The organism is Halomonas icarae (assembly GCF_009901955.1).
Classification (GTDB): Bacteria; Pseudomonadota; Gammaproteobacteria; order Pseudomonadales; family Halomonadaceae; genus Halomonas; species Halomonas icarae.
In genome coordinates, this window is record NZ_WUTS01000001.1 from 983,840 (window position 1) to 1,207,895 (window position 224,056).

A 224,056-nucleotide genomic window follows, 5' to 3' on the forward strand; every position below is an offset into this window, starting at 1 on the left:
TTACGCCATCAAGCCCATGAACTGTCCCTGCCACGTGCAGGTGTTCAATCAGGGTCTCAAGAGCTATCGGGATCTGCCGCTGCGCCTGGCGGAGTTCGGCAGCTGCCATCGCAACGAACCCTCCGGTTCCTTGCATGGTCTGATGCGGGTGCGTGGCTTTACCCAGGATGACGCCCACATCTTCTGTACGGAAAAGCAGATTCAGTCCGAGGCCGAGGCATTTATTGCCCTGACCCTCAAGGTTTACAAGGACCTCGGCTTTGATGAAGTAGAGCTCAAGCTGTCGACGCGTCCCGATGACTTCATGGGCGAGGCGGAGCTGTGGGATCGCGCCGAGGCGGGTCTCGAGGCCGCGCTCGACTCCACCGGCCTCAAGTGGGAACTTCAGCCAGGCGAGGGTGCCTTCTACGGTCCCAAGATCGAGTTCTCCCTGCGCGACTGCCTCAATCGGGTCTGGCAGTGTGGTACCCTGCAGCTCGACTTCAATCTGCCGGGACGTCTGGGGGCTCAGTTCGTCGATGAGGATGGCGCCCGCAAGACGCCGGTAATGCTGCACCGTGCGATTCTTGGCTCATTCGAGCGCTTCCTGGGGATCCTGATCGAGCATCACGCCGGCGCCATGCCGCTCTGGCTGGCTCCCCAGCAGGTGGCGATCCTCAATATCACCGACTCCCAGCGTGATTTTGTGCTGGAGCTGGAGCGTCGGCTGCAGAAATTCGGCCTGCGCGTCAAGGCGGACTTGAGGAATGAGAAGATCGGCTTTAAAATCCGGGAGCATACCTTGCAGAAAGTTCCCTATCTCCTGGTGGTAGGAGATAAGGAAGTCGAAGCCGATTCGGTCGCCCTGCGTACGCGCAGTGGTGAAGATCTGGGCACCATGACGGTCGATGACCTCATGGCGCGCCTCGGTGAAGAGCTCGGTGAGAGACATTCGTCAATTGCCTAAGGAGACGGAACATCAAGCGTAGCAACCCAAGAGGGCGCGTACAGGATAAGCGCCCCCCGATGAACGAGCGTATTACCGATGATCAGGTTCGCCTGATCGACAGCGACGGCGAGCAATTGGGGGTAGTGCCCACCAGCGAGGCGCTGGAGCGTGCCGAAGCCGCCGGTATGGATCTCGTGCAGATCTCCAATGCCGATCCGATCGTTTGCAAGATCATGGATTACGGCAAGTTCGTCTTCGAGCAAAAGAAGCAGAAGTCTGCCCAGAAGAAGAAGACGAAGCAGATTCAGGTCAAGGAAGTGAAGTTCCGGCCTGGCACCGACGAGGGTGACTATCAGGTCAAGATGAAGAACCTGACGCGTTTCCTCGAAGCGGGCGACAAGGGCAAGGTCACGCTGCGTTTCCGCGGTCGTGAAATGGCGCATCAGGACATCGGTCGCAAGCTGATGGAGCGGATCGCTGCCGACCTTGAAGAACTCGGGAGTGTCGAATCCTTCCCGAAGATGGAAGGTCGTCAGATGATCATGATCATCGCGCCCAAGAAGAAGCAGTAAGCGGTACCAGCAGTATCAAAAGAAGTGATCCGGTGGCCGGTTCAACGGGCGCAAGGTGTCATGCCTTGCGTCGGCCTCGGGTTTTCTGAAGAACCTCGAGCGGAGTTATTCTCATGCCGAAGATCAAGAGCAACAGCGGCGCTGCCAAGCGCTTCAAGAAGACGGCCAACGGCTTCAAGCACAAGCAGTCGTTCCGTAGCCACATCCTGACCAAGAAGTCCACCAAGCGTAAGCGTCAACTGCGTGGCATGAAGCAGATTCACGACGCGGACAAGCCGCTCATTCAGCGGATGCTGCCCAACCTGTAAGCCCCTTGGTAGACCCATTTTTCGTCAGGAGTAAGCTATGACTCGTGTCAAGCGGGGCGTCGTCGCCCGTCGCCGTCACAAGAAGATTCTCAAGCAGGCCAAGGGTTACTATGGTGCCCGGAGCCGCGTCTTTCGCGTCGCCAAGCAGGCGGTCATCAAGGCAGGCCAGTACGCCTACCGCGACCGTCGCCAGCGCAAGCGTCAGTTCCGTGCCCTGTGGATCCAGCGTATCAACGCCGGTGCTCGCCAGCACGGTCTGTCCTATAGCCGCTTCGTCGGTGGCCTGAAAAAGGCCGGGATCGAGATCGACCGCAAGGTCCTGGCTGACCTGGCCGTCAACGAGAAGGCAGCCTTCGCTGCCATCGTCGAGAAGGCCAAGGCTGCCCAGTAAGAGACAGCGTCATTTTCGGCCACCCGGCTGTTGCCGGGTAGCCGTAGACGTCGCAGGGGAAGAGCAGCCGCTCTTCCCCTGTTTTTTTAGCCCTGTGTTTTACGTATCGAATTCGGAGCGCAACGGATGGACCACCTTCCCAACCTGGTCACCGAGGCCCGCGAGGCGATCCAGGCCGCCGATAGTATTCCGGCACTGGACGAGCTGCGCGTGCGCTACCTCGGCAAGAAGGGCGAGATCACCGCGCTGCTCAAGGGGCTGGGCAAGCTGCCCGCCGCCGAGCGCCCGGCTGCCGGCGAGCGCATCAACGAGGCCAAGCAGGCCCTGGGGGCGGAGCTTGAGTCGCGCAAGGCCACGCTCGAGAAGGCCGCCCTTGAAGCGCGTCTCGCCGCCGAACGGCTCGATGTGACCCTCCCCGGGCGTGGTCAGCCCAGCGGTGGGCTGCACCCGGTGACCCGCACCCTGGAGCGCATCGAGGGCCTGTTCACACGCGTTGGTTATGACGTTGCGGTGGGCCCCGAGATCGAGGATGACTACCACAACTTCGAGGCGCTCAATATCCCCGCCCATCACCCGGCGCGGGGCATGGCCGACACCTTCTATTTCGACGCTACCCGGCTGCTGCGAACCCACACCTCGCCGGTTCAGGTGCGCACCATGAAGCAGGGCAGTCTGCCGATTCGTATCGTCTGCCCCGGGCGGGTCTACCGCAGCGACTCGGATCTCACCCATACCCCGATGTTCCACCAGGTGGAGGGGTTGCTGGTGGATGAGGGGGTGAACTTCGCCGATCTCAAGGGCACGATCGAGGACTTCCTGCACGCCTTCTTCGAGCGTGATGATCTCTCGGTGCGCTTCCGCCCCTCCTACTTCCCCTTCACCGAGCCCTCCGCCGAGGTCGATATCCAGTGCGTGATGTGCACAGGCGAGGGGTGTCGGGTGTGCGGCCAGAGCGGCTGGCTGGAAGTGATGGGCTGCGGCATGGTGCACCCCGAGGTGTTCCGGCACGCCGGCATCGACAGCGAGCGCTATACCGGCTTCGCCTTCGGCATGGGAGCCGAGCGCCTGGCGATGCTGCGCTATGGGGTCAACGACCTGCGACTGTTCTTCGACAACGACCTGCGCTTCCTGCGCCAGTTCGCCTGATCGTCCACCGGAACGCAGAACACAGCGATAGGATTTGTCATGAAATTTTCCGAACACTGGCTGCGCGAGTGGGTTTCCCCTCAGCTGGCAACCCAGGCACTGGCCGACCAGATCACCATGGCAGGGCTCGAGGTCGATGCCGTGGAGCCGGTAGCGGCGGCCTTCGAGGGCGTGGTAGTCGCCGAGGTGGTAGAGAAGCAGCAGCACCCGGATGCCGACAAGCTCAGCGTCTGCCGGGTCGACGATGGCAGCGGTGAACCGGTTCAGGTGGTCTGTGGTGCGCCGAATGTAGCGGCGGGGCAGAAGGTGGCCTTCGCCCGGGTGGGCGCGGTGCTGCCCGATGACTCCAAGGCGTCGGGTTTCAAGATCAAGAAGGCCAAGCTGCGGGGGCAGGAGTCCCGGGGCATGATCTGCTCGGCGTCCGAACTGGGGCTCGAGGAGGAGGCCTCCCCGGGCATCCTGGTGCTGCCCGCCGATGCGCCCAGGGGCGAGGACCTGCGCGCCTGGCTGGGGCTGGACGACTGCACCATCGAGGTCGACCTGACGCCCAATCGCGGCGACTGCCTGAGCCTCAAGGGCCTGGCCCGTGAGGTCGGCGTGCTCAACCGCCTTCCTGTTCAAGGCCCGACATGCGAGGCGGTACCGGCGAGCCATGCTGAGACGTTTGCGGTTCGCGTCGAGGACACCGAACGTTGCCCCCGCTATATCGGGCGACTGATCAAGGGGGTCGATGTCACCGCCCAGACTCCGCTGTGGATGGTCGAGCGCCTGCGCCGTGGAGGCGTGCGCAGCATCGACCCGGTCGTCGACATCACCAACTATGTGATGCTCGAGCTGGGGCAGCCGCTGCATGCCTTCGATCGCGACAACCTTCACGGTGCGGTGATCGTGCGCCTGGCCCGGGAGGGAGAGCGGCTGGTACTGCTCGACGGCCAGGAAGTCAGCCTCGACGCATCGACCCTGGTGATCGCCGACGAACGCGGGCCGCTGGCCATCGCCGGGGTGATGGGTGGGGAGCAGTCGGGTGTCAACGAGAAGACCCGTGATATCTTCCTCGAGTCGGCATTCTTCTCGCCCCTGGCGGTGGCCGGTCAGGCGCGTGACTATGGCCTGCACACCGATGCTTCGCACCGGTTCGAGCGCGGCGTCGATCCCCAGCTGGCCCGCGAGGCGACCGAGCGCGCCACGGCTCTGTTGCTCGATATCGTCGGCGGCGAGGCCGGCCCACTGGTGGAGGTGGCCAGCGACGACCACCTGCCTGCACCGCGTCGCGTGGTGCTGCGGCGCGCACGACTCGAACAGGCGCTCGGCAAGACGTTCGCGGTCGAGGAGGTCAGCGAGATACTCGAGCGGCTCGGCATGGAAGTCGAGACGACCGATGCCCAATGGCGCGCCGTGGTGCCGAGCTGGCGGTTCGATATCGCCATCGAGGAGGATCTCATCGAGGAGGTGGCGCGTATCCATGGCTACAACCGCCTTCCCGTACGCCGTCCCCAGGCCCGTCTGGGGCTGCGCCCCGATCATGAGGCGCGCACGCCGCTGGCCCGCCTGCGGCGCCAGATGGTGGCGCGTGGCTACCAGGAGGCGGTGACCTACAGCTTCGTCGCCCCCGAGCTGCAGAAGACTCTGCTGCCCGAGGCGGTGTCGCCGGTGCTGGCCAATCCCATCTCGGCGGATCTGTCAGTGATGCGGGCCAGCCTCTTTCCAGGGCTGATTCGGGCCTTGCAGCACAACCTCAATCGCCAGCAGAGCCGAGTCCGCTTGTTCGAGACCGGTCTCGTCTTTCGTGGCGAGCTCGATGATCTGGCACAGGTGCCGATGCTGGGTGCCCTGGTCTGTGGCAGCCGTGAGCCAGAGGGCTGGGCCGCCGAGCGTACGCCGGTCGACTTCTTCGACCTCAAGGGCGATCTCGAGAGTCTGCTGGCCATGGGCGGTGATGCCGAGGCGTGGCGCTTCGAGCCCGCCGAGCACCCGTCACTGCATCCGGGGCAGTGTGCCCGGCTGCTGTATCGTGGAGAGGAGGCCGGCTGGATCGGCACCCTGCATCCGGCGGTGCGTGCACAGCTTGGGCTCAAGGTCGATGCACTGCTCTTCGAGGTTCGTCTCGATACCCTGACCCACGGCCGCGTGCCGGCCTTTATGCCGCTATCGCGCTACCCCGAGGTTCGGCGTGATCTGGCGTTCCTGGTGGATGAGGGCCTGCCCGTTCAGGCGCTGCTCGATACCCTGCGTGCCGAGGCGGGTGAGTGGCTGAGCGAATGCCGCCTGTTCGATGTCTACCAGGGCAAGGGAGTGCCGGAAGGGCGCAAGAGCGTTGCCCTGGGCTTGACCTGGCAGCATCCTTCGCGCACGCTTAATGACGAGGAAATCAATCAGTTGGTCGATGCCATCGTCAACGAGTCCCGCCAACATCTGGGTGCCGAACTGCGTACCTAGTGAGGTCTCTCCGCGGGGCAAGGCAGGCGGGTGTCGATCGCCTAGCGGGCCCGTAAGGGCCTGGAGAGGAGAGCAACGATGGGTGCACTGACCAAGGCGGAGCTCGCCGAACACCTGCATGCCGAACTCGGCCTCTCCAAGCGGGAGGCCAAGTCCATGGTGGAGGCCTTCTTCGAGGAGATCCGTGGTTGCCTGAGGGAGAACGAGCAGGTCAAGCTGTCAGGCTTCGGCAACTTCGATCTGCGCGACAAGCGCGAACGGCCCGGGCGCAACCCCAAGACGGGCGAGGAGATCCCCATCTCCGCGCGTCGGGTGGTGACCTTCAGGCCGGGGCAGAAGCTGAAGAGTCAGGTCGAGGGATATCGCGGAGAGCACCACTGACGCGCCCGACGGCATTGATAACAGCCGGTAATGACTCGTGAATAACGAAGGGCCACCCCGATGGGGTGGCCCTTCGCTTCTTCATGCTGCGAAATGACTAAACGACACCACCGTTCTCCAGGACCCAGGTGATGATCACCTTGAACACATAACCGAGCATGCCTGCTCCCAGCACCACAAACAGCATGATGGTGCCGAATCGGCCGGCATTGGACTTCTTGGCAAGGTCCCAGATGATGAAGCACATGAAGAGGATCAGGCCGCCGATCATCAGTGGGGTGATCCACGCCTCGAACGTCTGCTGCATGATATCTCCGTCAGGGGTAAAGCCCGTATTATACGCTTACGTGGATGGGTGCGAGGATGTCGGCATGCGACAAAATGTCCCGTGATTGATCCATCTCTAGGCATTGTTGCTCGCTTCAGGATCTTTGTCGACGAGATGCGAGTCAACCGCGGGCTATGCTAGTATATGGTCAAAATTCTCTGGAAAATCCGTAACATGCCAAAACTCAAGATCTTTGTGGGAACCATGTATGGTGGTGCGCTTGACGTTGCCGAGCAGGTCAAACCGTTGTTCGAGGAGGTAGGGCACGAAGTGGTCATCCTCGAGAACCCCACCCTTGAAGACCTGGCCGCCGCCGACACCGACCTGGCGCTGTTCTGTGTCTCGACCACCGGTAGCGGTGACTACCCCGGCAGCTTCGCGTCCTTTGCCCAGGCCATCGCCGAGAAGAGCCCGGGGCTCGGTTCGCTGCGCTACGGGTTGATTGCCCTGGGGGATAGCTCCTACGGCGATACCTTCTGTGGTGCCGGCCGCCAGCTCGATGAACTGCTGGAGGGGCAGGGCGCCCAGCGACTGGGAGAGCGCCTCGAAATCGATGCCATGGAGACCTTCATGGCCGACGATGCCGCCATTCCATGGGTCGAGGAGTGGATCGAGTCACAGCAGCTGAAGGTCGCCTGAGGTGGGTGGCCAGCCGACCGCCGAACGACTCAGCCTATTGCTGGGTCTTGCCCTGCTGATGCTCGCCAGTTTGCCGCGCTATCTGGTGGCGGGGCACGAGAATCGCTTTAGCCTGATGCTGATGGCGCTGGCGGTGGTCTGTCTGGTGGGCGTGCTGCAGTGGCGGCTGCTGGATGTGGCTGGCAAAGCGCGTCTGCCTCGGCTGCTGAGCCGTCTGGGGCTATGCATGCTGGCCGGTCTCACCGGCATGGCAGGCTGGCATGCCCTGTTCACCGATTTCATCGGCTGGGAACTGTGGCTCTCCCATGGCACCACTCTGGGGCTGCTGCTGCATGCCCTTGGCCTCTGGGTGCGGCCGCCCTTCCGAGAATAGCCGGCACAGACCCCATGCCCTAATTCCCACGGGAACAGTTCCCGTGGGCTTGGGGCGGACTGGCTTACGGCTTATCCCAGCGTATAGCAGGGCTCATAGTCGCCGGTAAGCTTCATGCGTCCCTGGACGACGAAGGAGTCGAGCAGCGCATCCAGGCGTGACATCAGTTCGGGCTCGGCATTGAGCCGGAAGGGGCCATGAGCCTTGATGGCGCGGATACCCTGCTCCTTGACGTTGCCGGCGACGATGCCGGAGAAGGCTCGACGCAGATTGGCGGCCAGTTCGTGTACCGGCTGTTGGTTGTTCAGCGCCAGGTTGGCCATGGCCTCGTGGGTAGGCTCGAAGGGGGCCTGGAAGTGTCGGTCAATGGTCAGTCGCCAGTTGTAGTAGAAGGCATCCTGCCGCGCACAGCGGTATTCGGTGACCTCATCGATCCCCTTGCGCATGGTGCGTGCCACCTCGATGGAGTCGTCGATGATGATGCGATAGCGGCGGCGTGCCTCTTCGCCCAGGGTGTAGACCAGGAATTCGTCGATGCGCTGAAAGTAGTCGGCGCTGCTGGCCGGGCCGGTAAAGATCACGGGCATCGCCATATCGGCGTTATCGGGGTGCAGCAGGATTCCCAGCAGGTAGAGGATCTCCTCGGCGGTGCCTACCCCGCCGGGGAAGACGATGATGCCATGGCCGAGGCGCACGAAAGCCTCCAGACGCTTCTCGATATCGGGCATCACCACCAGTTCATTGACGATGGGGTTGGGTGCCTCAGCGGCGATGATGCCGGGTTCGGAGACCCCCAGGTAGCGACCCTGGTGGCGGCGCTGCTTGGCATGGGCGACGTTGGCCCCCTTCATGGGGCCCTTCATGGCCCCAGGGCCGCAGCCGGTGCAGATATCCAGGTCACGTAGCCCCAGTTGGTAGCCGACATCCTTGCTGTAGTCGTACTCCTCCCGTGAGATCGAGTGGCCACCCCAGCACACCACCAGACTCGGATCGACACCGGGCTTGAGTGTGCCGGCCTTGCGCAGGATATGAAACACCGCGTTGGTGGTGCCTTCGCCGGTGGTCAGGTCGAAGCGCTGATGCCCCTGGATCTCGTTGTAGACGTAGACGATATCACGCAGTATCGAGGAGAGATGTTCGCGTATGCCACGAATCATCTTGCCGTCGACGAAGGCCTCGGCCGGGGCATTGGTCAATTTGAGACGAATGCCACGATCCTGAGGCACTACCTCGATATCGAAATCGGCGTAGGCCTCCATCAGGGCCAGGCCGTCGTCGGTGGGCGAGCCGCAGTTAAGCACGGCCAGCGCACAGCGGCGCAGCAGGTCGTGCAGTCCGGCGCGAGAGGTATCATGGAGTCGTGCCACCTCATGCTGAGAGAGAATCTCGAGACTGCCTTCCGGCGAAATGGTGGTAGAGATGGTATCGGGCATGTGGGCGTCCTTGTCGTGCGGAAACGTGCATCACTGATGCTATCACGCCGGGCTCGACCACAGTGGTAGAATCATGACTCCACTCGTCCTGTGACCTCTCATGTTCAACGCGCTCTACTTCAGAACCTTCATCACCCTTGTCGAGACCGGTAGCTTCACCCAGACCGCGCATCGGCTGGAGATGACCCAGCCCGGGGTCAGTCAGCATGTCCGCAAGCTCGAGCGCTATCTGGACAAGTCGCTGCTGGAGCGTCACGGGCGGCGTTTCACGCTGACCGAGGCGGGGCGGCGGGCCTACGACTATGCCCTCAAGCTGTTCGCCGAGCATGAGCAGTTTCGCCACTCCCTGGACGCCGACTCGACCTATTCAGGGGACTGTCGGCTCGCTTCGCCCGGCAGCGTGGGCGCGATGCTCTACCCCTTCCTGCTCGGCCAGCAGCAGATGCATCCCGGGCTGACGGTCAGCTACAGCTTCGCGTTCAACCAGGAGATCTCCCAGGATGTGCTGGCGGGCCGCTATGACCTGGGCATCGTCACCGAGGCCATGCGCCATCCCGATCTCGAGGTGGCGCTCTGGCACCGCGAGCCGCTATGCCTGGTGGTGCCGGCGGATTTCACCGGGACCGGACTGGCCGAGCTGATGGGGATCGGCTTTATCAGCTATTTCGATGGACTGAATCATGCCAGTGCCCTGTTACGTAGCAACTTCCCCCGCGAGTTTCGCTCCATGAGCCACTTCCGCCGCCAGGGCTTTACCAATGAAGTGGGCATGGTGATGGATGCCGTGGCGCGGGGGTTGGGCTTTACGGTGGTGTCACGGCCGGTGCTCGAGACATCCCCCTGGCAGCGTCAGGTCAAGGCACTGGAACTGCCCGTGGCGGTATATGAAACCCTCTATCGCGTGACCCGAGCGGGCAGCGAAATGCCGCGTCGCTATGTCCGGCTGCTGGAGGACTTTCGCGAGCAGCGCCGTCTCGCCCTGCATGGCTATGGTGACTCGCCTGAGGTCGCGCCATTGCCATAGTACAAAACTGCCCCAGTACAAAAACTGCCCCATTACAAAGAATTCCCCCATTACAAAAAAGGGCCCCGCATCGGCGGGGCCCTTCGATATGGTGCGCGGCTGTCTCCAGGATATCAGTCGCGATACTCGTCGATGCTCGGGCACGAGCAGATCAATTGGCGATCACCGAAGACGTTGTCGACCCGGTTGACCGCCGGCCAGTACTTGGCTGCCTTGACGGCCTCGCTGGGGAAGGCGCCGAGTTCGCGAGAGTAGGGGCGCTCCCAGCCGTCATCCATCAGGTCGGCCATGGTGTGAGGCGCCCGTACCAGCGGGTTGTTGTCGACGGGCCACTCGCCGGCCTCGACCCGGGCGATCTCTTCGCGAATGCCGATCATGGCGTCGCAGAAGCGGTCGATCTCGTAGAGCGACTCCGACTCGGTGGGCTCGATCATCAGCGTTCCCGGCACCGGGAAGGACATGGTCGGGGCGTGGAAGCCGTAATCCATCAGGCGCTTGGCGATATCCTCCTCGCTGATGCCGGAGCTGGCCTTCAGCGGGCGAATATCGATGATGCACTCATGGGCCACGGTACCGTTCTCCCCCTTGTAGAGGACCGGGTAGTAGTCGCCCAGGCGCTTGGCGATGTAGTTGGCGTTGAGGATCGCCAGCTCGGTGGCCTCACGCAGCCCGCGGGCGCCCATCATCTTGATGTAGGCCCAGGAGATGGGCAGGATCGAGGCGCTGCCGAAGGCCGCCGCGGATACCGCGCCGCACTCGGCATTGACGCCGTCGATGGGTGTCACCACGTGGTTGGAGACGAAGGGGGCCAGGTGTGACTTGACACCGATCGGGCCCATGCCCGGGCCGCCGCCACCGTGGGGGATACAGAAGGTCTTGTGCAGGTTGAGGTGGCTGACATCACCGCCGAAGTCGCCGGGGCGCGAGAGGCCCACCTGAGCGTTCATGTTGGCACCGTCGACGTAGACCTGGCCGCCATGCTCGTGAACGATCGCACATACCTCGCGTACCCCGGCCTCGAAGACGCCGTGGGTGGAGGGGTAGGTGATCATGATTGCCGACAGGGCCTCACTGTGCTTCTCGGCCTTGGCGCGTAGGTCCGCGATGTCGATATTGCCCTTGGCATCGCACTCGACCACCACGACCTTCATGCCGACCATGGCGGCAGAGGCGGGGTTGGTGCCGTGGGCCGAGCTGGGGATCAGGCAGATATCGCGATGTCCCTCGCCGATGGACGCCTGGTAACGGCGAATGGCTACCAGGCCGGCATACTCGCCCTGGGCCCCGGAGTTGGGCTGCATGGAGATATGGTCGTAGCCGGTGATCTCCACCAGGAAGGCGGAGAGCTCGTCGATCATCTGCTTGTAGCCGGCGACCTGGTCGCGGGGCACGAAGGGGTGCACCGTGGCGAACTCCGGCCAGGTGATGGGGATCATCTCGCTGGTGGCGTTGAGCTTCATGGTGCACGACCCCAACGGAATCATGGCGTGGGCCAGCGACAGGTCCTTGTTCTCCAGGCGCTTGAGGTAGCGCAGCATCTCGGTCTCGCTGCGGTAGCGCGTGAAGGTGGGGTGGCTCAGGAAGTCGCTCTCGCGGCGGCAGGCCGCTGGGATCCCGCTGATCCCATCGGCCAGCACCCGCTCGTCGAGTTCGCGAACCGAGAGGCCATGCTCCTCGCCGAGCAGCACGTCGAAGAGAACGTCGAGATCGTGGGCCGTGGTGGTCTCATCCAGGCTGATGCCGACATCGCCATTGTCGAAGTAGCGAACGTTGATCTCATGGGTAAGGCAGCGCCCGTGGATCTTGCCCGCATCGACGCCGGTCAGGCGCAGGGTGTCGAACCAGCTGTCGTGGACCAGTGCCACCCCTTTCTCCTGCAGGCCCAGGGCCAGGATGGTGGTCAGGCGATGGATGCGGCCGGCGATGGTGCGCAGCCCCTCGGCACCGTGGTAGACGGCGTAGAAGCCGGCGATATTGGCCAGCAGCGCCTGAGCGGTACAGATATTGGAGGTGGCCTTCTCGCGGCGGATATGCTGCTCGCGGGTCTGCATCGCCATGCGCAGCGCCTGGCCGTCACGGCTGTCCTTGGAGACGCCGATGATGCGACCCGGGATTGTGCGCTTGAGCTTGTCGGTGGTGGCGAAGAAGGCGGCATGGGGGCCCCCGAAGCCCATGGGGACGCCGAACCGCTGGGTGGTACCGACGACGATATCGGCCCCCAGTGCACCGGGCTCCTTGAGCAGCACCAGGCTCATGATATCGGCGGCCACGCAGGTCATGATGCCGCGCTTGCCGGCCGCCTCCAGCAGGGGGGCCAGGTCGGACACTCGACCGCTCTCGCCGGGGTACTGGAGCAGGGCACCGAAGGCATCGACCTCGGCGAGCTGTTCCGCCGGGGCGACGACCAGCTCGAAGCCGAAGTAGGCGGCACGAGTACGCACCACGTCCAGGGTCTGGGCCAGGACATCATCGGCGACGAAGAAGACATCGCTCTTGGCCTTCCTGTTGGCGCGCTTGCACAGGGCCATCGCCTCGGCGGCGGCGGTGGCCTCGTCGAGCAGCGAGGCGTTGGCCAGCTCCATGCCCGTCAGGTCCATGACCATCTGCTGGAAATTGAGTAGCCCTTCGAGGCGGCCCTGGGAGATTTCGGGCTGGTAGGGCGTGTAGGCGGTATACCAGCCGGGGTTCTCCAGAACGTTGCGCTGGATCACCGTCGGCAGGTGGGTGCCGTGGTAGCCCTGTCCCAGATAGCTCTTGTAGGTTCGATTCTGGGCGGCCAGGCGCTTGAGGTAGTCGAGTGCCTCGGCCTCGCTGCGCGGCGGGTCGAGGTCGAGCTCCCTGCCCAGGCGAATGTCGCTGGGCACGGTACGTTCGATCAGGGTGTCCAGGCTGGCGATGTCCAGCTCCGCGAGCATGGCCTTCACGTCCTGCTCGCGGGGCCCGTTATGGCGTTGGATGAAGGCATCATGAGCGGCCAGGTCGGCCAGGCGGCGGTTGTCGAGAGCCATGTCACACCCTGTCGATAAAGTAAGGTCCGGTTGCCGTCACAGGCGGCACCGTAGATCGTGGAAACCCCGGCCCAGCGGGCCGGGGAGTGAGGCAAGTCGCGCAGGATCAGTCGTCGGCGCTGGCCACGGCCTGGTAGCCGTCGGCGTCCAGCAGGTCGTCGATCTGGGTGGCATCCTCGAGACGCACCTTCATGATCCAGCCATCCTCGTAAGGGGACTCGTTCAGCGTCTCGGGGGCGTCTTCCAGCGCCTCGTTGACGTCGATGACCTCGCCGGCCACCGGGGCGTAGAGATCGGAGGCGGCCTTGACCGACTCGACCACACCGAACTCCTCCTTGAGCTCGAGGGCGCGGCCGACCTCGGGCAGTTCGACGAAGACCACGTCACCCAGGGCTTCCTGGGCATGATCGCTGATGCCGATGGTCACGGTGCCGTCGCCATTGTCGAGGACCCACTCGTGACTGTCGGCGTAACGCAGATTGGCAGGAATAGAGCTCATCGATATTTCCTATAAGAAAAGTTTTTCCAGGCAGATTGAATGCTACCGCCATTGGCGGCATTTGGCGAGCCCATCATCATCGCGGAGGGCGGTGATCGATGGCTCGTCGTTTAGGGTGGCGGGTCGGAAGCTATCCGTCCAGCCTTACACCGCTGGGTTGACATGTTTCTGATCGGAAACACGAAAGGGAGGCGGATAGCTAACGGTTGAACGTGCGTCGTTCGTCTGGGTGGTGTGGCGACCATGAAATCCGCTATGTTACGCGGGATTGCGTTGGGGTTCGCACTGCCTTTTCCAAGGTGCCACGCGTCATGCTCATGACCATAGTGACCGACACTCGCTGTACGGGAGCCGGGTGTCCGTTGGTCACTGCTCCAGAGTCGAGAGGGGTGCGATAAGCCACTGCGCATAACAACAATCCGCTTAGGGAGATTCACGTGGAAACCTTGAACAGTATTTTCAGTGCCATCAACGGCGTGGTGTGGGGGCCATTGATGCTTATCCTGTTGCTCGGGGTGGGGATCTATCTGCAGGCTGGCCTCAAGCTGATGCCGATCCGCAAGTTGGGGGAAGGCTTCAAGCTGATGTGGCAGGGGCGTGACGGCAAGCACACCCCCGATGGCAAGTCGAAGGGCGAAGAGGATGGTGAGATTTCGCCCTTCAACGCCCTGATGACGGCGCTGTCGGCGACCATCGGCACCGGCAATATTGCCGGCGTGGCCACCGCCATCGCCCTGGGTGGCCCCGGTGCGGTGTTCTGGATGTGGATCACCGCCCTGGTGGGCATGGCCACCAAGTTCGCCGAGGCGGTGCTGGCGGTTCGCTACCGGGAAACCGACAGCACCGGCTACCATATCGGTGGCCCGATGTATTACATCAAGAATGGCCTGGGCCGAAAGTGGCTGTGGCTGGGTGGCGCCTTCGCCTTCTTCGGCGCCGTCGCCGCTTTCGGCATCGGTAACACCGTGCAGTCCAACTCCGTGGCCGACGCCCTCGATAGCACCTTCGGGCTGCCTCACTGGGTCACCGGTGTGGTGATCATGGTGCTGGCCGGTGCGGTGATCCTCGGTGGCATCAAGCGGATCGCCAAGGTGGCGGGCAAGCTGGTTCCGATCATGGGTATCGCCTATGTGATCGCGGGTCTGGTCGTGCTGGCGATCAACGCCGACCAGATCGGCAGCGCCTTCGGCATGATCTTTACCTACGCGTTCAACCCCCACGCCGCCGTCGGTGGTTTCGCCGGTGCGGCCGTGATGGCGGCCATTCGCTTCGGCGTGGCGCGCGGGATCTTCTCCAACGAGGCGGGCCTGGGCAGTGCACCCATCGCGCATGCCGCGGCACAGACCAAGAATCCGGTTCGTCAGGGGCTGATCGCGATGCTGGGTACCTTTATCGATACCATCATCGTCTGCTCCATCACCGCCCTGGTGATCCTGACCGCCGGTGTTTGGAAGACGGGAGAGGCCGGTGCCTCGCTGACCGCGCTCTCCTTCGACGCGGCACTGCCGGGCATGGGCAACGAGGTGGTATCACTGGCACTGGCGGTGTTTGCCTTTACCACCATCCTGGGGTGGTCCTTCTACGGCGAGAAGTGCTTCCAGTTCCTGTTCGGAACCCGCTCGATCATGCTCTACCGGGTATTGTTCGTGCTGGCGATTCCGGTTGGTGCGCTGGCGAGCCTGGGCTTCATCTGGCTGATGGCCGACACTTTCAATGCCATGATGGCGATTCCCAACCTGATCGCCCTGGCACTGCTGTCGCCGGTGGTGTTCAAGCTGGCACGCGCCTACTTCAATGGCGAAGATGTACTGCCGGGCGAGGAGCTGGACCACGACAAGTCGTGATACCTCACGCTGTTGCTGCATCACAGGAGGCGCCCCACGGGGCGCCTCTGTCGTTAGGGGGGCGGCTGTGGCTAGCGTCGTGGGCTTGTTGATATCGGCCTTGCCTACCAGACTGGTACCGCGGCCCTGCCGGCCAGGCAGTGAGCCTACCCATGACACCAGTGACTACCGGAGGAGAGTGGCATGACAATTTTCGAAGCCCTGCGTGAGAGCCACGACAAGCAGCGTCGACTGTTAGCGCTACTGGTCGAAACCAGCGGGGATAGCGACGGGCGCGACGAACTCTATCGACGGCTGCGCGCCGAGCTGGTCAATCATGCCGGGGCCGAGGAGCGCTCCCTCTACGTGCCGATGATGGAGCATGATCTGACCCAGGAGAAGGCGAGGCACAGTGTCGCGGAGCATCACGAGATCGATGAGGCACTCGAGGCGCTCGACACCACGGACTATAGCTCACCGGGCTGGCTGGCGGCGGCCAGGAGGCTGCAGGATCTCGTCATTCACCACCTGGATGAAGAGGAGCAGGAAGTTTTTCAGCTGGCGGGGCGGGTGTTCGATGACGCCACCAAGACGCAATTGGCCAGTACCTATCAGGAAGACATGCTGGAGCGCGAGGCTCCCTAGGTCACAGGCCAGCCCCTGGGCCTGCGAGAGGCGATGCGGCCGATGGCTACGGGGAAGAATCTTATACCGTTATCTTGCCGTGCCATCCTGCACCCGACCCATGAACCATGAAGCCTGGCTTGTTCAGGATCAACCAGGCCCGATGACTCGGCGAAAGGTCAGGCTGATGCGCAGCCCCGGGATACGCCGGGGCAGCAGGGCATGCTGCAGCTGCGCCTGGACCCCAGGCCCCATCACCAGCAGGCTGCCGTGGGGCAGCCAGACATTGAAGGCGGGGGCCTGGCGATTCTTCCAACGAAAGCGCAGTGGCCGCTCGGCGCCCAGGCTGAGTGCGGCAATCAGTGGGCTATCGCCGAGCTCTGGCTCGTCATCGCTGTGCCACCCCATGCGCTCATCACCGTCGTTATAACGGTTAAGCAGCACGCTATTGAAGCGTGCGTCGAAACCCTGTGAGGCGAGTGTGGCGACGACCCGGTCGCGCAGGTCGGTCACGAGCGGATGCCAGGGCTCGGGAGTGAAGTCACGCCCCGAGTAGCGGTAGCAAGCTCCGGTATCCCCCATCCAGACCTGGCGACGTGGGATGGGGTGTTCGCGACCATACAGGCGCAGTGTGGGGCGCTGCCAGGTGAGCTGAACATTGAGGGCGGCGAGCAGCGCACTGGCATCGGGCTCTCCCAGCAGGGGATCCATGAGCCACATGGGCGGGTCGGCTAGCAGGGTCTCGATCGGCATGGTTCAAGGATGCCACACAGGGCGTCAGCCGGCGAAGGCCAGGCTGCCCCACGCGAAGAGCATTCCGATCAGCCCCCCGGCCAGCACGTCGCTAACGTAGTGCAGGCCCAGTCCCACCCGGGAGAGGGCGATCAGTATCACCACTGGCACCAGCCAGGGGCTCAGCCAGGGCAGGTGGCTAGAGGTCAGGGTCAGGAACATTACGGCATGCATGGTGTGGCCGCTGGGGAAGCTGTAGCGGTCTCGGGCCGGGGCCTGCCGGCTGACGTTGCCAACGAAGGTGATGAAGGGACGTTCACGACACAGCCGCGTCTTGAGTAGCCGGTAGACACCAATCGCGATCAGGGCGGTCAGGGAGTACTGCAGCAGGTATCTCCAGCCCGCTTCGGGATGCAGCAGGGGCAGGGCAGCAATCAGTGCCACCCAGGCCGGCCAGTCGCCCAGTCCACTGGCCAGGCGCAGGGTGGTCAGCCAGGGACGGTAGAGGTTGTAGCGGCCCAGGCGTCGGCAGAGGTGCCATTCGAGCATGTCAAGGTATTCAAACACGGCAGGGGCGTTCGGTCGCATGGCGATTCTCCCGGGCATCCTTGAGGGCGGCAACAAAGGTGTCGGTGATGGCAGGCCAGGTATAGCCGAGAGCCCGGCTGCGGGCGGCTCGCCCCAGTCGTGTCCAACGGGCAGGGTGCTGACAGAGTGCGACGGCAGCGTCGCGGAAGCCCGCCTCGTCGCCTGGGTCCAGCGAGAGGCCGTTGCGTCCATCGTCGATCAGTTCCGCGCCGGCGGCGTGACGAAAGGCGATCACCCCCAGGCCGCTGGCCATGGCCTCCAACAACACGTTGCCCCAGGTCTCCGAGAGCGAGGGAAATAGAAAGAGGTCGGCGCTGGCGTAATATCGGGCCAGCGCATCGGGCGACACGAAGCCGGTGAAGTGGGCTTCGGGCAGGCTGCGTTCCAGGGAGCGCCGTGAGGGTCCGTCGCCGACGATGACCTGGCGTATCTCGGGGTGGGCGGCATACATGGCGCGGAAACTGTCGCGCAGCAGGTCGAGGTTCTTCTCCGGGGCCAGTCGGCCCACATGCAGTGCCACCGGAGTGTGCGTCCCCGCACCCCATCGGCGGCGCAGGGTATCGTCGCGGTGTCCCGGGGCGAAGCGGGTGCCATCGACCCCCCGGGCCATGCAGCGCACCCCCTGGAAGCCGCGCCGCCTCAGGTCATCGAGCTGGGAGTGGGTCGGCACCAAGGTCGCCGCGCAACGGTTGTGAAAGGTGCGCAGGCGCGTCTCCACCAGCGGTGCCAACCAGGGGATGCCGTAGTCATGGCAGTAATGGTCGAAATTGGTGTGCCAGCCCGCGACCACCGGCAGGCCGAGGCGGCGTGCGGCTCGCTGCGCGGACCAGCCCAGTGGCCCTTGTGTCGCCAGGTAGACCACATCGGGCGGGTTCTCGCGCCACCATTGGGCGATGCGCCGTCCGGAGGGCAGGCCGACGCGCACCTGGCGATAGCCCGGTACGGCCAGCCCCGGGAGCTGAAGCTCAACCGCCACCTCCTCGGCGGATCCGGGGGCCATCGGTCGCGGGCGGATCAGCTGCAGCTGATGGCCGCGGGCGAGCAGCTCGCCGCTTAACTGTGCCAGGGTATGGGCGACGCCGTTGACCTCAGGCGTCCAGGTCTCGCTGACCAGGCAGATGTGCATCACCATCCTCGTCGCATGCGGGCTTGCACCCGGTTGCCACAAGAATGGTGGAAGTGGATGACAGGCCGACGACAGGTGGATTAAGAGGGCATGTCAACGCAGCACGCGGCGCGGATTGACCGGCTTGCCGCCGTGACGAAGGTCGAACAGCAGATCATGGCGCTCGGTGGCGTTGCTGTGGCCCACGGTACAGAGCGCCTCCCCACGATTGACGTTCTGACCACTCTCCACCAGCAGGCGATCGCAGAGGGCGTAGACGCTCTGCAGATTGTCGGGATGATGGACGATGACCACCTTGCCGAGCTGACGCATGCTGCCGGCATAACGCACCTCGCCGGAGGCGACGGCCTTGGCCCTGGCGTCACGCTCGGTAGCCAGCAGCATGGGCTGCAGGGTGCCGTGGCTGTCGGTGCCGTAGGCTCTGGCGATGCGGTAGTCATCCAGCGGCCAGGGCCAACGACGCGCCGAGCCTGGGAGCGCCCCAGGGTCTGGCAGGCTGGCCCGACGCGGGGCGCTCGGCTTGCTAGAGCTTGAGCTGCCACCGGAACGGGATGCCGTGCCGCGCGCGGATAGGGGGACCTGAATCAGCTGGCCAACTTTCAGCTGGGTGGGTCGTACACCGGGATTGGCCGACTGGATCTGCGAGGCTTGGGTTCCGAAGCGCCGGGCGATACGGGAGTAGGTATCACCGGGGCGCACCTGATAACGGTAGGGACCACGGTAGGGCGCGCGTTCGCGCTGGGTGGGCATCAGCAGTCGCTGACCAACCGCCAGGCGCCTGGCATTCACCCCCGGATTGAAGCGCTGCAGTCGCTCCAAGGGGATGCCCGCGCGTTGTGCCAGGGTACCCAGGGTGTCACCCCGCTGCACGATGACCCAGCCACCGTTACGAGAGGCTTCCGCCGCGTCGCGTGTCACTCCGTCGGTCGACCGTGAGGCGCATCCGGTGAGCAGCAGCAGCGCGATCAGAAGCGCGAAAGCCGTTCGTCCTTTTGTTGCCAAAGCGCATTGATCCATGAGTGGAAGCGTTCCTTGTCGCTGGCGTTGTCCTGGTAGTTGCCGTCATGCATCCAGTCTGCGACCGGCAGGACACGGGTCTGCATCACGATACGACCCTCGCGACCGCACAGATAGCCCCAGAAGCTCGGGTTCGGGTTGTCGTAGTAAAGGGTAACATCGATGATGCCGGCGAGCTGATCGCCCAGCAGGTTGAGTACCTGAGCGACGCCCCCGGCACGAGGCCTCAGCAGGTGTCGGTAGGGTGATGCCTGGGCGGCCTGCTTGGCGGCCGTGAAGCGAGTACCCTCCACGAAGTTGAAGATGGCGATAGGCATTTCGTGGGCCCGCCGACACATGCGCTCCGTGGCCTCCTGGTCGCGACGGGCGAGATGAGGGTGACGGGCCCTCTGCTCGGCGGTCATGCGACGCATGAAGGGGTACTCAAGGGCCCACCAGGCCAGCCCCACGATCGGCACCCAGATCAGCTGCCGCTTGAGAAAGAAGCGTGGCATGGGGATGCGTCGATGCAACGCGAAGAAGAGCACGAAGATATCGGTCCAGCTGCGGTGATTGGAGAGCACCAACCAGCCCTGCCGACGGGAGAGGCCTTCCGGAATCTCGATCTCCAGGTTCGGTTTTAGCCAGTGCCGCATCCACCACAGGTTGAGGCCGATCCAGTTGAGGGCGATGGCGTTAAGCAACTTGAGCACTGCCAGGCGCAAGCGATGGCCCGGTGTCACCAGCTTGACCAGGGTCATCAGCAGCAGGGGAAGACCCCATAGCAGAGTGGTCAGGGTAAGCAACAGCAGGCTGACAATGCCCCTGAGGGTCGACATGCCGATCTCCATGCGTGGTCACGATAGTGACGGCAATGCTAAAGGATCATCCGTTGCCTGCCCAGCGCCGCCAGTAACCCCCGCTGTTCAGGGGGTGACATGTGTTCAGGGGGTGACATGGGGCTGTTCCGAGGCATTCTGGGTCTCGACGACGACCTCTTTCAGAGCCAGGGCGGCGGTGGAGAGTTCTCCGTGGGTCAGGATGCCCACGGCGCGCTCGATGACGGGGGCCTCCAGCGGTAGGCAACAAGCACCGAGCTCCTCCATCTGGACACGGCATAGCGAAGGAACGGCGCTGACGCCCAGTCCGCTGGCTACCATCCTGCCGACGGTAGCAAGCTGATGACTCTCGAAGGCGGTGGGTAGCGCCAGGCCTTCGGCCTCCAACTGCTGCTCCAGCAATCGCCGCACCATTGAGGGACGCTGCAGGGTAATAAAATCGTGGGTAAGCAACATCTCCCAGCGAAGCGTGGCGTGCCGGGCGAGCAGTGAGCGGGGCGGCACCACGGCCACGAAACGGTCGTTGAACAGGGGGGTAAAGGCGAGACTGCCCGTGGCCTCGGGTTCGAAGGCGATGCCGAGCTCTACCTGGCCGTTGCGTACCATGTCGATGACCTGCTCATTGATGACGTCATGAACGGTGACATTGATGCGGGGGTAACGTTGGCGAAACGCCATCAGAGCGGAGGGCAACAGGTTGCTGGCGAAGGAGGGCATGGCGGCGACCCCGAGACGCCCCAGCTGCAGGGTGAAGCGTTGGCGCATCAGCTCTTCGATGTTATCCCACTCGGCCAGTAGTCGCTTGGCCAACGGAACCAGTGATTCGCCTTCGGGTGTTAGCCGAACACTTCGCGTGGTGCGGGTCATCAGGCGTCCACCGAGGCTCTCCTCGAGGCCCTTGATTGCGAGGCTCAACGCTGGCTGGGAAAGATGCAGATGCTCGCAGGCCTGTGTAAAGCTGAGGGTCTGAGCGACGGCCAGGAAGGCACGTAGCTGTTTGGCAGTCATGGGAGGGGTATCCGTGATGTCTATGCGACGAAGGTTGAACTAATAAGTCTTTGCGATCAAACAATAAAAAAAACAAACTTAACAAATATATGTTCTGGACCAACACTGGGTCACGAGTCTCCACAGACCCGCGATTCTTCCCGAGTACTTTCAGTCACAACAAATGAGGCGCCCTATGGCCGGATTCGACAAGCGCGTTAACTCCTATGAAGAGGCGATGGCAGGCATCGAGAGCGGTATGACGGTCGCTGCCGGTGGTTTTGGCCTCTGCGGCATTCCCGAGAACCTGATTGCCGAGATCAGGCGTCGCGGTGTGAAGGACCTGACAGTGATCTCCAATAACTGCGGTGTCGATGGCTTCGGCCTGGGGTTGCTGCTCGAGGATAAGCAGATCTCGCGTATCTATGCCTCCTATGTCGGTGAGAATGCGTTGTTCGAACAGCAGATGCTCAATAATGAGATTGAGGTCATCCTCACACCTCAGGGCACCCTGGCCGAAAAGATGCGCGCCGGCGGCGCAGGCATCCCCGCCTTCTATACCGCCACGGGCTACGGCACGCCGATCGGTGAAGGCAAGGAGGTGCGCGAGTTCAATGGTCGTCCGCATATCCTCGAGGAGGCCTTTCACGCCGACTTCGCCATCATCAAGGGCTGGAAGGCTGACCGCTACGGCAACGTGGTCTACCGGGACACCGCTCAGAACTTCAACCCGCTCGCGGCCACCTGTGGACGTATCACGGTGGTCGAGGTCGAGGAGATCGTCGAGCCGGGCGAGTTGAAGCCTGATCAGATTCACACCCCGGGGATCTACGTCGACCGTATCATTAAGGGCACCTTCGAGAAGCGCATCGAGAAGCGCACCGTTCGCGAAGCGTGACACCCTCGCAACGAGCGTTTATCACCGACCGTTTCTCATCGAATAAAGAGGCAACAAGATGGCACTGACTCGCGAACAGATGGCAATGCGCGTGGCGCGTGAGCTGGAAGATGGCTTCTACGTCAACCTCGGCATCGGCATTCCTACCCTGGTGGCCAACTATGTGCCCGACGGCATCGACGTGATGCTGCAGTCGGAAAATGGTCTGCTTGGCATGGGGCGCTTTCCCACCGAGGAGGAGGTCGACGCTGACATGATCAACGCAGGCAAGCAGACGGTGACGGCACGCCCCGGGGCGGCGATCTTCGACTCCGCGGAGTCCTTCGGCATGATCCGTGGCGGCCATGTCGACCTGACCGTGCTTGGCGCCTTCGAGGTCGACCAGAACGGCAATATTGCCTCCTGGATGATTCCCGGCAAGCTGATCAAGGGCATGGGCGGTGCGATGGACCTGGTGGCGGGCGCCGAAAATATCATCTGTACCATGACCCACGCTTCCAAGCATGGCGAGTCCAAGCTACTCGAAAGCTGCAACCTGCCGCTGACCGGCGCTGGCTGTATCAATCGCGTGCTGACCGATCTGGCCTATCTGGAGATCAAGGATGGGGCCTTCCATCTCAAGGAGCGTGCACCGGGTGTTAGCGTCGAGGAGATCAAGGAGTTGACGGCGGGCAAGCTGGTGGTGCCTGATCATGTGCCGGAAATGACCTTCGACTGAGGCTCTACCTGCCTGGAAACCACCGCGGCCCGGACTTCTTGAGTCCGGGCCGCGGTCGTTCAGGGGTGGTGATTAAATGACCATTGCATCAAGGGATTGATGGCCCGGGTCCCGGAAGAAGTGTTGCACAGCGTTATCCACAGAAATTGTGGATGGGGCTCAGGAGAGCTCACAGCGGGTGTGTTGGGGGAGCAGAAACTCCACCAGGCGCTCCTGCTGGGGGGGCACCGATTTCTCGACCAGCGCGATACCACCGGTCTCGACTCGATGCTCATCCCCCTCGGCGAAGGGCAGGCTGCGTGAACCGGAGGGATAAAACCGATAGTCAACCAGTGGCGAGATAGGGAAGAGACCATGATGACGATCGTCTGTGCCGGCAAAGCCGGCTTCTTCCATTCCACGGTGCAACTCGTCTAGCGGGGTACCGAGATGACGGCAGTCGTAGCCAACGTGATGCACACGAGGGCCATTGATGGCGAGTATTGCCGCCAGTGGGTGGGCCTGATGAAGCGCCTGGTAGCGCTGCCACTCCGGCATTGGCCAGGGACGCCCTCGGCACAGGCGGTTGGGGCCGCGGTGGGCGGTGTCAGGCGCTCGTTCTACGAGCTCCTCGAGCAGTGCCCTTGGCCGTCTCGCCAGAGTGCCGATCTGGAGCTCGGCGACCGCCAACCAAGGCCCCTCCCGAGGCGGTGCCAGCAGATTGACGAGCAACCCTCGATCCGCCATGGCGTGGCGGTGGCGGATGCGAAAGCCGAAGTGTTCCAAGGATGGCAGTAGGGCTTCCATGCCGTGATGATGGTGATTGAGGGTCAGCAGGGCAAGGTATTCTGCCGAGGCGCCGGGGGGCCATAGGCGCAGCCCGGCGATCTCCGGATGTTGATGAATGAAATCCAGCCATAGCTGCTGAATGAACTCTGCCCTCTGCATCGAACCCGCTTCCCGTATCGGCATGACTGGCGGGAAGTATAGGCGTCACTGATGAGATGCCTTTCAACGCCTGGACCACGCTGGCCCTGTCGAGTTGGCTCAATGCGCTGGGGAAGTCGTCAGCATGCCGTGCTCACGCACGTAGTGATCGAACTCGGAAAATCCGCCGATTGGCGCGTCGTTCAGGAACACCTGTGGCACGGTATGCACGGTCTGGCCCACCTTGGCGCTGAGATCGGCCTTGGTCAGGCCATTGGAGGGCATATCGACATAGCGATAGCCCTCTATGGCATCACGCGACTCGAGGCGCTGGGCCAGGTCCTTGGCAAACACACAGAACGGGCAGCCTGGGCGGCCATAGATGGTCACGAACATCGAAACTCCTCGGCGCTATTAGCGCGAACATGAATGAAGCAGGCTGCTATTGTCGTCGATTGATCTAGCCATGACCAATAGGTACCGGCAAGTCGAGCCATTGAGAGCGGCTATTGAGAATGGCTAGAGCGCCTATGCGGGTTGGCCATGACGAAGAGCCGTCTCTTATTTATGGCCCATTAAGTTCGCCGGCATCGGCACGCCGCAGTAGATCCCCCAGCTCGGCGTGGATGCCGGGGCTCGTGGCGAGCAGGTTCTCGCCATACAGGGCCTCCGGAATACCCTCGGGGCAGGGATAGAGGTGACCGACTCGAGCACCCGCCTCCCTGGCGATTAGCCAGCCCGCCGCGAAGTCCCAGAGGGAGACGCTCTCGTAGTAGGCATCCAGACGACCGCAGGCCACATCGCATAGATCGAGAGCCGCCGAGCCGTTGCGACGCACATCCTGGCACTGTTCCAGTACGGCGGCCAACCGGCGCATCAGCGGTGGCCGGCTATCACGGCGATAGGGGAATCCGGTGGCAACCAGGCTGTGGCTAAGCTCCTTCCGGCGGCTGGCACGGATCGGCCGAGCATTGCACCAGGCTCCCTCGCCATGGATGGCGGTGAAGGTTTCGCCCAGGAAGGGAGCATGCACGACACCGACACGAAGCACTCCATCCTCCAGCCAGGCAATGGAGACGGCCACATGGGCAAGACCGTGGGCGAAGTTGACGGTGCCATCGATGGGATCGACGACCCATAGCGCTCCCTCGGCCGCCAGTTCGCTGCGGTCGGGGGAGAGCTCCTCGCTGAGACGAGCCTCCCCGGGGAAGGTGGCATCCAGACGATCTCGTATATGGCGATCCACCGCTACGTCAATATCGGTTACCAGCTCCTCCCCAGCCTTGTATGACTGGCTGAAATTTCGCTCATGACGTGCCTTGCGGATCATCTCACCCGCTTCCCTGGCGATCTCCAGGGCATGCTGCAGGCGTTCGTCGTCGGTCATGGTGGACTACCTCGGCGTGAGTGGGTGGCTATCGGGTGACGTTAGCCTAGGGAGCGTTAACAATCAGGCCAGCCAAACGATGGCCGATACGAGGCAGAGTAGCGACTGATAATTTCTTGCCAGGTCGAGGCATTCGTCATCCAAATCCCGTCATGCTACATCAGGTACGCAAAAATTAGTAATTGTTAACGCTCCCTAGCAACTCCATCGGCCCTGCGCCGACACCTGGTTGGGCCCGATGGGCGCGTGCGCCTATACTGGCGCCGATTATCGACATGGAGAAACCCATGCATGCCCTGACGCCAGACCAGTATCAGCGCCTGCGGCGACTCGCCGAGGCCTGGACCGCCAGTCATCTGCGCGAGTCGAAGTCACTGCCCCAGTTCAATCCTCTGCTGGCCGCGGATGCCCTCTGCTTCCAGTGCTATCGCCTTCCCGAGCATGGCGAGCAGCTGGTCGGAGCCCTGGTCACGCCGGTCTCGCTATGGCTGGTGATGCTGCCTGAGCGAGCGAATGCCCCCCTGCCTGTCGCGGGTGAGCGCTGCACGCTGACATTGCCCTCCGGTCGCTATCCCATGGAGGCGGTCGCGCTGGGCGATGAGGTCGCCTGCTGGCGCCTGATACTGCTCGATGACCTGACCGATGTGGCCTCTCGTCAGGATGCCAGCCGCCTCGCCCAGCGGTTGATGGAGCGTGTCATGGCCGGCGATGAGGGTGCGCAGGCGCCATCGCAACCAGAGGCGTGATGGCAGGCGCCTTGAGGTGGCGCGGCCTACCCTGATCCCCTTATGCTGGTGGCTCCTGAAGAGCCCGTACCCCCAATGCCCATACATCGATTGAGCAAGGAGTTGCCCATGTCAATATCCGTCACCCCCCGCGTCGCCCTCGTTACCGGTACCAGTAGCGGTATCGGCGAGGCGGTGGTCCGTCACTTTTGTCGCCTGGGCCATCAGGTATTGGCGGTGGACTTCAACCCCGCGGGGCGAGAGGTGGCCGAAGAGGCGGGCGCGAGCTTCTTCCAGGCAGATCTGACCGATGGGGATGCCTGTCGGGCTGCCGTTGCCGAAGCGATCAAGCGCTTCGGTCGTGTGGATATCCTGGTCAACAATGCCGGCATTCAGCATGTCGCGCCGGTCGAGGAGTTTCCCGAGACGAAGTGGCGTCAGATCATCGATCTGATGTTGACGGCCCCCTTCCTGCTGAGCCAGGCCGCCTGGCCCTCCATGCGCGAGAGTGGCTGGGGGCGCATCATCAATATCGCTTCGGTACATGCTCAGGTGGCATCACCGGGCAAGTCAGCCTACATCAGCGCCAAGCACGGCATGATCGGCCTGACCAAGACCGCCGCCCTGGAGGGGGGGAGTCAGGGAATTACCGCCAATGCCATCTGTCCCGCCTATGTGAAGACCCCGCTGGTCGACAACCAGATCGCCGACCAGGCGAAGCTGCATGGCATGCAGGAGCAGGAGGTGATCGAGCAGATCATGCTCAAGAATGCCGCCGTCAAGCGCCTGATCGAACCCGACGAGGTGGCCGAGCTGGTGGCCTATCTGGCGTCAGACTCGGCCGGTGCCGTGACCGGTGCCAGCTGGAATATCGACCTAGGATGGACGGCACAATAACCGGGGTTCGCCGGGAGACGTAAGCTGTAGCGGGAAGGGAGTGTCCCCAAAGGGAGCTTACGGCTTATCGCCGCACCGGGCGCTTCTGCAGCTTGCGCTGCAGGGTGCGCCGATGCATCCCCAGGGCACGGGCGGTGGCGGAGATATTGCCGTCGTGCTCCTGGAGAACCTTCTGGATATGCTCCCAGGCGATGCGGTTGATGGAGGGGGGCTGGTCGGCCACCTCGATCTGCGGATCGCCATCATCCTTCTCGAAGGCGGCCAGCACCTCGTCGGCATCGGCCGGCTTGCACAGGTAGTTGACCGCCCCCAGCTTGATCGCCTCCACGGCCGTGGCGATGCTGGAGTAGCCGGTGAGAATCACGATTCGGCACTCCGGCACCACCTCCAGCAGCTCCGGGAGCAACTTTAGTCCCGACTCGTGCTCCAGCTTGAGATCCAGCGTTGCTAGGGCGGGACGATACTGGCGTGCCAGAGAGAGCGCTTCCTGGGCGTCCCGGGCAACCACCACCTCGTAACCGCGGCGGGTCATGGCGCGATCGAGCACATGGCAGAACATCTCGTCATCATCGATGATCAGCAGGCGTTGGGGCGTGTCTTGCATGGGGTTCTCGCTCGGGGGATGGGGGTCATTGGGTGCCTGTCGCACGGGGCAACACGACCTCGGTCAGGGTGCCACCCTCAGGGTGATTATAGAGACTGACACCGCCGCCGAAACGGTTGATGGTGGCATGGGTCAGGAACAGGCCGATGCCCATTCCCTTGCTCTTGGTGGAGACAAAGGTCTCGCCCAACTGGTCGGCGATGGAGAGGGCGACCCCGGGGCCATGGTCGCGAATGTCGATGATCACCTCGTCGTCGTGCCAGTCGAGGCTGACCGCGATATCGTCGGGGTTGGCATCGGCGGCATTGTTGAGCAGATTGGTCAGTGCCTGCTCCAGGGTCGTGTCGACGGCAAGCAAGGGGCGACTGCGGTGCTCCGCCACGCTCATGTGATGGCTGACGTCGGGGCGCAGCACCAGCCAACGTTGAATCACACCGCCCAACCATACCTCGGCGTCGGTAATCTGCGGCTTGCGCATGCGCCGTCGGTCGGCACTCTCCACCAGCTGCTGGAGCCGTGATTTGCAGGTATCCACCTGCTGGCGCAGTAACTCGATATCCTGTTGCAACCTGGGGTGATCGTCTGCCTCTTCCCGCATTTCGGAAAGCAATACCGCCATGGTAGAGAGAGGCGTGCCCAGCTCATGGGCAGTGCCAGCGGCCTGAGTGGCCACGGCAATTACCTGTTCATTGCGAAGGGCGGCCTCACGTGTTCGAGACAGCGCCTGCTCCCTGCGGCGTAGCGCATGGGCCATCCGGTAGATGAAGAAGGTCACCAGCCCGGCCGATAGGGCGAAGTTGAGCCACATGCCAAGCACATGAAGGTTGAGTCGGCCGTCGTCGCCGTGACCGCCGGTAAGGGCCGGTACCGGATGATGAAAGACCATCAGCGCCGTATAGCCGAGCATCGACGTGGCGGCGATGATCCAGGCACAGCGCCAGGGCAGGGTGGCGGCGGCAATGGTGACAGGCACCAGATAGTAGTTGATAAAGGGATTGCTGGCACCCCCGGTGAAGTAGAACAGTAGCGTCAGTCCGCCAACGTCGGCGAGCAGATGAAGCAGGTACTCACCATCGGTAACGTCGCGATGGCGTCCCAGACGCCACCAGGTCGCCAGGTTGATCACCGCCATCATCAGTACCACGCCGATCACCGCGGCGACCTCAAGGTCGAAATGCAGCACCTCGACGCCGAAGATGATGGCAGCCAGAAACCCCGTCCACGTGATGCCGCGCACGATGGTCAGGCGAACCAGGTTGCGGTTGGGGGTTGATAATGGAAGAGGCTGGGCAGATTGCATGGACACTCCGGAGTGGGCTGGCCACGATGATACCCGATAGGCGTCGATGCTGTTTTGATCTCACTCGCTGTCACAGCCATGACGCAGGTAGGCCAGCCAGTAGACTCCGGCGACCAGCAGACTGCCACCGAGAATGTTGCCGACGGTAACCACCGCCAGATTGATGGCCGCACTGCTGAGCGACACCGCGTCGGGCGCTAGCCAAAACCCCATTGGCAGGAAGAACCAGTTGGCTACCGAGTGCTCGAAGCCCAACGCCACGAATGCGCTGACCGGCAGCAGAATGCTCAGAAATTTGTCGGTGACGGTATGGCCGCCCATCGCCAGCCATACCGCCAGGCAGACCAGCACGTTGCACAGAATGCCTCGGGCAAAGGCGGCGAGAGGGGAGAGCTCGGCTTTAACCAGAGCGATTCTGCTCAAGGTTTCGCCAAGGTCGCCCCCGCCGAGGCTCGCCAAGTCGGCCCCTATCGCCAGTATGACCGTGCCCAGACAGCCGATCACGTTGCCAAGGTAGACGAGCCACCAGTTACGCAGCAGTTCGCGTCCGCGGATTTCACCGCTCGCCCAGGCCATGGCGAGCAAGTTGTTTCCGGTGAACAGCTCGGCGCCGGCGATCACCACCAATACCAGCCCCAGACAGAAGGCGAGCCCGCCGAGCAGTCGAGTGACACCGAACCCCAACTCGCTTCCGGTGACCACCACGGCAAAGAACAATGCCCCCAGCGAGATGAAGGCTCCCGCTAATACCGCCAGAATCAGCAGGCTCAAGGGATTGGCGCGAGCCTTGGTGACACCCATTTGAGTCACCCTATGGGCAATCTCACGGGGTTGATAGGCGTCGCTGAACAAGGGGTCCTGATGCATGGTCGAGCCGCCTTGATGGTCGTGACGTGCTGTGACATTCACTATAGCGGGTCGCGGCTCGCCACGACGTGGCAGTGGTCACGCCATGCCGGTACAATTCCGCGACTAGCCTCACAACACGCCATCCTCCCTGCGCTCGGCGCGAGCGAGGGTGCGGATCAATCTGCGACGAGACGTAATGCCCAATCCCAATCAGGCCCGTGAAACCGAACTGCGACGCACGTTTGCCATTATCAGTCACCCGGATGCGGGTAAGACCACCATCACCGAGAAGATGCTGCTGTTTGGAAATGCCATCCAGATGGCGGGCTCGGTCAAGAGCAAACGCAACGACCGTCACGCGACCTCCGACTGGATGAAAATGGAGCAGGAGCGTGGCATCTCGGTGACCACCTCGGTGATGCAGTTCCCCTATGGGGGCCGTGTCGTCAACCTGCTCGATACGCCAGGGCACGAGGACTTTTCCGAGGACACCTACCGCACCCTGACCGCGGTGGACTCGGCGCTGATGGTGATCGACGGCGCCAAGGGCGTCGAGGCGCGCACCATCAAGCTGATGGAGGTGTGCCGCCTGCGTACCACGCCGATTCTCACCTTCATCAACAAGATGGACCGCGATATTCGTGATCCCATCGAGGTGATGGACGAGGTCGAGACGGTGCTCAATATCCAGTGTGCGCCGATGACCTGGCCCATCGGCATGGGTCGGCACTTCAAGGGGGTCTACCACCTCTACAACGATACGATCCATCTCTACACTCAGGGGCAGGGCAATCGTATTCCCGATGACAAGCGCATCGAGGGACTCGACAATCCCGAAGTGGATGAGTTGCTCGGCGAGGAGCAGGCCGAGGAGTTGCGAATGGAGGTGGAACTGGTACGCGGCGCCTCCCATGAGTTCGATCTGGAGGCCTATCGTCGTGGCGAGCTGTCGCCGGTCTACTTCGGTACCGCCATGGGCAACTTCGGGGTACGCGAGATGCTCGATGGCTTCGTCGAATATGCGCCGCCCCCCCAGCCCCGAGAAACCGACGCATGCACCGTCGAGGCAGACGACGGCCGCTTTACCGGTTTCGTGTTCAAGATCCAGGCCAACATGGATCCCAAGCACCGTGACCGTATCGCCTTCCTGCGTGTCTGTTCGGGGAAGTACGAGAAGAACATGAAGATGCGCCATGTACGCATCGGCAAGGACGTCAAGATTGCCGATGCACTGACCTTCATGGCCTCGGACCGTGCCCAGGTGGAGGAAGCCTGGCCCGGGGATATCATCGGCCTTCACAACCATGGCACCATTCAGATCGGCGACACCTTTACCCAGGGCGAGGATATGCGCTTCACTGGCATCCCGCACTTCGCCCCCGAGCTCTTCAAGCGTGTGCGTCTCAAGGATCCGCTGAAGATGAAGGCGTTGCAGAAGGGCCTGCAGCAGCTCTCTGAGGAGGGGGCGACCCAGGTGTTCATGCCGCTGGACAACAACGATCTGATCCTCGGCGCCGTGGGTACCCTGCAGTTCGATGTGGTCGCCCATCGACTCAAGGAGGAGTACAAGGTCGACTGCGTCTACGAAGGGGTGAACGTCAATACCGCCCGCTGGGTCTACTGTGACGATGCGAAGAAACTCGAGGAGTTCAAGCGCAAGGCCAGTGCCAACCTGGCCATCGACGGTGGCGGTTATCTGACCTATATCGCCCCCACCCGGGTCAATCTGCAGATGACCCAGGAGCGCTGGCCCGAGATCCGCTTCCAGGCGACACGAGAGCACTAAAGCTGGAAGCTTATGTTGATCGACGCTCACTGCCACCTCGATTTCCCCGCCTTCGACGCCGACCGCGACGCCGTATTCGAGCGGGCGAGCTCCGCGGGAGTGGGGCATTTCGTGATCCCCGGCACCATCCGGGCGCGCTGGGACGCGGTGCTGGGAGTAGGCAGGCGTCACGATGTCAGCGTCTGCCTGGGCTTGCACCCCTACTTCATGGAGTCTCACCGTGACTCGGACCTCGATGCTCTGGCCCAGGCGCTGGATGACAACCCTCAGGTGGTGGCGGTAGGAGAGTGCGGCATTGATGCCCGCTTTCCCGAGACTCTCGAGGCTCAGTGGAAGCTGTTCGATGCCCAGCTCAGGTTGGCCAAGGCGAGGAAGCTGCCGGTGGTGATCCACTGCGTGCAGGCCAACGATAAGGTAGCCAAGCGGCTTCGTCAGCTGGCGCTTCCCGTCGGTGGGCTGATTCACGCCTTCGCCGGCTCCCCCGAACAGGCGGGCCGATTCCTCGAGCTGGGATTCGTCGTCGGGCTGGGAGGAGCAGTCACCTTCGAGCGGGCCAAGCGTCTGCACCGGGCGGTCGGATCGTTGCCCGATGACGGCTATGTGCTGGAGACCGACAGCCCCGATATGCCGCTGGCCGGCCACCAGGGGCAGCGTAATGAACCCGCTGCCCTCGTTCAGGTGTGTCGTGCGGTGGCGGCGCTACGTAGCCAATCCCCGGAGTGCGTGGCGGCGAACAGTGCCGCCAATGCCCGCCGCCTGTTTCGGTTATAGGGTGGCCAGGGTTTCCGGGTCCAGGCGTTCGACGGGGTAGGGGAGCTTCAGCAGCTTCAGCTTCTGTCCAGCCACACTCAGCGGGCCCATGTCCTCCTTGGTGCTCATCACCACCAGCACTTCGGCCTGGTCGTAGGCGTCACGCTCCGCCGCGAGCACCTCGCCCACCGACTTCTCGCGGCTATCCACTACCGGGCAGCCGATCTCGGGCAAAACCGCTCCCTCGAGCTGGCCGCGCATCGTCCGGCGCTTGACCTGCCCACGGAAGTGGGCACGTGCCACCACCTCCTGTCCGGTATAGCAGCCCTTCTTGAAGCTGATGCCGCCCAGCGCTTCCCAGTTGATCATCTGGGGCAGCAGGGCGTCGCGATGCTGGGCGGTCAGCCAGGCTAGGCCCGCTTGGATGTCGTGCAGGCACCAGACCGCGTTGTCTACGGGCGTGGCCTGGTCGACCAGCCGGCGCCAGATCTCGGTCGCGCGACTCGCAGGGAGTAGGGCCAGCAGCCTCTGGCGGGGGCCTGGATGAGCCAGCAGCTGAGTCTCGGCATCGCCTGACTGGTGCCAGATCGACGGTGGGGCGACCCCCAGACGTACCTCGGCCAGCGCGCCGGCCTCCTGGCCGACCAGGCCGATCAGGGCGAGATCCTGGCGCGTGGCCAGTTCGACCTTGTAGAAGACGGCGAACTTGCGCAGATGCTCCGCCAGGGAGTCGACCAGGTCACGATGCATTATCAGTCGGTAGTGCTCTTCTGCCACGCGCAGCAACTGGGCGTTGGCCAGCATGCGTCCCTTGGGGGTACAGAATACGGTCAGTGGTGCGAAGTCGCCGTCGACCAGAGCGAGTTGAGTGCTTGCCTGGCCCTGCAGGAACTTCTCGGCGTCAATACCTGTCACGTCGAGTACACCGAACTGTACAAGTGGTGTTACCACCGTACCATCCAGCGCCTGACGTGCGGGGTCCCGAGTGTCGAAGCGGATACGGTCATCGCTGAGCGGCTCTGCCTCCAGCGCGGAAATCCAGTCGTACATGTGGGCCTCATCGTGTCAGGGAAATATCGGAATACTCCAATACATTTGGGCAGGGAAGCGACATTGCAACCACTGCTGACCTGGAGGGGTCATGTTAGAATCCAGACGTTATTCACGCCAGGCAATCCGGGAGTCAGGTCATGGCCCATCAATCGCTGAGCTTCGAGGGCGTTACCGACGCCGATCAGGTTAACCGCATCACGACCGCGTTGATGATGCTCGACGGCGTCGAAAGCGCGGAAGTTGGACGTCACGGCGCCGAGGTGGAGGGGCGCGCTCGGCGTGAGGCGCTGATCAAGGCGGTCGAAGCGCTGAAACTTCCGATCCGGGTCAAATGAGCAGGGAGCCATAGGCATGAAGAAGACCATTGAGATTCAGAGCATACGCAACCATATCTTTCGACAGAGGGTCGAGCTCGATGGCTTCGAGGAACTGTTCGTCGACGTGCCACAAGCCTATGGTGGCGAGGGAACGGCTCCCGATCCTCATGACTACTTCGACCTGTCACTGGGTGCCTGCAAGGCGATCACCTCGCTGATGTATGCCCGGCGCAAGGCGTGGCCCCTCGAGGGAATCAGCGTCAAGGTGCACCGAGATGACAGCCAGGAGCGCCAGGGCACCTATCGGCTCGATGTCGAGATGCAGTTTCATGGCATCATCGACCCCGAGCAGGTCGCTCGGCTCGAGGAGATCAGCCACAAGTGCCCCATCCACCGGCTGATGACCAGCTCCACCGTGGAAGTGAGCACCCGCGCCGTGACCCCGGCCTGATATCCGGGTCATCCATCTAACGCCGGCTGTGCAAGGCGCCGAACCAACCCGGAGAGAGCATGAGCAAGCCCTTTCGCCTCGCCTCGAAGTTTCAGCCCGCCGGCGATCAGCCGGCGGCCATTGATGCTCTGGTAGGAGGTCTTGAGGCGGGGTTGGCCCATCAGACCCTGCTTGGGGTCACGGGATCCGGCAAGACCTTCACCATGGCCAATGTTGTCGAGCGGCTGCAGCGCCCGACCATCGTCATGGCGCCCAACAAGACCCTGGCGGCCCAGCTCTATGGCGAATTCAAGGCCTTCTTTCCTGACAACGCCGTGGAGTACTTCGTCTCCTATTACGACTACTATCAGCCCGAGGCCTACGTACCCTCCTCGGATACCTTTATCGAGAAGGATGCCTCGATCAACGACCATATCGAGCAGATGCGGCTCTCCGCCACCAAGGCCCTGCTCGAGCGTCGTGATGCATTGATCGTGGTCTCGGTATCGGCGATCTACGGCCTGGGCGACCCCGACCAGTATCTCAAGATGCGCCTGCACTTCACCCGAGGTGAGCTGATCGATCAGCGCAAGTTCCTGCGTCGCCTGGCCGAGCTGCAATACACGCGCAACGACCTCGATTTCAAGCGCGGTACCTATCGAGTGCGCGGCGACGTTATCGATGTCTTTCCGGCAGATGCCGAGGATGAGGCGGTGCGCGTCGAGCTGTTCGACGACGAGATCGATTCGATTCGTCTCTTCGACCCGCTGACCGGCGAGGTGCGTGGCCAGCTGCCACGCATGACCATCTACCCCAAGTCCCATTATGTGACGCCCAGAGAGACCATCCTGGGGGCCATCGACCAGATCAAGGCCGAGCTCGCCGAGCGCCTCGAGTGGCTGAGAAAGCATGAGCGACTGGTGGAGGCCCAGCGCCTGGAGCAGCGTACCCTGTACGACATCGAGATGATGCTGGAGCTCGGCTACTGCAATGGCATCGAGAACTACTCCCGCTATCTGTCGGGCCGCAATCCCGGGGAGCCGCCGCCCACCTTCTTCGACTATCTTCCCGATGACTCTCTGCTGCTTATTGATGAGAGTCACGTCAGCGTTCCCCAGGTCGGGGGCATGTACAAGGGCGATCGCTCGCGCAAGGAGACCCTGGTGGAGTACGGCTTTCGCCTGCCCTCCGCCCTCGACAACCGCCCCATGAAGTTCGAGGAGTGGGAGGCCATCTCGCCCCAGACCATCTTCGTGTCGGCGACACCGGGCCCCTATGAGGCCGAGCACGCCGGGAGTGTCGTTGAGCAGGTGGTGCGCCCCACCGGCCTGCTCGACCCCGAGCTGGAGGTGCGCCCGGCCACTACCCAGGTGGACGACCTGCTTTCCGAGATCCAACTGCGTGCCGCCGCCGGCGAGAGGGTGCTGGTCACGACCCTGACCAAGCGCATGGCCGAGGATCTCACCGAGTACTTGGATGAACATGGCGTGCGCGTGCGCTACCTGCACTCGGATATCGATACCGTGGAGCGGGTGGAGATCATTCGCGACCTGCGCCTGGGCAAGTTCGACGTGCTGGTCGGTATCAACCTGTTGCGCGAGGGCCTGGACATTCCGGAGGTCTCCCTGGTGGCGATCCTGGATGCCGACAAGGAGGGGTTCCTGCGCAACGAACGGTCGCTGATCCAGACCATCGGGCGGGCGGCACGCAACGCCAATGGTCGCGCCATTCTTTACGCTGACAGGGTCACCGACTCCATGCGTCGCGCCATGCAGGAAACGGAGCGGCGTCGTGCCAAGCAGATCGCCTTCAACGAGGAGCACGGGATTACGCCCCAAACGGTGACCCGCTCGGTGGCGGATATTCTCGAGGCGGCCCAGACTCCCGGCAAGAAGGGCAAGGGACGTCGCGGTGAGCGCAAGGTTGCCGAATCGGCGGCCGTGTATGATCCCGCCGAGCTCTCGCCACAGGAGTTGTTGCGTGAACTGACGCGGGTGGAGGATGCGATGTTCGAGGCCGCTCAGAACCTCGAGTTCGAGGAGGCCGCGCGTCTGCGCGACCGTCTGAATGATCTGAAGGAGCGCCAGCTCGCCCTGGGCTAGGGCACCAGAGCAGTGCCCGGCTCCCCCCCAAGCGATGGGCTGGAAGCTAGGGGGATTTTCAGATTTATACCGTTATCTGAGCTTGGTATAAATAGATAATTGCCTGATGTGCCGGTAATGTCGGCAGGGGGTGGGGTAGGGTATAATGCTCGCGTTTCAGCCCGCTTACCGGCAGTGATATAGCGCCGGGGTGCGGGCATGCCGACAAGCCGAGGAGCTTCTTGCCCATGACCGTGATTCGTCAGGATGACCTGATCCAGAGCGTTGCCGATGCGCTGCAGTATATCTCCTACTACCACCCCAAGGATTTCATCGATGCCATGGCCCAGGCCTATGAGCGCGAGGAGAATCCTGCGGCCAAGGATGCCATCGCCCAGATCCTGATCAACTCGCGCATGTGCGCCATGGGACACCGTCCTATCTGCCAGGACACCGGCATCGTCACCGTCTTCCTGCATGTGGGCATGAATGTTCGCTGGGAAGCCGAGATGAGCCTCGATGACATGGTCAACGAGGGCGTCCGTCGCGCCTACCAGCTCCCCGATAACGTGCTGCGCGCCTCGGTCCTGGCCGATCCTGACGGCACCCGCCGAAATACCGGCGACAACACGCCGGCGATCATTCATCACAAGATTGTGCCGGGGGATCGCGTCGAGGTGCATGTGGCCGCCAAGGGCGGGGGTAGCGAAGCGAAGTCCAAGTTCGCCATGCTCAACCCGTCCGACAGTGTGGTCGACTGGGTCATGGAGCAGCTGCCCAAGATGGGGGCAGGGTGGTGCCCACCGGGAATGCTCGGCATTGGCATCGGCGGCACCGCGGAGAAGGCGATGGAGATTGCCAAGGAGGCGCTTCTCGACCCCATCGATATCCAGGAGTTGCAGGCCCGTGGTGCCGCCAACCGTGCCGAGGAGCTACGCCTTGAGCTGTTCGACCGCGTCAATCGGAGTGGCATCGGCGCCCAGGGGCTGGGTGGCCTGACCACGGTGCTGGACATCAAGGTCAAGGATTACCCCACCCACGCGGCTAACAAGCCGGTGGCCATCATTCCCAACTGCGCCGCGACTCGCCACGCCCACTTCAGCCTGGATGGCAGCGGTCCGGCCTCACTGCCGGCGCCGAAGCTAGAGGACTGGCCCGAGGTCACGCGGGAGGCAGGGGATAACGTCAGGCGTGTCGACCTCGACAACATCACACCGGAAGAAGTGCAGACCTGGCAGCCGGGTGACACCCTGCTGCTAAACGGCAAGCTGCTCACCGGTCGTGACGCGGCACACAAGCGCATGGTCGACATGATCGCCAAGGGTGAGCCACTGCCCGTGGACATGAAGGGTCGCTTCATCTACTACGTTGGGCCGGTGGATCCGGTTGGCGACGAGGTGGTGGGACCGGCCGGCCCCACCACCGCCACCCGCATGGACAAGTTCACACGCACCATGCTCGAGGAGACCGGCCTGATGGGCATGGTCGGCAAGGCCGAACGCGGTGAAGCCGCCATCGAGGCCATCCGCGACAACAAGGCGGTCTACCTGATGGCAGTGGGGGGCTCCGCCTATCTGGTGGCTCAAGCGATCAAGAAGGCTCGCGTGGTGGGTTTCGAGGACCTTGGCATGGAGGCCATCTATGAGTTCGAGGTGGAGGACATGCCGGTGACCGTCGCGGTCGACAGCCAGGGCACCTCGGTCCATCAGACGGGGCCCGCCAAGTGGAAGGAGATCATCGCCGAGCGCGCCTGAGGCCTGACGATGGATCCTGGCGGCCCTGCCTCTTGGCGGGGCCGCCGTCGTTTGGGTATGCTGACCCCCCACAAGGTGTTGCGGGAATCTCCCTCGCGAAGGCGTGGGCTCGCGCCATCACAGCCGGCGCAGCCGGCGACGAGTGTTTCTTTTGCAGGGAGAGTTCATGACGTCCTGGCTGTTCGGGCTGGTAATCTTCACCTTTCACATGGCAGGTATCGTCTCGGCGATACTGGCACTGCTCTCCAGCCGCACCTCCCAGGGCGCCATCGCCTGGATCCTCTCGCTTATCACGCTTCCCTACCTGGCAGTACCCGCCTACTGGATCTTCGGCCAACCGCGCTTCTACGGTTATGTCACCGCCCGGGGGGAGCGCGACAGCGTGTTGCGTCATGTTCTGGCACGCTACCGTTCGCATGTCGATCCCTATCTGACCGATACTCCGGATCCCGATGTACGTGCCGTGGAACAGCTGGCCCAGATGCCGCTGACCAGTGGCAATCGCGCCGAGCTTCTGGTCGATGGTCAAGCGACGTTCGACAGCCTGTTCGCCGGTATCGATAGGGCCGAGGAGTACGTGCTGGTGCAGTTCTTCATCGTGCGCAACGATGCCTTGGGTTTGCGGCTCAAGGAGTGCCTGCGGCGCGCCGTGGAACGTGGCGTTCGGGTCTATTTTCTGTACGACAAGATAGGTAGCCACAAGCTGAATGAGGGCTATCTGCGTGATCTAGCCGAGGCGGGGATCGAAGTCTACGCCTTTCGCTCATCGCGTGGCCTTCGTCATCGATTCCAGATCAACTTCCGCAACCACCGCAAGGTCGTGGTGGTGGATGGAAAGGAGGGCTGGGTCGGCGGTTTCAATGTCGGCATCGAATACCTGGGGCAGCATCCACGACACGGTCCATGGCGTGACACCCATCTCAAGCTTACCGGCCCCAGCGTGCTGGGACTGCAGGAGGCGTTCTGGGAGGACTGGCACTGGGCGACCGGTGAACTGATCAATCTCTCCTGGATACCGACCACCATCTGCGAGGAGTGCCATGATGTGGTGATCGTGCCCTCGGGGCCGGCGGATACGCAAGATACCGCTAGCTTGTTGGTCCAGCACGCCATCCACAGCGCAAGAGAGCGCTTCTGGGTCACCAGTCCCTACTTCGTGCCCGACCAGAGCGTGCAGGACGCCCTGCGCCTGGCGGCCATGCGCGGTGTGGACGTTCGAATCATGATCCCCGAACGCCCCGACCATCTGCTGGTGTTCCTGTCAGCCTTCTCCTTTCTGCCAGACATGCTGCGTGCCGGCGTCAGGGTCTATCGCTATCAGCCCGGCTTCCTGCATCAGAAGGTGATGCTGATCGATCAGGCGGCGGCCAGCGTCGGCACGGTTAACCTCGACAACCGCTCTTTCCGGCTCAACTTCGAGATCACGGCCTTCCTTCCGGATCGCCAGTTTGCCGCCCAGGTTGAGCGGATGCTCGAGGAGGATTTCAGTCACTGCCGGGAGATCAGCGTCGAGGAAGTCACGTCGCGGCCGTTATGGCGCAAGCTGATGTCCAGGGCCGCCTACCTGATGGCGCCAATTCAGTGATATATTAATTACTTGCGGTGATCGGCAAGCCCGGTCGTTACCCTCATCATGAATCGGGAGTCACGGTGAACCTCGAGACCAAATGGCTAGAGGACTTCGTTGCCCTGGCTAATACACGCAGTTTTTCCGCTTCGGCTCGCCAGCGTCATGTGACTCAGCCCGCCTTCAGTCGCCGTATTCGCTCCCTGGAGCAGGCAGTCGGGGCCACGCTGGTCGACCGTTCCACCACGCCGGTCGGATTGACGCCAGAAGGGCAGCTTTTCCTGATCACGGCACGCAACCTGGTCGAGCAGCTCAACGAAAGCCTGGGGCATCTGCGAGGCCTTGCCATGGCCAACGAGGCCCTGGACATCGTTGCCGCCCACTCCCTGGCATTGAGCTTCTTCCCGCCATGGATATCGCGCCTGCAGCAGGGTATCGGCGAGCTTCCCACGCGCCTGGTGGCCATGAACGTGGGGGAGGCCATCCATGTGCTGCGCGAAGGCAACTGTGATCTGATGCTGGCCTATCACGACTCCCACGCCACCATGCAGCTGGACTCCGAGGTGTTCCCCTCGTTCTCCATCGGCCAGGTCAAGATGGCACCGGTCTGTCTGCCGGATGAGGATGGTGAACCGCGCTTTCCCCTACAGGCGGAGGAGCCGGTCCCCTATCTCGCCTACACCCAGGGCGCCTTCCTGGGGCGCAGCGTGCGCATGTTGCTCAAGAACGACCCACTGCGCCTGCGCCTGCGCACCGTCTACGAGACCGCCATGGCGGAAGGACTCAAGGGCATGGTGATGCAGGGCATGGGGCTGGCCTGGATTCCCGACTTCTGTATTCGCGAAGAGCTGAGAGATGGGCGGCTGGTTCGGGCCGGCGACGAAAAGTGGGATATCCCGCTGGAAATACGCCTTTACCGCTGCTCTCTGGTGCACAAGCCCGGCGTCGAAAAACTCTGGAAGCAGATGCAGAAACTGCCGCGCGACTTTCTTCAGGGCTGACTGCAACAGGGTTCTATCTACAACAGGGTACGATTCTTCGATTCTTTCACGGCTCACGGCATGCCGAAATCGGCAGGCAGGCCCAGGAAGTCCTGAATGATGAAGAAGTGGTCCTCGAACAGGCTCTCCGGGTCGAGGTCGGCCAGCGCCACCCAGCGTGCGTGATCGCCACCCTGTACCGGCTTGAGACGGGGTAGCTGCTGTTCGGGGCGCAGGGCGAAGTAGAAGGCCTCGGCCAGTGTTCGCCCACGCCAGCTGCGATGCGGCTCATCGAACAGGCGCTGGCCCCGCAACGACCCCTTGAGTACCGGCTCCGGCACCTTGAGGCGCACCCGCTCGCGCAGCTCCCGCAGGCACGCGTCCAGCAGACGCTCATGAGGGTTGATGAAGCCTCCCGGCAGGGCGTAGAGCCCCTTGCCGGGCGCCGCGGTGCGCCTGACCAGCAGCACATGCCCCGACTGCACGACCACCGCGTTGACGGTAACGAAGATGGGCGGGTAGGGCGCCTGGGCCCAGGCGCTGCGATACTGATCGAGCAGCACCTGCTCCTCGATCAGCTGACGGTAGTCATTACCGGCGCAGAAGTCGTGGAGGGTGTCGATGACCCCGGGCGGCAGATCGTGGAAGGCGCCGGTGCTGAGGTAGTCACCGGCCGACGGGCTGGAGTGGAATAGCCGCTCACGAATCTGGCTGGCGGAGATTCCCTCTACCAGCGCCACGCTCACCGACTCCCATTGAGGAAACAGCGCCAGATAGTAGCTCGACTGGCCGCGGCTGGCCCCGATCAGCCCGATACGCGGCAGGCGCGCTCCTTGGGGACTGGCAATATCACGCACCTTGCGCTGTACATCACGCACCCAGACATCATTGTTATAGAGGGCGTCGAGCAGTGGCACCACGGCCAGCCGCTCATTCTCCTCGGCATCGAAGGCACTGCGTAGCATGGCGCTGCGCTCGTCGAAGCGCCACGGGTTGCGAAGCGAGCGCGCCTGCCAGGCCGACCCCACCATCACGATGACCTGCCTGGCACGCTTCAGGGCCTCATGGATGACCGCGAGATGTCCAAGGTGAGGCGGCTGGAACCGGCCGATAAAGACCAGGCAGTCAAAATCGGGGCGATCGGAATTGGCGTCCGTGCAAGGGGTCATGGCAGGCCTGTGATGGAGTTACCCGGCCATTATGTTAGCCACCCCGATGGCTTGCAATGTACCGGGCGCGGGCGAGACGTACGGGGTGGGGTTCGGCTATCCTGTGACGACATCACAGGGAAGCAAGGAAGTTCGATGTTCGAAGCGAGAAAGCTGTCGCCCGCCCGGCTCAAGGCCGAGACGCTCTTCTGGTGGCGAGTGATGCAGGGGGCGGTCCAGCTATGGCTGGAACGCAATGCCTTCAGCTACGCGGGTTCACTGGCCTTCTACACGCTATTCTCCCTGGCGCCCACCATCATCATCGCGGTCACCGTGATTGGCCTGGTGCTTGGCGAGGAGGCGGCTCATGGCCAGATGGTCGCTCAGCTGCAGGGCACCATGGGGCATGATGCCGCCGCGGCCATCGAGGCCGCCGTCGCCCAGTCGCGTATCGAGGAATCGGGGCTGATGCCCAGCCTGCTGGGGGTAGGAGCCCTGCTGGTGGGTGCCACCACCGTGTTTGCCCAGATGCAGTTCTCGCTGAACACCATCTGGGGGGTGACCGCGCGCCCCAGCGCCAATAGTGCACTGATCTTTATCAAGAACCGCCTCCTGTCGTTGGCAGTGGTGGTCTCCATCGGCTTCATCCTGCTGGTATCGCTGGTCCTCGGTGTGATGCTGCGCGCCACCCTGCAGGCCGCCGACACACTGCTGCCCTATGTGGGAGCGCTGACCACCGGGGCCGAATTCCTGGTCTCACTGGTGATCATTTCGCTGCTGTTCGCGACTATCTTCAAGGTCCTTCCCGATGTGGTGCTTGGCTGGCGAGACGTCATGGTAGGAGCCGTGGTCACGGCGCTGCTGTTTGCGGTAGGCCGGTCGATGATCGCCCTCTACCTCTCGCACACGGCTACCGCCTCCACCTATGGGGCGGCAGGGTCGGTGGTGATGATCCTGCTCTGGGTCTATTATTCTTCTCTAATACTTTTGTTCGGGGCGGCCTTTACCCGCTGCCACCTTATCGCGAGAGGCAGGCCCCTGGTGCCCCGGGTCACCGCCGTGGAGGTCAAGCGCGAGTTGCTGGAGCGTGATCTTGGCGGCTGACCGCGATGGGCTCCGGCTGGTGGAGAAGACATCATAGATGTATCGACAAGGAGCGCGTCATGGAGACGACCTGCGTGAAGGCCCTGGTGACCGGCAAGGTTCAGGGCGTCTGGTATCGCCGTGCCACCCAGGAGCAGGCGCTGCAGCAGGGCCTGACCGGCCATGCGATCAATCTGCCTGACGGCCGGGTGGAGGTGCTGCTTTGCGGCCGACCCGCAGCGGTCCGGGAGGTCGGTGAATGGCTCTGGAGGGGCCCGGAGCATGCCCGGGTCACCCATGTGGAGTTCAATGTTGTCGAGACGCATGCCCCGGATGACTTTCGCACCGGTTAGGTGGGAGATTGACGGCTCAGGCAAGCACCTCGGCGATCCAGTCGCTGACGGTCTGTCCCTCGACCCCGAGGCACACATCCACCAGCGGAGTGCGCGACCAGCGATCCTCGATAAAGTCACGTCCCTCGGGTGCGAAGAGTGTCTGGCCCTCGGCGTCCCCCTCGGTCACCACCGAGAGGTGGCCCCGTGAGGTGGTGAACAGCTCCGGGCGCAGCAGCCAGGCCAGGGCGCAGCTGTCGTGGGGGCAGCAACCGTCGATGCCCAGAGCCGACTGATAGAAGTCACGGTAGAAGGCGTAACTGCCTGCCAGCACCCGGCCGAGCTCGCCCTGGCCGCCCTCGATCCGCGCCATATGGGCTGGCGTCAGCACGCAGCGATGGGTGACATCCAGACCCACCAGGGTCAACGGCCAGCCAGCGGTAAGCACCCGCGCCGCTGCATCCGGATCGTTGAACATGTTGGCTTCGGCCACAGGGGTCACGTTTCCCCCTTCACGGATGGAGCCCCCCATGACAACCACACCCTTCACCTTGTCGACAAGTGTCGGGTCTAGCTGTAGCGCCGCCGCCAGATTGCCCAAGGGGCCAACGGCGACCAGGGTCACCTCTCCGGGGCGCTCATTCACCGTATCGACGATGAACTGCGCGGCACACCGACTCTCCGCTCGACCGCTTACCGTCGGCAGCGTGATATTGCCCAGGCCATTGGCGCCATGAATATGGGCGGGAGGGGCGTGGCGCGGCTTGATCAATGGTGCCGCGGCGCCCTGGGCCACGGGAATCTTGCGCCCGGCCAGCTCGGCGAGCAGCAGGGCGTTGTGGGTGGCGGTCTCGACATCCACGTTGCCGTAGGTGGTCGTCATGCCAAGCAGGTCGACCTCCGGGTGGCGCAGGGCAATGGCGATGGCCTGGGCATCGTCCACGCCCGGGTCCGTATCAAAGATGATGGAGTGGGTCACATTACTCTCCGGGTTACGGGGTTTGAGGGTCGACGGGAGCATCGGGGGAGATCGGGGCCTGCAGGGCGCGCTGGACTTCATCGAGGGTGGGGATGCTCTCTGCAGCGCCGGACCGCTGCACCCCAAGAGCCGCGGCGGTAGCGGCATGACGCAGGCAGTCGTCGACCGACCTGCCAGCCTGAAGTGCCGCCAGGTAGTAGCCGATAAAGGTGTCGCCGGCCGCAGTGGTGTCGACGGCCACGACCGGTAGCGCCGGCTGATGTCGGCAGATGCCGTGCTGCTGGTGCCAGGCGCCTTCTCCCCCCAGGGTCAGTACTATCTCGGTCTCGGGTAGTCGCTGTGCCAGAGCGTCGAGCAGCTCCTGGGCACGGCTCTCCACGGAGAGCCCGACAAGCAGGGCGGCCTCCGTGCGGTTGACGAAGAGCAGTGAGCACAGATGAAGCGGGAGCCGAGCCACATTGTCATCCATGGGCGCCGGGTTGAAGGCTACCTTCAGCCCATGTTCGACGGCCAGTGGGATCAGCGTCTCGAGCCCGCTGCATTCGTTCTGCAGCAGCAGCCAGTCGCCCGACTGGGTGGTGGCAACGAGCTCTGCCAGCTCCTGCTGGGTGGTGCCATGGTTGGCCCCCGGGAACAGGATGATGGCGTTTTCTCCCTGGTCATCGACCTGGATGATGGCGTGGCCACTGGGGCCATCGAGCAGCGTCACTCTCTCGACGTCGACCCCCGCCCGGGACAGGGTGTCACGAGCCCAGGCATCCTGCTGGCCCAGGCGACCCCAGTGGCTGATGGATCCGGCGGCCCGGGCCATGGCCAGCGACTGGTTGGCGCCCTTGCCACCCAGCCCTACGCTGTAGTCATGGCTCGCCAGTGTCTCTCCCGGTGCCACCAGGTGGGGCACACGGTAGACATGATCAAGGTTGATGGAACCGTAGTTATAGCAGAGGAACCGAGGGGCGCTGCCGACCCTGGCCTCGGCCTGAGGGTTGTCGAGCCGCTGCATGATCACTGCCCCCGCTTCCAGTCACTCAGGTTATTGGCCGTCAGTGTCACCACATTCTGGCGTGCCTCGGGGGTGATCCAGGCATTGTGGGGCGTGACGATCAGGTTGAGCGGTTCATTCAAGGCATCGAGCAGCGGGTGGCCATCTCGGGGAGGCTCCTCGGGGAGCACATCGACCGCCAGTCCACCGAGGCGACCCTCGCGAAGGGCCGTCAGAGCCGCGACCTCGTCGATGATGCCGCCCCTGGCACAGTTGATCAGCAGGGCGCCGGGCTTGATCCTGGCCAGCAGGTCGCCACCCACCAGGTGGTGGGTCGCTTCATTGAGAGGGCAGTGCAGACTGATGGCGTCGACCTCCGGGGCCAGATCGGCGAGGCCGGGACGCTGATCCTGAGCCTCGTTGCCGGGCCTGGCGGTGAAGGTCACCCGCATGCCCAGGGCCTCGGCCAGCTGGGCCACGCGGCCACCCAGCTCCCCTTGCCCGACAATCGCCAGATGCTTCCCTTCGAGCTGCAGGGTGCGATGGTCCATCAGGCAAAAGAAGGGGCTCTCGTTCCAGCGACCCGCCGCCACATCGCGGCCGTAGCGCGGCAGGCGATTGGCCAGGGTCAGCAGCAGCATCAGGGTGTGCTGGGCGACACTGGCGGTGCCGTAACCGGTCACGTTCCTGACCTCTACCCCCAGGCGCCGAGCCGCGGCCATGTCGATATTGTTGGTGCCCGTGGCCAGCACGCAGATCAGTTTCAGGGAGGGCAGTGCCTCCAGTGTCGCGGCATCCAGGACCACCTTGTTGACGATGGCGACCTCGGCGTCTGTCAGCCTGGTCTGGGCCTCGTGGGTGGCGCTGCGCTCGTACACCACCAGCTCGTCGACCTGTTCGTGAAGGGGGGCGAGGTCGATATCGGGACCGAGGCTTGCGGCATCGAGAAGGACGGCTTTCATTACAGGGTTCCTCGTTGGATGAGGGGCGCCTTGCCCGCATAGGTATGAGGCGCGCTATAATAGCGCGCTTTGGCAGGCTTGGAAGACGCCACACTCGGCCCCATATTCATTGGGGTCGGGTCGGGCCCGACCGCGTCCTGAACTGGGTAGTGACGATTTGGAGTGATCAAACCATGCCCATCTACGAATACGAGTGCAAGGGTTGCGGCCATCGCCTCGAAAAGCTTCAGAAGTTGAGCGCCGAGCCGTTGACCGACTGTCCCGCCTGCACGACCTCGGCGCTGACCCGCCTGGTCTCCGCTGCCGGCTTCCGTCTGGCCGGTGACGGCTGGTACGAGACCGACTTCAAGTCCGGCAACAAGAAGAATCTTGCCGATAATGGCGGCGCCTCCTCCGGCGCCACGCCAGACTAGCAGGATGGGGTGGCGGCCCTCAGGCCGCCACCCCCCAGCGGTTCGACCCCGTTACTCGAACACCATTTGACTTACACCACGCAACAGAACAGGACACGACATGCGCAGCCATTATTGCGGCCAGCTCAACGAGACCCTGGTGGACCAGACGGTCACCCTGTGCGGCTGGGTACACCGCCGCCGTGACCACGGGGGCGTGATCTTCCTCGACATGCGCGATCGTGATGGTATCGCCCAGGTCGTGGTCGACCCCGACACCGCCGAGGCCTTCGCCAATGCCGACCGCGCCCGCAGCGAGTTTGTGCTGCGCATCCAGGGCCGTGTGCGGCTGCGCCCCGAGGGCACGCAAAACCCGAACATGCCCACCGGCATGATCGAGGTGCTGGCCAAGCAGGTAGAGGTGCTCAACACCGCGGCCACGCCGCCGTTCCAGCTCGACGAGCACGGCAAGGTCGGTGAGGAGGTGCGTCTCAAGCACCGCTATATCGACCTGCGTCGCCCCGAGATGATCGACAAGCTGCGTCTGCGCTCACGCATCTCTCACAGCGTACGCGCTTACCTCGAGGGGCAGGGCTTCCTCGACATCGAGACCCCGATCCTGACCCGCGCCACCCCCGAGGGTGCCCGTGACTACCTGGTGCCGAGCCGAACCCATGCGGGTAGCTTCTTCGCACTGCCCCAGTCGCCGCAGCTCTTCAAGCAGCTGCTGATGGTGGCGGGCTTCGATCGCTACTACCAGATCGCCAAGTGCTTCCGCGACGAGGACCTGCGCGCCGACCGTCAGCCGGAGTTCACCCAGATCGACCTCGAGGCCTCCTTCGTGGAGGAAGAGGACATCATGGGCATCACCGAGGCGATGATTCGCCAGCTCTTCCAGGACGTACTCAGCGTGGAGCTCCCCGACTTCCCGCGCATGACCTGGCAGGAGGCGATGAACCGCTACGGCTCCGACAAGCCCGATCTGCGCATTCCGCTCGAGCTTACCGACGTCGACGACCTGATGAAGCAGGTCGACTTCAAGGTCTTCTCCGGTCCGGCCAGCGCCGACGACGGTCGTGTGGCCGCCCTGCGGGTGCCGGGTGGGGCCAAGCTGTCCCGCAAGGAGATCGACGAGTATACCAAGTTCGTCGGCATCTACGGCGCCAAGGGCCTGGCCTGGATCAAGGTCAACGAGCGCGCCAAGGGCCTCGAGGGACTGCAGTCGCCCATCGTCAAGTTCATGGAGAACGTGGTCGAGGAGCTGCTCGAGCGGGTAGGTGCAGTGGATGGCGACATCATCTTCTTCGGTGCCGACAAGGCACGCATCGTCAACGAGGCGATCGGCGCGCTGCGGGTCAAGCTGGGTGAGGATCTCGACCTCTATACCCAGGAGTGGTCGCCGCTGTGGGTGGTGGATTTCCCCATGTTCGAGGCCGACGACAATGGCCGCCTGAGCCCGCTGCACCACCCCTTCACCTCGCCGGCCTGCAGCCCCGAGGAACTCAAGGAGAACCCCGCCGGGGCGCTCTCGCGGGCCTATGACATGGTGCTCAACGGCACCGAGCTGGGTGGCGGCTCCATTCGTATCCATGATCAGGCGATGCAGCGCCAGGTATTCGAGATCCTCGGCATCGGCGAAGAGGAGGCTCGCGAGAAGTTCGGCTTCCTGCTCGACGCCCTCCAGTACGGCGCCCCCCCCCACGGCGGCCTGGCCTTCGGGCTCGACCGACTGGTGATGCTGATGACCGGCGGACGCACCATCCGCGAGGTGATCGCCTTCCCCAAGACCCAGAGCGCGGCCTGCCTGATGACCGACGCCCCGGGCGAGGTCAGTGGCGACCAGCTCAAGGAGCTCAATATCCGCCTGCGGCAGAAGGCGAGGGCGGAGACCGCCGGCGAGTAACGGCGACTCCGACCCGAAGTGATCACACCGGCGCCCGAGGGGCGCCGGTGTCATGTTGAAGCTAAGGAGAAGAGAATGGCTGGGCACAGCAAGTGGTCCAACATCAAGCATCGCAAGGCGGCTCAAGACGCCAAGCGCGGCAAGATCTTCAATAAGCTGATTCGTGAACTGACCGTGGCCGCGCGCCAGGGTGGCCCGGACCCGGCGGATAACCCGCGTCTGCGCGCCGCCGTCGACAAGGCACTCTCCAGCAATATGGCCAAGGACACCGTGCAGCGCGCCATCGATCGTGGCGCCGGCAATGTCGACGGCGACGCCATGGAGGAGTGCATCTACGAAGGCTATGGGCCGGAGGGGGTGGCGGTGATGGTCGAGTGCCTCACCGATAACCGCAACCGGACCGTCTCCGAGGTGCGACACACCTTCAACAAGAGTGGTGGCAACCTCGGCACCAGCGGCTCGGTGGCCTTCATGTTTCACAAGCAGGGGCGCCTGGCGCTCCCCGCTGGCCTCTCGGAAGAGGCAGTAATCGAGGCCACCCTGGAGGCCGAACCCGAGGATATCGTGACCCTGGAGGACGACAGCCTGGAGGTAGTCACCAGTCCCGATGCGTACCATGAAGTCAAGGAGGCGCTGATCGAGGCAGGGATAACGCCGGAACGCAGTGAGCTGGGGCTGTTCCCGGAGACGACCACGCCCATCGCCGACGAGGAGTTGGCTCGCAAGGTGATCCGGCTGATCGATATGCTCGAGGACCTGGATGACGTCCAGAATGTCACCACCAACGCGGAGTTTGACGATGCCGTGCTCGATGCCATCGACTGAGGCCGACTCATGCTGATACTCGGCATCGATCCCGGCTCACGCATCACCGGCTATGGTGTGCTGGATGTGGCGAGCGCCACGCCGCGTTATGTGGCCAGTGGCTGCATTCGCATTCGTGCCGACGAACTGGCCCAGAAGCTCGCCCAGGTCTATGCCGGCGTTGCCGAATTGATCGCCGTACACCGTCCTGTCGAGTTCGCCATCGAACAGGTAGTGATGTCAAAGAATGCCGACTCCGCCCTGAAGCTGGGCCAGGCACGAGGCACCGCCATCGTGTGTGCCGCCAACCACGGGTTGGCGGTGAGCGAATATGGGCCGCGCCAGATCAAGCAGGCGGTCACCGGGTCGGGGCGCGCCGACAAGCTCCAGGTCCAGCATATGGTCACCGCCATACTGGGGCTCTCCGCGACGCCCCAGGCCGATGCCGCGGATGCCCTGGCCATCGCCTTGACCCACGCCCATGCGCGTCGGGGCCTGTTGACCAGCGGTAGCTTCGGAGGTCATCGCAGCCGGCGCAAGGGCGCTTCCTGGCGGGATTTTCGCCCCTGACACTGTCGCTATATGGCGACGTCACTGATGTTCTCGAACGCCGTTCTGCTGGACTGGTCAGCCCTGTGACCGACCAGTATAGTGGCGGCATCGACGGCCTCTGCCGTCTTCCCTGATGCAAGGATACGACTTTCGATGATCGGACGCCTGCGAGGTACGCTTCTCGATAAACAGCCCCCCTGGTTGGTGGTAGATGTGGCCGGCGTCGGCTATGAGCTGGAAGCGTCCATGACCACACTGGTGGCGCTGCCGGCCGCCGGCGAAACGATATCTCTCTACACGCATCTCACCGTCCGGGATGATGCTCACCTGCTGTATGGCTTTCTGCGCGAGCAGGAGCGCACCATGTTCCGCGCCCTGATCAAGGTCAACGGGGTGGGGCCCAAGCTGGCATTGGCGATTCTCTCGGGCATGGACGAGGGCGCCTTTCGGCGCTGTGTTCTGGATGATGACATCAAGTCCCTGACGCGACTCCCCGGGGTCGGCAAGAAGACCGCCGAGCGGTTGATCATCGAGATGCGCGACCGTTTCCCTCATTGGGAGGCCCCCGAGGCTGCCCTGTTGGACGGGGGGGAGGGCGAGCCCCCCGCGGGTTCGCCAAGGGACACGCTGGCCGACGCCGAAGCGGCGCTGGTCAGCCTCGGCTACAAGCCGACCGAGGCGTCCAGGATGCTCGCCGGCCTGGAGGGCGAGCCCTCCACCGAAGCCATGATCAAGGCGGCCCTCAGCCGCCGGATGGCGGGGTAGCGTCATGCTGGAGAGCGACCGCCTGATCGCCGCCGACGTCCGCGAAGGAGAAGAGCCCGTCGACCGCGCCATCCGCCCCAAGCGGCTGACCGACTACATCGGTCAGCCCCGGGTACGCGAACAGCTCGATATCTTTATCGGAGCGGCTCGCGGGCGCAGCGAGAGTCTCGACCATACCCTGATCTTCGGCCCCCCGGGGCTCGGCAAGACGACGCTGGCCAATATCATCGCCGAAGAGATGGAGGTCGGGCTCAAGTCGACCTCCGGACCGGTGCTGGAGCGCGCAGGCGACCTTGCCGCCATGCTCACCAACCTCGAGCCCGGTGATGTGTTGTTTATCGACGAGATCCATCGGCTCTCGGCGGTGGTGGAAGAGATTCTCTATCCCGCCATGGAGGACTTCCAGCTCGATATCGTGATCGGAGAGGGGCCGGCGGCGCGCTCCATCAAGCTCGACCTGCCTCCCTTCACCCTGGTTGGCGCCACCACCCGAGCGGGGCTTCTCACCTCACCGCTGCGCGACCGCTTTGGCATCGTTCAGAGGCTTGAGTTCTATGCCATCGAGGAACTCACCGAGATCGTGGCCCGCTCGGCTCGTCTGATGGGGGTCGATGCCGATCCGGAGGGTGCCCTCGAGGTGGCACGTCGTTCCCGCGGCACGCCGCGTATCGCCAATCGGCTGCTGCGTCGAGTGCGTGACTATGCCGAGGTTCGCGGCAATGGCCATATCGATGCCGCCATCGCCGATCGTGCCCTGGACATGCTTCACGTGGACCAGCATGGCCTCGACCATATGGATCGCCGCCTGCTGGTCGCGATGATCGAGAAGTTCGATGGGGGGCCGGTGGGGGTGGACTCCCTGGCCGCTGCCATCGGCGAGGAGCGAGACACCATCGAGGACGTGATCGAGCCCTACCTGATCCAGCAGGGGCTGATGATGCGCACCGCCCGAGGCCGCGTCGTTACCCGTCAGGCCTGGCAGCATTTCGGCCTGGCCCCTTCGGCGAGTGCCGAGGATGCGGCGGGGGAGACGCGGCCATGAGCGGGTTTCGCTTCCCGGTAAGGGTCTATATCGAGGATACCGATGCCGGCGGTATCGTCTACTACGTCAATTACCTCAAGTACATGGAGCGGGCGCGCAGCGAATGGCTGCGCGCCCGGGGCATCACTCAGCGCGAGCTGTTCGAGAGCGGCGTGCAGCTGGTGGTCCACCGTCTCGAGTGCCGCTACCTCTCGTCTGCCAGGCTGGATGACGCCCTCGAGGTGAGTGCCGATGTGCTGTCCGCAGGACGTGTTCGGCTGCAGTTCGAGCAGCAGGTGACCCGCCACGGGGAACCTCTGTGCGAAGCCCGGGTCGACATCGCCTGTATCGATGCCAGACGCCACAGGCCGACACCCTGGCCGGCCCCGCTCGCCGAGCTGCTGCATCCCACTTCTGCTCAATACCAAGCCTGACGAGGATTCCCGTGAACGACGCCATGTCCATCCCCCATCTGATCATGAACGCCAGCACCGTGGTGCAGCTGGTCATGCTGCTGCTTACGGTGGGCTCGATCCTGTCGTGGGTCGTGATCTTCCAGCGCACCTTCATGATGCGACGCGCCCGCAAGGCCCATCGTGGCTTCGAGGATCGCTTCTGGTCCGGAGTTGACCTCAACGAGCTCTATCGCGAGGTGCCCCCGGAGCAGGAGACCCAGGGCGCCGAGCATATCTTTCGCGCCGGCTTTCGCGAGTTCAACCGCCTGATGCCCAAGACCCGCAGCCCCCAGGCGATCCTCGACGGCGTCCAGCGCAGCATGCGCGTGGCCTGGTCCCGGGAGGAGGAGCGACTCAACCTGCACCTGGTGTTCCTCGCCACCGTGGCCTCGGCCAGTCCCTATATCGGCCTGTTCGGCACGGTATGGGGCATCATGGGCTCCTTCCAGTCGCTCTCCATGGCCCAACAGGCGACTCTCTCCACCGTCGCCCCCTGGATTGCCGAAGCGCTGATAGCCACCGCCATGGGCCTGTTTGCCGCCATCCCGGCGGTGGTCTTCTACAACCGCCTCTCCGCCGAATCGGGCCGACTGCTCGGCAAGTACGAGGATTTCGCCGAGGAGTTCCACTCCATCCTGCACCGCAACTTGCAGGGTCGGTCCGACGCCGGCGGCGCCTGAGGGAGTCACGACATGCATGGACCCTTTCATCGCGGGGGAGCCCGCAAGCCCCTCGCCGAGATCAATGTGGTTCCCTTTATCGACGTCATGCTGGTGTTGCTGGTCATCTTCATGATCACCGCGCCGATGCTGACTCAGGGGGTGGACGTCGATCTGCCCCAGGTGGCCTCTGAGCCCATCAATCCTCCGGAGGATAGTGACCCGATCATCGTGTCGGTGGATCGCGAGGGCCAGCACTATCTCTCCATCGGTGGCGAGGAGACCGCCATGCCCCTCGAGGAGCTGGCCGATCGGGTGATCATCCTGCTCGAACGCAAGCCCGGGACCCCGGTGATGGTGCGCGGTGACCGCAACGTCTCCTATGGTCAGGTGGTGACCCTGATGGGCACGCTGCAGACCGCCGGCGTCGGTAGTGTCGGCCTGATCTCCGAGCCGCCGAGTGGGGGGGAGTAAGCTCACCATGGCCAGACGACAGGCTCGGGTAGGCTATGGGGTACCGACGCTGCTGGCGGTAGGGCTGCATGTGCTGGTGTTGCTGTTCAGCGTGATCAGTCTGCCAACCAGGGAGCATGAGCCCAGCGCCTCGTCCATTGTTCAGGCGACCCTGGTCAGTACCGAGACGGTCACCGACCAGGCCCAGCGTGCCGAAGAGGCGCGTCAGCGTGCCCTGGCCAGACAGGCGGCGGAAGAGGCGGCCGCCCAGGAGGAGCAACGCCAGGCGGCGGAAGAGGCGGCCACCCAGGAGGCACAGCGCCAGTCCGACCAGGCCGCCGAGGAGCAGGCGCGTGAAGCCGCGCGCCAGGCCGCCGAAGCCGAAGCGGTACGGCGTGCCGAGGAGGCGGAAGCCGAGACGCGCCGTCTCCAGCAGCAGCGTGACGCCGAGGCAGAGGCACAACGCGAGCGCGAAGCCGAGGCACAGCGCCGTCGTGAGGAGGAGGCCGCCCAACAGCGCGAGGCCGAGGAGCAGGCCCGGCGTGAAGAGGAAGCCGAGGCACAGCGCCGCCGCGAGGAGGAGGCCGCTCGTCAGCGCGAGGCCGAGGAGCAGGCCCGGCGTGAACAGGAAGCCGAGGCACAGCGCCGCCGCGAGGAGGAGGCCGCCCGACAGCGGGAGGCCGAGGAGCAGGCCCGCTTGGCTCGTGAACAGGCCGAGGCCGAGATGCAGCGGTTGATCGAGGGGGCGGACGAACGTGTCGCCAATGCGCAACAGGGGCAGCAGGCCGCCAACGACTTTATTGCCCTGGTACGCCGGGCCGTGGAGCAGGCCTGGCGTATTCCGCCCAATATCTCCTCGGGAGCAACGGCCGAGATCTCGGTGCGACTGGGCCCCTCGGGGGAGCTGTTTGTCGCCGAGGTCTCCCGCTCCAGTGGTGACAGCGCCTTCGATCGATCCGCCGTGCAGGCCGTCGAGGCAGCCGCGCCATTCGCCGAACTGCGACAGTTGCCAGCCGGCGTGCAACGCGATTACCGTCAATTCAATCTGCGCTTCAGACCGGGAGACGTACGCTGATGAAATCCTTGATGACTGCATGGCTGACCGCCGCCCTGCTGATGGTGAGTCAGCTTGCCCAGGCCGACCTGACCATCGAGATCACTCGGGGCAACGAGAGTGCCACGCCCATTGCCGTGGTCCCCTTCGCGGGCACCGAAGGGCTGCCCGAGGATGTGGCTCGGGTGGTTCATGATGATCTCGAACGCAGCGGTTACTTCGACCCGCTGCCGCGTCGTCAGATGATGGATCAGCCGGCCAGTGCCGATGAGGTGCGATACGGTAACTGGAAGGCATTGGATGTTCGCTACCTGGTGGTGGGCAGCGCCACGCAGGAGGGCGAGGGCTATCGGCTGCGCTTCGAGCTGATGGATGTCAGTGGCGAGAAGCGCATGCTCGGTGAGGTGGTCACCGCCAGCGCGGGTGAACTGCGCGGCGCCGGCCACCATATCAGCGACCAGATATTCGAGGCGATCACCGGGATTCGTGGCGCCTTTTCCACTCGCATTGCCTATGTCACCTCCCAGGGAGTCGGTGACAATATGCAGTTCGCGCTCTATGTGGCCGATGCCGATGGACACAACAGCCAGCAGGTGCTGAGTTCCCCGCAACCGATCCTGTCGCCGGCCTGGTCACCGGATGGCCGCAAGCTGGCCTATGTCTCCTTCGAGACCGAGCGGTCGGCGATCTATGTGCAAGACATTGAAACCGGTAAGCGGGCGCGTATCAGCTCCTTCACCGGCATCAATGGGGCGCCGGCCTGGTCACCCGACGGCCGCCGACTGGCGATGTCGCTCTCCAAGGATGGCCAGCCGGAGATCTATGTGATGGACATCGGCTCGCGCAGCCTGCAGCGCATCACCAATGACTCGGCCATCGATACCGAGCCCTCCTGGGGACCGGACGGACGCAGCCTGGTATTTACCTCCGACCGCAGCGGCGGCCCCCAGCTCTATCGCCATGACCTGGCCAGCGGGGAGCAGAAGCGCCTCACCTTCACCGGCAACTACAATGCCCGAGGACGCTTCTCGCCGGACGGCGAGGCGCTGTTCCTGATCCACCGTTCCAGCAACGGTTACCAGGTCGCTCGCCAGGACCTGGGGAGCGGTCGCCTGGTGACGCTCAGCGACTCTCGCTGGGACGAGTCGCCCAGTGTTGCGCCCAACGGGACCATGGTAATCTTCGCCACCCAGCAGGGTAACAGCGGGGTGCTGGGGGCAGTCACCGCGGATGGCCGTGCCTCCTTCCGACTGCCCTCCGCTCAAGGTGATGTGCGCGAGCCCGCGTGGTCACCTTTCATGAACTGATCCTTCAGGAGTATGAAACGATGCAATTCAAGCCCTATGCCCGTTCCCTGGCGGTAGCCCTGTCGCTGGCCCTGGTGGCCGGCTGCTCCAGCACCGGCGGTACCCAGGATGGCGCCATGGACGGAACCCGCGATGGTAGCGGCGTCAGCAGCAGTGGCGTGAGTGATGGCCGCACCAGTGGCTCCGGTTACGGCGGCACGTCGGGTGCGGCCGGGCAGCAGGCGGATGGACGCATTCCGCAGCAGCGTACGGTCTATTTCGAGTTCGACAGCGACCGAATCCGCAGCGAGTTCGAACCGGTCCTGGCCGCCAATGCCCGCTATTTGCGCGAGAATGGCAATGTCCGCGTGGTGCTCCAGGGGCACACCGACGAGCGCGGGACTCGCGAGTACAACATGGCGCTGGGTGAGCGACGCGCTCGCTCCGTGGAGAAGTTTCTCTCCGTGCAGGGCGTTTCTCCCTCCCAGGTCGAGGTCGTCAGCTACGGCGAGGAGCGCCCCGCTGCGCGTGGCCAGAATGAACAGGCCTTCGCCCAGAACCGTCGCGTAGTGTTCGCCTACTGAGGCAACACTTCGACACTAGGGAGACACAGATGGAACACGGTCTGAAGAGGCTGTGCGGTGCGGGAGCCCTGGTGCTCCCGCTCTCCGTAGGGGTTCCTGCACTGGCTCAGCAGCCAGTGGTCGAGGACCTGACCGCGCAAACCAGCACGTTTTACCAGCAGACGGATACCCGTGAGCCCGCGGGTGGCAGCCTGGTGATCTTCAACCAGGTGCAGGAGCACCAGGAAGAGCTTCGCCGACTGCGTGGCCAGGTCGAGGAGTTGCGCCATCAGCTCGAGCAGCTTCGCGGCCAGACCCGCCAGCAGTATATGGATCTGGAGGACCGGCTGTCTTCGGTATCGGCCGGCATAAGTCGGTCATCGCCGGATGAGGAAACCCGTGACGAAGCGCGTGACGAGCGACCCAACAGCGAGTCAGAAAGGCGAGACGCGGAGACCGGCACGGCGTCACCGAATGCCGAGGACTCCGATGTCCAGGCGGCCTACCAGAAGGCCTTCTCCAGCGTACAGGCGCGGGAGTTCGACAGGGCCATCGCCGCCTTCGATAGCTTTGTCGGCAGTTACCCCGAGAGTCGCCTGACCCCCAATGCCCACTATTGGCTGGGTGAGCTACACGCCGCAGAGGGCCGCCTGGAGCCCGCTGAGGCCGCCTTTCGCACCGTTCTTGACGACTATCCGGAGAGCAACAAGGTGCCCGACGCCCTCTACAAGCTGGGGCTGCTCAAGGCCCGCATGGGCCAGCCGGATGCCAGCCGGGAGCTGCTCGAACGGGTCCGTGAGGCGCACCCCGAGAGCACCGCGGCGGGGCTGGCCGACGACTTCCTGCGGCAGTCCGGTAACTGACTCATCGAGGAGACTCCATGACCATCTGCAAGATCGACTATCAGGCACCGAATGGGCTGCTGAATGACCGCGTTATTCTGGTGACCGGTGCCGGTGATGGCATCGGCCGAACCGCGGCGCTGACCTATGCCCGACACGGCGCGACGGTCATTCTGCTGGGACGCACCATCGCCAAGCTGGAGGCGGTCTACGACGAGATCGAGGCCGCCGGTGGCCCGCAGCCGGCGATCTTTCCGCTGAACTTCGAGGGTGCCAGCCTCAAGGACTACCAGGATATGGCCGACACGCTGGACAAGGAGTTCGGTCGCCTGGACGGGATCCTTCACAATGCCGGGCTGCTCGGTCGCATCACGCCCTTCGAGCAGTATAATCCCGAGCTCTGGGATCAGGTCATGCAGGTCAACATCAACGGACCGATCGCAATGACCCAGGCGCTGCTGCCCCTGCTCAAGAGCTCTGCGGATGCCTCGGTGATCTTTACCTCCTCCAGCGTGGGCAGGAAGGGGCGTGCCTACTGGGGCGCCTATGCGGTCTCCAAGTTTGCCACCGAAGGCTTCGTGGAGGTGCTTGCCGATGAGCTGGAGCACCTGGGCTCGGTGCGGGTCAATAGCCTCAACCCCGGCGCGACGCGTACCCAGATGCGCCGTAGTGCCTACCCGGGGGAGGACCCTGACACCCTGCGCACCCCGGAGGAGATCATGCCTACCTATCTATGGTTGATTGGGCCGGATAGCCGTGGGCATAACGGCGAAAAATTCGACGCCCAGCCACCAAAGGCTTAGTCCCACGAATCGCGCACGACTGGTGTCACACGCGACAATGTGCAGCGACAACCCTTGCAGGGCGGGGGGGAGGGCGCTGAGGCGCCATCCCTGGTCGCTACCTCAGCCACTCTTGCTCCTCGTCCCGTACATATCGTCACTATCGAGGGCTCAACTCAGCGCCGCCACCAGCTCCTGGCCGGTCTCAAACCAGAGGTCGGCCGGCCAGCGACGATAGTCGTCACCCTCCTCGATATACCCCCAGCCTACTGCCACGGCGGTCATGCCGGCGGCCCTGGCCGCCTGCATGTCCCGCAGATGGTCACCGATGTACCAGCAGCGTGACGGAGGCGTATCCAGGTGGCGCGCCGCCTCCAGCAATGGCGCCGGGTCGGGCTTCTTGACCGGCAGGTCATCGGCACACAGCAGAGATCCCGGCGTCAGTGCCAGGCTCTCCACCAGGGGGGCGGCATAGGCACGCGGCTTGTTGGTGACGATGCCCCACGGCGCCCCTTCGGCCTCCCAGGCGGTGAGCAGCGGGGCCAGCGGCGCAAAGACCCGGCTCTCGGCAGCCACGGCCTCGCCGTAGGCGGCGAGCAGGAAGCTGCGTGCTTCATCGTGTCCCGGCGCCTCCCGGGCCAGCCCCAGGGCGAGCTCGACCAGGGCGCTGCCACCGTTGGAGACCTGGGCACGGATGACCGGGTAGGGCAGGGCATCGAGGCCATGATGTGCCCGCAGGGCATTGGTGGCCCGCGCCAGATCCGGTGCGGTATCCACCAGGGTGCCGTCGAGATCGAAGAGCAGGGCGGCCGGACGAGAGATCGACATCATGTTTCCTCGCGACGGCAGTGCATCAGATAGTTGACCGAGACATCGGTCGGGTGCAGACGATAACGGCGGCTCAGCGGGTTATAGATCAGCCCGCTCTGCTCGCGGACCTCAAGCCCCGCCTGCCGAGACCAGCGGGCCAGTTCGGCGGGACGAATGAACTTGGCATAGTCATGCGTGCCCCGGGGCAGCATGCGCAGCACATACTCCGCTCCGACCACGGCCAGGGCGAGCGCCTTGGGGTTGCGGTTGAGCGTCGAGAAGAACACCTGCCCGCCGGGCTTGACCAGGGTCGCACAGGCGCGCACCACGGAGCTGGGGTCCGGCACGTGCTCGAGCATCTCCAGGCAGGTCACCACATCGAAGCTTGCCGGCGCCTCCTCGGCCAGGGCCTCGACGCTGACCCGCTGATAGTTGATCTCAAGCCCCTGCTCTTCGGCGTGAAGCCGAGCCACGCCCAGCGGCGCCTCACCCAGGTCGATGCCGATGACATCCGCGCCGCGGTGGGCCATTCCCTCGCTGAGGATGCCCCCGCCGCAGCCCACATCCAGTACCCGTCGCCCGGCCAGACCGGCGCGGGCATCGATGAAGTCCAGGCGCAGCGGATTGATGTCGTGCAACGGCTTGAACTCTCCGGTGCTATCCCACCAGCGCTCCGCCAGGGCCTCGAACTTGGCGATCTCGCCGGGATCCATGTTCTCCGCTTTCGACTGCGTTGCACCCATTCGCTCTCTCCAGGTTGATAAGGGTGTGGTCGGTATCGCAGCGGTGGCAGGCTGCGACGAGTCCGGTATCATGAGCGTCATTCTACCCGTTCCCGGCGGCGACTTCCCCATGGCGCGGCGCCGCAGCGAACGCCACATCGCGACCCTCGACAAGGACTGCCCCATGATTCGCAAGGCTGTGCTTCCCGTAGCCGGTTTCGGCACCCGTTGCCTGCCCGCCTCCAAGGCGATTCCCAAGGAGATGATCACCATCGTCGACCGTCCGGTGATCCAGTATGTGGTCCAGGAGGCCGTCGACGCCGGTATCCGCGATATCGTGCTGGTGACCCATGCCAGCAAGGGGGCGATCGAGAACCACTTCGACAAGCACTTCGAGCTGGAGACGAGCCTCGAGGCCAAGGGCAAGCATGAGCTGCTCGAGGAGCTCAACGCGATTCTCCCCGACGACGTGAATATCATCGCTGTGCGCCAGCCGGAACCGCTGGGTCTGGGGCATGCGGTGCTCTGCGCCCGACCGGTGATCGGTGATGACGCTCCCTTCGCCGTGCTCCTGCCCGACGTGCTGGTAGACGACGAGGGACTGGAGCACAACGATCTCGCCGGCATGCTGGAGGCCTTCGAGTGCCGCGGCCATGCCCAGCTGATGGTCGAGGAGGTTCCTCACGAGATGACTCACAAGTATGGCATCGTCGATACCGGTGGGGAGGCCCCCGCGCCGGGAGCGTCGAGCCCCCTGGTCGGCGTGGTGGAGAAGCCGCCGGTGGAGGAGGCCCCCTCGAACCTGGCCGTGATCGGTCGCTATGTGCTGCCGGGCAGCATCTTCGCACGGCTTGCCGATACCCCGCCCGGCGCCGGAGGAGAGATCCAGCTCACCGACGCCATCGAGTCACTGCGTGCCGATGAGGGGGTCGATGCCTACCGAATGCGGGGCAAGACCTTCGACTGCGGCCACCAGCTCGGTTATCTCGAGGCCACGCTCGCCTATGGCCGCCGCCATGCCCGCTTCGGGGAGGGCTTCCGCGAGCTGCTCGACCGCTACGCCGGGGAGGCCTGAGCCATGCGCGTGCTGGTTCACGGTAGTGAGCTATCCGCTGCGACCGCCGCCGCTGCCCTCAGCTGGGTAGGCCACCGAGTCACCTGGCTACCGCATGTCGACCAGCCCTGGTCAACGCTGCGCCGTGCCGACTGGCTGGTCGGCGAGCCGCGGCTGCTCGACCAGCTCGAGAGCGGGCTGGCCGACGGCAGCCTGCGCCTGGCGGAGAGTGCCGAAGAGGCGCTGCAACGCCCTCAGGAGGTAATCTGGCTATCCCTCTCCCCGGAGCAGCGCGGCGAGCTCGACACTCTCTTCATGGCGCTCGATGGCGTCGGCAACCAGCAGCGGTTGCTGGTCAACCACTCGACCTTTCCGGTCGGCGAGACCGAACACCTGGAGGGGCGTATGGGGGCTGGCAGCCACGCCGTGGCGCTGTCGGACATGATCGAGGAGGGGCGCGCCTGGGAGACCTTTACCCGCCCCAGTCGCTGGCTGCTGGGCTGTGATGATGATGGTGCCGAGGCCCGCGTACGCGAGCTGCTGCGTGCCTTCAACCGCCGCCAGGAGGTGGTTCAACGCATGCCCAGGCGTGCCGCCGAGCTGACCAAGCTGGCGATCAACGGCATGCTGGCCACTCGCATCAGCTACATGAACGAGGTGGCGGGCCTGGCCGACAGCCTGGGTGTCGATGTCGAGTTCGTGCGCCAGGGTATGGGGTCCGACTCACGCATCGGCTACGAGTACCTCTACCCGGGGTGTGGCTTCGGTGGGCCCAACTTCTCCCGTGACCTGATGCGCCTGGCCGATGTGCAGTCCGCCAGCGGGCGACGTTCGGCGCTGCTCGAGCAGGTGCTCGATATCAACGAGCACAAGAAGGAGACGCTGTTCCGCAAGCTGTGGGCTCACTTCCACGGCCGACTGGAGGGGCGTTGCGTGGCCATCTGGGGGGCGGCCTTCAAGCCCGGTACCGCGCGTATCGATCACGCCCCGGTGCTGAGCCTGCTGCGGGCGCTATGGGCGCAGGGGGTGCGCGTGCGTCTGCATGATCCGGCGGCCCTGCCGGCGCTGCGACAGGAGGTCGGCGATCACCCGCTGCTGGAGAGCATGGAAGGGGACCCGCTGGAAGCGTGTCATGGAGCCGACGCCCTGATGCTGGTCACCGAGTGGAAGGCCTACTGGAACCCGGACTGGCGTCGACTGGCCGACCTGCTGGAGGAGCGCCTGGTCCTCGATGGCCGCAATATCTATGACCCGGCATGGGTCGCCGCCCAGGGCCTTCACTACCGAGGCATCGGTCGCCGCGCCGATCCCTGAGCCAGCCATCAATGGTTCGCCGCCCCGCCTCCTGAGACAGTCAGCAGGCAGCGGGGGCGCTCAGGCCTGAGAAATTGGCGGCAGCGAAGCGCCAGTTGGCCAGTGCCCAGAAGGCGTCGAGGCCTGCCGCGGTGTCGGTATCCTGGCCGCCGGTCAGATGGTGGACCAGCAGGGGCGTCAGGCCACGGCTCAAGGGCAGATCGTGTACGTCGCCGGCCATCACCTCGAGTCTCTGGGCATCGCGTACCAGCCATACCCAACCACCGGGGGACGCATCGCTGGCGGCGGTGGCAATGGCCTGGCGCAAGCCGGTGATATCACCCCAACGTGCCGCGATGGCCTGGCCGAGGGCATCATCGGGTGCGCCACCCTGCGGCGACAGGGAGTGCCAATGGAAAATAAAGGCCCAGGCCTGGGCTGCCTGCCTGGCGAGCTCACCCTCGGCGCCAAGCAGAATGGCCTCCAGCGAGGCGTTCGCCCAGGGCGTGCCCTCCACCAGCTGGTTGAGTCGGGCCACGCAGGCGCGCTGGGTCTGACTGTGACGCTGGATAACCGTCTCACGGGAGAGGTGAGGTGCCAGGGCCTTGATGTCATAGGGTAGGGCAGGCAGTTCGAAAGGCATCGGGCTTCCTTGGGCGACGAAGGCGGTGACAGGTGCTGCGTTGGCGCCGCCCCGTGTGCCGACGAGCATAAACCCTTTACACTATCGCCGACCCATGGGCGATGCCTCCGGACCTCGCGGCATGATACCAGCTGCCCTACACACAGGCATCCGCCCCAGCCACACAAGGAGTAGAGCATGGCAGAGCGTCCGGAACCGCGCCGCTACACCGGACCGATCGTCCCGGATCCCGAGGCCAGCCTGGCGCCATACCGCCCGCGCTGGCCCGAGCCGCCGCGGATATGGCCGCTGTGGTTGCTGGTTCTGATCCTCGCCGGCGCCCTGGTCGTCATGGGCTGGTTCGGCTGGCAGGAGCACCAGCGCCTGGTATCCCAGAACACCCGACTGAGCGGTGAGCTCTCCAACATCCACGCTCGCTTCGATACCACCATCGGTGAGGGTGATGGCATCGATCGTCTGAAGGAGCGTGTCGAGGCCCTGACACGCCAGGATGAGACCCATGAGCGGCATTTCGACGTGGTCGAGGAGGATATTGCAGCGGGACTCGAGCGGCTGGAGGCTCTCGTCGAGGAGCAGAGAACACGGCTGACACGCATGGGGGAGGCCGCCGCTAACCGAGAGGCGCTGCTTTCGGCCTTTCAGGAGTCGCTCGATGCCCTGGAGCGTGCCGGAGAACAGGGGCGCCGTGCACTGGCCGAGCGCCTGGACCTGGTCAGTGAGAGCCACGATGCCAGCGTCCAGCGGCTCGCCGAGCTCCAGGGCCGAATTGTCGATGCTGCCGACCTCAACAGGGCGCGTGAAGAGCGGGAGGCAGCCGAAAGCCGTCTCGCCGCCGCCCAGGAAGCACAGCTTGCTCGCCTCGAGACGTTGCAGGCGCGCGTGGCAACACTGGCGGATGCGCTTGAAGGTGCCGGCGAGGCGCGGGAAGATAGGCAACAACAACAGGATGCCCTGCGATCACGCCTGGCTGCGCTGGAGACCGATATTGGCGAAATGCGGCGCAGCCAGCTAGCCCTCAGCGCCCGACTCGAGGCACTGCGGCCGTGAGGCTGATACCGTCGCATCCCCGGGAGTCGCAAACGACAAGGCGTAAGGATATGGAGAATCGGTTAGTGCTACGCCTGATCGCGGCGACGCTGATGCTAGGCCTGCTGCCTGCCTCGACGGTGCTGGCCATCGAGGCGCGGGTCGAGGGGCTCAAGGGTGACCCGGCGGCTAACATTCGTCATTACTTGGATGGGCTGGACGAGAGCCAGTACAGCCGAACACGGCTGGAGGGGGAGTCGCGGCGACGTGCCGCCGAGGCGATGCGCGCCTACGGCTATTACGAGCCGAAGATCGAGGCTCGCCTGGCCGAAGGAGAGCCGCCCGAGTATGTCGAGCTGACCATCGACCCGGGCCCAAGAGTACGCATCGAGACCCTCGACTTCCGACTCGAGGGGGATGCCCGGGAGGACCCTCCCTTTCAGAAAGCCATCGATGACTTTCCTCTGGCCGTCGGGGACCCCCTGGTGCATGCCCCTTATGACAGCCTGCGTGGCCGTCTGGCCAACCTCTCTCTGGAACGCGGTTACTTCGAGTGGCGCTATAGCGATCGTCGCATGGAGGTACGCCCCTTCGACGAAAGCGCTCGCCTCTACCTGACCCTGGATAGTGGTCCACGCTACCGTTTCGGCAATGTCAGCATCAGCGGTAGCCATATCGAGCCAGACCGACTACGCCGGCTGCTTCCCTTCACCCCGGGAGCCCCCTACCTGGCCGGTGAGCTGGCCACGTTCAACCAACGGCTCGGGCAGACCGAGTGGTTCCGCTCCGTCACCGTGAGACCGCGGCTGGAGAGTAGCTCTCTGGCGCTCGAGGAGGAGAGGGCGGGTTGGGCCGAGGCGGTGGCCAGCGAGGGGGGAACCCGCTATGGAGCCCGCTATGACACGACAACGCATGTATCGGCGGCAGGTCTGGAGGGCGTGACGGCGCTGGCCGCGCGTCAGGAAGAGCGTCCCTCTGTCCCCATCGATGTCAAGGTGGCCCCGGCCGACCGTCACCGTTTCGAGGTCGGGGTCGGCTATGCCACCGATGTCGGGCCTCGCATGCGCTTCTCATGGGACCAGCCGTGGATCAATCGCTATGGCCATGGGCTGGATCATGATCTCTATCTATCGGCGCCCCAGCAGCGCTTCGGGGGTGTCTATACACTGCCGCTCGATAACCCTCTGCGCGACAGCTACCGATTCCAGTATGGGCTCAGCCACAAGGACACCGATGATACGCGCTCCCTGGAGGCAACCCTGGAGGGGGCGCGACGCTGGGAGTTCGAGAACGGCTGGATCCAGCATCTCTATGTGCGTACCACCTACGAGGACTTCACCCAGGGTAACGATAACGAGCAGGTATTGCTGCTCTACCCGGGGATACGCTGGTCGCGTACCCGTACTCGCAATCCCACCTTTCCCAGCTGGGGCGACCGCCAACGGCTAAGTCTGGAGGTCTCCGACGGTCTGTGGGGTTCCGACGCCGACTTCGTACGCGTGACCGGAGAGTCACGCTGGATCCGCAAGATCGGTGCCGATAACCGTGTGGTGACCGGACTCGGTCTGGGAGCGATCGAAACCAGCGACTTCTCGCTGATTCCACCTTCGTTGCGCTTCTTCGCGGGTGGCGACAACAGCGTGCGTGGCTACGGCTACGAGAGCCTCTCGCCCCGCGATGACGAGGGCAAGCTCACCGGCGGTCAGCAGCTGCTGACCTATAGCCTGGAGTGGCAGCGCCGCGTGACCGGCGACTGGTGGGGCGCGGCCTTCGTCGATACCGGTGACGCCTTCGAGGAGTGGGGCCCCGACGATCTCAAGACCGGCGCCGGTCTAGGCGTGCGCTGGATATCACCGGTCGGACCGATTCGCCTGGATATCGCTCACCCCTTCGACGACGAGGACAATTCGTGGCGCCTACACTTCGCCATCGGTCCAGAGTTCTGAGCCTGCTCTGGTCGCTGTTTCGTTTACTGATCCTATTGCCCCTGTGGCTTCTTGGTCTGGTAATGCTGCTCCTGGGGCTGGGGCTCTCGCCATGGGGATTCGGGCTGCTGCTCGACCAGGGCGAGCGTATGGGGCTGCTCCAGGTGGATGCCTATGAGGGGGCACCCCTCGACCGGCTGCAGCTCGACGGCTTCGCCATGCAGGCCGGGCCAGCCAGCCTCTCCTTGGATCACTTCGAGCTCGCCTGGTCGGAGGAGTGCGTGCTGTCCGGTCGACTCTGCCTGGAGGTGCTCGGTGTCGAGGGCGCGCGGCTGCGTCTGGGTGATAGCGAGCCCACCGACGAGCCGCCGCCATCTCCCGCCGGCGACCCCCTCGCCGCCATCGCGCTGCCGTTCCCCATCGAGCTCAGGCGGCTCTATCTCGAGGACGTCGAGGTGCTGCTGGCCGATGGCACGCGCTTGAGCTGGGATCACTTCAGCACCGCGGCCGTGGCCGAAGGCGATACGCTCAGGCTGATGCCGACGCGTCTCTCCGGCACCCGACTGCGCCTACCGCTGACCCCGGGGGCACAGCTGGCACTGGCCGGGGGGGAGCGGGACGGACCTCGCCTCACGGCCACCGCCATCGATGCGGCCATCGCCGTGCGCTCACCGCTGCCCGATGAGGTGGCCGCGTCGGCGGAAGGCATGTCGGCCGCGGTCCTGGAGGAGCAGCCACGCCGCGCGCTGCCCGAGATCACTCTGCCGCTGAGGGTGGAGGTGCCCGAGCTGCTGGTGGAGGACAGCGCGGTGGAGGGCGCCGTGGAGTATGGGGTCGAGCGCCTGGCCCTCTCGCTGTTCGCGGAGGGGCACTCGGTGGAGGTGCGCCCGCTGGAGGTCTCGACACCCGATGGCGACGCCAGCCTCGAGGCCGCCATCGCGCTGACCGATGACTACCCGCTCGAGCTCCGACTCGAGAGCGCCCTGTGGCTACCGGAGTTGATGCCGGGGCTTGCCGGGCAGCGTATCGAACTGGGCCTGGACGGCACGCTTGCCGACCTGCTGATGCGCCTCGAGCTGAGTGGCCCGCTTGACCTCAAGCTGGATGCCCGGGCCGATCTCCTCGACCCCACGCTGCCGCTTACCGCCAGCCTGACCAGCGATCTGCTGCAGTGGCCACTACCCGGTCAACAGACCACCACCAACGCCGACGGCGTGGAGGTTGCCGTCGAGCCCTGGCTGGTCGAGGACCTGGTTCTGCGCCTGGAGGGCAGCCTGGTGGACTACCGCCTCGCCGCCTCACTCGATGCCGAAGGGCCCCAGCTACCCTTCACCCGCCTCGCCCTGACCGGCAGCGGCAATCTGACACATTTCGCCTGGAAGCCGCTGTCGCTTGCCATGAACGGTGCCTCCGTGATCAGCCGCGGGCGGATCGACTGGGAGGACGGCATCGGTGTCGATGCTCGCGCTCGCCTGGACAATGTCGACCCGAAGCCCTTTGTGGAGGGGCTGTCCGGTCGACTCGATGGCGACGTGGCGGTACGTTTTCGCCAGGGAGATGCCGGCTGGACGCTGGCGGTTCCCGAGCTGACCATCGACGGTGAGTTGCAGGAGCGAAACCTGGCCCTGCGTGCCGAACTCGCTGGCGACAGCGAAATGCGCTGGAACATCGAGAGCCTGAATTTTCGTCAGGGCGAGAACCGCCTGCAGCTGGCGGGGCGGGTCAGCGAGTCTGATATTGACCTCTCCGGCGAGGTCGACATGCCGAACCTGGCAAGCCTGCATGACGCGCTGTCTGGCCGCATCAGCGGTGGTCTCGAGGCCGCCGGCAGCCTTGAATCACCCAGCCTCGATCTGAACCTCGTTGGCGAGTCACTGGCCTTTGCCGAGAACCGACTCGTTGAGCTCAGGCTGGCCGGCCGGGTCAGCGGCTTCGAGGACCCCGCCATGGAGGCAACGCTGGAGCTTGCCGGCCTCGAGGCCGGTGGTCAGCGTCTCGACGAGGCCGTGCTGGCCCTGGATGGCCGGCTCTCCGAGCACCGCCTGACCCTGGAGGCCTCGGCGCCCCCCGGCATGCCGCTGTCACGGGCATCACTGGCCTTGGCGGCCGGACTCGACCAGGATCGAGGCCGCTACGCGGGACAGCTGTCCCGACTCGAGGTCGATGCCGAGCAGGGTGACCTGCGCCTGGCCGACCCAGCGGTGTTCACCGCCAACGTCGACCAGGGGAGTGCCCGCGTACAACCTTTCTGCCTGGTTCGGCAACAGGGCGGTGGCCTGTGCCTGGTGGAGCCCCTGGAAACCTCTCCAGCGGGTGGCGAACTGCGCCTCAGGCTCGCTGAGGTACCCATGGCACTCCTCGACCCCTTCCTGCCACAGGGCTGGGCGGCCCAGGGCAATACCGAGCTGGATCTCGATGCGAGCTGGGGCGCCGATGGCAGCTGGCGGGCGGAAGGCAGCCTGCAGAGCCGACTGGCACTCGACGGCCAGGACGCCTACGGCCAGCCCTGGTCTCTGCCGGAGGCACGGCTCGAAGGCGAAATCAGTGCCGATGACCAGGCCGCCGAACTGGCCCTCGAGCTCAATCTCGCCCAGGCCGGTGGGCTGGCACTGACGGCACGGGTCGATGACCCTGTCGACGAAGGGCGCCTCACGGGCCGGCTCTCTGTCGATGAGCTGCGTCTGTCGCCCTATCGTGATCTCGTTACCGGCATGGAGACTTTGGAGGGAAGGCTTACCGGTAATATCGACCTGGCCGGTCGGCTCGAGGCGCCCGAGATGCGCGGGCGCATCGCCCTGGCCGGCCTGAAGGCCAGCGGGGCCGATGTGCCGGTGGAGGTGCACGATGGTGAGTTTGGCATCGACCTCAACGGCACGGCGGCCACCATCGACGGCTACATTGCCGCCAAGGAGGGGCGCCTGAATATCGACGGCAATGCCGCCTGGCCATCGCCGGAGAAGTGGCGCGCCGATCTGTCGCTACGCGGCGTCGACCAGCCGGTACTGGCGGTGCTACCCGAGTTCGGACAGCTGCGCATCGCACCCGACCTGGAGATCCGAGCTCGCCCCACCTTGCTGCAGGTGCGTGGTGACGTCCAGGTGCCCTGGGCTCGCCTGGAAGTCGGCAAGCTGCCCCCCTCGGCGGTCGCCCCAAGTCCCGACGAGGTGATCATTACGCGCGAGGACGAAGAGCGGGCGCGACGTGAAGCTTCGAGCCCCGCGGCGGAGGCCGCCACTGGAGAAGATACCGCCGAGGCCATGGCCGCTGCCGGCATGGCCCTGGATGTGCAGATCGATCTGCGTCTGGGGCCGGATATGAAGCTCTCCGCCTATGGACTCGAGTCCGGTTTGTCCGGCACCCTGGAGGTGCGTCAGCAGGACGGGCCGGTACAGCTCTTCGGCGATGTCAACCTGGTGGATGGCCGCTTCCGTGCCTATGGGCAGGACCTGCTGATCCGCGAGGGCCAACTGCTGTTCAGCGGCCCGCCCGGGCAGCCACTGCTCAACTTCGAGGCGGTTCGCAATCCGGATGCGACCCGGGATGGGGTGGTCGCCGGCCTGCGCGTGACCGGTAGCGCCGCATCGCCCCAGCTCGCGGTATTCTCGGAGCCCTCCATGGACGAGGCGAGCGCACTCTCTTATCTGTTACGTGGACGGGCGCCCAACGATAGCGACACCGATGGGGCGCTGACCTCGGCACTGGTGGGGCTCGCCGTGGGGCAGGCCGGTGGCGCGGTGGGCGGCATCGGCAAGGCCTTCGGTGTCTCGGACCTGACCCTGGATACGGCGGGCAGCGGTGAAGATAGCCAGGTGACTCTCAGTGGCCAGCTGACCGACGATCTCGAGGTGCGCTACGGTGTCGGGGTCTTCTCGCCGATCGCCGAACTTACCCTGCGCTACAACATCTGGCGCAGCCTCTACCTGGAGGCGGTCTCCGGTACGAGCCAGGCGGTGGATCTGATCTACACCTTCAGCCGTTCCGGCAACCCAAGAATTCTCGATGACAACTAGGAGAGACGTACCATGACGCTGGATCCCTCCCGGGCCCTGCCCGGGCGCGACATACCACTCGCCATCAGCGGCGTGCACGCGGTCAATGGCCGCTCCATGCTGCCGCCTTTTCCCGACCGGCTGCAGGAGGTCGTGCTGGGCCTGGGCTGCTTCTGGGGAGCCGAGCGGCTGTTCTGGCAACTGCCAGGCGTCTACGTCACCGCCGTGGGTTATGCCGGCGGCGTAACGCCCAACCCCACCTACGCGGAGTGCTGCAGCGGACTCACTGGCCATGCAGAGGTGGTCCGGGTCATCTTCGACCCGGCCGAGATCAGCCTCGAGCAGCTGCTGCAACAGTTCTGGGAGGCCCATGACCCCACCCAGGGAAATCGCCAGGGCAACGATATCGGACCTCAGTACCGCTCTGTGATCCTGACGACCGACGAGTCACAGCAGGCGCTTGCGCTGCAGACCCGCGATGCCTATCAGCAGGCGATCTCGCGAGCCGGAGGAGGGAACATCACCACCGAGATTGCACCCCTCACGACCTTCTATTATGCCGAGGAGGATCACCAGCAGTATCTTCACAAGCGACCCGACGGCTACTGCGGACTCCGCGGCACAGGGGTCAGCTGCCCCATCGCCTGAAGTGGCTTGCACCAGGGAGCCCGGATCAGACATGCCCTTCAATCGGGCTGGTTAATAAGACTGGCTAATCGGGTTGGCTATTATCGAGCTGACCCACAGAGACGAGCGCATCCCACAGGGCTGACACCGCTGGCTGCTGGTTGTCGGCACGACGAAACAGCACAATGTCCATGGGTACCTGCCAGCGTTCACCACCGGCCGGCACCAGGGTCCCCTGGGCCAGTGCATCCCGTACGCTGGATTCGGGTAGCCAGCCCAGGCCGTAGCCCAGGGAGACCAGCTCACGGATATTGCTGCTCTGGATGCTCTCGTTGAGGATGCGGAAGTCGGGGGTGTCGTCGAGCCGGGCGAGATGGGTGCGGATCGCGGCATCGGTCAGCCCACGGGGGTGGTAGGCGATCAGCGGCAGGCTCGAGGCCCCCTCCAGAGAGAAGCGTGGCTCCCCGTCCGGGTCCGGCAGGGAGAGCGGAACCATTCGCTCGCCGGCGAGCCGCCAGGAGAGGTAGTCCTGGGTATCCGGCTCGATGCCACACGGCGAGCACGGCCAGTAGCACAGCACCAGGTCGCACTCATCCTGGGCCAGGGCGCGAAAGAAGTCATCGACCAGCCAGCCGGTGGCGCGCAGGTCGGGGACAATGGGCGGCGGCGCCGGCCACCGGCCAAGCCACCCAGGCAGGAAGTGGCTCAACAGGCTCTGGGGGGCCGCCAGGCGAATGCGCCCGGCGTGCTGGTCGGCGAGATGAGCCAGCCGCCGCCGGCTCTCGGCCACCCGCTGCGTGACATCATGGCATAGCGCCAGGAACTCCTCCCCGGCCGGGGTCAGGGAGAGGGGCAGCGTCTGACGGTTGACCAGTACGGTGCCCATCTCCTCCTCGAGCAACTTGATACGGCGTGAGAACGTCGGTTGGGTGACGTTCTGCTGCTCGGCGGCCCGCGAGAAGTGTCGCGTTCGCGCCAGCGCCATGAAATCCTCGAGCCAGCGCAACTCCATGTCATCTCCCGTCGACGAGCCAAAAGGGCATTATGCCAGATGCCCCGGGGGCTCAGTCGATTCGACCCTCCTCGACCCCATGACAGGCGACCTGGCTGCCATCGTCGCGGGCGATCAGCCTGGGAACCTCCTCACGGCAACGCGCATTGGCGTGCGGGCAGCGGGCGTGGAAGACGCACCCCGAGGGCAGATGTACCGGGGTGGGCACCTCGCCTTCCAGACGAATGTGCTGGGGGCGCTCATCCTCCAGGCGGGGGATTGCCGACATCAGCGCCTGGGTGTAGGGGTGGCGCGGGGTGGCAAACAGCGTCGCGGTCGGAGCCACTTCACACACCCGGCCCAGATACATTACCGCCACTCGAGTACCGAAATGTTCGACCACGGCGAGATCATGGGTGATGAACAGGTAGGTGAGGTTGCGGTCTCGCCGCGCATCCATCAGCAGGTTGAGCACCTGGGCCTGGATGGAGACGTCGAGGGCAGAGATTGGTTCATCGGCGACGATAAACTCGGGGTCCACCGCCAGGGCCCGGGCGATGGCGATGCGCTGACGCTGGCCCCCGGAGAACTCATGGCCGTAGCGCTTGCCCCAGTCCGCGGCGATACCCACCGACTCCATGACCTCGTCGACCTGATCGCGGACCCGCTGGCGGCTCCAGTCGGGATGGTGCAGCCGAATCGGCTCCTCCAGCGTCTGCTGAATGGTCATGCGCGGATTGAGCGACGCATAGGGGTTCTGGAAGATCATCTGCATGCGCCGCCGATAGGGCATCAGCGCCTGGGTCGTGAGATCGTCGATGCGCTCGCCGGCATAGCGGATCTCACCCGCCGAGGGGTGCAGCAGCCCCATCACGGTACGTGCTACCGTGGACTTGCCACAGCCCGACTCGCCGACCACACAGAGGGCCTCGCCGCGCTGGATCTCCAGGTCGACGCCGTTGATGGCGTGAACATGCTCCTGCTCGCGCACGAGCTTGCCACCCTTGAACTTGAGCTGCTCGAGGAAGTCACCGGAGAGCGAGAAGCGCTTCTCCAGACCACGAATCTCGAGCAGTGGCTGCCCGCTGTCGGCGGGGGAGTTACTCGCCTCCGGACGGGGGCTGGATAGGGTATCGGTCATCGAGACGTCTCCTGTGCCGGAATGCGCTCCTGGCCCTGCATCTCGGCCACCATATGACAGGCCGCCTGGCAGTTGCCGGAGGCGACGAATCCGGGCACCTCACTACGGCAGGTCGTGCGCTCGCTGCCATCCGGTCGTTGCGTGAAGCCGCAGCGCGGATGAAAGGCGCAGCCGCTGGGCAGGTTGTCCAGTGACGGCATGCTGCCGGGGATCTGGTTCAGGCGGCTGCCCGGTGTGGCCATCTGGGGCAGGGCATTCATCAGCCCCTGGGTGTAGGGGTGTTGGGGATCGTTGATGATCTCGCGTGTCGGCCCCTGCTCGATCACGCGACCGGCGTACATCACCAGCATGCGCTGGGTCACCTGGCTGACCACGCCAAGGTCGTGGGTGATCAGGATCAGACCGACATTGTGCTTTTCGCACAGCGAAAGCAGCAGGTCCATGATCTCGGCCTGGATGGTCACGTCCAGCGCCGTGGTGGGCTCGTCGGCGATGATGATATCCGGGTCAAGCAACAGGGCGATGGCGATGATCACCCGCTGTCGCATGCCACCCGAGAGCTCATGGGGGTACTGATCCAGGCGCGCCTCGGGCGAAGGGATATGTACCTGTTCGAGCTTGCGCAGGGCGATGGCCCGCGCCTCGCGACGCCCGATGCGACGATGCGCCTTGAGACACTCGACCATCTGCTCGCCGATCGAGAGCACCGGATTGAGCGTCATCATCGGATCCTGGAAGATCATCGAGATGCGGTTGCCGCGGATCTGGCGCAGATGGCGGTCGCGCATCCCGATCAGCTCCTGGCCGTCGAAACGAATGCTGCCGCCGGCGATATAACCGGGCTTGGCGATCAGGTTAAGCAGGCTGAATGCCGCCACCGACTTGCCGGCGCCGGATTCACCGACGATACCCAGCCGCTCGCCCCGGTCGAGTGTGAAGCTGACGTCGCGCAGGGCCTTGACATCGCCCCGACGCAGGGCAAAGCGCACGTCGAGTTGGTTGACTTCGAGAAGTGACATGGAAACTCCGTAGGCGTCATCAGCCCTTGTAGAGGCGAGGGTTGAGCACGTCGCGCAGCCAGTCGCCGAGCAGGTTGATCACCAGTACCAGGACAACCAGCACGGCACCCGGAATCAGGGTGATCCACCAGGAGCCCGACTGGATGTAATCGAAGCCCGACTTGATCAGCGAACCCAGCGACGGGTGGGTCTCCGGCATGCCAAGCCCCAGAAAGGAGAGGGCGGCCTCGGAGATGATGGCGTTGGCCACCTGTACCGTGGAGATGACGAAAATCGGTGACAGGGTGTTGGGCAAAATATGGCGGAACATGATGCGTCGACTGGGCAGTCCCATGGTGCGTGCGGCGTCCACGTACTCCTTGCCCTTCTCGGCGAGCACCGAGGCGCGGACGGTGCGGGCATACTGCGGCCATTCGGCCAAGCCGATGATCAATACCAGCAAGGGGACGGCGTAGGTGCTGAAGGTGGCACCGCCGAAGATTGCCTTGACCAGGGCACCCACCACGATGGCCACCATCAGCGTGGAGAAGGAGAGCTGGATATCGGCCAGCCGCATCAGAAAGGCATCGATCCGCCCGCCCAGGTAGCCGGCCAGCAGGCCGAACACCACACCCAGCAGGGCCTGTAGCGCCACGGCACCGAAACCGATGATCAGCGACACCCGGGCGCCGTACAGGATGGTGGAGAGCAGGTCGCGCCCCTGGGCATCAGTACCCATCACATAGGCGGGGTCACTGCCATCGATCCAGAAGGGCGGCAGCTCCGAGGCCAGGATATCGATCTGGGCCAGATCATAGGGGTTCATCGGTGCCAGCCACGGCGCCAGCACCGCACAGGCCACGAAGACGATGAAGACCAGCAGGCTGACTTGGGCGATCGGATCGCGCTTGAAGCTGTAGAGCAGGTAGGAGTCGCGCAGGCGCTCCCAGCGGCTTGGCAGGGGTGGGGCTTGCACGGGGGAGGTCTGGGTGGTCATGCGGGCTTCCCTGTGAGCTTGACGGTGGGGTTGACCAGGCCATAGATCAGGTCGACCAGCGTATTGGTGATCACGAAGATCAGGCCCACGATCATCAGGTAGGTGATGATCAGCGGGATATCAGAGCGGTTGATGGCATTGAGGAACATCAGCCCCATGCCGGGCCACTGGAACACGGTCTCGGTCAGGATGGTGTAGGCCACCAGGGTGCCGATCTGTACGCCGCCTACGGTGATCACCGGCAGCATGGTGTTCTTGAGCGCATGCAGGAAGTAGATGCGCCGCAGGCTGATCCCCTTGGCCCGGGCGAACTTCACGTACTCCGACTGCAGGACCTCGAGCATCTCGGCACGAATCAGACGGATAAACAGCGGCAGCATGATCGATGCCAGCGAGATGGACGGCAGCACCAGATAGACGAGGCCCTCGGTAGAGGCGAAGTTGGTGTACCAGGTGCCGACGACATGCACAGGGTCACCACGGCCGTAGGCGGGCATCCCCCCCTCGGTGGAGACCAGACCGTTGAGCCAGCTGCCCCAGCCCGTCTCCCCGGGGAAGGGGGACCAGCTGACGCCGATGGAGAACAGCTGAATCAGCACGATGGCGGTGAGAAAGACCGGTATGGAGATGCCGACGATCGAGGCCCCCATGAAGAATCGCGACAGCCAGGCGCGCGGTTTGATGGCGCTGTAGACCCCGATGGGGACCGACAGCAGCACGATCAGCAGCGTGGTCGCCGCCACCAGCTCCAGCGTAGCGGGCAGGTGGCGCAGTACCACGTCGGTGGTCGGCTCGTTGAAGATGTAGGAGTAGCCGAAGTCCAGCTGAACGGCATTCCTCGCAAAGCGCAGGTACTGGACCAGGAAGGGGTCATTGAGCCCCAGCTCCTCGCGCAGGATCTCGCGCTCGCTCTCGGGCACCGACTGGCCGACCATCTGCTGAATGGGGTCGCCGAGGTTGTCCTGAATCGAGAAGGCGATAAGGCTGATGACGAACATCACCAGCAGCGCATGGAAGAGGCGCTTGATCAGAAAGGCGATCATGAAGGTGTCCTGTGGGCATACAGGCAGCAACGGATTCGCGGGCGATGGCCGTTGCTCGTTGGTTGGGGGAGTGACTGGGGGTGATGCCGGCCCGCCGGGCCGGCATCAGGATCACTCGTCCTCGTTGATGACCAGGTCCCCGAGGTAGGGGAAGTTCATCACATTGAGCACCGGCTCGATATCCACGTTGGCTGCCGAGGCCCAGGCCAGATCCTGCCAGTGCAGGGGCACGACGGCGGCCTCGTCGTAGAGGGTCTGCTCGACCTGTTTCAGCATCTCGGCGCGCTTCTCGAGGTCGACCTCGAGATTGGCCTCGGCCACCAGCTTGTCGAGCTCCGGGTTGCAGTAGTTGCCGGCGTTGTACTGGCCGGCACCGGTGTCGGCATCCGGACAGGCGGTCAGGTACTCATGGAAGTTGGCGCTGTCCTCGGTATCGGCATGCCAGCCAATCATCATCATATCGGCGGCGCGGTCATCAAACTCGCCCCAGTACTGCGCCTTGGGCAGGGTCTTGAGGTCCACGTCGACATTGATGCGCGCCAGCATGGTGGCCACGGCCTGGGCGATCTTGGCATCGTTCACATAGCGGTTGTTGGGCGCCATCATGGTGATCTCGAAGCCATCGGCGTAGCCGGCCTCCTCCATCAGGGCCTTGGCCTTCTCAAGGTCGTAGCGACGCTCCAGCGAGTCGATATGGCCGGCATACCCCTCGGGGGAAAACTGGGCCGCGGGGGTGGCAAAGCCCTTCATCAAGCGGTCGGCGATGGCGTCCTGGTTGACGGCATAGGCAAAGGCCTGACGAACCTTCGGATCCTTGAAGGCCTCGACACGCTCCTGATTCATATGGAAGAAGATGATACGGGTGCCGGAGAGGGTGACCAGCTGGACGTCCTCGCTCTGGCGCACGCGCTCGAGATCATTGGGCGGTACGGGGGCAATGAAGTCGACGTCACCGGAGAGCAGGGCGGCCACACGGGTCGCGTTTTCGCTGATCGGGGTCAGCACGATGGTATCGACATTGCCCGGTGACTCGCTATCCCAGTAGTTGGGGTTACGTGCGAACTCCATGCGGGTGCCCTTGCGATGCTCGACGACCGTGTAGGGCCCGGTACCGGAAAGGTTCGAGGAGGCGAAGGAGTTGCCGTTCTTGACGATCTCGTCCTTGGGGTCGCCATCGTCATCGTTGCCGGAGTAGAACTCGCTATCCATCGGGAAGATGTAGGTGGCGAGATTGAGCAGCAGCGGGTAGGGCTCGGCGGTCTTGAATTCGACGGTGGTCTCGTCGATAGCAGTGACACTCTCGATGGGAGTGAAGATCGCCTTGAAATCGGGGCTCCGCTTGAGACGCTCCACGGTCCACACCACATCCTCGGCGGAGAAGGCGTTGCCGCTGTGGAACTCGACCCCGTCACGCAGGGACATGCGCATGGTGGTGTCGTCCACCTGCTCCCACTCCGTGGCCAGGCGTGGCTCGAACTCGAGATCCTTGGTCCAGCGAACCAGCGGGTCGTGTGTCATGTGCGAGAGTTGCAGGATGCCACCGGAGAGCTGCTCGTGAATATCCAGCGAGACCGGGTCCGCATCATAGGCCATGCGCAGAGTGGTCTCGGCGCTGGCAACGGCGGGCAACATGGCGGCGCCGGTCATGGTGGCGCCAACGACGGCAGCCAGAAGGGTGCGCTTGAACATCATGTCGGGTTCCCTTTACAAGGATTGTTGTTGGTGCGCGATCACCGCACACGGCTGTTGCACACCTCAACATAGAGACCCGACAGGGTGGGGTACAATCGAAATTCCGAGTGGCGTCATGCGCTGGATGAATTGACCACTCTTGTCTTATACGAAAGTAGAACATGGGTGCCGCCGCCTCCTGGCAACGGCACCATGCCCATTCAGACATCAGGTCAGGAATCAGCCCACCGGGCTGGCACGCTTGATCCGATAGAGATCGGCCGCCTCGTCCAGGCCGGCGATGGTACAGTCGAGATCCTTGACGCGACCGTCGGACAGCCCATAGACCCAGCCGTGAATCCAGATCTGCTGCCCACGCTGCCAGGCATGCTGGATGATCTTGGTACGACTCAGGCGCTGCACCTGGGAGCAGGCGTTGAGCTCGCACATGCGATTCACCCGCTCATCCGGAGAGAGCGGCTCCAGCTCGTCACGGTACTGGTGATAGAGCTCACGCACCGAGTGCAGCCAGTTGTCGACCATGCCATTGTCGCCGCCCTCGATGGCCGCACGGATACCACCACAGCCATAGTGCCCCACGACCATGATATGGCGCACCTGAAGGACATCGACGGCGTACTGCAGCACCGACAGTGCATTGAGATCATTATGGTGGATCAGGTTGGCGACGTTGCGGTGGACGAAGACCTCGCCGGGAGGCAGATCGATGATCTGGTTGGCGGGGACTCGACTGTCCGAACAGCCGATCCAGAGATAGTCGGGATTCTGCTGATTCGATAGCCGGGTAAAAAAGTCAGGGTCATTCCGGTTGACCTTGTCGGCCCAGGCACGGTTGTTCTCCAGCAGGGACTCGATTTCCTTTCTCATGAGATGACCTCAAGGCAGGTGGGCGTCATAGGGTGGCATTTTTTACTCCTCCCCGGCATGGCGGTCAACAATAAAACGGGAAGGTCATCCAGACGACCGCGCCATCCCGCCACACTCCTATGGCTGCTATCATCGGCGCCTTGAATCCAGGGCCCAGTGCCCACGACAGGGAGCAGCATCGTGTCCGAACTCGATTCCACCACCCATGACTGGGACCTCTTCGTGATCGGCGCCGGCTCCGGCGGTGTGCGGGCGGCGCGTACCGCCGCGGCTGCCGGTGCCCGGGTCGCCGTCGCGGAGGATCGCTATCTCGGCGGTACCTGCGTCAATGTGGGCTGTGTGCCCAAGAAGCTTTACTCCTATGCCGCTCACTTCCATGACGCCTTCGAGGATGCAGGGGGCTTCGGTTGGTACCTGCCCGAACCACCACGCTTCGACTGGCCGACGCTACGGGATAACAAGGTCGGCGAGATCAAGCGCCTGAACGGCATCTATGCCCGGCTGCTCGACGGGGCGGGAGTGAGCCTTATCAACGGCCGTGCTCGGGTGCTCGACGCCCACCATGTGGCAGTGGGTGATGAGATCTACAGCGCCGAGAAGATTCTGGTCGCCGTGGGCGGCTGGCCCTGGGTTCCTGAGTTCCCCGGTAGCGACCTGGCGCTCAACTCGAACGATATCTTCGACCTGGCAGAGTTTCCGAAGCGCTTTCTGGTGCTGGGAGGCGGCTATATCGCGGTAGAGTTCGCCAGTATCTTCAATGGCCTGGGCAGCGAGACTCACCTGATCTATCGAGGAGAGCTGTTCCTGCGTGGCTTCGACCAAGAGGTGCGCGAGTTCACCCGTGATCAGATGGCCGAGCGGGGCGTTCAGCTTCATTTCGAGACCAATATCGAGCGAATCGACAAGAGCGAGGAGGGCCTGCGGGTCACCCTGACCGATGACCAGATCCTGGAAGTGGATGCGGTGCTCGCCGCTACCGGACGGCGACCACACCTGGAAGGACTGGGGCTGGATACCCTGGGGGTGGCGCTGGATGACAGCGGCCATATCCGGGTCAACGAGCGATTCGAGACGTCGGTCTCCTCGATACTCGCCCTGGGCGATGTGACGGGTGGGCCGGAGCTGACGCCGGTGGCGCTCGCCGAGGCGATGCATCTGGTGCGCTGCCACTTCGAGGAGACTCCACCTGCCGCACCGCTGGACTACCGCCACATCCCCACGGCGGTATTCTGTCACCCCAATATCGGTACCGTCGGCCTCTCCGAGGAGCAGGCCCGCGAGCAGTGTGGCCAGATTCGCGTCTACACCGCCAACTTCCGCCCCATGAAGCACACCCTCTCGGGCAGCAGCGAGCGCTGCCTGATGAAGCTGATCATCGACGATGCCAGCGACGTGGTGGTCGGTGCGCACATGGTGGGCGAGGAGGCCGGCGAAGTGATTCAGGGCATCGCCATCGCCGTCAAGGCGGGACTGACCAAGGCCGAGTTCGACGCCACCGTGGGCATTCACCCTACCGGCGCCGAGGAGTTCGTCACCATGCGCACGCCGACACGGCGCTAAACCGGTTAACCAGGGCCGCCTTCGGGCGGCCCTTTTCGTTGAGGCCGGTGCCGTCAGGCTGGTCTAGACTGGAGGTATGGGCAGGAGCGGTCGGTTGATATCACGGCTCTTGGAGCTGGCCACCATCGCCGGAAACCATATGGGAATATCGGCTGGTAGTCCTGCTAAGCACATTGGCTGGCAGTCCTGTATAGCTGAATTGGGTGGACCTTTCCAAGCATCGCTAGCGGGTTTTATCCAGCCATCGGTTAAGACTTCGGTATCGCCTCGCATAATTTTTTATTATGGATACTGCCCTATAAAATAATCGCAAATTTGAGATTTGCCGAACGCTTGGTATACTTCCTGCCGACATCGCCGAAGCGAACACCGCCAATGATGACATTGACCGAGCCCTTCACACCTTCAGCCGACCTTGCACGTCCCACCGTCGCCGACGAAGTGGTCGACGCTGATGCCAGTGACCTGTTTATCCGCAAGCCCAACCCCGATGATGGCTGGGGAATCTATGAACTGGTCAAATCCTGCCCGCCCCTCGACGTCAACTCTGCCTACGCCTATCTGCTGCTGGCTACACAGTTTCGTGACACCTGCGCGGTGGCCACGGACGAGGAGGGCGAGGTCGTCGGTTTCGTTTCGGGATATGTGAAGAGCAACGCCCCGGATACCTATTTCCTCTGGCAGGTCGCCGTCGGTGAGAAGGCACGTGGCACCGGCCTGGCCCGGCGTCTGGTCGAGGCGATCATGAGCCGACCCGAACTTGCCGAGGTCCACCACCTCGAGACGACCATTACTCCCGACAACCAGGCCTCCTGGGGGCTGTTTCGCCGCCTGGCCGATCGTTGGCAGGTGCCGCTGAACAGCCGCGAATACTTCTCCACCGACCAGCTTGGTGGCGAACACGATCCCGAGAACCTGGTCCGGATCGGCCCCTTTCAGACAGACCGACTCTGACGCTCGTCTCTTTTCCGCTTGACCGCGAGGACGCGCTTGCGCCTCGCGCCTTGTCACACTCCATCATTCCGCTACACAGGAGGTCTACGATGCAGACCCAGATCCTCGAACGCATGGAATCTGACGTTCGTACCTACTCGCGCTCCTTCCCGGTAGTCTTCACCAAGGCGAAGAACGCCCGCCTGACCGACGAAGAGGGTCGCGAGTACATCGACTTTCTGGCCGGTGCCGGCACCCTGAACTACGGGCACAACAACCCCAAGATCAAGCAGGCCCTGCTCGACTATCTGGCCGAAGACAATATCATCCACGGTCTGGACTTCTTCACCGCCGCCAAGCGCCGTTATCTCCAGGCTCTCGATGAGATCATCCTCAAGCCGCGAGGCCTCGACTACAAGGTGCAGTTCCCCGGGCCCACCGGCACCAACGCCGTCGAGGCGGCCATTCGCCTGGCACGCAACGCCAAGCAGCGTCACAACATCGTGACCTTCACCAACGGCTTTCACGGCGTGACCATGGGGGCACTCGCCACCACCGGTAACCGCAAGTTCCGTGAGGCCACCGGTGGCGTCCCCACGGTGGGAGGCTCCTTCATGCCCTATGACGGTTACCTGGGCGATGGCACCGACACCCTGGACTACTTCGAGAAGCTGCTGAGCGACAAGTCCGGTGGCCTCGATGTGCCGGCTGGGGTCATTGTCGAGACCGTGCAGGGGGAGGGCGGTATCAATGCCTGTGGCCTCGACTGGCTCAAGCGTCTCGAACAGATCTGCCGTGCCCATGACATCCTGCTGATTGTCGACGACATCCAGGCGGGCTGCGGACGTACCGGCAAGTTCTTCAGCTTCGAGCACGCCGATGTCGTGCCGGATATCGTGACCAACTCCAAATCGCTCTCCGGGCTTGGCCTGCCGTTCTCCCAGGTCCTGATGCGCCCCGAGCTGGATGTCTGGAAGCCGGGACAGTACAACGGTACCTTCCGAGGCTTCGCGCTGGCATTCACCACGGCCGCCGCCGCGATCGAGAACTACTGGACCGATGACAGTTTCGCTAAGGAGGTACAGCGCAAGGGAGAGGTCGTCTCCGAGCGTTTCGCCAAGATTGCCGCCTGGATAAGCGAACAAGGCATCGAGGCCTCCGAACGAGGGCGTGGTCTGATGCGTGGCATCGATGTGGGCAGTGGCGAGATCGCCGACAAGATCACCCACCAGGCGTTCGAGAACGGGCTCGTCATCGAGACCAGCGGCCAGGACGGCGAGGTGGTCAAGTGCCTTTGCCCGCTGACGATTTCCGATGAGGACCTGCAGAAGGGTCTGGATATTCTCGAGCAAAGTGCCAAACAGGCGCTAAGCTGAGAGCGCGATTAGTATGGTACGAGTGAGCCGCAATGTCGGCTCACTTTATGAATAGTCTATCGTTTCCCCAAGAGCGGAAAACAACCCATGCCAAGTAGCAACATTCAAGGAGAGAACCCATGATCGTTCGTAATCTCGAGGAGTGCCGCAAGACGGATCGCCTGGTCAAGGCGGAGAACGGCAACTGGGACAGCACCCGGCTGTCACTGGCCGACGATGGCGGCAACTGCTCGTTCCACATCACCCGCATCTACGAAGGCACCGAGACCCATATCCACTACAAGCACCACTTCGAAGCGGTCTACTGCATCGAAGGTGAAGGCGAGGTGGAGACCCTGGCCGACGGCAAGATCTGGCCGATCAAGCCGGGCGACATCTATATCCTCGACCAGCACGACGAACACCTGCTGCGTGCTACCAAGACCATGCATCTGGCCTGCGTCTTTACCCCTGGGCTAACCGGCAACGAAGTCCACCGGGAAGATGGCTCCTACGCACCGGCCGAGTAATCGGCGGCGCTGAGTCATAAACGCTGCCGCAAGTTGTGTAACGGGCCCCGACAAGCATCGTCGGGGCCCGTTATGTGTCGGGATGAGAAGCCATCGGCAGCGGCAATGCCGTAATTCGCATAATGTATATTATGTTAAATTGGATGATGCAAAACTCCCCAAAGCCTCCTGAAACTCATGTGCTTCGGCCTGGTGAGGCGTCTCCGAGTTGGACAAGATCCTCGGCGACTCCTTATCATCGCCAGACTATCCAAAGGAAGTGCCCTTCCCCATGCTCCATCCTCTGCTGAGTGCGACGCTCGCAGCGTCTGCCATCGCGCTTTCCGGTTGTGTCGCGCTGACGGAAAAGCCGACGCCACCGCCCGTCCTGTCCTCGACCGACTTTCACCAGCGCATGAATGCGCTGGAAGCGACGCTGCTTGCCAGCTGCGACAACACCCGGATTGATGCTGAACTATCGTCTGTTGCGAGCCGCCAGGATCTGCTGATCGGCGATATGCGCGAGGTGGGTTCGCTGTTGCGCAGCACAAACACGCGCCTGGACCGAATCGCTGAGGACGAGTCCGAACCAGTGATTGTCAGGCGCGAGTGCGCGGCCGATGAACTGGGGATCGGCAACAAGGCGGTCCTGGGTAGCAGCGAATGGATCGGGCTGCCCGATGTCGGCACCTACCTCAAGGCGCGTATCGATACCGGCGCCAGTACCTCGTCGCTCTCCGCCCGCGAGATCACCCGTTTCGAACGTGACGGCGAAAATTGGGTCCGCTTCAAGCTGGGACTGGCGGAGGACGACGTCGTCGTCGAGGCGGTGCGGGATGAATGGATCGAAGCCCCTATCGAGCGTCGCGTGCGCATCATCCAGGCAACCGGTGAAGAGTCGCGCCCGGTGGTGACCCTGATGATGACCCTGGGGCCGATTCAGGAGCCGGTAGAATTCACGCTGAGTGATCGTACCCATCTCGATTTTCCGGCCCTGCTGGGCAGGCGCTTCCTGCTCGATATCGCCGTCATCGATGTGGCCGAGAGGTACCTTCACCCGCGGCCCGAATTTCCCGGCGGGCGTCCCGCAGAGGAAGCCGAACGCCATGAGAATGATGCCGACCTCGACAACGAAACGCACTGAGCCGCGCATTAGTCGCTCTCTGCCAAGGAAGCCCCATGTCAAGACTGCCTTTCTATCTGCTGGTTGGCGTGCTGTTCCTGGCCGGCACCGCCATGACCCTGCATCGTCACTATCAGCTCGAGGTGCCCTGGACACCGGGAGAACAGCGCCAGGTATGGGAGGTGGAGGCCCAGGTCAATTTCACGGCACTGGGTGATCCGGTACTGGTGGACATGGCGCTCCCCTCGACTCAGGAGGGCTTTCGCCTGCTTACCGAGCATACGGCCTCGCCCGGCTACGGCCTCTCCTTCGTGGAAGAGAATGGCGGCAGGCGGGCCCAGTGGTCGATCCGTGAAGCCACTGGCTCCCAGCAGCTCTACTACACCGCCCAGGTGCTGGTGGCACCGGACAGCCGCCCTCCTCGCCTGGACACCCCACCGCTTCGCCGCGATATCGTCTGGGAGCGACCCTATGATACGGCGGCTACCCAGATGATCGAACGTGCCTGGGGCCGCAGTGCGGATCCTTTCACCTTCGCCCGTGAGCTGCTTCACGACTTCAATGAGGAGCGTCAGGGCGAGAATGCTCGGCTGTTGCTGACCCAGTTCGAGCGCACGCCTTTGCTCGTTCGGCTGCTCAACCAGGCCGGCGTCCCGGCCAGAGAGGTGAGCGGACTAATGCTCGAGGACGGTCGGCGGCGCCAGTCGCTCACCAGCTGGGTCCAGGTGTTTGACGGTCAGCACTGGGCACTCTTCGATCCGGCCACCGGTGCCCAGGGACGCCCCGACAACCTGTTGATCTGGGAAGGCAGCGGTCAGGCCGTGCTCGAGGTTCAGGGGGGCAGCAACTCAAGGGTCACTTTCTCGATGCTGGCTCGCAACCAGCCGGCGGCCGCGGCGGTCCGCAACCAGCTGGCCGAGGATACCCTGCTCAATTTCTCCATTCACAGCCTGCCGCTCGAGGAGCAGGCACTGTTCCAGACGATCCTGTTGATTCCTATCGGCGCGCTGGTAGTGGTGGTACTGCGCATCCTGGTAGGCATCAAGACCTCAGGCACCTTTATGCCGGTACTGATCGCTCTGGCCTTTATCCAGACAAGCCTGGCTACCGGTCTGATCGGCTTCTTGCTGGTGGTCGCCGTCGGCCTGGTGATTCGCAGCTACCTGTCGCACCTCAATCTGTTGCTGGTGGCGCGAGTGACGGCGGTGATCATCACGGTGATCGGCATCATTTCGGTGTTTTCGGTGCTCGCCTACCGCTTCGGGCTTAATGCCGGCCTGACCATCACCTTCTTCCCGATGATTATCCTCTCCTGGACCATCGAGCGGATGTCGATCCTCTGGGAGGAGGAAGGTCCTAAGGAGGTCTTGATCCAGGGCGGTGGCAGCCTGTTCACCGCGGTGCTGGCATATCTGGCCATGAACAACCCCTGGGTACGCCATATCACCTTCAACTTCCTGGGAATTCAGCTGATTCTGATGGCGTTGATCCTGATGATCGGCAACTACACCGGCTATCGCCTGCTGGAGCTGCGTCGCTTCAAGCCGGTCACCGAGGATTGAGCCATGCGAGAATGGACGACGCCTGGCAAGTTGCGTGCCAAGGGCATCATCGGCATGAATCGCCGCAACATTCGCTATATCGGACGCTATAACAATCGCCGTCTCTATCCGCTGGTGGATGACAAGCTGCAGACCAAGCTGCTCGCCGAGCGCTTTGGCATCACCACACCGGCACTGATTGGCACCGTTACCACCCAGTTCGGCGTCAAGCATATCGGTGAGCTGCTTGCCGGACACCAGGGGTTCGTGATCAAGCCCGCCAAGGGCAGCGGCGGCAAGGGCATCCTGGTGGTGGAGCGTGTCGAAGGTAACGACTACATCAAGCCCAGCGGTGTTCGCATGAGCCTGTCGGATATCGAGCGTCACGTCTCCAATATCCTCTCCGGGCTCTACTCACTGGGGGGAGCTCCGGATGTGGCGCTGATCGAAGCACTGATCAACTTCGATGAGGGCCTCTCCGAGTACACCTACGAGGGGGTGCCGGATATCCGAGTCATCGTGTTCAAGGGCTACCCGGTCATGGCGATGATGCGCCTCTCCACCGCGGCCTCGGATGGCAAGGCCAACCTGCATCAGGGCGCCGTCGGCGTGGGACTGGATATTGCCTCAGGCACCGCCATCCGGGGAGTTCAGTTCGATCGCACGCGTCATGACCACCCCGATACCGGCCATGAACTGGCCAGCCTGACCATCCCCGACTGGCCTACCCTGCTGCTGCTGGCCGCCGGCTGCTATGAGATGACCGGGCTCGGCTATCTGGGCACCGACATGGTGCTCGATCGCGATCAGGGCCCCATGCTGCTGGAGCTCAACGCCAGGCCCGGGCTGGCGATCCAGATGGCCAACGGCGAAGGATTGAGGCGTCGCCTCGATCTGGTCGAGAAGCAGCCGGAGGGAGTGGCTGCCCAGGCACGGGTGGACTTTGCGCGCCACCATTTCGCCCGTCGAAGCGAGCTTGAGGCCACCGCCGAAGCCTGAGGCACGCTGGCCCGCCCTCGCCCACCCGCGTAGAATGTCGCCAACTTCGACAGCCGACGGGTGCCATGACTGATTCCCGAAACCTGTTGCTCCAGGCGGAGCGGCAGTGCCAGCAGCGCGGGGCGCGCTTTACGCCGATACGACGCCGCGTGCTCGAGATGATTGCCGAGGCGTCCGGTGCCCTAAAGGCCTATGACCTTCTCGACCGCCTGGCCGACGAGCATGCCTCGGCTCGGCCACCCACGGTATACCGTGCCCTGGAGTTTCTGATCGATCAGGGCCTGGTGCACCGTATCGAGTCGCTCAACGCCTATGTTGCCTGTCCCTGCCCGGAGCATTCTCACGGCTTCCAGCTGCTGATCTGCCGCCTCTGCGGGCGAGTCGAGGAACTGCACCTGGAAGATGTCAATGCCCAGCTCGCCGACTGCGCCCAGCAGCTGGGCTTCCGGGTCGAGCGTCAGACGATCGAATTGCTGGGACGCTGCGATGCCTGCGGCGATACCGACGGTTGACCCTTTCTGCGGAGAATTGAGATGTCCGATATCTTCAAGGCGCTCGAGCAGGCGCCCGCCGACAGCCAACACGATCTCGTCCCTGTGCTCGAATCCATCGGGTTCAACGACGATGGTCTGATTCCCGCCATCGCCCAGCAGCACGATAGCGGCGAGGTGTTGATGATGGCCTGGATGAACCGGGAGGCGCTCATGGAGACCCTGCGCACCGGACGGGTCTGCTACTGGTCGCGCTCACGTGGCAAGCTGTGGCGTAAAGGCGAGAGCTCCGGCCAGCAGCAGCACCTCAGGGGAGCCGCGCTCGACTGTGACGGAGACACCCTGCTGCTGCAGGTGAACCAGACGGGTCCCGCCTGTCACAGTGGACGCCGCAGCTGCTTCTATGTAGCGCTCGAGAAGGAGTCGGCACGCATCACCACTGCCCCGCTGATCGATCCCACCGCGCTCTACGGAAAGCCCTGATGCCCTGCCTGGCCGCCTGCCTGGCCAAGCTGGCACGAGGCCTTCGCCGGGCCACGGCCTGGCTGATGATCGGGCTGGTCAGGCTCTATCAGGTAACCCTGAGCCCCCTGCTCGGGCCGCGCTGTCGCTACTGGCCCAGCTGTTCCCGCTATGCCGAGGAGGCGATTCGCGTGCATGGCCCCTTCGAGGGCGGGCTGCTGGCCGCTCGTCGCATCGCCCGCTGCCATCCTGGCTGTGAAGGCGGCATCGACCCGGTGCCGGGCGGCCCCAGCGAGACACTGTGCCGCGAGGATCCCGAGCTCGACGAGAACTTCCGTCCCCGCACGTCGGACCTCCCCGCGGAGCGTGACGGCCCAAGCTCCTGAGCCGGTCGGGGCTCAGGCGGTATCCTGCTCCGCCACCTCGTAGATACGCTTGAGCATGGCGTTGAGGCCATTGCTGCGCGTGGGCGACAGGTGCTTGTCGAGCCCCAGGTCACCGAGAAAGTGTGGTGAGGTATCGCGGATCTCTGCGGCGGGCCGGTCGTTGTAGATGCGCAACAGCACGGCGATCAGCCCGGAGACGATGGCGGCATCGGAGATGGCGTCGAAGTGCAGAACACCTTCTCGACACTCGTGGCGCATCCAGACATTGGACTGGCAACCCTGAATCTTGAGCTCGTCACGCTTCCACTCCTCGGGAAACTCCGGCAGCGACTTGCCCATATCGATGATGTACTGGTAGCGATCCATCCAGTTATCGAACAGCTCGAACTCCTCGATCAGTTCCTGTTGGGCCTGCTCGGCGGTTGCGTCAATCGTCATGGAGCCTCCTGTTGGTGAATGGGGTGATTATACCGGCTCCTCCCCCACGCCGTCCGCCTCGGCCCGACCCTCTTCTCTCCCGCCGAGCCCGTGGCGAGCCTGCTGCCGGTGCCAGGCCTCGTCTTCGGCGTGCAGATAGCGGGCGGTGGTGTCCAGTCGCGAGTGCCGCGCCGTGGCCGCCAGGTAGCGCAGCTCGACCCCGGCCTGAGCCTGATGGGTCAGCGCCGTATGGCGTAGCCAGTGGGGTGTGGCCTGGCGCAGGCGTAGCGCCCAGTCGCGGGCGCCCTCCCCCTGCATTACCTCCAGGTCGTCTGCGGCCTGAGTAAAGGCCTGCCTGATCAGCCGATAGAGGCGGTTGTCGCCGATGCCTCGCCTGCCATCCAGGGCGCGCAGCAGTGGCGTCGCCTCATCCGGCTGGGGTTCCGGACTCAGGCCCAGAACCTCTCGCCACTCCTTCAACAGCAAGAGCATGTCGGGTGGTACGGGAATGCTGGCGAACTTGCCCCCCTTGCCTATCACGCTCCACCACCAGCGCCCCTCGCGCCGCTGGAAATCCCCCATGCGGGCGGCACTCATCTCGGCGATACGCGGTGCCAGCAGGTAGGCGAAGCCGAAGATAAAGCGTCGGCGGGCCTCCTCGTAGCGCTCGCGCGATGACGCCCCCTCCTCCGCCTTCGACCTGTTCGCGCCGTTCAACCAGCCCCAGAACCACTCCCACAGCGGCGCCTCCAGATAACGCTCGATACCGGCCCGGCGGTTATCGAGTCGCCGTCGCTTGTCGCGCATCAGTCGGAAAGGGTTGTGGCTCACCCACCCCGCCTCCACCAGCCAGGCATACATGCCCTGCAGGATCACCAGGCTCTGGCGACGGCTGGCCGGCGAGAGCGCTCCGCGGAAGGGTCGCCACTCCTCGGCGTGACGTGGACGCGGTGGCCCGACCCAGTGCGATCTCGGCTGGGGATCGGCGAGGAAGGCCTCGAAGGCCTCCAGGTGATCTCGTCTAACCTGGTCGAGGGTCATGTTGCGTTCGGCGAGCCATAACAATAGCCGCTCGGCCTCGCGACGATAGGCGCGCTGCGTCCTGGGGCTGGCGCGGTACTCCGCCAACCATTCGCCCACTGCCTCGGCATCGCTGCGCGCGGCGATATAGCCGCCCCGCTCCGCCATGGCTGGTAGCCGCGGCGACTCCTCGAACACTACTTCATTTGTCTGGCGCCCCATCAATCCCTCTCCTTGCTCCTGCCGACCAGTTTCCCGTGGTCTGATAATAAAAATCAAGATAAGGAGCGTAATCTTGCTTTTTTATTTTTATCGTAACGTATTTTACGTATTACGTATAATGTAATTACCTTCCATTCTCTTCTGAATACCGCTATGCTGCGCCGCATATCGATCCAAGAGGTGGCACAAGGAGAGCCTCATGGCGCGCATCGGCGTGACCTACGAAGACGTGCAACGAGCCATCGATGCCTTGCTGGCCCAGGGCGATGCCCCCAGTGTGCAGAAGATTCGCGAGATACTGGGGACAGGGAGCTTTACGACGATCAGCGATCACCTGCGCACCTGGCGACAGCAGCGCGAGGAGAACCGTGACGTTCCTCCACCCCGCGGCATGCCGGCCGCCCTTCAGGAGCTGGCCGAGGCGCTCTGGCGCCAGGCCCAGGAGAGTGCCAACGAGGCGCTACGCCACTACCGCGAGGAGGCCGATCGCAAGGTGGAGGAGGCACAGGAGTCGGTGAGCGACGCTCGCCGACAGGCGGACGATGCCAGGCAGCGTGAAGCGGCCCTGGCCAGCCACCTGTCCGGCACCGAGCAGCGCCTGGAGGCACTCAGTGCGGGGCTGGCAACGAGTCAGGCGCAGTGTGAGACGCTGAAGGCAGCCGAGAACCGTGTCTCCACGCGTCTGGCCGAAGCGGAGTCGCTGCTGCAGCGTCATCGAGACGAGGCTAGCCGAGTGGCGCAGGAGCATCAGCAGGCCATGCAGGCGTGTGAGGAGGCGCACCGCGAGAAGCTGACACAGGAGGAGCAACGCCACGAAAGCGCCGAGACACGCCTGATGACCCTGCTCGACCAGGCACGCCAGGAGCGACTGGCCAGTGAGAAGGCGGCGGCCGGAAGAGAGGAACAGCTGGAGAGGCGCCTCGAGCGTCAGGAGTCGCAGCTGCAGGAGTTGCGCGCGAGGCTTGCCAATGAGGAGAAGCACCATCGCGAGGTGGACTGGGCCCGCCGCCAGGCGGAGGCGCTGGCCGAGACTCGCCAGCGTGAGCAGTCAGTGCTGCAGGCACGCATCGACGAGCAGAAGCGACATCTGGAGGAACAGGCAGAGCGCGTGAGAAGCCTGGAGCAACAGCTCTATCGTTGCCTGTGGCAGGCGCCGAAGGGGGCCTCGGAAGAGGCGAGCGACTCAAATAAGTCGGCCGGTGATAACAGGCAAGGCGATCCGTCTGACCACCGTCTCTGAGGCAGTCTTCGCTGACCATAAGCCATGAAAAAAAGAAGAGCCCCGCCTAAAGGCGGAGCCCAACGTGTGGCGCCAGATAGCCCTGCCGGTCGAGCCGTTGGTACGAGCCCTGCTGGGTTCGGGGGCAGCTTAGCGGTAGTAGGCGTTGGTGGTGTCGCTATGGTCGGTCACGTCACGGATGCCACCCAGCTCCGGAATACGCTCCAGCAGAGTGCGCTCGACACCGTCCTTGAGCGTCAGGTCAACCGCGGCACAGCCCTGGCAGCCACCACCGAAGGCCAGTATCGCCACGTTCTCGTCGGTCAGTTCGACCAGCTTGATCTCCCCGCCATGGGCCGCCAGACCGGGGTTGATCTCGCTGTAGAGCACGTAGTTGACGCGATCGGCGAGGGGGCTATCGGCATTGACCTTGGGCATCTTGGCGTTGGGCGCCTTGATGGTCAGCTGTCCCCCCATGCGATCGGCATTGAAATCGACGACCGCCTCCTCGAGGAACGGCAGGCTGTTCTTGTCCAGGAAGACACCCAGCTTGGGCAGCTCCAGCTTCTCGTCGGTGGGTTCCTCTTCGCCGGGGCGGCAGTAGGCCAGGCAGGTTTCGGCATAAGGAGTGCCTGGCTGGGTGATGAAGATGCGTACCGCGATCCCTTCGACGTTCTGCTTCTCGAGCAGCTCGGCGAGGTAGTCCTGGGCACTATCGGTAATCTGGATCGGTTCGCTCATGCTATTTCCCGCTGTCGGTGCGCGGCAGCGGCGAAATCGCCGCGTACCGGGTAAAGTGATGACGCTAATGGTAAGACACGGAACGCGGCGAAACAATCCCGAGTGAATTGGTGGGTTTTTAAACACTCACCTGCCCCCACGGCGAGCAGTTTGCTACCATGACCGGCTTGACAGAGGCCGCGACATAGAAGATGCCCCGAGGCACAACGGCGGTCATAAACACCGGACACCTTCGCTGGAGACAGATTCCCACCATGGCCGCCGCTCCCACTGCCCAAACCACCACCCTGATCGAATGTCTCGCCGAGCGCATCCTGATGCTCGATGGAGGCATGGGCACCATGCTCCAGAACGCCGGCCTCTCCGAGGATGACTTCCGCGGGGCACGCTTTACCGACTGGCCCTCGGATCTCAAGGGCAACAATGATCTCCTGGTACTGACCTGCCCGGAGCTGGTGTCGCGCATCCACCGCGAGTATCTCGAGGCCGGCGCCGACATCGTCGAGACCAACACCTTCAACAGCACTCGCCTGTCTCAGGCGGACTATGGCATGGAGGCGCAGGTCCCCGAGATCAACCGTGAGGCGGCGCGACTGGCGCGCGAGGTCTGCGATGCGGTGACTGCCGAGACCGGAACGCCCCGATATGTCGCCGGCGTACTTGGCCCCACCTCGCGAACGGCCTCACTCTCCCCGGACGTCAACGATCCAGCCAAGCGAAATGTCACCTTCGATGAGTTGCGCAAGAACTACCTCGAAGCCGCCGAGTCGCTGATCGAGGGTGGTGCCGATCTGATCATGATCGAGACCATCTTCGACACCCTCAATGCCAAGGCGGCGATCTACGCCCTGGAAGAGCTCTTCGAGTCACGCGGCGAGCGTCTGCCGGTGATGATCTCCGGTACCATCACCGATGCTTCTGGCCGCACCCTCTCGGGGCAGACCACCGAGGCCTTCTGGAACTCGGTGCGCCACGCCAAGCCACTTTCGGTGGGCCTCAACTGTGCGCTTGGCGCCGCGGAGCTGCGTCCCTACGTCGAGGAGCTGTCGAGCAAGGCCGACACCTACGTCTCGGCCCACCCCAATGCCGGCCTGCCCAATGAGTTCGGCGAATATGATCAGTCTCCCGAAGAGATGGCGGCCATCGTGGCGGAGTTTGCCGCCAGCGGCCTGGTCAATATCATCGGTGGCTGCTGCGGCTCCACTCCCGAGCATATCGCCGCCATCCATCACGCCATTCAGGGCATGACGCCGCGGCACCTGCCGGACATCCCCAAGAATTGCCGTCTCTCCGGCCTCGAACCCTTCAACATCGGACCCGACTCGCTGTTCGTCAACGTCGGCGAGCGCACCAACGTGACCGGCTCGGCGCGCTTCAAGCGCCTGATCAAGGAGGAGGACTACACCACCGCTCTCGAGGTCGCCCTGGAGCAGGTGGAGAACGGCGCCCAGGTCATCGACATCAACATGGACGAGGGGATGCTGGACTCCCAGGAGGCCATGGTCCGCTTCCTGAACCTGATCGCCGGCGAGCCGGATATCTCCCGGGTGCCGATCATGATCGACTCCTCCAAGTGGGAGATCATCGAGGCCGGTCTCAAGTGCATTCAGGGCAAGGCGATCGTCAACTCCATATCGCTCAAGGAGGGGGAAGAGGAGTTTCGCCGGCACGCCACCGTCTGCCGCCGCCATGGCGCCGCCGTGGTCGTCATGGCCTTCGACGAGGCCGGCCAGGCCGACACCTTTGCGCGCAAGACCGAGATCAGCGAACGCGCCTATCGCCTGCTGGTCGATGAGATCGGCTTTCCTCCCGAAGACATCATCTTTGACCCCAACATCTTCGCCATCGCTACCGGGATCGAGGAGCACAACAACTACGCCGTCGACTTCATCCAGGCGACCGAATGGATCCGCACGCACCTGCCCCACGCCCAGGTTTCCGGCGGCGTCTCCAATGTCTCGTTCTCCTTTCGCGGCAACAACGTGGTGCGCGAGGCGATCCACTCGGTATTCCTCTATCACGCCATTCGCGCCGGGCTCTCCATGGGCATCGTCAATGCCGGTCAGCTGGGGGTATACGATGACCTGGATGCCGAACTGCGCGATGCGGTAGAGGATGTGGTGCTCAACCGGCGCGACGATGCGACCGAGCGACTGCTCGACCTGGCCGAGAAGTACAAGGGCGGCGGTAGTGGCGCGGACAAGAAGGAAGACCTGGAGTGGCGTGGCTGGGAGGTCGCCAAGCGCATCGAGCATGCGCTGGTCAAGGGGGTGACCGCCTATATCATCGAGGACACCGAAGAGGCGCGCCTACAGTTCGACCGCCCTATCGAGGTCATCGAGGGACCGTTGATGGATGGCATGAACGTGGTCGGTGACCTGTTCGGCGCCGGCAAGATGTTCCTCCCCCAGGTGGTCAAATCCGCTCGAGTGATGAAGCAGGCGGTGGCGCACCTGCTGCCCTATATCGAGGCGGAAAAGGACGAAACGACCCAGGCCAAGGGCAAGATCGTCATGGCGACCGTCAAGGGCGATGTTCACGACATCGGCAAGAATATCGTCGGCGTCGTCCTGCAGTGCAACAACTACGACGTCGTCGACCTGGGGGTGATGGTGCCGGCGGAGAAGATCCTGCAGACGGCTCGGGAGGAAAACGCCGACATCATCGGCCTTTCGGGCCTGATCACGCCGTCGCTGGATGAGATGGTCGGCGTGGCCAAGGAGATGCAGCGCCAGGGCTTTGAACTACCGTTGCTGATCGGTGGCGCCACGACATCCAAGGCACATACCGCGGTCAAGGTGGATCCCGGCTACGAGCACCCGGTGATCTACGTGCCGGACGCCTCCCGCGCGGTGGGCGTCGCCTCCAGGCTGCTCTCTCCGGAAATGAAGCCCGGATACATTGCCGAGATCCAGAGCGAATACGAGAGCGTGCGCGAACGTAACGCCAAGCGACGCCCCAAGGGGGCAGACCTGACCTATGAGCAGGCTCGTCAGCGCAAGTTCAAGACCGACTGGAGCCGCTACACCCCGCCACAGCCGGCCATGACCGGCACACTGACCTTCGATGGCTATGATCTCGATGAACTGGTCGAGCGGATCGACTGGACTCCCTTCTTCATGAGCTGGCAGCTAGTCGGCAAATACCCGAAGATTCTCGACGACGCCAAGGTCGGCGAGGCGGCTCGCAGCCTGTTCCGCGATGCCCAGGCCATGCTGCGCAAGCTGATCGACGAAAAGCTGGTAACAGCGCGGGGCGTGATCGGTATCTGGCCCGCCAACAGTGTCGACGACGATATCATCGAGGTGTATGCCGACGACTCCCGCAGCGAGGTAATCGAACGGCTTCACCATATCCGCCAGCAGACCACCAAGAACCGCGACGGTGTGTGCTATAGCCTGGCCGACTTCGTGGCGCCCCGGTACGACGACAAGGGAGAGCCGAGTGGCAAAGCGGACTGGATCGGCGGCTTCGCCGTGACCACGGGCCACGGTGTCGAGGAGCTCGCCGAGCAGTACAAGGCGGCCGGTGATGACTACAATGCCATTCTGGTGCAGTCGCTTACCGACCGTCTGGCCGAGGCCTTCGCCGAACGCCTGCATGAACGGGTGCGCAAGGAGTTCTGGGGCTATGTACCCGATGAGGCGCTGGACAACGAGGCCCTTATCGCCGAAAAGTATCAGGGCATCCGCCCGGCACCAGGCTATCCGGCGTGCCCCGACCATACCGAGAAGCCAATCCTGTTCAGGCTGCTCGACGCCACCGAGCAGTCCGGCCTCACCCTGACCGAGAACTTCGCCATGTGGCCCGCCGCCGCCGTGGCGGGATGGTACTTCTCGCATCCGCAGTCGAAATACTTCTCCACCGGCAAGATTACCCGTGAACAGGTGGAGGGCCTAGCCAGCCGCAAGGGCATGGGAGTCGAGGAGATGGAGCGCTGGCTCATGCCGGTGCTCTCCTACGACCCCGCCTGATTCACGGTGGGTCGCCAGCCAGGCGGCCCACCTCCTCCTCTATTGCGGATCACCATGCTGCTTCACGCCACACGTCGTCGCACCATCCTGCGCCTCTCACTGCCGATCATCGCCGGCATGCTCTCCCAGAGCCTGATCAATCTGATCGATGCCGCCATGGTCGGCTCGCTAGGCGAAGTCCCGCTGGCGGGGGTGGGGATCGGCGGCTATGTGATGTTCATGGTCACCGCCCTGGTATTCGGACTCTCCTCCGGGGTGCAGGCCCAGACCGCACGACGCCATGGTGAGCAGGCCTGGACACGACTCGCCATGCCGCTCAATGCCGGCCTGCTGATCGCCACCGTGCTCTCACTGCCGATCACCCTGCTCTGCCTGTGGCAGGCGCCGACGCTGATGGCGCTGATCAATCAGGATCCCACGGTCAATGCCGAGGCGGTGGCCTATTTCCGCTGGCGCGTCCTGTCGCTTGCCGCCGTGGCCATGATCTTCTGCTTTCGCGGCTACTGGAACGGCATTCAGCGGACCGGCCTCTACCTGCGCATCATTCTGGTGATGCACGCCATCAACGTGGTCGCAAGCCTGGGACTGATCTTCGGATACCTGGGACTACCGGCCATGGGCGCTGCGGGCGCAGGGGCCGGCACCACCCTCTCGCTGTTCGTCGGAGCGGTGATCTGGGCCTTTGCCAGCCTACGTCATGCCAGGCCCGGTGGCCTGCTGGCGGCACTACCGCACCGTCTCACCCTGCTGACCACCCTGCGCCTGGCCGGGCCTCACTCCTTCCAGCAGCTGTGGTTTGCGGCCGGCTACGCGGTACTGTTCTGGATTCTGGGGCAGGTCAACACCGCCAGCGTGGCGGTGGGGCATGTGCTGGTCAATCTCTCGCTGCTGATGATCCTGCCCGGCGTAGGCCTGGGCATGGCGGCCATGAGCCTGGTAGGCCAGGCGCTCGGACGCGATGAGCTGGCCGATGCCCACCGTTGGGGCTGGGAGGTGGTGTACCTCGCCTGGCTGTGCCTGGCCCTTATCGCGCTGCCCATGGTGCTATTGCCCGACGCCGTCCTGGGCCTGTTTCTGCACGATCCAGCCCTGATCGAGCTGGCGCGCCTGCCGCTGCGGCTGACGGCGCTGATGATCGTGCTCGATGCCGCGGCACTGGTTCTTGCCCAGGCACTGCTCGGGGCCGGTGCCAATCGCACGGTGATGACCACGACCCTGTCGCTGCAGTGGCTGCTTTTCCTTCCGCTGGCCTGGCTGGTAGGCGTCTGGCTCGAGCAGGGGCTGGTCGGCATCTGGTGGGTACAGCTCGTCTATCGTTCCCTGAACTCCCTGTGGTTTGCGGGAATCTGGCAGCGCCGACGCTGGCAGCGACTCGTGGTATGAGGGGGCGCCCAGGACGTTTCGAGGGCGGGTCTAATTACTTTAAGTATAAAAACTATGCCTTTTTATTCTTTTAAACAATAAGAGGGTGCGCGTATCGTACAGCCCATGCACTGCCACTTTCATCGCTGCAGGATGGCTGAATGTACCGCTACGATTCCCACGACCAGACTCTCGTTAACGAACGCGTGGCCCAGTTTCGCGACCAGATGGAGCGTTACCTGGCCGGGCGCCTGAGCGAAGAGGAGTTCCTGCCGCTGCGTGTGCAGAACGGCCTGTATATCCAGCGCTATGCCCCCATGCTGCGCATCGCCATCCCCTACGGCATGCTCGCTTCCTATCAGCTGCGCAAGCTGGGCGATCTGGCGCGTGACTACGACCGCGGCTATGGCCACTTCACCACCCGTACCAACCTGCAGCTCAACTGGCCCAGATTGGAGAGCGTGCCGGACATGCTGGCGGAGCTTGCCAGCGTGCAGATGCATGCCATTCAGACCAGCGGCAATGATATCCGCAACACCACTACCGATCAGTTCGCGGGGGTGGCCGAGGATGAGGAGGTCGACCCGAGGCCCTGGTGCGAGCTGATTCGCCAGTGGTCCACCTTCCACCCGGAATTCGCCTATCTGCCGCGCAAGTTCAAGATCGCCGTGACCGGTGCCCGCGAGGACCGCGCCGCGATTCAGGTTCACGATGTCGGCCTGCGGCTGTGGCGAGATGCCCAGGGTGAGGTGCGAGTCAGGGTGCTGGCCGGCGGTGGCCTGGGCCGCACGCCGATGATCGGCGAGGTGGTCCGTGACGATCTCCCCTGGCAACACTTGCTGACCTATCTCGAGGCACTGGTCCGGGTCTATAACCTGTTTGGTCGCCGTGACAACAAGTTCAAGGCGCGCATCAAGATTCTGGTCAAGGCACTCGGCGTCGAGGAGTTCCGACGGCGTGTCGACGAGGAGTGGGCGCACCTGAAGGATGGTCCCCAGACCCTCACCCGGGAGAGCCTCGAGCGGATGGCCTCGCATTTCGAGGATCCCGAGCGCCGCCCCGTCTCGGCGAAGGCCATTGACGAGGTAGAGGCCTTACGCAGCAGGGAGCGCGCCTTCGGCCGCTTCATGACCAACAATGTTCACGCCCACAAGATCTCCGGTTACAAGGCGGTAACCCTCTCCCTGAAACGCCGCGAGCACTCCCCTGGCGACGTCACCTGGAAGCAGATGCATCAGGTGGCAGACCTCGCCGACGAATACAGCTTCGGCGAGATACGCGTCACCCATGAACAGAACCTGGTGCTTACCGACGTGCCCATGGATCGCCTGGAAGCGCTATGGCGCGAGCTGGAAACCCTCGGCATGGCCAACCCCACGGTGGGCACACTGGCGGACTTGATCTGCTGCCCCGGAGGAGACTACTGCGCCCTGGCCAACGCCAAGTCGATCCCGGTGGCCCAGGCCATTCAGGAGCGCTTCGAGGACCTGGATTTTCTCTATGACCTGGGGCCGCTCGACCTCAATATCTCCGGGTGCATGAACGCCTGCGGTCATCACCATGTCGGTCATATCGGCATCCTCGGCGTCGACAAGAAGGGCGAGGAGTGGTACCAGATCTCGCTGGGCGGCACCCAGGGAAATGCGGCATCGCTGGGCAAGATCCTAGGCCCCTCCTTCAGCCGCGACGCGGTACCCGATGTCATCGACACCCTGCTCAAGGTCTATGTCGGTGAGCGCAACGATGACGAGACCTTCCTCGACACCTACCGTCGTATCGGACTCAAACCCTTCAAGGAGCGTGTCTATGCCTGATCATGCCCCCCACACCGCCCCCCTGCCTGCCACCCGGCGCCCCTATCTCTTCCGAGACCAGCCGGCCAGCGATGGCTGGCAGCTGGTCCGCGAGGGCCAGGCGACGACCGATACGCCCTGCATCGTGCCCCTGACCCAGTGGCTCGAGGAGGAGCGTAGCAACCTGCGTGCCCCCTGGCTGGCAGCCGATACCGAGCTCGACCAGCCCCTGACCGCCCGCCTCGCCGAGGCCCCCCTGGTGGCCATCGACTTCCCCAAGTTCACCGACGGGCGGGGCTACAGCCTGGCTCGCCTGCTGCGCGAACGCCATGGCTATCGTGGCGAGATACGCGCCATCGGAGATGTGCTGGTCGACCAGCTCTTCTACATGCGCCGTTGCGGATTCGATGGTTTCTCACTGCGTGAAGACCAGTGGCTGGAAGATGCCCTGCGCAATCTGCATGTCTTCAGCCGCGCCTATCAGCCCGGAGTGGATCAGCCCGAACCGCTGTTTCGACTGCGCAGTCAGGCTCTTGAGTCAGTCCGCGACGAACTCCCTCTGGCTGCCTTTGCCTGATCCCAATTGTCTGTCACCTGTCACCATGGGTATCGTATCTGCCCATGCGCCCTCGCCCTCTACTGACCACGACCCTCCTCGGCCTCCCACTCATGGTGGGAGGCTGGTTATGGCTGACCCTGCTCAGCCCCTTTCTCTATGAACGCCCCGAACACCTCGACCCCATTGCCGAGGGGCCCCATGCGGTGTATGTCTATGGCACCCTGCGCGTGCCCGTGGTGCGCTGGATCGTGATCGGTGATGAGGTCGAGACCCGCCCTGCCCGCCTCGAAGGCTGGCGCCGAACCGGACTCGATCTGGAGCCGGCCCCCGGTGAATGGGTACCGGGTGAGGTGTTGACCGTCGATGCCGAGGCGCTTGCCCGGCTCGACCGCTATGAGCGCCTGGGCATTCGCTACGAGCGGGTGCGCCACACGCTCGCCGACGGCAGCGAGGCCTGGGTCTATCGACGCCTGCCGGATGAGGCACGGACGTCCTCCCCGTGAGACACAGCGCGGCACTTGCTACAATGCCGCGAGTCGCCGGCAATTGGCCACCACGTCCGCGGAGAGTCCATGACCAAGATTACCCTGATGCATAATCCTCGCTGCTCGAAATCACGTCAGGCTCTCGCCCTGCTTGAAGAAAAGGGTGCCCCGGTAGCGATTCGCCGCTATCTTGACGAGCCGCTGAGTGACGCCGAGCTGCGCGCGTTGATCGAGCGCCTGGAGGGCGGTGTCGAGCGCCTGGTGCGCACCAAGGAGAGCGAGTGGCAGAAGCTGGCCGCCGACGCCCGTGACCCGGAGCAGGTGGTTCAGGCAATCATGGCGCATCCGCGGCTTATGGAACGACCGATTGCCGACGATGGTAAGCGTGCCATCATCGGGCGCCCACCCGAGGACATTCTCGCCCTGCTCGATTGATACTTCCCCCCTTTCCCCGAGCCTCAGGAGTCCCGATGAGCGCCTCCCTGCCCTATGTGCTGATTCTCTACTACTCCCGCCATGGTGCCACCCGGGCCATGGCCGAGCGCCTCGCCGCCGGCGTGGAGTCCCTGCGCGGCATCGAGGCGCGACTGCGCACCGTGCCACCGGTATCCCCCACCTGTGAGGCGGTGGATCCCGAGATTCCCGCCGAAGGGGCGGTCTACGCCTCTCTGGACGACCTGCGCCACTGTGCTGGCCTGGCCATCGGCAGCCCCACACGCTTCGGCAATATGGCGGCCCCCCTCAAGCACTTCCTCGATGGCACCAGCGAGCTATGGCTAGGCGGCGCCCTGATCGACAAGCCGGCGACCGCCTTCACCTCGACCTCGAGCCTGCACGGGGGCCAGGAAACGACCTTGCTGACGATGCTGGTGCCCCTGCTTCACCACGGCATGGTCTATGCTGGACTGCCCTATAGCGAGACCGAACTGATGGAGACGACCCGCGGCGGAACACCCTATGGAGCCAGCCACCTCGCCGGCAAACGCAGTGACCAGCCCCTCGATGATCATGAGCGTGCCCTGGCCCAGGCCCAGGGGCGCCGGCTGGCACGCCTCGCCCTGGCATTGGCCCCTCTGCAGGAGAAGCGCTCATGAGGGCCGCATTGGAACGCCTGGAAAATGCCAAGGGCCTCGATGTATTGACCGCCAGGATGCGCCGGCTGGTGCTGGGCAGCTACACCCTGCTGGTGGCACTGATGGTCTACCGCGGCCTGCAGATCGATGGCGACAGCGGTCCGCTGGTGCCTATCGTTGCCTTCGTGCTCCCCCTGATACTCTTCCTGCCATCCTTGATCGGCAGGCGCCCCCGTGGTCATGCCTGGCTGGCCTTCGTCAGCCTGCTCTACTTTGCCCAGGGAGTCATGGTCGCCACGCTTCCAGGCCAGGGGGTACGCGGCTCACTGGAGGCGCTCGTCTCCCTGGCGCTGTTCACCGGGTGCACCGGCTATGCGCGCTTTCGCAGCCGTCAGCTGCGTGCCACCAGCCCCGGCAGCTGACTCTCTTCCATGCTAGCCTTGTGAGGGTGGTGCCAGTCGAGCCAGTCGACTGACACCCAGCCAGCATTAGAAAACGAATCGAAAAGATCGAAAGGAGCTCGTGATGACCGTAACGTTTCGCCCGCTGATCGCCCTTGGCCTCTCGGCTGCCCTGGCGCTGCCGACCATCGCTCAGGCCACCGAGCCCGAAGACGCCATCCGCTATCGCCAATCCGCCCTCAGCGTGATGGGTTGGCAGATGGGTCCCATGGGTGCCATGGCCAAGGGCGATATGGAGTATGACGAGGAGGCGTTTGCCACGCGTGCGAACAACCTGGCCGCCGTTGCCCACCTGCCCTGGGAAGGCTTCATGGAAGGCACGCTGCGGGGTGACGGCCACGGTGTCGAGACCGGCGCTCTGGCCAAGATTGGCGACGACTGGGCAGGCTTTGAGGAGCGTCAGCAGACCTTCGAGCAGGAAGCTGCCACCCTGGCCCAGATGGTGAAGGATGGTGAAGCGTTCAGCGCCCTGCGCGCCCAGGTCGGTGCCGTCGGCAAGAGCTGCAAGGGCTGCCACGACGACTACCGCGCCGAGTGAGCCCCCCTGCCGTTTGAAATAACGAATGTAGATCGTAAACCACGGGGCGGCCCGATGACCGCCCCGTGGCTTTTACAGAACACCGCCGATCACGCGTTCCAGAGCCAGATGACGGGCAAGGAAGAGAGCGCGAGCACCACCAGCACCAGGGAGAGAGACGCGACCCTGGGCTTTGGTCCCCCCACCGGCTCATCCTCCGGGCAATCATCGAGCGCCTTGCGGCCGGTGATCATGGCGCTCACCAGCCGCTCACCCTTGAGACAATGGAACAGCAGCGCTATTAGATGCGCGGCGATCAACACCACCAGCAGGTCGGCATTCAGGGAGTGAAGCGAGGCGAGGATCTTGACGATCTCGTTGCTTGCCCAGCCGTGGAGTGGTGCATCGAAGAAGATGTCGTCGGTCAGAAATAGACCACTTGCCGCCTGAAATGTCAGCGATACCAGCATGAACAGCACCATGGCGCCCCCCAGCGGGTTGTGACCGGCATAGCGAGGTGCCGTGCCACGCAGCAGCCGACGACCATAGTCGATCATGCGGCCCGGCGGGTATAGAAAGCTTGTAAATCGCGCATGGGGACTGCCCAACAGGCCCCAGAGCCAACGAAACAGCAGAAGCCCCACCAGCAGATAGCCCGCCCGAGCATGAATCTCGATGGGAAAGACGAAGGGCGCCCCTTCCGTCTTCATGGTGTAGAAGGATAGTCCCACCAGGGCCACCAGAGACCAATGGAAGAGCCGTACGGGAATATCCCAGACCATCAGTCGCGTCATCTCGCCTCCTTGCCAATATAAGTCGAATTTCTTGTCAAAAGCTGCCAAGCCGGTGGATCTACCTTAATATAGCTGGCATCACTTACCCTCATCCATCAGCAGCAAGGGAGTTTATCACCGTGTCGCCAGCCCACGCCTGGAAGGAAGCCGGGAAGCTCACACTGCCGGTCATGTTCGGCTACCTGCCACTGGGCGCCGCCTATGGCATCCTGGCCGTGGAGGTCGGCGTACCCTGGTGGGCGGCGGTACTGATGTCACTGATCATCTATGCCGGCGCAGGTCAGTTTCTCGCCGTGGCACTCCTCGCCGCCGGTGCCGGGCTGGTGGAGCTGGCAGTGGCCACGTTGATGCTCAACTCCCGCCACCTCTTCTATGGGCTATCGCTGCTCAAGCGCTTTCAGGGTGCGGGCTGGCGCAAGCCCTACATGATCTTTGCCCTGACCGACGAGACCTATTCGTTGATCACCACCCTGCCTAACGTACACGGCAATGACCATCTCCTGGCCTTTCGCATCAGTCTGCTCAATCAGATCTGGTGGGTGCTCGGCTCCATTCTCGGGGTCCTGGCAGGCACCACGTTGACCTTCAACAGTCAGGGGATCGAGTTTGCCCTGACGGCGCTGTTTATCGTGCTCACCCTCGAGCAGGCACGCCGGCTGCGTCGCTGGCTACCCTTTGCCATCGCCCTGCTGACCGGGCTCGTCGGGATATGGCTGGTGCCTGATCGCCATCTGCTGTTGAGCGCTATCGGCGCGGCCAGCCTGATCCTGCTGTTTCACTACTCACTCGACCGCCACCGGGAGACTCGCACATGAGCACCTCAGCCTTGCTGATATTTATCATCGTCTGTGCGTTGGCGACCTTCGCCACCCGGGTCACCCCATTCGTGGCTCTCGCGCGACATGCTGACCATCCCCTTATCCTGCACCTTGGACGCTACCTGCCACCCACGGTGATGATGATCCTGGTGATCTATGCCTTGCGGGACTTCCGTCCCCTGCTCGACGGCCACCTCAATGCCGGCGCCAACGGTTGGCCGATGATCATCGCCTCGCTGATCGTCGCCCTGCTGCATCTGTGGCGGCGCAACGCGCTGCTGTCGATCATCGGTGGCACCGGGGGCTATATGGCGATGGTGCAGCTTGGCTGGGTGGTATAGGAGCGCCACTCTCTTTGCCCATACCAAGTGCCAGGAATCCTGACTACGATCAAAATCAACGGTTGAGCTACGCCAGCGAAGCGGCGACCATGCACATCAGCTTCCAGGAGAGATAACCACGATGACACGCAACATTTCCGACATCCGCCGCGACTATGAAGGGGGGCAGCTCGACGAGTCACAGGCGACCGATGACCCCATGCCACTCTTCGAGGAGTGGTTGACCCTGGCGCTGGAGAGTGAAGGCCTCGATGGCAATGCCATGACGCTGGCCACGGTGGACAGCCAGGGACGCCCCCATGCACGCGTAGTGCTGCTCAAGGGGCTCGATGACAACGGCTTCGTGTTCTACACCAACTACCACAGCCACAAGGGCAGCGAGCTGACCAATGTGCCGCGGGCCGCCCTGACCTTCTGGTGGCCATCGCTGTCTCGCCAGGTGCGTATCGAAGGGAGCGTCGAGCAGGTCAGCGAACAGGAGTCCGATGAGTACTTCGCCAGCCGCCCGCGGGCCAGCCAGCTGGGTGCCTGGATCGCGACCCAGAGCGTGGTGATTCCCGACCGTAGCTGGATCGAGGAGCGCAAGAGCCGGTTCGAGCAGGCCTACGAGGGGCAGGAGATTCATCGCCCGGTCCACTGGGGCGGCTACCGCGTCATTCCCGAAATGATCGAGTTCTGGCAGGGTCAGCCCAGCCGTCTGCATGATCGCATCCGTTATGAGCAGCGTGAGGATGGCTGGCACCACTTCCGGCTGGCGCCCTAGCCCCTTTCAAGACAGACCTTTCGAGACAGACCCTCTCGAGTCAGCACCTACCGGGACAGCCCCCAACACCGGGGAGTGTCCCGGATGGCCTGGGTGCATTCCCTGGTGGTCAGTCCAGCGGGCTCTCCAGGCGGTGGCGTTGCCATTCGCTTTCGGGCTCGTTGAGGCGCAGCACGGCATCCACTACCTGCTCCTCCATGTTGTAGCGCTGCTTGAAGCCCAGGTGCTTCATCAGCGCCCGCATGGGGTGGTTGTCGACCATGATCTTGCCGATCATCTCCAACGTGCCAACACTCCTGCAGTAGTTGATCATCTTGTTCATCAGCAGGCTGCCGATCCCCAAGCCCTGTAGATCATCGCGGATGATGACGGAAAACTCGGTACGAATGTTGTCGGGGTCGTTCCATACCCTGACCACGCCCAGCATCTCCTTGCGACCATCTTCCAGCAGGTGCTCGGCAATAAAGGCCATCTGTCGGTCGTAGTTGATATGCGAGAGCATCGACAGGTCGCGCTGGGTCAGGTCGGCCTTGTTGTGGAAGTAACGGAATCGAATGCTCTCTTCCGAGAGCTTGTCATGGAAGCTGGTAATCAGCGGGGCATCCTCTGCCCGGATCGGGCGGACCTCAACCTCCCAACCATTGTTCAGCGTGGTCCACTCTCTCAGCTCCTCGGGATAGGGCATGATCGCGAAGCGTGCCGGACGCCCCAGGTCCATGGCGAAGTCTACCGCGACCACGCCATCTCGATTGAGCAGCAGCGGATTGATCTCCAGCCCCCGCAGCTCGAGAAGGTCGGTGGCCATCTGCGACAACTTGACCAGTAGCTGGCATAGCTGATCGATATCACGCTCGGGGTCGCTCGAGTGCTCGTGGATCAGACGTGCGACATGGGTGTGCTCCACCAGATCCTCGGCCAGCCGCATATTGAGCGGCGGCAGGGCGACCTGGCGGTCGGCCAGGATGTTGACCTTGTAACCGCCGATCCCGAATACCACCACGGGACCAAATACCGGGTCGCGGGTAATTCCCGCACACACCTGCATGGAGTGCTTGCCCCGTTGCATCGGCTGCAGGCAGTACTCGCGGACCTCGAAGGCGGGATAGTTCTCGGCGACCTTTTCTCGCAGCAGCTCGATGCCCTCTGCGACCTGCTGCGGCGTCTTCAGGTCCTGAAGCAGCCCCGCCGAGAGGCGGTGTGGGTGCTTGCGGTACCGGAATGGCCGACAGTTGCCCTCGTGAACCACCTTCAACGCCAAGCTGCCACCGAAGGCTTGTGCTGCCAGGGCGCCCTCTTCGGCCGTCGTGACATAACGGCTTGGCGCCACCGCAATGCCGTAGGCCTCGAGCACCCGAGCGGCCTCGGAATGGGTCAGGGTCTCGCGCCCTTCGGCCTTGACCGAGTCGATCAGCTTGCGGCACCGCACCCGAATCTCACGGTTCGTGGAAAATGGCAGGCTGGGTGGCGTCTCCTGCAGCAGTGACTGCACACGCTGATAGTCCACCATGTGCATGAAGGCCTTGATCGCCTGCTCGGGAGAGACATAGGTCGGAATGCCCGCCAGATTACACTCGTGCCGGGCGGAAAAGGCCTCCTCCAGCCCCATGAAGCTGGTCAAGAGGTTACGTCGAAAGCGTTTGCGATTGGCCACCAGCGCCTGGGCGGTGATCTTGGAAGGCGCCAGTCGAGTGGGGGCATGTACCACCAGCACCGCATCGACGTTGGGGTCCCCCGCCACCACTTCCAGGGCATCCACCATCATCTCCGGGGTGGCGTTGCCCCCCAGGTCGACGGGGTTCTCTCCGGGCTTGCTGATATCCAGGCCACCGCTGCGCAGGGTTCGACGCGTCTCCTCGGTGAAGTCTGCCAGCTTGCCACCGGCAGTGATCAGCTTGTCGATGGCCAGCATCGCCGGCCCCAGACCGTTCGAGACGATGGCCAGGCGATCTCCGCGCAGAGGCTTCATCCGTGACAGGGTCATCAGGGCGTCGAACAGCTCGTCGGAGTCATGGACCCTTACCACACCGGCACGCGAGAAGGCGGCATCGAAGATCTGGTCGCGGTTGGCGATTCCCGGGGTCGGCGGCAGCTCCGTAAGGTCGGACTGGCGGGTGCGCCCACTCTTGATGGCCAGCACCAGGCGATTGCGCGACGCATCGCGCAGCGCCGTCATGAAGTGCTGGGCATCCATCACCTTCTCGAGATGCAGCAGGATGGCCTGGCTGGGCGAATACTGGTTGATGTAATCGAGCAGGTCGGGAAGCAGCACATCGACGCTGTCCCCCAGGGTGATCAGGTGAGAAAAGCCTACCCCCCGCCCCGCCGCCCAGTCGATCATCGCCGTGCCCAGCATACCCGACTGCCCCAGGTAAGCGACCTTGCCCCGCTTGATGGTCTGGCTGGCGTAGGAGGCATTGAGCCGGCGGCCGGGAACGATCAGGCCCATGCATTCGGGGCCCAGCACACGGATACCCGAAGCCCGGGCGGCATCCAGCATGCGACTGCGAATCGAGGCCTTGCCATCGCGCTCCTCATCGAGGTGTGAACCGCCGGAGAGCACCAGGGCGGCACGACAACCGAAGCTGCCCAGCCTGGCGATGCGCCCCGGTACCGTTTCGATCGGGGAACAGATCACCGCCAGGTCGGGCACCTCGGGAAGCTGAGACACCCGGGAGAAGCCCGGTTGACCATGTACGCTGCTGTAGCCCTTGGGGTTCACCGCCCAGATGGCGCCGGGATACTCCCCCTCGATGAGATTGCGGATGACGATCCCGCCCAGGGATTCCGGCTTTTCCGAGGCACCTATCACGGCGATGGTACCGGGTTCGAAGAAGTGGCGAAGGAAACGGGTACTCACGAAGATCTCCCGGCAGTTGGCGCATGGCGCTTGAGGTAGCTGCCTACTGTGTACGACCTATTGACACTGTCTGGCAAGGGCTGGAGACAAGTAAAGTGATCCAAGCCTGCATGGAGAGCCTCATGATTACCGGATATATCACGCATCCCGACTGCCAGCTTCACCATATGGGGCCAGAGCACCCGGAAAGCCCTCTGAGGCTCGAGGCAATTCGTGCCCGCCTCTCCCTGACGGGAACCCTGCAGCAGACCATGCAGACAGAGGCGCACCCGGCGACCGAGGAGGAGCTCGCTCTGGTCCACCCCCTGCGCCATCTTCGCGCCCTGGACAAGTGCGTACCGGAAGCGGGTATCGTCACCCTTGACAGTGACACCATGATGAATCCCGACAGCCTCAGGGCGGCACGCGTCGCCGCCGGTGCGGTGATCCGCGGTGTCGATCAGGTATTTCGCCGCCAGTCCGACAACGTATTCTGTGCGGTGCGCCCGCCAGGCCACCATGCCGAAGCCACCGACGCCATGGGCTTCTGTTTCTACAACAATATTGCGGTAGGTGCCGCCTACGCCCGAGAAAAATACGGTGCACGGCGCATCGCCATCCTCGATTTCGATGTCCACCAGTGCAACGGCACCATCGATATCTTCAAGGATGATCCCGAGGTGCTGGTCTGCACCAGCTTCCAGTTTCCCTTCTATCCCTGGCGCTACCTGCGTAGCGAGTGGCAGAACGTGATCAACACGCCGCTCTCCGCCGGCACCGACAGTGCAGGCTTTCGCCAGGCCATCGAGGATGACTGGCTGCCCGCGCTGCATCGTTTCAAGCCCGACCTGGTGCTGCTCTCCTCAGGCTTCGACGCCCATCGCGAGGATGATATGGCCGAGCTCTGCCTGGAGGATGACGACTTTCACTGGGTCACACGGATGGCATTGGAAATTGCCGAGCTCTATGCCGACGGCCGCCTGGTGTCGGTACTCGAAGGGGGCTATCACCTGGCGTCACTGGGACGCAGCGTCGATGCCCACGTCAAGGCACTGCTCGGACTGCCTTTCGGTGATGAGGCTGGTGATGGTGAGGGCACCTGAGGGTAACCGCAGATAGCCGACACCCGGTGGCGGTGTGGTAAGCTGAGGAAAATCTGTTTCCTATAGTGAACAAAAGAACATGCCAGACACCACCGACCAGGATGCCGCCCTGCGCATCGCCTCCGGGCGCAAGCCCTTCGTGGAACCGCTGCGCCTCGGCGAGCGTCTCCGCGAGATACGTCTCTCCAACCAGTGGACGCTGGAGGATGTCAGTCAGCGTACGGGGCTTGCCCGCTCCACGCTGTCGAAGATCGAGAATGACCAGATCTCACCGACCTTCACCGCCGTTCAGAAGCTGATCGGTGGGCTGGACATCGACCTGCCCCAGCTTCTCTCCCCGCCACGCCAGCAGACTCGCACCATGGGGCGCCGCGACCTGACACGACGTGGTCAGGGTGACCTGCACCCGACACCCACCTATGAACATGAACTGCTGAGCTGCGAGCTGGCACAGAAGCGCATGATCCCCTTCAAGACCATTGTGCGGGCACGCGCCTTCGAGGACTTCAGCGAGTGGGTGCGACATGACGGCGAGGAGTTTCTGATGGTGCTGGAGGGCGAGATCCTGCTCTACTCGGAGTTCTACGAACCGCTACGCCTGGAGTGCGGCGACAGCATCTACTTCGACAGTGCCATGGGCCATGCTCTGGTCTCTACCAGCGAACAGGATGCCGTTGTCCTATCGGTCTGTACCCGCGGTGAGGCCGCCTGATCAAGCCTTCTCGCGTCGCTTGTCCCCCGGGCGCCTGGCGGGGATGGCATCGAGTTCGAGGCGCCGGTCAGCATGGATCGCCTGGAAGTGGCGCCCCTTGGCGCGGGCGATCAGCATGACGCCGAACCGCTCCGCCAGCTCCACGCCCTTCTGGGTCACCCCGGAGCGTGAGACCAGCACCCCGATGCCCATCTGGGCCACCTTGATCACCATCTCCGAGGTCAGGCGGCCGGTGGTATAGAAGATATCCGACGCTTCGACAGTCCCCTCTTCCAGCCACTGACGTCCCGCCAAGGTATCCACCGCATTGTGGCGCCCCACATCCTCCACGAAGTCGAGCACCTCGGACTGACGGCAGAGGGCACAGCCATGCACCGCTCCGGCGCTGCGGTAGGTCTCGTTATAGGCGCCCAGATTCTCGAGTAGTGCATAGAGGACCGACTGGCGAACCGGTTCGACGGAAAGAGGCTGCTGAGGCACGGCATCCAGCAGCCTGCCGAAGACCGTGCCCTGGCCACACCCGGTGGTCACGGTGCGATGCCCGAGCCGCTCATCGAGATCCTCGGGAAGGTGGCGCGTGACCACCGCCGCGGCCTCTACCTCCCAGTCGACATGCACCGCCACCAGATCCTCGCGACGCTCTATCAGCCCCTGATTGCGCAGATAGCCCGCCACCAGCGCCTCGGGATCCGCCCCCAGGGTCATCAGGGTGACGATCTCTCGCTTGTTGAGATAGAGGGTCAGCGGACGCTCGGCGGCAATCGCCTGGCGACGGTGATCGCCATACTCATCGAGCACCTCGATCTCCAGGGTGGCGGGCAGGCGGGCGCGGCTAAGGCTGATCGGTGGCATCCGTTACGAGCTCCCGGCAAACTATAACTGTAGGCAGGCCATGATGGCATTCCCGATACAGAAAGTCTTCAATGTAGACAGCCACCCACGCTCGAGAATTCTTTCCCCATGACAGCCTTCTCAAATCACCGCGCCGTAAGTCTCACGCTGGATGAGCAGACAACCCGCATCAAGGGCTTTGTCTCACGGCGCCACTTTATCCGTGAGCTGACCTTGGGTGACGACGGACCCTGGACACTGACGCTTCAGCTCACCATGACCGAGCGAGCCGCCTACCGTTTCAATCTCACCTCCGAGACGCCGCGACTCTTCGTGCGTGGCGGCGATGCCGGCGAGCCTCCCGTCCCGTCGGCGATCACCGCCAGCCAGGACGTCGCCGGCAGCTGGATGGACGGTGAGCAGGAAGTGCTGGAGGTGGCGATGCCCCTGGCGATTCAGGCCTGGATCGAAGCCTACCTGGCCCGCCACGGCGAGGCGCCGCCGGAAGGACGCAAGAAGAAACGCAAGGGTGCGGGACGCGCCCGGGAGATCACGCCATGAGCCGTTTCGAGCGCTGGTCGCGACGCAAGCTGGGTGAAGAGTCGCAGATGGCAGCGCCACTGCCCGATGGTGCGCCCTTAGACGAGCCAGACACTCACGCCACTCACGCGACTTCCAGTGACAACCAGACGAGTGACCACCAGGAGGGGGGGACGCGGGAGGCCGAGCCGCTTGCACCCGGCAGCCTCGATCACACACTGCCGGACCCCGACACCCTCCCGGCCGAGGCCGACTTCTCTGCCTACCTGCAGCAGGGGGTCAGCCGTCAGCTTCGCCGACGAGCGCTGCGCCGTCTCTGGTCGGCCGGCAATTACGGGATACGCGACGGCCTCGACGACTATGACGAGAACTATCATGAAGTGCTCAAGCCGTTGGCCCGGGACATGGCCGAGCAGTTGCGCCGCTGGACTCGTCCCAGTGAAGAGGCCCTCGAGGAGACCCCGCAGGAAGCGCAGCACGCGGACGATGATATCGATTGTAATACCCAAGCGTCACGCCCTGCCGAGCCGCCATGCGCCGCTCAGCGAGACGACGACGTCGAGGGCTTGTCGCGCCATGAGGAGTCAGCGCAGAGTCCATTAGACGAAGAGGCGACAGACGGCGATAATAAGCTTATCTAAATGTGATATTTTTATATTTCCTAAAATAAAAACAAGCGCGACACTACGACCGTGAGGCTGCATGACACCATCCATTGACGCCATAACCGTGGACGATGCGGCCAACCGCAGCGCCCGCGAGACGGCGAGACAGCGTGTTTCCTGGCCGGTCAACCTGACACCGGCCAGCGTCACCTATGAAAGTGCCGGGCATGCCCTGCTCCTCGGCGACGAGGTTAGCGTGCGTCAGGCGGCGGCACGCCTGCAGCGCAGTGGCCTTGCCGCCATGGCACTGCTGATCACCGAGCCGAGTGCCGATGATGCCAGGCTCGACGAGGATCAACTCGAGACGCTGCTGGAGAGCACCCGCCAGCTGCCCTCCCGAACGCTTACGCCCACCCAGCGTGGCCAGCTGCATATCGAGGGCTATCTCGGGCAGTTCAGCATCGGCCTGCATGGCCCGGACGCCCCTCTGGATCTGGCACTGGCGTTGCTCGGCCGTCGCCACGCCGACCTGATTCTCGACCTGGGACGCTCCCCCGTGCTGGAGCTCGAGCTCCTCCCTCCCGGCTATCGGCACCTCTCCCCCCAGGATTCGGCATGTGACGTCGAGCTGAGCGAGTTTGCCGAGCTGGTTGGAGAGTTTGACAAGCCACGCTACTTTCAGATCAACGCCGACCTCTGTGCCCACTCCGCCTCCGGCAATGTCGGGTGCACGCGTTGCCTTGAGGTCTGCCCCGCCGATGCCATCTCCAGTCACAAGGGCCGCATCGAGTCGCGCATCGAGATCGACCCCTACCTCTGCCAGGGCGTTGGCAGCTGCTCCAGCGCCTGCCCGACCGGCGCCATCCAGTTCCGCCTGCCCGAACCCGCTCGCCAGCAGGAGGCACTCATCAGCTGGCTGGAGGCCTATCGCCAGGCCGGCGGCAAGGCGCCGGTGATGCGCTTTGTCGAGGCTGCAGACCTGGAGGGTGAGGCAGATACCCCGGCGGGCCACCTGCTCGATGTACCGCTGGAGGAATTGGGCAATGCCGGGCACGACCAGTGGCTCACCGCCCTGGCCGCGGGTGCCGCCGAGGTGAGAATCCAGGTACATGCCGACCTGCCGGCCACGCTGAGCGCCTTTATCGATGACCAGATCGCCCAAGCCCAGGTGATGCTGGAGGCCCTGGGCCATGACCCGGGTCGGGTTCGTCGTATTCAGCGCGGTGACAGTGCCGCCCGTGACGCCCTGCCGCAGCGACTGCCCCTCGGCGAGGAGCCTCTTGTGCTCTCGGGGGATGGCAAGCGCGAGCGCTTCGAAGCAGTGTTGGCGCGGCTGATGGCTCTGGGTGAGAGCAGCGGTCAACGTCACCCCATGCCACCGGGGTCGGCGTATGGCGGCCTGGAGGTGAATCGTGACGCCTGCACGCTCTGCTTTGCCTGCGTCAGCAACTGTCCCACCCCGGCCCTGGCTACCGGCGATCAGACGCCGATGCTCAGCTATCGCGAGGCCGACTGCGTGCAGTGTGGCCTGTGCGTCGAGGCCTGTCCCGAGGATGCCATTCATCTGCTGCCTGGTTTCCTGGCCGACCCCAGTCGCACCGAGCGCCAGGTGCGTCACGAGGAAGCGCCCTTCTGCTGCATTCGCTGTGACAAGCCCTTCGCGACCGCCGCCACCATCGCTAACATCAAGGCGAAACTGGCCGATCACCCCTACTTTGCCGGTGATGCGGCCGCGCGTCTCGAGATGTGCGAGGACTGCCGCGTAAAGGATGTGTGGCAGTCCATGGCCCGCGACCCGGAATCACAACTCAAGGTATGACGCCATGACTCGGGATATCGAATCGTCAGTGCCGGCCAGGGAGGATGAGGCAGCGATGGAGCAGGACGCACTGCGCGCCGACCTCTACCGTCTCCTGGCACGCCTGATACGCGAACCCGCCGACGCGCCTCTGCTTGCCTGGCTGGCCGACCACCAATCCGATGACGGCATCGCGACGCACCAGGACCCCGTCGTCTCGGCCCTGATAGCCCTGGCGCGGGCGGCGGCTGCCGCCAGCCCGGAAGAGCTGGAACGCGCCCACTTCCGTCACCTGGTGGGGGTGATTCAGGGAGAGGTCACCCCCTATGCCTCATGGTATCGCCACGGCGAGCTGATGGAGCAGGCGCTGGTCGCACTACGCGCGGACCTGCGACGGCTCGGCTTCACGCGGAGTGACAACAGCCATGACCCCGAGGATCATCTGGCCGCCATGCTCGAGGTGATGGCCATGCTGGTCGAGGAGCAATCACCGGAGGCGGGAGGGTTCTTCATGTCCCACCTTGCTCCGTGGGCGGAGCGTTGCCTCGACGACCTGGCCCGGGTCGATACGCTCTTCTATGCTCGAACTGGAGAGCTGGGCAAAACCTTCATCGCCGAGGAGCACAGCCAGCTGGCGGCAGAGGCAGAGCGCTCCCCGGTCAGAATCATCGAACCCTGACATTACCTCCCCGATGTCAGCCGTTGGCCATGACAGAGATGGCGAGAAGAAAAATTGAGCATGAGAGAGGAGAAGACCATGCGTGCGACAAGCAACCCCGAACGTAGGCGCTTCCTGAAGACACTCGGTGTGGGTACCGTCGCGGCGGGGACTGCTGCTGCAGTGGGACATGTGACCCTGGTTCAGGCAGACGCCGAGCAGAAGGCCGCTCCTCAAAAGGCCGACACCCACTATCGCGAAACGCCCCATATCCGCGCCTTCTACGCCACCCTGCGTGATTGACGGCTGCCAGCAAGGAGAGAAATGTCATGCGTCTGACTCGTAAGGCACCGTCCCAGCAGCCTCAGGGCCTGGGAATGTCTCGTCGCCAGTTCCTCAAGCGAAGCGGTGCGACCACCGGTGGCCTCGCTGCCGCCGGCTTCATGGGAACTCCGATGATGCGGCGTGCCGAGGCCGCCGAGAAGACCGCGGTCTCCAACGCCCCGGTGGAAACCCGGCGTACCGTCTGCTCCCACTGTTCCGTGGGCTGTGGTGTCTATGCCGAGGTACAGGAGGGCGTCTGGACCAAGCAGGAGCCGGCCTTCGACCACCCCATCAACCGTGGTGCTCACTGTGCCAAGGGAGCCTCTCTCCGCCAGCACGGTCACTCCACCCGCCGCCTCAAGTACCCCATGAAGCTGGTAGGCGGCGAATGGCAGCGCCTGAGCTGGGATGATGCCATCGAGGAGATCGGCAGCAAGGTGCTGGAACTCACCGACCAGCATGGTCCCGACAGTATCTACTGGCTGGGTTCGGCCAAGTTCAATAACGAACAGGCCTATCTGATGCGCAAGTTCGCCGCCCTGGCCGGTACCAACAATACCGACCACCAGGCGCGCATCTGTCACTCCACCACGGTGGCCGGCGTAGCCAACACCTGGGGCTATGGAGCGATGACCAACTCGCTCAACGATATTCAGAACAGCAAGTCGATTCTGTTTATCGGCTCCAACCCCAGCGAAGCGCACCCGGTCGCCATGCAGCACATCCTGCTGGCCAAGGAGAAGAGCAACTGCGAGATCATCGTTGCCGATCCTCGCTTCACGCGGACTGCCGCCAAGGCCAACAAGTTCGTGCGCATTCGTCCCGGCTCCGACGTCGCCTTTATCTGGGGCCTGCTGTGGCACATCTTCGCCAACGGCTGGGAAGACCGCCAATATATCGAGCAGCGCGTCTATGCCATGGACGAGGTGCGCGCCGAAGTCGCCAACTTCCCTCCCGACGAGGTGGAGCGCATCACCGGCGTGCCCGAGGCGCAGATGCATGACACCGCCCGGCGACTCGCCGAAAACCGTCCCGGCTGCATCGTCTGGTGCATGGGGGGAACCCAGCACACCACCGGCAACAACAACACCCGCGCCTACTGCATTCTGGAGCTGGCACTCGGCAACGTCGGCAAGTCTGGCGGGGGCGCCAACATCTTCCGCGGCCACGACAACGTCCAGGGCGCCACGGATCTGGGGCTGATGTCCCACTCGCTACCCGGCTACTATGGCCTTTCCGAGGGGGCCTGGAAGCACTGGGCCCGAGTCTGGGATCTCGACTACGAGTGGCTGAAGAGCCGCTTCGACCAGACCGAGTATGCCGATGGCAAGCCCATGCACACCAACGGCATCACGGTATCGCGCTGGATCGATGGCGTACTGGAAGATGACGAGAATATCTCCCAGCGAACCCAGCTCAAGGCGATGTTCTACTGGGGGCATGCGGTCAACTCCCAGACCCGCGGCCCCGAGATGCAGAAGGCCATGCAGCAGCTGGAGATGATGGTCATCGTCGACCCCTACCCCACGGTGGCTGGCGTCATGCATGGGCGGCAGGACGGTGTCTACCTGCTGCCGGCGGCCACTCAGTTCGAGACCACCGGGAGTGTCACCGCGACCAACCGCTCGCTGCAGTGGCGCGACAAGGTCATCGACCCGCTGTTCGAAGCCAAGCCTGACCACGAGATCATGTACCTGCTCTCGCGCAAGCTGGGCTTCGCCGAGGAGCTCTTCAAGAACATCACGGTGAATGGCACCGAGCCACTTATCGAGGACATCACTCGCGAGTTCAATGCCGGCATGTGGACGGTGGGCTATACCGGCCAGAGCCCCGAGCGCCTCAAGCAGCATCAGAAGAACTGGCACACCTTCAGCTTCAGTGACCTCAAGGCCGAGGGTGGCCCCGCCGATGGCGACTACTACGGCCTGCCATGGCCGTGCTGGGGAACGGCGGAGATGGGTCACCCCGGTACACCGATCCTCTATGACACCAGCAAGAAGGTCTCCGAGGGTGGCCTGACCTTCCGCGCCCGCTTCGGCATCGAGCGTGATGGTGAGAACATCCTCTCCGACGGCTCATACAGCCGGGGATCCGAGCTGGAGGATGGCTATCCGGAGTTCACCGCCCAGATGCTCAAGGATCTTGGCTGGTGGGACGACCTGACGGAGGAGGAGAAGGCCGAAGCCGAGGGCAAGAACTGGAAGACCGACCTCTCCGGCGGCATCCAGCGCGTGGCCATCGCCCACGAGTGCGCCCCGTTCGGCAACGCCAAGGCGCGCTGCAATGTCTGGACCTTCCCGGACCCCATTCCCAAGCACCGCGAGCCGCTCTACACCAGCCGCCGCGATCTGGTGAAGGACTATCCAACCTGGGATGACGTCGACTCCCACTATCGCCTGCCGACTCTCTATCGCAGCATTCAGGAGAAGGATGTCACCGACAGATATCCGATCATCCTGACCTCCGGCCGCCTGGTGGAGTACGAGGGCGGTGGCGAAGAGACGCGCTCCATGTCGTGGCTGGCCGAGCTGCAGCAGGAGATGTTCGTCGAGATCAACCCGGCACTGGCGAACGACCTTGGCATCGCCGAGGGCGAGGATGTCTGGGTAGAAGGCGCCGAGGGGGGGCGCGTCAAGGTCAAGGCGCTGGTCACTCCGCGCGTGGCGCGTGAGGTCGTGTTCATGCCCTTCCACTTCGGTGGCAAGTTTCAGGGCGAGAATCTGCATGACCGCTATCCGGAGGGGTCGGCCCCCTACGTTCAGGGCGAGGCGGCCAACACCGCCACGACCTACGGTTACGACTCGGTGACCCAGATGCAAGAAACCAAGTGCACCCTGTGCCGTATCGAGCGCGCCTGACGCCTGACATGAAACGCGGAGTGGCCAGGTTCCACTCCGCGCCAAGGAGATTATCATGGCCCAGATGAAGTTTATGTGTGACGCCGAGCGCTGCATCGAGTGCAACGGTTGCGTCACCGCCTGCAAGAACGCCAACGAAACCGATTGGGGGATCCAGCGCCGTCGTGTCGTGACACTCAACGACGGACAGCCCGAGGAGGTCTCCATCTCGGTCGCCTGCATGCACTGTGACGATGCCCCCTGCATGGCGGTCTGCCCCACGGACTGCTTCTACAAGACCGATGATGGCATCGTGCTCCACGACAAGGACCTCTGCATCGGTTGCGGTTACTGCCTCTATGCCTGCCCCTTCGGCGCCCCGCAGTTCCCCCAGCAGAACGCCTTTGGCGAGCGCGGCAAGATGGACAAGTGCACCTTCTGTGCCGGCGGCCCGGCGGAAACCAAGGAAGAGGAGTTCCAGAAGTACGGCGCCAACCGTATCGAGGAGGGCAAGTTGCCGCTGTGTGCCGAAATGTGCTCCACCAAGGCCCTGCTGGCCGGTGATGCCCAGGAAGTGGCGGATATCTTCCGCCAGCGGGTCGTGCGGCGCGGCCACCCCGATGGGGGCTGGTCCGGTAACCAGCGTCGCGAAAGGCAGCAGACCAGGGCGGGCCAGCCTGATGTTTCCATGGCTGACTCTCTCGCTTACGACGCCGCACGCCAGGGCTGAGGAGGTGATGTCATGAGTCACACCATCCATTGGCGGTCGCTATGGCGACTGCCTTTCCTGGCGCTGTTGCTGGTGGTTGGTCTCGCGCTGACCCAGGTCGCCGAGGCTCAATCGGACCCACAGGCGGAGGCGGCAACTGCCGTGCCCGCCCTGGATGCCGACACCTGGCGGCAGGTACGCAGCGGTGAGGTCGATGCCTACTACCGCGACAGCCGCTTCGACTCCACCTACAACCTGGTCAATGCCAGCGGCGAGAGCTGGCGCCAGTGGCGTAATCGCTGGGTATCACCCTATGGCCTGATCGTCATGGGCGGCATGCTGGTGATGATCGTCATCTTCTACCTGGTCGCCGGTCGCAAACGGCTGGAAGAGCCACGCACGGGCAACAAGTTGCTTCGCTGGAGTGCACTCGAGCGGACGCTGCACTGGAGTGTCGCGACACTGTTTATCGTGCTGGCACTGACCGGCGTCACGCTGCTCTACGGCAAGCATGTCTTCTATCCACTGTTCGGGGCCGGTATCTGGGGCACCATGGTGTCGGGCTCCAAGCTACTGCACAACTATCTGGGGCCCCTCTTCGGCATCCTGTTGATTGTGCTGCTGGCCAAGCTGTTCGTGCACAACCTGCCGAAGAAGCATGACCTCGAGTGGTTCCGCAAGGGCGGTGGCATGATCGGCAATGAGCATCCCGATGCCGGTTTCGCCAATGCCGGCGAGAAGGTCTGGTACTGGCTGCTGGCCACCGCCGGCATTGTGGTGATCATCAGCGGCCTGGTGCTCGACTTCCCCAACTATGGACAGGCACGGGACACCATGCAGTGGGCCAACCTGATCCATGCAGTGGGTGCCCTGGGCCTGACCGCCGTGGCCTTTGGCCATATCTATATCGGCACCATTGGCACCGAGGGCTCCCTGGAGGGAATGACCACCGGCTATGTCGACGAGACCTGGGCCAAGGAGCACCACAACCTCTGGTACGAAGAGGTGAAGGGAGAGACGGTCCCGGAGGAACAGATTGCCTCGCGTGGCAAGAATGACACCGCCCAGGGACCCGCCCAGAGCTCCCCTTGAACCGCTCGTCACTCAACCATCGACACCGCCCGAGGGCGGTGTCTTTTTGTTATGCTGGACGAAAACCGCACAGAGGAGAGCGTCTTATGCACCATCTCGACGAGACAACCCGTACCGAGCTCGAAGCCGCGGCATTTCGCCACCTTCTGCGTCACCTCGATGAGCACAAGGAGGTACAGAATATCGATCTGATGATCCTTGCCGACTTCTGCCGCAACTGCCTGTCGAAGTGGCTGGTGGGCGCCGCCGAGGAACGCGGCGCCGAACTCGACTACGAGACGGCGCGCGAGTATGTCTACGGTATGCCCTATGGCGAATGGAAGGAGAAGTATCAGCTGGATGCCACGTCGGAGCAGCAGGCCGCCTTCCAGGCCCAGCAGGCGCGAAAACAGGGCCGCGAGGAGTCATCCCAGAATGGCTGAGCCGATGATTCCCCTCTCTGTCGCCGTATTGACGGTGTCCGATACCCGCACCGAAGAGACCGACCGCAGCGGGCAGGTACTGGTCGAACGCCTGGAGCGCACCGGGCACCGACTGGCCGACAAGCGTATTGTCCGCGATGATATCTATCAGATTCGCGCCGTCGTGGCGGCCTGGATCGCCGACCCCGACATTCAGGTCGTGCTGACCACCGGAGGAACAGGCTTTACCGGACGCGACTCCACACCGGAGGCGGTCTCGGTGCTGTTCGATAAACGCATCGAGGGATTTGGTGAACTATTCCGCCATCTGAGTTGGCAGGAAATCGGCAGCTCCACCGTACAGAGCCGCTGCCTGGCCGGGCTCGCCAATGCGACCGTCATCTTCTGCCTGCCCGGCTCCACCGGCGCCTGCCGGACCGCCTGGGACGGCATCCTGGCCGAGCAGCTCGATAGCCGTCACAAGCCGTGCAATTTTGCCAACCTGGTGATTCCCGAGCGGGGTCAGCATGGATAGCCCACTCAAACCGGTGACGGCGGCTCTTGACGCGCTGCTCAAGGATGTCGGGGTGCTCGAGACCCAGCGCGTGGCGTGCGAGGAGGCCGCCGGCCGCGTGCTGGCCAATGACGTCATGGCGCGACTCGATGTGCCCTCCTTCGACAACAGCGCCATGGATGGCTATGCGCTGCACCATGGCGATGCCGGCCAGGCACTGCCCATTCGCCAGCGGATCGCCGCCGGGACTACGGTGCAGCCACTGTCGCCCGGCAGCTGCGCGCGGATCTTCACCGGCGGAGAGATTCCGCCGGGAGCCGACTGCGTCGTGATGCAGGAGCGTGTCGAGGTAGCGGATGGCGTCGCCACCCTTCCCGGCGATATCCCGCAGGGTGACAACATCCGTCGACGGGGCCGAGACGTTGCCTGCGGCTCGGTTCTGCTGGAGGCCGGCCGTCGCCTGGAGGCCGCCGCCCTGGGGCATCTTGCCGGCCAGGGCATCACCGAGGTGGAGGTACGCCGGCGTCCACGCGTCGCGCTGCTCTCCACCGGGGATGAGATCGTCGACCCCGGCACTCCTCTGGGGCCGGGACAACTCTATAACTCCAATCGCCCCATGCTGCGCCGCCTGCTGGAACGCTTCGGGGCAACGGTCGTCTCGATGACATCGATTCCCGACGACCCTTCCGCTACCCGCCGCATGCTCGCCGAGGCCGCCAGCCACGCCGACATCGTGGTGACTACTGGAGGTGTCAGCGTCGGCGAGGAGGATCACGTCAAGGCGGCGGTGGAAGCGTTGGGGGAGCTGGACCTGTGGCGTCTGGCGATCCGTCCAGGGAAACCGCTGGCCCTGGGCAGAATCGGCCGCGGCAACGGCGATGGTGAGGCGCGCTTCGTGGGACTTCCCGGTAACCCGGTCTCAAGCTTCGTCGGGACCTGGCTGTTCCTGAGGCCCCTGATAGGCCGCATGCTGGGCTGCCCGGCCCTTACCACGCTACCCGAAATACCGGCGCGCAGTGGATTTGCGACCCGGACCGGGCCTCGCGCGCATTACATGCGTGTGAAGCTGCGCTTCGATGACCAGGGCGTGCATGCCGAGGCCTTTACCGACCAGAACTCGGCCGTCCTCTCCTCCTGCATCGAGGCCGACGCTTTGGCGGTCATTCCCGCGGAGACCTCGATCTCCCCCGGAGAGCCGATCAACTGCCTGTGGCTCATGAGCGGTTAGTATCATAAGGAGCGACTTCCAGCGCTTCGCGCACATCGGACCAGAGGCGCTGAAACTCTTCCCCCAGTCTGGGATATTCGGCTTCCAGCCACGGCACCAGTTCCGCGAGCCGGTTGGGTCCCGAGAGGCGCTGACCAATGCCACGGATGGCTCGGCAGGTGAAGCTAAAGTCGGCATAGCGACGCAGCCAATCCTGCTCCACCAGCACGGGCACCATCGGTGCCAGCCGTGAGGGTGCCGAGCGGCGGCTCAGCAACCGATAACTGCGTGAGACGACCGACGACTCCTCATCCTGCGCCTCTTCGAGGTCCAGGGCCACAAAGTGGTCCCAGACCAGATCCAGGGCGATGCCCATATAGCGTCTGCCAGAGCGTGGCGAGCACGCCAGAATATCTCGGGTCACCGCGTGGCGATCCACGAAGGCATCGACCCGACGGTGGTGACGGATGCCGTGCGCCACGTCGGTGGACCAGGCCTCCAGGTCGCTCCCCTTCACGCCATCGGCGATCAGATTGCCATACAGAAAATCGTCGCCTCCACCGCGGGCGAGCCAGGCATGGGCAAGGAAGTTCATAATGGCCTCATAGGCAGTTGGCGGGCTTGGGTAGCCCTGCCAGTCGTGCGCCTACCTTGGCGGGGCTGCCCGGGAACAGTTTCATCAGGTAGATCGAGCGTCCCTTGTCGGGCCCGAGGGCCTGGCCGACGGCCTTTACCAGTGGACGCATCGCCGGTGCCTGTTCGAAGCGGGCATAGAAGTCCCGCAGCACCTGGATGACCTCCCAATGCTCTGCGGTCATCGCGATGCCCTCCTCCTCCGCGAGCTGCTCACAGACGTGTATCGACCAGTCGTTCATGTTGACGAGATAGCCTTCGGGATCGAGCGGGATATTTTGATTATAGACACGTAGATAACGGTATATTTCTGTGCTTGCCATCAGTACCAGCTCACCGTGCGCTCGCACGTTTCGGTCATGGAAATGAAGCCTTCGACGTCGACAACCCTCACCGCTTGGTCCCGGAGCGGGAGGAGTCCACGGGACTCGAGGTCTTCCTGCAGGGCATAGAGGCGCCCCGCCACCCGGTTGAAATGCTCCCGGTGTGCCGGCAAGGCACCGATGACACCATCTTCGATCAACAGCAGCTTGTCATCCGGCCCCATTCCCGCCAAGGCCTGGGCAAGAACCTGGGATGTCGGGGGCCTGTTCAGGGTATGCAGCAACATGGCGTGCCTCGTCAGAAATTCAGTACCAGGGCATGTGATGCCACCAGGCGGGAGATCTCGGCGTCGTCCACCCCCGTGACAGGGAGCATCAGCTGATCGCTGGTCAAACCGAGCTCATCCATGCCCCGCTGCTCCACCAGCAGGTTGTCGATGTCGTACATCTCGAGCATGGCGAGTGTCGGGGCCGTACCCTTCTGCCCCAGCGGGCCTGCCTGTTGCCCCTCAAGCAGCGCCGTAATGCCCTCGCCCATGAACAGCAGCGTGACTCGCCGATCGAAGGCCGCAGCGACCAGGGCGACATCGAGTCCCTCCTTGAGCCAGCTGGAGCCATGAGGGGCATGGCGCAGGATCACCATCAGCTCGGCCTGAGATGTTGCATCTTGCATCGGAAACTCTCCTCAGGGGCCGAAGGTGATCAGGCGATCGCAGCGCAGACCCAGGTCGACGAGCTGCCCCAGCCCCGTCAGCTCGAAGGGTGGTGCAACGCTGGCCCCCAGCTTGCCATGCCGTGCGGCCTCCTGTTCATCGAGCAGGCCACGCCTCAGGGCGGCGGCAATGCACACCTGGAGGGGAACGGAGTGCTCCCGCGCCAGCTCGGCCCAGCTATCGACCAGATGTGGCTCATCCTGTGGCGGCGCGGCAAGCCTGGCCGCGTTATGCACGCCGTCATGGTAGAAGAACACTCCTTCGACATCATGCCCCCGCGCCAGCAGCGCGCGGGTAAAACGCAAGGCGGAGTGGGATGCCTGGCTGGTGTAGGGCGCATCGAGTAGAAGGATGGCGTAGCGCATCCGGGGACTCCTGAAACTGGCCTGCAAACAGACTGGCCCCGCCGAAGCGGGGCCAGCCCTGTCTCGCGTGACTCGCGCTGTCAGTCGCTGCTCATGATGCCCAGCAGGGAGAGCAGGCTGACGAAGAGGTTGTAGATCGACACATAGAGCGTGATGGTGGCCAGAATGTAGTTGGTCTCACCGGCGCGATGAACGATCTCACTGGTCTGATAGAGGATCGCCGCGGAAGAGAACAGCACGAAGCCGGCGGATACCATCAGCATCAGCGCGGGGATCTGGAAGAACAGCCCGGCGACCATGGCCAGCACCAGCACGATGGCACCCGCCATCATGAAGTTGCCCAGGAAGCTGAAGTCCTTCTTGGTGATCAGCGCCACGGCGGAGAGGCCGATGAAGGTCAGCCCGGTCATCGCCAGGGCATTCATCACCAGGGCGGCGCCGTTGGGCATCGCCAGATAGGCGTTTAGGATCGGCCCCAGGGTGAAGCCCATAAAGCCGGTGAAGGCGAAGGTGGCCAGCAGCCCCATCGCGGAGTTTGCCGTCTTGTGGACCAGGAACATCAGTCCATAGGCACCGATGAAGAACACCAGAATGTTCATGCGCTCGATACCCATCGCCATGGCGGCGCCCGCCGTCACGGCGGAGAAGAGCAGCGTCATGGCCAGCAGGCCATAGGTGTTGCGCAATACCTTGCTGGTATTGCTGACTCCCACCTGACTCTGCTGGCGGCTAATCTGTGACTCTTGGTAGGCCATTGATCCTGTGCTCCCTAACGTCAGTTGATCTTGCCAATCGACTAGCATGCCGGCTGGAAGTTCCTCGCGCAAGAGCTTGATGCACTGGACCTCAACGCTGTTTCTGCTGGTCTCCTGCCGCCAATAGCGCGCCAGCGACCCTGGCCGCACTGCTGCAGACATCGGGCCCCGCCTTTTCCAGTGCATCCCGATCGAGCCAGACCAGCTCCCTGGCGTCGCTTGCCGCAGCCTCTTCCCCGCCCTGCCACGCCATGCGCAGCACGACCACCACATGATGTGAGCGTAGATGGTCCATGGGGTCATGGTCGAGCACATCGATGGCGGCAAGCACCTCACCCGCATTGGCCAGCACCCCGGTTTCTTCGCGCAGCTCACGCTCGGCGGCGGCCTTGAGCGTCTCGCCAGGCTCCACCTTGCCCCCGGGCAGAGCCAACCTCCCGGCGTTCGGGGCATGGGCACGGCGAACCATCAGGATCCGCTCGTTGCGGATCACGGCAGCGGCAACCGCGAGTGTCGGGCGGGGCAAGGTGTCAGGCGTCGACATGGGGTGTCTCGCAGCAGCGGGCGTCCCACTACTTTGCGAGCTCCTCCCCCTGCCCGCAAGGGGGCTTTGCCAGCGGAGCGGCTGACGGGTCAGCTTCCCGAAGCACGGTCTGCCAACTACCGCCGCGTGTCGGCTTCCTGGCGTACCTCGACGCCAACCTCCAATGCCGCCTCGGCACTGGCCAGCCAGATGGCGCCATCCTGGATGGTGATATTGAACTCCATGCCGCGCTGCACCAACTGCACCAGCGCTGCCATGGTCTCCGGCGAGATGTCATAGACGGAGAGATTGCCCAGGTTGGCCAGCTTGCTGCCGAGCTGCTCCCACCAGATGCCCGCTCCTTGACCGCTGTAGGTATAGAGCACCACCTGGCGGGCGCGGCCGCAGGCACGGCGTATCTCGCGTTCATCCGGCTGTCCCAGCTGAATCCACAGCTCAATCTCGTCGGTCAGGCTCCGCACCCAGAGATCGGGCTCATTGTCGGTGCTGACACCGCGACCGAAGGCGAGATCTTCATGGGCATGTCGGGCGAAGGCCACCACGCGCAGCATCATGCGCTCGTCGGTCTCCGAGGGGTGACGAGCAAGGGTAAGAACATGGTCACCGTAGTAGTGGCGGTCCAGATCGGCAATCTGGAGCCTTGCCTTGTAGATCGTGGCTTTCAATGCCATTCGGGTGGCCTCGAGGAAAGGATGCTATGGCAGAAGGTAGGTAAGGGTAGCCAACCTGGTGGCGACAAGACGTGGCGAGATAGTCGCAAGGCGGGCGACCCAGGAGTAACCCGTCGCCTCCAGGCAGTCGCCGAGGTCAGGGGATGAACCACATGGGCCAGGAGAGAGGCTTAAAAAAAGAAAAAGCCACTGAGAACAGTGGCTTTTCCTAGTGTAGTGGCGGAGGGACAGGGATTCGAACCCTGGGTAGGCTCTCACCTACGCCGGTTTTCAAGACCGGTGCATTCAACCGCTCTGCCATCCCTCCGGCTTACGGCGGTGAATATTACCAGCTTTCTCTCTCAGGTCAAGAGCCAATGGCGATCAATGCCTTAGCGGATATATCGGCGATGGCTAGTAAAGCCGCAGACCGACCCGGGTGACGCGGTTGCCATCCATCTCGCTGACGACCCAGTGGATGCCGTGCCAGTCCACATCATCGCCGACCACCGGGTGGCCACCGACACGCAACGAGACAAACTCGCTGAGGCTCATCTCCCGCTCACCGGGACTCAGGGTCAGCCCGTAGGCATCGGCGATATCCTGCATCCTGGCCTCCCCTTCGAAGGTGAACGTGCCGAAGAAGGCGCGTTCCTGCTTGAGCTTCGCCTCTCCATTGAAGAGCCGATTCAGCGCCGGCAGATCCTCGCTGCGACCGATCACGCAAAGCACATCCTCCAGCTGCAATCGCGTACTCCCCTTGGGGTGTAGCATGGCGTGCTCACGAAAGAGGGCCGAGATCAGGGCGCCGGAGGGAAAGCGCAGCAGGCGAATGGGGACGTCGGCGAGATCCTCGTTCTCGACCCGGTAGACGAACATCTCGTAATCGTTCTCGGGCAGAATTCCCAGAGGGCCGCGATGGTTGGGGCTGACCGGTGTCGGTATCAGCACCCGGGTCCACCGCGCCATCAGCGACAGCGTGCCGCCCTGCAGCAACAGGGATAACAGTACCACCGCGAAGGCCACATTGAAGTAGAGCTCCGCCCCCTCCACGCCACCGATCACCGGGAAGATCGCCAGTACGATCGGCACGGCTCCACGCAGGCCGACCCAGGAGATGAAGCCGAGCTCGCGCCAGCGAAACTTGAAGAAGGGCTTGAGCGAGACCAGTACCGCCAGGGGGCGCGCCACAAAGATCAGCATCAGCCCCACCAGGGTCGCAGGCAGCGCATAGTGCAGCAGGTCCGATGGCGATACCAGCAGGCCCAACACCAGGAAGAGCCCTATCTGACTGAGCCAGGCCAGGCCATCATGGACCGGCAGGATGTAGTTGAGGTGGCGTCCCTTCTGGTTGCCGATCATCAGGCCGGCCAGATAGATCGCCAGGAAGCCGCTGCCACCGAGAAAGCTGGTCAGGCCAAAGATACAGAACCCCAGCGACAGGGCGAGCAGAGAGTAGAGCCCGGGCGCCAGATCGACCCAGCGCAGCAGACGGCCACTTAACCAGCCGGCACCCACCCCGATCACCAGGCCGAGGCCGAACTGCTCGATCAGCATCAGCCCGGTCTCCATGGGCCCACCGATGTCGCCGACCAGGATCTCCACCAGCACCAGGGTCAGGAAAATCGCCATGGGATCGTTGGTGCCGGACTCGATCTCCAGGGTCGCCCCGACCCGCTCGTTGAGATTCAGGCCTCGCCCGCTGAGCATCGAGAACACCGCGGCCGCATCGGTCGAGCCCACGATGGCTCCTACCAGCAGGCCTTCGACCAGACCGAGGTCGAATATCCACATCGCAAACAGGCCGACCAGCCCCCCGGTGATAAAGACACCGGCAGACGCCAGGGTCAAAGCTGGCTTGAAGGCGACGCGGAAAGTCTTCAGGCGTGTCCGCAGTCCGCCATCGAGGAGAATCATGGCCAGGGCCAGATGGCTGATCAGAAAGGCCAGGGGGTAGTTATCGAACTCGATCCCAAGCACTCCCTCCTCGCCGGCCAGCATGCCCAGACCAAGGAAGATCAGCAGGAGAGGAAGGCCAATCATTGAGGAGACTCGGCTACCGAGCACGCTCAGGGCGATAAGCAGCCCGGTGAAGAAGAACAGGGTGTTGATGACGTCCATGGCATCCTCTCAAGAGCGGGCCATGCATTATTGCATGTGCCCGGAAAGCGCGCGACAGGCCTGGGTGAGAGCTCCCGACACCAACTGGCGGGGTAGCCGGAGATCCGGATACACTGGCCTGCGGCCGCACACCCCATCAGCCGCGGAGCTCATGAATGCCCAAGCAGCATGCCTCTCCCTACTGGCGTCACCGATGCCTCGCTCTCAGCTTGCTGGTACTCCAGACACTCACGCCCCCCCTGACCTGGGCCGCGGAGAGCCTCGAGGCACCTCCCCCGCCGCTGACCCTGGAGGGCGATGTGATGGTGCCGAATATTGAGCCCTTGCCAAAAGCTGCCTCGGAGTCCAGGAAAGGGGGCGAGTCAGAGGAGATCCCCCTTGGCGACCAGGCAGAACTCGTCGAACCTGCCATTCCTGTACCCAGCGTTATTCATTCGCCCCCTGAGCCATTGGCGCCGCCGCCGCTGGAGGCGTTGACCATCATGCTCGACTGGTACCCCAGCCTGCACCACGCCGCGCTGATCCTGGCGGCGAGCAACGGGCTGCCCCAGCGCGAAGGCCTCGAGCTGGAGATTCGGACACCGGCCGACCCAGGCGCGCCGCTTCGCCTCCTCGATGCCAGACTCATCGACCTGGCGCTCACCCACCAGCTGCAACTGCATCTGCAGGTCGACCGTGGCAAGGCTCCCCTCCGCGTCGCGACGCTGGTCGACACTCCGCTGACCGGTGTGGTGACACGCGAGTCCGCCGGTGTCGAGGGGCCGGAGGGGTTCGCCGGACTCAGCCTCGGGCACGCGACCGACGTGGCCCGAGATATACTATTACCGGCACTTATCGAGCCTCACGGCATCAGCACCGACGAGGTTCAGCTAGTCGAGACCGGCTTTGCCCTGGCCACCGCCATGACCGAGCAGACCCTGGACGGGCTGGTGACGCCCCTGCGCCTGACACTGCCTCGTCAGCTGGCGAACCGAGGCGTGGCAAACCGACTGCTCAAGGTAGAGGAGTACGGCATCCCTCATCATGACGGCCTGATACTCGTGGCGCACCGCGACCAGTTCCCTCGCTTGCGAGAGCCAATCAACGAGCTGCTCGACATCCTGCGCGAGACCACCCTCTGGATAATCGAGCACCCCAACGCGGCCTGGGAAGCCCTGATCGAGCAGGAGCCTACGCTTGACACCTCCGCGAACCGGGCAAGCTGGAATGCCAACCTGCTGCGCATGAGCGCCCAGCCGGCAGCACTGGACAGCAGGCGCTACCGCCGTGTCGAGGCCTACCTACATGAAAACGGGCTGATCGATACGATCAGCCCACTGGAGAAATTGGCGGTGGACCCTGGTGCTCAGTAGCCTCCAGGAACAGCGCCTGGGTAAAGGGCGCTACAGCGCGTCGATAAAGGTATCGATGGCCCCACGAAATGCCTCTGGCTGTTCGGCATGTAGCCAATGCCCGGCGTCCAGCGTCACCAGCTGTGCCTCCGGCAATACCTTGCGCAGTGCCGGAAGGTGTTCGTCGGCGACATAGTGGGAGGCACTGCCTCGCAGCACCAGGGTGGGCCCGGTAAAGGGCTTGCTTCCCGCCGGCTCGGCCATGATCGACTCATAGTCTGACTGAATCTGGTCCAGCCCGAGGCGTAGCACCAGTCCCTCGTCTTCACCACGCATCAGATTGGTGGCCAGGAACAGGCGCACCGCCCGCTCCTTCACATGCTCCGCCAGCAGCGCATCGGCCTCGCGGCGATTCGCGGGGCGACCCTCCTTCACTCGGCGCAGTCCCGCCATGACACTGTCGTGATCGTGCCCATAGGCCACCGGCGCGATATCTCCGATGATCAGCGATGCGACCCGCTCAGGGGCCTGACGCGCCAGGGTGATCGCCACCTTACCGCCCATGGAGTGTCCGAGAAGGTGGGCACGGGAGATCGAAAGACTATCGAGCAGGGCCAGGATATCGTCGGCCATTGCCGTGTAACCCATGCCCTCCACATGCGGGGAGCGACCGTGGTTGCGCAAATCCACCGCCACCACCCGATGACGCTGCTCCCAGGCCTTGATATGGGAGCGCCAGTTATCGGCACTGCCGAACAGGCCGTGGATCACCACCAGTGGCGTGCCATCGCCACCGGTATCCAGGTAGTTGAGCTCGATCGACATAAAAGGGTCCTCGTCCGGGGGGAGGCGGGAAACAGGGGGCGAAAAAAGAAACCGACAATCAGTAGCGAGCACGCACCGCGTCGGGTGCCATATCATCACTCCCGGTAACACTCACCAGGCGGCGGCTTAGCCAGGCCAGCAGCACGCCATAGAGGGGTAGGAAAAACACCACACTGATCAGCAGCTTGACCGCGTAGTCCACCAGGGCGATCTCCAACCAGTTGGCTGCCATGAAGGCATCGGGGCTGTTATAGAAGGCAATCGAGAAGAATGCCAGGGTGTCGGCCAAATTGCCCAGTACCGTGGAGATCGCCGGTGCCACCCACCAGGCGCGCAGTCGACGCAGGCGATCGAAGACATGAACATCGAGCAGCTGTCCCAGCACATAGGCCATGAAGCTGGCCACAGCAATGCGCGCGACAAACAGGTCCCACTCGCCAAGCGCCTGGAGCCCCGCAAAGCTGCCACGGGGAAATACCACCGAGACGGTATAGGAGATCACCAGCGCCGGAAGCATCACCCGCATGATGATCGCCCGAGCAGGCCCCTTGCCAAACAGACGCACGGTCAGGTCGGTCGCCAGAAAGATGAAGGGAAAGCTAAATGCCCCCCAGGTAGTATGCAGGCCGAACATCGTAAATGGCAGCTGTACCAGATAGTTGCTGGCGGCGATAACGGCAATGTGGAAGGTCACCAGCAGCGCCAGGCAGCGGCGATACTGTAGATCAGACAACACAAACATCTTGAGTCCTTTTTTGGGGAGGGGTGAGGGAACCCTCATGCAAGAATGCGTCAGTAGCGACGCGGCGCGGGCGCATTATACGGCGTGAGGGGCCGACTGGCCATGCGCCCTGCCCGAAACGCCGCACGCCGCCCCATGGGGCGGCGTGCGGATCGTGTCATATCACCCAGGGAGGCCTATACCTGGCGCGCTTCACTGGCGGCACCGACGTCATGGGCCTGCATGGCCTCATGAATCTCCTCGAGACTCGCCGGGTCATCGATGGTGGAGGGAATCGAGTATTCCTTGCCATCGGCGATATTGCGCAACAGCTTGCGCAGGATCTTGCCCGAACGCGTCTTGGGCAGGCGATCCACCACCAGCACCTGCTTGAAGCAGGCAATCGGTCCGATCTTCTGCCGCACCAGGGCGATCAGCTCCGTCTCCAGCTCAACCTCCCGCCCATCGAAGCCATCCTTCGGAATGACCAGACCCACCGGCAGTTGCCCCTTGAGCGCATCATGGATACCGATGACGGCACACTCTGCCACGGCGGGGTGGTCGCCGACGACCTCCTCCATCTCGCCGGTGGAGAGGCGATGGCCGGCCACATTGATGACATCATCGGTGCGCCCCATGATGAACAGATAGCCGTCCTCATCGATATAGCCGCCATCCCCGGTCAAATAGTAACCCGGGTAGGCTGCCATATAGGCCGTGTGAAAACGCTGGGGATCCCCCCACACCCCCGTCAGGCAGCCCGGCGGCAGGGGCTGTTTGATCACCACGCTGCCCTGGGCCATGGGCGCCATGGACTCCCCTTCACGGTCGAGGATCTGCACGTTGTAGCCTGGTACCGGCACGGTGGCACTGCCCGCCTTGGTGGGCATGGGCTCGAGGCCATGGAGGTTGGCGGCGATGGGCCAGCCGCTCTCGGTCTGCCACCAGTGATCGATGACCGGCACGTCGAGCAGATCATCCAGCCAGTGGAAGGTCGGCGGGTCGAGGCGCTCCCCCGCCAGGAACAGCGCCTTGAGACTCGAGATATCGTGCTGCGCCAGCAGCTTGCCGTCCGGATCCTCCTTCTTGACGGCACGGAAGGCCGTCGGCGCGGTGAAGAAGCTCTTCACCCGATACTCCTCGATGATCCGCCAGAACGCCCCGGCATCCGGGGTCTTTACCGGTTTCCCCTCATACACGACGGTGGTCGCCCCGCGCAGCAGCGGCGCGTACACGATGTAGGAGTGACCGACCACCCAGCCCACATCCGACGCCGAGAAGAATACCTCGCCCGGTGCCACGTCATAGATCACGTCCATGGAGTAGTTCAGCGCGACCGCATAGCCACCGGTATCGCGCACTACCCCCTTGGGCTTGCCCGTAGTACCCGAGGTGTACAGAACATAGAGGGGATCGGTACCCTTCACCGGCACACAGTCGGCGGGCGTCGAGGTCTCGATGAGCGTCGCCCAGTCATGGTCGCGCTCACCCAGCTCGGCGAGATGCTGCTCGCGCTGAAAGATCACGCAGGCATCGGGCTTGTGGGCACTCTGCTCGATGGCCGTGTCGACGATGGGCTTGTAGGGCAGGACCTTGCCTACCTCGACGCCACAGGAAGCGGCCACCACCACCTTGGGCGTGGCATCTTCGATACGCACCGCCAGCTCGTGGGGCGCGAAGCCACCGAACACGACCGAGTGCACGGCACCCAGCCTGGCACAGGCATACATGGCGATCAGAGCCTCGGGCACCATGGGCATGTAGATCACCACCCGGTCGCCCTTCTCGACCCCCATCGCCTTGAGGGCGCCGGCGAACCGCGCCACCTGGTCACGCATCTGGCGATACGTCAGCGTGCGCTTGCTGTCGGTCACCGGCGAGTCCCATAACAGGGCCGGCTGATCCCCCCTACCCTGCTCGACATGATGGTCGAGTGCGGCATACGCAATATTCAGCTCGCCATCACCAAACCAGCGGGCATGACTGGCCTCATCGTACTCGAGGATCCTCTCAGGCTTCTTGAACCAGGGAATGCGGCGAGCCTGCTCGGCCCAGAAGGTTTCAGGTTGCTCGATCGAACGACGAAATTCATTGGCGTAGGTATTCATGGCGCTCCTGTCACGATTCAGTGCAAATGATTGTTGACACTGTAATGCACAGGCTTCCAGGATCCCTCATACAATAGGCTAACTTTCGACGAAAGACGCAGGAGATGGAGTTCTATTGTCAACAACTTCCCACAATACGCGGATGGTGATCCGTGAAAAAACGCTGTCTCAACGCCCACAGGCGACAAGAAGTAGTCTATGCTTGAGCAAAGCATGATATACCGTCACGGCGCTTGTCAGCGCTCGATACACTCTCTCCACTTAACATGCAGCGCGGGGACATGCCATGAAAACTCCCAGCCGCGAGGCAGCAAGACTCATCGAAGCGGGGAGTGGCGCCATTGATCGCGCCACCGCCCTGCTCAAGGCGATGGCCAACGACAATCGGCTTCGCATCCTCTGTCTGCTCGACGCGGGTGAAATGTCGGTGACCGAGCTCAACGGGCATCTGGCATTGAGCCAGTCGGCGCTCTCACAGCACCTCGCCATCCTGCGTCGCGAGGAGCTGGTCTCGACCCGACGCAGCTCTCAGACCATCTACTACTCGCTGCAGGGTGACAGCGTCAGGTCGATCATCGCCACTCTCGTTGACCTAGGCCTGGCAGATCGCTGATATCCAAGGATCAGGCACTGCGTCTTTAGGCCGGAGGGGCAAGCCTCTGGCCTGGGGCTCAATCAGCGCTTCTGCCAGAGGCTGGCATCCAGCGCCTGGGCACCACGCAGCAGCGTCTGTTCTACACCGGCGGATACCGCCGCACCAAGCCGTTCGGCCAGCCGGCGTGAAGGCTCCAGCTTGACCCGTATCACCCTGGCCTCCTGCATGCGCTCTGCCAGATAGGCCTCGCTGGTGCCCAGAGCATCGACCAACCCCCTGTCGAGGGCCTCACTGCCGTACCAGATCTCGCCGGTGGCGATCGCCTCGATATCAAGCTCGGGCCGGCGCTCTGCCACATGGCGCTTGAACAGCTCGTGGGTCCTCTCCAGATCATCGATGAACTTCTCGCGCCCCTCATTGGTATTCTCACCGAGCACCGTCAGGGTGCGCTTGTAGCGTCCGGCGGTCAGCACCTCGACATCGATATCGTGGCGCTTGAGCAGACGGTGCACATTGGGCACCTGGGCCACCACACCGATCGAGCCCACCACTGCCAGTGGTGCTGCCCTCACGCTGTCTGCCCCACACGCCATCAGGTAACCACCGCTTGCGGCCACCTTGTCGATACAGACCGTCGTGGCCAGTCCCGCGTCACGCAGGCGGTCGAGCTCGGCGGCGGCCAGACCATAGGCATGCACCAGGCCACCCGCAGACTCGAGGCGCACCACCACTTCGTCTCCCGACTCGGCTGCCGCGATGATCGCCGAAATCTCTTCGGCGAAGCGGTCGGTCCCGCTGGCTCGAATATCCCCATGGAAGTCGATCAGCCAGACCGTCGACCGGCGCTCCTCTCCCTCATGCTTATGAGACTTGCCGGCCTTGGCCTGCTGCTTGTCCTCGCGACGAAAGGCCTTGAGCAGGCGCTTGCGGGCCCCCGGCTCGCTGGCCGCCAGCCGCAATCGCCGCTTCCTTTCGTCACGCCCCCGATTGAGTTCCACGAGCTTGAGCCGTGAGTCGCTGCCCGCCTCCTGTCGCAATCTGGCCACCACCGCGACTGCGAGCCCGACCACCAGCACCACACTCAGCAACTGGACCAGAAACAGTCCGACGTCCGCCAGCCACTCTCCCATCAATGCCTCCCTAGCGACCCGGAGCCCTGTACACGACAACAGCTCTGTAAATAACAACAGCTCTGCGCATCACAACAGCTAAGGCCCGCTTGATTAAAACAGTTGTTTGAAATACGCTCACGCCATCCCCCAACCCGCAGGAGTCTCACTTGAGCCAGTCTACCCTCGACACCCTGACGTCTCGCTTCGACCCCCAGGCCGCCAGCGGCATGGATGAGGTCTTCCAGTTCCATTTCGACGATGCCGAGAGCCACTACCTGGTCATCCAGGATGAGTCGCTGAGCGTCGAGCAGGGGGAACACGACGCCCCCTCCGTCAGCTTGACCATGAGCACCGCGACACTCAAGGGCCTGATGACCGGCGAGGTCAACGGCATGACGGCCTTCATGACCGGCAAGCTCAAGGCCACCGGCAACGTCATGCTGGCCACCAAGCTGACCAGCCTGTTTCCCGGCGAATAACCGCAACTCTCCGTCCCAGTCGAGCCCGTCGCTGAACTTAGCGGGCCGCCACCTCGGCCAGATGTGTCTCGATCAGGGCCCGTGAGATCGAGTAGAGCGGAGGCAGCTGAGGTAGCTGGCGTGGAGAGAACCAGGCGGCATCGGCGATCTCCACGCCATCGATGCGGATGCGTCGACTGGCCGCCTCGGCGAAGAAGCCGAGCATCAGGGCGTGGGGAAACGGCCAGGCCTGGCTGCGAAAGTAGCGAATCCTGCCTACGCTCACCCCCACTTCCTCGAAGATCTCGCGGCGCACCGCCTCCTCTGCCGACTCCCCGGGCTCGATAAAGCCTGCCAGGGTCGAGTAACGCCGTGGTGGAAAGCGCGGACTGCGCGCCAGCAACAGCGACTCCCCATGCGTCACCAGAGTGATGATACAGGGCGAGATGCGAGGATAGTTGCGGTGCCCGCAACCGTGGCAATGCATGGCAAACTCGGCATCGAGACGGGCCGCCGGAGCGCCGCATCGACCGCAGAAGCGATGGTTGCGTAGCCAGGCGGCCACCTGCAGCGAGGTCGAGACCAGCCCGAAGCGCGACTCCGGCAGCCGCGCCAGCCACTCACGCCCGCTTGGCCAGTCATCGCCCGCCTCGGCCTCGAGAGAGAGCGCCACCGGCACGTCATGCCAATAGCCCAGCGGCTGCATCTGCTCCGTCCAGGGAATGACCGGCTGCAGGACCCCGCCGTCGGGCGCTGGCGCGATGCACCCTTCGGCAAGTCGAATCACATGGCCTTCTCGCGCCTCGAGGGGGAGTTCGCGACGCAGCATCAGTGCACAATCCCTTTCACGCCATCCCACAGGCACTCACCCGCCGCCTCGCGGATGCTTGCCAGCTTCTTGCGATGGGCGGCCAGCTCCTGGTCGCTTGGCGTCGACACGCGCAGCTGCCCCGCCGCTATCGATACGGGGCGATGCTGGATGCCGGCCTTTCTGCCCCCCTCCGCATTCATGGAGGCGTCCAGAAGCAGGGCGGTCTGGCCACCGGTCATCGCCAGATAGACCTCAGCGAGGATCTCGGCATCAAGCAGGGCGCCGTGGAGGACCCGGTGACCGTTATCGATCTCGTAGCGCTTGCACAGCGCATCCAGGTTGTTGCGCTGGCCTGGATGCTTGTCGCGTGCCAGCTGCAGGGTATCGAGAATGCGACAATGCTCCGCCACCGGCCCCAGCCGTGGCTCGCCGCGCGAGGCGTTGAGCATGGTCAGCTCATGGTCGATAAACCCCACATCGAAGGGAGCGTTATGGATGACCAGCTCGCCACCCTCGATAAAGGCCCAGAACTCATCCGCGATCTCCGCGAACAGTGGCTCACCGGCAACCCGTTCATTGGTGATGCCATGCACCGAGATCGCCTCCTCCTCGATCTCGCGCTCGGGGTTGATGAACTGGTGGTAGGTACGCCCGGTCAGTCGGCGATTGACCATCTCCACCGCGCCGATCTCGATCAGGCGGTGGCCTTCCCTGGGGTCAATGCCCGTGGTCTCGGTGTCCAGAATTATCTGACGCATCACATCTCCCTCACGTCTGCTGGCGGTGGCTGTCGATGGCCTCATTGGCAAGCGCATCGGCGCGCTCATTCCCCGGATGACCGCTATGCCCCTTGACCCAGTGCCACTCGATCTCGTGGCGGTGGGTCTCCTCGAGCAGCTCCTTCCACAGCTCGGCATTCTTGACCGGCTGTCGACCGGCCGTCTTCCAGCCCCGCTTGACCCAGCCATGGATCCACTCGGTGATGCCGCGGCGCAGATACTCTGAATCGGTCCATAGCGCCACACGACAGGAGCGCTTGAGCTCGCGCAGTGCCATGATCGCCGCCATCAGCTCCATGCGATTATTGGTGGTGCGCGCCTCGTAGCCATTCAGCGTTTTCTCATGCGGTCCGCTGATCAGCAGCGACCCCCAGCCACCGGGTCCCGGATTGCCACGACAGGCACCATCGGTATAGATAGTCACCGACGGCGTACCGCCGGCCTCTGAGTCACTCACTCTCTGTCATCCCTCTCTCTTGAACCGTCAGCTGTCGAGCCACCCTGTGGTCGGGCTCCAGACGGGCCGCCCCAAATGCCGCCCCTCCCAGCGGAGCAGTAAAACGTAATCCACTTCTTCGGGTCTCGATCAGCTGCGGACGGCGCTGAGCCTGGATCATGTAACTGTCACCCAATGGCAGGTTGTAGCGACGTCCCAGCGTTTCGAAGAGCGCATTACGGGGCAGGCGTCCCGGCAGGTGAAAAGCGCAGTAGTCTACCCGTTCGATCTCGAAGTCGACAAACGCCAACCAGTCGCGCAATCGGTTGGGAGAGCGCCACTGACCACGCCAGGGAAGTCGCTGGCGACGCGCGGGTGATAGCCGTCCCATGGCCATGGGAGACAACGGCATCCAGCCGAAGAGAATGAGCCGCCCCTCATCGGCGGTGATGCGTGCGGCCTCCTGCAGCATGTGATGCGGATCGGGCGCCACCTCGAGCAGGTGATGGACAACCACCAGGCTCAGGCTGTCGTCGGGCAGTGGCAGGGCATCGGGCGAGCAGACCAGCGTCGAGGCCCCCTGGGCCAGCTCTCGCGTGGGCGCCCACTGCATCGCGTGGCGTACCGGACACATGTCGGCCAACACGCTGCCAAATCCCAGCTCGAGACTGTGCATGCCGAAGAGCCGCTCACAGACCGGCCCCAGGCAGGCCCTTTCGGCACACCGTATGGCTTCACCCGTCGGTGTGGACCAGAAGCGCTGGCCTTCGCGATACAGTGCCGCCAGCCGCTGGGCACCCCTGTCGGTTGACATGTCCCTCCCTACTCTTCATATTAAGCGGATTTTGCGAACCGTTCATGCCCACTCAGGACACTCAGCCCATGTTGAGCGTGACACCGATTCCCGCGTTTAGCGATAACTATATCTGGCTTCTGCGTCAGGATACGACCCCCGATGTCTGCGTGGTGGACCCCGGCGATGCCGCCCCGGTCATCGAGCTGCTCGAGCGCGAGTCGTTGACACTCTCGACGGTGCTGATCACGCACCACCACCGGGATCATACCGGTGGCCTATCCGAGCTTATCGAACGCTACTCACCGCAGGTGATTGGCCCCGATAACGATGCCATCGACGGCATCGGCACCAGGGTGGGCGAGGGCGATGAGGTTCGCGTCATGGGACGGCTGTTCGAGGTGATCGCGGTGCCCGGCCATACCCTGGATCATATCGCATTCTTCACCGCCGGCATTCCGCCACTGCTGTTCGGCGGCGACGCCCTGTTCAGTGCCGGTTGCGGCCGCCTCTTCGAAGGCACCCCGGCACAGATGCACGCCTCGCTGCAGAAGCTGGCGGCACTGCCCGATGACACCCTTGTCTTCGCCGCCCATGAATACACTCAGGCCAATCTGCGCTTTGCGTTGGCCGTCGACCCCCACAATCCGGACGTGGTCCAGGCCATGGAAGAGTGCCAGCGTGCCAGGGAGCTAGATCGCCCGACACTGCCCACCTCCCTGGCTCGCGAGAAACGCATCAATCCCTTCCTGCGCGTGGCAGATGCCGGCGTACGCCAGGCCAGCTCGGCCCATGGCGACGTCGACAGTGACGAGGCGACCTTCGCCACCCTGCGCGCCTGGAAGGACAACTTCTGAACTCGATCCAGGACGCCTGATGCCTTCCGGCACTGCCGGAGGCCAAGCCGTGCCTTGGAGGAACACGACCGGATGACCTACTACACCACTCGCCGCCGGCTCTTCGCCTTCGCCAGCAGCGCGGCCCTGCTCGGGGCCTTGATGACCGCCGGCGCCCAGATACAGGCAGCGACATTCGACCAGAGCCGTGGCGACCGAGCGGCGCAGCATGCCACCTTCACGCCCTCCCCCCGCCTGACGTCCCAGCACTTCTGGAACGAACTGGCGGTTGAGCCCCGTGATGCCTGGAGCCAGCTGCGCGACAGCTTCCAGTGGCAGGACGAGCGGGACGAGCCACGCGTGCAGGCCTGGATCGACCACTATCGCCGGTCCCCGCACAATATCGCCGAAATCACCGAGCGTGCACGCCCCTGGCTGGCCTGGATCACCCAGAAGGTCGAGGAGCGCGGCCTGCCCGGCGAGATCGCCCTGATTCCGTTTATCGAAAGCTCCTTCGATCCGAGCGCCCGCTCCCATCGTGGCGCCGCCGGTCTGTGGCAGTTCATGCCGCGCACCGGTGACTCCCTGGGCTTGAGCCGTCAGCGCGGCTACGACGGGCGTCTGGACGTGGTGGCCTCGACCTACGCCGCCCTCGACTATATCGAATACCAGGCCGACCAGTGGTACGAGGGCGATCTCGAGCTCTCCCTGGCGGCCTATAACGCCGGCGCCGGCACCGTCAACAAGGCGCGCCGCCGGGCTCTCGCCCAGGGCAGGAGCGGCGACTACTGGAGTCTTTCGCTGCCCCGCGAAACCATGAACTACGTGCCCAAGCTCAAGGCCATCGCCGCCATCATCGATTCGCCCGAGGAGTACCAGGTCACCCTCCCCGCCATCGAGAATGCCCCGGCCTTCGCCAAGATCCCCGTGGAGCGCCCATTGCGCCTGGACGAGGCTGCCCGCCTCGCCGGCGTCTCGAAGGGTACGATCGCCGAGCTCAACCCGGGGGTAACCGGCGGCACGGTTCTCCCCGGCAATGATCGTGTGCTGCTGGTACCTGCCGAACGCGCCGACGCCATGCTGGCACGCCTCGACACTCCCGCGGCGCCAGGCGGCACCCAGGACTCCCGCTACCGGGTGCAGCGTGGCGACACCCTGGCCGAGATCGCCGCCCTTCAGGGCATCAGCGTCGCCGAGCTGCGCCAGGCCAACGGCCTTTCGGGCAACCTGATTCGCCCGGGGCAGACGCTCGAGCTTCCCACCCGCAGCCTCGCCTCGCGTTAAGCACGGCATGGGTATTGTCTTTCACGCTCGAGACTGACACCTTATCAGGTAACGCCGGCGCCAGCCGGCGTTACCGTCGACACGGGATGTCTGAATGCCTACACCATCACGCCGCTGCCTAGCCGCCTCACATCTCTTGCTGCTTTCACTTTTCGGCCTGTTCGGCCTCTTCGCTTCTCAGGCCAGCGCCCAAGCCGCACCCGACCCGAAGGCCCCGGCGACGAACGATGACAGAGTTCCCACCGTGCATGGCCTCTCGCTCTACGGTGAGCCGGCACTCCCCGCAGGCTTCGCGCACTTTCCCTACGTCAATCCCGAGGCGCCCAAGGGGGGCAGCCTGACCCAGGCCGCCGTGGGGGGCAGCTTCGACTCCACCAACCCCTTTATCATTCGTGGCACCCCCGCCGCCGGGGTTTCGCGCATCTACGACACCCTGCTCGAGGGCAACCCCGACGAGCCCTTCTCGCTCTATGGACTGCTGGCCGAAGGCATCCGGCTGGACCCCGACCGGGAGTGGATCGAGTTCGATCTGCGCCCCGAGGCACGCTTCCACGACGGTGAGCCCCTGACGGCCAGAGACGTCGTCTTCAGCTTTGAACTGCTCACCGAACAGGGCAACCCCTTCTACGGGGCCTACTACGCCGACGTCGAGAGTGTGACCGCCCTGGACGATGACACGGTGCGCTTCGCGTTCGCCTCCACCCACTCTCGGGAGCTGCCGCTGATCGTCGGCCAGTTGCCGATCCTGCCCAAACACTACTGGGAAGGCCGCGACTTCGGCTCACCGACCCTGGAGCGACACCCCGGCTCCGGACCCTATCGCATCGCCGAGGTCGACCCTGGGAGACGCATCGTCTATCAGCGCGTGGAAGACTACTGGGCACGTGACCTGCCGGTGAAGCGTGGCCGCCATAATATCGACCGCCTGATCTATGACTATTACCGCGACCGGGATATCGCCTGGGAGGCCTTCAAGGCCGGGGTGCTGGACTATCGTGTCGATGCTCGCGCCGCCACCTGGGCCACCGGCTACGACTTCCCGGCCTTCAACAACGGGCTGATCAGGAAACTCCGGGTGCCCGACGGTCAGCCGGCGCCGATGCAGGCCTTTATCTACAATCTGCGCCAGGAGAAGTTTCAGGACCCCAGGGTCCGCGAGGCCCTGGCATTGACCTTCGACTTCCCCTGGCTCAACGCCAATATCTTCTACGACGCCTATCGACGCACCGAGAGCTTCTTCCAGAACTCCGAGATGGCCGCCACGGGACTGCCGAGTGAGGCCGAGCTAGAGGTGCTGGCGCCCTGGCGAGAGCAGTTGCCCGAGGATGTGTTCAGCGAGCCGCTGCCCATGGACCACCCCGAGGCGCTGCGTGAGCGGCTGCGCCTCGCCCTCACGCTGCTTCAGGAGGCGGGATACGAAGTGCGCGACGGTAGCCTGGTGGAGGCCGAGACAGGCCAGCCCCTGGCGCTCGAGGTGCTGCTCTACGACAGCGGTCTGGAACGGGTAGTCCAGCCGATGCTGCGCAACATGGCGCGCCTGGGGATCCGTGGCACCATTCGCATCGTCGATATCAACCAGTATCTGAACCGTCTGCGCAGCTTCGACTTCGACCTGGTGGTCGGCCAGTTCCCCCAGTCCAACAACCCCGGCAACGAGCAGCGGGAGTTCTGGACCAGCGACTATGCCCAGACGCCCCAGAGCCGCAACCTGATGGGGCTGGCGAGCCCGGTCGTCGACGACCTGGTCGAGCGGCTGATCCGAGCCGACAGTCGCGAGAGCCTCAACACCCTCACCCGGGCCCTCGATCGTGTGCTGCGCCACCAGTTTATCGTCATCCCCCACTACCACTCCGGCGAAACCCGGCTGGCGGTGTGGGACAAGTTCGGCTGGCCCGAGCCCTCGCCCCAATACGGCATGGATCTCGAGGCCTGGTGGGTGGATCCCGAACGGGCAACACGCATCGAAGAGCGTCAGCAGGGAGACTAGGGACATGTCGATGACCGGCAGGGTCCGCTACCCACAAGGGCGGCGACCACGAGGACTGCGAACACGAGGGCCACAAACGTGAGCCGCTATATCCTGCGCCGCCTGCTGCTGATGGTCCCGACCCTGCTCGGCATCATGCTGCTCAACTTCATCATCGTGCAGGCCGCCCCCGGCGGCCCCATCGACCAGATGCTCGCCCGCTTCGAGGGAATCAACAGCCTCTCGAGCACGCGCCTCGACACCGGCGGCGGCGAGGTGGTGGTGCAAGATGAGTCGCGGGGTGCCAGAGGCATCGATCCACGCTTTATCGAGCAGCTCGAGGCCCAGTTCGGCTTCGACCAGCCCGCCCACGAGCGCTTTATCGGCATGCTGGCGGATTACGCCACCTTCGACTTCGGGGTCAGCTTCTTTCGCGACCGACCGGTCATCGAGCTGATGATCGAGCGCCTGCCGGTGTCGGTGTCGCTGGGGCTATGGACCACCCTGCTGGTCTATCTGATCTCGATTCCGCTGGGGATTCGCAAGGCCCTGCGCCATGGTTCGCGCTTCGATGTCTGGTCCTCGGGGTTGGTCATCGTCGGCTATGCCATCCCCGGTTTCCTGTTCGCCATCCTGTTGATCGTGCTGTTCGCCGGCGGCAGCTACTGGGACCTCTTTCCCCTGCGCGGCCTCACCTCCCCGAACTTCGATGATCTCTCGGCCTGGGGCAAGATCAAGGACTATGTCTGGCACATCACCCTGCCGGTGATCGCCATGACCATCGGCAGCTTCGCGACCTTGACCATGCTCACCAAGAACAGCTTCCTGGACGAGATTCACAAGCAGTATGTGCTGACCGCTCGCGCCAAGGGGGCCAGCGACCAGAGAGTGCTCTACGGCCACGTCTTCCGCAACGCCATGCTGATCATCATCGCCGGCCTCCCCGGCGCGCTGATCTCGATCTTCTTCACCGGGTCGCTGCTGATCGAGGTAATCTTCTCCCTGGAGGGGCTCGGGCTGCTCGGCTTCGAGGCGGTGATGCAGCGCGACTACCCGGTGATCTTCGGCACCCTGTTCCTCTATACGCTGATCGGCCTGCTTCTCAAGCTGGTCTCCGACCTCACCTATGTATGGGTCGATCCCCGCATCGACTTCGAGACACGGGAGTCCTGAGCCGATGGTCGCTGCCTTTACCAAGCTGGCGGGGCGCTTCTCCCCCATCACGCGACGCCGTTTCGGGGTGTTCCGGGCCAATCGCCGCGCCTGGGTCTCGCTCTGGATCTTCGGCGCACTGTTCGTGGTGAGCCTGGCCGCCGAACTGATCGCCAACGACAAGCCCCTGGTGATGCAGTATCAGGGGGAGTGGTATGTGCCGCTGCTGGTCGACTACCCCGAGACCGAGTTCGATGGCTTCCTGCCGACCACCACCGACTACCACGACCCCTTCGTGCGCGAGCAGATCGCGACGCACGGCTGGGCGCTATGGCCGCCGGTACCCTTCTCGTACCAGACCCTGGACATGCAGATGATGCGTCCCTCACCGGCGCCTCCCGATGCTCGCCACTGGCTGGGCACCGACGATCAGGGGCGCGATGTGCTGGCCCGGGTGATCTATGGCTTTCGACTCTCGGTGGCCTTCGCCCTGGTGCTGACCGCCGGCTCCCTCGCCCTGGGCGTGCTGGTCGGCGGCATCCAGGGCTACTTCGGGGGCAAGACCGACCTGATCGGCCAGCGCTTCACCGAGATCTGGCAGGGCCTGCCGGTACTCTTTCTGCTGATCATCCTGGCCAGCTTCGTGCAGCCCGGTTTCTGGTGGCTGCTCGGCATCATGCTGCTGTTCTCCTGGCTGGGCCTGGTCGACGTGGTGCGCGCCGAGTTCCTGCGTGCCCGCAATCTCGAGTATGTGCGGGCGGCGCGCGCCATGGGGCTGACGCCGGGGCTGATCATGTGGCGTCATGTGCTGCCCAACGCCATGGTCGCCACCCTGACCTTTATCCCCTTCCTGTTTACCGGCGCCATCACCACCCTCACCGCCCTGGACTTCCTGGGCTTCGGCCTGCCCCCGGGCTCGCCCTCGCTTGGCGAGCTGGTCGCCCAGGGCAAGAACAACCTGCATGCCCCCTGGCTCGGCATCACCGCCTTCGTCAGCCTGTCGTTGATGCTCTCGCTACTGGTATTTATCGGCGAAGGGCTGCGAGATGCCTTCGATCCCCGGCATATCCAGCATGCTGCCCCGGCCATCGAGAGGAGACCCGCCGATGCCTGACCTGTTGCGTCTCGAGGACCTCTCCATCGCCTTCGACGGCGTCAACGTGGTGGATCGCCTGACCCTCAGCGTCGGGCGTGGGGAGACCCTGGCCCTGGTCGGCGAGTCGGGGTCCGGCAAGTCGGTGTCGGCGCTTGGCACCATGGGCCTGCTGCCGGGCAATGCCAGCGTGACCGGCGCCCGCTGGCTGGGCGATACCGACCTCGCCCGCCTGCGTGCCCGTGACTGGCAGGGCCTGCGCGGCGGCCGGGTCGGCTTCATCTTCCAAGAGCCGATGACCTCGCTCAATCCGCTGCATACCGTCGGCAAGCAGATCGGCGAGACCCTGCGCCTGCATCAGGAGCTTACCGGCAAGGGGGCCAGGGCCAGGGTCATCGAACTGCTGGAGCAGGTGCAGCTGCCCCGCGCCGAGGAGCTGGCCGACGCCTGGCCCCACCAGCTCTCCGGCGGCCAGCGTCAGCGGGTCATGATCGCCATGGCCATCGCCAACGCGCCGGAGCTGCTGATCGCCGATGAGCCCACGACGGCACTCGATGTCACCGTGCAACAGGAGATCCTCGCCCTGCTCGCCGACCTGCGTGACCAGCACGGCATGGGCATGCTGTTTATCACCCATGATCTGAATCTGGTGCGCCGCCACGCCGACCGGGTCTGCGTGCTCTACCAGGGCCGCGAGCAGGAGACGGGGCCGGTGGAGCGGGTCTTCACCTCACCCCGCAGTGCCTACACCCGAACCCTGCTGGAGGCCGAGCCCGAGGGTCGCCCCGTGGCTGTCGTCTCGGCGACGCCGCTGCTGAAGGCCGAGGGTCTCGGAGTAAGCTTTCAGCGCCCCAAGAAGCTTCTCATGAAGCGCCCGCCGGCCTTCGAGGCGGTAAAACCCCTGTCGCTGCGGCTCGGTCATGGCGAGACCCTAGGCATCGTCGGCGAATCAGGCTCCGGCAAGACCACGCTGGCCATGGCGCTGCTGCGCCTGGTGCAGAGCCACGGCGAGATCCACCTCGATGGCAGCCGCCTGGACGGTCTCACCGGCGGCGCCCTGCGACGCATGCGTCAGCGGGTGCAGATCGTCTTCCAGGACCCCTACGGCTCGCTCTCCCCACGACTGCCGGTCGCCGATATCGTCAGCGAGGGACTTCGCTTCCACCACCCGGACCTCGAGGAGAGCGAGGTCCGCCGTCGCGTGGCCGACACCCTGCGCGAGGTGGGGCTGCCCGAGGCGTGCGCCGACCGCTACCCTCACGAATTCTCGGGGGGCCAGCGGCAGCGCATCGCCGTCGCCAGGGCGATCATTCTCGAACCGGCACTGCTGGTGCTCGACGAGCCCACCTCGGCCCTGGATCGCACCGTGCAGAAACAGCTGGTCGCACTGCTGCGCGACCTTCAGGCACGACGCGGCATCAGCTATCTATTTATCAGTCACGACCTGGCAGTGGTGCGCGCCATGGCGCACCGCATCCTGGTACTCAAGGAGGGCGAGATCGTGGAACAGGGTGACTGTCTCGAGGTGCTCGAGCGGCCACGCAGCGACTATACCCGCGCCCTGGTGGCCGCCGCTGGGCTGGCGCCCCGCTAGAAGGCAGCGACCTCTTCGGCGGAGAGTTCGCGCCACTCGCCTTCGGCAAGCTCGCCCAGCGCGAGCGGACCGACCGATTCACGGTGCAGGGCCACGACGTGGTTACCGATGGCCGCGAACATCCGTTTCACCTGGTGATACTTGCCCTCGTAGAGGACCAGTTCGGCGACGCGCGGCTCGCGCATCGAGAGCTCAGCGGGCCGGGTCGGCTTCTCCTCGCCCTCGAGCACAATCCCCTCCGCGAAGGCGCGAACGGCATCGTCGAGCCGACTCCCCTCGAGGGGCTCGTCGAGCGTTACCCGATAGACCTTGCCACAGCGCCGCTTGGGCGAGGTGACCCGGTGCGACCACTGACCATCGTCGGTCAGCAGCACCAGGCCGGTGGTATCGACATCCAGGCGCCCTACCGTCTGCAGACGCTCCAGCATCGGCAGGTCGATCAGGTCGATGGCGCGCGGATAGAGCGTGCGTCGTGCGGTACACTCGACGCCGGCCGGCTTGTGCAACATCACATAGCGCAGGCCCACCAACACCAGCGGCTCGCCCTGGAGGGTCACGCGGCTCCCCTCGCTCACCTGGGTGGCCGGGTTCTTGATGACCTCGCCGTCGACACAGACCTCGCCGCGATGCATCGCCTTCTTGGCCAGGCTGCGGGTCAGCTCGGTGGATTCACAGATAAAGCGGTCGAGACGCATCAGCAGCCCACCCCATCCGCCAGGCGGAAGTGATCGGCATCGCGCCAGGCGGGGAACTTGTCGCGGAAGCGCTGCAGCTCCTCCAGGGAGAGCGTGGCGGTTCTCACGAAGGCGGTGCCCTCGGGTTCGTCGATCAACGCTTCGCCCTTGGCATCGATCAACATGGAGTCACCGCTGTAGGGCAGCCCCTTGGCATCCTCGCCGACACGATTCACCCCGATCACCGGACAGAGATTCTCGATGGCCCGCGCCTGCAGCAGCACGCGCCAGGGGTGTCGCCGGGGGGCCGGCCAGTTGGCCACGCACAGCAGGGCGTCATACTCGAAGTGTTCGTCAGCGCTCGGCTGCTGTCGCAGCCAGACCGGGAAGCGCAGGTCATAGCAGACGCTAAGCAGAATTCGGAAGCCCTTGAGTTCGACAATCACGCGCTCGTGCCCCATGGCATAGCGCTCGTGCTCGCCGGCCATGCGAAACAGATGACGCTTGTCGTAGGTGGCACAGGAGCCGTCGGGACGCGCCCACACCAGCCGGTTGTAATAGTCGCCATTGTCGACCACCGCCACGCTGCCGGTGACCACGCAGCCTCGCTGCCACGCCTGCTCCCTTAGCCAGGCCACGGTGGCACTCTCGCCCATGGGCTCGGCCATCTCGCGAGAGTTCATGGTGAAGCCGGTCGCAAACATCTCCGGCAGCACGATCAGGTCGGTCTCCTCCCCCCCGAGATCGCCAAGGGTCTCCTCCAGCATCCGGCAGTTGGCCGTCGGATCCTCCCAGCGCAGATCACACTGCACCAGGGTCGTTCTCAGCTCACTCATCGGTACTCCCTCTGGGATGGCAATATTGGCGCCCAGACTACCCCACCCGGCGGCCATCGTCAGCCAGCGCAAGGAGACAGGCCGGAACAGCCTCCCCTCGAACAACGCTCAATAGCCTGCTAAGTTGGAGACAACTTCATCACCTGAGATCACCACATGCTCGCCGCTTCCTCCTCTCCCGCCGACCGTGAGGCTCGCCGGGGCGTTATCTTCGGCCTGGCCGCCTACAGCATGTGGGGCTGCTTCCCGCTGTTCTTCGCGCTGTTCGAGGGGGTGCCCGCCTATGAAATCCTGATCCACCGGGTGTTGTGGTCCTGCCTGTTTCTGGTTGGCCTGGTGACGCTGCTCGGGCGGTGGGCGCCGATTAGAGAAGCGCTGGGCCAGCCGCGGCGGCTGGGGCGAGTGCTGGGTTGTGCCCTGCTGATCGGGCTCAACTGGGGGCTCTATATCTATTCGGTGGAGACCCGCCAGGTACTGCAGGCCAGCCTCGGCTACTTCATGACGCCGCTGGTCAATGTGGCGCTGGGCATGCTGGTACTGCGCGAGACCATGCATCGACTGCAGGGGGTGGCCGTGGCCCTGGCCGCCACCGCGATCCTGACGCAGCTGGTGATGCTGGGTGAGCTGCCGTGGATCAGCCTGGCCCTGGCCTTCTCCTTCGGTACCTATGGACTGCTGCGCAAGCAGGTGCCCCTGGATGGCCTCTCGGGGCTGTTCGTGGAGACCCTGTTGCTGCTGCCCCTGGGGCTGATCGCCCTGGGCTGGCTGACCCAGGCCGAGCTCTCCCATTTCCTGGAGGGTAGCCGGGTCACCCTGCTGCTGGTGGCCAGCGGGGTGATCACCGCCCTGCCGCTGCTCGCCTTCGCCGGGGCGGCCAGGCGTCTGCGCCTGGCCACCCTGGGCTTTCTGATGTACCTGAACCCCACCATCCAGTTCCTGATCGCCCTGCTGGTGTTCGGCGAGCCGCTAAGCGGCGTGCAGCTGGCCACCTTCGTGATGATCTGGACGGGGCTCGCCCTCTACACCTGGTCAGCATGGCAAAGCCGGCCACGGGAGACCCCGCAGCCGGCGCGCTGATTCCCGGGTGGGGGCTCCCGAGGGGGTTCCCAGAGGGGTCAGACCCCCAAACCCCGGGGTCTGACCCCGGGGCTAAAACTGTTCAGGCTAAGCCTGGCTTGCGGCCAGGGCCTGATCGAGGTCGGCGATGATATCGTCGACATGCTCGATGCCGATGGAGAGGCGCACCATGTCCGCGGTTACACCCGCCTTGGCGAGCTCCTCGTCATTGAGCTGGCGATGGGTCGTCGCCGCCGGGATCGAGGAGCAGGTCTTGGCATCACCGATATTGACCAGGCGCAGCACCAGGTTCAGCGCATCGTAGAAGCGCGCCCCGGCCTCGCGGCCGCCCTTGATGCCGAAGCTGAGGATGCCGGAGGCATGGCCCTCCATGTACTTCCTGGCCAGGGCGTGGTCCTTGTGATTCTCGAGGCCGGCATACTGCACCCAGGTGACGGCATCGTGGCCCTGTAGATACTCGGCGACGCGCTGGGCGTTGGCACAGATGCGCTCGATACGCAGGCCCAGGGTCTCGAGGCCCTGCAGCAGCTGCCAGGCGGCCTGGGCGGAGAGTGCCGCCCCCATGTTACGCAGCGGCACCACACGGGCACGGCCGATAAAGGCCGCCTCACCGAGGTCGCGGGTATAGCAGACCCCATGATAGGAGACATCCGGCTCGTTGAGCAGCGGGAAGCGCTCGGCGTTGTCGGCCCAGGGGAACTTGCCGGAGTCCACGATCACCCCGCCCACGGTGGTACCGTGCCCACCGATATACTTGGTGGCCGAGTGGATCACGATATCGGCGCCGTGCTCGATGGGGCGCCACAGGAAGGGGGTGGCCACGGTGTTGTCGACGATCACCGGCACTCCGTGGCGGTGCGCCACCTCGGCCAGGGCCTCCATGTCCACCACGCCCCCGGAGGGGTTGCCAACACTCTCGCAGAACACCGCCTTGGTGCGCGCATCGATCAGCCCCTCGATACCGGCCAGGTCATCCTTGTCGGCGAAGCGCACCTCGATGCCCTGGCGCGGCAGGGTATGGGCGAAGAGGTTGTAGGTGCCGCCATAGAGTTCACTGATGGAGACGATATTGTCACCCGCCTCGGCAATGGTCTGGATGGCATAGGTGATCGCCGCCATGCCGGAGGCCACCGCCAGACCGGCGATACCGCCCTCCAGGGCCGCCACGCGCTGCTCGAGTACGCCGCAGGTGGGGTTCATGATCCGCGAATAGATATTGCCCTCGACCTTGAGATCGAAGAGGTCGGCGGCGTGCTGGGCACTGTCGAAAGAGAACGAGGTGGTCTGGTGGATCGGCACCGCCACCGCGTGCTGGTCGTCGGGGGTGTAGGCGTGGTGAAGGGCAATGGTCTCGCGTTGCATGTCGGGTCCTTGGTGTGGTGATTGGTGTGATAATTAAGCTAAAACGTGTTTATCCGATGCTAACCAACTCTGAACGAGACCACTAATATCGTTTAGGCTAGGTGCTTATTCCAACCGCCAGGCCAAGGGAGAACATGCTCAAGCGCTATCTACCGGTCCTGAGCTGGCTACCCCACTATAACCGGCGCCTGCTTGGGGCCGACGTGCTGGCCGGCGTGATCGTCACCGCCATGGTGATCCCCCAGTCGCTGGCCTATGCGCTGCTCGCCGGGCTGCCGGCGGTGGTGGGACTCTACGCCAGCCTGCTGCCGGCGGTGCTCTATGCCCTGCTGGGCACCAGCCGCACCCTGGCGGTGGGCCCGGTGGCGATCATCGCCTTGATGACCGGCGCGGCCCTCTCCAATGTCGCCACCCCGGGCAGCGCCGCCTATCTCCAGGCGGCCCTGGTGCTGTCACTGCTCTCCGGGGCGATGCTGGTCGCCATGGGCCTGCTGCGGCTGGGATTCTTCGCCAACTTCCTGAGCCACCCTGTGATCGCCGGCTTCCTCGCCTCCTCGGCGGTGCTGATCGCCATCAGCCAGGCGGCCCACCTGGCCGGCATCTCGGCCGGCGGCTACACCGCCCTGACGCTGCTGACGAGCCTCGCCGAGCAGCTCCATCGGCTGCACTGGCCCACACTTGCCATCGGCCTGGGCACCCTGCTCTTCCTGGTCGCCAGCCGCCGCTATGGCCAACCGCTGCTGATCACGCTGGGGCTCGCCGCCCCCACCGCCGGCCTGGTGGCACGCAGTGGGCCGGTGCTGGCCGTTGTCGCTACCACGCTGCTGAGCTGGCAGCTTGGCCTGGAGGAGCGTGGCGTCGCTGTGGTTGGCGCCATTCCCGGCGGGCTGCCACCGCTGACCCTGCCGGAGCTAGACCTCGGCCTGTGGCGTGCACTGCTGATGCCGGCCCTGCTGATCAGCGTGGTGGGCTTCGTCGAGTCCATCTCCATGGCCCAGATGCTCGCCGCCAAGCGCCGTCAGCGCATCTCGCCCAATCAGGAGCTGGTGGGACTGGGGGGCGCCAACCTGGCTGCGGCCGTTACCGGCGGCATGCCGGTCACCGGTGGTCTCTCGCGCACCGTGATCAACGACGAGGCGGGGGCCAGGACCCCCTTTGCCGGCCTGTTCGCGGCGCTGGGCATCGGCCTGGTCACGCTGCTGTTTACCCCGCTGCTGTACCACCTGCCCATCGCCACCCTGGCCGCCACCATCACCGTGGCCATTCTCACCCTGGTCGATATCCCGCTGATCCGGCAGACCTGGCGCTATTCGCGCAGTGACTTCTCCGCCATGGCCGCCACCATCCTGCTGACCCTGACGGAGGGCGTCGAGGCGGGCATCATCAGCGGCGTTGTGCTCTCCATCGGCCTCTTCCTCTATCGTACCAGTCGCCCCCACAGCGCGGTGGTCGGGCGCATTCCGGGAACCGAGCACTTTCGCAGCATCCAACGCCATGAGGTCGAGACTCTCGGCCATGTGGCGTTCCTGCGTATCGACGAAAGCCTCTACTTCGCCAATGCCCGCTACCTGGAAGATACGGTCATGCAGATCGTGGCTCGATATCCCGGCCTGGAACATGTGGTGCTGATCTGCTCGGCGGTCAACTTGATCGACGCCTCGGCGCTGGAGAGCCTGGAGGCCATCAATGAGCGCCTCAAGGAGGCAGGAGTCACGCTGCACCTGGCCGAGGTGAAGGGGCCGGTCATGGACCGCCTGAAGCGCAGCGACTTCCTCGATGACCTGACCGGTCGGGTCTTTCTCAGCACCTTCGCCGCCTGGCAGGCGTTCAAGCCCAGCACGGCATAACCCCAGCGCCTGCAATGCGAGCCCTGTGGTCGCCATCCTTTCGCCATACTACTTGCACCATCGGCCATCTTCGCCTTGGGCCGGCTTGTGAATCAACCGGTTCAGCTGACTGCTTATCGCGTCTGGCATTTAATTCATTCTTTACTAGTCTAAGCAAGGCGACTCCACAACAATCCAAATCGCGAGGACGCCATGACCGACACGCTGATTCGTATCGACCTCAGCAAGCCCGCCGTAGAGCACGATAACATCCATAACCGCTGGCACCCGGACATCCCAATGGTAGCCACGGTGAACCCCGGCGACGACTTCATCGTTGAGTGCATGGACTGGACTGGCGGCCAGGTTGGCAACAACGATGGCGCCGAGGACATACGCGATGCCGACTTGACCCAAGTGCACTATCTCAGCGGCCCCATCGGCGTCAAGGGCGCCGAGCCTGGGGACTTGCTGGTGGTAGACATCCTCGGCCTCGGCCCCTTCCCCGAACAAACCTGGGGCTTCAACGGAATTTTCGCTCGCGAGAACGGCGGTGGCTTTTTAACCGACCACTTCCCAGAGGCACGCAAGTCGATCTGGGACTTCCACGGCATCACGACTCGCTCTCGCCATCTACCCGGGGTCGAGTTCACTGGCCTGATGCATCCCGGCCTGATCGGCTGCCTGCCATCACGCGAACTGCTCGATGAGTGGAACCGACGCGAGCAGGGGCTGATCGACAGCGACCCCCAGCGCGTTCCGCCACTGGCCAATCCACCCTATGGCGATACGGCACATATGGGGCGCATGAACGGCGACAACGCGACCCGGGCCGCCGCCGAGGGTGCCCGCACCGTGCCCCCGAGAGAGCATGGCGGCAATTGTGATATCAAGGACCTGACCCAAGGGTCGAGGGTCTTCTTCCCGGTCTACGTGAAGGAGGGAGGTCTCTCGGTGGGCGACCTGCACTTCTCCCAGGGCGATGGTGAGATTACCTTCTGCGGCGCCATCGAGATGGCCGGCTGGGTTCACATGCGGGTCAACCTGATCAAGGATGGCATGCGGCTCTATTCGGTCAAGAACCCCATCTTCCAGCCGAGCGTCATGCAGCCCAGATACCAGAACCACCTGATCTTCGAGGGCATCTCGGTAGACGAGAGTGGAAGGCAGCACTATCTCGACACCAATGTGGCATACCGCCAGGCCTGCCTCAATGCCATCGAGTACCTCAAGAACTTCGGCTACAGCGGGGCACAGGCCTACTCGATCCTGGGTACGGCACCGGTACAGGGGCATATCAGCGGCATCGTCGACATCCCCAACGCCTGCGCGACCCTGTGGCTACCTACCGAGATCTTCGACTTCGATATCCAGCCCCAGGCTTCTGGCCCCCAGCCAAGCATCCAGCCCGGGGATTTACCCAAGGCCGCCTGGAGAGGATAGCCCCATGCCGATCTATGAGTTCCACTGCTGCAAGTGCGGACCCTTCGAGGCGCTGGTCTCCATGGGGCAACGAGAGACACCCAAGCCCTGCCCCGGCTGCGGCGAAGCCGCGACACGGCGCGTAAGCGCCCCGCGCCTGGCCCTGATGCCGTCGGCGCTACGTCAAGCCCACGTCATTAACGAACGTAGCGCCCATGAGCCCCGAAGCCAGCATGGTTGCCGCCACGATCACGCCAACGCTTCCATGGGTCGAGACACCCGGCCACGAGCCGGACGGGGACGCCCCTGGATGCTGGGCCACTAGATCGCGCCCCACGAGACGAGACGCCGCTCTATGAGCGGCGTTCTTGATATTGTGGGGTTGCGAATTACCGGGGAGGTACGGAGGTGGCGACTCGCAGCCAGCCCCCAGCTACATAACCCCCTTCTGTGCCAGACAATTTCGCTGGTGTGGTCGGCAATATACATGTCCAGCAGCGTTGGGTCGGGGCTGGCTCAGTAAGGTATTATCTGGTGTAGCGATATTCGATTATCATGTCAGCACATCGGAAAAATGACGACAACATGGACAGCACAACACGTGAAAACCTCGGGGTCAGCGCCTACCACCGCCTGAAGAGCGACATCATCCGCAATGTCTACAAGCCCGGCGAAAAGCTGCTGATGAGCCGTCTGAAGGAGCGCTATGACCTGGGCGTCGGCCCGCTGCGCGAGGCCCTCTCCCAGCTGGTCGCGGAACGCCTCGTGGTGGCCATCAGCCAGCGCGGCTTTCGGGTGGCGCCGATGTCGCTGGCCGAGCTCAACGATATCTATGACGCCAGGGCCCAGATCGAGGGGTTGCTGCTCAGGCTCTCCATCGAGCGCGGCGATGACAGCTGGGAAGCCGACATCCTGGCTCGCGCCCATACGCTCTCCAAGGTGGTGAAGGTCAACTCCTCGGAGGAGCTGCTCGAGGTCTGGGATACCCGCCACCAGGCCTTTCATAGCGCGATCGTCAGCGGCTGTCGCTCCCCCCACCTGCTGCAGATTCGCGACAGCCTGTTCGACCAGGTGGAGCGTTATCGCCACCTCTGGCTTCGTGAGACGGTACTCTCCGAGGAGGCCCTGGCGCGCAAGCATCAGGAGCATACCGAACTCGTCGAGGTCATCCTGGCGCGGGACATCGAACGCGCCACCAGGATGATGCGCGAGCATCTGATGACTCCGGTACCGATCATCACCGAGGCGATGCGTCAGCAGGGGCTGGCCTAATGCGAGCTGCCCTACCATTCTCCAGAAAATCTGTCATGGTAGGGACATACAGGCCTGCCAGGATGGCCATTGTCGTATGACGCGGCAAGCCTCTTACCATGGAGAACGTGTTATGCCCCATCATCTGCTGCGGTTTTCGCGTGAACTGGATCGACGCCTCGACGCTCTCGTCCAGACTTCCGGCCTGAACAAGGCTGAACTTATCGAGCGCTGTCTCGAGAGCGGTGTCGCCGCCCTCGAGGCCGAGCTGATGATGGAGGGAGCCGAGGCGGCGAGAGGCGGCACCAGCATCGACCAGCTGCTGCGCGAGAGTGGCCTGGGGGCCTAGCCGCCGTCGGGTGGCCCGCTATCGTTCCAGCGAGCGGCGGAAGAGACGATAGTCGCAAAGCGCACGTTCGCTGCTAGTAGCGACCAGACGCGCCTCCTGCCCCGGCAGGCATTGGGCCAGGCGAGAGGCCGCCAGCGGCGTCAGGGCACCCAGCCGAGGATAACCGCCGATGGTCTGGCGATCATTAAGCAGCGCGATGGGCTGGCCGTCCGGCGGCACCTGCACGGCTCCGAGCCCGATCCCCTCCGAGATCAATGAGCCGATGCGGCAATTCAGCCGAGGCCCGGTCAGACGCACCCCCATGCGATCGGCGCGATCGTCCACCCGCCAGCGACTATTGAAGGCGGCATAGAGGCTGGCGCCGGTGAAGTCCGCCACCTGGGCACCCGGCAGCAGCGCCAGGGTCGCCGGCGCTGTGTAGTCCGGTGGTTCCGGCACTGACACAGCCTCTCTGGCGACCCGCTCGCCCGCCTCCCCTGATACCGCCAGGCGATCCCCCGCGGCGAGCTTGCCGCCATGGCCATCGAAGCCTCCCAGCCCCTCACGCACCACACAGCTGACGCTGCCCAGCACCGGCTCGGCACGAAAGCCGCCGGCCAACGCCAGATACGCTCGCAGGCCATTGCGAGGCGTGCCAAAGGCCAGGGTCTGCCCCTCCTTGATCGACACCGGCCGCCAGAGTGCCAGGGGCTCCCCGTCCAGGGTAGCCGCCAGGTCGGCCCCTGCCACCGCGATGCTCAGATCGCGCTCGGCCACCAGGGCCAGCCCCCCGAAGGTGACCTCCAGGACCGGCGTGCCCCAGACGTTGCCCGCCAGGCGATTGGCCCAGGCCCAGCCGTGGAGGTCCGCCGGCCCGCCCTGGGTCACCCCCAGACGCCGCACGCCGAACCGACCGGCATCCTGCAGCAGCGCCAGCGGCCCTGCACGCTCGACGCGAAGCCCGATAACGGTATATTCACTCATATGCCCGCCCCCTCGGCCGCGTTTCCATGGGCGTCGCATCACCGCCATGGCGCTCGAAGGTCGCCCGGTCCACCGGGACGAACCGCACCCGATCGCCTACCCGCAGCAGGCTGAAGCCCTCCCGATCACGATCGAACAGCCGCGCCGTGGTCCTGCCCAGCAGGTTCCAGCCCCCCGGCGACACCGCGGGGTAGGCGGCGGTCTGGCGGCCGGCGATGGCAACGCTGTTGACCGGCACTCGCTGGCGCGGCGTATCCAGCCGCGGCACCTCGAGGCGCCGGTCGAGCAGACCCATAAAGGCAAACCCGGGGGCGAAGCCCAGCGCGAAGACGCGATACGTCTGCCCGGCATGGCAATCGATCACCGCCTCCAGACTCATGTTCGCGTGCTGCGCCACCCGCTCCAGGTCCGGGCCCACGCTGGGGTCATACCAGGTAAGCAGTTCATGGAACTCGCCGGCCTCCGTTTCCTGCTCGGGGGCCGGGTCGGCGAGCAAGTCGGCCAGCAGGTCGGCCAGCCGTCGACGCGCCGCCTCGGGGGAGAGTCGAAGTGGATCGAATACCACCAGCAGCGTGGTATAGGAGGGCACCAGGTCGACGAGGGCCTCACCGAAGGCGGCCTCGCAGCGTCGTGCCAGGGCGCCCAGCCAGGCCAGGTTGGCCACGTCGATGGTCGAGAAGAGTCGCACCAGCCAGCCATCGAGGCCGGCGGACTCAATCCTCGGTGTGGGCTGGTTTCGATTCATCCCATGGCTCATTCCATGGCTCCCAGCCGATCCAGCGCCTCACGGATCGCCTTCACCGCGGCGATGGATTCGGGGTTGTCGCCATGCACACAGAGCGTGTCGGCGGCCAGAATCAGCTCGCTGCCGTCGCTGGCTACCAGGGGCTTGCCACTGGCGATGCGCAGGGCCTGATCGACGATCACCTCGGGGTCGTGGTGGACGGCGCCTGGCTCCCGGCGTGACACCAGCCGCCCCGCGCCGTCATAGGCGCGATCGGCGAAGGCCTCGAACCAAAGCGTGACGCCATGGTCGGCGGCCAGTTCAGCGACCGCCGAGGTGTCGCGGGTCGCCATGGTCATCAGGGGCAGTGACGAGTCGAAGGCCAGGATCGCCCGCATCACCGCGCCCATGATCTCCGGGTCCCGGGCCATATCGTTGTAGAGGGCGCCGTGGGGCTTCACATAACTGACCTCGAGGCCCTCCGCACGACACACCCCCGCCAGGGCCCCCAGCTGATAGAGCACCAGGTTCTCGACCTCCTGGGCCGAGCAGGCCAGCGAGCGGCGACCGAAGCCCACCATATCGGGATAGGCCGGGTGCGCCCCGACCCGCACACCATGTCGGGCCGCCAATCGAACCGTCATGCGGATGACGTCGGGATCCGAGGCGTGAAAACCGCAGGCCACATTGGCCAGGTCCACATGGGGCATGACTTCATGATCCATCCCCATGACCCAGGGGCCAAAGCTCTCCCCCATATCGGCATTGAGCAGCAAGGGGCGTGACGTCATGCGAGTCTCCTAGTTGGTCAGGAATTTGGGAAGAATTTACCAACGTTTTACTTTCAAAACATCATCTTTTGGTCTAGTGATCGTTGACGAAACCAACTCCTCAAGCCTAACCTCGCCTCCTTTCTACGACTACACTCACAGCGTAGCCGCTGACATGGACACCATGTCAGATACAACAACACTTCATGTCAGACACAAAAACACTTCACAGAGGATGTCTCGATGACTGTTAGCCACCTGCGACTCCCCCATCTGGCAACCGCCGCCGCTCTCGGCGTCAGCCTGGCCACCATGACCGGGTCTGCCCAGGCCGCCACCGAGTGGGATATGCCCACGCCTTACGGTGATCGCACCTTTCATACCGTCAATATCCGCGAATTCACCGAGGATGTGCGCGAGGCCACCGATGGCGAGCTGGACATCACCGTCCACTCCAACGGCTCGCTGATCGGCCATGCGGAGATCAAGAACTCGGTACGTCGGGGCATCGTACCCATGGGCGAGGTGATCATGTCGCGCCTGGCCAACGAGAACCCCATCTTCGAGGTGGACTCCGTGCCCTATCTGGCCGCCAGCTACGAGGAGGCCTGGACGCTGTGGGAAGCCTCCCGCGAGATCATCGCCGAGGAGCTGCAAAAGCAGGGGCTGCGCCTGCTCTTCGCCGTGCCGTGGCCGCCCCAGGGGATCTACACCAACCAGGCGATCGAGAGCGGCGACGATCTCAAGAACCTCAGCATGCGCGCCTACAACACTGCCAGTGAGCGCATCGCCCAGCTGGTGGGTGCCGTGCCCACCCAGGTGGAAGTGCCGGACATCCCCACTGCCTTCAGCACAGGCCGGGTCGAGGCGATGATCACCTCGCCCGCCACCGGTGCCGACACCAAGGCCTGGGACTACCTCAACCACTTCAATCACGCCCAGCTGTGGTTGCCGAAAAACATGATCATCGTCAGCGAGAAGGCCTTCTCGCGTCTCTCCGAGGACACCCAGCAGGCCCTGCTCGAGGCTGCCGCCGATGCCGAGACGCGCGGATGGGAGATGAGCCAGCAGGAGACCACCGACGCCATCGCCGTGCTCAAGGAGAACGGCATCACCGTCACGGAACCCAGCGAGGCGCTGGCCGAGACACTCAAGGAGGTCGGTGAGACCATGACCGAGGAGTGGGTCGAGCGTGCCGGTGAGCAGGGTCAGACGATCCTCGACGCCTACCGGAGTGCCGGGGAGTAATCCCGACTCGACCGCCCCGGCCATAAGGGCCGGGGCACGCCTGGACCCTTCGTGGAACCTCGCCCATGACCTATCGACTACGACCCCTCTACAACCTCGGCGGCTACCTCTCGGCCGCTTGTCTGACGCTGATCTGCCTGCTGATCAGCGCTCAGATCGTCGGCCGCCTGATCGACCGACTCGCCACCGCCATCGGTGGCGAGCGTATCGGCCTGGCGATTCCTGCACTTTCCGATATCTCCGGCTTCCTGCTGGTCGGCGCCAGCTTCCTGGGGCTGGCCTACACCTTCGTGCATGGCGGTCATATTCGCGTCACCCTGCTGATCGGCCGACTGGCGCCGACGGCCCGCGCCTGGGTCGAGGTACTGTGCCTGGCCATTGCCTTGACGCTATGCCTCTATCTGGCCTGGAACCTCTACTGGCTGCTCGCCGATAGCATCGCGTTCAACGAGACCTCCTATGGGCTGGTGCCCATTCCTCTGTGGATTCCCCAGTCCGCCATGATCACGGGGGTGATCCTGTTCTGCCTGGTACTGATCGAGACGCTGCTGCAGACCCTGCATATCGCCATTCGCCGCCCCCATACCTTCACCATCGACGACAGCGGCCAGGAATAGGTCCGGAGATCCCCATGCTAGTGATGATGCTTGTCCTGTTCGGGGCCCTGCTGCTGCTGCTCGGTAGTGGCGTCTGGGTCGCCTTTTCACTGATGGCCCTCGGCTGGCTGGGGCTCTCCCAGTTCACCTCGATCCCGACTGGCGATGTGATGGCCTCGGATATCTGGGGCTCCAGCTACAGCTGGGAGCTGACCGCCCTGCCGATGTTCATCTGGATGGGCGAGATCCTGTTTCGCTCGCGCCTGGCCGACGACATGTTCACCGGCCTCTCGCCCTGGATGCAGCGCATCCCGGGCAGGCTATTGCATACCAATGTGGTGGGGTCGGGGCTCTTCGCGGCCGTATCCGGCTCCTCGGCGGCTACCTGTGCCACCATGGGCAAGATGACCATTCCGGAGCTGACGAAGCGCGGCTATGACGAGAGTGTGGTGATCGGCACCCTGGCCGGCTCCGCCACCCTGGGACTGCTGATTCCCCCCTCGATCATCCTGATCGTCTACGGCGTGGCCACCGACCAGTCCATCTCACGCCTGTTCATGGCGGGCGTATTGCCGGGCCTGATGCTGATCTCGCTGTTCGCCCTCTATCTGATGCTCTGGGCGTGGCGCTATCCGGACCGGGTGCCGCCCGGTGAGGAGCGTCTGCCCCTGATCGAGAAGCTGCGCCGTGCACGGCGGTTGATTCCCCTGCTGGGGCTGATCGTCGGCGTGATCGGTTCGATCTACGCCGGGCTGGCCTCCCCCACCGAGGCCGCGGCGGTAGGCGTCGTCCTCTCGCTGCTGCTGGCGCGCTTTCAAGGCACCATGACTCGCCGCGTCTTCAGCGACGCCCTGCTCGGTGCCGTTCGCACCTCGACCATGATCGCGTTCATTCTTGCCGGCGCCTCCTTTTTGACCGCCGCCATGGGCTTCACCGGCCTGCCCCGGGATCTCGCCGCCTGGATTGGCACCCTGGAGCTATCGCCCTGGATGCTGCTGGCGGCCCTGACGCTGCTGTTTATCCTGCTGGGCTGCTTCCTCGATGGCATCTCGGTGGTGGTACTGACCACCTCCATCATGCTGCCCATGGTGGAGGCGGCGGGCATCGATCTGATCTGGTTCGGAATTTTCCTGGTCATCGTGGTGGAGATGTCCCAGATCACACCGCCCGTGGGCTTCAACCTGTTTGTGCTCCAGGGCATGACCGGCCGCAATATCCTCTCCATCGCCTGGGCCGCCCTGCCCTTCTTCTTCCTGATGCTGCTGGGGGTGGTGTTGATCTCGCTCTTCCCCGAGATCGTCACCTACCTGCCCACCGCCATGAACAAGTAGGCTTCCCATGACAGACTCTACCGCCACACACCCCAGGGGCCGCGTCAGCGGCCCCATCGTCTCCTCGGAGCACCTCTCTCACCGGGCGCAGGAGCAGTCGGAGTTCGAGTTCGGACTGATCATCGCCTCCCACGCCTTCACTCGCTGGATGGTGCGCTGCATGGCCGCCGCCGGCTATCCGGAGCTGGGCTCACTGGATGTGTTGGTGCTGCATAGCGTCAACCATCGCGAGCGGGCCAAGCGCCTGGCGGATATCTGTCTGGTACTCAATGTCGAGGACAGCCATACCGTGACCTACGCCCTCAAGAAGCTGGCCAGACACCAGCTGGTGCAGGGCGAGAAGCACGGCAAGGAGACCTTCTTTCGGACCACCGAACTCGGGCGCAGCACCTGCCAGCGCTATGCCGAGATTCGCGAGGACTGCCTGATCGAGTCGCTGTCATCCCTGGGTATCGAACCCGAGGAGACGAGTCGTCTGGCCAGCAAGCTGCGGGCGATGTCGGGGATCTATGACCAGGCCGCCCGGGCGGCGGCTTCCCTGTAGCCCTCTACCAGGAGGGATGCTCCGCTACTCACTAGGGGTTTCGTCACCCTGTGGGAGGCCGGATCCCCCGGGCGATGGCGCCGACAGGCGCCCGTTAGTCTTGCCGCATTTTTCCTGGCCCATCCGAGGATGGCCCTTGGCCTCCATTCGCCCGGCAGAGCCGGCCTCCCACAATGAACCCCGTGCCATTCGAGGCAGAGCTGGCCTCCCACAATGAACCCGTGCCATTCGAGGCAGAGCTGGCCTCCCACAATGAACACCGTGCCATTCGAGGCAGAGCCAGCCACGGTTGACCTGGAGGCTCAGGCCGCCTCGCGGGCGAAGAGCCGGCGCGCCCGCCACAGGCTGAACATGAACAGCAGCGCGCTGGTGAGCATCGAGGCCGCCAGGGAGAGCAGGAAGACCAGCATGCCGGGTAGCTGCCCCACCCCGAGATAGCTGACGGTGCAGAAGGCGAGCAGGCTGAGCATTCCCCGCTGGGTCATGCTCACCGTCATGCGCGCGACCGAGGCCCCGTAGCGCTCATGCAGCGCCCAGGCAATGGTCAGGATGCCGGCGGGGAACCCCATGATCACCCCGGAAAACTCGGGCCCCGCCCGGGCCCCCAGGGTGGTGGCCAGACTCACCACACCGCCGGCCAACAGGCCGCGCAGCAGCAGGCCCAGCCAGCCCGAGCTCGCCACCACCACCGGCTGTCTCAGCCTGAGCCAGCGGTTGATCCCCTCGGCCACTATCAGCACCGCCAGATAGGCGCCGAGCGCCCACGCCAGGCCCCCGGGAAGTTGCAGTGCCAGCAGCGCCGCCGGCAACCACACCAGGCAGGACAGCCCCAGGCTCCTGAGGGCCGAGAGCCGCTCGGCGGTGATCACGAAGCAGACGGTGAACACCAGGGTCGCCACCAGCGCATGCAGGGTCGAGAGCACCGCCTCCTGCACGAAGGCAGGCGGCTGTTCACGCAGCATGAAGAAGTAGCCCGGCCCCAGGATCACCGGTGTGCCGGCGAGAATTCCGCCGAGACGCGGCCCCACCCGCGCCACCGCCAGGGCCACCAGGATCACGATGCCGGCGGTGGCCAGTAGCTTGAACAACATCGGCTGCAGCATGGGCCGCATCACCTCCCTGTGACAGGTGCAGAAACGACGCCTGATGCTACCCGCTTTCCCGGAGAGGCGACAGTTCGGCCACCTGGCGCGGATTGCGCGGATAGAAGCGCTCCGGCTGGGCTTCCACATGCGGGAAGAATCGCGTGTCCTTGTAGGGCATCTTCATGAAGCCGGAGATCCCGAGGCCTTCGATCAATCCCACCGCGGCCAGAATATCCTCCAGACGCTGCTTAAATTCCGCCTCACGGGAGGGATCCAGCAACCGGTAATAGCTGTGGATCTTGAGATGGTGAGGCAGCGCTTCGAAGATGATCATGCCGGTATGGTGGATATCGTTGAGCGCCTCCAGGGAGACGATGATGGTCTCGGGCAGGACCAGAAACTCCTCCGGGTCGGGGCCATCCTCGAAGTAGCTATGCAGTCGGCTGCGATCCTCCAGCTCCGGTACCGCGCTGACCTCGTAGCGCAGCTGCATGTTTGGATCGAGCACGAAGGGCTGGTCCGCCGCCTCCCGCTCCAGGTGCAGGGTATCTCGAGCATTGAACAGGCAGCTCTTGAAGATGCCCTGGCGATAGATGGCCCGGGCCAGGTTGACCATATTGTTCACCGCGGCGATAAAGGCGGGCTTGAGCGCCGGATCATGCAGGTTCAGGGTGGTGTCGATATAGACCCCCTCGCGCTCCCAGCGCACCGCCAACCCGCCTACCACCGGATAGCGGCCGAGGCGACTCACCGCGGCGAGAAACGCCTTCTCGGTCTCCCCCATGCCCTGCATGAAGTTCTTGTAGTAGCGGTCAAGCTGCACATCATTGACGTCGTTGAGGGTCTCGGCGACCCCCTCCTCGCGCAGGAAGGCCTTGCGCGAGCTGTAGACCACGGTGTCGATCTCGCGACCGGAGGGACGGGTCCACACCGGCACCAGCGGCAGCTCCGCCGGCTCGGGCAGATCGATCATCACCGCGCGCGCCATGCGAGGCATCTCGCGGATAAAGTGATCGCCGGCCTGCATGCGCAGGCGAGGGTCGGGGTCGAGCATGCCATCGAGCATGCGCGCGAACTCGACCGGCAGCCCCAGGGAGGTGGCCGGGATGGCGTGATGACCGAAGCGGCAGGACTGGGCCGAGGCCAGGGCATAGAGGGTGCCCGCGGCCCCCTGCTCATCGAAGCGAGGCGAGGAGAGCGCACCATTGAGCTGCTCGTCGCCGATAAAGTAGACATCACCCAGCCGGGCATTGGTCTGCTGAAGGTTGTCCGACATCAGTTCCATGACACTGGCGGCCACGAACTGTTGATTGGCATCGAGCTGGGCGAACACCGAGGAGCCCCAGTCGATCAGTGCGATGGTCTCGTCCCGGGCATCGAACACCAGGTTGGAGGGTTTGATATCGCCATGCACGATCGGCTTGCCCGCCGGCCCCTTCTCCTGGCGCAGGTTGCGCAGGATATCGGCGAGCTGGTCGGCGATGCGCACGACCAGCCTGGGTGAGAGGCGCCCCTCGCGCAGGGAGACCTCCTCGAGGTTCCATCCCGGCGCCCGCTGCATCACCAGGATCGACTGGTTGCGCACCCGCTGGTAGGCGATCAGCCCCGGCACCCGCGGATGGGCCACCTGCTCGAGCATGAAGGCCTCCTCCTCGAGGCGGTCCTGCAGATGCTGCGGCAGAGTGATCCGGGTGAACTTGAAGACGTACTGATCCCCCAGGGCGGTGACGCCGGCGAAGACGAAGCCATAGGCCCCCTTGCCGATCAGTTCGATATCTCGATAGCCCAGCCGCTCGAGCTTCTCCTGGCAGAGCGCCACCCACGCCTTGAGCTTGCGGGCATCATCCTGACTGAGCAGATAGATCGACTGCTCCTCGGGAATATAGAACTGCTGCAGCGGCGCCTGGGTCATGGGGGGTACCTATGAATTACGGCTATGGAGCCAGCCCCTTGGGGGCTGGCTCCTGAGGAAGCGAGGGGCGCTGGGGGCAAGCCGAAGAGGAGGTCCTACGCCAGGGATGGCGTCGGTAGCGCCCAGGGAAGGGTTCACAGCGCCTCCTCGAAGGTTTGCCGCCAGATCAGCCCCGACTTCAGGTCATGCATCAACTCAAGTGGAGCAGCATGCTCTCGGGATCTTCCAGATAGCCCTTCCAGGCATTACAGAAGCGCGCGATGGTGCCGCCATCGATGACCCGATGATCTCCCGCCCAGGTCACCGTCATGATCGCCCGCTTGACCACGCGACCCTCGGCATCGAAGCGTGGCAGCCACTGGGTCTTGCCGATGGCGACGATGGCCAGCTCCGGGGCGTTGATAATGGGCGCGGCATAGGTCCCGCCCAGGGCGCCGATATTGGAGATGCTGATGGTGCCGTCACGCAGATCCTCCTGGGCCACCTTGCCCGACCTGGCCGCCTCGGTCAGGCGCTGCACCTCGGCCGCCACCTCGAGCAGGCTGCGCCGCTCCACGCCCTTGACGTTGGGCACCAGCAGCCCCGTTCGGCTATCCACCGCCATGCCGACGTTGACCGACGGCAGGTAGTGGATCTCGCTGACGTCGTCATTGAGCCGGGCATTGAGAATCGGTGCCTCGCGCACCGCCAACGCCATCGCCTTCATGAAGAAGGGCATCAGTGTCAGGCGCGCGCCCTCGGCCTGGGCCAGTGGCTTGAGGCGTTCACGCAGGGCCAGCAGCGCGGTGACGTCGATCTCCTCGCCATACTGAAAGTGCGGAATGGTGCTGGCCGACTCCACCATGCGCCGGGCCATTACCGCACGCACGCCACGCAACGGCTCAACCCGCACCTCTCCCTGGGAGGACGCCGAAGGAGCCGACGAGGCGGACGAGGTCGCCTGTGAGGCCGCCGACGCCTTCTCGCGGGAGGCGCTTGCCGCGCCCTGCCCAGAACTGCCCTGCTCAAGCCCGCCCTGCTCGAGATAGTTGAGCACATCCTCCTTGAGCACGCGCCCCTGCTTGCCGCTACCGGGCACCGCTTCCAGGGAGAGGCCATGCTCGCGCAGCAGGCGACGCACCGCCGGCGCCGCGGGAATGCGTCCATAGGGGCCCTGGCCCTGCACGCCCTCGGTGCCGCCGGACGACGTTTCGCGCATCGGGGCGCGCTCGGCGGAGGCCGCCGGGGTTGACGGCTGCCCGGCCGGAGAGCCGCTCTCCTCATCCTCGTCGACGCCCGCCTCCGGCGTGTAGGCGTAGAGCGGTGCATGGACCTTGGCGATCTCGCCCTGGGCCACATGCAGCTTGCTCATCACCCCCGCCTCTGACGCGGTGATCTCCACCAGCGCCTTGTCGGTCATCACATCGACCACCGGCTGGTCCTCGGCGATGGTCTCACCCTCCTGGATGCGCCACTCCACCACCTCGCACTCGACGATACCCTCACCGATATCGGGCAGGATAAAGTCCTTCGTCGCCCGTCCCCGGGACGCGGGCGCCGATTCGGGAGTGGATGATGCCGCGGTGGATGGTGCCGCAGCGGTAGCTGCCGCAGCGGATGGTGCTGCAGTGGACGCCGATGCCGCCGACGGCTCTTCTGCTGGCTCACCGCCGGCTGATGCCGCCTCCATCGAACCGGCATCCTCCGCCTCGTAGGCGAACAGCGGGGCATGCACCTTGGCAATCTCCCCCTGGGGCACATAGAGGCGGGTAATGCGTCCGGCCTCGGGGGCGGTGATCTCGACCAGCGCCTTGTCGGTCATCACCTCGACGACCGGCTGGTCCTCCTCGATCACGTCGCCTTCGGCCACGCGCCACTCCACCACCTCGCACTCCACGATACCTTCACCGATATCGGGCAACATGAAATCGCTCATCTCGTCGTCTCCTCGACTGGTCGCTTCCGATATCGGTTTCAGAAGGCCACGCTGGCCTTGATCGCCTCGAACACCTTCAGGTGATCCGCCAGGTACTCCTTCTCCAGGGTCAGCGGGAAGGGAGTATCCATGCCGGTCACCCGGGCGATGGGCGCCTCCAGGTAGAGGAAACAGCGCTCCTGAACGGTCGCGGCGACTTCGCCGGCGAAGCCACCGGTCAGCGGGGCCTCATGGGTGATCACCAGGCGGCCGGTCTTGAGCACCGACTCCACCACGCTGTCCTGGTCCCAGGGCAGGATGGAGCGCAGGTCGATCACCTCGCAGGAGATCCCCTCCTTCTCGGCAAGCTCCACGGCACGCTCGATCACCTCCATCTGCGCCCCCCAGCCGAGCACGGTGACGTCGCTCCCCTCCCGGGTCACCTCCGCCTCGCCGATCGGCAGCTGGTAGTCCTCCTCGGGCACCTCGCCGGTGGAGGCGCGATAGAGCCGCTTGGGCTCGAAGAAGATGACCGGGTCGGGATCGCGGATCGCCGCCAGCAACAGGCCCTTGGCCTGGTAAGGGTTGCGCGGCACCACAACCTTGAGCCCCGGCGTATGCGCGAAGTAGGCCTCCGGGGACTGGGAGTGATAGAGCCCGCCGGAGATGCCGCCGCCGTAGGGCGTGCGTATGGTCAGGCCGCCCACATTGAAGAGATCACCGGAGCGGTAGCGGAACTTGGCCGTCTCGTTGACGATCTGGTCGAAGGCCGGAAAGATGTAATCGGCGAACTGGATCTCCGCCACCGGCACCGAGCCCTGGGCCGCCAGGCCATTGGCGAAGCCGATGATGCCCTGCTCCACCAGCGGGGTATTGAAGCAGCGCGAACGGCCATACTTCTCCTGCAGATGGCTGGTGGCGCGGAAGACGCCACCGAAGATGCCGACGTCTTCACCGAAGCAGAGGACCTTGTCATCCTCCGCCATGGCGATATCGAGGGCGTTGTTGATCGCCTGCAGCATGTTCATGGTCGGCATCTCACTCCCCCTCCTGGGCTTGTGCGTCGCTGGCGTCATCACGCGCCTTCACATCCGGATCCAGGGAGCGCGCCCCCTTCGGATAGGACTCGGGATACTGGCGGATATGGCGCTTGAGCTGGTCGAGCTGTCGCTGCAGCGCCGGCGTGACGTCGGCATAGACATCACTGACCAGGCTGTCCAGCGGAGGCGGCGGGCGCTTCTCGGCACGCTTCATGGTCTCGAGCACCTCCCGACGCAGCGACTCCTGGAGCGCCTTCTCCTCGTCGTCGTTCCACCAGCCCTGACCGACCAGCCAGTGCTGCATGCGCAGGATCGGGTCCTTCTCGCGCCAGGCTTCCTCCTCCTTCTTGGAGCGATAACCGGAGGGATCATCCGACGAGGAGTGGGCCGCCAGGCGGTAGCTCATCGCCTCGATCAGCACCGGCTTGTTCTGCTCCACGGCGATGCGCCGCGCCTCGCGAGTCGCGGCCAGCACCGCCAGGATGTCGTTGCCGTCGACGCGAATCACATGCATGCGGTAGCCGTAGGCTCGGGGCGCCACGCCATCGGCGGCGAACTGCTCGATCGAGGGCGTCGAGATCGCATAGCCATTGTTGCGACAGAAGAAGATGACCGGTGCTTCATGCACCGCGGCCATATTGAGTGCGGCGTGGAAGTCCCCTTCCGAGGCGGCGCCCTCCCCGAAGAAGCAGAGGGTGCAGAGCTCATCGCCGGCCAGCTTCTGGCCATAGGCGTAGCCAGCCGCCTGAGGAATCTGGGTGGCCAACGGCGAGGAGATGGTCATGTAGTGCAGCTTGCGTGAGCCGTAGTGGATCGGCATCTGCCGACCCTTGCCATAATCGAGCTCGTTGCCGAACAGCTGGTTCATGAACTCGTCATAGCTGAAGCCGCGATAGACCAGTGCCCCCTGCTCGCGGTACTGGGCCATGATCATGTCGGCATCATCGAGGGCCGCCGTGGCGCCGATCACCGCCGCTTCCTCGCCGGTGCACTGCATGTAGAACGAGAGGCGTCCCTGGCGTTGAGCCGCCATCATGCGCTCATCGAGCACCCGGGTGGCGACCATGCTGTGGTAGATCTTGAGCGCCTGCTCGCGGGAGAGCTCGGGAGCCTCGCCACCGTCATACAGTGTGCCGTCCTGCTTGAGCAGGCGGAAGGTAGGAATCGTAAGCTCGTCGCCGGTCAGAAACGTCGGCGAATGGATCTCTTGTGTCGTTGTCATCTTGGCATCCTCTACCCCTTGTGGGGGTAGTGTTGTCGCTTGTCTCGACCCTCGCCAGGAGGATCACTCCCGTGGGATCAACGCAACCCAAGGTTGACGTTAACGTAACCTGACAAGAACCGACAGCCGTATAGGATTCACCTTTGGTCGCATAGTGCCAGACGATTTCACTGATCAGTTCGCATCAAGTGGGCAAAAAAGCTATCCACTGCCAGCGCCAGCAGACCGATCAACAAGGCCCCCTGAAGGATATAGGCGGTATTGCCATTGACGATGCCGGCGATGATCGGTGCGCCGAGATTGCTCGCCCCGACCGTCGCCCCCAGCGCCGCGGTGGCAATGTTCACGGTCACCGAGGTACGGATGCCGGCCAGGATGACCGGCGCCGCCAGCGGCAACTCCACCTGCCATAGCCGCTGGGCGGCGCCCATGCCCATGCCCCGGGCGGCCTCCTCAACTCCCGGGTCGAGCCCCTCCAGGCCCGCCAGGGTGTTGCGCACGATCGGCAGCAGTCCGTAGAGCAGCAGCGCCACGATGATCGGCCAGGTGCCGAAGCCAAGTACCGGCACGGCCAGGGCCAGTACCGCCACCGGGGGAAAGGTCTGACCCATGGAGGCGACCTGGGCCACCAGGGGCAGAAAGTCGCGACCAGCGGGACGGGTCACCAGGATTGCCGCCCCGACGCCCACCACCACCGCCAGGCTGGAGGCGATCGTCACCACCTGCAGATGACGCAGCAGCAGGGTCAGCAGGTCGGCCTGGGGATAAAGCACCCGGCGCGCCTCGGGCTCGCTCCAGCGCAGCAGCGGCTCGAGCCACTCGCCTCCCGTGGCGAGCACCAGCAGCAGGACGAGCCAGGTCAGCGGCGCGACCCAGCGCTTGAGGCATCTCGCGATCACCTGTCACGGCCCTCCGAAAGGCCGGCGCCGACGATGCCGCGAAGCGAGATCTCCCCCACCGGCATGTCCTCGTCATCCACCACCGCCAGACGCTCGACGCGTTCACGGAACATCATCGCCAGGGCCTGGTGGAGGGTCGCCTCCCGGGCGATCCTGGCCTGGGGCAGCAGCCGCGGCGACAGGGGGCGCATGCGCTCGACGACCGGCGTGATGGCCGCCTCCTTGAGGCCTCGATCATCGCCCCCCAACAGCGACGCCACGAACGCATCGGCCGGCGCTCGCAACAGCTCGAGCGGCCTGCCCTGCTGAACGATGCGCCCCGCCTTCATGACCACCAGGCGGTCGGCCAGGGCCAGGGCCTCATCCATATCGTGGGTGACGAAGACGATGGTCTTCTGCAGGCGCGCCTGCAGGTCGCGCAGTTCGACCTGGAGCCCCTCCCGAGTGATCGGGTCCAGGGCGCCGAAGGGCTCATCCATCAGCAGGATATCGGGGTCCGCCGCCAGTGCCCTGGCCACCCCCACGCGCTGGGCCTGGCCACCGGAGAGCTGGGCCGGATACTTGTCGGCGAACTGCTCGACCGGCAGGCCCAGCAGCGCCATCAACTCCTCGACACGCTCGGTGACCCGGGCAGCAGGCCACTTCAGCAGCCGCGGCACCAGGCCGATATTGCGGGCCACGCTCCAGTGGGGAAACAGCCCCGTGCTCTGGATCGCATAGCCGATACGCCGGCGCAGTACTCGGCCATCGAATTCGCGGATGGGGCGGCCATCGATATGGATCTCGCCACCATCATGCTCGATCAGGCGGTTGATCATGCGCAGGGTGGTGGACTTGCCGCACCCCGAGGTGCCCACCAGAGCACACAGCTCGCCTCGGTTCACCGTCAGCGAGATGGCATCCACCGCCGTTTCGCTACCGAAGCGCTTGGTGACGCTCTTGAGTTCGATCATTCGATGGTTCCCGTGGTCTGGCCGGCGCGGTGATCCAGACGCCGCGTCAGTGCGCCCAGCAGCGCATCGACGGCCAGGGCCATGGCCAGGATCGGCAAGGCGCCGAGCAGCACCAGATCCATGGCCGCCTGGCCCAGCCCCTGGAAGATGAAGGTGCCCAGGCCGCCGGCGCCGATCAATGCCGCCACGGCGGTCAGGCCGATCGCCTGGACGGTGGTGATCCGCACCCCCTCGAGCACCACCGGAAGCGCCAGGGGCAGGCGTACCTGGCGAAAGACCTGGCCGCGGCTCATGCCCATGCCACGCGCCGCCTCGAGCACGCCGGGCTCCACCCCCGAGAGGGCAACGAAGGTGTTGCGCACCATGGGCAGCAGACTATAGCCCAGCAGCGCCAGAAAGGCCGGCGCCCAGCCGATACCACTGACGCCCAGCGCGGAAAGCCAGTCGAAACGGGCCGACAGCCAGGCCAATGGCGCCAGCAGCAGGCCGAACAGTGCCAGACTGGGAATGGTCTGCAGGAAGTTGAGCAGCGCAAAGCCCAGGCGTTCGACCCGCGGGCTCTGACGCATGGCCAGGGCGATGGCCGCCCCCAGCAACAGGCTCATGCCCACGGCACCGCCCACCAGCAACAGATGCTGGACCAGGGCCTCGCCGAAGGCCTCTTCCCGCCCCGCAAGCTCCTGCCGGAGCGCCAGCGACTCGAGCCCCTTGCCCGCCAGCCACCAGCCGGCCAGCACCGGCACGAGCGAAAGCGCCAGCCGCCAGCCGGCCAATGCCAGCCGGGTACGCAGTTCGATCAGCAGCAGCGAGAGCCAGAACAGCATCAGCCACCAGGCGGCACCGATCCCGACCCGAGCCTGGGGCAGCTCGGGGTCGAGGTGTTGCTGCGCCATCAGTGCCAGCCAAAACGGCAAGGCCGCCAACAGCAGCAGGGTCAAGGCCAGCGCCACCCGATAGCCTGAACGCGTGGGCCGCCAGGCCACCGCCAGCAGGCCCAGCAGCGGCAGACAGCTGACCATCGCCAGCGACCAGCCCACAGCCTGGGCAAGCAGATAGGCATCGCCTGGCACGATACGGTTGGGCGCGATGCTACCCAGCGGCAGCCACAGCCAGGTGACCAGTGCCGTCACCGCCAGCGTCGGCACCACGCGATTGACCGGCGCTTCCCTGCCCGGCACCCGCCTACTCCTTCAGCTGAGAGAGGAAGTCGGCGGCCACGTCCGCCGGGGGGCGTCCGTTCACCGCCACTTCGCCATTGAGCCGCTGCAGGGTATCGAGATCCAGCGCCGCGAAGAGCGGTGCCAGCAGATCATCGATCTCCGGCCAGGCCTCGAGCACCTCGCTGCGTACCACCGGAGCCGGCTGGTAGATCGGTTGCACCCCCAGGGTATCCTCCAGCACCACCAGGTCCAGCGTCTTCAAGCCACCATCGGTGCCGTAGGTCATGGCGGCATTCACCCCGCTGGTCTGCTGGGCGGCGGCGCGCATGGTCGAGGCGGTATTGCCCCCGGAGAGCACCAGCAGCTGGTCGTCAGCGAGCTCGAAGCCATAGGCCTCCTGGAAGGCGGGCAGAGCCTGCTCGGATTCGACGAACTCGGCACTGGCGGCCAGCTTGAACGTCTCGCCCTCCGCAAGGTAGGTCGCCAGATCCTCCAGGGTGGTCAGGTCGTGGTCGCGTGCCAGCTCGCCCCGCACGCTGATCGCCCAGGTATTGTTGGCCGCCGCCGGCGCCAGCCATGTCAGGCCATTCTCGGCGTCCCGTTCACGCACCGTCTCATAGGCGGCCTGGGCATCGTGCCAGACGTCACTGCCGGTCATGTCGAAGAAGAAGGCACCGTTGCCGGTGTACTCGGGATAGAGGTCGATCTCGCCGGCCAGCAGCGCCTCGCGCACGATGCTGGTGGCCCCCAGCTGCAGCCGCTCCTCCACCTCGACGCCGCCCGCCTCGAGGCGCTGGACGATCAACTCCCCCAGCACCGAGCCTTCGGTATCGATCTTGGATGACACCGTAACCGGCTCCTGGGCCTGCAGCGGCGTGGCGCCGAGCGAAACCGCGGCGGCGATGGCAGCGAGGGAAAACAGGGGTCGTTGCATGACGGAATACCACCTGACGGATCATGGATGTACCCTGAGTATAAGAAAACTCGGGAATACCTGCAGCCCATCGCCGCCACCGCACACTGCGCCAAAGAACAGGATACTTGCATGCCCACCGACGCACCGCCCCTGCTGGATCACTGCCACCACCCGCTGGTGCGCGACCTGGCGTGGCTGCTGCTGGCCCCCGACCTGATCGCCATGCCCTGGCCCGGACGCCCGAGCCGGGAGCAGCTGGGCCTGCAGGATGACGACCGTACCGCCGACTGGCTGGATCAGCTGGAGGCCTGGCCCCGAGCACTGGAGAGCCAGGTGGGCGACGCGCTGCAGGGGCGCATGGGGCTCTACCATGAGCGCCTCTGGCAGTTTCTGCTCGATACGGCACCGGGCACGGAGCTCCTGGCCCACAACCTGCCCATCCTCGACGGCAAGCTGACACTCGGCGAGCTCGACCTGCTCTACCGGTGCCATGCCGAGGCGTCGATCACCCATCTCGAGGTGGCCATCAAGTTCTATCTCGGGCTGGTGGAGAGTCCGGGGGACGAATACGCTCAGGCCCGCTGGATCGGACCCGGTGGCGCTGACAGCCTGGCCGGCAAGCGCGAGCACCTGCATCGCCACCAGCTGCGGATGACCGAACGGCCCGAGACCCTCGCTGCCATCAAGGCCACACTGGCACAACCTGGCGACCGTGGAGAGGCGCTACCGAGCCTGACCAGCCGGGTCGCCATGCCCGGCGTGCTCTTCACCCCCTGGCACCACCCCCTGCCACCCCCGAGAGAGGCAACCCAGGATCACCTGCGGGGTCTCTGGCTGCACTGGCGCGACTGGCATCGCTTTCGCGACGGCCTGCCACGCGGCACCCGGGGTACCAGGCTTCTCAAGCCGCACTGGCTTGCCCTGCCCCGGCCCGAGCATCTTCAGCCGCTTCGCGAACTGGAAGCCCGGCTTGTCGTCTACTTCCGAACGCCTGCCCCGCCATTGCAGATCGCCCTGTGGCACCCCGAGGCCGGCTGGCGACGCCTGTTTATCGTCGCCGACGACTGGCCGCGCCAGATACCGCTGCCGCCACCGCCTATTGCACCACGGCCTTCGCTGAGCGGCATGTCGGAGGCTCCCCAAGGGTATCCACAGTGAGCCCTATCCCTAAAGGCGGATAATGTGCAAAAATCCCCTATAGAGGATATACTCCATATTATCCGCTTAAAGGGATAAAAATGAAGATCACCTCCCCGGGCATGCTTTCGCATGCCCTGAAGAACGCGAGGCGAGAGCGTCATCTGACACAACACGCCACCGCTGAGCTGGCCGGGATCAAGCAGGCAACCGTATCCGGGTTCGAGAACCACCCAGAGCGAAGCCAGATCGAGACTCTCTTCAAGCTACTGTCGGCGCTGGAGCTTGAGTTGTACGTTGGCGAACGCGACCCGGCCGGTGGCATCACGGGGGGTGACGAGGGCTGGGATCAGGAGTGGTAGACTTGACGAGTCTGACCGTCGCGATGAATGGGATCGAAGTCGGGACCCTGAGCCTGGCCCGCTCTGGCGCCATGACTTTTCGATACCGGCCGGAGTGGCTCAAGCGCCCCGGCGCCCGGGCCATCTCTTTGTCGCTGCCACTCACCATGGCAGCGTATCGGGGTAAGGCCGTCTACAACTTCTTCGACAACCTCCTCCCGGACTCGGAGGCAATACGCGCTCGCCTGCAGGCACGATTTCAGGCCCCTACCCGACACCCGTTCGACCTGCTTGCCAGCATCGGCCGCGACTGTGTCGGCGCGATCCAGCTCTACCCACACGACATGACGATGCCTGATGTGCGGCGCGTGGTCGCCGAGCCGCTGGATGAGCGCGCCATCGAGGCCCTGCTGGTGGGCTACCAGGACACGCCGCTGGGAATGGGTCGGAATCAGGACTTCCGCATCTCACTGGCGGGAGCCCAGGAAAAGACAGCCTTGCTCTGGTACCAGGGAGCATGGCAGCGCCCTGCAGGCAGTACGCCGACCAGCCATATCTTCAAGCTGCCGATCGGCTTTCTGGAGCACAGCAATATCGATCTGCGCCGGAGTGGCGAAAACGAGTGGCTGTGCCTTCAACTGCTGAAAGCCTTTGGAGTGCCCGTGGCAGAGGCCGAGCTTGCGCGATTCGGCGCACAACAGGTACTCGTGGTCGAGCGGTTTGATCGGCGCTGGGCAGAAGATGGCTCATGGCTCATGCGTCTCCCTCAGGAAGATTTCTGCCAAGCGCTGGGCGTGGCCCCAGCACTGAAGTATGAAAGCGATGGTGGTCCCGGCATCCATGCCGCCCTGCGGCTGTTGCGCGGCTCCCAGCAGGCAAGACTGGACCAGGATCTCTTCTTCAAGGCCCAGTTACTCTTCTGGCTATTGGCCGCTATCGACGGCCATGCCAAGAACTTCAGCCTCTTCCTCGAGCCGGGCAGCGCTTACCGGATGACGCCGTTATATGATGTCATATCAGCCTACCCTCTCATGCGCCAGGGCAGCATGGCACCCGAGAGAGCCAAGATGGCAATGGCAGTGAAGGGCAAGAACCGACATTACCGCTGGGCAAGGATGGAGCCGAGGCATTTTGTCCATACCGCAGATCAGGCTGGATTCTCGATTGAGCGAGTCACCGCCATGATCCAGGAGATTGCCGAGCGGGCTGATACGATCGTCGCTGATGTCGACGGCCGCCTGCCTGCCGACTTTCCCGCGGCCACCAGCGAACCAGTTTTCGAAGGTATTCTCCAGCAAACGGCAAGGCTGAAGGCTTTTCTCGCATGAGCGAGATCGCATGTCTGCTCCCCGCCCCAAGGGCTGAGGCACCAGAGGCGGGGAGCGACGTCAACAGCTGTCTATGAGATTTCGCGCCCAAGGAACTGCCGGTCTCGGCTAACACCCTGGGTGGGCAGTGTCAGAGCGAGCTGTAATAGGCCGCCAGGTCGGCGATATCCTGATCGCTCAGGTTGGCCGCCTCGGGCGTCATCACCGCGGCCATGCCACCGGCACGCTGCCCCTCGCGATAGGCCTAGAGGGCGCTCTCCAGATAGGTGGCGGACTACCCCGCCAGGTTGCCGGCGGTCCCCTGGCCCTCGGCATCATGGCAGGCCACGCAGCTGGCGATCTTCTCGCTCCCGGCCTGGGCGTCGCCGGCGACGCTGGCCGAGCCGGAGAACGCCGCCACGGACAACAGCAGCACCGCTGCCGAGCCTTTAACGCGCAATTTGATCATCATCCTCTCCTCATCATCTGACCGGGTCATGGCAAGGTTCGCCACAAGGCCACTGTTTAACGTCAGGGCTCCTTGTATACAAGACGTCCTCCCCCCTCATCGCATTGCTTTATTGATGCACATCAACCCTACCTCAGATCACGCTGTGCCAAGGCAGTTTTGCGCTAGCCCAGCGGTATACGACGCCTATAATCCGAGGCGACCTGATTAGCCAAGGTGGCCGATAACACCAGCCATTTTCCCTGACAGACCGCACTCCTCCTGGCACGACATTCGATCCTGCTCCGGTGTAACGCGGTACCCGACCACCCGGCTTGCCAGACATCAGTTGTTGATCAGTCAACGTTAATAAATGCCGTGCTACGTGCTTCATCGCTGCTGCGGTTCCACGGCCGGCGATGGCCCTTGATGAGGAGAGAACCATGGGGATGTGGAAGCTTAAGCGTCGCGATTTCCTGAAGGGGCTGGGGCTGACCGGCACCGGCGCCCTGCTCAGCGGCAACGTCTGGGCACTCAACCGCCTGGAGCCGATCGGTGACACCCTGGCCAGCGAGTATCCCTACCGCGGCTGGGAAGATCTCTACCGCAACGAGTGGGCCTGGGATCATGTCGGTCATGCCGCCCACTGCATCAACTGCATGGGTAACTGTGGCTGGGACGTCTACGTGAAGGATGGCATCGTCATTCGCGAGGAGCAGATCGCCAAGTACCCGCAGGTGAACCCGAACGTACCCGACGCCAATCCCCGGGGCTGCCAGAAGGGCGCCATACACTCCACCGCCATGTATGAGGCCGACCGCCTGCGCTATCCGCTCAAGCGCGCCGGCGAGCGCGGCGAAGGCAAGTGGCAGCGAATCTCCTGGGATCAGGCCACCGAGGAGATCGCCGACAAGGTCATCGATATCTTCGAGAAGTACGGTCCCGGCAAGCTCAAGACCCACCAGGGCTCGGGCAACCAGACCATGGTGCGCCAGTCGGCCCCCAACCGCTTCGCCTCGCTGGTGGGCGGCATCCAGCTCGACGGCTTCACCGTGGTCGGCGATCTCAACACCGGCGCCCATCTGGCCTATGGCAACCCGCTGGAGAGCTTCACCTCCGACGCCTGGTTCGATGCCGACTACATACTGCTCGGCATGATCAACCCCAACGCCACCCGGATCCCTGATGCCCACTACATCTGGGAGGCCAAGTACAACGGCGCACGCATCACCAGCACCGCGCCGGACTACAACCCCAGCTCCATCCATACCGACCTGTGGATGCCCATCAAACAGGGCTCCGATCCGTTCCTGGCGATGTCGTTCGTCAACGTGATCATCGAGGAGCGGCTGTTCAAGCCCGCCTTCATGAAGGAGCAGACCGACCTGCCGATGCTCGTGCGCCTCGACAACGGCAAGCTGCTGCGCGAGGCGGACCTGGTGGAGGGCGGCTCCGACGAGGTCTTCTACCACTGGGACCTGAAGAGCGGGCAGGCGGTGCGCGCCAAGGGCTCGATGGGCGACGACGACAAGACCCTCAGGCTCGGCGACGTCGACCCGGCGCTGGAGGGCGAGTTCGAGGTCGAGGGCATCAAGGTCACCACGGTCTTCGAGCAGGTCAAGCAGGAGGCGGCCAAGTACTCTCCCGAGACCACCTTCGAGCACACCAACATCCACCCGGACGTGGTGCGCCAGGAAGCGCGGCACCTGGCCGCCGCCCGCAAGGCGATCGTGATGCTCGGTTATATCACCTCGAGCTACTCCAACTGCCTCTACATTGGCTGGGGCTACGCCCTGGCGCTGGCGCTGACCGGCCACGGCGGCCGCACCGGCGGGCTCGACACCTCCTGGGTGGTGTGGAACCACCCGAAGTGGACCGAGCTTGCCACCTTCGACGGCAAGAAGTCGGCCCGCTACGAGCCGGGCGGCCTCGGCGAGGTGCTGCGCGGCGGCATGATGGACGGCATCCGCCGCCACTTCGACAACGAGAAGCTCAAGGCGCGCACCGGCTTCAATGTCGACGAGATGGAAGCCATGATGCAGGAGTCCATCGACGAGGGCTGGATGCCCTACTACGGCGAGATCAAGGGCATGATCTCCATCGCCGACAACACCTTCCGCCGCAACAAGATCGCCGAGACCTATCGCGAGGAGCACCTGCGCCAGGCCAGCGAGCTCTACGTCAACATCAACGTGCGCATGGACTCCACCGCCGAGTGGGCCGACTACGTGTTGCCCGCGGCCAGCCACTACGAAGCCTGGGACCTGCGCACCCAGGGCTACCACCGCTTCTGCAACGTCTTCACCCAGTCGGTACCGCCGGTGGGCGAGTGCAAGCCCGACTGGGACATCATGGCGCTGCTGACCAAGAAGATTCAGGAACGCGCCGTCGCCCGGGGCATCGGTCCGATCCAGGACGGCGAGGTGACCCGCGACCTGCACACCATCCACGACGACTTCACCCGCAACGGCGAGCTCAACACCGATTACGACGTCTTCCGCTACATCGTCGAGAACTCGCCGGAGTTCGGCGGCGTGAGCGTGGAGGAGGCCACCGAACGCGGCTTCATCGTGATGAACGAGCAGGCCGGCCTGAACCAGCCGCTTCAGAAGGATCAGCCCTACAACCCCTTCACCGCCCAGACCGACGGCAAGCAGCCCTACGAGACCCTCACCGGGCGAATCACCTTCTACTGCGACCATCCACGTTTCGTGAAGCTGAAGTCCACGGTGCCCACGGCGCGGCTCTACGCCGGCCCCGAGGCCTCGAACTATCCGCTGCACTTCTACTCGCCCCACGCGCGCTGGGGGATTCACTCCAACTGGCGCAGCAACAAGTATCTGCTGCGGCTGCAGCGCGGCGAGCCGAACATCTACATCAATCCGAAGCTTGCGGCGGAGCGCGGCATCCAGGACGGCGACCGGGTCAAGCTGTTCAATGCCAACGGCGAATTCTTCGCCCAGGCCAAGTTCTACCCCAGCATTCCGGCCGACTCGATCATGATGGAACACGGCTGGGAGCCGCATCAGTACATCCATCGCAAGCCGATGAACAACTCACATGCCACCCTGCTGCAGCCGCTGGAGCTGGTGGGAGGCTGGGGCCACCTCCAGTTCATCTATGCCAAGTGGAACGCCAACCAGGTGATTCACGAGAGCAGCTACGACATCGCGCTGGCCACAGCCGACGAAATCGCCGATCCGCGGGCCGTTTAAGAGGAGATTGCCATGGCTGTCAAACGCCAACTCAGCATGGTGCTGGATCTGAACAAGTGCATCGGCTGCCAGACCTGCACCGCGGCCTGCAAGCTGATGTGGACCAACCGCAACGGCCGCGAGTTCATGTACTGGAACAACGTCGAGACCCAGCCCGGGCTGGGCTATCCGCGCGACTACCAGAACATGGGCGGTGGCTTCGACGCCGACGGCGCCCTGCGCCTGGGGCGCCAGCCCAGTCAGGAGGACTACGGCATCCCGTGGGAGTACAACTACGAGGAGGCGCTGATGACCGGTACCGACCCGTGGCTGCGCCCCCACGTCAAGCCCACCTGGGGCGCCAACTGGGACGAGGACCAGGGCGAGGGCGACTACCCCAACAGCTACTACTTCTACCTGCCCAGGCTCTGCAACCACTGCGCCAACCCCGGCTGCCTGGCGGCCTGCACCCGCAACGCCATCTACAAGCGCCAGGAAGACGGCATCGTGCTGGTCGACCAGGAGCGCTGTCGGGGCTATCGCTACTGCGTCAACGCCTGTCCCTACAAGAAGGTCTACTTCAACGAGCAGATCTCCAAGTCCGAGAAGTGCATCTTCTGCTATCCGCGCATCGAGAAGGGGCTGGCCACCGCCTGCGCCCGCCAGTGCGTCGGACGCATCCGCTGGATCGGCTACCGTGACGACGAGGAGGGCCCGATCCATCAGCTGGTCGAGAAGCACAAGGTGGCGCTGCCGCTGCACGCCGAGTGGGGTACCCAGCCCAACGTCTTCTACGTGCCGCCGCTGTCGCCCTCCAAGTACGCCGCCGACGGCCGGGAGCTGGACGAGCCGCGCATCCCGCTGGCGTATCTGGAGAGTCTGTTCGGGCCGCGGGTGGGCGAGGTGCTCGACACCCTGCAGGCCGAGCGCCAGGCCAAGGCCGAGGGGCGCGAGAGCGAGCTGATGGACCTGCTGATCGGCTATAACCACGCCGAAATGTTCAAGCTCAGCTAAGGCCGGGAGAGACGCCATGATCGCATCCGCTGTATCGGCCATCGCGCCAGAAGAGGCACGCCTCGCCGCCCGGGAGACGCTCTATCGCCTGGCCGCCGCGCTGTTCGGCTATCCGCTGGCCGAGACTCAGCAGGCACTTGAGGATGGACGCCTGCACGCCGCCCTGAGCTCCGCCTGGCAGACCCTGACCGGCGAGCCCTGGCCGCGGCTGGCGCCCAGCGCCAGCCTGGCCGACCTCGAGGTGGGCTATATGGCCACCTTCGTCCATGGGCGGCGCGGCGCACCGCGGGTGCCACTGGTGGCCAGCGCCTACGCCGACCTTGTCGCCGGGCAGACGCCCGGTAACTATCTGCTCAATGTCCAGGCCTTCTATCGCCACTTCGGTCTTACTGCCGCCGGGGGTGACGAGGGCCACGCCGACGAGCCCGATCACCTGGTGGCGATGCTCGAGTTCTGCGCGCTGCTCTGTCATCTGGAGCGCCAGGCGCTGGGCAGCGGGGGCGACCCATCACCTAGCCGTCGCGCCCAGCGCGACTTTCTCGCCCGCTACCTGGGGCCACTACTGCACGCGGTGCGTCTCTGCTTCGTCGAGGCGGGCGACCACGGCCTGGATGCCACCCTGGCGCAGCTGACCGAGGCACTACCCGACTGGGCCGATGACCAGCAGGCGGCGCTGGCCGCCCAGGTCGGCCCCTGCCCGCCACCCCGCTCAGAGAGTGGTCAGGCCGAAGCCGAGACGCGCCCGCTCTGGGACTAACCCCGTGATGCTAACCCGGGGGTTACGCCCGCCCCCGCGAGGAGAGAACAGCCATGACACTGCGACCCATTCTTCACGGCTCCCTGGCACTGGCGCTGATGCTTGCCAGCACTGGGGCCCTTGCCGATCACAGCGAGCTCAACCCTAACGTCACCGAGGTCAAGCCCGGCGATACCGTCACCATCTCCCGGCTGCCCGAGGACATCTATCTGCGCGTCCAGAACGATCCCGACGACCTGATCTGGGATCGCCTGCCGATGTATCGCACCGAGCTGTTCGCGGCACCGCCGGTGCACCGGTCGGTCCAGCTGCGCTTCGACGACGGCGCCAGCCACGGCAAGCATCTCTACTTTCAGGTTGCCCGCTCCAGCGAGCGCTTCTATATCCGTCTGCACTGGAAGGATGCCAGCGAGAACCGCGCCACCACGGTGGACGACTTCCGCGACGGCGTGGCCGTGCAGTACGCCCTGGGCGACGCCGATACCTCCTACATGATGGGCTCCGGGCCGGACGCTCCCGTCAACATCTGGTACTGGCGCGCCGACCACGAGCAGCGCATCGAAAACCTCGCCGCCGGCGGCTACGGCAGCACCACCCGGCTGCCCGAACAGAACGTCTCCGGCGCCAGCGACTACATCCAGGAAGCGATTCCCCAGGACAGCGAGTGGCACGTGGTGATGTCGCGCCCGCTGGCGGCAGGGGGCGAGCACCAGGTGACCTTCGATCGCGACCGGGTGCCGATGGCCTTCGCCCTGTGGGAGGGCAGCGACAGCGAACGCGACGGCGACAAGCGCGTCACCCACACCTGGATCCTGCTGGACACCGCTGCTGGCGACGCTGCCGGCGGCGACACCGAAAGCTGAGGAGGCATCACGATGTCGGTAACCCACTTTTCTCCCCGCGACGCCCGCGACCCTCTGGCGCTGGCACCCGAGGAGTGCGGTCGCGGCCATGCCTGCCAGTTCTGCCCCCAGGAGGAGACCTGCCGCCTCGAGAAGGGCCATCACGAGAAGCGGCTGATCGAGTCGCGCCTGGCCGGGATCGGCCAGATCATCATGGTGATGGCCAACAAGGGCGGCGTCGGCAAGAGCACCGTCTCGGCCAACCTGGCCGCCGGCCTCGCCGCGCGGGGCTATCGCGTGGGGGTGGCAGATGCCGATATCCACGGCCCCAACCAGAGCCGCTTCTTCGGCTGCGTCGGCGAGCGCGTGCGAATCGACAAGCGTGGTCTCGGCCCTCGCGCCTTTCGTACCGAGGGCATCGACCACCCCATCCAGGTCGGCTCCCTGGCCTTCATGATGGAGCGCGACGACACCCCCATCGTGTGGCGAGATGCCTACAAGCACGACTTCATGCACCACCTGATCGGCTCCTTCGACTGGGGTCCGCTGGATTTTTTGGTGATCGACATGCCGCCGGGCACCGGCAATGAGCTGATCACCCTGGCCGACCTGCTCGAGGGCCACGACGTGGCGGCGCTGCTGGCCACCACGCCGCAGGAGGTGGCGCTGATGGACAGCCTCAAGGCGGTACGCTTCTGCCAGGAGCGCCAGCTGCCGCTGCTCGGCGTCGTGGAGAACATGGCGGGCGTCACCTGCCCCCATTGTGGCGGCGAGTTCCACCTCTTCCCCCGGGCGCATCTCGCCGAGGCGCTGGCCGAGGTCGGCGTGGAATCCCTGGCGCAGATTCCCCTTTCGCCCGCCCTGGCCAGCGGCTCCGATGCCGGGCGCCCCATCGTGCTCGATGACCCTCAGGGCCTCGAGGCGCGGGCCTTCCTCCCCGCGGTGGAGGCGTGTATCGCACATGCCAGCGAGGCCTTCGCCGCCGCCGCTGCCGACTCCCTGCAGGCGCTTAGCCAGCACCCGTCGATGCCCGATGAGCTGTCCGGTGAACTGGAAGCGGCACTGGCAAGCGTGCCCGACGACCAGCGCGACGCCCTGCGCACGGAGCTGGGTGCCCTGCTCGGCACTGGCGGGGGACCTTTTCCGGACAACGACGACGCTTCCCGCTAGCCGCTACCGTTTCACCACGTGCTGCGCCACACCACTTATCTGCGAGGACACTACACCATGACCCAGGCCCGCCATGGCGATATCCCCCAGGCCGAGCGCCGCCGCTTCTTCAGTCAGCTGCTCGACGGTGCCAGGTCCCGAACGCCTCAGCGCGCCCCCTGGCGCCGCGTGCCCGAGGTCGGGGCGGGTGACGGAGATGTGCTCTGGTCGGGCTGGGCCGGCGACGGCGAGGTATTCGTGGTCGGCGACGAAGGGATGGTGCTGCGCTACACCAACGCCTCCGACGGCGCCGGGCAGCAGTGGGAGCGCATGTCGGTGCCGACGACCCTGCCGCTGCATGGCCTCTGGGGGCCCAGCCCCGATCGCCTGATCGCGGTCGGCTGGATGGGGACCATCCTGCATTACGACGGTGCCGAGTGGCACCGGCAGCGCGGTGGCGTCGTCGATGACGAGGGCCGCTTCGCCGCCTGCAGCGAAAACACCCCACTGTTCGCCATCGACGGCAACGCCGCAGGCCATGCCTGGGCGGTGGGCGACAATGGCATGATCCTGCATTTCGATGGCATCGAGTGGCACGCCGAGCGCTGCCCCACCCGGGTCAACTTGCGCGCCGTGGCCTGCGCACCGGACGGCACGGTCTATGCCGCCGGGGGCGAAGGCACGGTGCTCAAGCGTAACGCCGATGGCCGCTGGACGAGCCTCGACTGTCCTCTGGGATCGGGGTTCCACGCCCTGCTGGTGCTGGATGACGACTCGCTGTTACTGGCCGGCGGACGCTACTTCGTGGACCAGGGGGGCTTTCGTGGCGAGCTGGTGCGCTACCGCCATGGCGAGTTCCAGGCGCTGACCTTCGAGACGCCGATGCCGCGTCTACGGGCGCTGAAGGCCTACAAGGGGGGCGTGCTGATCGTTGGCGACCAGGGCCATCTCTACTACCTGAAGGATCTGCGCCTCGATCGTCTGGAGAGCAACAGCCGCCACGACCTGATGGATATCATCACGCTGCCCACCGGCGAGGCCCTGGCGGTAGGTGACTTTGGCACCCTGATGACCGCCGCTTCCGACTTTACCGCCGCCCTGGCACCGCCGCCCGCGGCGGCGACTCCCACAGCCTGGGAGACCATGGCCTCGCCCACCGAGCGTCAGTTATGGGGCATCCACGAGGCCAGTGACGGCACCTGCTACGCCTGCGGCGAGGCGGGCACCGTGCTGCGGCTCGAGGCGGATGGCTGGCACGCCCTGCCCGCCCCCAGCGAGCTCGCGGTGCACTGCCTGTGGGACAGTGGCAATGGGCTGTTTGCCGCCGGACAGCTCGGGCGCATCTACCGCTTCGATGGCAGTCACTGGCAGCTGCATTTCGACCTGCACCTGGACCTGACGATCCTTTCCATGTGGGGCAGCGATCCCGACTCGATCTACGCGGTGGGCGACGAAGGCCTGATCCTGCATTACGACGGCCTGGGCTGGCGACGCATGCCCAGCGGCACGACCTCGGCACTGTACGATCTATGGGGTTGGGACGCCGAGCACCTGCTGGCGGTGGGTGACTTTGGTCTGGTACTGCGCTACAACGGCCGCGAATGGGCCGAGTTCAAGGTCGGCACCGAAAGCTTCCTCTACGGCGTATGGGGCTGCGGGCTGGATGACATCACCGCGGTAGGACTCTCCGGCGCGCTGGCCCACTTCAATGGCCAGCGCTGGCAGCTCGAGCCCACCCGCCTGCGCGACGATCTACTGAGCGTGTCGGGAAGCCCCGCCGCCGGCGTTTGCGCCGTCGGCACCCGCGGGCGCGTGTTGCGTCTGGAGAATGGCCAGTGGCGGTCCGAACCAAGCGGCTGTGAACGCGGGCTGCGTTCAGTGTGTGCCACTCGTGGCGGCAGCCTCTACGCCGTGGGCGATGGCGGCACGATCCTGCGCCGCAACCCCCAGTGCCATGCCGCCTAACCCTCTGGCGATTGGAGCTGCCATACCTGACACGGGGAAATAGCGGAACAGCAGCGCCGGTCGTCGTTTAACGGCCGGCGCTGCTCAGGTCGCCAAGCGGTGTCTCGATCAGCTGCTTCTCATCACCGGCCTGCCATCTACAGCAGCCACTCGATGGGCAGCCACGACATGACCTTCACTGCGGCTCGACGCAGCGGCCCGGTATTGGGTTCGGTACGGTGAATGACGCCACCCTGCTGGGTTTGCTCGTGCCATACCAGATGGCCATCATCGGCCAACTTGACGCGATAGCTCTGCCCGGCGACCCGGTTATCGAAGGCGTCATCCATTGCCGTGGCCAGCATCGGGCTCTCGATCAAGAAGCCAATCTCGGTATTGAGGCGCGCCGAGCGTGGGTCAAAGTTGAACGAGCCGACAAATGCCCACTCCTTGTCGACGGCGAATGTCTTGGCGTGCAGGCTCGAGCCGGAGCTGCCAAAACGGCCGAAGGGACTGCTATGCGTTATCACGTCCATGACACCGCTGCGCTTCAGCTCGAAGAGCTCCACTCCGGCCTCGAGCAGATCTCGGCGGCGCTTAGCATATCCGGCATGCACCGCGGTCACATCAGTTGCCTCAAGTGAGTTGGTCAGCACCCTGACCTGCACCCCCTGCGCGGCCAACCCTGCCAGCCACTCAGTCCCCTCCTTCATGGGCACAAAATAGGGGGATACCAGATCAAACTGACGTGTCGGGGCACTCAGCAGCTCACCGAGCCGGCCGGTCAGCAGCTGTTCCTCTTCTGCCTGCCCCAGCCCCTTGGAGGGGTCATCGCTTACCATCCAGGTGCTTGCCCACTCGAAGGCCAGGTCACCACGCACCAGGCCGCTCACCAGATCGCTCGCCTCCAGTGCCGCGAGATAACTCTGTGATCTCGGCAGGCGACGCGCCTGCTCCGCCTCGGCGGCCATCTGCGCCAGCCCCTCTCTGCCGGCACTCGCCAGCAACCGGCTCGCCGGATATGACGACTCACTATGCCAGTAACGATCAAAGTCGTCGGATACGTCTTGCACGACCGGTCCGATCGCCATCACATCCAGGTCGGAGAACAGCACCCCTCGGGTAGCACCGAAGTATTCATCACCCACATTTCGCCCGCCGATAATGGTGATCTGGTTATCGATGGTGAACGTCTTGTTGTGCATGCGTCGGTTGGCACGAAAGAAGTCGGTCACATAGCCGATGGAGCGAGGCGAGCGCACCACAAAAGGATTGAAGAGGCGTACCTCGATCCCCGGATGCGCATCCAGGGCGGCCAGGGTATCGTCCAGCCCCACCGTATTGTTGTCGTCAAGCAGCAACCTGACCCTGACACCGCGATCGGCGGCACGCCGAACGGCATCGAACAGCAGGCCACCCGAGGTATCGTTGTGCCAGATGTAATATTGCAGATCGAGGGTCTGTTCGGCCGCCTCGGCCAACAGCACTCTGGCCGCAAACGCCTCGTGAGCGTCACTCAGCGGGTAGATACCGCTCCGCTCGGGGTGTTGATCCACGCGGTCGCGGACCAGTTCGCCCAGGGTGGTCTCACGCGCCTGCTCGAGTGGCAGCGCCCGGGTCATGCTGCGCCCCTGCAAGGGTGGCAAGCTACACCCACTGAGCATCAACCCCAGCAGTGCGCTCAGCAACAGCATCAATGCGACACGCCCACCTGGCACCAACCGCTTGCCGAACGCCTCGAGACTTGCTGAATCCTGCGCGGATTCCTTCGGTTTCCTGACCATGAAGGACCTGTAGCAATGAGTTGGATAACACGTAACGCCCGGCCCGCTTGCGGCGGGCCGGGCGTCTATGGCGTGGGGAATTCCACCAGGCTTTTCGGTCAAGAGCTAGCGCCTGAGAGCCGATAGCGCCGGGTTAACCCTCGGGCTTCTCGAACACCCAGCCGGTACCCTCTCGGGAGTCCTTGAGGATGATACCCAGGGCGGCGAGTTCATCGCGAATTCCATCGGCGGTGGCGAAGTCCTTGGCCTTCTTGGCCGCGGCGCGCTCGTCGATCTTCGCCTGAATCTCCGCCTCCGAGAGCGGCAGCTCACCGGCCCCCGCCTTGAGAAAGACGGCCGCGTCCTGCTGCAACAGCCCCAGGATCCCACCCAACCGCCTGAGTTCGGCGGCCAGGGCCGGTGCCTGGTCGGGGGCCTCCTTCTTCGCGCGGTTCAGCTCGCGGGCCAGGTCGAAGAGCACCGAGAGCGCCCCGGCGGTATTGAAGTCATCGTCCATCGCCGCGCTAAAGCGCTTGTCGAAGTCGCTACCCGCCCCCTCGGTCAGGGCCTCAATGCTGGCAGCATCGATACCTTCGAATGAAACCCCTTCGAGAGAGTTATAAAACCGCTCCAGCGACTTGCGGGCATCGGCCAGGGATTCCGGCGCGTAGTTGATCGCGCTGCGATAGTGACTGGCCACCAGCAGGTAGCGCACCACCTCGGGGTCATGGTGCTCGAGCACCTCGCGGATGGTAAAGAAGTTGCCCAGCGACTTGGACATCTTCTCGTGGTTCACCCGCACCGCGCCGGCGTGCATCCAGGTGTTGACGAAGGGCTTGCCGTTGGCCGCCTCCGACTGGGCGATCTCGTTCTCGTGGTGCGGGAAGGTCAGGTCCGGTCCGCCACCATGAATATCGAAGGTCTCGCCCAGGCAGCACTTCGACATGGCCGAGCACTCGATATGCCAGCCGGGACGCCCCTCGCCCCAGGGCGAAGGCCAGCTCGCCTCGCCCGGCTTGGCCGCCTTCCAGAGCACGAAGTCGAGGGGATCCTCCTTGTGCTCATCGACCTCGATGCGGGCACCGGAGCGCATCTCGTCCAGGTCACGGTTATTGAGCTTGCCGTAGCCCTCGAAGCGCCTCACCCGGTAGTAGACATCGCCATTGTCCGCGGCATAGGCGTAGCCCTTGGCCAGCAGGGTCTCGATCATGGCGATGATGTCATCGATATGTCGAGTCGCCCGAGGCTCCTGATCCGGCGCCAGCACCCCGAGGCGCGCCTCGTCCTCGTGCATCGCCTCGATCATGCGCTCGGTCAGCGACGCAATGGTCTCGCCATTCTCGTCGGCCCGACGCAGGATCTTGTCATCGATATCGGTGACGTTGCGCACATAGGTCACGTCATATCCCCTATGACGCAGGTAGCGGGTAATGACATCGAAGGCCACCATCACCCGGGCATGGCCCAGGTGGCAGTAGTCATAGACGGTCATGCCGCAGACATACATCCGCACCCTGCCCGGCTCGATCGGCGTGAAGGGCTCCTTGCGGCGTGTCAGCGTGTTGTAGATCTGCATATCGGTCATGCTCAGCCCTTGTTCTGCGCGTCTTTCTGCTGGGACTCTTGCTTCTGGGTCTCTTTCTTCAGGGTCTTGGCCCAGCTGTCCTTGAGGCTCACGGTGCGGTTGAACACCAGCTTGCCTTCGCCACAGGCATGGCGGTCGGCGCAGAAGTAGCCCACGCGCTCGAACTGGAAGCGACTCTCGGGCTCGACTCCGGCCAGGCTGGGCTCACCGATGGCCCGACACACCACCAGCGACTCGGGATTCAGATGCTCGAGGAAGTCGGCATCCTTGTCCTTGTCCGGCTGCTCCTCGAGGAACAGATTGTCGTAGAGGCGAACCTCCATGGGCACCCCATGCTCGGCGCTGACCCAGTGGATCACGCCCTTGACCTTGCGGCCTTCGGGGTTCTTGCCCAGGGTGTCGAAGTCCACCGAACAGCGCAGCTCGGTGATCTCGCCGACCTCATCCTTGACCACCTCGTCGCAGCGGATCACGTAGGAGTTGCGCAGCCGCACCTCCTTGCCCGGCGCCAGGCGGAAGAACTTCTTGGGTGGCTCCTCCATGAAGTCGTCCCGGTCGATATAGAGCTCGCGGGTAAAGGGCACCTTGCGCACGGGCATATCCTCCCGCGCCGGGTGGCCGGGTACCTCGTAGGTCTCCTCATGCCCCTCGGGCACATTGGTCAGTACCACCTTGAGCGGCTTGAGTACCGCCATGGCGCGAGGCGCGTTGTCCTCGAGGTCCGAGCGGATGGCGTGATAGAGCATGGCGATCTCTACCAGGCCGCCATCGGCCCGGGTCACACCGATCATTTCGCAGAACTTGCGAATCGAGGCCGGGGTATAGCCGCGGCGACGCAGCCCGGAGATGGTCGGCAGCCGTGGGTCGTCCCAGCCATCGACGATCCCCTCATCCACCAGCAGCTTGAGCTTGCGCTTGGAGGTCAGGGTATAGTTCAGGTTGAGTCGGGCAAACTCGATCTGGCGCGGCCTTGCCGGCACCGGCAGATTGTCAAGGAACCACTCGTAGAGCGGGCGGTGATCCTCGAACTCGAGGGTACAGACGGAGTGGGTGATTCCCTCGATGGCGTCGGACTGGCCATGGGTGAAGTCGTAGGAGGGGTAGATCTTCCACGTGTCGCCGGTCTGGTGGTGGCTGGCATGGCGAATACGGTAGAGGATCGGGTCACGCAGGTTGATATTGGGCGAGGCCATGTCGATCTTCGCGCGCAGCACCTTCTCCCCCTCGGCGAACTCGCCCTCGCGCATGCGCTCGAGCAGGTCGAGGTTCTCCTCGGGGCTGCGCTCGCGATAGGGGCTGGGGCGACCCGGTTCGGTCAGGGTGCCGCGATACTCGCGGATCTCGTCCGGTGAGAGGTCGTCGACATAGGCCTTGCCCTCACGCACCAGGTGCTGCGCCCAGGCATAGAGCTGGTCGAAGTAGTCAGAGGCGAAGCGCACGTCGCCCGCCCACTGGAAGCCCAGCCAGCTGACATCCGCCTTGATCGCGTCGATATAGGCCTGCTCCTCCTTGGCCGGGTTGGTGTCATCGAAACGCAGATGACAGTCACCACCGAACTGCTCGGCCAGGCCGAAGTTGAGACAGATCGACTTGGCGTGCCCGATATGCAGGAAACCATTGGGCTCCGGCGGGAAGCGGGTCACGATCTTGCCGTCGCGGCCGGCCTCGATCTCGTCACGTATCTGGTTGCGAATGAAGTTCGGCGCGCTGGTGGTGTCGGTGGTCATGGTTGGGAAAACAACCTCTGGTTGGGGTGCGGTCCGGGGGCCGTTGATGTGGCCTTCACTGCTCGGGGCTTTTCCGGCGACGAGCCTGCGAGGAGGCGCTGTGAACCCCTCCCTGGGCGCTACCGATGCCTTCCATGGCATAGGACCTCCTCTTCGGCTCATCCCCGGCGCCCCTCGCCGCGGCGATCCAGGCCATCATCAGGCTAGCTTCGCGCAGCGAGGCAAAACCGGTATTATAGCGCCACGCCCATGGGCAACGCCAAGGCAGCGCCCCTTTATTGCACAGGAACTTACGCATGATCGTACTGCAGACCACCTTCGGTGACATCCACGTCGAGCTCAACCACGAGAAGGCCCCCAAGACGGCCGCCAACTTCGAACAGTATGTGCGCGAAGGCTTCTATGACGGCACCCTCTTCCACCGGGTGATCGAGGGCTTCATGGTCCAGGGTGGTGGCTTCGACGAGAACTTCGACCAGAAGCCGACCCACGCCCCCATCGAGAACGAGGCCGACAACGGCCTGGCCAACGAGATCGGCACCCTGGCCATGGCGCGCACCCAGGACCCGCACTCCGCCACCGCCCAGTTCTTCATCAATGTCGCCGACAACACCTTCCTCAACCATAGCGGCAAGTCCATCCAGGGCTGGGGCTACTGCGTCTTCGGCCGTGTGGTCGACGGCATGGACGTGGTCGAGAAGATCAAGAGTGTCGAGACCACCCGCCGCGGCATGCACGCCGATGTGCCCGCCGAAGACGTGGTGATCAAGAAGGCCTACATCGAGGAGTAAGCCCTCCGTACTGCCCCCCAGCTGGCGCCCGCCCCGTGCGGGCGCCTTGCGCTCTGCCGCCAACCCGGGAACTCTCCATCATGGCCACCCTGCTGATTTCCGATCTGCACCTGCACCCCGGCGCCCCCGAGATCACCGAGGGGTTTCTGCGCTGGCTGGAGCAGCGCGCCCATGGCTCTCACGCCCTCTATATCCTCGGTGACTTCTTCGAGGCCTGGATCGGCGATGACCTGCTCGACCTGGTGGACATCGACCCCAGCGGCAACGCCGATCTCGCGGCCCGTATCGCCAGGGCGCTTCGCCGCCTGGCCGACGACGGCACCGAGGTCTACCTGATGCATGGCAACCGCGACTTCCTGCTCGGCGAGCGTTTCGCCAGCGAAGCCGGGGCCACGCTGCTGACAGACCCCACCGTTGTCACCCTGGGAGGCAGCCCGATCCTGCTGATGCACGGTGACAGCCTGTGTACCCGCGACGAGGCCTACCAGGCCTTCCGCGTCCAGGCACGAGACCCGCTATGGCAGCAGCAGGTGCTGTCGATGCCGATCCAGGAGCGCATCACCCTGGCCAGGCAGCTTCGTGACCAGTCCGGTGAGGCCAACTCCAACAAGGCCGAGGACATCATGGACGTCACCCAGAATGAGGTCACCCGGGTCATGGCCGAACAGGGTGTCACCACCCTGATCCACGGCCACACCCACCGTCCGGCGGTGCATGAGCTCGAGGTCGATGGACAGCCAGCCCGGCGTATCGTGCTGGGTGACTGGCAGCCAACCCTGGGTTGGGAGGTCGTGATCGAGGAAGAGGCCAGACCGGAACTCAGGGAGGTGGCCCTGTGAAAGGTGTCCCTGTCCCAAGAGTGACATCAGCACTGCCCCGCCTCTTCTCGAGGAACTGCTGAAGCCTCTCGAACGACATCGGGCGTGCCAGCAGGAACCCCTGGAACAGATCGCAGCCATGAGAGCGGACCAGTCGATATTGACTGTCGGTCTCGACACCCTCCGCCACGACCCTGAGCCCCAGGTGATGCGCCATGGAGATGATCCCCTGGGTGAGTGAAGCATCATTGGCGTTGCGATCGATCTCGCGAATGAAGCTGCGATCGATCTTGACGGTGTCGACCGGCAGATTTTTCAGATAGCTCAGGCTCGAGAAGCCGGTTCCGAAGTCGTCGATCGCCACCTGAACCCCCATCTCTCGCAAGGCTCGCAGCGCCTCGATGGCGCTCTCCGTCTCGCTCATCAGGATGCCTTCGGTCAATTCGAGAGTCAGCAGACCGGCCGGCAGCCCGGTGGCCGATAGCGTGTCACTCAGGATGGCGAGGAAATTGTCACGCTGAAACTGCAAGGGTGAGATATTCACCGACACACCGAACGTTGTCATGCCCTGACGGCGAAGCCTCACCATGTCCTCGCAGGCACGCATCAGCACCCAGCGACTGATGGAGATAATCTGGCCCGTCTGCTCGGCGATGGGAATAAATGTCGCCGGCGAGATATCACCCCGCCGGTGATTCGGCCAGCGCAGCAACGCCTCCAGGCCAACCACTACGCCATTGCGATCGAACAGCGGTTGGTAGTGGAGCTCGAAGGACTCCGTATCGATCGCCTCCTGGAGCTCGTTACGCAAGGCGACGCGTTCACTCACCCGCTTGGTAATCTCGGGAGTAAACCACTGATAGGTATTGCGCCCCTGCTGCTTGGCGCGATACATGGCCATATCGGCCTGCTGAATCAGCTCCATCGGACGCGTCTGGCTATCGACGTTGACGGCGATACCGATACTGGCCGTCAAGTGCAGTTCGTGCTCCTCGATACGGTAGGGCCGTGCGACGAGATCAAGCAGCCGTTCGGCCACCTCCATCGCCCACACCTCATCACAGGGGTCATTGAGAAGCAGCACGAACTCATCGCCGCCGAAGCGCACCAGGGTGTCCTCGCGACGCACCACCTCTCCCAGCCGTGCGGCGAGCCCCTGCAGCAGCTGGTCACCGATGGCATGACCGAGACTATCGTTGATCGGCTTGAAGCCATCGAGATCGATGAACAGCACACATAACCACTTGCCCTCACGGTTCGCCAGCGCCAGGTCATGAGGAAGTCGTTCCTCCAGAACCACACGGTTCGCCAGGCCGGTCAGCACATCGTGGCTGGCGTGATAGGCCAGTTGCCCTTCGTACGCCTTGCGTTCGGAGACATCGTGCTGGATCCCTACAAAGTGAGTCACCTGCCCGCACCGATCACGAATCGGCGAGATATACAGCTCATTCCAGAAGATGGCACCATCCTTGCGATAGTTGCACAGCGTCACATGGACCTCCTGCTGCCTCGACAGCCGTTCACGCAGCTGAAGAACCGCCTGAGGATCGGTATCCGGGCCCTGCAGCAGGCGACAGTTACGCCCCAGCACTTCCTCACGTTGATACCCGGTCATGGTCTCGAACGCCCTGTTGACATAGGTGATCGGCATATCGGGCCTGAGGGCATCCACGATCACCAGGCCGTTGACACTCACCTCGACGCCCTGCTCGAGGATTCGCAGGCGCATCTCGTTGTGTCGACGCTGGGTGATATCCTTGGCGATACCGAAAACACCACGGATGCTCCCGTCCACCATGATTGGCAGATTGGTGATATCCAGCTGTCGCGCTTCCCCACTCCTGCCGACCACTTCCAGCTGATAGCGCTGCGCCCCGCCCCTCAGCACCTGCTCAAAATGTGACTGAGTCGTTGCCACCTCATGAGGCTGCACGAAGCGCGAGTAGTGGACTCCCACGATCTCGTGGAGCCGAAAGCCCGTCACCTCCTCGCAGCTGGCATTGGCACTGCTGAAGTAGCCCTCCATATCCAGGGAGTACACGGCATCAGGGTTGTAGGCGAAGAGCGAGCGATAGCGCTGTTCGCTTTCGCTTAACGAACGGCGATCATGATCCCGCTCGATGGCCAGGGCGACGATATCGACCGCCTGACGGACAAGCTCCAGCTCATGCGTTGTGGGACGCATCGGCTCGCGTGAATAGACCCCGAACGTACCGAGCATCCGGCCGTCGCTGGCGATGATGGGATACGACCAGCAGGCAAGCAGTGAGTGCTCTCTCACCAGCGTCTGATAGCCCTGCCAGGCGGGGTCACTGGGGAGGTCATCACATACCACCAGCTTGCGAGAATAGGCGGCACTCCCACAGGCCCCCACACCCGGCGCGATGGGAATAGTGGCCACCGCGTCGCGGTACGCCGCCGGCAGGCGCCGTCCTGCGGCCAGCTCAAGACGGCTCCCGGCCCGATCGGCCAACATGATGGAACAGAGTCTCTGCGGAAGCTGCTCTTCCAGCATTTCGCAGACCGCTTCCAGCGGGGCGTCGAGAGGCGACTCTTCGGCGATAAGAGCGTGAATGGCCTGCTGACGAAGCAGGTATTGCCGCGAGTGATCGAGCTCCCGAGTACGCGAGGCGTTGAGCCTTACCAGGCCCAGGCTCAGCGTCAACAGAAAGCTGAGAAGCAGTCCCCCCAGGCCGACAAACGCCGGCAATCCCAACGCCATTGGCCATAGCGATGCCCTGGCCGAGTGGATATCGACGCCAAGCCTGACGCCACCCGGCAGCCCTATGCTGCGCGACAGCATGCGAGGGGTCTCCGCCACGGGGCGGGCTACCATCCCGGGTGCCGCGACCCTCAGTAGCGCCCGCTCATCATGACGCAGCGCCTCGCCACCCTGATACAGCGCCACCTGAAACGCAGGAAGCGGCACATGCAGTTCGCTCTTCAGCAACTTGCCCAGGTCAATCAAGGCAAGCAATCGATAATCATGGCGGGGTATCCCGACGACGATCAGCGCCTGATTCGGGTGATCCATATCGGGTAACAACATGGCGGCGTGAGTAAAGAGTGACCCCTCCCAGTCATCGGCGAGTGGTCGGCTGGCCTGCCGCCTGAGCCACTGCCTGGCCTCGGCATCGCGCCCACGAAGCCATCGCCAGCGCCCATCATGGGCCATGACCCCAAGAGCCTCCAGGCTCGGCAAGTCGCGCAAATAGTGAATTTGATCGTCACGCGAGACCCTGCCCCCCGAACCATGGGGCGTGGCGTTCAAGCGCTCGGCCATGCGCCTGAGCGACTGCAGACGGATGTTCACGGCCCGCTCGGCATCGAGACGAATCGTCTCGAAGATCAGCTCGGCACGCCCCGTCTCGCGCACCACCTGTTGCCAGTTAAGTAGATACCAGGCCGCACTGCTGACGGCCACTCCCAGCAGGCAGGCGCAGAGCGTCTTGCGTCCGATAAGGGGCCTGTCACGCCCGCATCGATAGCCGGCAACCAGCATCGCGGCGCCGAGCAGCAGGGTGAACAATGCCAGGACTTCGGAGGAGGCATCGCGCACAGCGCGCCCGAGGTCGCTGCCAACGACCAAGACCCACAGTGACAAGGCGCTAACACTCAGCAGCAGCACACCCACGAGTCGCCACAACCTGCCGAGCCATGGTGACTCACTGCCCAGCAGCAGGCACGGTGCCACAACCAGCAGCAGAAGCGCTTCCAGCGAGCCTAGACCGACCCCCCTTTGCAACCAGCGAATATCCGGCATGGACGACTCGTCCAGGCCACCCTGCAACAGGGTATTCAGGGCCAGCCCAGCCAGGGTGATGCCGGCCATGATGCGCGGGCCGGGTTGACGAAGCCAAATCCCCACCAGGCCGACGCCAGTGGCCAATGCAACGAAGGCACTATCCACGGCGAGCAACACCGGCCCCGACTGTTGAAGGGAGTTCGTCGCCAGCGCCACGCCTCCCATCAGCATGAAGGTGGTGGAAACCACCATCAACCAGGTATCGGAGGCGATCGAGATTGTCTTGAGCTGCATGCGTCGAGGGCTCTTGGAATCAGTATGGCGATATCACAACAAGAGAGCCCCCGGCGAGGCAACGGCTCACAGGGGGCTGACCAGCGGCATTGATCGAATGGCGCTAACGCTTGATCTCGGCCTCGCTGCGCAGGTGCTCGATCAGACCCTGGATCGCGGCCTGAGCGCGCAGCCGCTCGGCCATCGAGGCGACAAAACGCTCGACCTGCTCATCGACCTCACCCTCGCCTACCGACTCCAGGGCGATGATCACGGCACGATCACCATCGACCACCTGACCATACACGGGAGCTTCTCCCTCGGGTGCCGGCAGCCGGAAGGCAGCATTGACCACCGCCGGGGAGACTCCCCGAGACTCCTGGCGACTGACCTCCTCGACCCGCTGCCAGTCGAGCGTCACGGACTCACCGTCGCCAAGGGAATCGACAAGCTGAACCGCTCTAGCCCGCAGCGCCTCCCGACGCTGCTCTGCCGTGACCTGGGCGGCGACCTCGTCGCGCACCTCATCCAGCGGCAGCGTGGTCGCCTCGCGATGCTCGGTGACACGCAGCACCAGACGACGATCGCTATCCAACTCGATCACCTCGCTGTTATAGCCCTCCTCGAGCACATCGTCGCTGAACGCCTGGGCCATGACTCCCGGTTCAGAGAGCACCCCCTCGCGAGTATCACGCGAAACCCAGTCGCTGGAGTGAAGCGCGAGTCCCAGATCATCGGCGACACTCTGCAGATCATCGGCGGCGAAGCTCTCGTCGATCAGCTGCTGCACCTTCTCATTGAACTCCCCCGAGACCCTGTCCAGCGCCACCTGGCGGTGCAGGTCACCCCGCATTGACTCGAACGACTCACGCTCAAGACCGGTCACGGTCAACAGGTGCAGGCCATTGTCGGTCTCGACGACCTCCGATACGTCACCCTCATCGAGTGAGAAGGCGGCCTCGTCGAAGGCGTCACCGAAGAAGCCGCGGCTGACCACACCCAGGTCGCCACCCTGTTCCGCGGAGACCGTGTCATCGGAGACCTGGGCGGCCAGGTCGGCGAAGGATTCGCCATCGGCGAGGCGCGCCTGTACCTCTTCGAGCTTGGCCACCGCCTCTTCACGGCTGCGCTGCTCACCAAAGGTCACCATGATATGGGAGAGCCGGCGATCGGCATCGGCCGTCTGTTCACGCCAGGCATCACGCAGTGTCTGCTCGTCGATCTCCATCTCATCGGCCATGGTCTGGCGGTCGATCACCACATAGTTCAGACGCACCTGCTCGGGGCGGCGGAAACGCGCCTTATGCTGAGCGTAGTACGCCTCGATGGCCTCATCCGAAGGAGAAAGCTCCTCTTCGATGTCGTCGGGCCCCAGGGCGGCATATCGGAAGGTACGCGTCTGGCGCTGCAGCTCGGCCAGGCGTTCCTGCTCGCTGGGCAGGCTGAAGTCGCTGAACGCCAACCCCTGCTGCAGCTGCTGCTGCTTCATGTCGCCACGCAGCTGTTGGCGAAAGCCCAGGGGTGTGTAGCCGGCGCTGGCCAGGCGGTTGCGGAACAGCTCCTGGTCGAACCGGCCCTCCTGGTCCTGGAATTCGGGGAGTGACACGATGATCTGGTCGAGCTGCTCCTCTGAAAGGTGCATCCCGCCCTCCTCGACATACTGACTCAACACCCGGGTCGTGATCAGCTCGTCGAGCATCTGACTGCGCAGCGCCCGCTCCTGCTCCGGCGGCACCTGGCCGCTGCGAATGGCCCGTTGCACCGAGAGCTCTAGCTCCTGACGCATGATGGGCTCACCGTTGACCTCGGCGACCTCGTCGCCGCTATTGCCGAACAGGCCCACCAGTGAATCCACACCGAACATCGCCATGGTCACGACCACTGCCCCGATGATGATCTTGGCTCCCCAGCTTCGGGAGCGGTCTCGAATACTTTGCAGCATGCAGGCCTCGGAAGTGTTGCCTCAAGAGAAATACTGGGAAAGGGTGGAGTCTATAACGAGGACAGGCGCACCGCCGAGGGCGATGCGCCTGTATCAATCAACCATCAACGGCGAACCATCAGCGGCGCAAGCTGCGCGACTCCAGCTCGGCGACAGTTAGTTGACGGAATCCTTCAACGCCTTGCCGGCCTTGAAGCCGGGAACCTTGGCCGCCTTGATCTCGATCGGCTGACCAGTCTGGGGGTTACGACCGGTACGCGCTGCACGCTCCTTCACATGGAAGGTCCCGAAGCCGACCAGAGAGACGCTGTCGCCCTTCTTCAGGCTTTCCGTCACGGAATCCACCATGGCATCCAGGGCACGCGCGGCGGAAGCCTTGGGAATATCGGCAGACGCGGCGATGGCTTCGATCAGCTCAGACTTGTTCACACTTCACCCCTTGACTTTTTCGGAAATTGGCCCTAATCGAACCGGCTTTACAATTGACAAGCACGATCACAGCATAGGCCAATTTATAGCAATGCGGGGAAAGTGCTGTCAAGCAACATTCAAGGCATAGCCCCACCATACAAGGCTTTAGGCAGAGTAATGGTGGGAAAATCGACCTTAATGCGTACTGATCATTGACTGCGCTGACGAGGCTTCTTCTGAATGAGAATCCTCTTTGGGCTCTTCATCCTTTTTTACTAATGCAACCTCGAGCACCTCATCGATCCAGCGCACCGGTATGATATCGAGAGCCTCCTTGATATTCTCCGGCACCTCCTTGAGGTCCCGGCGGTTCTCCTCGGGCACCAGCACGGTCTTTATACCACCACGCCTGGCGGCCAGCAATTTCTCCTTCAGACCACCGATCGGCATCACTTCACCACGCAGGTTGACCTCGCCGGTCATCGCCACGTCACAGCGCACCGGGCGCCCGGTATAGGCCGAGACCATGGCGGTCACCATGCCGATGCCGGCACTGGGACCATCCTTGGGGGTCGCCCCCTCAGGCACGTGGATATGCAGGTCTTCCTTTTCGAAGCGATCGGGGTCGACCCCCAGGGAGAGGGCACGCGCGCGCACCACGGTGTGGGCGGCACTCACCGACTCCTTCATCACATCACCCAGCGAGCCGGTCTTGTTGATGCGTCCCTTGCCAGGGGTCACCACCGACTCGATATTAAGCAGCTCGCCCCCGACCGATGTCCAGGCCAGGCCGGTCACGCGGCCCACCTGATTCTCCTGGTCGGCCAGCCCGTAGCTGTAACGGCGCACCCCAGCATACTCCTCGATATCCGTGGCGGCCAGCAGCATCGGGGCCTGAGCGCCCTCCTCGCTCTCCTTCTCGATACGCACCCGCAGCACCTTGCGGCAGACCTTGGCGACCTGACGCTCGAGCTCACGCACCCCGGCCTCGCGGCTGTAGTAGCGGATCAGCTCGAGCAGCGACTCATCGGAGAAGGCCAGCTCATCCTCCTTGAAACCGTTGGCCTTGAGCTGCTTGGGCACCAGATAGCGCTTGGCAATCGCGAGTTTTTCGTCCTCGGTGTAGCCGGGCAGACGAATCACCTCCATGCGATCGAGCAGCGGCCCGGGAATATTCATGGAGTTGGCGGTACAGATGAACAGGGTCTCTGAGAGGTCGTAATCCAGCTCCAGGTAGTGATCGCTGAAGGTGTCGTTCTGCTCCGGATCAAGCACCTCGAGCAGCGCCGAGGCGGGATCGCCACGATGGTCCATGCCGATCTTGTCGACCTCGTCGAGCAGGAACAGCGGATTCCTGACCCCGGCGCGGGACATGCGCTGGACGATCTTGCCTGGCAGTGAGCCGATATAGGTCCGACGGTGGCCACGAATCTCGGACTCGTCACGCACCCCGCCCAGCGCCAGGCGCACATACTTGCGGTTGGTCGCCCGCGCGATGGACTTGCCCAGCGAGGTCTTGCCGACCCCCGGGGGGCCCACCAGACACAGCACCGGCCCCTTGAGCTTCTTGACCCGCTTGTGAACCGCCAGGTACTCGAGAATCCGCGCCTTGACCTCGTCAAGGCCATAGTGATCCTCGTCGAGCACCTTCTGGGCGTGGAGCAGGTCATGCTTGACCCGGGTCCGCTTCTTCCACGGCACCGACACCAGCCAGTCGAGATAGGAGCGCACCACGGTGGCCTCGGCGGAGTTGGGCGACATCATCTTCAGCTTGCCCAGCTCCTGGACGGCCTTGTCGCGTGCCTCCTTGGGCATGCCAGACTCTTCGATGGCCTGCTCATACTTCTCGGCCTCGTTGGGCACGTTCTCGAGCTCGCCCATCTCCTTCTGGATGGCCTTCATCTGCTCGTTGAGATAGTACTCGCGCTGAGACTTCTCCATCTGCTCCTTGACCCGGGAGCGAATGCGCTTCTCGACCTGCAGCAGGTCGATCTCCGACTCGATCAGCGCCATCAGGTGCTCGATGCGATCGCGCACCCTGTCCATCTCAAGCAGCTGCTGCTTGTCATCAATCTTCAGCGACAGGTGCGCACAGATGGTATCCACCAGGCGGCTGGGGTCCTCGATGCCGGAGAGCGAGTTGAGCACCTCGTTGGGTACCTTCTTCGACATCTTGACGTACTGCTCGAACTGATTGAGCAGCACACGCACCAGAGCGTCCTGTTCACGCTCGGTAAGCGGCGTGCTCTCACGCAGCAAGGCCTCGGCGCTGGTGTAGTCATCACCGTCATTCAGCTCGCCCACATCGGCCCGCGAGACTCCCTCGATCAGCACCTTGACGGTGCCGTCGGGCAGCTTGAGCAGCTGCATGATCTCCGCGACGGTACCGATGGCAAACAGATCATCACGGTCGGGGTCGTCCTTGCTGGCCTCACGCTGGGCGACCAGCAATACCCGCTTGTCGGCACTCATGGCCGCATCGAGCGCCTGAATCGACTTCTCGCGACCCACGAACAGGGGAATGACCATCTGCGGGTAGACGACCACGTCCCGCAGCGGCAAAAGGGGCAGACTCAGGGTCTGATCAGCGTTCTGCTGCATCGCAGACGTACCTCAAGAAAAACGAAGGGATGCCCCGTGGAATGGGGGCGACCGGATAACATTGCAAGGCAGGAGGCGACACGCCAAAAAAAACGGGAGCCACCGTGACCCCAGCCGGCCAGGCCGGTGATGGAGGTAAGGCGCTCCCGTGGGGGATACCCCCGATCGTTCAGCCGTCGGTACCGTCGCTAGCGGCTTCCTGCTGCTGTGAATAGATCAACAACGGCTCGCTTTCGCCACTGATCACCGAGGCATCGATCACCACCTTGCTGACACCGTCCAGCGAGGGGATCTCGTACATGGTGTCGAGCAGCACCGACTCGAGGATGGAGCGCAGGCCGCGTGCGCCGGTCTTGCGGGTCATGGCCTTGACGGCCACCGCGCGCAGGGCATCCTCGCGGAACTCGAGCTCCACATTTTCCATCTCGAACAACTTGGCGTACTGCTTGACCAAGGAGTTCTTGGGCTCGGTGAGGATCTCGATCAACGCCTCTTCGGTGAGATCGGTCAGGGTGGCGATCACCGGCAAGCGGCCGACAAACTCGGGAATCAAGCCAAACTTGACCAGATCCTCGGGCTCCACGGTGGCCAGCACATCACCTACCGGCTTGGTGTCGTCCTTGCTCTTGACCTCGGCATTGAAGCCGATGCCACCCTTCTCGACACGATCACGTATCACCTTCTCCAGGCCGGCGAAGGCACCACCGACGATAAACAGGATGTTGCCGGTGTTGACCTGCAGGAACTCCTGCTGCGGGTGCTTGCGCCCACCCTGAGGGGGTATCGAGGCAGTGGTGCCCTCGATCAGCTTGAGCAGCGCCTGCTGAACGCCCTCGCCCGAGACATCACGAGTGATGGAGGGGTTGTCGGACTTGCGCGACACCTTGTCGATCTCGTCGATGTAGACGATGCCTCGTTCGGCCTTCTCGACATCGTAGTCGCACTTCTGCAGCAGCTTCTGGATGATATTCTCGACATCCTCGCCCACGTAACCGGCCTCGGTCAGCGTGGTGGCATCGGCGATGGTGAACGGCACATTGAGCAGCCGCGCCATGGTCTCGGCAAGCAGCGTCTTGCCGCTGCCGGTGGGGCCGATCAGCAGGATGTTCGACTTGCCCAGCTCGACGTCATCTTTCTTGACCTCGGAGCTCAGGCGCTTGTAGTGGTTGTAGACGGCAACGGACAGCACCATCTTGGCGCGATCCTGACCGATCACATAGTCGTCGAGGGTGTGACGAATCTCACGGGGCGTCGGCAGGCGCTCGTCGTCGCTCTCGGCATCGGCATCGAGCACCTCCTCGCGAATGATGTCATTGCAGAGGTCGACACACTCATCACAGATATAGACGGACGGACCGGCAATAAGCTTGCGCACCTCGTTCTGATTCTTGCCGCAGAACGAACAGTAGAGCAGCTTGCCACCGTCGTCCTTGCCTTTGCCGTCAGCCATTCGCTTACCTCTTTTCATGTTGGTGGCACCCGCGAGAGCCGGCACCACCGAGCTCGCAACGGCGGCCTGCGCCGCCGGGAACAATCAGCGTGTCATGCAAATCACGCTATCAGGATGTGGGCCGCTTATCCAGCATGGCATCAATCAGGCCATACTCCACGGCCTGGTTGCCGTCCATGAAGTTGTCACGGTCGGTATCCCGGGCGATCGTCTCGATATCCTGACCGGTATGCTCGGCCAGGATGCGGTTGAGCCTGTCGCGGATGCCAAGAATCTCGCGCGTGTGAATCTCGATGTCCGACGCCTGTCCCTGGTACCCACCCAGCGGCTGGTGAATCATCATGCGCGAGTTGGGCAGGCAGAAGCGCTTGTTCGCGGCGCCACCGGCCAGCAGCAACGCTCCCATGCTGGCCGCCTGGCCGATGCACACGGTGGAGACATCCGGCTTGATGAACTGCATGGTGTCGTAGATCGACATGCCGGCAGTCACCGAGCCACCCGGCGAATTGATGTACAGATGGATGTCCTTGTCCGGGTTCTCGGACTCCAGGAACAGCAGCTGTGCCACCACCAGGTTGGCCATGTAGTCTTCCACGGGACCCACCAGGAAGATCACACGCTCCTTGAGCAGGCGGGAATAGATGTCGTAGGAACGCTCGCCACGGGCGCTCTGCTCGACCACCATGGGCACCAGGCCCCCGGCGTTCTGGATCTCGAACTCGTTGCTCATCTGCGTGTTGTCCTTGCATCCGATGAATGGAAGCGACGATAAAGGGAAGCGAAGAGAAACGGCGCCCCGGCACTGGCCGGGGCGCGGAGACATCGATCAGGCCTGGCGCTCTTCCTCGCCGGCCTCTTCGCTGCTTTCTTCCTCGTCGACCTCTTCCTGCTGCTGGGCGGCTGCCAGCACGTCCTGGTAGGACATCTCGACATCCTTGACGCTGGCCTGCTCGAGCAGCACATCCACGGCCTTCTCTTCAAGGATAGCGGACTTGACCTGGGTCTTGAGCTGGTCGTTGCCCATGTAGTGCTCGACCACCTGCTCGGGCTCCTGATACTGCTCGGCGAGCTCCTGCACCTTGGCACGGATCTCGTCGTCGCTGGCCTCGAGCTCGTTGACCTTGATCACCTCGGCCAGCAGCAGACCCACCTCGACACGGCTGCGCGCCTGCTCCTCGAACAGCTCGTTGGGCAGCTGGGAGACGTCGAAGTCCTCACCCAGACCGAACTGCTGGGCCGCCTGACGCTTGAGGCCATCGGTCTCCTGCTGGACCAGCGCCTGGGGCACGGTGACCTCGTTGGCCTTCTGCAGCGCGGAGAGCACCTGCTGTTTGACGCGGTTGTCCACCGCCTGCTCGGCCTCGCGGCTCATGTTCTTCTTGACCTCGGCGCGGAACTTGTCGAGGTCACCGTCGTCAACGCCGAACTTCTTGACGAACTCGGCATCCACCTCGGGCAGGGCCTGGCCCTTCACCGCATGGACCTTGACCTTGAAGGTCGCTTCCTGGCCGGCCAGGTTCTCGGCCTGGTAGTCCTCCGGGAAGGTGACCTTGAGCTCCTTGTCATCGCTGGCGGTGGCACCGATCAGCTGCTCCTCGAAGCCGGGGATAAAGCTGCCGGAACCGATCACCAGATCATGACCCTCGGCACTGCCGCCCTCGAAGGGCTCGTCACCCAGGAAGCCCTGGAAGTCGATGGTCAGCTGATCGCCATCCTCGGCGGCACGCTCGACCACTTCCCACTCGGCGTTCTGCTTGCGCAGGGTGTCGATCATCTCGTCGACATCGGCCTCGCTCACCTCGACCACCGGACGCTCGACCTCGGCACCCTCGATGGAGGCCAGCGTGATCTCGGGGTAGATCTCCAGTGTCGCGACGAACTCCAGATCCTTGCCCGCCTCGTTGACGGTGGCCTCGATCTGCGGGAGGCCGGCCGGGTTGAGCTCGTTCTCGGAAATGGCGCGAACGTAGCGCTCACGCATCACCTCGCCCACCACCTCGTTGCGCACTTCGCTGCCGTAGCGCTGGCGGATCACCGTCATCGGCACCTTGCCCCGGCGAAAACCGTCCATACGAACGTTCTTGGCGGCATCCTTGAGACGGGTATTGACGGCCTCATCGATTTCGGCGGCCGGCACTTGGACCGTGATGCGGCGTTCGATCTGGGAGGTCGTATCGACGGAAACTTGCATGAAATGTCCTCTACCGACTGGGGGCACTGTGTTGATTGCGTGAATGGAAAATCAAAAGGGTGATTTTATGAATCCCGTCCGGCACTGGCAAGCACCGAGGCGAAAGATGTGGGGGCACTGTGGGAGATTACAAGGGCCAACGGCGCACCCACGCCAAAAAACGCCGACGCCTGAGCGACCGCGCAAGATAAACCGCACGAGACATATCGAAATAGCGAGAAGAAAGAGATATACATCCCATGTTAGGCGGGATGATAAGCATCAGAAAAACAAAAGAGAGGGGACAACCTGATGACGCAAGACATGGGGTGGATGATGGGGATCGAACCCACGACCACCGGAGCCACAATCCGGGGCTCTACCACTGAGCTACATCCACCACTTCGACAACTGCTCGTACTGACTGCCTGCTACCGCACCGGGTGGCGCGCCCAGCAGGACTCGAACCTGCAACCTACGGCTTAGAAGGCCGTTGCTCTATCCGATTGAGCCATGGGCGCATTCTACGTTCCAGGTCGCCTCGCCGCAACCCTGAGTGCCAAAAAACCGCAAGACATTCAAGAAGTTGTGGTCGGAGTGGAGGGATTCGAACCCCCGACATCCTGCTCCCAAAGCAGGCGCGCTACCAGACTGCGCTACACTCCGACGGCGATCAAGCGGGCTGGACGCCGCCGCACAGGCCTCGTCGAGCGATGCGTATTCTACGCGAGTTTCTTCGCCCGTCAAGCGGCAAAACACAGTTTGCTGATATCACCCGCTTTGTTTCGACCGCTTGGCATGCGAAAATCACGCCCTTACCTTTACTACCGGCCACTCAGAGGATCCTCGATGACCGCGCAACAGATCGATGGCAAAGCGATAGCCGCCCGTGTTCGCCAGCAGGTAGCCCGCCAGGTGCAGGCACGCCGCGAAGCAGGGGGTCGCACGCCAGGGCTTGCGGTCGTCCTGGTCGGCGAGGACCCCGCCTCCGCGGTCTATGTGCGTCACAAGCACAACGCCTGCGTCGAGGCCGGCATCGAGTCATTTCGACATCAGCTACCCGCGGAGACCACCCAGCAACAGCTCGAGACGCTGGTCGACCAGCTCAATGACGACCCCAGCGTGGACGGCATCCTGGTTCAGCTGCCCCTGCCGGAGCACCTCGACGCCCGCCCCATCCTCGAGCGCATTCGCCCCGACAAGGACGTGGACGGCTTCCACCCCTACAACCTGGGCCGCCTGGCACAGCGCCTGCCACTGCTGAGACCCTGCACCCCCAAGGGCGTGATGACGCTGCTCGAGGAGAGTGGCCTGGCGGTGCGTGGCCTCGACGCCACCGTGGTCGGCGCCTCCAATATCGTCGGCCGCCCCATGGCCCTGGAGCTGATGATCGCCGGCTGCACCACCACCGTCTGCCACCGCTTCACTCGCAACCTGGAGGCGCATGTGCGTCGTGCCGACGTGCTGATCGTGGCGGTGGGCAAGCCGGGGCTGGTCAAGGGCGAGTGGGTCAAGGAGGGCGCCATCGTCATCGACGTGGGCATCAACCGCCAGGAGGATGGCCGCCTGATCGGCGACGTCGACTTCGAGGCCGCCGCCGAGCGTGCCGCCTGGATCACGCCGGTTCCAGGGGGTGTCGGCCCCATGACCGTGGCCACCCTGCTGGAGAACACCCTGCAGGCCGCCGATATGCACGACGCCAGTTAACTTTACCTGGGGTAGCTCCCCTGGGGCCCCTGGGGTCAGACCCCGGGGGTTGGGGTCTGACCCCGAAACAGCCCCGAAACAGAATGAGGAGATCAAGATGAGCGACAAGATGAACGTCGAGAGCTTCAACCTGGATCATACCAAGGTGAAGGCTCCCTACGTGCGCCTGGCCGATATCAAGACCGGCGAGCGCGGCGACACCATCCACAAGTACGACATGCGCATCTGCCAGCCCAACCAGGACCATATGGAGATGCCCGGCCTGCACTCGCTTGAGCACCTGATGGCGGAGCTGTCGCGCAACCACTCCGACAAGGTCGTCGATATCAGCCCCATGGGCTGCCAGACCGGCTTCTACATCGCGATGATCAACCACGACGACTACGAAGGCGTGCTGACCCTGCTCGAGAACACCCTCAAGGATGTGCTCGAGGCCGACGAGGTGCCGGCCTGCAACGAGATGCAGTGCGGCTGGGCCGCCAGCCACAGCCTCGAGGGGGCCAAGCAGATCGCCCGCGGCTTCCTGGCCAAGCGCAACGAGTGGACGGAAATCTTCGCATGAAGCGCATCGGCATCATCGGCGCCATGAGCCAGGAGGTGGAGCGTCTCGCCTCCCGGCTCGAGGGGTGCGAGACCCACAGCCACGTCGGCAGCACCTTCTACAGCGGCAGGCTGCATGGCGTGGAGGTAGTGATCCTGCAATCGGGCATCGGCAAGGTGAATGCCGCGGTCGGCACCACCCTGCTGCTCGACATGTACCAGCCCGAGGCGATCATCAATACCGGCTCCGCCGGTGGCTTCGGCGAGGGGCTCGAGATCGGCGATATCGTGGTCTCGAGCGAGGTCCGCCACCACGACGTGGATGCCGTGGTATTCGGCTACGAACATGGCCAGGTCCCCGACATGCCGGCGGCCTATCTGCCCGACGAGCGACTGGTTCACCTGGCCCGGGAGTGTGTCGAGGCGCTGGGCGAGGTCCGGGTGGTCGAGGGGTTGATCGCCACCGGAGATGTGTTCATGGCCTGCCCCGATCTGGTGGCCCAGACCCGTCGGCGCTTCCCCACCATGCTCGCCGCCGAGATGGAGGCCGCGGCCATCGCCCAGACCTGCCACCTCTACGGCTGCCCCTTCGTGGTGATCCGTGCCCTCTCGGATATCCCCGGCGGCGGCGACAACCACCTCTCCTTCGAGGAGTTCCTGGAGAAGGCCGCCCTGCACTCCTCGAAGATGATCGAGGCGATGGTGGCCCGCCTGGGCGATCGGCAACGTGAAACCGTGGCACAGAGCGCCTGATGCACACACTTCCATCACGGGTGTTGCAGGCGCCCGTCCTATCGAGCGTTAGCGTCACACGGCTCTGAAGACTGCCGCCAACGGCGGCAGTCACTCGCGTTACCGGGCGATAGCCAAGGCACCGGGTCGCCTATTCGTCGACCAGCTTCCACGCCAGCGTCTCGCCGGCCATCAGCGGCACGATGCGCGCGTCGCCGACATAAGGCAGCGACCCGGGAAGCTGCCAGGGCTCGCGCACCAGGGTGACGGTGTCGGCGTTGCGCGGCAGGCCGTAGAAATCGGGTCCGTGGTGGCTGGCAAAGCCTTCCAGGCGATCCAGGGCGCCGGCCTGCTCGAAGGCGGTGGCATAGTACTCGATCGCCGCCGGCGCGGTGTAGGCACCGGCACAGCCACAGGCGCTCTCCTTGTCCCCCTGGGCATGGGGGGCACTGTCGGTACCCAGGAAGAACTTCGGACTGCCCGAGGTGGCCGCCGCCAGCAGCGCCTCGCGGTGACGCTCGCGCTTGAGGATCGGCAGGCAGTAGTAGTGGGGCCGAATGCCGCCGACCAGCATATGGTTGCGGTTGAACAGCAGATGGTGGGCGGTGATGGTCGCGCCCACATTGGCCGGCGCCGCGGCCACGAACTCGGCCGCCTCGGCGGTGGTGATATGCTCGAACACCACGCGGAGGCTCGGGTGGCGCTCCAGCAGCGGCTTGAGCACCTTCTCGATAAACACCGCCTCGCGATCGAAGATATCGATCTCGGCGTCGGTCACCTCGCCGTGCATCAGCAGCGGGATACCCAGTCTCGCCATGGCGGCGATGGCGTCATCGCAGTGCACCAGGTCGGTCACCCCGGAGGCGGAATTGGTGGTGGCACCGGCGGGATAGAGCTTCACCGCCTGGATCAGGCCGCTGGCGTGGGCTCGCTCGATCTCCTCGGCGGGCGTGTTATCGGTGAGATAGAGGGTCATCAACGGCTCGAAGCGGCTCCCCTCGGGCAGCGCCGCCATGATCCGCTCGCGGTAGTCCAGCGCCTGTTGGGTGGTGGTCACCGGCGGCGTCAGGTTGGGCATGATGATGGCACGCCCCATCTGCCGGGCAGAGGCCTCGACCACGGCGGCCAGCGCCTGGTCGTCGCGCAGGTGAAGGTGCCAGTCGTCGGGGCGAGTCAGGGTCAGGGTAGTCACGGCGGATCCTGTGTTGAGGGGTTGAATGGCTATGGCGCCAGTATACCGGATGCCACCGAGCATGGCAGAACGGCGAATCGTATAGTCTGCTAACATGTAAGTTTCGCTGCTTCACCGGACACCCTATGACCGACCCCATGGAGCGCAGCCCGCTGCGTGCCGACCTGCTGCTGCTGACCGTCACCCTGCTCGCCGCCGCCGGCTGGATCTTCTCCAAGGAGGCCCTTGGCGGCATGCCGCCGCTGCTGTTTATCGGCACACGCTTCCTGGTCGCCGGGATGATCCTGGTGCTCTTCGCCCTTCCCGCCCTGCGCCGTCTGCGCCGACGCGACCTGGCCACCAGCGCCGGCGTGGGCCTGCTGTTCAGTGCCGCCATTGGCTTCTGGGTCATGGGGCTCTTCCACTCCCGCCATCTGGGCGAGAGCGCCTTCATCAATAGTCTCGGCATCCTGTTGGTGCCGGTGGTGGCCCGCCTGCTGTTCGGTGACCGCCCGCCGCGCACCACCTGGATCGCCCTGCCCGTCGCCCTGGTCGGCTTCGGCCTGCTGTCGCTCAACGCCGGCCTGCGACTCGAACCCAGCCAGTGGCTGATCGCCACCTCGGCGCTGCTCTTCTCGCTGCTGATCAACATCAACACACGGGTGGTACGCCACCTCCCCGCCCTGCCGCTTACCGCCATCCAGCTCACCATCGTCGGCATTCTGCTCAGCCTGGCCTCGGCGCTGATCGAACCCTGGCCGACCCGCATCGGCGGCGATATCCTGGGCTGGCTGGCGGCCAGCATCCTGCTCTCCAGCACCCTGCGCTTCTTCCTGCAGATTCACGCCCAGGGCCTCACCACCCCGAGCCATGCCGCGGTCATCCTGATGCTCGAGGCGGTCTGGACGGCGCTGCTGGCCGCCGCCTGGTACGGCGAGACCATGACCCTGCTGCAACTGGCCGGCTGTTCGCTGATCTTCACCGCCCTGCTGATCAATCGCTGGTACTGGGTCCGCAAGCTGGTGCTGCGCTTCGCCGGATAGCACGCGCCTCGGGAGCAAGCAGCCACTCGCCAGGTAGCCAGGATATCCCGTATCATGCGGCCAGATTCCAGGGAGAGAGAAGATGCCCAAGGTTCGCCACTATGCCGATCTGGCAGCCATCATGGCCGGCTTGATGTGGCTGGTCGTGTACTGGTCGATCAGCCTGTCGGCTCACCTCGGCAACCTGCAGCCCACCCTGGCGGCCCTGCTGCTGCTCGGCACCACCGTGCTGGTCACCTTCGTGCACCGGCCTACCCGGGTCCTATTGCGCCGCTATCACGTCAGGAAGCGGCGTACCGAGATGTGGATGCATATCCTGGCGTTGCCGCTGTTCCTCGCCTTTATGCTCGGCATCACCTTCGAGCTGATCTTCGCGCCGCTTGGCGGTGTGCAGAAGCTGCTGCTGTTCAACGTGATGGCCACCGCCGGCTGGCTGGTGTTTATCGTCACACTGGTAGCCAAGCTGGCCACCCACCAGGTAAAACAGCGCCGCAAGGCATAGGGCCCTGCGGCGCTGTTTGCATTGGCCTCCAGCGAGATAGCTGCTACGGAACAGCCCCCGTGGGCATGGGGGCTATTCCGGTTTGAGTGAGGACTGTCCCGGCTTGGGTGGGGAGAATTAGAAGCGTGTGGCGCTGAAGGGCGCCATATCCACCTCAGGTGTCTCGCCGGCCATCATCTGGCTAAGCAGCAGGCCGGTCACCGGCCCCAGGGTGAAGCCCTGATGACCATGACCGATGGCCAGCCACATTCCCTCCTGCCTGGGTGCCGGCCCGATGATCGGCTTCATGTCCGGCAGGCAGGGGCGTGCGCCTTTCCAGGGCTCGGGATCGCGCCGCTCACCCAGCGGATAGATCCTTCTCGCCGCCTGCTCCGCCGCCTTGAGCTGCTTGAACTTGGGTGGCGCCTCCAGATCGGCCAGCTCGGCCCCGGTGGTCAGACGAATCCCGGCCCGCATCGGCTCGAGCAGGAAACCGGTCTCGGCATCCATGATCCAGTGGTTGAGACGAGCGTTGTCGTCGGCGCTGGCGTAGTGCATGTGGTAACCACGCTTGACGAACAGCGGCACCGAGATGCCCAGGCGCGAGAGCAGCTTGTCGCTCCAGGGACCGAGTGCCACCACCAGCTGCTCCGCCTCCAGCGACTCGCGATCGGTGGTCACCTTCCACCCCTTGCCGCCCTTCTCGACACCCTGTACCTCGGCCTTCAGAAAGCGGCCGCCCTGCTGCTCGAAGTTTTCGGCGTAGGCCTGTACCAGCGCGCCGGGATCGGCGACGGTCCAGGGTTGGGTCCAGTGGATGGCGCCCACCAGCCCTTTCTTGAGATGGGGCTCCATATCATAGAGGCCAGCGGCATCCAGTACCTCGAACTCGACGCCATAGAGCTCGCGGTTCTCGCGGGCCTCGACGAGTCGCGCGTCGAAGGCCTTCTGGGTATGGTAGAGCTCGAGCCAGCCGTCGCGGCGCACCAGGTGATCGGCCCCGGCGGCCTCGATCATCGGGGCATGGGTCTCCAGGCAGCGCATGATCAGCGACGCATACTCCGGCACGATCTTGGCGTAGCGGGTCTTGCCGGAGTTGAGCCAGTATTGAAGCAGCGGGCTCACGGCGCTCAGCATGCCCGCCGGGCGATAGCGAATATCCACCTCGCGGTTGGGCAGCACGCGCATCAGCGTGCCGAGGTCGCGTGGAAAGGCATAGGGCCGCACCGACTCGCGTTGGATGATGCCGGCATTGCCGAAGGAGGTCTCGCGTCCCGGCTCTCGTCGGTCCACCAGCGTCACCGAATGCCCCTGGCGCACCAGATGCCAGGCCACCGATACGCCGACCATGCCGGCCCCAAGAACCACGATTTCACGAGACATCACCAACACCTCCTGGAAAGAAATGCAGGCCTCACCAAGGGGTGAGACCCACTCAATAATTGACGCTTCCCTGCCACCAAGCCAACTGGCGCCTGGGTGGCCGCGTTCTCAGGGCATCATAACGTTTCACCGACAGACAAGGCTGCCAAATAATTGCCCCTAAACATGAATTCTTTCCGTTTTACCATCTGGATTCAGGCGGATATCCCAGATCTGTAAAAAGTTTCAGATCACTCCTCCTCATCCGCCGCCGTTATCCTCATCCCCCTGCTGCACCTGGATCTTGGCGCGAATAAAGTCGCCGTGGCTGACGTGCAGCAGCTCGGCCAGCTGGCGAATACGGTGCTCTTCCAGATGATGCTGCTCACCGTCCGCCTGCGCCAGCGCCCACATCATGCGCACCAGCTCGCAGCGACGGGGGTAGTCGTAATGCTGTTTGATCAGCGAGACGAACTGATAGTGATCGACGGCCCCCTCGACCTCCTGCTGGGCCAGGGCCATCAGCTCATCGACCGCCTCCTCACCGACACTCAGATGGCGCCGCAGCTGATCACGCAGCGTCTCGAGCTCATCCGGGCTGACCTCGTAGTCGGCGCGAATCACCTCGCAGAGCAGCGCCGCGGCGGCCAGCTCCAGGCTCGGCGTCTCACGCCCGGCACCGTCGCCCTCCTCCGAGAGCATCTGCTGAAAGAATCGCTGAATATTGGCTAGCACAAGTTTCTCCTTCGGTCGCTTCCTCGGTGAGACTCGCCAACGTTATGCGGGTTCGCAGCCCTCGTCACTCCCGACACCGCCAGCGGGCCAGCAGGGAAACCAGTGCCAGGCCAAGCAGCCCCGCCGCCGCCCAGCCAATCACCATGACCACCTGGGCAAAGGAGGCCGGCGCTTCCACCGGGCGGTGCTGCAGGCCGAATACCACGAGGCGGCCGAAGGCGTAGAGCATCAGGGCCAGGCTGGAAAGAGGCAGCAGGGAGCGGTTCGCCGCCAGCCAGCGGGTCAGGCCCCAGGGTTCGCGGGGCCTGGCAGGCTGCTGGGCAGCCGCCTTGCGAGGCGCCGCGCTCTTGGCGTTGGATGGCCTGGAGGCAGATGACTTGGCGGCAGATGACCCGTTGGCGGGTGCCTTGCTCGCCGGTTTTCTGGTCGCGGGCTTGCGGGCCTTGGGCTTGACCTTGGTACCCCCCGAGCTGGAGCCGCCCAACCAGCCCAGTGCCCCACGCACCAGGCGCCACAGCGCCCAGCCCAGGGTAAAGCTAACCGAGAGGGCGAGACCGCCCATCACCAGCACATACGCCATTGGCGATCCTTGTCGATTCACGGACCGGATATTGTGCCACAGAGCCGGCAGGCCGCGGGCCAGGCGCCGAGGCCTCTAGTCATGGTGAGAGCGATGGGCGCGGCTCATCAGGAAAAGAGCGGCCGCCAGGGCCAGCACCGAGAGCGCCAGATAGATCGCGTCGAGTGGTGTCTCGAAGGTGATATCCACCACCGCGCGGAAGAACTCGATGATCACTGCCAGGATGACCACCCGCGCGATCTTGTCCTTGAGCTCGTCGAACGAAGCGACATTGAAGGGATTTGACGCCGGATGCGATTCGGCCGGCTCGATCGGCGACACGAACAGCCGATAGACGCCAAGGCCGAAGATCAGCAGCACGATGGCCACCAGATAGATATCCACGGCCAGCACGACGCGCGGCACCACGCTGTCGTGAATGTCCGGCTGCCCTCCTACCAGGTAGTAGGCGCCAGCATCAATCGCCAACGTGACGATATCCAGGGTGCCGATGATAAAAAGCACCAGGGAACCCAGCAGACTCGGCACCACCGCCAGCATCACCAGCAGGCGACTCTTCCACAGGAAGCGCTCGAAGGCACGCTCGTAGCGTGTGCCCTTCGCCTGGGCCTGGCTCTCTCCCTGGTGCTTCGCTGACTGGTTGGAGGTTAAGGTCATGGTAACTCCCGGCGATGAGGTTTCGGCGTCCACGATACCACCGGCTGCCCCTCGGAGAGATAGCCCGACGGTGCTGCCGCTGTAGACCTGAAATCATAGAATATGCGACGACCATTCTCGCCAATGGAGGAGACCAGCTGGGAGGGATGTTGGCTTAATAGTGATAGCGACACTGCACGATGACAATGGCGTGATCTGTCACTCGATAGACGAGGCGATGTTCACGATCAATTCTGCGTGACCAGTAGCCCGACCATTGATGCCTCAAGGGTTCAGGATCTCCCAGGCCCGCGAAGGGGGAGCGCTGAATATCCTTGATCAACATATTGATTCGCTTGAGGGTCTTCCTGTCTCGAGACTGCCAGTAGAGGTAATCCTCCCAGGCATTGCTGGCCCAGGACAGCATCATGGCTCAAGCAGTTCGTGACTCTCGACATCCCCACGTTCAACTTCAGCCATGGCCTCGTTGAGCCGCTGGGCGTTACGTGGACTCGCCATAAGATAGGCCGTTTCCTCGTAAGACTTGAAATCCTCGACCGACATGACGATGGCAGGCTTGCCATTCTGACGAGTAATCAATACCGGCACATGGTCGTCATTGACGCGATCCAGGACCTTGGCTAACTGGTTACGGAAATGACTGTAGGTAATCGTGTCCATAAGATTGACTCCTGTGGCGTGCATCACGCTCATTGTACGTCAAATTGTACAATGAGTGTAGATAGAGATAAGGATCATGGCACCACCACGATGGGCACCGGGATCCTGGCCAGCAGCTCGGCATCCTGCTCAAGCAGAAGGATCAGGCGTTCACGCGTCATGGCCAGCGCCCCACGCCGCGCCTGGCCCAGAAACGCCTCGAGGGCTGGCGCCTCCATGCTGGCGAGCTCCTCGCGCCCCACGAACAGTGGATGCCACCGCACCGCCTCCCGGGGCGTCTCCCCCCAGGGCAGCGCCGGCGCCTCGCCGCGGAAGTAGCGCAGCGGGCCGGGCGTCGGCGGATGACGCTCATCCCAGATCACCACCGTGCAGGGAGCCTCGAGAACAAGACGCCGGCTGGTGGAGCCCAGGCGGCTACCCCAGCGCGCCGAGAGTCCGGCCTTGCCCAGGAACAGCACATCGCCCGGCGCGGCCTCGGCCAGGGCCTCGCTTGCCACCTGCCCGCGGCTGACCTGCAGGCGATGACGCAGCGCCCTGCCCGCCGCGGCCCGCTCCAGCGCCCGCGCCACTCGGCGCTCCTGGTGCAACAGGCTCGACTCCAGTCGCTCCAGGCTGAGGGGGCGCACCACCCCGCTGCTCGCGCCAATCTCGCGCGAAAAGGGGAAGCCGGCACACTGCAGCAGGTTCTGGTCCTCCACATACAGCGCCACCAGTTCCGCACTCACCTGTTCGGCCAGCAGCACCGCCGCCTCGAGGGCCGCCACTCCCTGGCGCGAGTCATCCAGCAGCGTCAGTACCCGAAGCATCTCGACACTCAGCGCCACCGCTGATGGGTTCTCGGGGTCAGGCGTCATCGTCACTCTCCATCTCCCCCTCCTCGCCATCGCCGGTGGCCTTCTGGTCATTGCCATGCCCTTCCGGGCCGGCCTTGACCGCCGCCTGGAAGGCCGCCAGGCGCGCCTGCACACGACCATTGAGGCTCGCCTCGGGGAAGTTGCCCTCCCCATCGGCCTCTCCCGGGGTCTCACCGGTCAACAGCTCCAGGGCCTCATCCACATGGCGCACCGCATAGACGCGGAACTTGCCCGCCGCCATCGCCTCGCGCACCTCGGCCTTGAGCATCAGGTGCTCGACATTGCTGGCCGGCAGGATCACCGCCTGACCGGCAAGCTCGCCCCGGGCGCGACAGATATCGAAGAAGCCCTCGATCTTCTCGTTGACGCCCCCCACCGCCTGCACCTCGCCGTGCTGATTGATCGAGCCGGTGACCGCGAACGCCTGATCGAGCCCCACCCGAGTGATGGCCGAGACCAGCGCGCACACCTCCGCCACCGAGGCGCTGTCCCCCTCGACCCCACCGTAGGACTGCTCGAAGGCGAGGCTCGCCGACAGCGACAGGGTCGACTCCCGGGCATAGCGGCCGGCCAGGTAGCGCGACAGGATCATCACCGCCTTGGAGTGGATGCGCCCGCCCAGGCGCGCCTCGCGCTCGATATCCACCACCTGGCCACTGCCGGGCCTGGCCGTGGCGGTAATCCGGGTCGGTTGACCGAAGGCGACATCGCCCACCGCCAGTACCGACAGCCCATTGACCTGCCCCACCACCCGCCCCTCGGTGGCGATCATCAGGGTGCCGCGGACGATCTGCTCCTGGCTGCGTTCGCGGATGCGCCCGGCGCGCCACAACTGCTGGGCCACCGCCTTCTCCACATGCGGCCGTGTGATCGTGCGGGCCCCTTCCACGCTCGCCCAGTACCCCGCCTCCAGCAGCAGATCCTGCAGGTCGCGATGCCTCGCCGTGAGCCGCTGCTGATCGTCGGCCAGCCGGCCGGCGCGCTCGATGGTCGCCGCCACCCCGCTGCGGTCGAGCGGTGCCAGCTCCGCCTCCCGGGCCAGGGTGGCGATCATCCGCGCATAGAGCAGCAGGTTCTCCTCGTTGCGCTCCAGCTCATCCTCGAGATCGACCTGCACCTTGAACAGCTCCAGGAACTCGGGGTCGTGTTCACACAGCAGGTAGTAGAGCAGGCGCTCGCCGAGCAGCACGATCTTGACGTCCAGCGGTATCGGCTGGGGCTCCAGGCTAACGGTGCTGATCAACCCATAGGCCTGCTCCAGCGACTCGGTGCGGATCTCACCGGCCTGCAGCACCCGTTTGAGGGTCTCCCAGGCCCCGGGCTGACTCAGCAGGCCGCGAACATCCAGCACCAGATATCCCCCGTTGGCATGATGCAGCGCCCCGGGGCGAATCAGCGAGAAATCGGTCAGCAGCGTGCCGTTATGCACGTGATGCTCGATACGCCCCACCAGATGCTGGTGCCCCGGCAGGTCCTGATAGATCACCGGCGCCCCTTCGGTATCGGCATTATCCACCAGCAGATTGATATAGCAGCGACTGAAGATCGCCTCCGGGGGAATCTCCGGCTCATCGGCCACAAACGTCTCGGCGTGCTCCAGTATCGCTTCACGAATCATCCCGAGATGATCGATGATGCCCTGTTGCGTCTGGTAGCGCTCCTCGAGCTCCGCCAGCGGCGCGCCGATGGCCGCCTGCAGCACCTCCTCGTTGAGCTGCTGAATCTGCTCGCGCAGCTCCTTGGCCAGCTTCGGCATGCGGCGGATCGCCTGGGTGAGCTTGCGCTGCAGGATCTCCACCGTATGCTCGAGGCGCTCGCGCTCCTCCTTGGGCAACGCCTCGTACTCCTGTGGCGACACCATCTCGTCGCTATCGCCCTGGGCCGGCGCGAAGGTGAAGCCATTGGGCGTCGATAACAGCAGGATGCCCTGCTCGCGCGCCTCGCGGCGCACCTGTTCGATGGCATCACGCTGGCGCTCGCCCATCGCCTGCTTCAACTCCTGCAGACGATTCTGGTACTCGTCCCGCTCGAACACCGCCGGAATCGCACCGCGCAGCTCATCGACCAGCGCCTCGATATCGCGACGCAGCTGCCGTCCCAACCCCGATGGCAGCTCGAGATAGAGCGGCGTGGCGGGATCCTCGAAGTTGTAGAGATAGCACCAATCCGGCGGCGAGGCTTCATCACGCGAGCGCCGCATCAGATAGCGCTCCACCAGATCGTGCTTGCCGTGCCCCGGCTGACCGAGCACGAAGAGGTTGAAACCCTCGCGGCGAATGTCCGTGCCGAAGGCCAGCGCCTGGCTGGCCCGAACATGCCCCGCGAGCAGATCCAGTGGCTCGAGCTCGCTGGTGAGTTCGAAATGGAACCCCTCCTCCGGACACGCCTGAAACACCTCTGCTGCGCCAAGCGGCTCGACCATTACGCTCTTCTCCTTCTGCATCATCCCTGGCGACGACTGCTACTACTACCATGGAGCAGTAGGACGCGGGCCGCCAGCTCCCGGAGCAAGAATGGTAGACTCCCTGGCCAAACCACATACTGATCGCTGTTTCGAGACAGGAGACACCGCATGGCGTTGATCATCGGCCTGACCGGCGGGATCGCCTCGGGCAAGTCCACCGTGGCCCGCGCCTTCGCGGCGCTGGGGGCGCCCTGGGTCGACGCCGACGATATCGCCCGGGAGGTGGTCGAGCCCGGTGAGCCGGCCCTGGCCGAGATCGCCGAACGCTTTGGCGCCGGGGTGCTCAACGGCGACGGCACCCTGAACCGCCGCGCCCTGCGCGAGATCGTCTTCGCCGACGAGCGCGAGCGCCGCTGGCTGGAGTCCGCCACCCATCCCCGCATCCGGGAGCGACTGGTCGAGCATCTGGCGCGTATCCACGCCTCCGGCGCTCCCTATGGCCTGCTCGTCTCGCCGCTGCTGTTTGAGTCTGGCCAAAGTGAGATGGTTGACCGAACGCTGGTGATCGATGTACCCGAAGCATTGCAGATCGAGCGCACCGCCGCCCGGGATGAGGTCGATGCCGACCAGGCCCGCGCCATCGTCGCCGCCCAGATGCCCCGCCGCGAACGCCTGGCCCGCGCCGACGACGTGCTGGATAATGGCGGCAGCGAAGCCGCGATGCGCCGTCGGGTCAGTGAACTCGACCGCTATTATCGCGAGCTGGTGGCTTAGTCCTCTAGGAGCCCAAAAGGAGCCCAAAAGGAGCCCAAAAGGAGCCCAAAAGGAGCCCAAAGTCATGATTCATCGAAGACTGACGTGAAACCTGTAGGCAGGGGGAATTGTGGGAGGCCGGGTTTCCCGGGCGATGGCGCCGACAGGCGCCCGACACCCTGTGGGAGGCCGGGTTTCCCGGGCGATGGCGCCGACAGGCGCCCGTTAGCCTTGTTGCATTCTTCTGGCCCATCCGGGGAGGCCGTTGGCCTCCATTCGCCCGGCAGAGCCGGCCTCCCACAATATACTCCAGCCTCCCACAATATACTCCAGCCTCCCACGATGAATCCCGGCCTTCGATGAACCCGGGCCTCCCCATACTCACTGCCGAACGGATTCACGCCAGTTTGCGATGAACCAAAGTTATTCGCCCTACGGAGCCCCCATGAGCCAATCACAACGCCCCCTGGAAGTCGCCTGCCCCCAGTGCCGCAAGAAGGTCGAGTGGCGCGAGGAGAACCCCTACCGCCCCTTCTGCAGCGAGCGCTGCCGGCTGATCGATCTCGGCGCGTGGGCCGATGGCAGCCACCGCATCGCCGGTGAGCCGGCCATGGACGAGACCGAGATCGACGAGATGATCCTGCGCGCCGAGCGCGGCTTCCAGGACGAACCATGACCACGCCCTCCTCCCAGCGCCCCGAGTACCGCCTGCTTGCCGAGCTGGAGGCGGCCTTCGACGCCCTGGTCGAGACCACCGCCGCGGTGGCCGAGGCTTATGCCCGCGCCCCGGGGGCCTGCTGGATCTTCGGCGAGCCCGAGCCGGTCGATGGCGAAAGGGCCGCGGCCTGGCTGCGCGAGGCGCTGCAGGATGTCTGGTATCAGGATGGCCAGGACGGTCGTGCCACCCGCGCCTATATCGGCCTGGTGGCGGCCAGCGAGGGTGTGATGGAGGCCGTGGCGGCGGCCAATGCCGCCAAGGCGGCGTTCGCCGCCCTGACCGCCAAAATACGCGACCAGGCGCCGTCATTGATTCCCGAGGCCAAGGCGGTGCTGCCCTTCCGCCACCCGGCCCTGCACGACCACCTGCGCGGCGAGGGGCTGGCCCGGGTCCACCTCAAGCAGTGCTGGCGGGCCATTCCGGCAAGCGAGGCGCCGCTGGCGCGGGTGCGCCTGGCCTGGTACTCGAGCGGGCGTTCGATCAAGAAGCTGACGGTGCAGGAGGCCGAGCAGAAGCTGCTCACCTTCGACAGCGAGGCGCCGCATATCCGCATCCAGCTGCGCCGGCTCGCCGGCATTCCCAGCGGCGAGCCCCTCGCCCAGGTGCAGCGCCAGGCCCCGCTGATGCGCGCCAACCTCTTCTATCTCGAGCCGCTGGAGGATGGCCGCACCCGGCGTGCCATGAACGTCGCCCTGCCGCTGTTCATGCCCTCCGCCGATGGCCGGCTACCCGACCACAACCTGCCGCCCCTGCGGCCTCCCGAGACCCGCACCCGCGCCCGCCGGCGCGACGAGAAGCTCGAGGATGAGCCCTTCCTGCCTAGCCTGCGGGTGTTTCGCTATCGCTGAGGAGAGCATGGAGACCTGTTAAAAGCCTCGCAACAGGTCTAATATGGAGATCATACCGGCACAGGAGGTCCCACCATGCCTCACCATATCCTGGCAACGACCACCGCCAGCATCTCAGAACTGAAGAAAAACCCCATGGCCACCGTGGCAGCCGGAGAGGGCTTCCCGGTCGCCGTGTTGAACCGCAACGAACCCGCCTTCTACTGCATTCCTGCCGACGTCTACGAGGAACTGCTCGAGAAGCTGGAGGACGCCGAGCTCAACCGCATCGCCGACCAGCGTCACGACCAGCCGGAGATCACGGTGACACTGGATGAGCTATGAGCTGCGCTTTCGCACCGAGGCGCTGAAGGAGTGGCACAAACTTGACGGCAGCGTACGCGAGCAGTTCAAGAAAAAGCTCCAGTCCATCATCGAATCACCGGCTATTCCCGCATCACGCCTGTCGGGCAGTCAGAACCGCTACAAGATCAAGTTGCGCAGCGCGGGCTTCCGGCTCGTGTATGAAGTACGTGACCGCGAACTGGTCGTGCTGGTCATCGCCGTGGGCAAGCGGGATCGAAACAGCGTCTTTCGCAAGGCCGCCAAGCGGCCATAGCGCTACCCCGCGAGGGCACCTTTCTTCCTGCCATCCCCCTCTTCCGGCCATTCCCCTCTTCCCGATCCACGAACTGCCCCCCAACACTTGCCTGCCATCGCCACAATAAGTCACCCATAACCTCACAGCCGCTGCTCGACACGCTCGAGTATCTGTCGGCTCACGCGGTTGACCAGCGGCGTGGCGGCCTTGTTCACCGCCCTCTCCAATAGCTTGCTGCGCAGGGTGTAGGTCAGGGTCAGGCTGACCTCGGTGCCCCCCTCCACCGGGCGCAGGCGGTAACGCCCCCGGTTCTCCACCCCATCCAGCGACTCCCAGGCCAGCGCCTCCGGCGCGCGGCGCTCGGTGATCGCCACATCGAAGTGCCAGTCGCGCCCCACCGCATGCACATGCCAGCGGAAGCGGTCATCGCCCAGCGGTTCGATGCTGTGGATCAGATCGGAGTAGTCGGCGAAGTCCTCAACGCGCTCCAGCAGCGCGAAGACTCGCTCCGGCGCCGCCGCGAGAATCGCACGGTGCTCGATGGTGGCCATGGCATGCTCCCTGCTACACGGTTCAACGAAACAAACGAAGGCCTCGAGTATCGCAGCTCCCTCAGGGGTTTTGGAAATCCACGCCCAATGTCACCTCCAGCTGATGGCCCGCCTGTGCCGCCCAGGCCAGCAGCGAGTCGCGCAGCGCCTGCTGGGCGTGGCGCTCGCCATGCACCAGCCGGATATGGCGCGGCGGGCGACGCATGCGCCGCACGAAGTTCAGCAGATCATGCGCATCGGCATGGGCCGAGTAGCCGGAGACCGTCTCCACCCGGGCGCGAATATCGATGCGCTCGCCATCGAGCGCCACCCAGCCACCCCGGGGGCCGTAGCGCTGGATATCGCGCCCCGGTGTGCCGGCGCCCTGGTAGCCGGTAAACAGCACGCAGTGGCGTGGGTCCCCCAGCATGCGCTTGAGGTAGTTGACCACCCGCCCACCACTGACCATGCCGCTGGCCGCGATCACCACCGCCGGGCGATGGCTATCGTCCAGATAGGCCACCGTACGCTCGTGCTCTTCATGTGAGCTAACGGTATAAAGGTTCTCGAAGCTGAGCGGATGGCGCCCGGCGCGCAGCCGGGCGTGGGCCTCGGCGTCCCACCAGGGCCTGAGCTCGCGATACACCTCGGTAAAGCGCGCCGCCAGGGGCGAATCGACGATGATCTCCAGTTCGCGCCAGCGCCGGCTGCCGGTCCAGTGGATCAACGTCTCCATCTCGTAGAGCAGCTCCTGGGTGCGGCCGATGCTGAAGGCCGGAATCACCACCGTGCCGGCGTTGGTCAGCGCCCGGTCGATGGCCGCCTTGAGTCTGCCGCGGCGCTGGCGGCGATCCTCGTGACACCGATCGCCGTAGGTGCTCTCCAGCACCAGGGCATCGCAGCCCCAGGGCGCCCGCGGCGCCGGCAGCAGCGGCGCATAGGGCGCGCCTAGATCGCCGGAGAAGATGATGCGCTCAACCGCCCCGCTTTCACGGTCGAGAACATCCACCTCCACATAGCTGGAACCGAGGATATGCCCCGCCTGCTGCAGCTTGACCCGCACCCGGTGGCGGGCATCGTCCACCAGGGTGTGCCACTCGCGGTAGGCCAACGGCACCAGCCGCCCCTCCACCTCGCTCAGGAAACGCTCGATCAATGCACGATCGCGGGTGAAGCCGATCTTCAGCGCATCCTCGATCACCAGCGGCAGCAGCCGTGCGGTGGGCACGGAACAGAGGATCGGCCCCGAGTACCCCGCCGCCAGCAGATAGGGCAGTCGGCCGATATGGTCGATATGCACATGGGTCACCACCAGCGCCAACAGGTCATCGACGGGGAACCTTACCTTGAGCTGCTCGAAGCTATCGAGGTGGTCGGCATCCTGGCCCTGGAACAGGCCGCAGTCGACCAGTAGCGCGCGATCCTCACTGATCTGCAGACGATGGCAGCTGCCGGTGACCCCGCTGGCGCCGCCGTGATGGAGTATCCGTGGTGAACCGATCGATGGCGAGTACATGAAAATGGCCTCCCTGCCCGTCCTCCGATGCCCTCAGTGTAGGCGAGGGTGGCTATGGGGCCAGTGCCGCCAGCCTGCCGGTGACCTGCCAGGGCATCAATCGCGTGGTCGGCACTCGGTATCGGGGGCCTCCTGGGGCCTCCTGATGCCTCCTCGCCAAAAGAAGGCGCCCGTTCGCACACTAACGGGTCTCAGGAATGTAGATGAAACCATCTATCACCAATCAGTCCGAATAGCTTACCGACTCCATCCACCCGGGCATCTTCCAGCCGGATTGGCTGCCGCGCCCCGCTCCCCAGAAGGTCTCGATATCCAGCTCCCCGAAGGCATCTGGATTCAGTTGTTTGAGCTCCCGGATGGCCGCCACGATATTGGTCGCGTTATACCACACCGTTCCAGAGTTGCCGCCGCCTGCAAGCTTAATGGTGTGATTTGGCAGGCTCGCCCAGCTACCGTCGTCCAGAACCTTGACGTTGGCCACCACGGCGGCCCCCAGCACCCGGGAGTTGCCACGAATGTCCAGCTTCCCGCTCAAGTCGATATAGAGGCCATTGAACGACTTCTGACCTCTCAGTCGATCATCGTTCTCGCCTGCGCCTGGGGGCACGATGCGGATATTGGTGCAGAGTCCGCCGGAGACGCCATTGCCATTGCCATTGCCGCCGCCATTGCCGTTGCCATTGCCATTGCCGCCGCCATTGCCGTTGCCATTGCCGTTGCCGTTGCCATTGCCATTGCCGCCGCCATTGCCGTTATTGCCATTTTTTCCGTTGTTTCGGTTTTTTCCATTGCCATTGCTGGAGGCTCTGGCGAGAAAGAGATCGCTGGTGGACCCGGAAGGATCGGCACTAACGCCTTCCATCGTACCTCCCTGACAGGCTTCATAGATATCCCGCAGCAGGGCAATGGTCGCGTTTACCCCGTCGCGACCCGGCGTGGCGGCGGTGATTACCTCGGAGGGAACGCCATCAACGACCTTGGCGACCTGATTCCCCATCGAAGCAATCAGGTTGGTCTTGTCGCGGCTTCTGTAGCCACTCCTGTCGATCTCGTTTGCCGCGATCAGCGCCTGAAAGTAGGCACTGTGAGAGGCGTCAGTGAGGTGGTCGAAATAGATCGCTTGACCATTGACACCCCCGCCCAGCCGAGAATTCGCGGACGTCGGCCATTGGATGGAGGCATCCTTGTCGATGCCGCCGATGAAATTGGTGGTAGCCAGCCCTTGGCTGACGGATTCCAGCCGCACAGTGGCCGGGTACATGGCCGGTGCGTCCGCACTGCCGCTAAGGCCTAGCACGGCTACCTCGACCCCACTGACGCCCTGACACATGGCCAGCAGCGCAGAGGAAGCCTGACCAGCCGCATTGTTGAACGTCAGGTCCACGTGCTGCTTGTCATTGGCCCACAGCGCCCTCCGCTTCGCCGCATCGTCACAAGAGGGTAATGGCATGACCGCAGCGTCCCTGGCCAGTGCAAGATCGAGAGAGGAGTCCTCCAGCGCCGGCCAATCCTTGGCCCGCTGCGCCTTGTCGGCGGCAACGTAGCCGCTCAGCATGGCCACACCGCTCTCCGCGGCCATCTGAGCCTGGATGGTGGCACGATAATTTCCCGCCAGCCGCTCCTGCAGCAGCGACGACTGAAAGCTGGATATCGCCAGCATGGAAGAGACCACCATGATGGCCAGCACAACCAACAAAGCCGCACCGCGTTCGACTCGGCGGCCCTTCCCTGTCATCCCCCCTGCCACTTCCCCTGTCATTTCCCCTTGCTCTACCCTTCGCTCGCTGCCGATTTCCATTGCGTCTCTCGTGACTCGGTTATCTCGATCCCCCCCTGGAAAACGTGCATAAACCGCCTGTCCCGGTAGTGGGGCCATGTTACTCATACATGAATGCTGCGCATGATATTATGTATTCTCACTCGATATCATTATTCCTCGTCACATAAGCCTCAGGAGCAGCGCTAGGTATAGGTGCCACGCGAAGACCGTCAGGCAGGAGTGCCATTGCCCCCAAGCCTCCTTTCGGCACAACCAGGGCACAAGGGCGAATCGAGACCCTCCTCAAGTCACTGATGCAGGTCCCCTCTTTCGCCATGCAAAGCCGAATTCACCTGGTTCTTTGCAGCTCATCAGGCCTTGATAAAGAAAAGCCTGATTAAGCAACGCAACGATACAAAAATTCAACAATAACGGCACCATGAACACAGAGACTTACACAACACCAGGCATCTGGCGCGGAGTGACAGCCCAGCCAATGCTGCGCCTACTGAGTACTGCTTCTTCCCCCGACGTGCCTGCCAATCATCCGGAGAAAAGGCTCACCCGACGGCAGATATATGCATGATATTGGCTCCATTGGTCTTGGTTCTCTCTTCCACTGAAGGCACGCCATAATCAAGCGCTGGTGGCACAGAGACCCCGTTCACTGCTGGGTGATCAAGCGGGTCGACGAAAACACGCGGCATCTCTGACGGCCGCTGTTTGATTCAGGCTAAGGCGATGGGGGGCTGACCGATTAGCCCGGGCACGCCACTCTGTTCCGGCCGCTGATTCCCCAGGCGGCAGGTCCGGCGCAAGCTGTCTACGCTGTGTAAATACGCCTTGTAAAGAAGTGTCAACGCGGAGAGTCGCGATGCGCCCTAACCGGTATGGAATTCTGACGACAGCGCTTGCCAGCCTGCTGCTGGCCGCCGGCAGCGTGCAGGCCGCGGAGGTGGTGCTGGTCAACGGCGCGACCCAGGGCCAGGGCACGCTGCGCTCGCGCAGCGGGGAGTGCTTCGCCATCACGCCGCAGCATGTGATGGGGCTGGGAGGGGTGGGGCTGACCGTCACCAACGCCGAGCGTGTCCGGGCGCCGGCGCAGCATCTCGGCGACTACGGTGACGATATCGCCCTGCTGCGTGTCGACGCCAGGGGGCGCATGACCTGCGGCGCCACCTGGCCGCGCAGCGAGCCGCTTGACGAGCTCCTCGAGGAAGCGGTGCGCCTGGGCCGCCAGGGCACGCTGCTGCGCGTGCGCCCCACCGGCGGTGTCGAGTCCCATGCGGTGCGCTTCACCGCCCTCGAGCCACGCCATGTGGAGGTCGTCCTGATCACACACAACAGCGAGGCCTTCCAGGGCATCAGCGGCTCCCGCCTGCTGCTCGAGGGTCGCCCGGTGGGCATGGTGCTGGAAACCCTTCAGGACACCATTCGTGTCTATCGCCAGGACGCCTTGAATCGCCGCCTCGAGGCGTTCTTCGCCGGTGGCATCGGGCCGATCCCCGCCGGCGACCTCCCCCTGGAGCCTCGCCAGGGGCGCGTGGTGGTAACGACCCGGACCACGGTCCGTGAGTCGCCCACCCCGTTTGCCAGGGCGATCCGCCGCCTGGAGATCGGCCAGAGCATCGAACTGCTGGGCAAGGTGAAGGGACGCCCCTGGTGGCAGACCGCCGAGGGCTATGTGCGGGTCGCCCATACCGCGCCCCCCTAGCCGAGCCATGCCGTCGTATCGACCATCCCCACAAGGAAACTCCCTATGCCCACCAAGCCCCTTGCCACGCGATTGCCGCGCCTGAGCTCTCTCGCCCCCCAGGCCTTGGCACTGGCCTTGCCCCTGGTCTTGGCCCTGACGGGCGGCGTCGCCCCCGCCCTGGCCTTCGACCAGAATCGCTTCGAGGCCGCCCAGGAGCGCGCCGCCCTGCTCGACCAGGTGCGCAACCTGCTGGCCGACGAGAGCGCCTCGGTGCGACTCGCCGTCTTCGAGGAGGTGATGAAGGATGACGACCCCGTGCTGCGCAGCATGGCGCTGGAGGCCGCCTTCAGCGGTGACGACGAACGGCTGCATACCGCCGGCCTTCGCCAGCTGCTCAAGGAGCGCGACTTCCTGGCCGTGGAGCTGATCGAGCCCATGGACCCCAGTCAGCCCCAGGCCTACACCTACAACATCTGGCGCGAACTGATGCTGACGGACCTGAGCATCGACACCGACACGGATCAGGTAAGCGGCAAGTTCAACAGCGCCAACAGCGGGGGCCGCTTCACCGGCCAGCTGACGCGCGGTGGCTGGCGCCTGCAGCTGAAAAGCGGCCACTACAATTGCCATCTGACGCTTTCCGAGCTTGGCGGCGTCGACCTGATGGGCTCGCTCAACTGCGCCATAACCGGATACACCGTCAATGACGACTATGCCGGCGGCAACCGCGCCGCCCTGCCCTTCAGGATCCGGCTCTCATGAACCGCTCGAGCGTTGGACGCATCCTGATCTGTGGCGGAGTGATGCTGGCTGGGGCGATGCTAGGCGGGGCGATGCTCGGCGGCCTTATCCACTCTTCCCCCGTGCGTGCCCAACCGAGCGCCCCGCAAGAGAGCCTGGCGCTGACGGCCACGATCCTGAACGAGGGGTATGAGCCCGCTGTCGATGTCTCCGGTACCACGCTCAAGGGGGTGATGGTGGAGCCCAGCGGCCACCCCGACGGCCAGGCCGAACACCAGCACCTCTATCTCTGGCTGCCCCGTCAGCTGGAGGTACACGACAAGCGCCTCTGCCTCTCGCTCAACTCCCGGGACGGTCAATACGTCAGCCAGCTGGAGGTGCCGCTGGAGAGCGGCCCGGCGCTCAGTTCGCCGCTCGAGGCCGATACCGTGCTGCGTGCCGACTTCACCACGACCAAGCCCGAGTACTACACCCGCTACGCCGACACGCCCCCGCCCCACCGCCTGGCGGTGCTCGCCGAGCTCAAGGCCGACTGCAACCCCGCCACGCCACGCGATGCCGTGGTGGTGGCCGGATGGCAGCCCTACGCGGCACCGCCCGAGACGCTAAGCGTTCTGGTCAATGCCGGCCGGCTGGAGGCGCTGCTGGCGGTATGGCTGGAGAACAACCTCGGCAACCAGCAGCAGCAGGGTATCCGCTGTGTCCCCATCGAGGCCGCGTCGCGCATCGCCTACGACACCGCCTGTGAGCTTCGTTTGAGCAGCCTCCACAAGTATGGCCGACTGCTTCTCGACGACCCGGGCAGGCTGCCCTCGATTATCCTGCGCCGCGGCGGCAGCGTGGCGGCGGCGGTACCGCTGGAACTCGGGCTATGAGAGGGGCGCGCTCTACCAGACGCGGTGGGCGCGGTCTTTCATCTGCCTTGCTGGGCAACCAGCTGGCCGATCGCCCCATCGGCCAGATCCTGCTGGCCCTGGCCGCCACCCTGGCCGCCCTGCCGCTGATCCTGCAGCTGCTCACCTGGTCACTCGAGCGCCCCTACGCCTTCTATATCAACGCCAACAGCGAAACCCTGCGGTTGACCACCCAGGAGAACGCCGCGGCCAGCTGGTTTATCGCGAATGCCGTGATACGAGAGCGCGCCGAGACCCTGCCCGACCCAACGGCCCCGATACTCCTTGGCAATTCCCAGGAGGAGCAGCCACAAACCGCGGCCGCGGTACCGGCTCCCTTTCGCGGCTGCCTGGAGATCGGCCCCCACGCCGAGGTGACCCTGCATCGCCAGGGTAACGGCACACTGATGATCAGCGTCGAGGGGCTGCCGATCGAGCGGCGCCAGGCGACGCCCGCCGTGGTGCTGCGCCCGCTGATGACTCTTCCGGATGGCAGCCCCGGTACCCAGTGTGCTCACTCCCACGCCCAGGG

General features: G+C 64.1%; 218 protein-coding genes and 4 tRNA genes (2 of these 222 cut by a window edge). 126 read left to right on the forward strand and 96 right to left on the reverse strand.

What is annotated here, in order from left to right:
• The 7 genes from thrS to ihfA form a co-directional block, all read left to right on the forward strand.
• A protein-coding gene (thrS, locus tag GRB80_RS04575) for a threonine--tRNA ligase (RefSeq protein ID WP_161422691.1) crosses the window boundary here: on the forward strand, window positions 1-946 show its end. Its footprint begins 974 nt before the window's first position; only the last 946 of its 1,920 coding nucleotides appear in the window; the start codon falls outside the window, past its left edge; the stop codon is at window positions 944-946.
• A gap of 11 nt (window positions 947-957) precedes the next feature.
• On the forward strand, window positions 958-1,500 hold the full coding sequence (gene infC / locus GRB80_RS04580; RefSeq protein ID WP_306766891.1) for a translation initiation factor IF-3: 543 nt from the start codon (window positions 958-960) through the stop codon (window positions 1,498-1,500).
• Window positions 1,501-1,613: 113 nt separating this feature from the next.
• Window positions 1,614-1,808: a 50S ribosomal protein L35 gene (rpmI, locus tag GRB80_RS04585; protein ID WP_132041111.1), complete on the forward strand. Its 195-nt coding sequence runs from the start codon at window positions 1,614-1,616 to the stop codon at window positions 1,806-1,808.
• Window positions 1,809-1,845: 37 nt separating this feature from the next.
• Window positions 1,846-2,199, forward strand: a complete 354-nt coding sequence (gene rplT, locus GRB80_RS04590; RefSeq protein ID WP_013332273.1) for a 50S ribosomal protein L20 — start codon at window positions 1,846-1,848, stop codon at window positions 2,197-2,199.
• A 126-nt stretch (window positions 2,200-2,325) separates the two neighbouring features.
• Window positions 2,326-3,345, forward strand: coding sequence for a phenylalanine--tRNA ligase subunit alpha (gene pheS / locus GRB80_RS04595; RefSeq protein WP_132041110.1), 1,020 nt, complete (start codon window positions 2,326-2,328; stop codon window positions 3,343-3,345).
• A 39-nt stretch (window positions 3,346-3,384) separates the two neighbouring features.
• Window positions 3,385-5,781 carry a phenylalanine--tRNA ligase subunit beta gene (pheT, locus tag GRB80_RS04600; RefSeq protein WP_161422692.1) on the forward strand — a complete coding sequence of 799 codons (2,397 nt, stop codon included), beginning with the start codon at window positions 3,385-3,387 and terminating at the stop codon, window positions 5,779-5,781.
• Window positions 5,782-5,859: 78 nt separating this feature from the next.
• Window positions 5,860-6,162 (forward strand): integration host factor subunit alpha, encoded by a 303-nt coding sequence (gene ihfA / locus GRB80_RS04605; protein WP_132041108.1) that lies wholly within the window; start codon window positions 5,860-5,862, stop codon window positions 6,160-6,162.
• 97 nt (window positions 6,163-6,259) lie between these two features.
• Here the strand turns inward: ihfA and GRB80_RS04610 are convergent, their stop codons facing one another.
• Entirely contained in the window at window positions 6,260-6,469 is a 210-nt protein-coding gene (locus tag GRB80_RS04610) for a DUF2788 domain-containing protein (protein WP_161422693.1), read from the reverse strand.
• A gap of 195 nt (window positions 6,470-6,664) precedes the next feature.
• Here GRB80_RS04610 and GRB80_RS04615 point away from each other — a divergent pair, with 195 nt between their 5' ends.
• Both GRB80_RS04615 and GRB80_RS04620 read left to right on the forward strand, forming a co-directional pair.
• The gene (locus GRB80_RS04615; protein ID WP_132041106.1) at window positions 6,665-7,129 is read left to right on the forward strand and encodes a flavodoxin; all 465 of its coding nucleotides are present in this window, start codon (window positions 6,665-6,667) and stop codon (window positions 7,127-7,129) included.
• A 1-nt stretch (window position 7,130) separates the two neighbouring features.
• On the forward strand, window positions 7,131-7,502 hold the full coding sequence (locus GRB80_RS04620) for a hypothetical protein (RefSeq protein ID WP_161422694.1): 372 nt from the start codon (window positions 7,131-7,133) through the stop codon (window positions 7,500-7,502).
• Window positions 7,503-7,573: 71 nt separating this feature from the next.
• Here the strand turns inward: GRB80_RS04620 and ppnN are convergent, their stop codons facing one another.
• On the reverse strand, window positions 7,574-8,935 hold the full coding sequence (ppnN, locus tag GRB80_RS04625; RefSeq protein WP_132041104.1) for a nucleotide 5'-monophosphate nucleosidase PpnN: 1,362 nt from the start codon (window positions 8,933-8,935) through the stop codon (window positions 7,574-7,576).
• Window positions 8,936-9,035: 100 nt separating this feature from the next.
• On the opposite strand from ppnN, the gene GRB80_RS04630 reads away from it, so the two are divergent.
• Window positions 9,036-9,959, forward strand: a complete 924-nt coding sequence (locus GRB80_RS04630; RefSeq protein WP_161422695.1) for a LysR family transcriptional regulator — start codon at window positions 9,036-9,038, stop codon at window positions 9,957-9,959.
• Between the two features lie 113 nt (window positions 9,960-10,072).
• On the opposite strand, the gene gcvP is transcribed toward GRB80_RS04630, so the two are convergent.
• A complete protein-coding gene (gene gcvP, locus GRB80_RS04635; RefSeq protein ID WP_161422696.1) occupies window positions 10,073-12,967 on the reverse strand; it encodes an aminomethyl-transferring glycine dehydrogenase in 2,895 nt (964 codons plus the stop codon).
• A gap of 106 nt (window positions 12,968-13,073) precedes the next feature.
• Entirely contained in the window at window positions 13,074-13,466 is a 393-nt protein-coding gene (gene gcvH / locus GRB80_RS04640) for a glycine cleavage system protein GcvH (protein ID WP_161422697.1), read from the reverse strand.
• 437 nt (window positions 13,467-13,903) lie between these two features.
• On the opposite strand from gcvH, the gene GRB80_RS04645 reads away from it, so the two are divergent.
• Window positions 13,904-15,310, forward strand: coding sequence for an alanine/glycine:cation symporter family protein (locus GRB80_RS04645; protein WP_161422698.1), 1,407 nt, complete (start codon window positions 13,904-13,906; stop codon window positions 15,308-15,310).
• A 183-nt stretch (window positions 15,311-15,493) separates the two neighbouring features.
• Entirely contained in the window at window positions 15,494-15,934 is a 441-nt protein-coding gene (locus tag GRB80_RS04650; protein WP_161422699.1) for a hemerythrin domain-containing protein, read from the forward strand.
• A 129-nt stretch (window positions 15,935-16,063) separates the two neighbouring features.
• Here the strand turns inward: GRB80_RS04650 and GRB80_RS04655 are convergent, their stop codons facing one another.
• The 6 genes from GRB80_RS04655 to GRB80_RS04680 all read right to left on the reverse strand — a co-directional run bounded on the left by GRB80_RS04655 (window position 16,064) and on the right by GRB80_RS04680 (window position 21,202).
• A complete protein-coding gene (locus GRB80_RS04655) occupies window positions 16,064-16,666 on the reverse strand; it encodes an alpha-ketoglutarate-dependent dioxygenase AlkB family protein (RefSeq protein ID WP_161422700.1) in 603 nt (200 codons plus the stop codon).
• 24 nt (window positions 16,667-16,690) lie between these two features.
• Window positions 16,691-17,233, reverse strand: coding sequence for a phosphatase PAP2 family protein (locus GRB80_RS04660; protein ID WP_161422701.1), 543 nt, complete (start codon window positions 17,231-17,233; stop codon window positions 16,691-16,693).
• A complete protein-coding gene (locus GRB80_RS04665; RefSeq protein ID WP_161422702.1) occupies window positions 17,205-18,359 on the reverse strand; it encodes a glycosyltransferase family 4 protein in 1,155 nt (384 codons plus the stop codon). Before GRB80_RS04665 ends, GRB80_RS04660 begins: the two co-directional genes overlap by 29 nt.
• 93 nt (window positions 18,360-18,452) lie before the next feature.
• On the reverse strand, window positions 18,453-19,376 hold the full coding sequence (locus GRB80_RS04670; protein WP_161422703.1) for a LysM peptidoglycan-binding domain-containing protein: 924 nt from the start codon (window positions 19,374-19,376) through the stop codon (window positions 18,453-18,455).
• Entirely contained in the window at window positions 19,325-20,194 is an 870-nt protein-coding gene (locus GRB80_RS04675) for an acyltransferase (protein WP_161422704.1), read from the reverse strand. Before GRB80_RS04675 ends, GRB80_RS04670 begins: the two co-directional genes overlap by 52 nt.
• A gap of 105 nt (window positions 20,195-20,299) precedes the next feature.
• Complete coding sequence (locus GRB80_RS04680) at window positions 20,300-21,202, reverse strand: LysR family transcriptional regulator (protein WP_132041095.1); 903 nt, start codon at window positions 21,200-21,202, stop codon at window positions 20,300-20,302.
• A 175-nt stretch (window positions 21,203-21,377) separates the two neighbouring features.
• On the opposite strand from GRB80_RS04680, the gene GRB80_RS04685 reads away from it, so the two are divergent.
• Window positions 21,378-22,079, forward strand: a complete 702-nt coding sequence (locus tag GRB80_RS04685) for a CoA transferase subunit A (protein WP_132041094.1) — start codon at window positions 21,378-21,380, stop codon at window positions 22,077-22,079.
• A 58-nt stretch (window positions 22,080-22,137) separates the two neighbouring features.
• Entirely contained in the window at window positions 22,138-22,797 is a 660-nt protein-coding gene (locus GRB80_RS04690) for a CoA transferase subunit B (RefSeq protein WP_132041093.1), read from the forward strand.
• A 159-nt stretch (window positions 22,798-22,956) separates the two neighbouring features.
• On the opposite strand, the gene GRB80_RS04695 is transcribed toward GRB80_RS04690, so the two are convergent.
• From GRB80_RS04695 to GRB80_RS04705, 3 genes are all read right to left on the reverse strand, one after another.
• Window positions 22,957-23,724, reverse strand: a complete 768-nt coding sequence (locus tag GRB80_RS04695) for a VOC family protein (RefSeq protein ID WP_132041092.1) — start codon at window positions 23,722-23,724, stop codon at window positions 22,957-22,959.
• Between the two features lie 99 nt (window positions 23,725-23,823).
• The gene (locus tag GRB80_RS04700; RefSeq protein WP_132041091.1) at window positions 23,824-24,099 is read right to left on the reverse strand and encodes a GrxA family glutaredoxin; all 276 of its coding nucleotides are present in this window, start codon (window positions 24,097-24,099) and stop codon (window positions 23,824-23,826) included.
• A gap of 169 nt (window positions 24,100-24,268) precedes the next feature.
• A complete protein-coding gene (locus GRB80_RS04705) occupies window positions 24,269-25,090 on the reverse strand; it encodes an inositol monophosphatase family protein (protein ID WP_161422705.1) in 822 nt (273 codons plus the stop codon).
• Between the two features lie 287 nt (window positions 25,091-25,377).
• On the opposite strand from GRB80_RS04705, the gene hybE reads away from it, so the two are divergent.
• Both hybE and GRB80_RS04715 read left to right on the forward strand, forming a co-directional pair.
• Complete coding sequence (hybE, locus tag GRB80_RS04710) at window positions 25,378-25,836, forward strand: [NiFe]-hydrogenase assembly chaperone HybE (protein ID WP_161422706.1); 459 nt, start codon at window positions 25,378-25,380, stop codon at window positions 25,834-25,836.
• Window positions 25,837-25,944: 108 nt separating this feature from the next.
• Window positions 25,945-26,712, forward strand: a complete 768-nt coding sequence (locus GRB80_RS04715) for a 3-hydroxybutyrate dehydrogenase (RefSeq protein ID WP_132041088.1) — start codon at window positions 25,945-25,947, stop codon at window positions 26,710-26,712.
• Between the two features lie 64 nt (window positions 26,713-26,776).
• Here the strand turns inward: GRB80_RS04715 and GRB80_RS04720 are convergent, their stop codons facing one another.
• Genes GRB80_RS04720 through GRB80_RS04730 form a run of 3 tightly spaced genes read right to left on the reverse strand, consistent with a single transcriptional unit; the run spans window position 26,777 to window position 29,483 of the window.
• Window positions 26,777-27,316: a response regulator transcription factor gene (locus GRB80_RS04720; protein WP_161422707.1), complete on the reverse strand. Its 540-nt coding sequence runs from the start codon at window positions 27,314-27,316 to the stop codon at window positions 26,777-26,779.
• 25 nt (window positions 27,317-27,341) lie between these two features.
• Entirely contained in the window at window positions 27,342-28,616 is a 1,275-nt protein-coding gene (locus GRB80_RS04725) for an ATP-binding protein (RefSeq protein ID WP_161422708.1), read from the reverse strand.
• 60 nt (window positions 28,617-28,676) lie between these two features.
• A complete protein-coding gene (locus GRB80_RS04730; RefSeq protein WP_161422709.1) occupies window positions 28,677-29,483 on the reverse strand; it encodes a formate/nitrite transporter family protein in 807 nt (268 codons plus the stop codon).
• A 178-nt stretch (window positions 29,484-29,661) separates the two neighbouring features.
• Here GRB80_RS04730 and GRB80_RS04735 point away from each other — a divergent pair, with 178 nt between their 5' ends.
• Complete coding sequence (locus GRB80_RS04735) at window positions 29,662-31,251, forward strand: peptide chain release factor 3 (protein ID WP_161422710.1); 1,590 nt, start codon at window positions 29,662-29,664, stop codon at window positions 31,249-31,251.
• 12 nt (window positions 31,252-31,263) lie between these two features.
• Window positions 31,264-32,022: a TatD family hydrolase gene (locus tag GRB80_RS04740; RefSeq protein WP_161422711.1), complete on the forward strand. Its 759-nt coding sequence runs from the start codon at window positions 31,264-31,266 to the stop codon at window positions 32,020-32,022.
• On the opposite strand, the gene ygfZ is transcribed toward GRB80_RS04740, so the two are convergent.
• Window positions 32,017-33,051 carry a CAF17-like 4Fe-4S cluster assembly/insertion protein YgfZ gene (gene ygfZ / locus GRB80_RS04745; protein WP_161422712.1) on the reverse strand — a complete coding sequence of 345 codons (1,035 nt, stop codon included), beginning with the start codon at window positions 33,049-33,051 and terminating at the stop codon, window positions 32,017-32,019. The genes GRB80_RS04740 and ygfZ overlap by 6 nt on opposite strands.
• 140 nt (window positions 33,052-33,191) lie before the next feature.
• Between ygfZ and GRB80_RS04750 the strand changes: the two genes are divergently transcribed.
• The 6 genes from GRB80_RS04750 (at window position 33,192) to GRB80_RS04775 (ending at window position 40,204) form a co-directional block, all read left to right on the forward strand.
• Entirely contained in the window at window positions 33,192-33,389 is a 198-nt protein-coding gene (locus tag GRB80_RS04750) for a hypothetical protein (RefSeq protein WP_132041081.1), read from the forward strand.
• A 16-nt stretch (window positions 33,390-33,405) separates the two neighbouring features.
• Window positions 33,406-33,822, forward strand: coding sequence for an OsmC family protein (locus GRB80_RS04755; protein WP_132041080.1), 417 nt, complete (start codon window positions 33,406-33,408; stop codon window positions 33,820-33,822).
• Between the two features lie 59 nt (window positions 33,823-33,881).
• Complete coding sequence (gene uvrB, locus GRB80_RS04760) at window positions 33,882-35,903, forward strand: excinuclease ABC subunit UvrB (protein WP_132041079.1); 2,022 nt, start codon at window positions 33,882-33,884, stop codon at window positions 35,901-35,903.
• A gap of 227 nt (window positions 35,904-36,130) precedes the next feature.
• Window positions 36,131-37,636: a fumarate hydratase gene (locus tag GRB80_RS04765; RefSeq protein WP_161422713.1), complete on the forward strand. Its 1,506-nt coding sequence runs from the start codon at window positions 36,131-36,133 to the stop codon at window positions 37,634-37,636.
• Window positions 37,637-37,802: 166 nt separating this feature from the next.
• Window positions 37,803-39,221 carry a cardiolipin synthase gene (cls, locus tag GRB80_RS04770; protein ID WP_161422714.1) on the forward strand — a complete coding sequence of 473 codons (1,419 nt, stop codon included), beginning with the start codon at window positions 37,803-37,805 and terminating at the stop codon, window positions 39,219-39,221.
• Between the two features lie 65 nt (window positions 39,222-39,286).
• Complete coding sequence (locus GRB80_RS04775; protein ID WP_132041076.1) at window positions 39,287-40,204, forward strand: LysR substrate-binding domain-containing protein; 918 nt, start codon at window positions 39,287-39,289, stop codon at window positions 40,202-40,204.
• A 53-nt stretch (window positions 40,205-40,257) separates the two neighbouring features.
• Here the strand turns inward: GRB80_RS04775 and GRB80_RS04780 are convergent, their stop codons facing one another.
• Complete coding sequence (locus tag GRB80_RS04780; protein WP_132041075.1) at window positions 40,258-41,352, reverse strand: bifunctional nicotinamide-nucleotide adenylyltransferase/Nudix hydroxylase; 1,095 nt, start codon at window positions 41,350-41,352, stop codon at window positions 40,258-40,260.
• Window positions 41,353-41,487: 135 nt separating this feature from the next.
• On the opposite strand from GRB80_RS04780, the gene GRB80_RS04785 reads away from it, so the two are divergent.
• Window positions 41,488-42,435 (forward strand): YihY/virulence factor BrkB family protein, encoded by a 948-nt coding sequence (locus GRB80_RS04785; protein WP_161422715.1) that lies wholly within the window; start codon window positions 41,488-41,490, stop codon window positions 42,433-42,435.
• A 59-nt stretch (window positions 42,436-42,494) separates the two neighbouring features.
• Entirely contained in the window at window positions 42,495-42,767 is a 273-nt protein-coding gene (locus GRB80_RS04790; RefSeq protein ID WP_132041073.1) for an acylphosphatase, read from the forward strand.
• A gap of 16 nt (window positions 42,768-42,783) precedes the next feature.
• On the opposite strand, the gene GRB80_RS04795 is transcribed toward GRB80_RS04790, so the two are convergent.
• The 3 genes from GRB80_RS04795 to GRB80_RS04805 are packed head-to-tail and all read right to left on the reverse strand — an operon-like array spanning window position 42,784 to window position 45,669.
• Window positions 42,784-43,725, reverse strand: coding sequence for a nucleoside hydrolase (locus GRB80_RS04795; protein WP_161422716.1), 942 nt, complete (start codon window positions 43,723-43,725; stop codon window positions 42,784-42,786).
• A gap of 13 nt (window positions 43,726-43,738) precedes the next feature.
• Window positions 43,739-44,728, reverse strand: coding sequence for a ribokinase (locus tag GRB80_RS04800; protein WP_161422717.1), 990 nt, complete (start codon window positions 44,726-44,728; stop codon window positions 43,739-43,741).
• Window positions 44,729-44,730: 2 nt separating this feature from the next.
• Window positions 44,731-45,669 carry a D-2-hydroxyacid dehydrogenase gene (locus GRB80_RS04805; RefSeq protein WP_161422718.1) on the reverse strand — a complete coding sequence of 313 codons (939 nt, stop codon included), beginning with the start codon at window positions 45,667-45,669 and terminating at the stop codon, window positions 44,731-44,733.
• A gap of 173 nt (window positions 45,670-45,842) precedes the next feature.
• Here GRB80_RS04805 and GRB80_RS04810 point away from each other — a divergent pair, with 173 nt between their 5' ends.
• From GRB80_RS04810 to GRB80_RS04875, 14 genes are all read left to right on the forward strand, one after another.
• Window positions 45,843-46,082: an FmdB family zinc ribbon protein gene (locus GRB80_RS04810; RefSeq protein WP_132041069.1), complete on the forward strand. Its 240-nt coding sequence runs from the start codon at window positions 45,843-45,845 to the stop codon at window positions 46,080-46,082.
• Window positions 46,083-46,182: 100 nt separating this feature from the next.
• Window positions 46,183-47,964, forward strand: a complete 1,782-nt coding sequence (gene aspS, locus GRB80_RS04815; protein ID WP_161422719.1) for an aspartate--tRNA ligase — start codon at window positions 46,183-46,185, stop codon at window positions 47,962-47,964.
• A gap of 75 nt (window positions 47,965-48,039) precedes the next feature.
• Window positions 48,040-48,789, forward strand: coding sequence for a YebC/PmpR family DNA-binding transcriptional regulator (locus tag GRB80_RS04820; RefSeq protein ID WP_161422720.1), 750 nt, complete (start codon window positions 48,040-48,042; stop codon window positions 48,787-48,789).
• Between the two features lie 9 nt (window positions 48,790-48,798).
• The gene (gene ruvC / locus GRB80_RS04825) at window positions 48,799-49,338 is read left to right on the forward strand and encodes a crossover junction endodeoxyribonuclease RuvC (RefSeq protein WP_161422721.1); all 540 of its coding nucleotides are present in this window, start codon (window positions 48,799-48,801) and stop codon (window positions 49,336-49,338) included.
• 135 nt (window positions 49,339-49,473) lie between these two features.
• Entirely contained in the window at window positions 49,474-50,085 is a 612-nt protein-coding gene (ruvA, locus tag GRB80_RS04830) for a Holliday junction branch migration protein RuvA (protein ID WP_161422722.1), read from the forward strand.
• 4 nt (window positions 50,086-50,089) lie between these two features.
• Window positions 50,090-51,127, forward strand: coding sequence for a Holliday junction branch migration DNA helicase RuvB (gene ruvB / locus GRB80_RS04835; RefSeq protein WP_161422723.1), 1,038 nt, complete (start codon window positions 50,090-50,092; stop codon window positions 51,125-51,127).
• The gene (gene ybgC, locus GRB80_RS04840; RefSeq protein WP_161422724.1) at window positions 51,124-51,540 is read left to right on the forward strand and encodes a tol-pal system-associated acyl-CoA thioesterase; all 417 of its coding nucleotides are present in this window, start codon (window positions 51,124-51,126) and stop codon (window positions 51,538-51,540) included. Before ruvB ends, ybgC begins: the two co-directional genes overlap by 4 nt.
• An 11-nt stretch (window positions 51,541-51,551) precedes the next feature.
• Window positions 51,552-52,241 (forward strand): protein TolQ, encoded by a 690-nt coding sequence (gene tolQ, locus GRB80_RS04845; RefSeq protein WP_161422725.1) that lies wholly within the window; start codon window positions 51,552-51,554, stop codon window positions 52,239-52,241.
• 12 nt (window positions 52,242-52,253) lie between these two features.
• Window positions 52,254-52,694: a protein TolR gene (gene tolR / locus GRB80_RS04850; RefSeq protein WP_161422726.1), complete on the forward strand. Its 441-nt coding sequence runs from the start codon at window positions 52,254-52,256 to the stop codon at window positions 52,692-52,694.
• 7 nt (window positions 52,695-52,701) lie between these two features.
• Window positions 52,702-53,748, forward strand: a complete 1,047-nt coding sequence (gene tolA, locus GRB80_RS04855) for a cell envelope integrity protein TolA (protein ID WP_161422727.1) — start codon at window positions 52,702-52,704, stop codon at window positions 53,746-53,748.
• Entirely contained in the window at window positions 53,748-55,034 is a 1,287-nt protein-coding gene (tolB, locus tag GRB80_RS04860; RefSeq protein ID WP_132041059.1) for a Tol-Pal system beta propeller repeat protein TolB, read from the forward strand. The genes tolA and tolB overlap by 1 nt, the downstream gene beginning before the upstream one ends.
• A 20-nt stretch (window positions 55,035-55,054) precedes the next feature.
• Complete coding sequence (pal, locus tag GRB80_RS04865) at window positions 55,055-55,597, forward strand: peptidoglycan-associated lipoprotein Pal (protein WP_161422728.1); 543 nt, start codon at window positions 55,055-55,057, stop codon at window positions 55,595-55,597.
• 29 nt (window positions 55,598-55,626) lie between these two features.
• Window positions 55,627-56,439 carry a tol-pal system protein YbgF gene (gene ybgF, locus GRB80_RS04870; protein WP_161422729.1) on the forward strand — a complete coding sequence of 271 codons (813 nt, stop codon included), beginning with the start codon at window positions 55,627-55,629 and terminating at the stop codon, window positions 56,437-56,439.
• Between the two features lie 17 nt (window positions 56,440-56,456).
• Complete coding sequence (locus tag GRB80_RS04875; RefSeq protein ID WP_161422730.1) at window positions 56,457-57,221, forward strand: YciK family oxidoreductase; 765 nt, start codon at window positions 56,457-56,459, stop codon at window positions 57,219-57,221.
• A gap of 150 nt (window positions 57,222-57,371) precedes the next feature.
• Here GRB80_RS04875 and GRB80_RS04880 read toward each other — a convergent pair whose 3' ends face one another.
• The gene (locus tag GRB80_RS04880) at window positions 57,372-58,028 is read right to left on the reverse strand and encodes an HAD-IA family hydrolase (protein WP_132041255.1); all 657 of its coding nucleotides are present in this window, start codon (window positions 58,026-58,028) and stop codon (window positions 57,372-57,374) included.
• A complete protein-coding gene (gene ubiG / locus GRB80_RS04885) occupies window positions 58,028-58,753 on the reverse strand; it encodes a bifunctional 2-polyprenyl-6-hydroxyphenol methylase/3-demethylubiquinol 3-O-methyltransferase UbiG (protein ID WP_161422731.1) in 726 nt (241 codons plus the stop codon). The genes GRB80_RS04880 and ubiG overlap by 1 nt, the downstream gene beginning before the upstream one ends.
• Before the next feature lie 163 nt (window positions 58,754-58,916).
• Between ubiG and galU the strand changes: the two genes are divergently transcribed.
• Both galU and GRB80_RS04895 read left to right on the forward strand, forming a co-directional pair.
• Window positions 58,917-59,807: a UTP--glucose-1-phosphate uridylyltransferase GalU gene (galU, locus tag GRB80_RS04890; RefSeq protein WP_132041254.1), complete on the forward strand. Its 891-nt coding sequence runs from the start codon at window positions 58,917-58,919 to the stop codon at window positions 59,805-59,807.
• 3 nt (window positions 59,808-59,810) lie between these two features.
• The gene (locus tag GRB80_RS04895) at window positions 59,811-61,100 is read left to right on the forward strand and encodes a nucleotide sugar dehydrogenase (RefSeq protein ID WP_132041054.1); all 1,290 of its coding nucleotides are present in this window, start codon (window positions 59,811-59,813) and stop codon (window positions 61,098-61,100) included.
• Window positions 61,101-61,140: 40 nt separating this feature from the next.
• Here GRB80_RS04895 and GRB80_RS04900 read toward each other — a convergent pair whose 3' ends face one another.
• The gene (locus tag GRB80_RS04900; RefSeq protein ID WP_161422732.1) at window positions 61,141-61,722 is read right to left on the reverse strand and encodes a superoxide dismutase; all 582 of its coding nucleotides are present in this window, start codon (window positions 61,720-61,722) and stop codon (window positions 61,141-61,143) included.
• 177 nt (window positions 61,723-61,899) lie between these two features.
• Here GRB80_RS04900 and GRB80_RS04905 point away from each other — a divergent pair, with 177 nt between their 5' ends.
• From GRB80_RS04905 to msrA, 4 genes are read left to right on the forward strand one after another with little or no spacing between them, the layout of a single operon-like run.
• Window positions 61,900-62,769, forward strand: coding sequence for a hypothetical protein (locus GRB80_RS04905; RefSeq protein WP_161422733.1), 870 nt, complete (start codon window positions 61,900-61,902; stop codon window positions 62,767-62,769).
• A gap of 50 nt (window positions 62,770-62,819) precedes the next feature.
• Entirely contained in the window at window positions 62,820-64,694 is a 1,875-nt protein-coding gene (gene tamA, locus GRB80_RS04910; protein WP_161422734.1) for an autotransporter assembly complex protein TamA, read from the forward strand.
• Window positions 64,658-68,683, forward strand: a complete 4,026-nt coding sequence (gene tamB / locus GRB80_RS04915) for an autotransporter assembly complex protein TamB (protein ID WP_309663538.1) — start codon at window positions 64,658-64,660, stop codon at window positions 68,681-68,683. The genes tamA and tamB overlap by 37 nt, the downstream gene beginning before the upstream one ends.
• A gap of 12 nt (window positions 68,684-68,695) precedes the next feature.
• A complete protein-coding gene (gene msrA, locus GRB80_RS04920) occupies window positions 68,696-69,310 on the forward strand; it encodes a peptide-methionine (S)-S-oxide reductase MsrA (RefSeq protein ID WP_161422735.1) in 615 nt (204 codons plus the stop codon).
• A gap of 64 nt (window positions 69,311-69,374) precedes the next feature.
• Here msrA and GRB80_RS04925 read toward each other — a convergent pair whose 3' ends face one another.
• The 7 genes from GRB80_RS04925 to can form a co-directional block, all read right to left on the reverse strand.
• A complete protein-coding gene (locus GRB80_RS04925) occupies window positions 69,375-70,301 on the reverse strand; it encodes a LysR family transcriptional regulator (RefSeq protein WP_161422736.1) in 927 nt (308 codons plus the stop codon).
• A 52-nt stretch (window positions 70,302-70,353) separates the two neighbouring features.
• Window positions 70,354-71,421: an ABC transporter ATP-binding protein gene (locus GRB80_RS04930; protein ID WP_161422737.1), complete on the reverse strand. Its 1,068-nt coding sequence runs from the start codon at window positions 71,419-71,421 to the stop codon at window positions 70,354-70,356.
• Window positions 71,418-72,440, reverse strand: coding sequence for an ABC transporter ATP-binding protein (locus GRB80_RS04935; RefSeq protein ID WP_161422738.1), 1,023 nt, complete (start codon window positions 72,438-72,440; stop codon window positions 71,418-71,420). Before GRB80_RS04935 ends, GRB80_RS04930 begins: the two co-directional genes overlap by 4 nt.
• A 19-nt stretch (window positions 72,441-72,459) precedes the next feature.
• The gene (locus GRB80_RS04940) at window positions 72,460-73,416 is read right to left on the reverse strand and encodes an ABC transporter permease (protein WP_132041046.1); all 957 of its coding nucleotides are present in this window, start codon (window positions 73,414-73,416) and stop codon (window positions 72,460-72,462) included.
• Window positions 73,413-74,459, reverse strand: coding sequence for an ABC transporter permease (locus GRB80_RS04945; protein ID WP_132041045.1), 1,047 nt, complete (start codon window positions 74,457-74,459; stop codon window positions 73,413-73,415). The genes GRB80_RS04940 and GRB80_RS04945 overlap by 4 nt, the downstream gene beginning before the upstream one ends.
• Window positions 74,460-74,570: 111 nt before the next feature.
• On the reverse strand, window positions 74,571-76,151 hold the full coding sequence (locus GRB80_RS04950; RefSeq protein WP_161422739.1) for an ABC transporter substrate-binding protein: 1,581 nt from the start codon (window positions 76,149-76,151) through the stop codon (window positions 74,571-74,573).
• Between the two features lie 219 nt (window positions 76,152-76,370).
• Window positions 76,371-77,018, reverse strand: coding sequence for a carbonate dehydratase (can, locus tag GRB80_RS04955; RefSeq protein ID WP_161422740.1), 648 nt, complete (start codon window positions 77,016-77,018; stop codon window positions 76,371-76,373).
• 180 nt (window positions 77,019-77,198) lie between these two features.
• Between can and gorA the strand changes: the two genes are divergently transcribed.
• The 10 genes from gorA (at window position 77,199) to yidD (ending at window position 86,377) form a co-directional block, all read left to right on the forward strand.
• Entirely contained in the window at window positions 77,199-78,578 is a 1,380-nt protein-coding gene (gene gorA / locus GRB80_RS04960; protein WP_161422741.1) for a glutathione-disulfide reductase, read from the forward strand.
• Window positions 78,579-78,953: 375 nt separating this feature from the next.
• On the forward strand, window positions 78,954-79,532 hold the full coding sequence (gene ectA / locus GRB80_RS04965) for a diaminobutyrate acetyltransferase (RefSeq protein ID WP_132041041.1): 579 nt from the start codon (window positions 78,954-78,956) through the stop codon (window positions 79,530-79,532).
• Window positions 79,533-79,621: 89 nt separating this feature from the next.
• Window positions 79,622-80,887, forward strand: a complete 1,266-nt coding sequence (ectB, locus tag GRB80_RS04970; protein WP_132041040.1) for a diaminobutyrate--2-oxoglutarate transaminase — start codon at window positions 79,622-79,624, stop codon at window positions 80,885-80,887.
• A 119-nt stretch (window positions 80,888-81,006) separates the two neighbouring features.
• On the forward strand, window positions 81,007-81,396 hold the full coding sequence (locus GRB80_RS04975; RefSeq protein WP_132041039.1) for an ectoine synthase: 390 nt from the start codon (window positions 81,007-81,009) through the stop codon (window positions 81,394-81,396).
• Between the two features lie 271 nt (window positions 81,397-81,667).
• Window positions 81,668-82,519: an ATP-dependent zinc protease family protein gene (locus GRB80_RS04980; protein ID WP_161422742.1), complete on the forward strand. Its 852-nt coding sequence runs from the start codon at window positions 81,668-81,670 to the stop codon at window positions 82,517-82,519.
• 35 nt (window positions 82,520-82,554) lie between these two features.
• Window positions 82,555-84,060: a UUP1 family membrane protein gene (locus GRB80_RS04985; RefSeq protein ID WP_132041038.1), complete on the forward strand. Its 1,506-nt coding sequence runs from the start codon at window positions 82,555-82,557 to the stop codon at window positions 84,058-84,060.
• Window positions 84,061-84,063: 3 nt separating this feature from the next.
• Complete coding sequence (locus GRB80_RS04990) at window positions 84,064-85,038, forward strand: alpha-L-glutamate ligase-like protein (RefSeq protein WP_161422743.1); 975 nt, start codon at window positions 84,064-84,066, stop codon at window positions 85,036-85,038.
• Between the two features lie 65 nt (window positions 85,039-85,103).
• Window positions 85,104-85,550 (forward strand): transcriptional repressor, encoded by a 447-nt coding sequence (locus GRB80_RS04995; RefSeq protein ID WP_132041036.1) that lies wholly within the window; start codon window positions 85,104-85,106, stop codon window positions 85,548-85,550.
• Window positions 85,551-85,571: 21 nt separating this feature from the next.
• Window positions 85,572-86,012, forward strand: coding sequence for a phosphoribosyl-AMP cyclohydrolase (gene hisI, locus GRB80_RS05000; protein ID WP_132041035.1), 441 nt, complete (start codon window positions 85,572-85,574; stop codon window positions 86,010-86,012).
• 65 nt (window positions 86,013-86,077) lie between these two features.
• Window positions 86,078-86,377 (forward strand): membrane protein insertion efficiency factor YidD, encoded by a 300-nt coding sequence (gene yidD, locus GRB80_RS05005; RefSeq protein ID WP_237562042.1) that lies wholly within the window; start codon window positions 86,078-86,080, stop codon window positions 86,375-86,377.
• A gap of 12 nt (window positions 86,378-86,389) precedes the next feature.
• Here yidD and GRB80_RS05010 read toward each other — a convergent pair whose 3' ends face one another.
• Both GRB80_RS05010 and GRB80_RS05015 read right to left on the reverse strand, forming a co-directional pair.
• The gene (locus tag GRB80_RS05010) at window positions 86,390-86,815 is read right to left on the reverse strand and encodes a SufE family protein (protein ID WP_132041033.1); all 426 of its coding nucleotides are present in this window, start codon (window positions 86,813-86,815) and stop codon (window positions 86,390-86,392) included.
• 27 nt (window positions 86,816-86,842) lie between these two features.
• Window positions 86,843-88,036 (reverse strand): tyrosine-type recombinase/integrase, encoded by a 1,194-nt coding sequence (locus GRB80_RS05015; protein ID WP_161422745.1) that lies wholly within the window; start codon window positions 88,034-88,036, stop codon window positions 86,843-86,845.
• Between the two features lie 199 nt (window positions 88,037-88,235).
• Between GRB80_RS05015 and GRB80_RS05020 the strand changes: the two genes are divergently transcribed.
• Complete coding sequence (locus tag GRB80_RS05020) at window positions 88,236-89,276, forward strand: DNA-binding protein (protein ID WP_161422746.1); 1,041 nt, start codon at window positions 88,236-88,238, stop codon at window positions 89,274-89,276.
• Between the two features lie 129 nt (window positions 89,277-89,405).
• Here GRB80_RS05020 and nfuA read toward each other — a convergent pair whose 3' ends face one another.
• Complete coding sequence (gene nfuA, locus GRB80_RS05025; protein WP_132041030.1) at window positions 89,406-89,996, reverse strand: Fe-S biogenesis protein NfuA; 591 nt, start codon at window positions 89,994-89,996, stop codon at window positions 89,406-89,408.
• A gap of 254 nt (window positions 89,997-90,250) precedes the next feature.
• Between nfuA and metH the strand changes: the two genes are divergently transcribed.
• The 9 genes from metH to GRB80_RS05070 all read left to right on the forward strand — a co-directional run bounded on the left by metH (window position 90,251) and on the right by GRB80_RS05070 (window position 100,241).
• A complete protein-coding gene (metH, locus tag GRB80_RS05030; RefSeq protein ID WP_161422747.1) occupies window positions 90,251-93,970 on the forward strand; it encodes a methionine synthase in 3,720 nt (1,239 codons plus the stop codon).
• Between the two features lie 54 nt (window positions 93,971-94,024).
• Window positions 94,025-95,353 carry an MATE family efflux transporter gene (locus tag GRB80_RS05035; RefSeq protein ID WP_132041028.1) on the forward strand — a complete coding sequence of 443 codons (1,329 nt, stop codon included), beginning with the start codon at window positions 94,025-94,027 and terminating at the stop codon, window positions 95,351-95,353.
• A gap of 140 nt (window positions 95,354-95,493) precedes the next feature.
• Complete coding sequence (locus GRB80_RS05040; protein WP_132041027.1) at window positions 95,494-97,146, forward strand: nitrite/sulfite reductase; 1,653 nt, start codon at window positions 95,494-95,496, stop codon at window positions 97,144-97,146.
• The gene (locus tag GRB80_RS05045; RefSeq protein ID WP_161422748.1) at window positions 97,139-97,702 is read left to right on the forward strand and encodes a DUF934 domain-containing protein; all 564 of its coding nucleotides are present in this window, start codon (window positions 97,139-97,141) and stop codon (window positions 97,700-97,702) included. The genes GRB80_RS05040 and GRB80_RS05045 overlap by 8 nt, the downstream gene beginning before the upstream one ends.
• A gap of 44 nt (window positions 97,703-97,746) precedes the next feature.
• Complete coding sequence (locus tag GRB80_RS05050; protein WP_161422749.1) at window positions 97,747-98,187, forward strand: gamma-glutamylcyclotransferase family protein; 441 nt, start codon at window positions 97,747-97,749, stop codon at window positions 98,185-98,187.
• 69 nt (window positions 98,188-98,256) lie between these two features.
• Window positions 98,257-98,604 carry an arsenate reductase (glutaredoxin) gene (gene arsC, locus GRB80_RS05055; protein WP_132041024.1) on the forward strand — a complete coding sequence of 116 codons (348 nt, stop codon included), beginning with the start codon at window positions 98,257-98,259 and terminating at the stop codon, window positions 98,602-98,604.
• Window positions 98,605-98,639: 35 nt separating this feature from the next.
• On the forward strand, window positions 98,640-99,263 hold the full coding sequence (gene wrbA / locus GRB80_RS05060; protein ID WP_132041023.1) for an NAD(P)H:quinone oxidoreductase: 624 nt from the start codon (window positions 98,640-98,642) through the stop codon (window positions 99,261-99,263).
• On the forward strand, window positions 99,260-99,664 hold the full coding sequence (locus GRB80_RS05065) for a DUF2069 domain-containing protein (protein ID WP_161422750.1): 405 nt from the start codon (window positions 99,260-99,262) through the stop codon (window positions 99,662-99,664). Before wrbA ends, GRB80_RS05065 begins: the two co-directional genes overlap by 4 nt.
• A 103-nt stretch (window positions 99,665-99,767) precedes the next feature.
• Complete coding sequence (locus GRB80_RS05070) at window positions 99,768-100,241, forward strand: c-type cytochrome (RefSeq protein WP_161422751.1); 474 nt, start codon at window positions 99,768-99,770, stop codon at window positions 100,239-100,241.
• Between the two features lie 89 nt (window positions 100,242-100,330).
• On the opposite strand, the gene GRB80_RS05075 is transcribed toward GRB80_RS05070, so the two are convergent.
• Window positions 100,331-101,014 carry a cytochrome b/b6 domain-containing protein gene (locus GRB80_RS05075; RefSeq protein WP_132041020.1) on the reverse strand — a complete coding sequence of 228 codons (684 nt, stop codon included), beginning with the start codon at window positions 101,012-101,014 and terminating at the stop codon, window positions 100,331-100,333.
• A 119-nt stretch (window positions 101,015-101,133) separates the two neighbouring features.
• On the opposite strand from GRB80_RS05075, the gene GRB80_RS05080 reads away from it, so the two are divergent.
• The 3 genes from GRB80_RS05080 (at window position 101,134) to pdxH (ending at window position 102,936) form a co-directional block, all read left to right on the forward strand.
• Window positions 101,134-101,829, forward strand: a complete 696-nt coding sequence (locus tag GRB80_RS05080) for an AzlC family ABC transporter permease (RefSeq protein ID WP_240721627.1) — start codon at window positions 101,134-101,136, stop codon at window positions 101,827-101,829.
• Window positions 101,826-102,173, forward strand: a complete 348-nt coding sequence (locus tag GRB80_RS05085) for a branched-chain amino acid transporter permease (protein ID WP_132041019.1) — start codon at window positions 101,826-101,828, stop codon at window positions 102,171-102,173. The genes GRB80_RS05080 and GRB80_RS05085 overlap by 4 nt, the downstream gene beginning before the upstream one ends.
• 121 nt (window positions 102,174-102,294) lie before the next feature.
• Window positions 102,295-102,936: a pyridoxamine 5'-phosphate oxidase gene (pdxH, locus tag GRB80_RS05090; RefSeq protein ID WP_161422752.1), complete on the forward strand. Its 642-nt coding sequence runs from the start codon at window positions 102,295-102,297 to the stop codon at window positions 102,934-102,936.
• A gap of 109 nt (window positions 102,937-103,045) precedes the next feature.
• Here pdxH and GRB80_RS05095 read toward each other — a convergent pair whose 3' ends face one another.
• Window positions 103,046-105,793, reverse strand: coding sequence for a bifunctional acetate--CoA ligase family protein/GNAT family N-acetyltransferase (locus GRB80_RS05095; RefSeq protein ID WP_161422753.1), 2,748 nt, complete (start codon window positions 105,791-105,793; stop codon window positions 103,046-103,048).
• A 122-nt stretch (window positions 105,794-105,915) separates the two neighbouring features.
• On the opposite strand from GRB80_RS05095, the gene GRB80_RS05100 reads away from it, so the two are divergent.
• Together GRB80_RS05100 and GRB80_RS05105 are read left to right on the forward strand one after the other, a co-directional pair.
• The gene (locus GRB80_RS05100) at window positions 105,916-106,875 is read left to right on the forward strand and encodes a histone deacetylase family protein (RefSeq protein WP_161422754.1); all 960 of its coding nucleotides are present in this window, start codon (window positions 105,916-105,918) and stop codon (window positions 106,873-106,875) included.
• A 79-nt stretch (window positions 106,876-106,954) separates the two neighbouring features.
• Window positions 106,955-107,587, forward strand: a complete 633-nt coding sequence (locus GRB80_RS05105; RefSeq protein WP_132041015.1) for a helix-turn-helix domain-containing protein — start codon at window positions 106,955-106,957, stop codon at window positions 107,585-107,587.
• On the opposite strand, the gene GRB80_RS05110 is transcribed toward GRB80_RS05105, so the two are convergent.
• Window positions 107,588-108,439 (reverse strand): formate dehydrogenase accessory sulfurtransferase FdhD, encoded by an 852-nt coding sequence (locus tag GRB80_RS05110; RefSeq protein WP_132041014.1) that lies wholly within the window; start codon window positions 108,437-108,439, stop codon window positions 107,588-107,590.
• 108 nt (window positions 108,440-108,547) lie between these two features.
• On the opposite strand from GRB80_RS05110, the gene GRB80_RS05115 reads away from it, so the two are divergent.
• The 11 genes from GRB80_RS05115 (at window position 108,548) to GRB80_RS05165 (ending at window position 119,124) form a co-directional block, all read left to right on the forward strand.
• Entirely contained in the window at window positions 108,548-108,979 is a 432-nt protein-coding gene (locus GRB80_RS05115; RefSeq protein WP_132041013.1) for a DUF3305 domain-containing protein, read from the forward strand.
• Entirely contained in the window at window positions 108,976-109,599 is a 624-nt protein-coding gene (locus tag GRB80_RS05120; protein WP_161422755.1) for a DUF3306 domain-containing protein, read from the forward strand. The genes GRB80_RS05115 and GRB80_RS05120 overlap by 4 nt, the downstream gene beginning before the upstream one ends.
• Before the next feature lie 61 nt (window positions 109,600-109,660).
• Entirely contained in the window at window positions 109,661-111,382 is a 1,722-nt protein-coding gene (locus tag GRB80_RS05125; protein ID WP_161422756.1) for a 4Fe-4S dicluster domain-containing protein, read from the forward strand.
• A gap of 4 nt (window positions 111,383-111,386) precedes the next feature.
• Window positions 111,387-112,040, forward strand: coding sequence for a TorD/DmsD family molecular chaperone (locus GRB80_RS05130; protein ID WP_237561923.1), 654 nt, complete (start codon window positions 111,387-111,389; stop codon window positions 112,038-112,040).
• Between the two features lie 78 nt (window positions 112,041-112,118).
• A complete protein-coding gene (locus GRB80_RS05135; RefSeq protein ID WP_161422757.1) occupies window positions 112,119-112,322 on the forward strand; it encodes a twin-arginine translocation signal domain-containing protein in 204 nt (67 codons plus the stop codon).
• A 26-nt stretch (window positions 112,323-112,348) separates the two neighbouring features.
• Entirely contained in the window at window positions 112,349-115,201 is a 2,853-nt protein-coding gene (locus tag GRB80_RS05140; protein ID WP_161422758.1) for a molybdopterin-dependent oxidoreductase, read from the forward strand.
• 55 nt (window positions 115,202-115,256) lie between these two features.
• Window positions 115,257-115,910 (forward strand): formate dehydrogenase FDH3 subunit beta, encoded by a 654-nt coding sequence (gene fdh3B, locus GRB80_RS05145; protein ID WP_161422759.1) that lies wholly within the window; start codon window positions 115,257-115,259, stop codon window positions 115,908-115,910.
• A gap of 12 nt (window positions 115,911-115,922) precedes the next feature.
• Complete coding sequence (locus tag GRB80_RS05150; RefSeq protein WP_161422760.1) at window positions 115,923-116,981, forward strand: formate dehydrogenase subunit gamma; 1,059 nt, start codon at window positions 115,923-115,925, stop codon at window positions 116,979-116,981.
• A gap of 86 nt (window positions 116,982-117,067) precedes the next feature.
• The gene (locus tag GRB80_RS05155; protein WP_132041006.1) at window positions 117,068-117,403 is read left to right on the forward strand and encodes a DUF1244 domain-containing protein; all 336 of its coding nucleotides are present in this window, start codon (window positions 117,068-117,070) and stop codon (window positions 117,401-117,403) included.
• Entirely contained in the window at window positions 117,396-117,917 is a 522-nt protein-coding gene (gene moaB / locus GRB80_RS05160; protein WP_161422761.1) for a molybdenum cofactor biosynthesis protein B, read from the forward strand. Before GRB80_RS05155 ends, moaB begins: the two co-directional genes overlap by 8 nt.
• A complete protein-coding gene (locus GRB80_RS05165; RefSeq protein ID WP_161422762.1) occupies window positions 117,910-119,124 on the forward strand; it encodes a molybdopterin molybdotransferase MoeA in 1,215 nt (404 codons plus the stop codon). Before moaB ends, GRB80_RS05165 begins: the two co-directional genes overlap by 8 nt.
• Here the strand turns inward: GRB80_RS05165 and GRB80_RS05170 are convergent.
• The 10 genes from GRB80_RS05170 to GRB80_RS05215 form a co-directional block, all read right to left on the reverse strand.
• Window positions 119,111-119,698 (reverse strand): acyl carrier protein phosphodiesterase, encoded by a 588-nt coding sequence (locus tag GRB80_RS05170; RefSeq protein WP_132041003.1) that lies wholly within the window; start codon window positions 119,696-119,698, stop codon window positions 119,111-119,113. The genes GRB80_RS05165 and GRB80_RS05170 overlap by 14 nt on opposite strands.
• Window positions 119,699-119,705: 7 nt before the next feature.
• Complete coding sequence (locus GRB80_RS05175) at window positions 119,706-120,059, reverse strand: TusE/DsrC/DsvC family sulfur relay protein (RefSeq protein WP_161422763.1); 354 nt, start codon at window positions 120,057-120,059, stop codon at window positions 119,706-119,708.
• Complete coding sequence (tusB, locus tag GRB80_RS05180) at window positions 120,059-120,346, reverse strand: sulfurtransferase complex subunit TusB (protein ID WP_161422764.1); 288 nt, start codon at window positions 120,344-120,346, stop codon at window positions 120,059-120,061. The genes GRB80_RS05175 and tusB overlap by 1 nt, the downstream gene beginning before the upstream one ends.
• Window positions 120,347-120,357: 11 nt before the next feature.
• Window positions 120,358-120,732, reverse strand: a complete 375-nt coding sequence (tusC, locus tag GRB80_RS05185) for a sulfurtransferase complex subunit TusC (RefSeq protein ID WP_161422765.1) — start codon at window positions 120,730-120,732, stop codon at window positions 120,358-120,360.
• A 12-nt stretch (window positions 120,733-120,744) separates the two neighbouring features.
• On the reverse strand, window positions 120,745-121,137 hold the full coding sequence (gene tusD / locus GRB80_RS05190; protein ID WP_132040999.1) for a sulfurtransferase complex subunit TusD: 393 nt from the start codon (window positions 121,135-121,137) through the stop codon (window positions 120,745-120,747).
• 80 nt (window positions 121,138-121,217) lie between these two features.
• Window positions 121,218-121,892, reverse strand: a complete 675-nt coding sequence (locus GRB80_RS05195) for a Bax inhibitor-1/YccA family protein (protein ID WP_132040998.1) — start codon at window positions 121,890-121,892, stop codon at window positions 121,218-121,220.
• 91 nt (window positions 121,893-121,983) lie between these two features.
• Window positions 121,984-122,436 (reverse strand): NUDIX hydrolase, encoded by a 453-nt coding sequence (locus GRB80_RS05200; RefSeq protein ID WP_132040997.1) that lies wholly within the window; start codon window positions 122,434-122,436, stop codon window positions 121,984-121,986.
• 116 nt (window positions 122,437-122,552) lie between these two features.
• Window positions 122,553-123,107: a YaeQ family protein gene (locus tag GRB80_RS05205; RefSeq protein WP_161422766.1), complete on the reverse strand. Its 555-nt coding sequence runs from the start codon at window positions 123,105-123,107 to the stop codon at window positions 122,553-122,555.
• A gap of 217 nt (window positions 123,108-123,324) precedes the next feature.
• A tRNA-Ser gene (locus GRB80_RS05210) sits at window positions 123,325-123,414 on the reverse strand.
• Window positions 123,415-123,500: 86 nt separating this feature from the next.
• Window positions 123,501-125,207, reverse strand: coding sequence for a potassium/proton antiporter (locus GRB80_RS05215; RefSeq protein ID WP_161422767.1), 1,707 nt, complete (start codon window positions 125,205-125,207; stop codon window positions 123,501-123,503).
• 155 nt (window positions 125,208-125,362) lie between these two features.
• On the opposite strand from GRB80_RS05215, the gene GRB80_RS05220 reads away from it, so the two are divergent.
• Window positions 125,363-126,559 (forward strand): ABC transporter substrate-binding protein, encoded by a 1,197-nt coding sequence (locus GRB80_RS05220; RefSeq protein ID WP_161422768.1) that lies wholly within the window; start codon window positions 125,363-125,365, stop codon window positions 126,557-126,559.
• Window positions 126,560-126,589: 30 nt separating this feature from the next.
• Here the strand turns inward: GRB80_RS05220 and GRB80_RS05225 are convergent, their stop codons facing one another.
• From GRB80_RS05225 to GRB80_RS05235, 3 genes are all read right to left on the reverse strand, one after another.
• On the reverse strand, window positions 126,590-127,363 hold the full coding sequence (locus tag GRB80_RS05225; protein ID WP_161422769.1) for an alpha/beta fold hydrolase: 774 nt from the start codon (window positions 127,361-127,363) through the stop codon (window positions 126,590-126,592).
• A 58-nt stretch (window positions 127,364-127,421) separates the two neighbouring features.
• Window positions 127,422-128,105 carry a 7-cyano-7-deazaguanine/7-aminomethyl-7-deazaguanine transporter gene (locus GRB80_RS05230; protein WP_161422770.1) on the reverse strand — a complete coding sequence of 228 codons (684 nt, stop codon included), beginning with the start codon at window positions 128,103-128,105 and terminating at the stop codon, window positions 127,422-127,424.
• A 176-nt stretch (window positions 128,106-128,281) separates the two neighbouring features.
• Window positions 128,282-130,213 (reverse strand): propionyl-CoA synthetase, encoded by a 1,932-nt coding sequence (locus GRB80_RS05235; protein WP_272922926.1) that lies wholly within the window; start codon window positions 130,211-130,213, stop codon window positions 128,282-128,284.
• Between the two features lie 265 nt (window positions 130,214-130,478).
• Here GRB80_RS05235 and GRB80_RS05240 point away from each other — a divergent pair, with 265 nt between their 5' ends.
• Entirely contained in the window at window positions 130,479-130,805 is a 327-nt protein-coding gene (locus tag GRB80_RS05240) for an ArsR/SmtB family transcription factor (protein ID WP_161422772.1), read from the forward strand.
• Window positions 130,806-130,867: 62 nt separating this feature from the next.
• Here GRB80_RS05240 and sohB read toward each other — a convergent pair whose 3' ends face one another.
• Window positions 130,868-131,917, reverse strand: a complete 1,050-nt coding sequence (sohB, locus tag GRB80_RS05245; RefSeq protein ID WP_161422773.1) for a protease SohB — start codon at window positions 131,915-131,917, stop codon at window positions 130,868-130,870.
• A gap of 149 nt (window positions 131,918-132,066) precedes the next feature.
• Here sohB and GRB80_RS05250 point away from each other — a divergent pair, with 149 nt between their 5' ends.
• On the forward strand, window positions 132,067-132,378 hold the full coding sequence (locus GRB80_RS05250) for an SCP2 sterol-binding domain-containing protein (protein ID WP_161422774.1): 312 nt from the start codon (window positions 132,067-132,069) through the stop codon (window positions 132,376-132,378).
• Window positions 132,379-132,415: 37 nt separating this feature from the next.
• Here GRB80_RS05250 and nudC read toward each other — a convergent pair whose 3' ends face one another.
• The 4 genes from nudC to GRB80_RS05270 are packed head-to-tail and all read right to left on the reverse strand — an operon-like array spanning window position 132,416 to window position 135,197.
• The gene (gene nudC, locus GRB80_RS05255) at window positions 132,416-133,186 is read right to left on the reverse strand and encodes an NAD(+) diphosphatase (RefSeq protein WP_161422775.1); all 771 of its coding nucleotides are present in this window, start codon (window positions 133,184-133,186) and stop codon (window positions 132,416-132,418) included.
• The gene (gene dnaQ, locus GRB80_RS05260; protein ID WP_132040986.1) at window positions 133,186-133,926 is read right to left on the reverse strand and encodes a DNA polymerase III subunit epsilon; all 741 of its coding nucleotides are present in this window, start codon (window positions 133,924-133,926) and stop codon (window positions 133,186-133,188) included. Before dnaQ ends, nudC begins: the two co-directional genes overlap by 1 nt.
• A 10-nt stretch (window positions 133,927-133,936) precedes the next feature.
• The gene (gene rnhA / locus GRB80_RS05265) at window positions 133,937-134,404 is read right to left on the reverse strand and encodes a ribonuclease HI (protein WP_161422776.1); all 468 of its coding nucleotides are present in this window, start codon (window positions 134,402-134,404) and stop codon (window positions 133,937-133,939) included.
• Window positions 134,397-135,197, reverse strand: coding sequence for a class I SAM-dependent methyltransferase (locus GRB80_RS05270; RefSeq protein WP_161422777.1), 801 nt, complete (start codon window positions 135,195-135,197; stop codon window positions 134,397-134,399). Before GRB80_RS05270 ends, rnhA begins: the two co-directional genes overlap by 8 nt.
• 68 nt (window positions 135,198-135,265) lie before the next feature.
• Between GRB80_RS05270 and gloB the strand changes: the two genes are divergently transcribed.
• The 6 genes from gloB (at window position 135,266) to GRB80_RS05300 (ending at window position 143,101) form a co-directional block, all read left to right on the forward strand.
• Window positions 135,266-136,033 (forward strand): hydroxyacylglutathione hydrolase, encoded by a 768-nt coding sequence (gloB, locus tag GRB80_RS05275; protein ID WP_161422778.1) that lies wholly within the window; start codon window positions 135,266-135,268, stop codon window positions 136,031-136,033.
• 72 nt (window positions 136,034-136,105) lie between these two features.
• Window positions 136,106-137,296, forward strand: coding sequence for a transglycosylase SLT domain-containing protein (locus GRB80_RS05280; RefSeq protein WP_161422779.1), 1,191 nt, complete (start codon window positions 136,106-136,108; stop codon window positions 137,294-137,296).
• 94 nt (window positions 137,297-137,390) lie between these two features.
• A complete protein-coding gene (locus tag GRB80_RS05285; RefSeq protein WP_161422780.1) occupies window positions 137,391-139,283 on the forward strand; it encodes an extracellular solute-binding protein in 1,893 nt (630 codons plus the stop codon).
• A 78-nt stretch (window positions 139,284-139,361) separates the two neighbouring features.
• A complete protein-coding gene (locus tag GRB80_RS05290) occupies window positions 139,362-140,435 on the forward strand; it encodes a microcin C ABC transporter permease YejB (protein WP_161422781.1) in 1,074 nt (357 codons plus the stop codon).
• 4 nt (window positions 140,436-140,439) lie between these two features.
• The gene (locus tag GRB80_RS05295; protein ID WP_161422782.1) at window positions 140,440-141,528 is read left to right on the forward strand and encodes an ABC transporter permease; all 1,089 of its coding nucleotides are present in this window, start codon (window positions 140,440-140,442) and stop codon (window positions 141,526-141,528) included.
• Complete coding sequence (locus GRB80_RS05300) at window positions 141,521-143,101, forward strand: ABC transporter ATP-binding protein (protein WP_161422783.1); 1,581 nt, start codon at window positions 141,521-141,523, stop codon at window positions 143,099-143,101. Before GRB80_RS05295 ends, GRB80_RS05300 begins: the two co-directional genes overlap by 8 nt.
• Here the strand turns inward: GRB80_RS05300 and GRB80_RS05305 are convergent.
• Both GRB80_RS05305 and GRB80_RS05310 read right to left on the reverse strand, forming a co-directional pair.
• A complete protein-coding gene (locus GRB80_RS05305) occupies window positions 143,098-143,796 on the reverse strand; it encodes a pseudouridine synthase (RefSeq protein ID WP_161422784.1) in 699 nt (232 codons plus the stop codon). The genes GRB80_RS05300 and GRB80_RS05305 overlap by 4 nt on opposite strands.
• Window positions 143,796-144,611: an amidohydrolase gene (locus tag GRB80_RS05310; RefSeq protein WP_132040976.1), complete on the reverse strand. Its 816-nt coding sequence runs from the start codon at window positions 144,609-144,611 to the stop codon at window positions 143,796-143,798. Before GRB80_RS05310 ends, GRB80_RS05305 begins: the two co-directional genes overlap by 1 nt.
• Before the next feature lie 156 nt (window positions 144,612-144,767).
• Here GRB80_RS05310 and rarD point away from each other — a divergent pair, with 156 nt between their 5' ends.
• Window positions 144,768-145,688: an EamA family transporter RarD gene (rarD, locus tag GRB80_RS05315; RefSeq protein ID WP_161422785.1), complete on the forward strand. Its 921-nt coding sequence runs from the start codon at window positions 144,768-144,770 to the stop codon at window positions 145,686-145,688.
• 87 nt (window positions 145,689-145,775) lie between these two features.
• On the opposite strand, the gene GRB80_RS05320 is transcribed toward rarD, so the two are convergent.
• On the reverse strand, window positions 145,776-147,050 hold the full coding sequence (locus GRB80_RS05320) for an O-acetylhomoserine aminocarboxypropyltransferase/cysteine synthase family protein (RefSeq protein WP_161422786.1): 1,275 nt from the start codon (window positions 147,048-147,050) through the stop codon (window positions 145,776-145,778).
• Window positions 147,051-147,184: 134 nt separating this feature from the next.
• On the opposite strand from GRB80_RS05320, the gene GRB80_RS05325 reads away from it, so the two are divergent.
• The 5 genes from GRB80_RS05325 to GRB80_RS05345 all read left to right on the forward strand — a co-directional run bounded on the left by GRB80_RS05325 (window position 147,185) and on the right by GRB80_RS05345 (window position 151,898).
• Window positions 147,185-148,897 (forward strand): SulP family inorganic anion transporter, encoded by a 1,713-nt coding sequence (locus GRB80_RS05325; RefSeq protein WP_161422787.1) that lies wholly within the window; start codon window positions 147,185-147,187, stop codon window positions 148,895-148,897.
• A gap of 192 nt (window positions 148,898-149,089) precedes the next feature.
• Window positions 149,090-150,319, forward strand: coding sequence for a formamidase (fmdA, locus tag GRB80_RS05330; protein ID WP_161422788.1), 1,230 nt, complete (start codon window positions 149,090-149,092; stop codon window positions 150,317-150,319).
• Window positions 150,320-150,323: 4 nt separating this feature from the next.
• Window positions 150,324-150,623, forward strand: a complete 300-nt coding sequence (locus GRB80_RS05335; protein ID WP_161422789.1) for an FmdB family zinc ribbon protein — start codon at window positions 150,324-150,326, stop codon at window positions 150,621-150,623.
• A gap of 260 nt (window positions 150,624-150,883) precedes the next feature.
• Window positions 150,884-151,570, forward strand: a complete 687-nt coding sequence (csiR, locus tag GRB80_RS05340) for a DNA-binding transcriptional regulator CsiR (RefSeq protein ID WP_161422790.1) — start codon at window positions 150,884-150,886, stop codon at window positions 151,568-151,570.
• 112 nt (window positions 151,571-151,682) lie between these two features.
• Window positions 151,683-151,898, forward strand: a complete 216-nt coding sequence (locus tag GRB80_RS05345; RefSeq protein ID WP_161422791.1) for a hypothetical protein — start codon at window positions 151,683-151,685, stop codon at window positions 151,896-151,898.
• 18 nt (window positions 151,899-151,916) lie between these two features.
• Here GRB80_RS05345 and GRB80_RS05350 read toward each other — a convergent pair whose 3' ends face one another.
• Genes GRB80_RS05350 through GRB80_RS05360 form a run of 3 tightly spaced genes read right to left on the reverse strand, consistent with a single transcriptional unit; the run spans window position 151,917 to window position 154,376 of the window.
• Window positions 151,917-152,861 (reverse strand): 5-oxoprolinase subunit C family protein, encoded by a 945-nt coding sequence (locus GRB80_RS05350; RefSeq protein ID WP_202597165.1) that lies wholly within the window; start codon window positions 152,859-152,861, stop codon window positions 151,917-151,919.
• A complete protein-coding gene (locus GRB80_RS05355; protein WP_161422792.1) occupies window positions 152,854-153,606 on the reverse strand; it encodes a 5-oxoprolinase subunit B family protein in 753 nt (250 codons plus the stop codon). Before GRB80_RS05355 ends, GRB80_RS05350 begins: the two co-directional genes overlap by 8 nt.
• 8 nt (window positions 153,607-153,614) lie before the next feature.
• Window positions 153,615-154,376: a 5-oxoprolinase subunit PxpA gene (locus GRB80_RS05360; protein WP_161422793.1), complete on the reverse strand. Its 762-nt coding sequence runs from the start codon at window positions 154,374-154,376 to the stop codon at window positions 153,615-153,617.
• A gap of 222 nt (window positions 154,377-154,598) precedes the next feature.
• Here GRB80_RS05360 and GRB80_RS05365 point away from each other — a divergent pair, with 222 nt between their 5' ends.
• The 4 genes from GRB80_RS05365 to GRB80_RS05380 all read left to right on the forward strand — a co-directional run bounded on the left by GRB80_RS05365 (window position 154,599) and on the right by GRB80_RS05380 (window position 158,074).
• Window positions 154,599-155,603, forward strand: a complete 1,005-nt coding sequence (locus tag GRB80_RS05365) for a TRAP transporter substrate-binding protein (protein ID WP_161422794.1) — start codon at window positions 154,599-154,601, stop codon at window positions 155,601-155,603.
• Window positions 155,604-155,668: 65 nt separating this feature from the next.
• Window positions 155,669-156,220: a TRAP transporter small permease gene (locus GRB80_RS05370; protein WP_161422795.1), complete on the forward strand. Its 552-nt coding sequence runs from the start codon at window positions 155,669-155,671 to the stop codon at window positions 156,218-156,220.
• Window positions 156,221-156,234: 14 nt separating this feature from the next.
• Entirely contained in the window at window positions 156,235-157,530 is a 1,296-nt protein-coding gene (locus GRB80_RS05375) for a TRAP transporter large permease (RefSeq protein WP_202597166.1), read from the forward strand.
• Between the two features lie 7 nt (window positions 157,531-157,537).
• On the forward strand, window positions 157,538-158,074 hold the full coding sequence (locus GRB80_RS05380) for a winged helix DNA-binding protein (protein WP_161422796.1): 537 nt from the start codon (window positions 157,538-157,540) through the stop codon (window positions 158,072-158,074).
• A 302-nt stretch (window positions 158,075-158,376) separates the two neighbouring features.
• Here the strand turns inward: GRB80_RS05380 and GRB80_RS05385 are convergent, their stop codons facing one another.
• The 9 genes from GRB80_RS05385 to osmF form a co-directional block, all read right to left on the reverse strand.
• Window positions 158,377-159,177, reverse strand: a complete 801-nt coding sequence (locus tag GRB80_RS05385; RefSeq protein WP_161422797.1) for a hypothetical protein — start codon at window positions 159,175-159,177, stop codon at window positions 158,377-158,379.
• A 46-nt stretch (window positions 159,178-159,223) separates the two neighbouring features.
• A complete protein-coding gene (locus GRB80_RS05390; protein ID WP_161422798.1) occupies window positions 159,224-161,071 on the reverse strand; it encodes a protein kinase domain-containing protein in 1,848 nt (615 codons plus the stop codon).
• A 190-nt stretch (window positions 161,072-161,261) separates the two neighbouring features.
• A complete protein-coding gene (locus GRB80_RS05395) occupies window positions 161,262-162,986 on the reverse strand; it encodes a dihydrolipoyllysine-residue acetyltransferase (RefSeq protein WP_161422799.1) in 1,725 nt (574 codons plus the stop codon).
• A gap of 38 nt (window positions 162,987-163,024) precedes the next feature.
• Window positions 163,025-164,002, reverse strand: a complete 978-nt coding sequence (locus tag GRB80_RS05400) for an alpha-ketoacid dehydrogenase subunit beta (protein ID WP_161422800.1) — start codon at window positions 164,000-164,002, stop codon at window positions 163,025-163,027.
• Between the two features lies 1 nt (window position 164,003).
• The gene (locus tag GRB80_RS05405) at window positions 164,004-165,227 is read right to left on the reverse strand and encodes a thiamine pyrophosphate-dependent dehydrogenase E1 component subunit alpha (RefSeq protein ID WP_161422801.1); all 1,224 of its coding nucleotides are present in this window, start codon (window positions 165,225-165,227) and stop codon (window positions 164,004-164,006) included.
• Window positions 165,228-165,394: 167 nt separating this feature from the next.
• Complete coding sequence (locus tag GRB80_RS05410; protein WP_309663536.1) at window positions 165,395-166,126, reverse strand: ABC transporter permease; 732 nt, start codon at window positions 166,124-166,126, stop codon at window positions 165,395-165,397.
• Entirely contained in the window at window positions 166,123-167,079 is a 957-nt protein-coding gene (locus GRB80_RS05415; RefSeq protein WP_161422802.1) for an ABC transporter ATP-binding protein, read from the reverse strand. Before GRB80_RS05415 ends, GRB80_RS05410 begins: the two co-directional genes overlap by 4 nt.
• Complete coding sequence (locus GRB80_RS05420; protein WP_309663534.1) at window positions 167,076-168,257, reverse strand: ABC transporter permease; 1,182 nt, start codon at window positions 168,255-168,257, stop codon at window positions 167,076-167,078. The genes GRB80_RS05415 and GRB80_RS05420 overlap by 4 nt, the downstream gene beginning before the upstream one ends.
• A gap of 4 nt (window positions 168,258-168,261) precedes the next feature.
• The gene (osmF, locus tag GRB80_RS05425) at window positions 168,262-169,173 is read right to left on the reverse strand and encodes a glycine betaine ABC transporter substrate-binding protein OsmF (protein WP_161422803.1); all 912 of its coding nucleotides are present in this window, start codon (window positions 169,171-169,173) and stop codon (window positions 168,262-168,264) included.
• Between the two features lie 111 nt (window positions 169,174-169,284).
• Here osmF and GRB80_RS05430 point away from each other — a divergent pair, with 111 nt between their 5' ends.
• The 3 genes from GRB80_RS05430 to GRB80_RS05440 all read left to right on the forward strand — a co-directional run bounded on the left by GRB80_RS05430 (window position 169,285) and on the right by GRB80_RS05440 (window position 171,961).
• Complete coding sequence (locus GRB80_RS05430; RefSeq protein ID WP_161422804.1) at window positions 169,285-170,313, forward strand: DUF1853 family protein; 1,029 nt, start codon at window positions 169,285-169,287, stop codon at window positions 170,311-170,313.
• Between the two features lie 80 nt (window positions 170,314-170,393).
• Window positions 170,394-170,654, forward strand: a complete 261-nt coding sequence (locus GRB80_RS05435) for a helix-turn-helix domain-containing protein (protein ID WP_161422805.1) — start codon at window positions 170,394-170,396, stop codon at window positions 170,652-170,654.
• A complete protein-coding gene (locus GRB80_RS05440; protein WP_309663532.1) occupies window positions 170,648-171,961 on the forward strand; it encodes a type II toxin-antitoxin system HipA family toxin in 1,314 nt (437 codons plus the stop codon). The genes GRB80_RS05435 and GRB80_RS05440 overlap by 7 nt, the downstream gene beginning before the upstream one ends.
• Before the next feature lie 274 nt (window positions 171,962-172,235).
• On the opposite strand, the gene GRB80_RS16330 is transcribed toward GRB80_RS05440, so the two are convergent.
• Complete coding sequence (locus tag GRB80_RS16330; RefSeq protein WP_237561924.1) at window positions 172,236-172,409, reverse strand: c-type cytochrome; 174 nt, start codon at window positions 172,407-172,409, stop codon at window positions 172,236-172,238.
• Between the two features lie 422 nt (window positions 172,410-172,831).
• On the opposite strand from GRB80_RS16330, the gene clrA reads away from it, so the two are divergent.
• From clrA to GRB80_RS05475, 6 genes are read left to right on the forward strand one after another with little or no spacing between them, the layout of a single operon-like run.
• Window positions 172,832-175,603: a chlorate reductase subunit alpha gene (gene clrA, locus GRB80_RS05450; protein ID WP_237561925.1), complete on the forward strand. Its 2,772-nt coding sequence runs from the start codon at window positions 172,832-172,834 to the stop codon at window positions 175,601-175,603.
• Between the two features lie 12 nt (window positions 175,604-175,615).
• Window positions 175,616-176,596: a chlorate reductase subunit beta gene (gene clrB, locus GRB80_RS05455; RefSeq protein ID WP_161422807.1), complete on the forward strand. Its 981-nt coding sequence runs from the start codon at window positions 175,616-175,618 to the stop codon at window positions 176,594-176,596.
• Window positions 176,597-176,612: 16 nt separating this feature from the next.
• Complete coding sequence (locus tag GRB80_RS05460) at window positions 176,613-177,353, forward strand: molecular chaperone TorD family protein (RefSeq protein WP_161422808.1); 741 nt, start codon at window positions 176,613-176,615, stop codon at window positions 177,351-177,353.
• Window positions 177,354-177,406: 53 nt separating this feature from the next.
• Window positions 177,407-178,216, forward strand: coding sequence for a DOMON domain-containing protein (locus GRB80_RS05465; RefSeq protein WP_161422809.1), 810 nt, complete (start codon window positions 177,407-177,409; stop codon window positions 178,214-178,216).
• Window positions 178,217-178,228: 12 nt separating this feature from the next.
• On the forward strand, window positions 178,229-179,365 hold the full coding sequence (locus tag GRB80_RS05470; protein ID WP_161422810.1) for an Mrp/NBP35 family ATP-binding protein: 1,137 nt from the start codon (window positions 178,229-178,231) through the stop codon (window positions 179,363-179,365).
• Between the two features lie 57 nt (window positions 179,366-179,422).
• On the forward strand, window positions 179,423-181,309 hold the full coding sequence (locus tag GRB80_RS05475) for a WD40/YVTN/BNR-like repeat-containing protein (RefSeq protein ID WP_202597167.1): 1,887 nt from the start codon (window positions 179,423-179,425) through the stop codon (window positions 181,307-181,309).
• Window positions 181,310-181,446: 137 nt separating this feature from the next.
• On the opposite strand, the gene GRB80_RS05480 is transcribed toward GRB80_RS05475, so the two are convergent.
• From GRB80_RS05480 to GRB80_RS05490, 3 genes are all read right to left on the reverse strand, one after another.
• Window positions 181,447-182,982, reverse strand: a complete 1,536-nt coding sequence (locus GRB80_RS05480; protein ID WP_161422811.1) for a phospholipase D family protein — start codon at window positions 182,980-182,982, stop codon at window positions 181,447-181,449.
• Window positions 182,983-183,205: 223 nt separating this feature from the next.
• Window positions 183,206-184,627, reverse strand: a complete 1,422-nt coding sequence (gene cysS / locus GRB80_RS05485) for a cysteine--tRNA ligase (RefSeq protein WP_161424242.1) — start codon at window positions 184,625-184,627, stop codon at window positions 183,206-183,208.
• Between the two features lie 11 nt (window positions 184,628-184,638).
• On the reverse strand, window positions 184,639-186,363 hold the full coding sequence (locus GRB80_RS05490; protein ID WP_161422812.1) for a glutamine--tRNA ligase/YqeY domain fusion protein: 1,725 nt from the start codon (window positions 186,361-186,363) through the stop codon (window positions 184,639-184,641).
• A 296-nt stretch (window positions 186,364-186,659) separates the two neighbouring features.
• Here GRB80_RS05490 and GRB80_RS05495 point away from each other — a divergent pair, with 296 nt between their 5' ends.
• Entirely contained in the window at window positions 186,660-187,154 is a 495-nt protein-coding gene (locus GRB80_RS05495) for a peptidylprolyl isomerase (RefSeq protein ID WP_132040940.1), read from the forward strand.
• Between the two features lie 80 nt (window positions 187,155-187,234).
• Window positions 187,235-187,993 carry a UDP-2,3-diacylglucosamine diphosphatase gene (locus tag GRB80_RS05500; protein WP_161422813.1) on the forward strand — a complete coding sequence of 253 codons (759 nt, stop codon included), beginning with the start codon at window positions 187,235-187,237 and terminating at the stop codon, window positions 187,991-187,993.
• Here GRB80_RS05500 and GRB80_RS05505 read toward each other — a convergent pair.
• The 10 genes from GRB80_RS05505 to GRB80_RS05550 all read right to left on the reverse strand — a co-directional run bounded on the left by GRB80_RS05505 (window position 187,974) and on the right by GRB80_RS05550 (window position 201,230).
• Window positions 187,974-192,011 (reverse strand): EAL domain-containing protein, encoded by a 4,038-nt coding sequence (locus tag GRB80_RS05505; RefSeq protein WP_237561926.1) that lies wholly within the window; start codon window positions 192,009-192,011, stop codon window positions 187,974-187,976. The genes GRB80_RS05500 and GRB80_RS05505 overlap by 20 nt on opposite strands.
• A gap of 103 nt (window positions 192,012-192,114) precedes the next feature.
• Window positions 192,115-193,932 carry a SurA N-terminal domain-containing protein gene (locus GRB80_RS05510; protein WP_161422814.1) on the reverse strand — a complete coding sequence of 606 codons (1,818 nt, stop codon included), beginning with the start codon at window positions 193,930-193,932 and terminating at the stop codon, window positions 192,115-192,117.
• A gap of 156 nt (window positions 193,933-194,088) precedes the next feature.
• Window positions 194,089-194,361 carry an HU family DNA-binding protein gene (locus tag GRB80_RS05515; RefSeq protein WP_132040937.1) on the reverse strand — a complete coding sequence of 91 codons (273 nt, stop codon included), beginning with the start codon at window positions 194,359-194,361 and terminating at the stop codon, window positions 194,089-194,091.
• A gap of 177 nt (window positions 194,362-194,538) precedes the next feature.
• A complete protein-coding gene (gene lon, locus GRB80_RS05520) occupies window positions 194,539-196,944 on the reverse strand; it encodes an endopeptidase La (RefSeq protein ID WP_161422815.1) in 2,406 nt (801 codons plus the stop codon).
• Window positions 196,945-197,113: 169 nt separating this feature from the next.
• Window positions 197,114-198,394, reverse strand: a complete 1,281-nt coding sequence (gene clpX, locus GRB80_RS05525) for an ATP-dependent Clp protease ATP-binding subunit ClpX (protein ID WP_161422816.1) — start codon at window positions 198,392-198,394, stop codon at window positions 197,114-197,116.
• A gap of 109 nt (window positions 198,395-198,503) precedes the next feature.
• Window positions 198,504-199,124 carry an ATP-dependent Clp endopeptidase proteolytic subunit ClpP gene (gene clpP, locus GRB80_RS05530; RefSeq protein WP_132040934.1) on the reverse strand — a complete coding sequence of 207 codons (621 nt, stop codon included), beginning with the start codon at window positions 199,122-199,124 and terminating at the stop codon, window positions 198,504-198,506.
• A gap of 96 nt (window positions 199,125-199,220) precedes the next feature.
• Window positions 199,221-200,585 carry a trigger factor gene (gene tig / locus GRB80_RS05535; protein ID WP_161422817.1) on the reverse strand — a complete coding sequence of 455 codons (1,365 nt, stop codon included), beginning with the start codon at window positions 200,583-200,585 and terminating at the stop codon, window positions 199,221-199,223.
• A 304-nt stretch (window positions 200,586-200,889) separates the two neighbouring features.
• A tRNA-His gene (locus GRB80_RS05540) sits at window positions 200,890-200,964 on the reverse strand.
• A 44-nt stretch (window positions 200,965-201,008) separates the two neighbouring features.
• Window positions 201,009-201,085, reverse strand: a tRNA-Arg gene (locus GRB80_RS05545).
• 68 nt (window positions 201,086-201,153) lie between these two features.
• A tRNA-Pro gene (locus tag GRB80_RS05550) sits at window positions 201,154-201,230 on the reverse strand.
• A 183-nt stretch (window positions 201,231-201,413) separates the two neighbouring features.
• On the opposite strand from GRB80_RS05550, the gene folD reads away from it, so the two are divergent.
• The 3 genes from folD (at window position 201,414) to mtnN (ending at window position 203,564) form a co-directional block, all read left to right on the forward strand.
• Window positions 201,414-202,271 (forward strand): bifunctional methylenetetrahydrofolate dehydrogenase/methenyltetrahydrofolate cyclohydrolase FolD, encoded by an 858-nt coding sequence (gene folD / locus GRB80_RS05555; RefSeq protein ID WP_161422818.1) that lies wholly within the window; start codon window positions 201,414-201,416, stop codon window positions 202,269-202,271.
• A 97-nt stretch (window positions 202,272-202,368) separates the two neighbouring features.
• Window positions 202,369-202,833, forward strand: a complete 465-nt coding sequence (locus tag GRB80_RS05560; RefSeq protein ID WP_132040931.1) for an S-ribosylhomocysteine lyase — start codon at window positions 202,369-202,371, stop codon at window positions 202,831-202,833.
• Window positions 202,830-203,564: a 5'-methylthioadenosine/S-adenosylhomocysteine nucleosidase gene (mtnN, locus tag GRB80_RS05565; RefSeq protein WP_161422819.1), complete on the forward strand. Its 735-nt coding sequence runs from the start codon at window positions 202,830-202,832 to the stop codon at window positions 203,562-203,564. Before GRB80_RS05560 ends, mtnN begins: the two co-directional genes overlap by 4 nt.
• 130 nt (window positions 203,565-203,694) lie before the next feature.
• Here mtnN and pyrC read toward each other — a convergent pair whose 3' ends face one another.
• Complete coding sequence (pyrC, locus tag GRB80_RS05570; RefSeq protein ID WP_161422820.1) at window positions 203,695-204,735, reverse strand: dihydroorotase; 1,041 nt, start codon at window positions 204,733-204,735, stop codon at window positions 203,695-203,697.
• A gap of 125 nt (window positions 204,736-204,860) precedes the next feature.
• Between pyrC and GRB80_RS05575 the strand changes: the two genes are divergently transcribed.
• Together GRB80_RS05575 and GRB80_RS05580 are read left to right on the forward strand one after the other, a co-directional pair.
• Complete coding sequence (locus GRB80_RS05575) at window positions 204,861-205,757, forward strand: DMT family transporter (RefSeq protein ID WP_161422821.1); 897 nt, start codon at window positions 204,861-204,863, stop codon at window positions 205,755-205,757.
• 82 nt (window positions 205,758-205,839) lie between these two features.
• Window positions 205,840-206,259: a hypothetical protein gene (locus tag GRB80_RS05580; RefSeq protein WP_161422822.1), complete on the forward strand. Its 420-nt coding sequence runs from the start codon at window positions 205,840-205,842 to the stop codon at window positions 206,257-206,259.
• Window positions 206,260-206,376: 117 nt separating this feature from the next.
• Here the strand turns inward: GRB80_RS05580 and GRB80_RS05585 are convergent, their stop codons facing one another.
• The 8 genes from GRB80_RS05585 to GRB80_RS05620 all read right to left on the reverse strand — a co-directional run bounded on the left by GRB80_RS05585 (window position 206,377) and on the right by GRB80_RS05620 (window position 213,508).
• Complete coding sequence (locus GRB80_RS05585) at window positions 206,377-207,621, reverse strand: NAD(P)/FAD-dependent oxidoreductase (protein ID WP_161422823.1); 1,245 nt, start codon at window positions 207,619-207,621, stop codon at window positions 206,377-206,379.
• Between the two features lie 240 nt (window positions 207,622-207,861).
• On the reverse strand, window positions 207,862-208,335 hold the full coding sequence (locus GRB80_RS05590; RefSeq protein ID WP_132040924.1) for a tellurite resistance TerB family protein: 474 nt from the start codon (window positions 208,333-208,335) through the stop codon (window positions 207,862-207,864).
• Window positions 208,336-208,399: 64 nt separating this feature from the next.
• Window positions 208,400-208,915, reverse strand: a complete 516-nt coding sequence (locus GRB80_RS05595; protein WP_161422824.1) for a hypothetical protein — start codon at window positions 208,913-208,915, stop codon at window positions 208,400-208,402.
• A 75-nt stretch (window positions 208,916-208,990) separates the two neighbouring features.
• Window positions 208,991-209,572, reverse strand: coding sequence for a YqhA family protein (locus GRB80_RS05600; RefSeq protein ID WP_161422825.1), 582 nt, complete (start codon window positions 209,570-209,572; stop codon window positions 208,991-208,993).
• Between the two features lie 154 nt (window positions 209,573-209,726).
• Window positions 209,727-209,981, reverse strand: a complete 255-nt coding sequence (locus GRB80_RS05605; RefSeq protein WP_161422826.1) for a Txe/YoeB family addiction module toxin — start codon at window positions 209,979-209,981, stop codon at window positions 209,727-209,729.
• Window positions 209,978-210,232, reverse strand: coding sequence for a type II toxin-antitoxin system Phd/YefM family antitoxin (locus GRB80_RS05610; protein ID WP_161422827.1), 255 nt, complete (start codon window positions 210,230-210,232; stop codon window positions 209,978-209,980). The genes GRB80_RS05605 and GRB80_RS05610 overlap by 4 nt, the downstream gene beginning before the upstream one ends.
• Window positions 210,233-210,306: 74 nt before the next feature.
• A complete protein-coding gene (locus tag GRB80_RS05615; protein ID WP_161422828.1) occupies window positions 210,307-211,086 on the reverse strand; it encodes a universal stress protein in 780 nt (259 codons plus the stop codon).
• Entirely contained in the window at window positions 211,076-213,508 is a 2,433-nt protein-coding gene (locus tag GRB80_RS05620) for a Lon protease family protein (RefSeq protein WP_161422829.1), read from the reverse strand. Before GRB80_RS05620 ends, GRB80_RS05615 begins: the two co-directional genes overlap by 11 nt.
• Before the next feature lie 156 nt (window positions 213,509-213,664).
• On the opposite strand from GRB80_RS05620, the gene coaE reads away from it, so the two are divergent.
• The 5 genes from coaE (at window position 213,665) to GRB80_RS05645 (ending at window position 216,407) form a co-directional block, all read left to right on the forward strand.
• The gene (gene coaE / locus GRB80_RS05625) at window positions 213,665-214,264 is read left to right on the forward strand and encodes a dephospho-CoA kinase (protein ID WP_161424244.1); all 600 of its coding nucleotides are present in this window, start codon (window positions 213,665-213,667) and stop codon (window positions 214,262-214,264) included.
• Between the two features lie 424 nt (window positions 214,265-214,688).
• Window positions 214,689-214,919 carry a DNA gyrase inhibitor YacG gene (gene yacG, locus GRB80_RS05630; RefSeq protein ID WP_132045437.1) on the forward strand — a complete coding sequence of 77 codons (231 nt, stop codon included), beginning with the start codon at window positions 214,689-214,691 and terminating at the stop codon, window positions 214,917-214,919.
• A complete protein-coding gene (locus GRB80_RS05635; protein WP_161422830.1) occupies window positions 214,916-215,809 on the forward strand; it encodes a DNA replication terminus site-binding protein in 894 nt (297 codons plus the stop codon). The genes yacG and GRB80_RS05635 overlap by 4 nt, the downstream gene beginning before the upstream one ends.
• Before the next feature lie 75 nt (window positions 215,810-215,884).
• Window positions 215,885-216,133: a type II toxin-antitoxin system Phd/YefM family antitoxin gene (locus tag GRB80_RS05640; RefSeq protein ID WP_161422831.1), complete on the forward strand. Its 249-nt coding sequence runs from the start codon at window positions 215,885-215,887 to the stop codon at window positions 216,131-216,133.
• Entirely contained in the window at window positions 216,123-216,407 is a 285-nt protein-coding gene (locus GRB80_RS05645) for a type II toxin-antitoxin system RelE family toxin (protein ID WP_161422832.1), read from the forward strand. Before GRB80_RS05640 ends, GRB80_RS05645 begins: the two co-directional genes overlap by 11 nt.
• 122 nt (window positions 216,408-216,529) lie before the next feature.
• Here GRB80_RS05645 and GRB80_RS05650 read toward each other — a convergent pair whose 3' ends face one another.
• The 3 genes from GRB80_RS05650 to GRB80_RS05660 form a co-directional block, all read right to left on the reverse strand.
• Window positions 216,530-216,940: an SRPBCC family protein gene (locus GRB80_RS05650; RefSeq protein WP_132045433.1), complete on the reverse strand. Its 411-nt coding sequence runs from the start codon at window positions 216,938-216,940 to the stop codon at window positions 216,530-216,532.
• A 61-nt stretch (window positions 216,941-217,001) separates the two neighbouring features.
• On the reverse strand, window positions 217,002-218,435 hold the full coding sequence (locus GRB80_RS05655; RefSeq protein ID WP_161422833.1) for an MBL fold metallo-hydrolase RNA specificity domain-containing protein: 1,434 nt from the start codon (window positions 218,433-218,435) through the stop codon (window positions 217,002-217,004).
• Between the two features lie 223 nt (window positions 218,436-218,658).
• Window positions 218,659-220,233 carry a pilus assembly PilX family protein gene (locus GRB80_RS05660; RefSeq protein ID WP_161422834.1) on the reverse strand — a complete coding sequence of 525 codons (1,575 nt, stop codon included), beginning with the start codon at window positions 220,231-220,233 and terminating at the stop codon, window positions 218,659-218,661.
• A gap of 835 nt (window positions 220,234-221,068) precedes the next feature.
• On the opposite strand from GRB80_RS05660, the gene GRB80_RS05665 reads away from it, so the two are divergent.
• The 4 genes in view from GRB80_RS05665 to GRB80_RS05680 are tightly spaced (at most 47 nt apart) and all read left to right on the forward strand, a layout consistent with a single transcriptional unit that may run on beyond the window.
• Entirely contained in the window at window positions 221,069-221,908 is an 840-nt protein-coding gene (locus GRB80_RS05665; protein WP_161422835.1) for a hypothetical protein, read from the forward strand.
• Between the two features lie 45 nt (window positions 221,909-221,953).
• Window positions 221,954-222,652 carry a hypothetical protein gene (locus GRB80_RS05670; RefSeq protein WP_161422836.1) on the forward strand — a complete coding sequence of 233 codons (699 nt, stop codon included), beginning with the start codon at window positions 221,954-221,956 and terminating at the stop codon, window positions 222,650-222,652.
• Window positions 222,649-223,506 (forward strand): hypothetical protein, encoded by an 858-nt coding sequence (locus tag GRB80_RS05675; protein WP_161422837.1) that lies wholly within the window; start codon window positions 222,649-222,651, stop codon window positions 223,504-223,506. The genes GRB80_RS05670 and GRB80_RS05675 overlap by 4 nt, the downstream gene beginning before the upstream one ends.
• Window positions 223,507-223,553: 47 nt before the next feature.
• A protein-coding gene (locus GRB80_RS05680) for a hypothetical protein (RefSeq protein ID WP_161422838.1) crosses the window boundary here: on the forward strand, window positions 223,554-224,056 show its 5' end (the start). 562 nt of this gene lie beyond the right edge of the window; only the first 503 of its 1,065 coding nucleotides appear in the window; the start codon lies at window positions 223,554-223,556; its stop codon lies off the right edge, out of view.

Excerpts from the sequence above, each read along its gene's own strand:
- GRB80_RS05110 (WP_132041014.1), bottom strand. The coding sequence starts at position 108,439 with ATGCCACCGATCAGCCTTAGCCGCGCCCGCCTGCCCGCCACCCTGGAG.
- GRB80_RS05335 (WP_161422789.1), top strand. The coding sequence starts at position 150,324 with ATGCCGATCTATGAGTTCCACTGCTGCAAGTGCGGACCCTTCGAGGCG.
- GRB80_RS05430 (WP_161422804.1), top strand. The coding sequence starts at position 169,285 with ATGCCCACCGACGCACCGCCCCTGCTGGATCACTGCCACCACCCGCTG.
- GRB80_RS04935 (WP_161422738.1), bottom strand. The coding sequence starts at position 72,440 with ATGTCACTTCTCGAAGTCAACCAACTCGACGTGCGCTTTGCCCTGCGT.
- GRB80_RS04945 (WP_132041045.1), bottom strand. The coding sequence starts at position 74,459 with ATGATCGCCTTTCTGATCAAGCGCCTCTTCCATGCGCTGCTGGTGATG.
- GRB80_RS05495 (WP_132040940.1), top strand. The coding sequence starts at position 186,660 with ATGATCGTACTGCAGACCACCTTCGGTGACATCCACGTCGAGCTCAAC.
- GRB80_RS04905 (WP_161422733.1), top strand. The coding sequence starts at position 61,900 with ATGGCAGAGCGTCCGGAACCGCGCCGCTACACCGGACCGATCGTCCCG.
- folD (WP_161422818.1), top strand. The coding sequence starts at position 201,414 with ATGACCGCGCAACAGATCGATGGCAAAGCGATAGCCGCCCGTGTTCGC.
- aspS (WP_161422719.1), top strand. The coding sequence starts at position 46,183 with ATGCGCAGCCATTATTGCGGCCAGCTCAACGAGACCCTGGTGGACCAG.
- GRB80_RS05380 (WP_161422796.1), top strand. The coding sequence starts at position 157,538 with ATGACAGACTCTACCGCCACACACCCCAGGGGCCGCGTCAGCGGCCCC.
- GRB80_RS05050 (WP_161422749.1), top strand. The coding sequence starts at position 97,747 with ATGCGCCCTCGCCCTCTACTGACCACGACCCTCCTCGGCCTCCCACTC.
- GRB80_RS04980 (WP_161422742.1), top strand. The coding sequence starts at position 81,668 with ATGCTCCATCCTCTGCTGAGTGCGACGCTCGCAGCGTCTGCCATCGCG.
- GRB80_RS05415 (WP_161422802.1), bottom strand. The coding sequence starts at position 167,079 with ATGATCGAACTCAAGAGCGTCACCAAGCGCTTCGGTAGCGAAACGGCG.
- GRB80_RS05355 (WP_161422792.1), bottom strand. The coding sequence starts at position 153,606 with ATGAATCGAAACCAGCCCACACCGAGGATTGAGTCCGCCGGCCTCGAT.
- GRB80_RS04695 (WP_132041092.1), bottom strand. The coding sequence starts at position 23,724 with ATGCAGAGGGCAGAGTTCATTCAGCAGCTATGGCTGGATTTCATTCAT.
- dnaQ (WP_132040986.1), bottom strand. The coding sequence starts at position 133,926 with ATGCGTCAGATAATTCTGGACACCGAGACCACGGGCATTGACCCCAGG.
- tolA (WP_161422727.1), top strand. The coding sequence starts at position 52,702 with ATGGCCAGACGACAGGCTCGGGTAGGCTATGGGGTACCGACGCTGCTG.
- pdxH (WP_161422752.1), top strand. The coding sequence starts at position 102,295 with ATGACACGCAACATTTCCGACATCCGCCGCGACTATGAAGGGGGGCAG.
- ygfZ (WP_161422712.1), bottom strand. The coding sequence starts at position 33,051 with ATGTACGACTGGATTTCCGCGCTGGAGGCAGAGCCGCTCAGCGATGAC.
- GRB80_RS05130 (WP_237561923.1), top strand. The coding sequence starts at position 111,387 with ATGACTCGGGATATCGAATCGTCAGTGCCGGCCAGGGAGGATGAGGCA.
- GRB80_RS04730 (WP_161422709.1), bottom strand. The coding sequence starts at position 29,483 with ATGCATCAGGACCCCTTGTTCAGCGACGCCTATCAACCCCGTGAGATT.
- GRB80_RS05215 (WP_161422767.1), bottom strand. The coding sequence starts at position 125,207 with ATGGACGTCATCAACACCCTGTTCTTCTTCACCGGGCTGCTTATCGCC.
- GRB80_RS05460 (WP_161422808.1), top strand. The coding sequence starts at position 176,613 with ATGATCGCATCCGCTGTATCGGCCATCGCGCCAGAAGAGGCACGCCTC.
- GRB80_RS04630 (WP_161422695.1), top strand. The coding sequence starts at position 9,036 with ATGTTCAACGCGCTCTACTTCAGAACCTTCATCACCCTTGTCGAGACC.
- GRB80_RS04690 (WP_132041093.1), top strand. The coding sequence starts at position 22,138 with ATGGCACTGACTCGCGAACAGATGGCAATGCGCGTGGCGCGTGAGCTG.
- GRB80_RS05505 (WP_237561926.1), bottom strand. The coding sequence starts at position 192,011 with ATGCAGCTCAAGACAATCTCGATCGCCTCCGATACCTGGTTGATGGTG.
- rpmI (WP_132041111.1), top strand. The coding sequence starts at position 1,614 with ATGCCGAAGATCAAGAGCAACAGCGGCGCTGCCAAGCGCTTCAAGAAG.
- GRB80_RS05150 (WP_161422760.1), top strand. The coding sequence starts at position 115,923 with ATGAGTCACACCATCCATTGGCGGTCGCTATGGCGACTGCCTTTCCTG.
- GRB80_RS05135 (WP_161422757.1), top strand. The coding sequence starts at position 112,119 with ATGCGTGCGACAAGCAACCCCGAACGTAGGCGCTTCCTGAAGACACTC.
- GRB80_RS04680 (WP_132041095.1), bottom strand. The coding sequence starts at position 21,202 with ATGACTGCCAAACAGCTACGTGCCTTCCTGGCCGTCGCTCAGACCCTC.
- GRB80_RS05610 (WP_161422827.1), bottom strand. The coding sequence starts at position 210,232 with ATGGACACGATTACCTACAGTCATTTCCGTAACCAGTTAGCCAAGGTC.
- ppnN (WP_132041104.1), bottom strand. The coding sequence starts at position 8,935 with ATGCCCGATACCATCTCTACCACCATTTCGCCGGAAGGCAGTCTCGAG.
- GRB80_RS04740 (WP_161422711.1), top strand. The coding sequence starts at position 31,264 with ATGTTGATCGACGCTCACTGCCACCTCGATTTCCCCGCCTTCGACGCC.
- tusD (WP_132040999.1), bottom strand. The coding sequence starts at position 121,137 with ATGCGCTACGCCATCCTTCTACTCGATGCGCCCTACACCAGCCAGGCA.
- GRB80_RS05125 (WP_161422756.1), top strand. The coding sequence starts at position 109,661 with ATGACACCATCCATTGACGCCATAACCGTGGACGATGCGGCCAACCGC.
- GRB80_RS04615 (WP_132041106.1), top strand. The coding sequence starts at position 6,665 with ATGCCAAAACTCAAGATCTTTGTGGGAACCATGTATGGTGGTGCGCTT.
- GRB80_RS04810 (WP_132041069.1), top strand. The coding sequence starts at position 45,843 with ATGCCCATCTACGAATACGAGTGCAAGGGTTGCGGCCATCGCCTCGAA.
- GRB80_RS04975 (WP_132041039.1), top strand. The coding sequence starts at position 81,007 with ATGATCGTTCGTAATCTCGAGGAGTGCCGCAAGACGGATCGCCTGGTC.
- GRB80_RS05615 (WP_161422828.1), bottom strand. The coding sequence starts at position 211,086 with ATGACGCCTGACCCCGAGAACCCATCAGCGGTGGCGCTGAGTGTCGAG.
- tamA (WP_161422734.1), top strand. The coding sequence starts at position 62,820 with ATGGAGAATCGGTTAGTGCTACGCCTGATCGCGGCGACGCTGATGCTA.
- GRB80_RS05465 (WP_161422809.1), top strand. The coding sequence starts at position 177,407 with ATGACACTGCGACCCATTCTTCACGGCTCCCTGGCACTGGCGCTGATG.
- rplT (WP_013332273.1), top strand. The coding sequence starts at position 1,846 with ATGACTCGTGTCAAGCGGGGCGTCGTCGCCCGTCGCCGTCACAAGAAG.
- ectB (WP_132041040.1), top strand. The coding sequence starts at position 79,622 with ATGCAGACCCAGATCCTCGAACGCATGGAATCTGACGTTCGTACCTAC.
- GRB80_RS04995 (WP_132041036.1), top strand. The coding sequence starts at position 85,104 with ATGACTGATTCCCGAAACCTGTTGCTCCAGGCGGAGCGGCAGTGCCAG.
- GRB80_RS04805 (WP_161422718.1), bottom strand. The coding sequence starts at position 45,669 with ATGAAAGCCGTCCTTCTCGATGCCGCAAGCCTCGGTCCCGATATCGAC.
- arsC (WP_132041024.1), top strand. The coding sequence starts at position 98,257 with ATGACCAAGATTACCCTGATGCATAATCCTCGCTGCTCGAAATCACGT.
- GRB80_RS05010 (WP_132041033.1), bottom strand. The coding sequence starts at position 86,815 with ATGACGATTGACGCAACCGCCGAGCAGGCCCAACAGGAACTGATCGAG.
- GRB80_RS05035 (WP_132041028.1), top strand. The coding sequence starts at position 94,025 with ATGCTGCTTCACGCCACACGTCGTCGCACCATCCTGCGCCTCTCACTG.
- GRB80_RS05065 (WP_161422750.1), top strand. The coding sequence starts at position 99,260 with ATGAGGGCCGCATTGGAACGCCTGGAAAATGCCAAGGGCCTCGATGTA.
- GRB80_RS04715 (WP_132041088.1), top strand. The coding sequence starts at position 25,945 with ATGTCAATATCCGTCACCCCCCGCGTCGCCCTCGTTACCGGTACCAGT.
- GRB80_RS05640 (WP_161422831.1), top strand. The coding sequence starts at position 215,885 with ATGCCTCACCATATCCTGGCAACGACCACCGCCAGCATCTCAGAACTG.
- GRB80_RS05165 (WP_161422762.1), top strand. The coding sequence starts at position 117,910 with ATGGATAGCCCACTCAAACCGGTGACGGCGGCTCTTGACGCGCTGCTC.
- pheS (WP_132041110.1), top strand. The coding sequence starts at position 2,326 with ATGGACCACCTTCCCAACCTGGTCACCGAGGCCCGCGAGGCGATCCAG.
- GRB80_RS05365 (WP_161422794.1), top strand. The coding sequence starts at position 154,599 with ATGACTGTTAGCCACCTGCGACTCCCCCATCTGGCAACCGCCGCCGCT.
- GRB80_RS04800 (WP_161422717.1), bottom strand. The coding sequence starts at position 44,728 with ATGCAGCGGCTCGACAACCCTCAGGCCGAGGCCAGGGTCGGCAGCGCC.
- GRB80_RS04875 (WP_161422730.1), top strand. The coding sequence starts at position 56,457 with ATGACCATCTGCAAGATCGACTATCAGGCACCGAATGGGCTGCTGAAT.
- GRB80_RS05575 (WP_161422821.1), top strand. The coding sequence starts at position 204,861 with ATGACCGACCCCATGGAGCGCAGCCCGCTGCGTGCCGACCTGCTGCTG.
- rarD (WP_161422785.1), top strand. The coding sequence starts at position 144,768 with ATGCTCGCCGCTTCCTCCTCTCCCGCCGACCGTGAGGCTCGCCGGGGC.
- GRB80_RS04670 (WP_161422703.1), bottom strand. The coding sequence starts at position 19,376 with ATGGATCAATGCGCTTTGGCAACAAAAGGACGAACGGCTTTCGCGCTT.
- can (WP_161422740.1), bottom strand. The coding sequence starts at position 77,018 with ATGAGAAAGGAAATCGAGTCCCTGCTGGAGAACAACCGTGCCTGGGCC.
- GRB80_RS04990 (WP_161422743.1), top strand. The coding sequence starts at position 84,064 with ATGCGAGAATGGACGACGCCTGGCAAGTTGCGTGCCAAGGGCATCATC.
- GRB80_RS05620 (WP_161422829.1), bottom strand. The coding sequence starts at position 213,508 with ATGGTCGAGCCGCTTGGCGCAGCAGAGGTGTTTCAGGCGTGTCCGGAG.
- GRB80_RS04650 (WP_161422699.1), top strand. The coding sequence starts at position 15,494 with ATGACAATTTTCGAAGCCCTGCGTGAGAGCCACGACAAGCAGCGTCGA.
- clpP (WP_132040934.1), bottom strand. The coding sequence starts at position 199,124 with ATGAGCAACGAGTTCGAGATCCAGAACGCCGGGGGCCTGGTGCCCATG.
- GRB80_RS05500 (WP_161422813.1), top strand. The coding sequence starts at position 187,235 with ATGGCCACCCTGCTGATTTCCGATCTGCACCTGCACCCCGGCGCCCCC.
- GRB80_RS05375 (WP_202597166.1), top strand. The coding sequence starts at position 156,235 with ATGCTAGTGATGATGCTTGTCCTGTTCGGGGCCCTGCTGCTGCTGCTC.
- GRB80_RS04720 (WP_161422707.1), bottom strand. The coding sequence starts at position 27,316 with ATGCAAGACACGCCCCAACGCCTGCTGATCATCGATGATGACGAGATG.
- GRB80_RS05480 (WP_161422811.1), bottom strand. The coding sequence starts at position 182,982 with ATGCTGTTGCTGAGCGCACTGCTGGGGTTGATGCTCAGTGGGTGTAGC.
- GRB80_RS05015 (WP_161422745.1), bottom strand. The coding sequence starts at position 88,036 with ATGGGGCGCCAGACAAATGAAGTAGTGTTCGAGGAGTCGCCGCGGCTA.
- GRB80_RS05140 (WP_161422758.1), top strand. The coding sequence starts at position 112,349 with ATGCGTCTGACTCGTAAGGCACCGTCCCAGCAGCCTCAGGGCCTGGGA.
- GRB80_RS04665 (WP_161422702.1), bottom strand. The coding sequence starts at position 18,359 with ATGCACATCTGCCTGGTCAGCGAGACCTGGACGCCTGAGGTCAACGGC.
- GRB80_RS04925 (WP_161422736.1), bottom strand. The coding sequence starts at position 70,301 with ATGGAGTTGCGCTGGCTCGAGGATTTCATGGCGCTGGCGCGAACGCGA.
- GRB80_RS04750 (WP_132041081.1), top strand. The coding sequence starts at position 33,192 with ATGGCCCATCAATCGCTGAGCTTCGAGGGCGTTACCGACGCCGATCAG.
- GRB80_RS04660 (WP_161422701.1), bottom strand. The coding sequence starts at position 17,233 with ATGCGACCGAACGCCCCTGCCGTGTTTGAATACCTTGACATGCTCGAA.
- GRB80_RS04790 (WP_132041073.1), top strand. The coding sequence starts at position 42,495 with ATGGAGACGACCTGCGTGAAGGCCCTGGTGACCGGCAAGGTTCAGGGC.
- hisI (WP_132041035.1), top strand. The coding sequence starts at position 85,572 with ATGTCCGATATCTTCAAGGCGCTCGAGCAGGCGCCCGCCGACAGCCAA.
- GRB80_RS05645 (WP_161422832.1), top strand. The coding sequence starts at position 216,123 with ATGAGCTATGAGCTGCGCTTTCGCACCGAGGCGCTGAAGGAGTGGCAC.
- GRB80_RS05205 (WP_161422766.1), bottom strand. The coding sequence starts at position 123,107 with ATGGCATTGAAAGCCACGATCTACAAGGCAAGGCTCCAGATTGCCGAT.
- metH (WP_161422747.1), top strand. The coding sequence starts at position 90,251 with ATGGCCGCCGCTCCCACTGCCCAAACCACCACCCTGATCGAATGTCTC.
- GRB80_RS05655 (WP_161422833.1), bottom strand. The coding sequence starts at position 218,435 with ATGTACTCGCCATCGATCGGTTCACCACGGATACTCCATCACGGCGGC.
- GRB80_RS04785 (WP_161422715.1), top strand. The coding sequence starts at position 41,488 with ATGTTCGAAGCGAGAAAGCTGTCGCCCGCCCGGCTCAAGGCCGAGACG.
- msrA (WP_161422735.1), top strand. The coding sequence starts at position 68,696 with ATGACGCTGGATCCCTCCCGGGCCCTGCCCGGGCGCGACATACCACTC.
- tig (WP_161422817.1), bottom strand. The coding sequence starts at position 200,585 with ATGCAAGTTTCCGTCGATACGACCTCCCAGATCGAACGCCGCATCACG.
- GRB80_RS04655 (WP_161422700.1), bottom strand. The coding sequence starts at position 16,666 with ATGCCGATCGAGACCCTGCTAGCCGACCCGCCCATGTGGCTCATGGAT.
- GRB80_RS05600 (WP_161422825.1), bottom strand. The coding sequence starts at position 209,572 with ATGACCTTAACCTCCAACCAGTCAGCGAAGCACCAGGGAGAGAGCCAG.
- GRB80_RS05225 (WP_161422769.1), bottom strand. The coding sequence starts at position 127,363 with ATGTCGATCGAGCTCAACTACCTGGATACCGGTGGCGATGGCACGCCA.
- GRB80_RS04930 (WP_161422737.1), bottom strand. The coding sequence starts at position 71,421 with ATGACCGATACCCTATCCAGCCCCCGTCCGGAGGCGAGTAACTCCCCC.
- clrB (WP_161422807.1), top strand. The coding sequence starts at position 175,616 with ATGGCTGTCAAACGCCAACTCAGCATGGTGCTGGATCTGAACAAGTGC.
- GRB80_RS05660 (WP_161422834.1), bottom strand. The coding sequence starts at position 220,233 with ATGGAAATCGGCAGCGAGCGAAGGGTAGAGCAAGGGGAAATGACAGGG.
- GRB80_RS05320 (WP_161422786.1), bottom strand. The coding sequence starts at position 147,050 with ATGCAACGCGAGACCATTGCCCTTCACCACGCCTACACCCCCGACGAC.
- GRB80_RS05300 (WP_161422783.1), top strand. The coding sequence starts at position 141,521 with ATGCCTGACCTGTTGCGTCTCGAGGACCTCTCCATCGCCTTCGACGGC.
- GRB80_RS05345 (WP_161422791.1), top strand. The coding sequence starts at position 151,683 with ATGCCCCATCATCTGCTGCGGTTTTCGCGTGAACTGGATCGACGCCTC.
- ubiG (WP_161422731.1), bottom strand. The coding sequence starts at position 58,753 with ATGGGTGCAACGCAGTCGAAAGCGGAGAACATGGATCCCGGCGAGATC.
- GRB80_RS04705 (WP_161422705.1), bottom strand. The coding sequence starts at position 25,090 with ATGACCGACGACGAACGCCTGCAGCATGCCCTGGAGATCGCCAGGGAA.
- GRB80_RS05605 (WP_161422826.1), bottom strand. The coding sequence starts at position 209,981 with ATGATGCTGTCCTGGGCCAGCAATGCCTGGGAGGATTACCTCTACTGG.
- GRB80_RS05385 (WP_161422797.1), bottom strand. The coding sequence starts at position 159,177 with ATGCTGCAGCCGATGTTGTTCAAGCTACTGGCCACCGCCGGCATCGTG.
- GRB80_RS05105 (WP_132041015.1), top strand. The coding sequence starts at position 106,955 with ATGCCAGACACCACCGACCAGGATGCCGCCCTGCGCATCGCCTCCGGG.
- GRB80_RS04700 (WP_132041091.1), bottom strand. The coding sequence starts at position 24,099 with ATGTTCGTGACCATCTATGGCCGCCCAGGCTGCCCGTTCTGTGTGTTT.
- GRB80_RS05155 (WP_132041006.1), top strand. The coding sequence starts at position 117,068 with ATGCACCATCTCGACGAGACAACCCGTACCGAGCTCGAAGCCGCGGCA.
- GRB80_RS05070 (WP_161422751.1), top strand. The coding sequence starts at position 99,768 with ATGACCGTAACGTTTCGCCCGCTGATCGCCCTTGGCCTCTCGGCTGCC.
- GRB80_RS05405 (WP_161422801.1), bottom strand. The coding sequence starts at position 165,227 with ATGACAACGACACAAGAGATCCATTCGCCGACGTTTCTGACCGGCGAC.
- yidD (WP_237562042.1), top strand. The coding sequence starts at position 86,078 with ATGATCGGGCTGGTCAGGCTCTATCAGGTAACCCTGAGCCCCCTGCTC.
- GRB80_RS04880 (WP_132041255.1), bottom strand. The coding sequence starts at position 58,028 with ATGTCGATCTCTCGTCCGGCCGCCCTGCTCTTCGATCTCGACGGCACC.
- wrbA (WP_132041023.1), top strand. The coding sequence starts at position 98,640 with ATGAGCGCCTCCCTGCCCTATGTGCTGATTCTCTACTACTCCCGCCAT.
- GRB80_RS05390 (WP_161422798.1), bottom strand. The coding sequence starts at position 161,071 with ATGACCCAGGCGCCGCTGCAGCAGTTCTATATTCCCGAGGAGCAGTCG.
- ectA (WP_132041041.1), top strand. The coding sequence starts at position 78,954 with ATGATGACATTGACCGAGCCCTTCACACCTTCAGCCGACCTTGCACGT.
- GRB80_RS05490 (WP_161422812.1), bottom strand. The coding sequence starts at position 186,363 with ATGACCACCGACACCACCAGCGCGCCGAACTTCATTCGCAACCAGATA.
- pheT (WP_161422692.1), top strand. The coding sequence starts at position 3,385 with ATGAAATTTTCCGAACACTGGCTGCGCGAGTGGGTTTCCCCTCAGCTG.
- GRB80_RS05635 (WP_161422830.1), top strand. The coding sequence starts at position 214,916 with ATGACCACGCCCTCCTCCCAGCGCCCCGAGTACCGCCTGCTTGCCGAG.
- yacG (WP_132045437.1), top strand. The coding sequence starts at position 214,689 with ATGAGCCAATCACAACGCCCCCTGGAAGTCGCCTGCCCCCAGTGCCGC.
- mtnN (WP_161422819.1), top strand. The coding sequence starts at position 202,830 with ATGAAGCGCATCGGCATCATCGGCGCCATGAGCCAGGAGGTGGAGCGT.
- GRB80_RS05200 (WP_132040997.1), bottom strand. The coding sequence starts at position 122,436 with ATGTCGACGCCTGACACCTTGCCCCGCCCGACACTCGCGGTTGCCGCT.
- GRB80_RS05370 (WP_161422795.1), top strand. The coding sequence starts at position 155,669 with ATGACCTATCGACTACGACCCCTCTACAACCTCGGCGGCTACCTCTCG.
- galU (WP_132041254.1), top strand. The coding sequence starts at position 58,917 with ATGATTCGCAAGGCTGTGCTTCCCGTAGCCGGTTTCGGCACCCGTTGC.
- GRB80_RS05045 (WP_161422748.1), top strand. The coding sequence starts at position 97,139 with ATGCCTGATCATGCCCCCCACACCGCCCCCCTGCCTGCCACCCGGCGC.
- GRB80_RS04735 (WP_161422710.1), top strand. The coding sequence starts at position 29,662 with ATGCCCAATCCCAATCAGGCCCGTGAAACCGAACTGCGACGCACGTTT.
- GRB80_RS05285 (WP_161422780.1), top strand. The coding sequence starts at position 137,391 with ATGCCTACACCATCACGCCGCTGCCTAGCCGCCTCACATCTCTTGCTG.
- ruvB (WP_161422723.1), top strand. The coding sequence starts at position 50,090 with ATGCTGGAGAGCGACCGCCTGATCGCCGCCGACGTCCGCGAAGGAGAA.
- GRB80_RS04755 (WP_132041080.1), top strand. The coding sequence starts at position 33,406 with ATGAAGAAGACCATTGAGATTCAGAGCATACGCAACCATATCTTTCGA.
- nudC (WP_161422775.1), bottom strand. The coding sequence starts at position 133,186 with ATGCTGCGTCGCGAACTCCCCCTCGAGGCGCGAGAAGGCCATGTGATT.
- GRB80_RS05075 (WP_132041020.1), bottom strand. The coding sequence starts at position 101,014 with ATGACGCGACTGATGGTCTGGGATATTCCCGTACGGCTCTTCCATTGG.
- GRB80_RS05560 (WP_132040931.1), top strand. The coding sequence starts at position 202,369 with ATGAGCGACAAGATGAACGTCGAGAGCTTCAACCTGGATCATACCAAG.
- lon (WP_161422815.1), bottom strand. The coding sequence starts at position 196,944 with ATGCAGCAGAACGCTGATCAGACCCTGAGTCTGCCCCTTTTGCCGCTG.
- GRB80_RS05240 (WP_161422772.1), top strand. The coding sequence starts at position 130,479 with ATGAAAACTCCCAGCCGCGAGGCAGCAAGACTCATCGAAGCGGGGAGT.
- GRB80_RS05115 (WP_132041013.1), top strand. The coding sequence starts at position 108,548 with ATGACAGCCTTCTCAAATCACCGCGCCGTAAGTCTCACGCTGGATGAG.
- GRB80_RS05085 (WP_132041019.1), top strand. The coding sequence starts at position 101,826 with ATGAGCACCTCAGCCTTGCTGATATTTATCATCGTCTGTGCGTTGGCG.
- tusC (WP_161422765.1), bottom strand. The coding sequence starts at position 120,732 with ATGCAAGATGCAACATCTCAGGCCGAGCTGATGGTGATCCTGCGCCAT.
- GRB80_RS05585 (WP_161422823.1), bottom strand. The coding sequence starts at position 207,621 with ATGTCTCGTGAAATCGTGGTTCTTGGGGCCGGCATGGTCGGCGTATCG.
- osmF (WP_161422803.1), bottom strand. The coding sequence starts at position 169,173 with ATGCAACGACCCCTGTTTTCCCTCGCTGCCATCGCCGCCGCGGTTTCG.
- csiR (WP_161422790.1), top strand. The coding sequence starts at position 150,884 with ATGGACAGCACAACACGTGAAAACCTCGGGGTCAGCGCCTACCACCGC.
- GRB80_RS05310 (WP_132040976.1), bottom strand. The coding sequence starts at position 144,611 with ATGAGTGAGCTGAGAACGACCCTGGTGCAGTGTGATCTGCGCTGGGAG.
- GRB80_RS04900 (WP_161422732.1), bottom strand. The coding sequence starts at position 61,722 with ATGCCTTTCGAACTGCCTGCCCTACCCTATGACATCAAGGCCCTGGCA.
- tusB (WP_161422764.1), bottom strand. The coding sequence starts at position 120,346 with ATGTTGCTGCATACCCTGAACAGGCCCCCGACATCCCAGGTTCTTGCC.
- GRB80_RS05650 (WP_132045433.1), bottom strand. The coding sequence starts at position 216,940 with ATGGCCACCATCGAGCACCGTGCGATTCTCGCGGCGGCGCCGGAGCGA.
- GRB80_RS05040 (WP_132041027.1), top strand. The coding sequence starts at position 95,494 with ATGTACCGCTACGATTCCCACGACCAGACTCTCGTTAACGAACGCGTG.
- GRB80_RS05270 (WP_161422777.1), bottom strand. The coding sequence starts at position 135,197 with ATGTCAACCGACAGGGGTGCCCAGCGGCTGGCGGCACTGTATCGCGAA.
- GRB80_RS05020 (WP_161422746.1), top strand. The coding sequence starts at position 88,236 with ATGGCGCGCATCGGCGTGACCTACGAAGACGTGCAACGAGCCATCGAT.
- GRB80_RS04950 (WP_161422739.1), bottom strand. The coding sequence starts at position 76,151 with ATGATGTTCAAGCGCACCCTTCTGGCTGCCGTCGTTGGCGCCACCATG.
- GRB80_RS05675 (WP_161422837.1), top strand. The coding sequence starts at position 222,649 with ATGAACCGCTCGAGCGTTGGACGCATCCTGATCTGTGGCGGAGTGATG.
- GRB80_RS04725 (WP_161422708.1), bottom strand. The coding sequence starts at position 28,616 with ATGCAATCTGCCCAGCCTCTTCCATTATCAACCCCCAACCGCAACCTG.
- GRB80_RS05195 (WP_132040998.1), bottom strand. The coding sequence starts at position 121,892 with ATGGCCTACCAAGAGTCACAGATTAGCCGCCAGCAGAGTCAGGTGGGA.
- GRB80_RS05120 (WP_161422755.1), top strand. The coding sequence starts at position 108,976 with ATGAGCCGTTTCGAGCGCTGGTCGCGACGCAAGCTGGGTGAAGAGTCG.
- gcvH (WP_161422697.1), bottom strand. The coding sequence starts at position 13,466 with ATGAGCTCTATTCCTGCCAATCTGCGTTACGCCGACAGTCACGAGTGG.
- fmdA (WP_161422788.1), top strand. The coding sequence starts at position 149,090 with ATGACCGACACGCTGATTCGTATCGACCTCAGCAAGCCCGCCGTAGAG.
- sohB (WP_161422773.1), bottom strand. The coding sequence starts at position 131,917 with ATGGGAGAGTGGCTGGCGGACGTCGGACTGTTTCTGGTCCAGTTGCTG.
- cls (WP_161422714.1), top strand. The coding sequence starts at position 37,803 with ATGACGTCCTGGCTGTTCGGGCTGGTAATCTTCACCTTTCACATGGCA.
- fdh3B (WP_161422759.1), top strand. The coding sequence starts at position 115,257 with ATGGCCCAGATGAAGTTTATGTGTGACGCCGAGCGCTGCATCGAGTGC.
- GRB80_RS16330 (WP_237561924.1), bottom strand. The coding sequence starts at position 172,409 with ATGATCAAATTGCGCGTTAAAGGCTCGGCAGCGGTGCTGCTGTTGTCC.
- GRB80_RS05510 (WP_161422814.1), bottom strand. The coding sequence starts at position 193,932 with ATGCTGCAAAGTATTCGAGACCGCTCCCGAAGCTGGGGAGCCAAGATC.
- gcvP (WP_161422696.1), bottom strand. The coding sequence starts at position 12,967 with ATGGCTCTCGACAACCGCCGCCTGGCCGACCTGGCCGCTCATGATGCC.
- GRB80_RS04675 (WP_161422704.1), bottom strand. The coding sequence starts at position 20,194 with ATGTCGACCCTCAGGGGCATTGTCAGCCTGCTGTTGCTTACCCTGACC.
- GRB80_RS04820 (WP_161422720.1), top strand. The coding sequence starts at position 48,040 with ATGGCTGGGCACAGCAAGTGGTCCAACATCAAGCATCGCAAGGCGGCT.
- clrA (WP_237561925.1), top strand. The coding sequence starts at position 172,832 with ATGGGGATGTGGAAGCTTAAGCGTCGCGATTTCCTGAAGGGGCTGGGG.
- GRB80_RS05295 (WP_161422782.1), top strand. The coding sequence starts at position 140,440 with ATGGTCGCTGCCTTTACCAAGCTGGCGGGGCGCTTCTCCCCCATCACG.
- GRB80_RS05400 (WP_161422800.1), bottom strand. The coding sequence starts at position 164,002 with ATGCCGACCATGAACATGCTGCAGGCGATCAACAACGCCCTCGATATC.
- GRB80_RS05175 (WP_161422763.1), bottom strand. The coding sequence starts at position 120,059 with ATGGCAAGCACAGAAATATACCGTTATCTACGTGTCTATAATCAAAAT.
- GRB80_RS05470 (WP_161422810.1), top strand. The coding sequence starts at position 178,229 with ATGTCGGTAACCCACTTTTCTCCCCGCGACGCCCGCGACCCTCTGGCG.
- gloB (WP_161422778.1), top strand. The coding sequence starts at position 135,266 with ATGTTGAGCGTGACACCGATTCCCGCGTTTAGCGATAACTATATCTGG.
- GRB80_RS05360 (WP_161422793.1), bottom strand. The coding sequence starts at position 154,376 with ATGACGTCACGCCCCTTGCTGCTCAATGCCGATATGGGGGAGAGCTTT.
- ihfA (WP_132041108.1), top strand. The coding sequence starts at position 5,860 with ATGGGTGCACTGACCAAGGCGGAGCTCGCCGAACACCTGCATGCCGAA.
- hybE (WP_161422706.1), top strand. The coding sequence starts at position 25,378 with ATGCATGCCCTGACGCCAGACCAGTATCAGCGCCTGCGGCGACTCGCC.
- GRB80_RS05100 (WP_161422754.1), top strand. The coding sequence starts at position 105,916 with ATGATTACCGGATATATCACGCATCCCGACTGCCAGCTTCACCATATG.
- GRB80_RS05475 (WP_202597167.1), top strand. The coding sequence starts at position 179,423 with ATGACCCAGGCCCGCCATGGCGATATCCCCCAGGCCGAGCGCCGCCGC.
- GRB80_RS04765 (WP_161422713.1), top strand. The coding sequence starts at position 36,131 with ATGACCGTGATTCGTCAGGATGACCTGATCCAGAGCGTTGCCGATGCG.
- GRB80_RS05325 (WP_161422787.1), top strand. The coding sequence starts at position 147,185 with ATGCTCAAGCGCTATCTACCGGTCCTGAGCTGGCTACCCCACTATAAC.
- GRB80_RS05280 (WP_161422779.1), top strand. The coding sequence starts at position 136,106 with ATGACCTACTACACCACTCGCCGCCGGCTCTTCGCCTTCGCCAGCAGC.
- GRB80_RS05595 (WP_161422824.1), bottom strand. The coding sequence starts at position 208,915 with ATGGCGTATGTGCTGGTGATGGGCGGTCTCGCCCTCTCGGTTAGCTTT.
- GRB80_RS04940 (WP_132041046.1), bottom strand. The coding sequence starts at position 73,416 with ATGACCACCCAGACCTCCCCCGTGCAAGCCCCACCCCTGCCAAGCCGC.
- GRB80_RS04895 (WP_132041054.1), top strand. The coding sequence starts at position 59,811 with ATGCGCGTGCTGGTTCACGGTAGTGAGCTATCCGCTGCGACCGCCGCC.
- cysS (WP_161424242.1), bottom strand. The coding sequence starts at position 184,627 with ATGCAGATCTACAACACGCTGACACGCCGCAAGGAGCCCTTCACGCCG.
- GRB80_RS05580 (WP_161422822.1), top strand. The coding sequence starts at position 205,840 with ATGCCCAAGGTTCGCCACTATGCCGATCTGGCAGCCATCATGGCCGGC.
- GRB80_RS05230 (WP_161422770.1), bottom strand. The coding sequence starts at position 128,105 with ATGTTTGTGTTGTCTGATCTACAGTATCGCCGCTGCCTGGCGCTGCTG.
- ruvC (WP_161422721.1), top strand. The coding sequence starts at position 48,799 with ATGCTGATACTCGGCATCGATCCCGGCTCACGCATCACCGGCTATGGT.
- GRB80_RS04985 (WP_132041038.1), top strand. The coding sequence starts at position 82,555 with ATGTCAAGACTGCCTTTCTATCTGCTGGTTGGCGTGCTGTTCCTGGCC.
- GRB80_RS05220 (WP_161422768.1), top strand. The coding sequence starts at position 125,363 with ATGCCCAAGCAGCATGCCTCTCCCTACTGGCGTCACCGATGCCTCGCT.
- uvrB (WP_132041079.1), top strand. The coding sequence starts at position 33,882 with ATGAGCAAGCCCTTTCGCCTCGCCTCGAAGTTTCAGCCCGCCGGCGAT.
- GRB80_RS05170 (WP_132041003.1), bottom strand. The coding sequence starts at position 119,698 with ATGAACTTCCTTGCCCATGCCTGGCTCGCCCGCGGTGGAGGCGACGAT.
- GRB80_RS04685 (WP_132041094.1), top strand. The coding sequence starts at position 21,378 with ATGGCCGGATTCGACAAGCGCGTTAACTCCTATGAAGAGGCGATGGCA.
- GRB80_RS05435 (WP_161422805.1), top strand. The coding sequence starts at position 170,394 with ATGAAGATCACCTCCCCGGGCATGCTTTCGCATGCCCTGAAGAACGCG.
- nfuA (WP_132041030.1), bottom strand. The coding sequence starts at position 89,996 with ATGAGCGAACCGATCCAGATTACCGATAGTGCCCAGGACTACCTCGCC.
- tolR (WP_161422726.1), top strand. The coding sequence starts at position 52,254 with ATGCATGGACCCTTTCATCGCGGGGGAGCCCGCAAGCCCCTCGCCGAG.
- ruvA (WP_161422722.1), top strand. The coding sequence starts at position 49,474 with ATGATCGGACGCCTGCGAGGTACGCTTCTCGATAAACAGCCCCCCTGG.
- clpX (WP_161422816.1), bottom strand. The coding sequence starts at position 198,394 with ATGGCTGACGGCAAAGGCAAGGACGACGGTGGCAAGCTGCTCTACTGT.
- GRB80_RS05670 (WP_161422836.1), top strand. The coding sequence starts at position 221,954 with ATGCCCACCAAGCCCCTTGCCACGCGATTGCCGCGCCTGAGCTCTCTC.
- moaB (WP_161422761.1), top strand. The coding sequence starts at position 117,396 with ATGGCTGAGCCGATGATTCCCCTCTCTGTCGCCGTATTGACGGTGTCC.
- pal (WP_161422728.1), top strand. The coding sequence starts at position 55,055 with ATGCAATTCAAGCCCTATGCCCGTTCCCTGGCGGTAGCCCTGTCGCTG.
- GRB80_RS04780 (WP_132041075.1), bottom strand. The coding sequence starts at position 41,352 with ATGACCCCTTGCACGGACGCCAATTCCGATCGCCCCGATTTTGACTGC.
- ybgF (WP_161422729.1), top strand. The coding sequence starts at position 55,627 with ATGGAACACGGTCTGAAGAGGCTGTGCGGTGCGGGAGCCCTGGTGCTC.
- GRB80_RS05350 (WP_202597165.1), bottom strand. The coding sequence starts at position 152,861 with ATGAGTGAATATACCGTTATCGGGCTTCGCGTCGAGCGTGCAGGGCCG.
- GRB80_RS05395 (WP_161422799.1), bottom strand. The coding sequence starts at position 162,986 with ATGAGCGATTTCATGTTGCCCGATATCGGTGAAGGTATCGTGGAGTGC.
- GRB80_RS05305 (WP_161422784.1), bottom strand. The coding sequence starts at position 143,796 with ATGCGTCTCGACCGCTTTATCTGTGAATCCACCGAGCTGACCCGCAGC.
- GRB80_RS05665 (WP_161422835.1), top strand. The coding sequence starts at position 221,069 with ATGCGCCCTAACCGGTATGGAATTCTGACGACAGCGCTTGCCAGCCTG.
- GRB80_RS04610 (WP_161422693.1), bottom strand. The coding sequence starts at position 6,469 with ATGCAGCAGACGTTCGAGGCGTGGATCACCCCACTGATGATCGGCGGC.
- tolB (WP_132041059.1), top strand. The coding sequence starts at position 53,748 with ATGAAATCCTTGATGACTGCATGGCTGACCGCCGCCCTGCTGATGGTG.
- ybgC (WP_161422724.1), top strand. The coding sequence starts at position 51,124 with ATGAGCGGGTTTCGCTTCCCGGTAAGGGTCTATATCGAGGATACCGAT.